The sequence below is a fragment of the Mycobacterium sp. G7A2 genome, from assembly GCF_041902445.1.
Classification (GTDB): domain Bacteria; phylum Actinomycetota; class Actinomycetes; order Mycobacteriales; family Mycobacteriaceae; genus Mycobacterium.
In genome coordinates this window covers 2,733,347-2,957,571 of record NZ_CP169251.1, presented here as the reverse complement: position 1 = coordinate 2,957,571, position 224,225 = coordinate 2,733,347, and the positions used below count along the sequence as shown (strand labels likewise).

The 224,225-nt window shown below is 67.6% G+C and carries 219 protein-coding genes and 4 pseudogenes (1 of these 223 cut by a window edge); 100 read left to right on the top strand and 123 right to left on the bottom strand.

What is annotated here, in order from left to right; translation table 11 throughout:
• Positions 1–102: 102 nt before the first annotated feature.
• Positions 103–678: a hypothetical protein gene (locus ACEWX3_RS14270; RefSeq protein WP_374156892.1), complete on the top strand. Its 576-nt coding sequence runs from the start codon at positions 103–105 to the stop codon at positions 676–678.
• A gap of 75 nt (positions 679–753) precedes the next feature.
• On the opposite strand, the gene ACEWX3_RS14265 is transcribed toward ACEWX3_RS14270, so the two are convergent.
• The 4 genes from ACEWX3_RS14265 to ACEWX3_RS14250 form a co-directional block, all read right to left on the bottom strand.
• Entirely contained in the window at positions 754–3,021 is a 2,268-nt protein-coding gene (locus ACEWX3_RS14265; RefSeq protein ID WP_374159756.1) for a molybdopterin-dependent oxidoreductase, read from the bottom strand.
• On the bottom strand, positions 3,018–3,617 hold the full coding sequence (locus tag ACEWX3_RS14260) for a TetR/AcrR family transcriptional regulator (protein WP_374159755.1): 600 nt from the start codon (positions 3,615–3,617) through the stop codon (positions 3,018–3,020). The genes ACEWX3_RS14265 and ACEWX3_RS14260 overlap by 4 nt, the downstream gene beginning before the upstream one ends.
• A gap of 119 nt (positions 3,618–3,736) precedes the next feature.
• Complete coding sequence (locus tag ACEWX3_RS14255; protein ID WP_207069229.1) at positions 3,737–4,867, bottom strand: nitronate monooxygenase; 1,131 nt, start codon at positions 4,865–4,867, stop codon at positions 3,737–3,739.
• Positions 4,868–4,909: 42 nt separating this feature from the next.
• Positions 4,910–5,674 carry an HAD family hydrolase gene (locus tag ACEWX3_RS14250; protein WP_374159754.1) on the bottom strand — a complete coding sequence of 255 codons (765 nt, stop codon included), beginning with the start codon at positions 5,672–5,674 and terminating at the stop codon, positions 4,910–4,912.
• A 217-nt stretch (positions 5,675–5,891) separates the two neighbouring features.
• On the opposite strand from ACEWX3_RS14250, the gene ACEWX3_RS14245 reads away from it, so the two are divergent.
• Positions 5,892–6,287 (top strand): STAS domain-containing protein, encoded by a 396-nt coding sequence (locus ACEWX3_RS14245; protein WP_163675830.1) that lies wholly within the window; start codon positions 5,892–5,894, stop codon positions 6,285–6,287.
• Positions 6,288–6,332: 45 nt separating this feature from the next.
• Positions 6,333–6,779: an ATP-binding protein gene (locus ACEWX3_RS14240; protein ID WP_221357480.1), complete on the top strand. Its 447-nt coding sequence runs from the start codon at positions 6,333–6,335 to the stop codon at positions 6,777–6,779.
• Positions 6,780–6,781: 2 nt separating this feature from the next.
• Here ACEWX3_RS14240 and ACEWX3_RS14235 read toward each other — a convergent pair whose 3' ends face one another.
• Positions 6,782–7,858 carry a diacylglycerol kinase gene (locus ACEWX3_RS14235; protein WP_374159753.1) on the bottom strand — a complete coding sequence of 359 codons (1,077 nt, stop codon included), beginning with the start codon at positions 7,856–7,858 and terminating at the stop codon, positions 6,782–6,784.
• A gap of 79 nt (positions 7,859–7,937) precedes the next feature.
• Here ACEWX3_RS14235 and ACEWX3_RS14230 point away from each other — a divergent pair, with 79 nt between their 5' ends.
• The 3 genes from ACEWX3_RS14230 to ACEWX3_RS14220 are packed head-to-tail and all read left to right on the top strand — an operon-like array spanning position 7,938 to position 10,286.
• A complete protein-coding gene (locus tag ACEWX3_RS14230; protein WP_207069233.1) occupies positions 7,938–8,684 on the top strand; it encodes a glucose 1-dehydrogenase in 747 nt (248 codons plus the stop codon).
• Between the two features lie 45 nt (positions 8,685–8,729).
• Entirely contained in the window at positions 8,730–10,022 is a 1,293-nt protein-coding gene (locus ACEWX3_RS14225; RefSeq protein ID WP_374159752.1) for a competence/damage-inducible protein A, read from the top strand.
• Positions 10,023–10,061: 39 nt separating this feature from the next.
• Positions 10,062–10,286, top strand: a complete 225-nt coding sequence (locus ACEWX3_RS14220; protein WP_152517403.1) for a hypothetical protein — start codon at positions 10,062–10,064, stop codon at positions 10,284–10,286.
• Between the two features lie 7 nt (positions 10,287–10,293).
• Here ACEWX3_RS14220 and ACEWX3_RS14215 read toward each other — a convergent pair whose 3' ends face one another.
• The 3 genes from ACEWX3_RS14215 to ACEWX3_RS14205 form a co-directional block, all read right to left on the bottom strand.
• Positions 10,294–11,223 carry an alpha/beta fold hydrolase gene (locus tag ACEWX3_RS14215; RefSeq protein WP_374159751.1) on the bottom strand — a complete coding sequence of 310 codons (930 nt, stop codon included), beginning with the start codon at positions 11,221–11,223 and terminating at the stop codon, positions 10,294–10,296.
• Between the two features lie 28 nt (positions 11,224–11,251).
• Positions 11,252–12,739, bottom strand: coding sequence for an amidase (locus ACEWX3_RS14210; RefSeq protein WP_374159750.1), 1,488 nt, complete (start codon positions 12,737–12,739; stop codon positions 11,252–11,254).
• A gap of 110 nt (positions 12,740–12,849) precedes the next feature.
• On the bottom strand, positions 12,850–13,644 hold the full coding sequence (locus ACEWX3_RS14205; protein WP_374159749.1) for a helix-turn-helix domain-containing protein: 795 nt from the start codon (positions 13,642–13,644) through the stop codon (positions 12,850–12,852).
• An 83-nt stretch (positions 13,645–13,727) separates the two neighbouring features.
• Between ACEWX3_RS14205 and ACEWX3_RS14200 the strand changes: the two genes are divergently transcribed.
• Entirely contained in the window at positions 13,728–14,420 is a 693-nt protein-coding gene (locus tag ACEWX3_RS14200) for an O-methyltransferase (RefSeq protein WP_374159748.1), read from the top strand.
• A gap of 85 nt (positions 14,421–14,505) precedes the next feature.
• On the opposite strand, the gene ACEWX3_RS14195 is transcribed toward ACEWX3_RS14200, so the two are convergent.
• On the bottom strand, positions 14,506–14,748 hold the full coding sequence (locus ACEWX3_RS14195; RefSeq protein WP_374159747.1) for a hypothetical protein: 243 nt from the start codon (positions 14,746–14,748) through the stop codon (positions 14,506–14,508).
• A gap of 145 nt (positions 14,749–14,893) precedes the next feature.
• On the opposite strand from ACEWX3_RS14195, the gene ACEWX3_RS14190 reads away from it, so the two are divergent.
• Positions 14,894–15,400, top strand: a complete 507-nt coding sequence (locus ACEWX3_RS14190; protein WP_374159746.1) for a hypothetical protein — start codon at positions 14,894–14,896, stop codon at positions 15,398–15,400.
• A 47-nt stretch (positions 15,401–15,447) separates the two neighbouring features.
• Here ACEWX3_RS14190 and yaaA read toward each other — a convergent pair whose 3' ends face one another.
• The 6 genes from yaaA to ACEWX3_RS14160 all read right to left on the bottom strand — a co-directional run bounded on the left by yaaA (position 15,448) and on the right by ACEWX3_RS14160 (position 21,490).
• Positions 15,448–16,194: a peroxide stress protein YaaA gene (gene yaaA / locus ACEWX3_RS14185; protein ID WP_221357463.1), complete on the bottom strand. Its 747-nt coding sequence runs from the start codon at positions 16,192–16,194 to the stop codon at positions 15,448–15,450.
• A gap of 22 nt (positions 16,195–16,216) precedes the next feature.
• Positions 16,217–16,831: an NlpC/P60 family protein gene (locus ACEWX3_RS14180; protein WP_374159745.1), complete on the bottom strand. Its 615-nt coding sequence runs from the start codon at positions 16,829–16,831 to the stop codon at positions 16,217–16,219.
• Positions 16,832–17,099: 268 nt separating this feature from the next.
• Positions 17,100–18,248 (bottom strand): alkaline phosphatase family protein, encoded by a 1,149-nt coding sequence (locus ACEWX3_RS14175; RefSeq protein ID WP_374159744.1) that lies wholly within the window; start codon positions 18,246–18,248, stop codon positions 17,100–17,102.
• Between the two features lie 4 nt (positions 18,249–18,252).
• Positions 18,253–18,693 (bottom strand): response regulator, encoded by a 441-nt coding sequence (locus ACEWX3_RS14170; RefSeq protein ID WP_152517412.1) that lies wholly within the window; start codon positions 18,691–18,693, stop codon positions 18,253–18,255.
• Positions 18,690–20,288 carry a CHASE3 domain-containing protein gene (locus ACEWX3_RS14165; RefSeq protein ID WP_374159743.1) on the bottom strand — a complete coding sequence of 533 codons (1,599 nt, stop codon included), beginning with the start codon at positions 20,286–20,288 and terminating at the stop codon, positions 18,690–18,692. The genes ACEWX3_RS14170 and ACEWX3_RS14165 overlap by 4 nt, the downstream gene beginning before the upstream one ends.
• The gene (locus tag ACEWX3_RS14160; RefSeq protein WP_207067374.1) at positions 20,285–21,490 is read right to left on the bottom strand and encodes a PP2C family protein-serine/threonine phosphatase; all 1,206 of its coding nucleotides are present in this window, start codon (positions 21,488–21,490) and stop codon (positions 20,285–20,287) included. Before ACEWX3_RS14160 ends, ACEWX3_RS14165 begins: the two co-directional genes overlap by 4 nt.
• A gap of 251 nt (positions 21,491–21,741) precedes the next feature.
• Here ACEWX3_RS14160 and ACEWX3_RS14155 point away from each other — a divergent pair, with 251 nt between their 5' ends.
• The gene (locus ACEWX3_RS14155) at positions 21,742–22,950 is read left to right on the top strand and encodes an acyltransferase (RefSeq protein ID WP_207067373.1); all 1,209 of its coding nucleotides are present in this window, start codon (positions 21,742–21,744) and stop codon (positions 22,948–22,950) included.
• A gap of 62 nt (positions 22,951–23,012) precedes the next feature.
• Positions 23,013–23,711, top strand: coding sequence for an Rv0518 family GDSL lipase (locus ACEWX3_RS14150; RefSeq protein ID WP_207067372.1), 699 nt, complete (start codon positions 23,013–23,015; stop codon positions 23,709–23,711).
• A gap of 77 nt (positions 23,712–23,788) precedes the next feature.
• On the opposite strand, the gene katG is transcribed toward ACEWX3_RS14150, so the two are convergent.
• Both katG and ACEWX3_RS14140 read right to left on the bottom strand, forming a co-directional pair.
• Positions 23,789–25,924, bottom strand: coding sequence for a catalase/peroxidase HPI (gene katG / locus ACEWX3_RS14145; RefSeq protein WP_221357829.1), 2,136 nt, complete (start codon positions 25,922–25,924; stop codon positions 23,789–23,791).
• Between the two features lie 117 nt (positions 25,925–26,041).
• On the bottom strand, positions 26,042–26,488 hold the full coding sequence (locus ACEWX3_RS14140) for a Fur family transcriptional regulator (protein WP_221357450.1): 447 nt from the start codon (positions 26,486–26,488) through the stop codon (positions 26,042–26,044).
• An 81-nt stretch (positions 26,489–26,569) separates the two neighbouring features.
• Between ACEWX3_RS14140 and ACEWX3_RS14135 the strand changes: the two genes are divergently transcribed.
• A complete protein-coding gene (locus ACEWX3_RS14135; RefSeq protein WP_207067370.1) occupies positions 26,570–26,863 on the top strand; it encodes a Dabb family protein in 294 nt (97 codons plus the stop codon).
• A 49-nt stretch (positions 26,864–26,912) separates the two neighbouring features.
• Here the strand turns inward: ACEWX3_RS14135 and ACEWX3_RS14130 are convergent, their stop codons facing one another.
• Positions 26,913–27,656 (bottom strand): glutamine amidotransferase, encoded by a 744-nt coding sequence (locus ACEWX3_RS14130; protein WP_207067369.1) that lies wholly within the window; start codon positions 27,654–27,656, stop codon positions 26,913–26,915.
• A gap of 35 nt (positions 27,657–27,691) precedes the next feature.
• Here ACEWX3_RS14130 and ACEWX3_RS14125 point away from each other — a divergent pair, with 35 nt between their 5' ends.
• Entirely contained in the window at positions 27,692–28,474 is a 783-nt protein-coding gene (locus ACEWX3_RS14125; RefSeq protein ID WP_374159742.1) for an O-succinylbenzoate-CoA synthase, read from the top strand.
• 92 nt (positions 28,475–28,566) lie between these two features.
• Here the strand turns inward: ACEWX3_RS14125 and aceA are convergent, their stop codons facing one another.
• The 5 genes from aceA to tenA all read right to left on the bottom strand — a co-directional run bounded on the left by aceA (position 28,567) and on the right by tenA (position 34,942).
• Entirely contained in the window at positions 28,567–30,876 is a 2,310-nt protein-coding gene (aceA, locus tag ACEWX3_RS14120) for an isocitrate lyase ICL2 (RefSeq protein WP_374159741.1), read from the bottom strand.
• Between the two features lie 45 nt (positions 30,877–30,921).
• The gene (gene upp / locus ACEWX3_RS14115; protein ID WP_374159740.1) at positions 30,922–31,569 is read right to left on the bottom strand and encodes a uracil phosphoribosyltransferase; all 648 of its coding nucleotides are present in this window, start codon (positions 31,567–31,569) and stop codon (positions 30,922–30,924) included.
• Between the two features lie 2 nt (positions 31,570–31,571).
• On the bottom strand, positions 31,572–32,849 hold the full coding sequence (locus ACEWX3_RS14110; protein WP_374159739.1) for a DUF1688 family protein: 1,278 nt from the start codon (positions 32,847–32,849) through the stop codon (positions 31,572–31,574).
• The gene (locus tag ACEWX3_RS14105; protein WP_374159738.1) at positions 32,846–34,129 is read right to left on the bottom strand and encodes a GTP cyclohydrolase II; all 1,284 of its coding nucleotides are present in this window, start codon (positions 34,127–34,129) and stop codon (positions 32,846–32,848) included. Before ACEWX3_RS14105 ends, ACEWX3_RS14110 begins: the two co-directional genes overlap by 4 nt.
• A 108-nt stretch (positions 34,130–34,237) precedes the next feature.
• On the bottom strand, positions 34,238–34,942 hold the full coding sequence (gene tenA, locus ACEWX3_RS14100) for a thiaminase II (protein WP_374159737.1): 705 nt from the start codon (positions 34,940–34,942) through the stop codon (positions 34,238–34,240).
• 104 nt (positions 34,943–35,046) lie between these two features.
• Between tenA and ACEWX3_RS14095 the strand changes: the two genes are divergently transcribed.
• The 5 genes from ACEWX3_RS14095 (at position 35,047) to ACEWX3_RS14075 (ending at position 40,717) form a co-directional block, all read left to right on the top strand.
• Positions 35,047–35,745, top strand: a complete 699-nt coding sequence (locus ACEWX3_RS14095) for a DUF899 domain-containing protein (protein ID WP_374159736.1) — start codon at positions 35,047–35,049, stop codon at positions 35,743–35,745.
• Between the two features lie 59 nt (positions 35,746–35,804).
• Positions 35,805–36,299 carry a thiol peroxidase gene (tpx, locus tag ACEWX3_RS14090; protein ID WP_207067361.1) on the top strand — a complete coding sequence of 165 codons (495 nt, stop codon included), beginning with the start codon at positions 35,805–35,807 and terminating at the stop codon, positions 36,297–36,299.
• Between the two features lie 196 nt (positions 36,300–36,495).
• Positions 36,496–37,086, top strand: coding sequence for an NlpC/P60 family peptidoglycan-binding protein RipD (ripD, locus tag ACEWX3_RS14085; RefSeq protein ID WP_207067360.1), 591 nt, complete (start codon positions 36,496–36,498; stop codon positions 37,084–37,086).
• Between the two features lie 427 nt (positions 37,087–37,513).
• Positions 37,514–38,689, top strand: a complete 1,176-nt coding sequence (locus ACEWX3_RS14080; RefSeq protein ID WP_374159735.1) for a PE-PPE domain-containing protein — start codon at positions 37,514–37,516, stop codon at positions 38,687–38,689.
• Positions 38,690–38,893: 204 nt separating this feature from the next.
• Positions 38,894–40,717, top strand: coding sequence for a fatty acyl-AMP ligase (locus ACEWX3_RS14075; protein WP_207067359.1), 1,824 nt, complete (start codon positions 38,894–38,896; stop codon positions 40,715–40,717).
• 10 nt (positions 40,718–40,727) lie between these two features.
• Here the strand turns inward: ACEWX3_RS14075 and ACEWX3_RS14070 are convergent, their stop codons facing one another.
• Together ACEWX3_RS14070 and ACEWX3_RS14065 are read right to left on the bottom strand one after the other, a co-directional pair.
• Entirely contained in the window at positions 40,728–41,432 is a 705-nt protein-coding gene (locus tag ACEWX3_RS14070) for a CPBP family intramembrane glutamic endopeptidase (protein ID WP_207067358.1), read from the bottom strand.
• Positions 41,433–41,452: 20 nt separating this feature from the next.
• Positions 41,453–42,040: a YdcF family protein gene (locus tag ACEWX3_RS14065; protein ID WP_286183194.1), complete on the bottom strand. Its 588-nt coding sequence runs from the start codon at positions 42,038–42,040 to the stop codon at positions 41,453–41,455.
• A gap of 122 nt (positions 42,041–42,162) precedes the next feature.
• Between ACEWX3_RS14065 and ACEWX3_RS14060 the strand changes: the two genes are divergently transcribed.
• Complete coding sequence (locus ACEWX3_RS14060; protein ID WP_221357817.1) at positions 42,163–42,690, top strand: hypothetical protein; 528 nt, start codon at positions 42,163–42,165, stop codon at positions 42,688–42,690.
• Between the two features lie 5 nt (positions 42,691–42,695).
• On the opposite strand, the gene ACEWX3_RS14055 is transcribed toward ACEWX3_RS14060, so the two are convergent.
• The gene (locus ACEWX3_RS14055; RefSeq protein WP_221357423.1) at positions 42,696–43,130 is read right to left on the bottom strand and encodes an MOSC domain-containing protein; all 435 of its coding nucleotides are present in this window, start codon (positions 43,128–43,130) and stop codon (positions 42,696–42,698) included.
• A gap of 191 nt (positions 43,131–43,321) precedes the next feature.
• Here ACEWX3_RS14055 and ACEWX3_RS14050 point away from each other — a divergent pair, with 191 nt between their 5' ends.
• Entirely contained in the window at positions 43,322–44,827 is a 1,506-nt protein-coding gene (locus ACEWX3_RS14050) for a hypothetical protein (RefSeq protein ID WP_374159734.1), read from the top strand.
• A 14-nt stretch (positions 44,828–44,841) separates the two neighbouring features.
• Here the strand turns inward: ACEWX3_RS14050 and ACEWX3_RS14045 are convergent, their stop codons facing one another.
• Entirely contained in the window at positions 44,842–45,594 is a 753-nt protein-coding gene (locus tag ACEWX3_RS14045) for a S9 family peptidase (RefSeq protein ID WP_152517434.1), read from the bottom strand.
• Positions 45,595–45,661: 67 nt separating this feature from the next.
• Between ACEWX3_RS14045 and ACEWX3_RS14040 the strand changes: the two genes are divergently transcribed.
• Positions 45,662–46,552 (top strand): TIGR03854 family LLM class F420-dependent oxidoreductase, encoded by an 891-nt coding sequence (locus ACEWX3_RS14040; RefSeq protein ID WP_374159733.1) that lies wholly within the window; start codon positions 45,662–45,664, stop codon positions 46,550–46,552.
• On the opposite strand, the gene ACEWX3_RS14035 is transcribed toward ACEWX3_RS14040, so the two are convergent.
• Positions 46,532–48,100 (bottom strand): class I adenylate-forming enzyme family protein, encoded by a 1,569-nt coding sequence (locus ACEWX3_RS14035; protein ID WP_374159732.1) that lies wholly within the window; start codon positions 48,098–48,100, stop codon positions 46,532–46,534. The two genes, ACEWX3_RS14040 and ACEWX3_RS14035, sit on opposite strands and share 21 nt — an antisense overlap.
• A 193-nt stretch (positions 48,101–48,293) precedes the next feature.
• On the opposite strand from ACEWX3_RS14035, the gene ACEWX3_RS14030 reads away from it, so the two are divergent.
• Together ACEWX3_RS14030 and ACEWX3_RS14025 are read left to right on the top strand one after the other, a co-directional pair.
• The gene (locus ACEWX3_RS14030; RefSeq protein ID WP_374159731.1) at positions 48,294–48,818 is read left to right on the top strand and encodes a DinB family protein; all 525 of its coding nucleotides are present in this window, start codon (positions 48,294–48,296) and stop codon (positions 48,816–48,818) included.
• Positions 48,819–49,060: 242 nt separating this feature from the next.
• Positions 49,061–49,456, top strand: coding sequence for a DUF4267 domain-containing protein (locus ACEWX3_RS14025; protein ID WP_374159730.1), 396 nt, complete (start codon positions 49,061–49,063; stop codon positions 49,454–49,456).
• On the opposite strand, the gene ACEWX3_RS14020 is transcribed toward ACEWX3_RS14025, so the two are convergent.
• Complete coding sequence (locus ACEWX3_RS14020; RefSeq protein WP_374159729.1) at positions 49,439–49,984, bottom strand: class I SAM-dependent methyltransferase; 546 nt, start codon at positions 49,982–49,984, stop codon at positions 49,439–49,441. The genes ACEWX3_RS14025 and ACEWX3_RS14020 overlap by 18 nt on opposite strands.
• A 10-nt stretch (positions 49,985–49,994) precedes the next feature.
• Entirely contained in the window at positions 49,995–50,333 is a 339-nt protein-coding gene (locus tag ACEWX3_RS14015) for a DUF3253 domain-containing protein (RefSeq protein WP_374159728.1), read from the bottom strand.
• A 141-nt stretch (positions 50,334–50,474) separates the two neighbouring features.
• Between ACEWX3_RS14015 and ACEWX3_RS14010 the strand changes: the two genes are divergently transcribed.
• A complete protein-coding gene (locus ACEWX3_RS14010; protein ID WP_152517439.1) occupies positions 50,475–50,762 on the top strand; it encodes a hypothetical protein in 288 nt (95 codons plus the stop codon).
• 60 nt (positions 50,763–50,822) lie between these two features.
• On the opposite strand, the gene ACEWX3_RS14005 is transcribed toward ACEWX3_RS14010, so the two are convergent.
• Positions 50,823–51,782 (bottom strand): alpha/beta hydrolase family protein, encoded by a 960-nt coding sequence (locus ACEWX3_RS14005; protein WP_221357408.1) that lies wholly within the window; start codon positions 51,780–51,782, stop codon positions 50,823–50,825.
• 182 nt (positions 51,783–51,964) lie between these two features.
• Here ACEWX3_RS14005 and ACEWX3_RS14000 point away from each other — a divergent pair, with 182 nt between their 5' ends.
• The 4 genes from ACEWX3_RS14000 (at position 51,965) to ACEWX3_RS13985 (ending at position 55,940) form a co-directional block, all read left to right on the top strand.
• On the top strand, positions 51,965–53,293 hold the full coding sequence (locus ACEWX3_RS14000; RefSeq protein WP_374159727.1) for an NAD(P)/FAD-dependent oxidoreductase: 1,329 nt from the start codon (positions 51,965–51,967) through the stop codon (positions 53,291–53,293).
• Positions 53,294–53,374: 81 nt separating this feature from the next.
• Positions 53,375–53,662 (top strand): putative quinol monooxygenase, encoded by a 288-nt coding sequence (locus ACEWX3_RS13995; RefSeq protein ID WP_207067347.1) that lies wholly within the window; start codon positions 53,375–53,377, stop codon positions 53,660–53,662.
• 103 nt (positions 53,663–53,765) lie between these two features.
• Positions 53,766–54,587: a nitroreductase gene (locus ACEWX3_RS13990; protein WP_374159726.1), complete on the top strand. Its 822-nt coding sequence runs from the start codon at positions 53,766–53,768 to the stop codon at positions 54,585–54,587.
• A 117-nt stretch (positions 54,588–54,704) separates the two neighbouring features.
• Entirely contained in the window at positions 54,705–55,940 is a 1,236-nt protein-coding gene (locus tag ACEWX3_RS13985) for an osmoprotectant NAGGN system M42 family peptidase (RefSeq protein ID WP_374159725.1), read from the top strand.
• A gap of 71 nt (positions 55,941–56,011) precedes the next feature.
• Here ACEWX3_RS13985 and ACEWX3_RS13980 read toward each other — a convergent pair whose 3' ends face one another.
• Positions 56,012–56,716 carry a FadR/GntR family transcriptional regulator gene (locus ACEWX3_RS13980; RefSeq protein ID WP_374159724.1) on the bottom strand — a complete coding sequence of 235 codons (705 nt, stop codon included), beginning with the start codon at positions 56,714–56,716 and terminating at the stop codon, positions 56,012–56,014.
• A 126-nt stretch (positions 56,717–56,842) separates the two neighbouring features.
• Here ACEWX3_RS13980 and ACEWX3_RS13975 point away from each other — a divergent pair, with 126 nt between their 5' ends.
• Together ACEWX3_RS13975 and ACEWX3_RS13970 are read left to right on the top strand one after the other, a co-directional pair.
• A complete protein-coding gene (locus ACEWX3_RS13975; RefSeq protein ID WP_207067343.1) occupies positions 56,843–57,343 on the top strand; it encodes a gluconokinase in 501 nt (166 codons plus the stop codon).
• Positions 57,344–57,426: 83 nt separating this feature from the next.
• Positions 57,427–58,914, top strand: coding sequence for a GntP family permease (locus tag ACEWX3_RS13970; protein WP_207067342.1), 1,488 nt, complete (start codon positions 57,427–57,429; stop codon positions 58,912–58,914).
• Positions 58,915–58,932: 18 nt separating this feature from the next.
• Here ACEWX3_RS13970 and ACEWX3_RS13965 read toward each other — a convergent pair whose 3' ends face one another.
• The 4 genes from ACEWX3_RS13965 to ACEWX3_RS13950 form a co-directional block, all read right to left on the bottom strand.
• Complete coding sequence (locus ACEWX3_RS13965) at positions 58,933–59,295, bottom strand: RNA-binding S4 domain-containing protein (RefSeq protein WP_163675919.1); 363 nt, start codon at positions 59,293–59,295, stop codon at positions 58,933–58,935.
• A gap of 93 nt (positions 59,296–59,388) precedes the next feature.
• On the bottom strand, positions 59,389–61,257 hold the full coding sequence (locus tag ACEWX3_RS13960) for a serine/threonine-protein kinase (protein ID WP_374159723.1): 1,869 nt from the start codon (positions 61,255–61,257) through the stop codon (positions 59,389–59,391).
• Positions 61,258–61,302: 45 nt separating this feature from the next.
• On the bottom strand, positions 61,303–62,286 hold the full coding sequence (locus ACEWX3_RS13955) for an alpha/beta hydrolase fold domain-containing protein (RefSeq protein WP_374159722.1): 984 nt from the start codon (positions 62,284–62,286) through the stop codon (positions 61,303–61,305).
• A gap of 3 nt (positions 62,287–62,289) precedes the next feature.
• Positions 62,290–62,907 carry an FKBP-type peptidyl-prolyl cis-trans isomerase gene (locus ACEWX3_RS13950; RefSeq protein ID WP_374159721.1) on the bottom strand — a complete coding sequence of 206 codons (618 nt, stop codon included), beginning with the start codon at positions 62,905–62,907 and terminating at the stop codon, positions 62,290–62,292.
• A gap of 306 nt (positions 62,908–63,213) precedes the next feature.
• On the opposite strand from ACEWX3_RS13950, the gene arr reads away from it, so the two are divergent.
• Complete coding sequence (gene arr / locus ACEWX3_RS13945; protein ID WP_374159720.1) at positions 63,214–63,639, top strand: NAD(+)--rifampin ADP-ribosyltransferase; 426 nt, start codon at positions 63,214–63,216, stop codon at positions 63,637–63,639.
• Positions 63,640–63,648: 9 nt separating this feature from the next.
• On the opposite strand, the gene ACEWX3_RS13940 is transcribed toward arr, so the two are convergent.
• Complete coding sequence (locus tag ACEWX3_RS13940) at positions 63,649–65,640, bottom strand: aconitate hydratase (protein WP_374159719.1); 1,992 nt, start codon at positions 65,638–65,640, stop codon at positions 63,649–63,651.
• Between the two features lie 221 nt (positions 65,641–65,861).
• On the opposite strand from ACEWX3_RS13940, the gene ACEWX3_RS13935 reads away from it, so the two are divergent.
• Positions 65,862–66,326, top strand: coding sequence for an SRPBCC family protein (locus ACEWX3_RS13935; protein WP_207067336.1), 465 nt, complete (start codon positions 65,862–65,864; stop codon positions 66,324–66,326).
• 19 nt (positions 66,327–66,345) lie between these two features.
• On the opposite strand, the gene ACEWX3_RS13930 is transcribed toward ACEWX3_RS13935, so the two are convergent.
• Together ACEWX3_RS13930 and ACEWX3_RS13925 are read right to left on the bottom strand one after the other, a co-directional pair.
• Complete coding sequence (locus ACEWX3_RS13930; protein ID WP_207067335.1) at positions 66,346–66,495, bottom strand: hypothetical protein; 150 nt, start codon at positions 66,493–66,495, stop codon at positions 66,346–66,348.
• Positions 66,496–66,606: 111 nt separating this feature from the next.
• Positions 66,607–67,554 carry a helix-turn-helix transcriptional regulator gene (locus ACEWX3_RS13925; RefSeq protein ID WP_374159718.1) on the bottom strand — a complete coding sequence of 316 codons (948 nt, stop codon included), beginning with the start codon at positions 67,552–67,554 and terminating at the stop codon, positions 66,607–66,609.
• Between the two features lie 62 nt (positions 67,555–67,616).
• Between ACEWX3_RS13925 and ACEWX3_RS13920 the strand changes: the two genes are divergently transcribed.
• Complete coding sequence (locus tag ACEWX3_RS13920) at positions 67,617–68,285, top strand: TIGR03086 family metal-binding protein (RefSeq protein WP_374159717.1); 669 nt, start codon at positions 67,617–67,619, stop codon at positions 68,283–68,285.
• 243 nt (positions 68,286–68,528) lie between these two features.
• Positions 68,529–69,032: an LGFP repeat-containing protein gene (locus tag ACEWX3_RS13915; protein WP_374159856.1), complete on the top strand. Its 504-nt coding sequence runs from the start codon at positions 68,529–68,531 to the stop codon at positions 69,030–69,032.
• A gap of 127 nt (positions 69,033–69,159) precedes the next feature.
• On the opposite strand, the gene ACEWX3_RS13910 is transcribed toward ACEWX3_RS13915, so the two are convergent.
• Positions 69,160–70,155, bottom strand: coding sequence for an alpha/beta fold hydrolase (locus ACEWX3_RS13910; protein WP_207067331.1), 996 nt, complete (start codon positions 70,153–70,155; stop codon positions 69,160–69,162).
• A 1-nt stretch (position 70,156) separates the two neighbouring features.
• Positions 70,157–71,518, bottom strand: coding sequence for a type III glutamate--ammonia ligase (gene glnT, locus ACEWX3_RS13905; RefSeq protein ID WP_207067330.1), 1,362 nt, complete (start codon positions 71,516–71,518; stop codon positions 70,157–70,159).
• Positions 71,519–71,633: 115 nt separating this feature from the next.
• Here glnT and ACEWX3_RS13900 point away from each other — a divergent pair, with 115 nt between their 5' ends.
• Positions 71,634–72,332, top strand: coding sequence for a TetR/AcrR family transcriptional regulator (locus tag ACEWX3_RS13900; RefSeq protein WP_374159716.1), 699 nt, complete (start codon positions 71,634–71,636; stop codon positions 72,330–72,332).
• A 328-nt stretch (positions 72,333–72,660) separates the two neighbouring features.
• A complete protein-coding gene (locus ACEWX3_RS13895) occupies positions 72,661–73,104 on the top strand; it encodes a hypothetical protein (RefSeq protein ID WP_374159715.1) in 444 nt (147 codons plus the stop codon).
• Positions 73,105–73,193: 89 nt separating this feature from the next.
• On the opposite strand, the gene ACEWX3_RS13890 is transcribed toward ACEWX3_RS13895, so the two are convergent.
• On the bottom strand, positions 73,194–74,888 hold the full coding sequence (locus ACEWX3_RS13890) for a GMC family oxidoreductase (protein ID WP_374159714.1): 1,695 nt from the start codon (positions 74,886–74,888) through the stop codon (positions 73,194–73,196).
• A 206-nt stretch (positions 74,889–75,094) separates the two neighbouring features.
• The gene (locus tag ACEWX3_RS13885; protein ID WP_374159713.1) at positions 75,095–75,859 is read right to left on the bottom strand and encodes an NAD(P)H-dependent oxidoreductase; all 765 of its coding nucleotides are present in this window, start codon (positions 75,857–75,859) and stop codon (positions 75,095–75,097) included.
• Between the two features lie 161 nt (positions 75,860–76,020).
• Between ACEWX3_RS13885 and ACEWX3_RS13880 the strand changes: the two genes are divergently transcribed.
• The 4 genes from ACEWX3_RS13880 to ACEWX3_RS13865 all read left to right on the top strand — a co-directional run bounded on the left by ACEWX3_RS13880 (position 76,021) and on the right by ACEWX3_RS13865 (position 80,778).
• On the top strand, positions 76,021–76,983 hold the full coding sequence (locus ACEWX3_RS13880) for an AraC family transcriptional regulator (protein WP_374159712.1): 963 nt from the start codon (positions 76,021–76,023) through the stop codon (positions 76,981–76,983).
• Positions 76,984–77,805: 822 nt separating this feature from the next.
• Entirely contained in the window at positions 77,806–78,201 is a 396-nt protein-coding gene (locus ACEWX3_RS13875) for a helix-turn-helix transcriptional regulator (protein WP_063840634.1), read from the top strand.
• Positions 78,198–80,165, top strand: a complete 1,968-nt coding sequence (locus tag ACEWX3_RS13870) for a cation-translocating P-type ATPase (RefSeq protein ID WP_011891568.1) — start codon at positions 78,198–78,200, stop codon at positions 80,163–80,165. The genes ACEWX3_RS13875 and ACEWX3_RS13870 overlap by 4 nt, the downstream gene beginning before the upstream one ends.
• 19 nt (positions 80,166–80,184) lie before the next feature.
• Positions 80,185–80,778: a cadmium resistance transporter gene (locus ACEWX3_RS13865; RefSeq protein WP_011894055.1), complete on the top strand. Its 594-nt coding sequence runs from the start codon at positions 80,185–80,187 to the stop codon at positions 80,776–80,778.
• Between the two features lie 89 nt (positions 80,779–80,867).
• On the opposite strand, the gene ACEWX3_RS13860 is transcribed toward ACEWX3_RS13865, so the two are convergent.
• The 4 genes from ACEWX3_RS13860 to ACEWX3_RS13845 all read right to left on the bottom strand — a co-directional run bounded on the left by ACEWX3_RS13860 (position 80,868) and on the right by ACEWX3_RS13845 (position 85,556).
• Complete coding sequence (locus ACEWX3_RS13860; protein WP_011891571.1) at positions 80,868–81,731, bottom strand: TniQ family protein; 864 nt, start codon at positions 81,729–81,731, stop codon at positions 80,868–80,870.
• A gap of 2 nt (positions 81,732–81,733) precedes the next feature.
• Complete coding sequence (locus ACEWX3_RS13855) at positions 81,734–82,747, bottom strand: TniB family NTP-binding protein (RefSeq protein ID WP_011891572.1); 1,014 nt, start codon at positions 82,745–82,747, stop codon at positions 81,734–81,736.
• Positions 82,735–84,687 carry a Mu transposase C-terminal domain-containing protein gene (locus tag ACEWX3_RS13850; RefSeq protein WP_036372924.1) on the bottom strand — a complete coding sequence of 651 codons (1,953 nt, stop codon included), beginning with the start codon at positions 84,685–84,687 and terminating at the stop codon, positions 82,735–82,737. The genes ACEWX3_RS13855 and ACEWX3_RS13850 overlap by 13 nt, the downstream gene beginning before the upstream one ends.
• Before the next feature lie 137 nt (positions 84,688–84,824).
• Positions 84,825–85,556 carry a TnsA-like heteromeric transposase endonuclease subunit gene (locus tag ACEWX3_RS13845; RefSeq protein WP_235718637.1) on the bottom strand — a complete coding sequence of 244 codons (732 nt, stop codon included), beginning with the start codon at positions 85,554–85,556 and terminating at the stop codon, positions 84,825–84,827.
• 333 nt (positions 85,557–85,889) lie between these two features.
• Here ACEWX3_RS13845 and ACEWX3_RS13840 point away from each other — a divergent pair, with 333 nt between their 5' ends.
• Positions 85,890–86,525 carry a TetR/AcrR family transcriptional regulator gene (locus ACEWX3_RS13840; RefSeq protein WP_374159711.1) on the top strand — a complete coding sequence of 212 codons (636 nt, stop codon included), beginning with the start codon at positions 85,890–85,892 and terminating at the stop codon, positions 86,523–86,525.
• Positions 86,522–87,550, top strand: a complete 1,029-nt coding sequence (locus ACEWX3_RS13835; protein ID WP_374159710.1) for a cytochrome P450 — start codon at positions 86,522–86,524, stop codon at positions 87,548–87,550. Before ACEWX3_RS13840 ends, ACEWX3_RS13835 begins: the two co-directional genes overlap by 4 nt.
• Here the strand turns inward: ACEWX3_RS13835 and ACEWX3_RS13830 are convergent.
• On the bottom strand, positions 87,525–89,171 hold the full coding sequence (locus tag ACEWX3_RS13830) for an IS1634 family transposase (RefSeq protein WP_374158303.1): 1,647 nt from the start codon (positions 89,169–89,171) through the stop codon (positions 87,525–87,527). The two genes, ACEWX3_RS13835 and ACEWX3_RS13830, sit on opposite strands and share 26 nt — an antisense overlap.
• A 46-nt stretch (positions 89,172–89,217) precedes the next feature.
• Between ACEWX3_RS13830 and ACEWX3_RS13825 the strand changes: the two genes are divergently transcribed.
• Positions 89,218–89,634: a cytochrome P450 gene (locus tag ACEWX3_RS13825; protein ID WP_374159855.1), complete on the top strand. Its 417-nt coding sequence runs from the start codon at positions 89,218–89,220 to the stop codon at positions 89,632–89,634.
• An 18-nt stretch (positions 89,635–89,652) separates the two neighbouring features.
• Here ACEWX3_RS13825 and ACEWX3_RS13820 read toward each other — a convergent pair whose 3' ends face one another.
• A complete protein-coding gene (locus tag ACEWX3_RS13820; protein WP_374159709.1) occupies positions 89,653–90,063 on the bottom strand; it encodes a PPOX class F420-dependent oxidoreductase in 411 nt (136 codons plus the stop codon).
• Between the two features lie 182 nt (positions 90,064–90,245).
• The gene (locus ACEWX3_RS13815) at positions 90,246–90,698 is read right to left on the bottom strand and encodes a winged helix-turn-helix transcriptional regulator (RefSeq protein WP_374159708.1); all 453 of its coding nucleotides are present in this window, start codon (positions 90,696–90,698) and stop codon (positions 90,246–90,248) included.
• A 56-nt stretch (positions 90,699–90,754) separates the two neighbouring features.
• Here ACEWX3_RS13815 and ACEWX3_RS13810 point away from each other — a divergent pair, with 56 nt between their 5' ends.
• From ACEWX3_RS13810 to ACEWX3_RS13800, 3 genes are all read left to right on the top strand, one after another.
• Entirely contained in the window at positions 90,755–91,429 is a 675-nt protein-coding gene (locus ACEWX3_RS13810) for an SDR family oxidoreductase (protein WP_374159707.1), read from the top strand.
• Between the two features lie 155 nt (positions 91,430–91,584).
• Positions 91,585–94,326 (top strand): helix-turn-helix transcriptional regulator, encoded by a 2,742-nt coding sequence (locus ACEWX3_RS13805; protein ID WP_207067857.1) that lies wholly within the window; start codon positions 91,585–91,587, stop codon positions 94,324–94,326.
• A gap of 35 nt (positions 94,327–94,361) precedes the next feature.
• Positions 94,362–95,387 carry an alcohol dehydrogenase catalytic domain-containing protein gene (locus ACEWX3_RS13800; protein WP_374159706.1) on the top strand — a complete coding sequence of 342 codons (1,026 nt, stop codon included), beginning with the start codon at positions 94,362–94,364 and terminating at the stop codon, positions 95,385–95,387.
• 1 nt (position 95,388) lies between these two features.
• Here ACEWX3_RS13800 and ACEWX3_RS13795 read toward each other — a convergent pair whose 3' ends face one another.
• From ACEWX3_RS13795 to ACEWX3_RS13780, 4 genes are all read right to left on the bottom strand, one after another.
• Positions 95,389–96,045 carry an isochorismatase family protein gene (locus ACEWX3_RS13795; protein ID WP_374159705.1) on the bottom strand — a complete coding sequence of 219 codons (657 nt, stop codon included), beginning with the start codon at positions 96,043–96,045 and terminating at the stop codon, positions 95,389–95,391.
• The gene (locus ACEWX3_RS13790; RefSeq protein WP_374159704.1) at positions 96,042–97,442 is read right to left on the bottom strand and encodes an FAD-dependent oxidoreductase; all 1,401 of its coding nucleotides are present in this window, start codon (positions 97,440–97,442) and stop codon (positions 96,042–96,044) included. Before ACEWX3_RS13790 ends, ACEWX3_RS13795 begins: the two co-directional genes overlap by 4 nt.
• On the bottom strand, positions 97,439–98,278 hold the full coding sequence (locus tag ACEWX3_RS13785; RefSeq protein ID WP_374159703.1) for an alpha/beta fold hydrolase: 840 nt from the start codon (positions 98,276–98,278) through the stop codon (positions 97,439–97,441). The genes ACEWX3_RS13790 and ACEWX3_RS13785 overlap by 4 nt, the downstream gene beginning before the upstream one ends.
• A gap of 121 nt (positions 98,279–98,399) precedes the next feature.
• Complete coding sequence (locus ACEWX3_RS13780) at positions 98,400–99,542, bottom strand: hypothetical protein (protein WP_374159702.1); 1,143 nt, start codon at positions 99,540–99,542, stop codon at positions 98,400–98,402.
• A gap of 387 nt (positions 99,543–99,929) precedes the next feature.
• On the opposite strand from ACEWX3_RS13780, the gene ACEWX3_RS13775 reads away from it, so the two are divergent.
• The 3 genes from ACEWX3_RS13775 to ACEWX3_RS13765 all read left to right on the top strand — a co-directional run bounded on the left by ACEWX3_RS13775 (position 99,930) and on the right by ACEWX3_RS13765 (position 102,202).
• On the top strand, positions 99,930–100,649 hold the full coding sequence (locus ACEWX3_RS13775) for a cutinase family protein (RefSeq protein WP_374159701.1): 720 nt from the start codon (positions 99,930–99,932) through the stop codon (positions 100,647–100,649).
• Positions 100,650–100,810: 161 nt separating this feature from the next.
• Positions 100,811–101,587, top strand: coding sequence for an SDR family NAD(P)-dependent oxidoreductase (locus ACEWX3_RS13770; protein WP_221357369.1), 777 nt, complete (start codon positions 100,811–100,813; stop codon positions 101,585–101,587).
• A gap of 63 nt (positions 101,588–101,650) precedes the next feature.
• Positions 101,651–102,202 (top strand): dihydrofolate reductase family protein, encoded by a 552-nt coding sequence (locus ACEWX3_RS13765; RefSeq protein WP_374159700.1) that lies wholly within the window; start codon positions 101,651–101,653, stop codon positions 102,200–102,202.
• A 21-nt stretch (positions 102,203–102,223) separates the two neighbouring features.
• Here the strand turns inward: ACEWX3_RS13765 and ACEWX3_RS13760 are convergent.
• The 3 genes and pseudogenes from ACEWX3_RS13760 to ACEWX3_RS13750 form a co-directional block, all read right to left on the bottom strand.
• Positions 102,224–102,520 (bottom strand): annotated as a pseudogene (locus ACEWX3_RS13760) (WhiB family transcriptional regulator); the annotation flags it as partial.
• A 163-nt stretch (positions 102,521–102,683) separates the two neighbouring features.
• Entirely contained in the window at positions 102,684–102,836 is a 153-nt protein-coding gene (locus ACEWX3_RS13755) for a hypothetical protein (RefSeq protein WP_374159699.1), read from the bottom strand.
• Between the two features lie 9 nt (positions 102,837–102,845).
• Positions 102,846–103,451: a TetR-like C-terminal domain-containing protein gene (locus tag ACEWX3_RS13750; RefSeq protein ID WP_374159698.1), complete on the bottom strand. Its 606-nt coding sequence runs from the start codon at positions 103,449–103,451 to the stop codon at positions 102,846–102,848.
• A gap of 50 nt (positions 103,452–103,501) precedes the next feature.
• Between ACEWX3_RS13750 and ACEWX3_RS13745 the strand changes: the two genes are divergently transcribed.
• Genes ACEWX3_RS13745 through ACEWX3_RS13735 form a run of 3 tightly spaced genes read left to right on the top strand, consistent with a single transcriptional unit; the run spans position 103,502 to position 108,029 of the window.
• On the top strand, positions 103,502–104,617 hold the full coding sequence (locus tag ACEWX3_RS13745; RefSeq protein ID WP_207067662.1) for a hypothetical protein: 1,116 nt from the start codon (positions 103,502–103,504) through the stop codon (positions 104,615–104,617).
• A 9-nt stretch (positions 104,618–104,626) separates the two neighbouring features.
• Entirely contained in the window at positions 104,627–105,613 is a 987-nt protein-coding gene (locus ACEWX3_RS13740; protein ID WP_374159697.1) for a TIGR03617 family F420-dependent LLM class oxidoreductase, read from the top strand.
• A 4-nt stretch (positions 105,614–105,617) separates the two neighbouring features.
• On the top strand, positions 105,618–108,029 hold the full coding sequence (locus ACEWX3_RS13735; protein ID WP_374159696.1) for a PEP/pyruvate-binding domain-containing protein: 2,412 nt from the start codon (positions 105,618–105,620) through the stop codon (positions 108,027–108,029).
• Between the two features lie 28 nt (positions 108,030–108,057).
• Here the strand turns inward: ACEWX3_RS13735 and ACEWX3_RS13730 are convergent, their stop codons facing one another.
• A complete protein-coding gene (locus ACEWX3_RS13730; RefSeq protein WP_374159695.1) occupies positions 108,058–108,636 on the bottom strand; it encodes a TetR/AcrR family transcriptional regulator in 579 nt (192 codons plus the stop codon).
• A gap of 86 nt (positions 108,637–108,722) precedes the next feature.
• Between ACEWX3_RS13730 and ACEWX3_RS13725 the strand changes: the two genes are divergently transcribed.
• From ACEWX3_RS13725 to ACEWX3_RS13710, 4 genes are all read left to right on the top strand, one after another.
• Positions 108,723–109,436, top strand: a complete 714-nt coding sequence (locus tag ACEWX3_RS13725) for a hypothetical protein (protein WP_374159694.1) — start codon at positions 108,723–108,725, stop codon at positions 109,434–109,436.
• Positions 109,433–110,227: a hypothetical protein gene (locus ACEWX3_RS13720; RefSeq protein ID WP_374159693.1), complete on the top strand. Its 795-nt coding sequence runs from the start codon at positions 109,433–109,435 to the stop codon at positions 110,225–110,227. The genes ACEWX3_RS13725 and ACEWX3_RS13720 overlap by 4 nt, the downstream gene beginning before the upstream one ends.
• On the top strand, positions 110,224–110,808 hold the full coding sequence (locus ACEWX3_RS13715; RefSeq protein ID WP_207067668.1) for a cytochrome c oxidase subunit 3: 585 nt from the start codon (positions 110,224–110,226) through the stop codon (positions 110,806–110,808). The genes ACEWX3_RS13720 and ACEWX3_RS13715 overlap by 4 nt, the downstream gene beginning before the upstream one ends.
• A 72-nt stretch (positions 110,809–110,880) precedes the next feature.
• Positions 110,881–111,174 carry a cytochrome C oxidase subunit IV family protein gene (locus tag ACEWX3_RS13710; RefSeq protein ID WP_374159692.1) on the top strand — a complete coding sequence of 98 codons (294 nt, stop codon included), beginning with the start codon at positions 110,881–110,883 and terminating at the stop codon, positions 111,172–111,174.
• Here ACEWX3_RS13710 and ACEWX3_RS13705 read toward each other — a convergent pair.
• Positions 111,136–112,755 (bottom strand): cation:proton antiporter, encoded by a 1,620-nt coding sequence (locus tag ACEWX3_RS13705; protein ID WP_374159691.1) that lies wholly within the window; start codon positions 112,753–112,755, stop codon positions 111,136–111,138. The two genes, ACEWX3_RS13710 and ACEWX3_RS13705, sit on opposite strands and share 39 nt — an antisense overlap.
• Positions 112,756–113,303: 548 nt before the next feature.
• Complete coding sequence (locus ACEWX3_RS13700) at positions 113,304–114,071, bottom strand: ribonuclease T(2) (RefSeq protein WP_374159690.1); 768 nt, start codon at positions 114,069–114,071, stop codon at positions 113,304–113,306.
• A gap of 142 nt (positions 114,072–114,213) precedes the next feature.
• Here ACEWX3_RS13700 and ACEWX3_RS13695 point away from each other — a divergent pair, with 142 nt between their 5' ends.
• Together ACEWX3_RS13695 and ACEWX3_RS13690 are read left to right on the top strand one after the other, a co-directional pair.
• Positions 114,214–116,292, top strand: coding sequence for a hypothetical protein (locus ACEWX3_RS13695; RefSeq protein ID WP_374159689.1), 2,079 nt, complete (start codon positions 114,214–114,216; stop codon positions 116,290–116,292).
• Positions 116,282–117,616, top strand: a complete 1,335-nt coding sequence (locus tag ACEWX3_RS13690) for a hypothetical protein (protein ID WP_374159688.1) — start codon at positions 116,282–116,284, stop codon at positions 117,614–117,616. Before ACEWX3_RS13695 ends, ACEWX3_RS13690 begins: the two co-directional genes overlap by 11 nt.
• Positions 117,617–117,746: 130 nt before the next feature.
• Here ACEWX3_RS13690 and ACEWX3_RS13685 read toward each other — a convergent pair whose 3' ends face one another.
• Both ACEWX3_RS13685 and ACEWX3_RS13680 read right to left on the bottom strand, forming a co-directional pair.
• Positions 117,747–119,738 carry a phosphotransferase gene (locus ACEWX3_RS13685; RefSeq protein WP_374159687.1) on the bottom strand — a complete coding sequence of 664 codons (1,992 nt, stop codon included), beginning with the start codon at positions 119,736–119,738 and terminating at the stop codon, positions 117,747–117,749.
• A 77-nt stretch (positions 119,739–119,815) separates the two neighbouring features.
• Entirely contained in the window at positions 119,816–120,280 is a 465-nt protein-coding gene (locus tag ACEWX3_RS13680) for a hypothetical protein (protein WP_207067674.1), read from the bottom strand.
• A gap of 90 nt (positions 120,281–120,370) precedes the next feature.
• Here ACEWX3_RS13680 and ACEWX3_RS13675 point away from each other — a divergent pair, with 90 nt between their 5' ends.
• On the top strand, positions 120,371–121,360 hold the full coding sequence (locus tag ACEWX3_RS13675; RefSeq protein ID WP_374159686.1) for an NAD-dependent epimerase/dehydratase family protein: 990 nt from the start codon (positions 120,371–120,373) through the stop codon (positions 121,358–121,360).
• Between the two features lie 8 nt (positions 121,361–121,368).
• Here the strand turns inward: ACEWX3_RS13675 and ACEWX3_RS13670 are convergent, their stop codons facing one another.
• On the bottom strand, positions 121,369–121,962 hold the full coding sequence (locus ACEWX3_RS13670) for a TetR/AcrR family transcriptional regulator (protein ID WP_374159685.1): 594 nt from the start codon (positions 121,960–121,962) through the stop codon (positions 121,369–121,371).
• A gap of 97 nt (positions 121,963–122,059) precedes the next feature.
• Between ACEWX3_RS13670 and ACEWX3_RS13665 the strand changes: the two genes are divergently transcribed.
• On the top strand, positions 122,060–124,309 hold the full coding sequence (locus tag ACEWX3_RS13665; RefSeq protein WP_374159684.1) for a molybdopterin-dependent oxidoreductase: 2,250 nt from the start codon (positions 122,060–122,062) through the stop codon (positions 124,307–124,309).
• On the opposite strand, the gene ACEWX3_RS13660 is transcribed toward ACEWX3_RS13665, so the two are convergent.
• Positions 124,310–125,167: an N-acetylmuramoyl-L-alanine amidase gene (locus ACEWX3_RS13660; protein WP_374159683.1), complete on the bottom strand. Its 858-nt coding sequence runs from the start codon at positions 125,165–125,167 to the stop codon at positions 124,310–124,312.
• A gap of 131 nt (positions 125,168–125,298) precedes the next feature.
• On the opposite strand from ACEWX3_RS13660, the gene ACEWX3_RS13655 reads away from it, so the two are divergent.
• Complete coding sequence (locus tag ACEWX3_RS13655; RefSeq protein ID WP_207067679.1) at positions 125,299–125,778, top strand: SRPBCC family protein; 480 nt, start codon at positions 125,299–125,301, stop codon at positions 125,776–125,778.
• An 11-nt stretch (positions 125,779–125,789) separates the two neighbouring features.
• Here ACEWX3_RS13655 and ACEWX3_RS13650 read toward each other — a convergent pair whose 3' ends face one another.
• Positions 125,790–126,227 (bottom strand): DoxX family protein, encoded by a 438-nt coding sequence (locus tag ACEWX3_RS13650; protein WP_374159682.1) that lies wholly within the window; start codon positions 126,225–126,227, stop codon positions 125,790–125,792.
• A 252-nt stretch (positions 126,228–126,479) separates the two neighbouring features.
• Between ACEWX3_RS13650 and ACEWX3_RS13645 the strand changes: the two genes are divergently transcribed.
• Together ACEWX3_RS13645 and ACEWX3_RS13640 are read left to right on the top strand one after the other, a co-directional pair.
• Positions 126,480–126,878 (top strand): nuclear transport factor 2 family protein, encoded by a 399-nt coding sequence (locus ACEWX3_RS13645; RefSeq protein ID WP_152517491.1) that lies wholly within the window; start codon positions 126,480–126,482, stop codon positions 126,876–126,878.
• A gap of 44 nt (positions 126,879–126,922) precedes the next feature.
• Positions 126,923–127,756 (top strand): PHP domain-containing protein, encoded by an 834-nt coding sequence (locus ACEWX3_RS13640; protein WP_374159681.1) that lies wholly within the window; start codon positions 126,923–126,925, stop codon positions 127,754–127,756.
• A 9-nt stretch (positions 127,757–127,765) separates the two neighbouring features.
• On the opposite strand, the gene ACEWX3_RS13635 is transcribed toward ACEWX3_RS13640, so the two are convergent.
• From ACEWX3_RS13635 to ACEWX3_RS13625, 3 genes and pseudogenes are all read right to left on the bottom strand, one after another.
• Complete coding sequence (locus ACEWX3_RS13635; protein ID WP_374159680.1) at positions 127,766–128,578, bottom strand: acyl-CoA thioesterase domain-containing protein; 813 nt, start codon at positions 128,576–128,578, stop codon at positions 127,766–127,768.
• A pseudogene (locus tag ACEWX3_RS13630) lies at positions 128,579–128,767 on the bottom strand (SDR family oxidoreductase); the annotation flags it as partial.
• A 222-nt stretch (positions 128,768–128,989) separates the two neighbouring features.
• A complete protein-coding gene (locus ACEWX3_RS13625; RefSeq protein ID WP_207067682.1) occupies positions 128,990–129,472 on the bottom strand; it encodes a TspO/MBR family protein in 483 nt (160 codons plus the stop codon).
• A gap of 180 nt (positions 129,473–129,652) precedes the next feature.
• Here ACEWX3_RS13625 and ACEWX3_RS13620 point away from each other — a divergent pair, with 180 nt between their 5' ends.
• Positions 129,653–131,128, top strand: coding sequence for an MFS transporter (locus ACEWX3_RS13620; RefSeq protein ID WP_374159679.1), 1,476 nt, complete (start codon positions 129,653–129,655; stop codon positions 131,126–131,128).
• A gap of 10 nt (positions 131,129–131,138) precedes the next feature.
• Here ACEWX3_RS13620 and ACEWX3_RS13615 read toward each other — a convergent pair whose 3' ends face one another.
• Entirely contained in the window at positions 131,139–131,579 is a 441-nt protein-coding gene (locus tag ACEWX3_RS13615; RefSeq protein WP_207067683.1) for an SRPBCC family protein, read from the bottom strand.
• A gap of 322 nt (positions 131,580–131,901) precedes the next feature.
• Here ACEWX3_RS13615 and ACEWX3_RS13610 point away from each other — a divergent pair, with 322 nt between their 5' ends.
• From ACEWX3_RS13610 to ACEWX3_RS13595, 4 genes are read left to right on the top strand one after another with little or no spacing between them, the layout of a single operon-like run.
• Complete coding sequence (locus ACEWX3_RS13610) at positions 131,902–133,071, top strand: ABC transporter ATP-binding protein (RefSeq protein ID WP_207067684.1); 1,170 nt, start codon at positions 131,902–131,904, stop codon at positions 133,069–133,071.
• Positions 133,072–133,126: 55 nt separating this feature from the next.
• Positions 133,127–134,308, top strand: a complete 1,182-nt coding sequence (locus ACEWX3_RS13605; protein ID WP_207067685.1) for a spermidine/putrescine ABC transporter substrate-binding protein — start codon at positions 133,127–133,129, stop codon at positions 134,306–134,308.
• A 4-nt stretch (positions 134,309–134,312) separates the two neighbouring features.
• Positions 134,313–135,188, top strand: a complete 876-nt coding sequence (locus ACEWX3_RS13600) for an ABC transporter permease (protein WP_207067686.1) — start codon at positions 134,313–134,315, stop codon at positions 135,186–135,188.
• Positions 135,185–136,042 carry an ABC transporter permease gene (locus ACEWX3_RS13595; protein ID WP_207067687.1) on the top strand — a complete coding sequence of 286 codons (858 nt, stop codon included), beginning with the start codon at positions 135,185–135,187 and terminating at the stop codon, positions 136,040–136,042. The genes ACEWX3_RS13600 and ACEWX3_RS13595 overlap by 4 nt, the downstream gene beginning before the upstream one ends.
• A gap of 45 nt (positions 136,043–136,087) precedes the next feature.
• Here the strand turns inward: ACEWX3_RS13595 and ACEWX3_RS13590 are convergent, their stop codons facing one another.
• The 4 genes from ACEWX3_RS13590 to ACEWX3_RS13575 form a co-directional block, all read right to left on the bottom strand.
• On the bottom strand, positions 136,088–136,444 hold the full coding sequence (locus ACEWX3_RS13590; protein WP_221358794.1) for a hypothetical protein: 357 nt from the start codon (positions 136,442–136,444) through the stop codon (positions 136,088–136,090).
• 28 nt (positions 136,445–136,472) lie between these two features.
• Positions 136,473–137,339, bottom strand: a complete 867-nt coding sequence (locus ACEWX3_RS13585) for a DMT family transporter (RefSeq protein WP_374159678.1) — start codon at positions 137,337–137,339, stop codon at positions 136,473–136,475.
• 165 nt (positions 137,340–137,504) lie between these two features.
• Positions 137,505–138,320: an enoyl-CoA hydratase/isomerase family protein gene (locus ACEWX3_RS13580; RefSeq protein ID WP_374159677.1), complete on the bottom strand. Its 816-nt coding sequence runs from the start codon at positions 138,318–138,320 to the stop codon at positions 137,505–137,507.
• A 40-nt stretch (positions 138,321–138,360) separates the two neighbouring features.
• Positions 138,361–139,053, bottom strand: coding sequence for an MBL fold metallo-hydrolase (locus tag ACEWX3_RS13575; RefSeq protein ID WP_374159854.1), 693 nt, complete (start codon positions 139,051–139,053; stop codon positions 138,361–138,363).
• A gap of 76 nt (positions 139,054–139,129) precedes the next feature.
• On the opposite strand from ACEWX3_RS13575, the gene ACEWX3_RS13570 reads away from it, so the two are divergent.
• Complete coding sequence (locus ACEWX3_RS13570) at positions 139,130–140,089, top strand: DoxX family protein (protein ID WP_207069125.1); 960 nt, start codon at positions 139,130–139,132, stop codon at positions 140,087–140,089.
• Between the two features lie 73 nt (positions 140,090–140,162).
• Positions 140,163–140,654, top strand: coding sequence for an RDD family protein (locus ACEWX3_RS13565; RefSeq protein ID WP_207069124.1), 492 nt, complete (start codon positions 140,163–140,165; stop codon positions 140,652–140,654).
• Between the two features lie 6 nt (positions 140,655–140,660).
• Here ACEWX3_RS13565 and ACEWX3_RS13560 read toward each other — a convergent pair whose 3' ends face one another.
• Entirely contained in the window at positions 140,661–141,413 is a 753-nt protein-coding gene (locus ACEWX3_RS13560; RefSeq protein ID WP_374159676.1) for a DUF4333 domain-containing protein, read from the bottom strand.
• A 64-nt stretch (positions 141,414–141,477) separates the two neighbouring features.
• Here ACEWX3_RS13560 and ACEWX3_RS13555 point away from each other — a divergent pair, with 64 nt between their 5' ends.
• Positions 141,478–142,362: a hypothetical protein gene (locus ACEWX3_RS13555; RefSeq protein WP_374159675.1), complete on the top strand. Its 885-nt coding sequence runs from the start codon at positions 141,478–141,480 to the stop codon at positions 142,360–142,362.
• 6 nt (positions 142,363–142,368) lie between these two features.
• Here the strand turns inward: ACEWX3_RS13555 and ACEWX3_RS13550 are convergent, their stop codons facing one another.
• Both ACEWX3_RS13550 and ACEWX3_RS13545 read right to left on the bottom strand, forming a co-directional pair.
• On the bottom strand, positions 142,369–142,695 hold the full coding sequence (locus ACEWX3_RS13550; RefSeq protein WP_207069122.1) for a YnfA family protein: 327 nt from the start codon (positions 142,693–142,695) through the stop codon (positions 142,369–142,371).
• A 127-nt stretch (positions 142,696–142,822) separates the two neighbouring features.
• On the bottom strand, positions 142,823–144,331 hold the full coding sequence (locus tag ACEWX3_RS13545) for a carboxylesterase/lipase family protein (protein WP_207069121.1): 1,509 nt from the start codon (positions 144,329–144,331) through the stop codon (positions 142,823–142,825).
• Positions 144,332–144,404: 73 nt separating this feature from the next.
• Between ACEWX3_RS13545 and ACEWX3_RS13540 the strand changes: the two genes are divergently transcribed.
• Positions 144,405–145,103, top strand: coding sequence for a hypothetical protein (locus tag ACEWX3_RS13540; RefSeq protein ID WP_207069120.1), 699 nt, complete (start codon positions 144,405–144,407; stop codon positions 145,101–145,103).
• A gap of 4 nt (positions 145,104–145,107) precedes the next feature.
• Here the strand turns inward: ACEWX3_RS13540 and ACEWX3_RS13535 are convergent, their stop codons facing one another.
• The 4 genes from ACEWX3_RS13535 to ACEWX3_RS13520 form a co-directional block, all read right to left on the bottom strand.
• Positions 145,108–145,686, bottom strand: a complete 579-nt coding sequence (locus ACEWX3_RS13535; protein ID WP_374159674.1) for a hypothetical protein — start codon at positions 145,684–145,686, stop codon at positions 145,108–145,110.
• Between the two features lie 53 nt (positions 145,687–145,739).
• A complete protein-coding gene (locus tag ACEWX3_RS13530; protein ID WP_207069119.1) occupies positions 145,740–146,447 on the bottom strand; it encodes a hypothetical protein in 708 nt (235 codons plus the stop codon).
• Between the two features lie 72 nt (positions 146,448–146,519).
• Positions 146,520–147,746, bottom strand: coding sequence for an alpha/beta fold hydrolase (locus ACEWX3_RS13525; protein WP_374159673.1), 1,227 nt, complete (start codon positions 147,744–147,746; stop codon positions 146,520–146,522).
• A gap of 55 nt (positions 147,747–147,801) precedes the next feature.
• Positions 147,802–148,152, bottom strand: a complete 351-nt coding sequence (locus tag ACEWX3_RS13520) for a hypothetical protein (RefSeq protein WP_373889119.1) — start codon at positions 148,150–148,152, stop codon at positions 147,802–147,804.
• A 153-nt stretch (positions 148,153–148,305) separates the two neighbouring features.
• On the opposite strand from ACEWX3_RS13520, the gene rbpA reads away from it, so the two are divergent.
• The gene (rbpA, locus tag ACEWX3_RS13515) at positions 148,306–148,644 is read left to right on the top strand and encodes an RNA polymerase-binding protein RbpA (protein WP_152517515.1); all 339 of its coding nucleotides are present in this window, start codon (positions 148,306–148,308) and stop codon (positions 148,642–148,644) included.
• 3 nt (positions 148,645–148,647) lie between these two features.
• On the opposite strand, the gene ACEWX3_RS13510 is transcribed toward rbpA, so the two are convergent.
• The 8 genes and pseudogenes from ACEWX3_RS13510 to cobN all read right to left on the bottom strand — a co-directional run bounded on the left by ACEWX3_RS13510 (position 148,648) and on the right by cobN (position 159,267).
• Positions 148,648–149,463 (bottom strand): polyprenol monophosphomannose synthase, encoded by an 816-nt coding sequence (locus ACEWX3_RS13510; RefSeq protein ID WP_207069116.1) that lies wholly within the window; start codon positions 149,461–149,463, stop codon positions 148,648–148,650.
• Positions 149,460–151,154, bottom strand: a complete 1,695-nt coding sequence (gene lnt, locus ACEWX3_RS13505; RefSeq protein ID WP_207069115.1) for an apolipoprotein N-acyltransferase — start codon at positions 151,152–151,154, stop codon at positions 149,460–149,462. The genes ACEWX3_RS13510 and lnt overlap by 4 nt, the downstream gene beginning before the upstream one ends.
• A complete protein-coding gene (locus ACEWX3_RS13500) occupies positions 151,147–152,715 on the bottom strand; it encodes an amidohydrolase (RefSeq protein ID WP_374159672.1) in 1,569 nt (522 codons plus the stop codon). Before ACEWX3_RS13500 ends, lnt begins: the two co-directional genes overlap by 8 nt.
• 34 nt (positions 152,716–152,749) lie before the next feature.
• On the bottom strand, positions 152,750–153,280 hold the full coding sequence (locus tag ACEWX3_RS13495) for an FxsA family protein (protein WP_374159671.1): 531 nt from the start codon (positions 153,278–153,280) through the stop codon (positions 152,750–152,752).
• Between the two features lie 42 nt (positions 153,281–153,322).
• On the bottom strand, positions 153,323–153,736 hold the full coding sequence (locus ACEWX3_RS13490) for a PPOX class F420-dependent oxidoreductase (protein ID WP_374159670.1): 414 nt from the start codon (positions 153,734–153,736) through the stop codon (positions 153,323–153,325).
• The gene (locus ACEWX3_RS13485) at positions 153,736–154,113 is read right to left on the bottom strand and encodes a PPOX class F420-dependent oxidoreductase (RefSeq protein ID WP_374159669.1); all 378 of its coding nucleotides are present in this window, start codon (positions 154,111–154,113) and stop codon (positions 153,736–153,738) included. The genes ACEWX3_RS13490 and ACEWX3_RS13485 overlap by 1 nt, the downstream gene beginning before the upstream one ends.
• 105 nt (positions 154,114–154,218) lie before the next feature.
• Positions 154,219–155,504 (bottom strand): annotated as a pseudogene (locus tag ACEWX3_RS13480) (DUF222 domain-containing protein).
• 109 nt (positions 155,505–155,613) lie between these two features.
• The gene (gene cobN, locus ACEWX3_RS13475; RefSeq protein ID WP_374159853.1) at positions 155,614–159,267 is read right to left on the bottom strand and encodes a cobaltochelatase subunit CobN; all 3,654 of its coding nucleotides are present in this window, start codon (positions 159,265–159,267) and stop codon (positions 155,614–155,616) included.
• A 321-nt stretch (positions 159,268–159,588) separates the two neighbouring features.
• On the opposite strand from cobN, the gene cobG reads away from it, so the two are divergent.
• The 4 genes from cobG to ACEWX3_RS13455 all read left to right on the top strand — a co-directional run bounded on the left by cobG (position 159,589) and on the right by ACEWX3_RS13455 (position 163,164).
• On the top strand, positions 159,589–160,713 hold the full coding sequence (gene cobG / locus ACEWX3_RS13470) for a precorrin-3B synthase (protein ID WP_374159668.1): 1,125 nt from the start codon (positions 159,589–159,591) through the stop codon (positions 160,711–160,713).
• Between the two features lie 9 nt (positions 160,714–160,722).
• On the top strand, positions 160,723–161,349 hold the full coding sequence (locus ACEWX3_RS13465) for a precorrin-8X methylmutase (RefSeq protein WP_207064689.1): 627 nt from the start codon (positions 160,723–160,725) through the stop codon (positions 161,347–161,349).
• A 103-nt stretch (positions 161,350–161,452) separates the two neighbouring features.
• Positions 161,453–162,103 (top strand): TetR/AcrR family transcriptional regulator, encoded by a 651-nt coding sequence (locus tag ACEWX3_RS13460; RefSeq protein ID WP_207064690.1) that lies wholly within the window; start codon positions 161,453–161,455, stop codon positions 162,101–162,103.
• Positions 162,100–163,164 carry a phosphotransferase family protein gene (locus tag ACEWX3_RS13455; protein WP_374159667.1) on the top strand — a complete coding sequence of 355 codons (1,065 nt, stop codon included), beginning with the start codon at positions 162,100–162,102 and terminating at the stop codon, positions 163,162–163,164. The genes ACEWX3_RS13460 and ACEWX3_RS13455 overlap by 4 nt, the downstream gene beginning before the upstream one ends.
• On the opposite strand, the gene cbiE is transcribed toward ACEWX3_RS13455, so the two are convergent.
• Together cbiE and ACEWX3_RS13445 are read right to left on the bottom strand one after the other, a co-directional pair.
• Entirely contained in the window at positions 163,145–164,332 is a 1,188-nt protein-coding gene (cbiE, locus tag ACEWX3_RS13450) for a precorrin-6y C5,15-methyltransferase (decarboxylating) subunit CbiE (RefSeq protein WP_207064737.1), read from the bottom strand. The two genes, ACEWX3_RS13455 and cbiE, sit on opposite strands and share 20 nt — an antisense overlap.
• Positions 164,329–165,096, bottom strand: coding sequence for an SDR family NAD(P)-dependent oxidoreductase (locus ACEWX3_RS13445; RefSeq protein WP_374159666.1), 768 nt, complete (start codon positions 165,094–165,096; stop codon positions 164,329–164,331). The genes cbiE and ACEWX3_RS13445 overlap by 4 nt, the downstream gene beginning before the upstream one ends.
• Before the next feature lie 34 nt (positions 165,097–165,130).
• Between ACEWX3_RS13445 and ACEWX3_RS13440 the strand changes: the two genes are divergently transcribed.
• Positions 165,131–165,544, top strand: coding sequence for a F420-dependent biliverdin reductase (locus ACEWX3_RS13440; RefSeq protein ID WP_163676118.1), 414 nt, complete (start codon positions 165,131–165,133; stop codon positions 165,542–165,544).
• Between the two features lie 7 nt (positions 165,545–165,551).
• On the opposite strand, the gene ACEWX3_RS13435 is transcribed toward ACEWX3_RS13440, so the two are convergent.
• Positions 165,552–166,748 carry a M24 family metallopeptidase gene (locus ACEWX3_RS13435; protein ID WP_374159665.1) on the bottom strand — a complete coding sequence of 399 codons (1,197 nt, stop codon included), beginning with the start codon at positions 166,746–166,748 and terminating at the stop codon, positions 165,552–165,554.
• Positions 166,749–166,788: 40 nt separating this feature from the next.
• Between ACEWX3_RS13435 and ACEWX3_RS13430 the strand changes: the two genes are divergently transcribed.
• Positions 166,789–167,754, top strand: coding sequence for a 5'-3' exonuclease H3TH domain-containing protein (locus ACEWX3_RS13430; protein WP_374159664.1), 966 nt, complete (start codon positions 166,789–166,791; stop codon positions 167,752–167,754).
• Between the two features lie 4 nt (positions 167,755–167,758).
• Here ACEWX3_RS13430 and ACEWX3_RS13425 read toward each other — a convergent pair whose 3' ends face one another.
• The 6 genes from ACEWX3_RS13425 to ACEWX3_RS13400 form a co-directional block, all read right to left on the bottom strand.
• Positions 167,759–168,547 (bottom strand): DUF4333 domain-containing protein, encoded by a 789-nt coding sequence (locus ACEWX3_RS13425; protein WP_374159663.1) that lies wholly within the window; start codon positions 168,545–168,547, stop codon positions 167,759–167,761.
• A 57-nt stretch (positions 168,548–168,604) separates the two neighbouring features.
• Positions 168,605–171,448 carry an RNA helicase gene (locus ACEWX3_RS13420; RefSeq protein WP_207064696.1) on the bottom strand — a complete coding sequence of 948 codons (2,844 nt, stop codon included), beginning with the start codon at positions 171,446–171,448 and terminating at the stop codon, positions 168,605–168,607.
• On the bottom strand, positions 171,432–172,391 hold the full coding sequence (gene tatC / locus ACEWX3_RS13415; protein WP_207064697.1) for a twin-arginine translocase subunit TatC: 960 nt from the start codon (positions 172,389–172,391) through the stop codon (positions 171,432–171,434). The genes ACEWX3_RS13420 and tatC overlap by 17 nt, the downstream gene beginning before the upstream one ends.
• An 85-nt stretch (positions 172,392–172,476) precedes the next feature.
• On the bottom strand, positions 172,477–172,749 hold the full coding sequence (gene tatA / locus ACEWX3_RS13410) for a Sec-independent protein translocase subunit TatA (RefSeq protein WP_374159662.1): 273 nt from the start codon (positions 172,747–172,749) through the stop codon (positions 172,477–172,479).
• Positions 172,750–172,779: 30 nt separating this feature from the next.
• A complete protein-coding gene (locus ACEWX3_RS13405) occupies positions 172,780–173,766 on the bottom strand; it encodes a helix-turn-helix transcriptional regulator (RefSeq protein ID WP_374159661.1) in 987 nt (328 codons plus the stop codon).
• Complete coding sequence (locus ACEWX3_RS13400; RefSeq protein ID WP_374159660.1) at positions 173,763–174,767, bottom strand: helix-turn-helix transcriptional regulator; 1,005 nt, start codon at positions 174,765–174,767, stop codon at positions 173,763–173,765. Before ACEWX3_RS13400 ends, ACEWX3_RS13405 begins: the two co-directional genes overlap by 4 nt.
• Before the next feature lie 167 nt (positions 174,768–174,934).
• Here ACEWX3_RS13400 and ACEWX3_RS13395 point away from each other — a divergent pair, with 167 nt between their 5' ends.
• Entirely contained in the window at positions 174,935–175,525 is a 591-nt protein-coding gene (locus ACEWX3_RS13395) for a class I SAM-dependent methyltransferase (RefSeq protein WP_207064701.1), read from the top strand.
• On the opposite strand, the gene pafA is transcribed toward ACEWX3_RS13395, so the two are convergent.
• Positions 175,526–176,884 carry a Pup--protein ligase gene (pafA, locus tag ACEWX3_RS13390; protein ID WP_152517540.1) on the bottom strand — a complete coding sequence of 453 codons (1,359 nt, stop codon included), beginning with the start codon at positions 176,882–176,884 and terminating at the stop codon, positions 175,526–175,528.
• A 104-nt stretch (positions 176,885–176,988) separates the two neighbouring features.
• Between pafA and ACEWX3_RS13385 the strand changes: the two genes are divergently transcribed.
• Complete coding sequence (locus ACEWX3_RS13385) at positions 176,989–177,264, top strand: hypothetical protein (protein ID WP_207064702.1); 276 nt, start codon at positions 176,989–176,991, stop codon at positions 177,262–177,264.
• Entirely contained in the window at positions 177,261–178,865 is a 1,605-nt protein-coding gene (locus ACEWX3_RS13380; RefSeq protein WP_374159659.1) for an alpha/beta hydrolase, read from the top strand. Before ACEWX3_RS13385 ends, ACEWX3_RS13380 begins: the two co-directional genes overlap by 4 nt.
• Before the next feature lie 9 nt (positions 178,866–178,874).
• Here the strand turns inward: ACEWX3_RS13380 and ACEWX3_RS13375 are convergent, their stop codons facing one another.
• The 8 genes from ACEWX3_RS13375 to dop all read right to left on the bottom strand — a co-directional run bounded on the left by ACEWX3_RS13375 (position 178,875) and on the right by dop (position 188,378).
• Entirely contained in the window at positions 178,875–179,672 is a 798-nt protein-coding gene (locus tag ACEWX3_RS13375; protein ID WP_374159658.1) for an IclR family transcriptional regulator, read from the bottom strand.
• 47 nt (positions 179,673–179,719) lie between these two features.
• Complete coding sequence (locus tag ACEWX3_RS13370) at positions 179,720–180,871, bottom strand: aromatic ring-hydroxylating dioxygenase subunit alpha (protein WP_374159657.1); 1,152 nt, start codon at positions 180,869–180,871, stop codon at positions 179,720–179,722.
• Positions 180,868–182,016 (bottom strand): N-methyl-L-tryptophan oxidase, encoded by a 1,149-nt coding sequence (gene solA, locus ACEWX3_RS13365; protein ID WP_374159656.1) that lies wholly within the window; start codon positions 182,014–182,016, stop codon positions 180,868–180,870. Before solA ends, ACEWX3_RS13370 begins: the two co-directional genes overlap by 4 nt.
• Positions 182,017–182,022: 6 nt before the next feature.
• Positions 182,023–184,476: an FAD-dependent oxidoreductase gene (locus ACEWX3_RS13360; RefSeq protein WP_374159655.1), complete on the bottom strand. Its 2,454-nt coding sequence runs from the start codon at positions 184,474–184,476 to the stop codon at positions 182,023–182,025.
• Between the two features lie 433 nt (positions 184,477–184,909).
• On the bottom strand, positions 184,910–185,641 hold the full coding sequence (prcA, locus tag ACEWX3_RS13355) for a proteasome subunit alpha (RefSeq protein WP_221358755.1): 732 nt from the start codon (positions 185,639–185,641) through the stop codon (positions 184,910–184,912).
• Positions 185,638–186,573: a proteasome subunit beta gene (prcB, locus tag ACEWX3_RS13350; protein ID WP_207064709.1), complete on the bottom strand. Its 936-nt coding sequence runs from the start codon at positions 186,571–186,573 to the stop codon at positions 185,638–185,640. Before prcB ends, prcA begins: the two co-directional genes overlap by 4 nt.
• Complete coding sequence (locus tag ACEWX3_RS13345) at positions 186,570–186,764, bottom strand: ubiquitin-like protein Pup (protein WP_152517549.1); 195 nt, start codon at positions 186,762–186,764, stop codon at positions 186,570–186,572. Before ACEWX3_RS13345 ends, prcB begins: the two co-directional genes overlap by 4 nt.
• 105 nt (positions 186,765–186,869) lie before the next feature.
• Positions 186,870–188,378, bottom strand: coding sequence for a depupylase/deamidase Dop (gene dop, locus ACEWX3_RS13340; RefSeq protein ID WP_207064710.1), 1,509 nt, complete (start codon positions 188,376–188,378; stop codon positions 186,870–186,872).
• 105 nt (positions 188,379–188,483) lie between these two features.
• On the opposite strand from dop, the gene ACEWX3_RS13335 reads away from it, so the two are divergent.
• Both ACEWX3_RS13335 and ACEWX3_RS13330 read left to right on the top strand, forming a co-directional pair.
• A complete protein-coding gene (locus tag ACEWX3_RS13335) occupies positions 188,484–189,629 on the top strand; it encodes a hypothetical protein (RefSeq protein ID WP_207064711.1) in 1,146 nt (381 codons plus the stop codon).
• The gene (locus ACEWX3_RS13330) at positions 189,626–190,786 is read left to right on the top strand and encodes a hypothetical protein (RefSeq protein WP_207064712.1); all 1,161 of its coding nucleotides are present in this window, start codon (positions 189,626–189,628) and stop codon (positions 190,784–190,786) included. The genes ACEWX3_RS13335 and ACEWX3_RS13330 overlap by 4 nt, the downstream gene beginning before the upstream one ends.
• On the opposite strand, the gene ACEWX3_RS13325 is transcribed toward ACEWX3_RS13330, so the two are convergent.
• Both ACEWX3_RS13325 and ACEWX3_RS13320 read right to left on the bottom strand, forming a co-directional pair.
• Positions 190,762–193,440 carry a LuxR C-terminal-related transcriptional regulator gene (locus tag ACEWX3_RS13325; RefSeq protein WP_374159654.1) on the bottom strand — a complete coding sequence of 893 codons (2,679 nt, stop codon included), beginning with the start codon at positions 193,438–193,440 and terminating at the stop codon, positions 190,762–190,764. The two genes, ACEWX3_RS13330 and ACEWX3_RS13325, sit on opposite strands and share 25 nt — an antisense overlap.
• Positions 193,441–193,488: 48 nt before the next feature.
• Complete coding sequence (locus ACEWX3_RS13320) at positions 193,489–194,013, bottom strand: DUF4333 domain-containing protein (protein ID WP_374159653.1); 525 nt, start codon at positions 194,011–194,013, stop codon at positions 193,489–193,491.
• Positions 194,014–194,120: 107 nt separating this feature from the next.
• Between ACEWX3_RS13320 and ACEWX3_RS13315 the strand changes: the two genes are divergently transcribed.
• Positions 194,121–194,723 (top strand): hypothetical protein, encoded by a 603-nt coding sequence (locus ACEWX3_RS13315; RefSeq protein WP_374159652.1) that lies wholly within the window; start codon positions 194,121–194,123, stop codon positions 194,721–194,723.
• 3 nt (positions 194,724–194,726) lie between these two features.
• On the opposite strand, the gene ACEWX3_RS13310 is transcribed toward ACEWX3_RS13315, so the two are convergent.
• Positions 194,727–195,044 (bottom strand): hypothetical protein, encoded by a 318-nt coding sequence (locus ACEWX3_RS13310; RefSeq protein WP_207064715.1) that lies wholly within the window; start codon positions 195,042–195,044, stop codon positions 194,727–194,729.
• A 153-nt stretch (positions 195,045–195,197) separates the two neighbouring features.
• Positions 195,198–197,045: a proteasome ATPase gene (arc, locus tag ACEWX3_RS13305; RefSeq protein ID WP_207064716.1), complete on the bottom strand. Its 1,848-nt coding sequence runs from the start codon at positions 197,043–197,045 to the stop codon at positions 195,198–195,200.
• Between the two features lie 146 nt (positions 197,046–197,191).
• On the opposite strand from arc, the gene ACEWX3_RS13300 reads away from it, so the two are divergent.
• Genes ACEWX3_RS13300 through ACEWX3_RS13290 form a run of 3 tightly spaced genes read left to right on the top strand, consistent with a single transcriptional unit; the run spans position 197,192 to position 198,686 of the window.
• Positions 197,192–197,692, top strand: a complete 501-nt coding sequence (locus tag ACEWX3_RS13300; protein WP_207064717.1) for a hypothetical protein — start codon at positions 197,192–197,194, stop codon at positions 197,690–197,692.
• Positions 197,693–197,729: 37 nt separating this feature from the next.
• Complete coding sequence (locus ACEWX3_RS13295; protein ID WP_374159651.1) at positions 197,730–198,386, top strand: hypothetical protein; 657 nt, start codon at positions 197,730–197,732, stop codon at positions 198,384–198,386.
• A gap of 3 nt (positions 198,387–198,389) precedes the next feature.
• Positions 198,390–198,686 (top strand): DUF503 domain-containing protein, encoded by a 297-nt coding sequence (locus ACEWX3_RS13290; protein ID WP_207064719.1) that lies wholly within the window; start codon positions 198,390–198,392, stop codon positions 198,684–198,686.
• A 16-nt stretch (positions 198,687–198,702) separates the two neighbouring features.
• Here the strand turns inward: ACEWX3_RS13290 and ACEWX3_RS13285 are convergent, their stop codons facing one another.
• Complete coding sequence (locus ACEWX3_RS13285; RefSeq protein WP_207064720.1) at positions 198,703–199,533, bottom strand: tRNA (adenine-N1)-methyltransferase; 831 nt, start codon at positions 199,531–199,533, stop codon at positions 198,703–198,705.
• An 84-nt stretch (positions 199,534–199,617) separates the two neighbouring features.
• Between ACEWX3_RS13285 and ACEWX3_RS13280 the strand changes: the two genes are divergently transcribed.
• On the top strand, positions 199,618–200,541 hold the full coding sequence (locus tag ACEWX3_RS13280) for a RecB family exonuclease (RefSeq protein WP_207064721.1): 924 nt from the start codon (positions 199,618–199,620) through the stop codon (positions 200,539–200,541).
• On the top strand, positions 200,538–201,335 hold the full coding sequence (locus tag ACEWX3_RS13275) for a thioesterase family protein (RefSeq protein WP_207064722.1): 798 nt from the start codon (positions 200,538–200,540) through the stop codon (positions 201,333–201,335). The genes ACEWX3_RS13280 and ACEWX3_RS13275 overlap by 4 nt, the downstream gene beginning before the upstream one ends.
• A gap of 9 nt (positions 201,336–201,344) precedes the next feature.
• Here ACEWX3_RS13275 and ACEWX3_RS13270 read toward each other — a convergent pair whose 3' ends face one another.
• A complete protein-coding gene (locus tag ACEWX3_RS13270; protein WP_374159650.1) occupies positions 201,345–202,943 on the bottom strand; it encodes an AMP-binding protein in 1,599 nt (532 codons plus the stop codon).
• Between the two features lie 73 nt (positions 202,944–203,016).
• On the opposite strand from ACEWX3_RS13270, the gene ACEWX3_RS13265 reads away from it, so the two are divergent.
• Positions 203,017–203,436: a hypothetical protein gene (locus ACEWX3_RS13265; protein ID WP_374159649.1), complete on the top strand. Its 420-nt coding sequence runs from the start codon at positions 203,017–203,019 to the stop codon at positions 203,434–203,436.
• 114 nt (positions 203,437–203,550) lie between these two features.
• Positions 203,551–204,738 carry an amidohydrolase family protein gene (locus ACEWX3_RS13260; RefSeq protein ID WP_374159648.1) on the top strand — a complete coding sequence of 396 codons (1,188 nt, stop codon included), beginning with the start codon at positions 203,551–203,553 and terminating at the stop codon, positions 204,736–204,738.
• 48 nt (positions 204,739–204,786) lie between these two features.
• Here the strand turns inward: ACEWX3_RS13260 and ACEWX3_RS13255 are convergent, their stop codons facing one another.
• The 3 genes from ACEWX3_RS13255 to ACEWX3_RS13245 are packed head-to-tail and all read right to left on the bottom strand — an operon-like array spanning position 204,787 to position 207,732.
• Positions 204,787–205,443, bottom strand: a complete 657-nt coding sequence (locus ACEWX3_RS13255; protein ID WP_374159647.1) for a nitroreductase family protein — start codon at positions 205,441–205,443, stop codon at positions 204,787–204,789.
• On the bottom strand, positions 205,440–206,525 hold the full coding sequence (locus tag ACEWX3_RS13250) for a dihydrodipicolinate reductase (protein WP_374159852.1): 1,086 nt from the start codon (positions 206,523–206,525) through the stop codon (positions 205,440–205,442). The genes ACEWX3_RS13255 and ACEWX3_RS13250 overlap by 4 nt, the downstream gene beginning before the upstream one ends.
• 13 nt (positions 206,526–206,538) lie before the next feature.
• Positions 206,539–207,732 carry an amidohydrolase family protein gene (locus ACEWX3_RS13245; RefSeq protein WP_374159646.1) on the bottom strand — a complete coding sequence of 398 codons (1,194 nt, stop codon included), beginning with the start codon at positions 207,730–207,732 and terminating at the stop codon, positions 206,539–206,541.
• An 89-nt stretch (positions 207,733–207,821) separates the two neighbouring features.
• Between ACEWX3_RS13245 and ACEWX3_RS13240 the strand changes: the two genes are divergently transcribed.
• The gene (locus tag ACEWX3_RS13240) at positions 207,822–208,730 is read left to right on the top strand and encodes an enoyl-CoA hydratase (protein WP_374159645.1); all 909 of its coding nucleotides are present in this window, start codon (positions 207,822–207,824) and stop codon (positions 208,728–208,730) included.
• Positions 208,731–208,774: 44 nt separating this feature from the next.
• A pseudogene (locus tag ACEWX3_RS13235) lies at positions 208,775–209,188 on the top strand (PaaI family thioesterase).
• Here ACEWX3_RS13235 and ACEWX3_RS13230 read toward each other — a convergent pair.
• Positions 209,167–210,189: an acyl-CoA dehydrogenase family protein gene (locus tag ACEWX3_RS13230; RefSeq protein WP_374159644.1), complete on the bottom strand. Its 1,023-nt coding sequence runs from the start codon at positions 210,187–210,189 to the stop codon at positions 209,167–209,169. The pseudogene ACEWX3_RS13235 and the gene ACEWX3_RS13230 sit on opposite strands and share 22 nt — an antisense overlap.
• A gap of 110 nt (positions 210,190–210,299) precedes the next feature.
• Between ACEWX3_RS13230 and ACEWX3_RS13225 the strand changes: the two genes are divergently transcribed.
• Complete coding sequence (locus ACEWX3_RS13225) at positions 210,300–211,460, top strand: acyl-CoA dehydrogenase family protein (protein ID WP_374159643.1); 1,161 nt, start codon at positions 210,300–210,302, stop codon at positions 211,458–211,460.
• Here the strand turns inward: ACEWX3_RS13225 and ACEWX3_RS13220 are convergent.
• From ACEWX3_RS13220 to ACEWX3_RS13200, 5 genes are all read right to left on the bottom strand, one after another.
• Positions 211,449–212,219 carry a TetR/AcrR family transcriptional regulator gene (locus ACEWX3_RS13220; protein WP_374159642.1) on the bottom strand — a complete coding sequence of 257 codons (771 nt, stop codon included), beginning with the start codon at positions 212,217–212,219 and terminating at the stop codon, positions 211,449–211,451. The two genes, ACEWX3_RS13225 and ACEWX3_RS13220, sit on opposite strands and share 12 nt — an antisense overlap.
• Before the next feature lie 102 nt (positions 212,220–212,321).
• Positions 212,322–213,155 carry an enoyl-CoA hydratase/isomerase family protein gene (locus ACEWX3_RS13215; protein ID WP_374159641.1) on the bottom strand — a complete coding sequence of 278 codons (834 nt, stop codon included), beginning with the start codon at positions 213,153–213,155 and terminating at the stop codon, positions 212,322–212,324.
• A 19-nt stretch (positions 213,156–213,174) separates the two neighbouring features.
• Positions 213,175–214,266 carry a hydroxyacid dehydrogenase gene (locus ACEWX3_RS13210; RefSeq protein WP_374159640.1) on the bottom strand — a complete coding sequence of 364 codons (1,092 nt, stop codon included), beginning with the start codon at positions 214,264–214,266 and terminating at the stop codon, positions 213,175–213,177.
• Complete coding sequence (locus tag ACEWX3_RS13205; RefSeq protein WP_374159639.1) at positions 214,266–215,381, bottom strand: TauD/TfdA family dioxygenase; 1,116 nt, start codon at positions 215,379–215,381, stop codon at positions 214,266–214,268. The genes ACEWX3_RS13210 and ACEWX3_RS13205 overlap by 1 nt, the downstream gene beginning before the upstream one ends.
• Before the next feature lie 68 nt (positions 215,382–215,449).
• The gene (locus ACEWX3_RS13200; protein WP_374159851.1) at positions 215,450–216,226 is read right to left on the bottom strand and encodes an HpcH/HpaI aldolase/citrate lyase family protein; all 777 of its coding nucleotides are present in this window, start codon (positions 216,224–216,226) and stop codon (positions 215,450–215,452) included.
• Positions 216,227–216,314: 88 nt separating this feature from the next.
• Between ACEWX3_RS13200 and ACEWX3_RS13195 the strand changes: the two genes are divergently transcribed.
• From ACEWX3_RS13195 to ACEWX3_RS13185, 3 genes are read left to right on the top strand one after another with little or no spacing between them, the layout of a single operon-like run.
• A complete protein-coding gene (locus ACEWX3_RS13195) occupies positions 216,315–217,463 on the top strand; it encodes an acetyl-CoA acetyltransferase (protein ID WP_374159638.1) in 1,149 nt (382 codons plus the stop codon).
• Entirely contained in the window at positions 217,460–217,879 is a 420-nt protein-coding gene (locus ACEWX3_RS13190; RefSeq protein ID WP_374159637.1) for a Zn-ribbon domain-containing OB-fold protein, read from the top strand. Before ACEWX3_RS13195 ends, ACEWX3_RS13190 begins: the two co-directional genes overlap by 4 nt.
• A 43-nt stretch (positions 217,880–217,922) precedes the next feature.
• Positions 217,923–219,221, top strand: a complete 1,299-nt coding sequence (locus tag ACEWX3_RS13185) for an amidohydrolase family protein (RefSeq protein ID WP_374159636.1) — start codon at positions 217,923–217,925, stop codon at positions 219,219–219,221.
• Positions 219,222–219,239: 18 nt separating this feature from the next.
• Here the strand turns inward: ACEWX3_RS13185 and ACEWX3_RS13180 are convergent, their stop codons facing one another.
• Positions 219,240–220,814: a class I adenylate-forming enzyme family protein gene (locus tag ACEWX3_RS13180; RefSeq protein WP_374159635.1), complete on the bottom strand. Its 1,575-nt coding sequence runs from the start codon at positions 220,812–220,814 to the stop codon at positions 219,240–219,242.
• A gap of 57 nt (positions 220,815–220,871) precedes the next feature.
• Here ACEWX3_RS13180 and ACEWX3_RS13175 point away from each other — a divergent pair, with 57 nt between their 5' ends.
• Positions 220,872–221,765: an SDR family NAD(P)-dependent oxidoreductase gene (locus ACEWX3_RS13175; RefSeq protein ID WP_374159634.1), complete on the top strand. Its 894-nt coding sequence runs from the start codon at positions 220,872–220,874 to the stop codon at positions 221,763–221,765.
• 44 nt (positions 221,766–221,809) lie between these two features.
• Here the strand turns inward: ACEWX3_RS13175 and ACEWX3_RS13170 are convergent, their stop codons facing one another.
• On the bottom strand, positions 221,810–222,628 hold the full coding sequence (locus ACEWX3_RS13170; protein ID WP_374159633.1) for an enoyl-CoA hydratase/isomerase family protein: 819 nt from the start codon (positions 222,626–222,628) through the stop codon (positions 221,810–221,812).
• A gap of 123 nt (positions 222,629–222,751) precedes the next feature.
• Here ACEWX3_RS13170 and ACEWX3_RS13165 point away from each other — a divergent pair, with 123 nt between their 5' ends.
• Positions 222,752–224,038: a hypothetical protein gene (locus ACEWX3_RS13165; RefSeq protein WP_374159632.1), complete on the top strand. Its 1,287-nt coding sequence runs from the start codon at positions 222,752–222,754 to the stop codon at positions 224,036–224,038.
• 5 nt (positions 224,039–224,043) lie between these two features.
• Positions 224,044–224,225: the 5' portion of an enoyl-CoA hydratase/isomerase family protein gene (locus ACEWX3_RS13160; RefSeq protein ID WP_374159631.1), read on the top strand. The gene runs 625 nt beyond the window's last position; only the first 182 of its 807 coding nucleotides appear in the window; it begins with the start codon at positions 224,044–224,046; its stop codon lies off the right edge, out of view.

Below are 224,225 nucleotides of genomic sequence, written 5' to 3'. Positions count from 1 at the left end.
AAGTGCGGCCAAAGTCTGCTCGGAGATGTAACGAATTCGGCGCCGCTGGGGAATCACCCGATGAGATCCTCTGAAGAACCCGCAGAGCCCTAGGGGGAACCGGTGAAGTTCGAGTTCGTCGCGAAGACGCTGTCCGTCCTCGGTGGCGCCGCCGTGGTGGGTCTGTTGGCGGCCGCCCCCGCACTTGCCGATCCTGCGCCGGCGCCGGCACCGCCTCCTGCGCCGCTCTACGCCGAGGCGGCCGGGCCCGTGCCCGGCCCGGCCCTGGATGCCGTGGTCCCGGCACCTGGCGCTGCGAGCCCCGCACCTGACGCCGTGAGCGCGGCAGCCGGCCCTGCGGGTGCACCGGCCGTCTCAGTCGCAGCGCCCGCCCAGGCGCCCGCTGAGAGTGTCCCGCACCTCGCCAGCCCCGAGAACCTGCCGCCCGGCACCAGCACCACGCCGCCGGCAAGCACCTCCCGGCTCGGCTACCTGCGCGATCTGTGGCATGCCATGCAGACCCAGGAAGTGAGCGGCAGCGACGCGCTGCTGCTGCTCACCCAGCGCCCCATGACCTCGACGCCGAAGCCTGGCATGTCTGCCGGACCGCAGTCGGCCCCGCCTGCCCCGGCTCCGGCCGTTGCCCCGGCACAGGCCGCCCCGCCGACCCCGGTCGTTCCCCAGCCAGTCGTTCCCTAGCCCGGTCGTACCCTAACCGGCCATTACCGACCCCGGCCATTACCGACCCCGGCTCTTACCGACCGTGGTCGTTTTCTAGCCCCGGCTTCCGCCCGGTGCCGCGAGGGCCCGTGCCGGCTCGATCCGCGCAGGCACGTGCTTGTGCCATGGAGTCCCCGCGTAGGCGTCGCGCCACCCCACCGACGTCAGCGCATTGGGCGCCACACCGGGGGCTCGAGCAGATCCGTCGTCGTCGACGAAGTCGACGCCGTAGCCGTTGGGCAGCGAGGCATGTCCGGGTTGCATCGCGGCGCTGATCTCCACGGTCGCCTCCGCCCGGCCGGTCGCCGTGGTGATCAGCGCGCGGCTGCCGTCCGCCAGCCCGAGTTCGCGTGCGTCCTCTTCACTGATGCGCAATGCGCCGTCCGTGTCGCGGGTGCGCCAGGCCGGGTCTCGGATGATGTCGTTGGCGGTGAAGGCCCGCCGCTCACCGGCCGACAAGACGATCGGGAACTCAGAACTCGTCAAGCCGATCGGTGCAGCGGCCAGCGCTCGCGTGTCGGCGAGCAACGCGGGGATCTCCAGCGCTATCTTCCGGTCTTCATGAGAGATGAGCGCGAAATCGTCCTCGTACTCGTGGACGGTGAACGTCACCCCTGAGCGGCCCGCCAGGATGGCGTCGAACAGCGCGTTACCGTCGGCATGCCCGGCGCGCCGGACCGCCTCGGGATAGGTCATGGCAGCCTTCTGCGCCAGCCCCCACAGCGCGGCCGCACCCGAAAGTCCTTCCGGCAGAGCCGGTCCCAGTGTTTCGTAGAGCACAAAGGGCAGCACCTTACCGAGGCCCGGGTTTTCGCCGACCGCGGTGAGAAATGCTGCGGTGAAGTCCGCACGGCTTCGCTGGGCTGCTGCACGCAGCGGCGCCAACTCCGCGTCACCGACGACACCCGAAGCACGCATCAGCCGGGCCCAGATCTCCGGTTCGGGCAAAGTCCCCGGCAAGGGCTCCATCAGACGGTGCCGAAGGTGGAAGGTGTTGTGCGGGAATTCCAGATTGAAGAACGTCGCCTCGGCCTTCTCGAACTGCGAGGCCGCAGGCAGCACGTAGTGGGCCAGTCGAGCAGTCTCGGTCATGGCCACATCGATGACAACGAGCAACTCCAGCTCGCCCAGAGCGCGACGCATCATGCCGGAGTCGGCCACGGAATGCGCCGGATTGCTGCTCTCGACGATCATGGCGCGAAACCGGTCGGGGTGATCGGTCAGGATCTCCTCGGCGATGACGTTGCTGGGCAACAACCCGCCGATGACAGGCGCTCCGGTCACCGGGGTTCGGCCCACCCCGCCGGCACGGAACAGAGGCGCGAACGACGAGTGCAGATGCTGCCCGCCGCGTTTGGCGAAGTTGCCGGTCAGGATCCACAGCATCTTGTTCAGGTAGGAGCACAGCGTGCTGTTGGGCGCTTGCTGCACGCCGAGGTCTTCGAAGACCGCGACGCTGGTGGCGGTCGCAATGCGCCGCGCAGCGGCGCGCACCAGGTCCGCCGACACGCCGCTACGCTGCGCGTAATCGTCGACCGGCACCTCGGCGAGCACTGCGCGTACCGCGTCGACGCCGGTGACATGTTCGGTGAGAAACGTTTCGTCGCAGAGGTTCTCCTGTACCAGAACCCCCGCCAACGCGGCCAGACACCATGCGTCGGTCCCGGGCCGCACCCGGAGATGGAAGTCGGCCATCTTCGCGGTCTCGGTGACGACCGGATCGATCACGACCATGGACCTGGTCGGATCCTTGGCGATGTCGTTGAGCACCACCCGGGCGCGCGGGAAGCTCTGGGACATCCACGGGTTCTTACCGACGAACACCGACACCTCGGCATGTTCGAATTCGCCACGTGTGTGGTTGCCGTACAGTTGCGCATCGACCCAGTGCTCGCCGGTCTTCTCCTGCGCCAACGCGTTCGAGCGGTAGTGCGACCCGAGCGCCTTGAGGAACGCGCCGCTGTAGGCACCGCCCAGATGGTTGCCCTGCCCACCGCCGCCGTAGTACAGAATCGTGTTGCCGCCGTGGGTGTCGGCGATTCCGCGGAATCCCGAGGCGATCTCGGCGATCGCGGTGTCCCAGTCGATCTCGGTGTAGGTGCCGTCCGCCTCCCGACGCATGGGGGAGGCCAGTCTGTTGCGGTTGTTCTGGTAGTGATCCAGTCGCAACGCCTTGTTACAGGTGTAGCCGCGCGAAGCCGGATGGCTTTTGTCTCCCCGGATCCGAGCCAGAGACCGGTCGTCGACGTCGACGACGATGCCGCAGTTACATTCACAGAGGATGCAGGCGGTGGGTTGCCAGGCGCGGTCGTGGTCGGTCATCGCGATTCTCGATTCGTTCGGGCGGAAGGCGTTTCGGCGACGATCAGCGAGCGCAGCTGGGCATGCACGGCCTCGACCGGCTCGAGGTCTCGGGCTGCCCGGGCGATCACCAGAGCTCCCTCGAAGGAGGAGAGCACCAGCACTGCCAGTTCGCGGGCCCGCACGGCGGAGACGCCGTCGGCGGTGAGCAGTTCGCCGATGACCTGGCGCCACCGTGCGAACACGGCGGCGGCACGTTCACGCACCGCGGCGGATTGTTCGTGCTTGTCCGGATCGCCGGCCTCCACGGCGACCGCGACCACCGGGCAGCCGGCACGGAAGTCGCTGCGCTGCAGCTGGTCTCGGTAATACTCGAACAAGTCGTCGAGGGCGTCCAGACCGGAAGAGGCGCGGCCCAGGTGTGCGGCCATGAATTCACCGGCGTAGTCGACAGCTTCGCAGAGCAGCTGGGTGCGTCCGCCCGGGAAGTAGTGGTAGGCCGACCCGCGCGGGGCGCCGCTGTGCGCGAGCACGTCGGCGATGGCGGTCGGGTGGGCGCCACGCTCGCGGATCAACAGCGCCGCCGAGACGACCATCCGCTCCCGAGCACTCGCCATGCGTCCGATCCTCTCGCCGATCCTATGTATGTAACCCTACATAATCGCGGGCCGAAAAAATACGATTCCGGTGTCGCCGACCGCGTCGAGCGATCAGCGACACCGGAATCGGATCGAAATCAGACGCTGGCGGCCTCGTTGAGCTGCTCCAGCCTGCCGGTGGCCTCCAGGTATTCCTGCACCCAACGCTCGATCACGGTGGCCGTCTTCTCCACCTTGGTGAACTGACCCACCACCTGCCCGACCGGGTTGAACGCCACATCGACCGACTCGTCGGGGTATTTGTGCGTCGCGGCGACGGCCATCCCGGACACCATGTACTGCAGCGGCATCCCCAGCGGCTTCGGGTTGTCCGGGCTCTCCCAAGCCTCGGTCCAGTCGTTACGCAGCATGCGAGCCGGCTTGCCGGTGAACGAGCGGCTGCGCACGGTGTCCTTGCTCGTGGCCTTGGCGTAGGCGGCGTGCTGGACAGGACTGTTCTCCGACTCCTCGACCATGACCCATTGCGAGCCGGTCCACGCGCCCTGCGTACCCAGTGCCAGCGCGGCTGCGATCTGCTGGCCGCTGCCGATCCCGCCGGCGGCCAGGACGGGCACCGGCGCCACTTCCTTGACGACCTGGGGCCACAGCACGATCGAACCGATCTCTCCGCAGTGTCCTCCGGCCTCGCCGCCCTGGGCGATGATGATGTCGACTCCGGCGTCGGCATGCTTGCGGGCCTGGGAGGGCGATCCGCACAGCGCCGCGACGACACGGCCCTCGTCGTGGATGTGCTTGATCATCTCCGCCGGGGGAGTGCCCAGCGCATTGGCGATCATGGTGCACTTCGGGTGCTGCAGCGCGACCTCGACCTGAGGGGTCGCAGTCGCCTCGGTCCAGCCGAGCAGCTGCAGTGCGTCCTCGCCGCTCTGCTCGACGGGCACACCGTGGTCGGACAGGATCTTCTTGGCGAAGTCGAGGTGCTCCTGGGGGACCATGTCCTGCAGGGTCTTGGTCAACTCGTCGGCGGACATGTCCGAACCCATGCCCTCGTACTTGTTGGGGATGACGATGTCCACGCCGTAGGGATGGTCACCGATGTGCTCGTCGATCCAGTTCAACTCGATCTCGAGCTGCTCGGGCGTGTAGCCCACCGCGCCCAGCACGCCGAAGCCGCCGGCCTTGCTCACTGCGACCACCACATCACGACAATGGGTGAACGCGAAGATGGGGAACTCGATACCGAGCTGGTCGCACAGGGGAGTGTGCATCGTCTGCTCCTAGTGGGGCGATCGCCGGAATTAGAACGTGTTCTACTTTAGTACACCACGCCTGCTGCCCAGAAGACCCCGACCCGGAGCGCTGACGCGAAGCACCGGCCACCCCTGCTCCGCCGCCATCACCGCCAGACCGCGTCGCGGGTTGACCGGCCGGGGGAAACCGACGACCGCCATCAGCGCCTTGTCCTCCTCGCCGTCGGCGTAGAAGTAGCTGTTCGACAGCTGCAGGTCGTTGGCGGCACAGAACTTCTGCACCGCAGCGGCTTTCTGTCTGCCCCAGATCACCGGCTTGGCGATCCGCCCGGTCAGCCGCCCGTCGTCATCGAGTTCGAAGTGGTTGCACAACACGTGGTCGATCTCCAGATACCGGGCGACCGGCTCGGCGTGGATGGTCAGCGCCGACGAACTGAGCACCACGGTGTGTCCGCGACGTTGATGAGCCAGCACGATGTCGTGCATGGCGGGGAACACCCTGGTGCGGACGCGCTCGGTGAACAGCCGCTGGCCGATCACGTCGAGCTCGGTGAGCGACTCGCCACGCAGATAGCCCGCGGCGCGTACCAGCAGGTTCTCGAAATGCACGCGCCCGAAGCGGTAACGCATCGCCGCCTCGACGACGCCGAGCACCTCGCCGATTCGGGCCTGGCGGCGGCGGATGCGATCCCCGGCGTGCGCGGTGGCGGTGAATCCGTCGACGAGCGTGCCGTCGAGGTCGAAGAACGCGCCGACGTGGGGGCCGGACGGGCTCGATGCGATCTGCGCGACCGGATCGAGGGGATCCGCGGCCTCGGTCGACATCGGTCCTCCTGTGTTCGCACCCGGTGTTGACTCGCCATGCTACGGGCGTGTGGGACAGACCTGGTTTAATCTGTGGCCGGTCGCAAAGGACCGTTGTGGTCAGTTAGGTAGTTTGGTCTTGCCGGGTTCAGGAAGCAGCCTGCGCGAGCGCACACGGAGTCCGCCTCGACGTGCTCTCGCCGTAAGCGAAGAGCGGCCTGAAATGGGAAGGTGAATTTTGGACGAGCAAGCAGCCGAGGACACCACTGGGGCTGAGGGAGCAGCAGCTTCCTCCAACTGTGTCGTCACCGAGCGTTGGGTCGATCGAGTGGCCGTCGTATCGGTGTCCGGTGTTGTCGACATGCTCACCTCACCCCAGCTGGAAACCGCCATCGACACCGCGCTGGATCAGCGGCCCGCGGGCGTGGTGGTGGACTTCACCGACGTCGAGTTCCTGGCGTCGGCCGGAATGGGCGTGTTGGTGGCCGCACATGACAAGGCCGGTTCCGATGTGACCCTGAGGGTCGTCGCCGACGGCCCTGCGACCAGTCGCCCGCTGAAGTTGGTGGGAATCGCCGACATCGTCAGCCTGCATCCGAATCTGGACGAGGCGCTCGCCGCGTACCACACGTAGGAAGGTCGCATAGGAACGTGCTCTGCGGGGTAGCCACCGACTGCCATGATCGATTCCATGCCGCCGGCTGAGGTCGCGAACTCCGATCGCTTCGAACGTCTGGGCCTCGACGCCGACGCGACGGCCGTCGCGCACGTGCGTGAAGAGTTCGCGCTTTGGCTCAAGCGCTTCTTCGTGGTGGACGCGGTGCGATTCAGCGATCTGGTGCTCGCCATCAACGAGGCACTGGCCAATGCCGCCGAATTCGCCTATGTGTTGGCCGAGCGTCCTGGGACGATCGACATGCGGGCCATCTACCACTCAGACGGCCAGAAGCTGGTCGTCGAGATCAGCGACCGCGGGACCTGGCGCCCGCGACAGGTCGATCCGGTGCCGCGCACCCGGGGCCGCGGCATTCCGTTGATGGAAACCCTGTCCGACGAGTCCGACATCGACACCTCCGATGACGGCACCCGGGTGCGCCTGGCGTGGAATGGCATCGGCCGCGCCTGACCTCAGTTCCGCCGGTAGGTGCCTCGTCCGGTGACCAGCGGCAGATCCAGCGTCGTGCGGATACCCGGAGGCGCCGCCACCACGTCGGGGATCGCGTTCACAATTCGTCCCGCCGCCGCCAGGATCGCCGCGTAGTTGTGGTCTCCGTTGCGGCTGCTCGGGCAGATGTCCATGACGTACGACGGTTCTCCGGTGATCTCGACACGGTACGACCCGCCCTCCTGAGCGGGCTGGGCCCAGTCGGGGCGCAGGTCGGGACGCAGACGCGTGACGTGTTCGACGACGATCACCGGATCACCGTCGACCAGCCCCTCGATCTGGAAGCGCACCGCGGCCACCGTGCCCGCCGCGATCGTCCCGACGGCGACTTCGATGTCCTCGGGGGCGGGCTCCTGCTCGACTGAGTCGCGAATCTCGGTGAGCTCCACGCCGAGACCGGCGGCCAGCTCGCGCATCGCGGTGCCCCACGCCAAACTCAGGACGCCCGGCTGGTAGAGCATCGGCAGATCACCGAGCTCGTTACCGAAGCCCATGACGTCGAACATGACGGTGGCGCCGTCGTAGGTGGCGTAGTCGGCGATCTCCATCGTGCGGATCTGTTTGACGCTCTGACATGTTCCCGCCAGCGCAAGTGGCAGCAGGTCGGTCACGAAACCGGGGTCCACTCCGGTGATGAAGACGCTGGCCGCACCTTGGCCGGCGGCGGCTTCGGTGCGCTCGATGGACCGCTCGGGCATCACGCCCCAGGGATACTGCAGCGCGCCGGGCGCGGATCCGACGACGTTGATCCCCGCTTCCAGCAGGCGGCGTACGTCGGCCATCGCCTCTTTCGGGCGCACGTCGCCCATCGCGCAGTACACCGCGCAGTCCGGCCCGGCCGCGACCACCGCGTCGAGATCGTCGGTCGCCCGCACCCCTGTCGTGACGTCGAGTCGGGCGAGTTCGCCGGCATCCTTGCCGACCTTGGCCGGGGTGGACACCCAGACGTCGGTCAGCTCGAAGCGGTCGTCCTCGATGAGCTGGCGCAGCGCCAAGCTGCCGCAGTTTCCGGTACCGATGAGCGCCACGCGGATAGCCATGGCCAGCAGTATGCGTGCTCGCCGCGCGAATTGGAACATGTTCTAGTCGACGTCGCGCGTTCGGGTAAGTTAGGCGCCCATGGGACGTGTGGACGGAAAAGTGGCACTGATCAGTGGCGGCGCGCAGGGGATGGGCGCCGCCGATGCCTGGGCGCTCGTTGCCGAAGGGGGCAAGGTCGTAATCGGCGACATCCTCGACGACAAGGGCAAGGCGCTGGCGGACGAGATCAACGCCGCGCATCCTGATTCCGCCCGGTATGTCCACCTCGACGTCACCCAGGCCGACGAGTGGGAGGCCGCGGTCGCGACCGCGGTGAACGACTTCGGTCGGCTCAACGTCCTGGTCAACAACGCGGGGACCGTCGCACTGGGCATGATCGGACAGTTCGACATGGTCAAGTGGCAGAAGGTGATCGACGTCAACCTCACCGGGACCTTCCTGGGCATGCAGGCGTCGGTGGAGGCGATGAAGACGGCCGGCGGCGGTTCGATCATCAACATCTCGTCCATCGAAGGGCTGCGCGGCGCGGTCATGGTGCATCCGTATGTGGCCTCCAAGTGGGCGGTGCGCGGACTGACCAAGTCGGCCGCACTCGAGCTCGGGCAGTTCAACATCCGCGTCAACTCGGTGCACCCCGGCTTCATCCGCACGCCGATGACCAAGCATTTCCCCGACAACATGCTGCGCATCCCGCTCGGCCGTCCCGGCCAACCCGACGAGGTGGCGACCTTCGTGGTGTTCCTGGCCAGCGACGAGTCGCGCTACTCCACCGGCGCCGAGTTCGTGATGGACGGCGGACTGACCAACGACGTGCCACACAAGTAGCACTGGGCGCCGAGCCTCGCTCGGCGGTGCGTAGGGTCCAGATCTGTGAGTGCACGGGCGGGCATCGTGGTGACGGGGACCGAGGTCCTCACCGGGCGGGTACAGGATCGCAACGGCCCCTGGCTCGCCGATCGGCTGCTGGAGCTGGGCGTGGATCTGGCCCACATCACGCTGTGCGGCGACCGACCGGGCGACGTCGACGCGCAGCTGCGCTTTCTGGCCGGCCAGGGCCTGGACCTGATCATCACCAGTGGCGGTCTGGGCCCGACGGCCGACGACATGACGGTCGAGCGTGTCGCCCGATTCTGTGGGCGGGAGCTGGTGTTGGACACCGCGCTGGAAGCGCGGATCAACGACATCGTGACAGGTCTGATGGCCCGCTTTCCCGGCGTGGACGCCGCGGCGGTCCGCGACGCCAACCGCAAGCAGGCTCTGGTACCGGCCGGGGCGACGGTGCTCGACCCCGTGGGCACCGCCCCCGGGGTCGTGGTTCCGGGCACCCCGCAGGTCAGTCCCACGATCGTCGTACTGCCCGGGCCGCCACGGGAACTGCAGCCCATGTGGTCGGCGGCCGTGGCGACCGACGCCGTGCAGGCCGCGATCGCAGGACGCACCGAGTTCCGTCAGGAGACGGTGCGGATGTTCGGCTTGCCCGAGTCCGGGTTGGCCGACACGCTGCGCGACGCCGAGCGTGACGTCAGCGGGTTCGACCGCTTGGAGATCACCACCTGCCTGCGGCGCGGGGAACTGGAGATCGTCACCCGATTCGAACCGCAGGACGCCGCCGCGTACTCCGATCTGCTGGAGGTGCTGCGCGACCGCCACGGCCGTGAGATCTACTCAGAGGACGGCTCCTTGGTCGACGAGCAGGTGGCCGGGCTCTTGACGGGGCGACGGCTGGCCGTCGCCGAGTCGTGCACCGCAGGGTTGCTGACGGCGCGGCTGACCGACCGACCGGGCTCGTCGGCGTACGTGGCCGGAGGCGTGGCGGCGTATTCGAACGGGGCCAAGAGCGAACTGCTGGGTGTCGAACCCGGTCTGATCGAGCGGTTCGGCGCGGTGTCCGAGCCGGTCGCCGAGGCGATGGCCAACGGCGCATTGCAGCGCTTCGGCGCAGACACGGCGGTGGCGATCACCGGGATCGCCGGACCCGGCGGCGGCACCGAGGACAAGCCCGTCGGCACGGTCTGCTTCACCGTGGCGCTCGCCGACGACGGTTCATCGGCGAGGATGCTGACCAGAACCAGCGTGCTGCCCGGCGGCCGCAGCGACGTCCGGGAACGCTCGACGACCGTGGCGATGCACATGCTGCGCCGAGCGCTGCTCGGCGAGGGATAAGGTGGCACGGACCCAGACCACAGACTTGGAGAATCACTGATGGTTGACACCGACGAGCGGCAGGCCGTCACGGCGCTCGCCGAGCAGACCGGCTGGCATCACCGGAGCACCGACCGCAGCGACTACTTCGACAAGGGCGTCGTGCGCATCCATGTTCTCTGGCGGGGCGATTCCGCGATCACCGGCGGCACGCTCTACCACGACGACATCATGCAGACCTACAGCAGCCACCTGCCGACCGTGCAGGGCTGGCTGAAGCGCTGAGCCGAGCTCAGCCCTTGTTCCGGTCCTTCTGATAGTCGTCCCACAGTTCGCTCATCGTCGCCATGATGGCCTCGGCCTCGCCGAGGCCGCCGAGATGGCTCTCGCCGGGCAGTGGGTAGAGCTCCGCGTCGGGCAGCATCGCGACGACGTGCTCGCCGTGCGCGTAAGGCACGATGTGGTCGCGGTCGCCGTGCCACCACCGCACCGGAACCTTGACCTCGTCGAGGCGGAAACCCCAGTCCCGGGCGAAGACCACCACGTCGGCGAACGGAGCCGCGAGTTGCTTGCGGCTTCCGTTGAGCAGATCGTCGAGGAACATCGCCTTGAACTCGGGGCGCTCCAGTAGCCTGCGGTCGCCTTCCGGCGAGATGGCCGCGTAAAGATACAGCACAGGCTCGGCCACCGGTTTTATCAGTCGGATCAGCCCGGTGGCGACTCGGCTCAGCGGTGTTCCGACCCTTTCGAGCATCGGTGCCACCGGGAGACCGACGTTGCCCATGACGCCGCCGCCGATCGCATCGTTGCCTCGGGTCGGGGCCACCCCGCCGAGCACTCCGACGGCGATGATCCGGTCGGGCATGGCCGCCGCGCAGCCCAGGGTGTAGGGGCCGCCACCGGAAAGCCCGATGACCGCCATCTTGTCGATGCCGAGGGTGTCGGCGATGGTGCGCAGGTCGTCGGCGAAGTCGATGACGCGGTGGTACTCGTGCGGCGTCGACGCGCCGATGCCGGGGCGGTCGACGCCGACCAGTCGGATCCGGTTGGCCTCGGCGTAGAGGCGTGCCTCCACCGGGATCTGGCGGCGCGCGCCGGGGGTGCCGTGTAGCCAGAACATCGCACGCCCCTGCGGATCGCCGAACTCAGCGAATCCGATCTGGCGGTCGGAGCCGACGGCGATCTTGCCTTCCAGCTTGGGTCGGGCGATCTCGATAGCCATGCGCGACAGTCTCGCACGCGACATTCAGCTACTTGTGCGGTCCGCCGAAACTCGGTCGGCCGATCCACCCGGGAGGTCGACGGCCGGCCCACGGGAGGGCCACCTCGAGCTGGGCGGCGAGCTCGAGCAGGATCTCTTCGTCGGGCGCCATCAGCTGGACACCGATCGGGAGACCGTCGGGCGTTTCTCCGACCGGTAGCGAGATCGCCGCCCATCCGGTGACGTTGGCCAGCGAGGTCCAGCCGGTCGTGGCGAATTCGACGTCGAAGAACGCCCGCGTGGTGGCACGCGGCTGGTCCAGTAGCCGGTAGGGCGGGGGCGGCGTGAGCAAGGTGGGCACCAGCAGCGCATCGAATCCGACCAACTGGGCAGCGAACCGGCGGGTCTGGGCGTGCACCGCGGCGATGGCACCGGCATAGCGTGCCCCGCTCATCGCCAGCCCCTCGCGAATCATCACCCAGGTGCTCGGCTCGAAGTCGTCTTCGCGGGGTTTCCGCCCCAGATGCTGGGCGGCCAGGTCGTAGAGCGCGACGTTGGAGACCGTGTGCAGCACGGCGATCGCGTCAGCGACAGCGTCGGCGTCGACGCGGGGCGTTCCGGCCTCGACGGTATGCCCGAGTTGCTCCAGCACCGACGCGGTCCGCTCGACGGAGGCCACGACCGCAGGGTCGGTGGCGGGCCCCGGAAAGGGGGATGCGGTGGCCATCAGGATGCGCCGGGGTCGAGGCGGAACCTCGACGGCCTGCAGGTACGGCTGAGCGGGCGGTGGTGCGGAGTAGGGGTCGCCGACGGCCGTTCCAGCGACCGCGTCGAGAAGTGCGGCGCAGTCACGCACCGTGCGGGTCAGCGCGTGTTCGTTGACCAGCCCCTCCAGCCCGTGCCCGGCGCCGGGGGCGAACGATGTCCGGCCGCGGCGTGGTTTGAGCCCGACCAGCCCGCAGCAGGATGCCGGCACTCGGATCGAGCCGGTTCCGTCACCACCCGAGGCGGCCGCCACGATGCCGGCGGCCACAGCCGCCGCCGACCCGCCGCTGGAGCCGCCGGGGGTGATGTCCGGCGACCACGGATTGACCGTCGGTCCGAACAGCGAGGGTTCGGTGGTGCAGTGGTTGCCCCATTCCGGGGTGTTCGTCTTACCGAAGATCACCAAGCCGGCGTCCAGATACCGTTCCACGATCCACGCCGTCTCGGCGGCCACGTGAGTGCGCAGGGCGCGCGACCCCATCGCTTCCGGAGCGCCCGTCAGCGATGCACCGAGGTCTTTGAGCAGGAAGGGCACCCCGGCCAGCGGCCCGGCCGCTCCGGTGCGCAGCACCCCGGAGGCATCGAGGTCCGCTGCCTGCTGCTGCCCGCGGGCGAACAGGTCGGTGATGACCGCGTTGAGGTGTCTGCCCGCGTCCAGGCGCAGAAGCGCGGCTTCCAGCAATTCGGCCGCGGTGACCTCGCCCGCGGCGGCCAGGGCCCCCTGCCCGACGGCGTCGACATCGCCGAGTTCCACCGCGTCGGCGAAGTCCATGGTTCGAATGATCCTGCGCGAAGCAAGGATCGGCAACTTCGCCCCCCGTCGGCAGCTACCGAGCTCCCCGACACGGTGTCTCGTTTCTCCAGGCGCGAGAAACCGCGGCTTCACTCGTGTGCGGTTTGTGATGCGCGGAGGCCGGCTTGGTAGCGACCCGGCGTCTGCCCGGTGAGCGAGGTGAACGCCTCGATGAAGCTGGTGGGGTTCGACCATCCGCAGGCGATCGAGGTATCGGTCACCGATCGGCCCTCGGCGAGGTGAACGAGTGCCCGGTGGATGCGGAGCATCGTGCGCCACTTGAGGAAGCTCATCCCGAGTTCGCGGTGGAAGAGTCGCGTGAGCGTGCGTTCACCGGCGCCCACGGCGCGCCCGAACTCCGCCAGAGTCGTCATCTGAGCCGGGTCCTCGTGCAGCAGCTCGGTCACTGCCCGCAGACGGTCGTCGCGTGGTTCAGGCAGGTGCAGAGACTGCACTGGCGTCTCGACGAGTTCATCGACGAGCACCGCCCGCAACCGGGCGTACACCTCGGGTCGTGTCTCGCGCCGCTCCGTCAAGGCCAAGAGGGCCTCACGCAACAGCGGCCCGACCGCGCACACGATGGGGTGACGGGGGAGCCGCGCGCACAGTTCGGCGGGGAGGACCACGATGCGCACGTCGGTATCGCCGTGGCAACGGTGGGCGTGTTGGAAGCCAGGCGGCGTCCACGTCACCCGATTGGCCGGCGCGATCCACGTTCCGTACGCGGTCGTGGTCGCCAGTGCGCCGCTGGCGCAATACACCAGCTGACCTTCGGCGTGACGGTGCGCGCCGATACGAGAACCGTGCCGGGCCCGACCGGAGATGTGCGGGGCTCCGGCGGGATAGGTCGGCACCGAAGCGACCGACTGGCGGGTTTGGGGCATGCGAAGTCACGTTACCGGTGGTTGACCAGCATTTGTTAGGTCACCCTTACCAGGTAAGCACCACTCGCTACGAAGGAGCGCTCATGGAGACCCTCAGTTCACCCCAGATTGCTGACGTGCTGGCCCGACTGTTCGCCGAGGCTCAGGTGGCCGACGGCCCGCTGTACGCCGAATGGTCCCGGGCGTTACAGGTCGACGGAGAGGAAATGGCACGGTTGATGGCCCGGGAGGCGCAGGATTACCGGGCTGTCTACCGGGATTTCGCCGGGAACTTCCTGAACGTGTCGGCCGAGTTCGGCCAGTTCCTCTACATCTGCGCCCGGGCACGCCGCGCGCGGCACATTGTCGAGTTCGGCACGTCCTTCGGCGTCTCGACCATCCACCTCGCGGCAGCATTGCGCGACGGCGGAGGGGGCCGGATGGTGAGTACAGAACTCGAGCCCGCCAAAGCCGAACGTGCACAGCAGAATCTGAGCGACGCGGGACTCGCTGACGTGGTCGACATTCGCGTCGGTGACGCGTTGGAGACGCTGCAGGACGGCATCGACGACGGTATCGACCTCGTGCTGCTCGACGGAGCCTGGAGCCTTTACCTCCCGGTGCTGCGGATCCTCGAATCACGGCTGGCGCCAGGAGCGTTGGTGATCGCCGAGAATGCCGTCGACGAGTCGGGCGACTATCTCACCTATGTGCGCAACCCCGCCAGCGGATACCGCTCGCTGCCGCTGCCGTTCGAGCCCGGTCGCGGCAACGAGATGTCCGTCTACGTCGCCTGACTCGGTCCGTCCGGACAGACCTACCCGGCCGGCGGGAGAACCGGTTGCACACCCGTCGATACCGTCCCCGTGCGGTACGGGGGACTCACGCCTGGTCCTCCGGGGATCGACGGGCGGCCGCGACCGCCCTGCCGCCGCGGAGCGTGGACTCGGTGAGCGCCAATGCCGCGAGAATGTCACCTGCGGTGATGAATAGACCCCACCAGTACATCCAGCGCAGGTCGGGCTCGGGTTGTGCGGCGAAATAGACGACGAGGAAGATCGGACCGACGAGCCCGAACACGAACGTCATCAGCTGGATCCGAAGGTAGACCCGCAACGTGGCCATCGGCGCACAGTTTCTCCCGGCGGCGGACCGGGCGTCAACGGCACAGCGGTGGGATACCGCCGCGGCACCCGGCACGAACGCTTAGCCTTGGAGGACGCGGCGGCGGCACCGGCCCGGCGCGGAGCAGAGGAGGAGTCGAGCACACATGCGTCGAATCATGCGCACCGCGCTCGCCGCGGCGATGCTGGCGGCGGCGGCCGGCCCGGTGGCAGCCACCGGCGGCGTCCTCACTTCCACTGCGGCCGCCTCCGAAGGCGCCACGTTCGTTCCGATGAGTCAGGCGTTGCGGCGCTGCGACCACAGTGAGATGCAGTACGTCGGCGCCACCGGTTACGGCCGTGCGTCGGCCACGATCGGACGGCAGGGCGGTGAGGTGGTCGCGGACCTGGCGTTCGCCACCGGCCGGCCGAACACCCCCTACGAGGTCAAGCTGATCCAGATGCCCCGGTCGTCGGCCGCCCCCTGCCCGGCCGGCGCGGTCGGGGTGTCCGGCACGACGCTGTTCACCGACGGCGCCGGCGCCGCCACCGCGGTCCTGCGGGGGCCGGCGATGGACGGCGCGACGGGTGCGTGGGTGTCGCTGACCCGCCCGAGCGCGTTCTCCCAGCTCCCTGAGGAGTTCTACACCTCGGACTTCGTCGCGCCGCTGTGACGGGGGCGGGCAGCATCAGCCCGCCACGATGACACCGCCGGGCAGCGTCAGGCCGCCACGATGACGGTGAGGTGCTCGCCGCGCCGTTCGACCCGCATGTCCGCACGCCGCGCCACCGCCGCCACGCCCGCGGCATCGACCGGTTCGGATCTGGTGCTCGCGAGTGCCCGGGCCAGCCGCCCCTTGTGCGCCTTGTTGAAGTGGCTGACGACGGTGCGTGTGCCGTCGGCGCGTTCGGCAAGGACGTCGACGGTGACAGCGCCCGCGACCTTACCCAGTGCGGCATAGGAGCCCGACCGAAGGTCTACCAGCAGGTCGCGGTCCGCGAGATCGGCGAGCACCGGGTCCAGCGCTGGCCGCCAACGCGCGGCGAGGGTGGACTGCCCGGGCAGCCTCGAACCAGCCGACAGCCGGTAGGCCGGGATGGGATCTCCGGCCCGCAGCAGCCCGAACAGCGCCGATCCGACGGCCAACCGGGAGTACGCCCGCTCGGCCGCCGCGCCGCGCAGCGACGCCACGTCGAGGGCGTCGTAGAGCACGCCGGTGTAGCGGTGGATGGCGGGCAGCGTCGGCGCGGTGCGCAGCGCGGCGTTGCGGTCGATCTCGGCGTCCTGCGCTGCGGACAGTCCGAGCGCCGCGCGACTGGCACCGCGGTCTCCGGCGAGCTCGACCAGGCGATCGATCAGATCGCTTCGTACCGGGTTCAGGGCGGGGCAGCTCAGCCCGTCCAGCTCCAGGGCCGGCCCTTCGCCGCCAGGGTGCTTGGTCTCCGACGGCGGCAGCAACACGATCACGCCGCAGACGCTAGCGCGCCGCTCAACCGGCGGGCGGCGGCGGGGGAACCGGTGCGCCCGGAGGAGGGGGGGGAACCGGTGCACCCGGAGGCGGCGGGGGAACGGGTGCGCCCGGGGGCGGTGCCTCCTGGGCCATCATCACCACCGGCGCGCCGGGCGGTGGAGGCAGCGCGCCCGGGGGAGGCGGCGGCGGAGGTAGCGCACCCGGGGGAGGCGGCGGGTCCATCGGCGGAGCCAGCGCAGGCTCCGGCGCGGGCGGCTCGTTGGCCGGCATCGGCAGGAACATGTGGTTGGTGAACTGGTCCTGATAGGCGCCACCACCACCGATCTTCACCCCGCCGCCTTCACCGGACGACACCGGCGTGCCGTCGGGCAGCGTCACCGCGGTGTGGCCGCTGTTCCAGCCGACCACGAGCGCCCCGGGCTCACTACCGTGCCGGAAGCCCCGCTCGAGCAGCTCGCGTTCGATGTTGCCGGTGTGAAACCGGTCACCGTAGACGGGCCTGCCGGTCGCAGCGTTGGTCACCCAGGAGACCAGGCCCGAGCAGTCGGTGCCCGACGGGGAGTCACCGCCGACGACGTACGGAGTACCCGACACCTGGTTGACAAGAGTCAAGAGCGTCGCGAGAGCAAACATGCGGCCGGACGTTAACAGAGGTCTCTAAAACGTCCAAAATCTGTGACGGCGAGCACAATACGGGCATCGATTTCACCAAGGTCACGAAAATCCGTCCAAAGGTGTTGCGTGCGCGGCATATTCGCGGGTCAACGCATTGCATGTCGATAATGTTCAAAATTGTTGCCGGTCAGCAGTTTTGGTTGAGACACGGCGGGGTCACAACGTGGTATCTCTCCGGATTCAGCGCCCAGCCGCCGATTCGCGGCCGCACCACCGCCAGCAGACCTCAGCGACTGCCCAGTAGCAGCGGGATCTTCTGTTCGGCGTCGGTGAGTGAGCCGTGCTGACCTATCAGCGAAGATTCAACGGGTTCGGCTGAGCGTCGCAGGAATCCCGCGGTGGCGCGTGCCGCCACCACCACGTCGCCGATCCTGGCGCGCACCGGATCGGTGACGCGTTCCCCGAACCAGCCCGCGGCCACCGCATCGTCACCGCTGGTGACCCACGCCCGCTCACCGACCACCTCCTGCCAGGTGGCCAGCACGTCCTCGAGCGCGCCGTCGCGGACATAGAGGTGGCGCGCGCGGACCTCACCGCCGATCTCTGCGACACCTTCGGTCAGGGACTCGGTGGCGTCGATGTCGATGACCGCGGATTCCTCCACCGCCACCATGCCGTGGTCGGCCACCACCGCGAGCAGCCCGCCGGGAGGCATACCGTCGAGGATCGATTCGACCAGGGTGTCGACCTGCCGCAACTGCATCCGCCACGCGTCAGAGCCGGGACCGTGCACGTGTCCGACGAGGTCGAGGTCAGCGTGATAGGCGTAGCAGAAGCCGCGGTCGATGAGCACCGACCGGACCGTCGCGGCGAGATCGCCCAGCGCGTGGACCCCGCGGTAGCGTCCGCCGCGCAACACCGCCCTGGTGAGCCCGGATCCGTCGAACTGCGCGCCGGAGATCACGCTGACCTGCACACCGCCGGCCTCGGCGCGCTCGAACACCGTCGGCCGCGGCTGCACGACTTCGGGCACGACGTCCTCGCGCAGGTCGGCACCCCACGGGTGGGGCCGCCAGCGCAGCGCATTGATGACCCCGACCTCGGGCAGCCGGAATGTCATACCGACCATCCCGTGCTCGCCTGAGCGACAGCCGGTACCCACCGCGGCCAGGCCCGCGGCGGTGGTCGACGGGAACCCCACCTGCAGGGTCTGGCGGGACAGCCCGGCGAGCACCGGTGCATCGACGGCGTAGCGATCCAGCAGATCCGCGCCCAGACCGTCGACGAGCAGCACACAGGCGCCCGCCGCCTGGTAGGGCAGGGCAATCCGGGGTTCGAACCCTGAGGCACCCATCGCCGCCAGCACCGACGGGGTCACGTCGGCCAGGTGCGGCACCCGCGGATCGGGGCGGGGCAGGTCCCGAGCCTGGTACACCGGGTCAGTGTTGCGGCAGCCGGACCACTTGGACGAAGAACTCGTCGATCTGGCGCACCGCGTTCATGAACTGGTCGAGGTCGACCGGCTTGGTCACGTAGGCGTTGGCGTGCAGCTTGTAGCTGCGCAGGATGTCCTCTTCCGCCGAGGACGTCGTCAGCACGACCACCGGGATGAGGCTCAGATCGGGGTCGGACTTGATGGTCTCCAGCAGTTGCCGCCCGTCGTACTTGGGCAGGTTCAGGTCCAGCAACACCAGATCCGGCCGCGGCGCCCCTTCGTACGGGCCGCGGCGGTACAGGAAGTCCAGCCCCTCCTCGCCGTCGCGGGCGACATGCAAGGTGTTCTTGATCTTGTTGTGCTCGAACGCCTCCCGGGTGATCAGTTCGTCTCCCGGGTCGTCCTCGATGAGCAGCACGTCGATGGCGCGTTCAGCCGATGTCATGTCGCCGATCCTTCCAGCAGGGGTGAAGCCGTGTCATCCGCCCGGACGGGCAGAGTGAACTCGAAGCGGGTGCCGTCGGTGTAGGAGTTGTCGATCCAGATGGACCCGCCGTGGTGTTCGATGATCTTCTTGCACAGCGCCAGGCCGATGCCGGTGCCGGTGTAGGCGTCGCGCCCGTGCAACCGCTGGAAGATGACGAAGACCTTGTCGCTGAACTCCGGGGCGATCCCGATACCGTTGTCGGACAACGAGAACATCCAGTACGACGACTCGTCGTCCCCGGCGCCCTCGAGGTGGCAGTCGATGCTGATCCGTGGGGCCGTGTCCGCGCGCCGGAACTTCACCGCGTTACCGATCAGGTTCTGCCACAGCATCGCCAGCAACGTGGGATCGCCCTTGACCGTCGGCAGCCCCGACACCGGGCGCTCGATCACGGCGCCGGATTCCTCGATCGAGGTCGACAGATTGCCCAGCGCACTGTCCAAGGTGGCGTCGAGGCTGATCTCGACCTCGGTGGCGTTGAGGCGACCCACCCGGGAGAAGGTCAACAGGTCGTTGATGAGCACCTGCATGCGCTTGGCGCCGTCGACGGCGAACGCGATGTACTCCACACCCCGCTCGTCGAGCTTGTCCCCGTACCGCTTCTCCAGCAGTTGGCAGAACGACGTCACCTTGCGCAAGGGCTCCTGCAGGTCGTGGGAGGCGACGTAGGCGAACTGCTCGAGTTCGGCGTTGGAGCGCCGCAACTCCTCCGCGTGCGAATCCAGCGCGTCGGTGGCTGCCCGGGACGCCTCGAGTTCGTCGACGATGCGTTGACGCATGTTGTCCACGTCCACCGCGATGGCGCGGATGTCCCGGGGTCCCCGGGGCACGATCCGCTCCCCGAAGTTACCTTCGGCGACCCGCCTGCACGCCTGTGCCAGGGCCGTGAGCGGGCGGACCAGCGCCCGGCGCAGCAACACCGCCAGCAACAGCACCGTCACCGCGAAGGCGACGAGCATCGCCGCCAGGACGGCGTTGCGCCAGGAGCGGATCTGGTCCAACTCGGCGATACCGTCGGTGCGGGCCTGCTCCAGCCGGTCGTTCTGCACGTCGAAAAGGCCGCGCAGGCGGTCGAATTCGACTTTGCCCCGTTCGGCGGCCGCCGGCGCGAAGGTCTGCGGCGCGCCCGGGTCGACCGCTGCGATGACCGGTTCGGCGTAGTTGGTGCGCCACGAACCGGCGGCCAATTCGATCGCGTCGAGGTCGTCGAGCAGGTCCGGGCGGTCCTGTTCGAGCTGGCGCAGTTCGGCCGACGCCTCTTGCTCGGTGCGCCGTCCCGCGAAATAGGGTTCGAGGAACCGGGGGTCGGCGGCGATGACGTAGCCACGCACCGCGGTCTCCTGGTCGCGCAGCGCAGCCTGCATCTGGTAGGCCGCGACGCGCGACGGTTGGATCTTGCCGATGAGTTCCCCGGACACCGCGTCGGTGCGGTTGAGAAGGACCGCAACGGTGACGCCGGCGAGCAGGACGACCACACCCATCACCGACAGCACCAGGAACTGCCAGCCCTGCACGGTGAGGTGGCGCGGTCCGCGCCGCTGCGGGTCGGTCATGTGCTCGCCGTCCGCTCCACCCGGACGACGGCGATGTCGTCGGAGATTCCGCCGTGGGCCTGCGCCCTGGACTCGACCGCGTCGATGAGCGCATCGACGAACTCGGGGCCGGGAAGCGCGGCCAGTGAACGCGCGATCTCGAGCAGTCCGGCTTCGCCGAGACGCTCGTTTCCGCGCCCGCTGTGACCCTCGAACAGACCGTCGGTCAGCAACACCAGTCCGCAGCCCTCACGCAGGTCGATCTGCTGTGGTGGCCAGTCGCCGGCGCGCAGACCGAGCGCGGGCCCGCCGGGCGGCTCGACCCATTCCACCGAACCCTCGCCGTGCATCAACATGCCGGGATGCCCGGCCCGCACCGCCGTGATCTCGGTGCCCTCGGGGGGGATCGCCAGGCTCAGCACTGTCGCGAAGATACCCTTCCCGGCCCGTTCGGCCCGCAGGATCCGCTCCAACTGCCGCATCCGGTCCGCACCGCGCAGGCCGGCGAAAGTCAGCGTCCGCCATGCGATTCGCAACGCGACGCCCAGCGCCGCCTCGTCCGGACCATGTCCGGCCACGTCGCCGATCATGACGTGCACCGTGCGGTCGGGGGTCTGCACGAAGTCGTAGAAGTCGCCCCCTAGCAGTGCATTCTCCCGGCTCGGCCGATATTGGGTGACGATGTTCACGCCGGGCTCGTCCAGCAACAACGGCGACGGCAACAGACCGCGCTCCAGCCGTGCGTTCTCCCGTGCCCGCATCTCACTGGCATGCAGGTCGACCGCCGTGAGCTCGGCGCGCTTGCGTTCGATCGCGTACAGCACCGCGCGCCGCAGCATCTCCGGGTCGACCCGCCCTTTGACCAGATAGTCCTGGGCGCCCGAGGCCACGGCCGAGACCCCGAAGTGCTCGTCGTTGAGACCGGTCAGCACCACCACGGGAATCGCGGGGTCCTGTCGGCCGATCCGGGCCAGCCCGTCGATCCCATCGGTGTCGTGCAGATGCAGGTCCAACAGGATGCAGTCGGGTCGGGTGGCCGAGATCTCACGCTCGGCGTCGGCCATGGACGGTGCCCAGGTCACGTTCATGTCGACGCCGGCATCGGCGATCAACTCCTCGACGATGATCGCGTCGGCGCGGTCGTCTTCGACCAGCAACAACGTCAGCGGATCGCCGCCGTGCGGGACTCGGCCGGGTCCCGGCGCTTCGGTGGGTCCGCTCATGTCACGGACCGGTGTGCGATTGGCAATTCACCGAGGATACCCGGGCGCCGGGGCCGTCAGGACGGTGTGTCGACCACGGCGTTGCGCACCGTACGGGCGCCGCCGCCGCTGGTAATCTGCGAGCGGTCGCCGGTGTGATCGGGGGAGCCGGCCGGAGCATCCGATCGGGCGGTGACACCGCCGGACATCGCCCAGCAAGCCTGAATTGCCGACCCCGCAGAATCGCCGACACCGCAAAGTCCCGAGCCGAAATGAGTCGTGTGCGCACCGGAGAGATCAGAGCATTGTCCGGCCTGCGCATCGTCGCAGCGCTGTGGGTGGTGCTCTTCCATTTCCGGCCCCTGCTCGAGCAGGCCTCGCCACCCTGGAGTGACGCGCTGGCACCGGTGCTCGACGCCGGCGCACAGGGCGTGGACCTGTTCTTCATCCTCAGCGGTTTCGTGTTGACGTGGAATTACCTGGACCGGATGGGGGAGTACTGGTCGACCCGCAGCACGCTGCGGTTCCTGTGGCTGCGCCTCGCGCGGGTGTGGCCGGTCTACCTCGTGACGATGCATCTGGCTGCCGCCTGGATCGTGTTCACGCTCTACGTGGGCGACTTCCCGTCCCCGGCCGCCGAGGACCTCACCGCCATCAGCTGGATCCGGCAGGTGCTGCTGGTGCAGCTGTGGTTCGAACCGTTCTTCGACGGGTCGAGCTGGGACGGCCCGGCCTGGTCGATCAGCGCGGAATGGCTGGCCTACCTGCTGTTCGGTGCGCTGGTGCTGGTGGTGTTCCGGATCGCGGCGGCCACCCGTGCGCGCGGGCTTCTGGTGCTGGCTGTGCTGGCCTCCCTGCCGCCGACGCTGTTCCTACTCGCCAGCGGCGTCTTCTACACCCCGTGGAGCTGGCTGCCGCGGATCGTCATGCAGTTCATCGCCGGCGCCCTGGCCTGTGCAGCCGTGCGCAAGCTGCACGTGTCCGACAAATCCCGGCAGACCGCTGGGGTGGCGGCGCTGCTGCTGGGCGGGGCGATCATCGGCGGGTTGTATCTGCTCGACGGTGTCCCGCCGGAGCTGATCTACGACGCAGGCGGCCTGGTCGACGTGCTGTTCGTACCGTTGGTCGTCGCACTGGCGCTCGGCGCAGGCACGCTGCCGGCAGCGTTGTCCACCCGCACCATGGTCTATCTGGGTCACATCTCGTTCAGCCTGTACATGGTGCACGAGATCGTGCACACCGCGTGGAACTGGGTTGCCGCTCAGTACGAGATCACCCTGTCGCCCAGCTGGACGGCCAAACTCGTCTTCGTCGGACTGATCGCGCTCTCGGGGGTCTTGGCGGCGGCGCTGTATCACCTGGTCGAGGAGCCGGCGCGGCACTGGATGAGACACATGTTGGACTCCGGGCCCAAGCAAGCCGACCGTCCCGCCGACCCACCGCAGAGCCGTCTGCACCCGGTCGAGGCGCGTGCGGGGTGACGTTTCGAACACACGGCGCGTCGACGAACCGGACCTGAGCGACTGCCGCCTAGCATGGTCCGGTGAGTCGGCTTCTGACCTTCGCGCTCTGCGTCGCCGTCGTCCTCGGCGCCTTCACCGCCCACACCGCAGACGCCGGACGCCTCCGGCACCACGACGTCAAGCCGCTGGACTACGCGGTGAATCGGATCGCGGTGATCGGAGATTCCTACACCACCGGAAGCGACCAGGGCGGCAACGGACCTCAGGGGTGGGCGCCGCAGGCGTGGCAGGCACTGACAGAGCACGGCATCGCCGTCACGCCGACGGTCGCTGCCGAAGGCGGTGCGGGCTTCTGCACCAGGGGAAACCGCGGGGGTGTTTTCGAAGACCTCACCGTGCGGGCGGTCAAACCGACCGACGTCCTGGTGGTGTTCTACGGCTCGCGCAACGACATGGACGTCGAGCCGACCCGGCTGTCGGTGGCGATGTACGGCACGTTGAGCCTGGCTCGCCAGATCGCGCGGTCGGCACAGCTGCTGGTGATCGGGCCGCCATGGCCGACAGCCGATCCGCCGGCGAAGATCTTGCGCGTGCGCGACGTGCTCAGCTATCAGGCTGAGCTTGCCGGTGCGACGTTCGTCGACCCGATCGCGGCGGGGTGGTTCGTCGGACGACCCGAGCTGATCGGCGCTGACGGGGTTCACCCCACCGACGCCGGCCACACCTACATGGCTGAGAAGATCGCGCCGCTGATCGCCGCCAAGTTGCACCCGTACTGAGCCGCATGGCGAACAGGGCACCCGGGCTGGCGTGGCCAGCACCGGATGCCCTGTCCGACTGAGCGGGATCGCCGTGACTAGCGCACGTCGAAGCGGTCGGCGTCCATCACCTTCGTCCACGCCGCGACGAAGTCCTTGACGAACTTCTCCTTCGAGTCGTCCTCGGCGTAGACCTCGGCCAGCGCCCGCAGTTGCGAGTTCGACCCGAACAGCAGATCGACGCGGCTGGCGGTGTACTTCTGTTCACCGCTGGCGCGGTCGGTGCCCACATAGGTGCCGTCGTCAGCCGGGGCCGGAGCCCACTTGGTGCTCATGTCGAGCAGGTTGACGAAGAAATCAGCGGACAGCACACCGGGCTGGTCGGTGAGCACACCCAGCTTCGTCCCGCCGTAGTTGGTGTCCAGCGACCGCATGCCGCCGATCAGCACCGTCATCTCGGGCGCCGACAGACCCAACAGGTTCGCCTTGTCGATGAGTTGGTACTCCGCCGGCAGCGGCAGCCCCTTGCCGGCGTAGTTGCGGAAGCCGTCGGCCTTGGGCTCCAGGTAAGAGAACGACTCGACGTCGGTCTGCTCCTGGGTGGCGTCGCCCCGCCCGGGGGTGAACGGCACCTCGACGTCGACACCGCCGGCCTTGGCGGCCTTCTCGACGCCGACGTTTCCGGCGAGCACCACCAGGTCGGCGAACGACACGGACGTGCCCGACGATCCCTGGATCTCCTCGAGCTTGCGGATGACCAGCGACAGCTCGTCAGGCTCGTTGGCCTCCCAGCCCAGCTGCGGCTGCAGCCGGATCCGGCCACCGTTGGCACCGCCGCGCATGTCGCTGCTGCGGTACGACGAGGCCGCCTTCCACGCGGTCGACACCAGCTGCTGCACAGTCAGATCGGAGTCGGCGATCGCCCTCTTGAGGGTGGCGATGTCGTCGGAGGACAGGTCGCTGCCGGCCGGAACGACGTCCTGCCACAACCAGGTCTGCTGCGGCACCAGCGGCCCGAGGTAACGGACCACCGGGCCCATGTCGCGGTGCAGCAGCTTGAACCATGCCTTGGCGAACTCCTCGGCGAGCTCCTCCGGGTGGTCCAGCCACCGGCGGGTGATCTTCTCGAACCCGGGGTCCATCCGCATCGACAGATCGGTGGTCAGCATCGACGGGTGGGTCTTCTTGTCGCCCTGTGCCATCGGGACGGTGTTGGCCCAGCCGCCGTCCTTGGGCTTCCACTGGTAGGCGCCGGCAGGGCTCTTGGTCAGCTCCCACTCGTTGCCGTAGAGGATCTCCAGGAAGCTGTTGTCCCACTTGGTGGGTGTGTGGGTCCAGATGACCTCGAGGCCCGAGCTGACGGTGTCGTTTCCGAGGCCCGAGTTCGCCCAGCCGAGGCCCTGCATCTCCAGCGGAGCGGCTTCGGGCTCCGGCCCGTTCTCCACCTCGGTGGCGCCGTGGGTCTTGCCGAAGGTGTGGCCACCGATGATGAGCGCGGCGGTCTCGACGTCGTTCATCGCCATCCGGCCGAACGTCTCACGGATGTCCACGGCCGCCGCCACCGGATCCGGTTTGCCCTCGGGGCCTTCGGGGTTGACGTAGATCAGGCCCATGTGGGTGGCGGCCAGCGGGTTCTCCAGCTTGGTGCGCTCGGAGTTGTCACCGGGGTAGCGGTGGAACGTTTCCAGCCACTCGTGCTCGGCACCCCAGTAGACGTCCTCTTCGGGCTCCCAGTAGTCCGGGCGGCCGAACGCGAATCCGGCGGTCTTGAAGCCCATGTGCTCGAGTGCGCGGTTGCCGGCGAAGATGATCAGGTCCGACCAGGAGAGGTCCTTGCCGTACTTCTTCTTGACCGGCCACAACAGGCGGCGCGCCTTGTCCAGGCTGACGTTGTCGGGCCAGCTGTTCAGCGGCGCGAAGCGCTGCATACCCCGGCCGCCACCACCGCGGCCGTCCTGGACGCGGTAGGTGCCCGCAGCGTGCCAGGTCATCCGGATGAAAAACGGTCCGTAATGGCCGAAGTCGGCGGGCCACCAGTCCTGGGAGTCGGTCATGACCGCGTCCACATCGCGAGTCAGCGCGTCGACGTCGAGGTTCTGAACCCGCTGGCGATAGTCGTAGCCGTCGTCCATCGGGTCGATGACGTCGGGATTCTTTTGCAGGATCTTCAGATTGACCGCGTTGGGCCACCAGTCCCGGTTGCTGCCGCCCTCCACGGGCGGCTTGATCACCATCGGGCAACCGCCCTCGACGGGATCACTCTGCGCTTCGCCGATCGGCGGAGTCTCTTCGATGGTGCGACCGTCGTCAGGCACGGCATTTCCTTTCGGGAGTGGTGAATCGGACTGTGATCACGGTTGTGATCCCACGTTGCGGGCGGCGCAGGCCGGACAGACGCCCCAGTAGACGACCTCGGCTTCGTCGACGACGAAACCCTCCAGTGCGCCGGCCGGGTCGGAGGGAATGAGACAGGGCGCCTCGCCGACGGCGCAATCCACGTCGGCGATGACACCGCAGGAGCGGCACACCATGTGGTGGTGGTTGTCGCCGACCCGGGATTCGTACCGCGCCGGCGAGCCGCTCGGTTGGATCTTGCGGAGCAGACCGACGCCGGTCAACGCCGCCAGGACGTCGTACACGGCTTGCCGGGACACTTCGGGCAGGGCCTGCCGGACCACCCCGACAATGGTGTCGGTGTCGGCGTGCGGATGCTCTGCGACGGCAGCCAGTACGGCCAGCCTTGGACGGGTCACCCGCAGCTCCGCATTACGAAGCAGGCCCACCGCGTCCGAGGTCACACGAAAGTTCTACGATCTTTTTTGGACTCAGTCAAGTCTTTATTCGAACTGCTTACCAATCCGCCCTGTTAGGGTGCGCCGATGATTCGCAACGTGGTGCTGGCCAAGCTGACAGCGGGGTACGACCGTGCGGAGGTCGAGCAGATCCAACAGTGCCTGGCCGAGTTGAACCTCCCGGGAACACGGGATTTCACGATCGGAACCGACGTCGGTCTGCGCGACGGAAACTGGGATTTCGTGATCGTCGCGGACTTCGACGACGTCGCGGCGTACCGGAGTTACGACGAGGACGCCGAACACAACCGACTGCGGGCGCGGCTGGCCCCGTGGATCGAGCAGATCGCGCGCGCCCAGTTCGAGATTCCCGACGCCTGAGCCGCGACGTCGTGGCGGCCGGGCCGCTGTGTTCGCACGTCGACGAGCTCTACGCCGGCCGGGCGTAACGTTGCGCGAAGCGCCTCATGATGACCGTCGGGTGCCGCACATCACGCTGCCGCGCATCGGCTTTGAGTGACTCTGCGGTCTCCGGAGCGAAGTAGCCGTGGTCCTTGTACACGTCGATGCGGGTACAGATGCCCTCGACGTCGAGTTCCGGGTGGAACTGGGTGGCGTAGACGTTGGCGCCGACCCGGAACGCCTGCACCGGGCACGCCGGGGAGGTCGCGAGGAGGAGGACATGGCGGGGCAGCTGTGACGCCGCCTCCTTGTGGCCGCCGAACGCCTCGAACGAGTCCGGCAGCCCGGCGAACAGCGGATCGTCGCGGCCGGCGTCGGTCAGCTCGACCGTGACCGCCCCGACGGGCTCGCTGTGCGCGCGGTCCACGACCGCGCCGACCGCTCTTCCCACGGTGCCGACGCCGTAACAGCATCCCAGGAACGGGAAGTCATCGGCGATCACGTCCGCCAGCAGGCGGGCCAGCTCGGCTTCGACCCGACGTTGGGTTTCCGACTTGGTATCGGGGTCGTCGCTGACGTTGTAGGGCCCGCCGCCGAGGATGATGCCCGACCAGTGCCTCAGATCGACCTCACCGAGCCGGCGGTGGGTCAGCCGAACGCGGCGCAGGCCCGCTTCGCCCAGACCCGTGAACCGCATCATCGCCTGGTACTCGTCGTCGGCGGCCTCATCTTCGCCGCGGATCGACAACAGGAGAAACGGGGCGTCGGCCACCGGCCAAGAGTAGCCACGGGCTAGCTTGTCGGTCAGTGAGAACACTCATCGATTTCGACGACGCCCCGGTGATCGCGGTGCCGACCGCGGCCGGCCCGCGCCACGCCGTGCTGGTCGAGGGACCCCAGGGCTGGGGTGAGTTCAGCCCGCCGCCCGGCGCCGACGACGCGCTCGCGGCGCGGTGGTTGACCGCGGCGATGGAGCCGAGCACTGTCGGCTGGCCCGACGCGGTGCGCGGCCGGGTCCCGGTCGACGACGGGACCCGACGACCCACCGTCGCGGCCGGCGACGTCGAGGCGGCGGTGGCGCGCATCGCTGATCTGCGCGCCGAGGACATCGAGTTCGTGCTGCTGGAGTGCCGAGATCCCGCCGCTGCCAGGTCCGTTCGGCGCAGGGCCGACGTCCCGATCGCAGTGGACGCAGCGCTGTTGCTTGCCGATCCGCAGTGCGCCGACCTCGCCGTCCTGCGCTGCGGCCCGTCCGGCGGGGTTCGCCGGGCGATGCGCCGCGCGGAAAAACTCGGCCTGCCCGTGGTGGTGCAGTTCACCGGCACCACCAGCATCGGGTTGGCCGCCGATGTGGCGTTGGCCGCGGCGCTGCCCCAGCTGCTGTTCGCGTGCGGGCCGGTGCCCGGCTGGCTCGCTGAGGCCGACGTGGTGTCCGAGGCGAGGTCGCTGATTCCCAGGGACGCATACCTGCCCGCCGCGCCGATGCCCGCAGCACCCGATCCGGTGCGGCTGCAACGGTTCGCCGTCACCGAGGCGGAGACTGTCGAGCACTGGCGCGGGCTTCTGCGGCGAGCCGCAGCGATCTTGTAGCGGCCGAGCCGCAGCGATCTTGTAGCGGCCGAGCCGCAGCGATCTTGTAGCGGCCGAGCCGCAGCGACGCAGCGGCGCGGCCGCCTCCCTGCTCAGTCCTCCTTGCGGATCAACCGGTTGAGCGCCTCGCGGTCCGGCGCGACCAGTTCGTCGATGCGCGGCTGGTTCACATCGGCGACGATGATCTCGCCGACTTCCTGGTAGACGTCGCTGAAGATGCCGTGCGACTTCATCTTGTCCGTTTGGTAGATGTTGTCCTCGGTGGGGGTGACGTAGTAGACGATCTCGGCCTTGAAGCGGTGGATGAGCCACACGTGGATCAGATCCATCAACCGCTTCTTGCGCAGTTGCTCAGCGAAGGTGTTCTGGTCGCGGACGGTCAGGATGCTGCGACCGTGCCGGTCCTTGATCGGATCGACGACCACATTGGCGAGCGGCTCCGCGCCGTCTTCGGAACCGTCGCTGACGATCTGCAGGTCGAGCACGTCGGAGCCGGCACGGCGGGGCCGCAGGTGCACGCGCAGTTTCTCGGGCAGCTGGTAGTGCTCGCTCCACAGGGCCAGCCACTCTTCGAGCAGCTTCTTCGGCACCTCGGTCTGCACCAGATGCTGGTGCTGGGTCGAGCCCTTGCCCATCGCCTTGGTCGTCGCGGTGCGACCCGAGGAGGCGGCCAGCGCGGCATCGCTGCGCGGTCCGCCCACCAGGGTCTGCGGAGTGCGGTAGGGCGACTCGACCAGGCGCATCTTTCGCTGCAGCCGGGCCAACGCCAACATGCCTTCCTGACGCAGCGACGTCGCGAACTCCTCGGACGCGACACCGTCGACCTGGTGCCCGCCGTAGGTGATGAAGTTGAAGACGAAGCCCATCTTGCCGAGTTCCTCCGGGAACGCCCGCATCTCCTCGTCGCTCATGCCGGTGGTGTCCCAGTTGAACGACGGCGACAGGTTGTAGGCCAGCATCTGGTCGGGGTAGACCGCGTGGATCGCGTCGGCGAACTGCTTGGCATCGGCCAGGTCGGCGGTCTTGGTCTCCATCCACAGGATGTCGGCGAACGGGGCGGCCGCCAATGACTTGGCGATCGCATAGGGAATGCCGCCGCGCACCTGGTAGTAACCCTCGGGCGTCTTGGCCCGCTCGCAGTCCCAGGCCGCGTCGGCGCCGAGTTCCTTCGCCTTCTCCCGCGCCGAGTACAGCGACGCCGACTCGGCGAAGGCGCGCCACTCGCTCGAGCTCATCGCCGGGGCCTCGCCCTCGCGTTGCCGGAAGTCGAGCAGATCGGCCACCGCGTCGGCGTAGGTGCCCACCCCGGCGTCGTCCTGCCACACCTCGACGAACCGGGACTCCACCGCGTCGTAGGCGGCGTCGACCGACGAGAGTGACGGGTCCGTGCTGTCCTGCCAGGCGGCGGCGGTGTCGTCGATCAGCTGGGTCAGCCCGTGGCGCTGCAGCCACGCGTCGGCCGCGGCGTACTCGGCGTCGGGGATCGCGTAGAGCAGGTGACCGTTGATCTCGGTCATGCCCTGCTCGTAGAACCGCCGCATCATCGCCAGGAAGCACGCCTTGTACGGGGGGATCTTGAGATTGGTGACGCCCAGCAGGAAGGGTTGATCACGTTCGTCGGCGCGGCTGTCGATCAGGTTGGCAGCCTCGGCATCGGTGCGCGCGACGATGATCCCCGGGACCCGCATGACGTCGAGCTGGAATCGCGCGGTGTTGAGCCGTTTGAGCTGTTCGTCGGAGGGCACCAGCACCTTGCCGCCCTGATGACCGCACTTCTTGGTGCCGGGCCGCTGATCTTCGATGTGATAGCCCGGCACTCCGGCTTCGACGAAGCGCCGGATCAGGTTGCGGACATGCGGATCGCCGCCGTGACCGGTGTCGGCATCGGCGATGATGAACGGACGGTAGTCGTAGGCCGGCGTCGCTGCCCGCTGCTCTTCGGTCATCTGCAACCGCAGATAGTTCTGGTTGCGATCGGCGGTGAGCAGCGCCCGCACCAGTCCCGCGGCTTCCTCGGGGACCTGGCTGAGCGGGTAGCTCGCCAGGTCCGGTCCGGGGTCCTCGGAGATCGAACCTTTCGCCGAGGTCGCCCAGCCGCCCAGGTAGATCCCCTCGATTCCCATCCGCTTCATCACGACGGCCTGGCCGGGGGAGTAGGGACCGAACGTCGTGATGCTGCGGCCCTGGGCGAACAACTCGCGCAGGTGCGGATAGAACGCGGCGGCAGCCTCTCGGGCGACCGGATAGTCGGCCGGGATGGTGCCGCGCTGCTCGGCGACCTGCCGGGCGGTGTAGAGGCGGACGATGCCCTCGAACCGGGGACTGTCGAAGTACGCCTGCGTGTCGGCGACGTCACGCTCGAACGGCGTCTGTGGCTGAAGGTCAGCTTCGATGATGGCCATAGTTCACAGTACGGCGGGAGGCAGTCCGCGGGGGCGGGGTGCGAACTATTTGGTGCCGAATATCCGGTCGCCTGCGTCGCCGAGCCCGGGGAGGATGTACCCGTGCTCGTCGAGTTGGCGGTCGATCGCGGCGGTGTAGACCGGTACGTCGGGGTGCGCGTGGGCCAGCGCGGCCAGCCCTTCGGGGCAGCTCACCAGGCAGACGAACTTCAGCGACTTCGGCCGGTACTCGGCCAGGCGGTCCAGCGCGGCCACCGCTGAGTGCCCGGTGGCCAGCATCGGGTCGACGACGATCACGTCGCGATCGGGTAGATCCGCCGGCATCTTGAAGTAATACTCCACCACGACAAGGGTTTTCGGGTCACGGTAGAGGCCGATGTGGCCGACCCGGGCGGACGGCACCACTTCGAGCATTCCGTCGAGGATGCCGGTTCCCGCGCGCAGGATCGACGCGAAGACGAGCTTCTTGCCGTCGATGACCCTGCCGGTGGTGCGTTCCAGCGGCGTGTCCACGTCGACCTCGTGCGTGGCGACGTCGCGCAGGACCTCATAGGCCATCAGCGCCGAGACCTCGTGCACCAGCCGACGGAAGGTGTTGGTGGAGGCATCTTTCCGGCGCATCAAGGTGATCTTGTGCTGGACCAGCGGATGTTCGACGAGGTGTACGGCGCCCGTCGACCTGTCGGAAGTCACCGTCAGAACACCGTGCCGTCACTGGCGATCGACAGCGGCGGCCGGCCTCCGCGCCACCGTTGCGCCGACGCCCGCCCGGCGGCCCATGTCCCGCCCTCGAGCACGCAGCCCAGCGGTGTCCGTGCCGGATCCAGTCCCAGGCGGGCGCACACCAGAGGAGCCAGCTCGTCGAGGAGCGCGACGGTCAGCGCCCGCCATTCCACCACCAGTTCGTCGGCGGGACGCCAGGTGCGCAGGGCGTCGTCGCGGTCCCGCATCGCCAGGACCCCCGTATCGATCAGCAGCCCGCCGTTGCGGTATTCGGCGAGCCCGGTCAGCCGGTCGAGGCCGGTCACGGTGACGCCACCGGCCGCGAAGGGCTCGACCAGCGAGTAGGTCAACCACTGCGACAGCTTGTGCAACGGCATCCACCCGTTGCTCAGCCCAGGCCCGGCCACGGCCTCGTGGGGCCAGCAGTCGCCTACCGCCCGGTCACCGATCTTGTTGTCGGACGGCCAGATCGGTGACAGTGCGGTCAGCAGGGCACTGAGCAGGACGTGGGCGTCGACGCCCCGATCCGTGCGGGGCAGCGCGTCGAACAACCCACCCGGGCGGGCCTGCTCACCGAATATCTCCGGGTGACCGCGCAGCGCAGCGCCGAGCCGGTGCAGCAACTCGACGCGACTGGCGAGACCCACCAGCGGGTTGGCGGGACCGACCTGGAAGACGGCCCGCAGATCGTCGTCGGTCAACGCGGCCAGTGCCGCCGCATCGACCCGCAGGGGCCGCGCCGGGTCGGCGGAGAACCGGCCGCGGACGAAGCCGTGCCAACTGGCCACGGCCAGACCCTCGGACCGCCGATAGGGGGACCGCGAGCCGTCACAGTCCTCGACAAAACTCCAGTCCGGACCGGCCCCGGCGTCGAGCAGCACGCTGATCAGGGTGAGATCGATCATCGCGCGGCTGCGCTCGGCGAGGTCACCGTCGCCGAGCAGCGCGTCGAGATCACCGCGCCGGTCGCGTCCACCGGCCTGGAAGTGGTTCCAGCGGCTGTGTACCGGGACGTCCAGGTCGGGGAAGCGGGTGCGGGTGATCTCGGCGACGTCGGCGGCCGTGGCGTCCAGGGCGTCGTCGTGGACGACGAACCATCGGGACTCTCCGGCGCGGGCGCGCTCGAGCAGGCGGTGCGCGCGGGTGCGCACCGCACCGGTGGTCTGCAGCTCGGCCACCGCCTGATCGACCGCCTCTTCGGTGTCCCGGACAGCAGGACCCGCGCCGAACGCACCGTGGTCGGAGCTCATTCGTTCAGCCCCCGGCCCCGAACCTTCTTGAGCTCCTCGGTTCCGGGAGCGGCGCCGGGCGTGAAGTAACCCGCGGCCATCTTCGCGTCGATCTCGACGCGGGCGTCGGCCGGGATGAGCTCGTCGGGGATCGAGATCCGCTCGCCGACTTCGATACCCGAACCGGTGATCGCGTCGTACTTCATGTTGCTCATCGAGACCAGGCGGTGGATCTTCGTGATTCCCAGCCAGTGCAACACGTCGGGCATCAGCTCCTGGAAGCGCATGTCCTGGACCCCGGCGACACATTCGGTCCGGGCGAAGTACTGGTCGGCGGTGTCGCCACCGGCCTGGCGCTTGCGGGCGTTGTACACCAGGAACTTCGTCACCTCGCCGAGCGCGCGCCCCTCTTTGCGTGAGTACGCCACCAGACCGACCCCGCCGCGCTGAGCGCCGCGGATGCACTCCTCGATCGCGTGCGTCAGATAGGGGCGGCAGGTACAGATGTCGGACCCGAACACGTCCGAACCGTTGCATTCGTCGTGGACCCGCGCGGTCAGCTCGATGCCCGGATCGGCCAGATCGCCTGGCGCACCGAAGATGTAGACGGTCTGCCCACCGATCGGCGGCAGGAACACTTCGAGATCCGGGCGGGTCACCAGTTCGGGGTACATGCCCCCGGTCTCTTCGAAAAGAGCCCGGCGCAGGTCGTTTTCGCTGCATCCGAAGCGTGCCGCGACCCCGGGCAGATGCCACACGGGTTCGACCGCGGCCTTGGTGACCTGCGCGGCGCCGGCGTCGAGCAGCACCCGGCCGTCCGGCACGAGACGGCCCGCGCGAAGGGCGTCGCCGATCTCGGGGAGGATCACCTGGGCCTTGGTCACCGCGATGGTGGGACGGATGTCGAGCCCTTCGGCCAGCTGATCGGCGAACACATCGGCGACCACGGCGCCCCAGGGGTCGAGGCTGACGATCACCCCTGGCTGCCCCCACTGCGGAAAGGGGCCGATCAGGTCGGTCGGTGAGGTGTCGGTCAGGTCGGCGCGGTGCTCACGGGACAGTGCCCCGGCAGCCACTGCGAGGGCGCGGTAGACACCGTAGGCGCCGCTGTGCGTGCCGATGACGTTGCGATGGGTGCGTCTGATGGTGCCCACCACCGGGCCCCGCTCGGCAGCCGTCGCGGCGCCCCAGGACAGCGTGGGCGCCTCCGCCCCGGCACTGTGGGAGGTCAGTCTGATGTGGCCGCCGGCGGACGTGGCCGCGGGCGGCACGTTCGCCGATGGACTGGCCTGCGCCGACATCTGTCCTTCGATTCTCGTGAGCCGTCTCCTCTTCTCGAGGAGAGCCGCAAGCATAGCCAGTCGACCACCGAGTTGCCCGGCTCGTCGCACGCCTGGGCGGGCCGTGACCTACAGCGGCCAGCATTCGCGCCGGTGCGCGGCGTCGAAGAACATCCACTCGTAGCGAGCAGTAGCAGCGAAATGCGCTCGGGCCACGCTTTCCTGCCCGGCCGTCAACGTCGGTCCGGTGCGGTCGGCCAGCGCGAGCACCTCGCCGACCGTCGCGGCGAACTCGTCACCGCCGTAGCTGTCGATCCAGCGCTGGTAGCGCGGCTCGGTGGAACCGCGGGACAGCAACTCGGCACCGACCTCGGCGTAGATCCAGTAGCAGGGCAGCACCGCTGCCAGGCCGTCGGCGAAGCTGCCGTCGTACGCAGTGGCCAGCAGATAACTGGTGTAGGCCTGGGTGGTCGGGGTCTCCGGGAGGGCGTCGACCGCCTGGGCGGACAACCCCAGTGCGGGCAGCAGCTCGTCATGCAGTTCCAGCTCGACGTCGAAGATGTCGGCGGCGTGGCGGGTGAACATGGCGGTGTCGGCCAGAGTGGGGGCCTTGGCCGCCACGACCGCCAGCGCGCGGGCGTAGGCGCGCAGGTAGTGCACGTCCTGGGCGACATACTGCGCGAACGCCGCGGGATCGAGGCTGCCGTCGGTCAGCCCGCTGAGGAAGGGATGGCCGATGATGGCCTCATAGGTCGGTGTGATCTCGGCCCACAGCCGCGTCGACCACGATCCGGGCCGGGCCGTTCTCAGGCGCGGGGCAGCGCTGGTGTTCATGCCGCCATCCTGTCAGCGATGAGTATCGCGGCCCGGTCCGGTCGATATGGACAGCACTGTCGCTGTGACAGAACTGAGCGCATCCGCCGGAGAGGGGAGCCCCGATGTCCGAATCCACCGCCCTGCCGCCTGTGGTCGACGCCGCAACATGGCGTTCGGCACTCGAGGCGCTGCGTGCGCGGGAGAAAGCCGCCACCCGCGAACTGGACGCGATCGCCGCGCAACGGCGCCGGCTGCCGATGGTGCGGATGCCCGACTACACCCTGATCGGACCCGACGGACCGGTGCCGCTGATGGACATCTTCGACGGACGCTCACAGCTGATCGTCTACAACCACATGTGGAACGACGGGGCGCACTGGCAGTGCGGCGGCTGCACCGGCTACACCTCGCAGTTCACCCGACTGGAGTTCCTGGACAGCTACGACGCGAAGTTCGTCATCGTCACCGCCGGACCCATCGACGAGGCACTGGCCTACCGGGACCGGGTCGGCAATTCGATGGAGTGGTACTCGTCGTCGGAGAGCGCGTTCGCCGCCGACGTCGACGCCGCTCCCGGTACCGGATTCGCGGTCAACGTGTTCCTGCGCGACGGCGACGCGGTCTATCGCACCTGGCACACCAACGGCCGGGGTACCGAACAGTTGAGCCACACCTTCGGACTCATCGATGTGCTGCCCTGGGGGAGACAGGAGAGCTGGCAGGATTCGCCCGACGGCTGGCCGCAGCGCCCCACCTACTCGGGCTGGCTGGACTCGCCCGACATCGCCCGCCTGTACGGGCCGCCGCCGGGCCGCGACTGAGTGCCACACGGTCCGGACCCGGGCGCGACGACCGGCGCTGCGCTTGGCAGACTGGGCGCATGGCACAGATAACCTTGCGTGGAAACCCGATCAACACCGTCGGAGAACTGCCCGCGGTCGGCTCGCCGGCGCCCAGCTTCACCCTGACCGGAACGGATCTGGGTGAGGTCAGTGCCGAGCAGTTCCGCGACAAGCCGGTGCTGCTGAACATCTTCCCCTCGGTCGACACCCCCGTGTGTGCGGCCAGCGTGCGGACGTTCAACGAGCGTGCCGCGGCCGGCGGGGTTTCGGTGCTGTGTGTGTCGAAGGACCTGCCGTTCGCCCAGAAGCGTTTCTGTGGGGCCGAGGACATCGAGAACGTCACCACGGCGTCGGCGTTCCGTGACAGCTTCGGCGAGGACTTCGGTATCACGATCGCCGACGGACCGATGGCCGGACTGCTCGCGCGCGCCGTCGTGGTGGTGGGCGCCGACGGGAAGGTCACCTACACCGAACTGGTGCCGGAGATCGGCCAGGAGCCGGATTACGACGCCGCGCTGGCCGCCTTGGGCTGAGTGACGGCGGTCACCCTAACGGGTGAGCCGCGCCCGTAGATCACCGTTCGGTTCCGGTACCGCATCGACTTCGTTCACCGTCCTGCGACGACGCTCAGCCACTGTTTTTGGTGGTGTAGAAGTGGTCATAGTGACAGTTGTTAATCGATGTTCCCGGCACCGCACGGTGCCGGCGTGCGGAAAGCGGTGAACTGCGATGGCACGCGTGTGCGCGCTCGTGATGGGGCTTGTGTTGCTGATGGCGACGCCGGGTCTGGCGTCGGCTGACACCCGGTCGGCGACGAACCAGAAGGCGGTCGAGACCGTCATCGCCCGCGCGATGTCCCAGCGGGGCGTGCCGTTCGCCTACGGCGGGGGCGGGGCGTCGGGACCGAGCGCGGGCACCGTCGCGGCATCCGAGCCCGATGAGGCCGAAACCGACGCCGCCGCTTTGGATCTGGTTCCCGGCCTGAACCTCCCGGCCGCCACCCCCAATGTCGCGAGCCCAACGCCGGCGCCCCGTGTGGAGGTGGTCGGTTTCGATGCGTCGGGGCTCATGGTCTACGCGTATGCGGGAGTCGGGGTCAAGTTGCCTCGCTCGTCGGGCGAGCAGTACAAGGTCGGCCAGAAGGTGGCCCCGGCGCAAGCGCTGCCGGGCGACCTCATCTTCTACGGTCCGGAAGGCACGCAGAGCGTCGCGTTGTTCATCGGCAACGGCCAGATGGTCGAAACGACCGACAAGGGTGTCGCCGTCTCGTCGGTGCGCACCAACGGCATGACGCCGTATTTGGTGCGCATTATCGCCTGAAACCGCCCGATCCGCGCAGCAAAGCACTCTATACTCCGGCTCGGCCCCGTCTGGTGAACAGCGCCTGAAGTGCAGCCGAATCGTGCGATTGCTGGCATGATTCCGATCACACGGTGGGCCTTTTCGTGGTGCGCCTGCCGCCTCGGCCCGCTCGCTTTTTCAACCATTCGGTCAAAAGCCCTCTGAACTGGAATGACGGCTATCTCTTGAGGAATTGACGCGTGTGGATTAATGTCCATTTCTGTCTTCGATAGGCCCCAGCTGAGCTGGCAGATACGGACAAGGACCCCCTGTGCGCGGACTCTTCGCGGTTGCTGCGGCCTCTTCAATCGCTGCTTCCAGCGCCTTTGTATCGCCGGACGTCAATTTGGCAGCAAATGTCCTGACGGTCACCGGGTACACCTCGCTCGGTTCATTGGACTGGGACATGGCCGATATGCTGCAGGGCGGGTTCTGTTCGCAGGCCTCCGGAAACACCTGTGACGAGGTCGAATACCTCTCGGGCGTACCCAACATCGGAGAGTCCAGCGGGCTGTGGGCCCTCCGCGCGGCGCTCGCCACCACCGCGCCGCCGACCATGGTGGTGGGCTTCTCCCAAGGGGCGATGATCGCCACCGAATGGATGCTGGAGTACGGCGAAACCGCGTGGGCGCCGACACCGGCCGACCTGTCGTTCGTCCTGATGGCGAACCCGCAACGCAAGTACGGCGGGGTCCGGCCGGTCTACGACATCGAGGACCCCACTCCTGCCGACAATGCCTACCGGGTGCTCGACATCGCCATGGAGTACGACGGTGCGGCCGACGTGCCGGACAACCTGTTCAACCTGCTGGCCGTCGCCAACGCGATCGCCGGCTTCCAGCACATCCACATCGACGGCTACGACGACGTCGACCTCGACACCTCCGAGAAGCTGGTGTGGATCGACGGCAACACGACCTACGTGTTGATCCGCTCGCAGAACATCCCGCTCCTCCAGCCGCTGCGCAACATCGGCCTCGACGCATTGGCCGACGCCCTCAACGATCCACTCAAGCGGATCATCGACTCCGCCTACGATCGCGACTACGTGGGACTGGTCGACGAGGACCTGCACGACGACGTTCTCGCGGAGTTTCCGCACGCCTCCAGCGCGACCCCGGCCGCGACCGCCGCCAGGACGGCCGGACCACAGACCCTCGACGTTGCCGACGCCGCGGCCGGCGACGGTACCGAGGCGACCGCCGAGAGCGCACCCGTCGAGGAGCCGGCCGACATCGATCTCGCCGCAGCCGAGAGTGAAAGCGATTCTGCCGTCGGTGATGTCGACGACAGCGAAGGCGAGCCCGCCGAGCAGGATGTCGAATCGGACGTGGACCTCGAGGACGAGGATGTCGACTCGTCGCCGACCGCCGACGGGGCGGTCGACGAATCGAAGGACGACGACGATGTCGCGCTGTCCGAGGCTGAACCGGACACCGAGGGTGACAACTACGGCGCCACCGGTGAGGCATCGTCGTCGAAGACCGGTGACAGGTCCGCCCCGGATACCGGGTCCGGATCCGCTGACACGTCCGCCTCGGATGACGATTCCGGCTCCGGTGACGACTCCGCGGGGGAGTGAAACGTCGCGGTCTTCTGCCGCGCGGGTGAAGACGTGAAACGCCGCGGGGGCGCGGCGATGTGTGCGATGGACCACAGCGTTCCCGCTTCCATGGCGGCGCCCGCGCAGCGGAAGCATTGCTGGACAGCGACATTGCCGACGCGGCCGGGTCTGCGGACCTGTCCAGCCGACAGCGAGCGCACGCGGCGCGCTTAAACTGCGGTCATGCGCGACGGTGCGGATCATGACATCGGAGTGGGCCTGCTTCAGGTCGAGGACTGCCTCGACGCAGACGGTGGCATCGCGCTGCCGCCGGATGTCACGCTGATCTCCCTGATCCAGCGCAACATCGCCAGTGTCGCCGATGCGGTGGCCTACCGGTACCTCGATTTCGCCAGTGGGGCCGGCCCGGTGGTGGACGAGATCACCTGGCGCGCTTTGGGCGTGCGGATGCGGGCGGTCGGCCATCACGTGCAGTGCGTCGCCGCCCGCGGCGACCGGGTCGCGATCATGGCGCCTCAGGGCTTGGACTACATCGCCGGCTTCTTCGCCGCACTCAACGCCGGGACGATCGCGGTGCCCCTGTTCGCGCCGGAGTTGCCCGGGCACGCGGAGCGTCTGGACACCGCGCTACGGGATGCGCGACCCACGGCGGTGCTGACCACCTCACGGGCTCGCGGCGCGATCGAATCGTTTCTGGACGCCACCGCGCTGCCCGAGCGCCCGGCGGTCATTGCCGTCGACGAGGTCCCCGACGCTGCGGCAGACGATTTCCGGCCCACGCTCATCGACGTCGACGACGTGTCACACCTGCAGTACACCGGTGGTGCCACCCGCGCGCCGGTCGGGGTGGAGATCACTCACCGCGCGGTGGGGACGAACCTTCTGCAGATGATCCTGTCGATCGACCTGCTCGACCGAAACACCCACGGTGTCAGCTGGCTTCCGCTCTACCACGACATGGGCTTGTCGATGATCGGTTTTCCCGCTGTGTATGGCGGCCACTCGACGCTGATGGCGCCGACCGCCTTCATCCGGCGGCCCCTGCGGTGGATCGAGGCGCTGTCGGCGGGCTCGCGCATCGGCCGGGTCGTGACGGCCGCGCCGAACTTCGCCTACGAATGGACTGCTCAGCGCGGGGTGCCCCGCGACGCCGGCGACGTCGACCTGAGCAATGTCGTGATGATCATCGGCTCCGAACCGGTGAGCATCTCGGCGATCGACACTTTCCGTACGGCGTTCACCCCCTTCGGATTGTCCCCGTCGGCGTTCAAGCCGTCCTACGGCCTCGCCGAGGCCACGTTGTTCGTCTCGACCATCGACCCCGGCACCGAGGTGAGTGTGGTCCACCTCGACCGGGATCGCCTTTCCGAGGGGCTCGCTGTCTCTGTGACGGCCGGCGACCCGGCGGCGCTTCCCGTGGTGTCGTGCGGGCACATCGCGCGCAGCCTGTCCTGCGTGATCGTCGACCCGTCGTCGCGAACCGAGTTGCCCGATGGCCTCGTCGGAGAGATCTGGTTGCAGGGAGACAACGTCGGACGGGGCTACTGGGGTCGCCCTGACGAAACCGAGCACACATTCGGCGGCCGCCTCGCCGCGACGAAGGAGGCCGGCCACGCGTCGGGGGCCACCCCGGATCGGGCATGGTTGCGTACCGGCGACCTGGGGTTCTATCTGGAGGGGGAACTGTACGTGGTGGGCCGGCTCGCCGACCTGGTGATCGTCTCGGGGCGCAGCCACTTTCCGCATGACATCGAGGCCACCGCCGCGTCTGCATCGCCGCTGGTGCGGCGCGGCTACATCGCGGCGTTCACCGTGCCGGGTGAGCCGCCCGAGCGTCTGGTGATCGTCGCCGAACGCGCCACCGGCACGGCCCGCGCCGACCCGGCAGCGGCCGTCACCGAAATCCGCGCAGCGGTCGAGGACCGGCACCGGCTCGCCGTGGCCGACGTCCGCGTGGTGCCCGCAGGATCGATCCCCCGCACCACGAGCGGAAAACTGGCTCGCCTCGCGTGCCGCGACGCCTACATGGCCGGCGCGTTCGGCTGAGTCGGACGACTCAGGCAGCAGGTACCGAGCCGGCCACACTGAACATGAGCGCAAGACCCGGCAGAAGATTCGTCACCTGGTGCGCGACGATGCTGGCGCTGAGATTCGCGGTGTACAGCCGCGCCAGCCCGATCGGGATCGCGACGACCAACAGCAGAGGCACACGGGTCAACTCGAGGTGCGCGACGGCGAACACCACGGTGGTGGCGGCGAATGCGGTCCAGCGTCCCCACCGTTGGTCCACCGCGCCCCAGAGCAGGCCACGGTAGACGATCTCTTCACAGACCGGCGCGACGAACACGACGGCCGCGAAGACGACGAGGGCCCACGCCCAGGTGCTCTGCACGTTGCCGAACACCTCGCCGGCGGCACTGTTGGCGCCCTCACCGACCACCCACACCCACAGAGACGCGGCGGGAATCGTGACCAGCAGCCCCAGCCCACCGAACAGCAATCCGAGACCCGCAGCGCGCCAGGACCACTGCAGCGCGAGGTCCGCTCGCGGTCCGTTTCCCCTCACCACGGTGACCGTTACGGCCACGGTCGCGGCCAACAGCGACGGCACCAGAGTCGCCGCCACGGCCGTGGGCACCGGATCCAGGCTCGTGCCGATCAGGAAGACGGCGAATCCGATCGCCGTCGCCAAATAGACCAGTTCGACGAGCACGAAGGCACCCAGCCCCCACCGGTGCCTGCGCTGCGGTTGTGTGTCCACACCGGCGACGCTAACGCGCGCTAGGTGATGGTGATGAACGGGCTGATGACGTCGCGCACGAGTTGGGCGATGTTGGTTGACGGGTCGCCGTCGGGAAAACTGACGGTGGCCAGCACGTTTGCGCCTGCGTCGGCGAAGTTGCCGTCCGCGCGGTTCTGGTGCGTCGAGGAAGTCACCAGGATGATCCCCGTGGTGCCCGCCTGTTCGGCGAGCGGAACCGAGAACGCCGCGTTCTGCACCGTGCTGTTGGCCCGGTCCTCGACGATGATGCGCTCTTCCGGGAAGCCCAGCACGCGCAGCATCTTTCGCATCTGCCCGGCCTCGGTGTTGCCGCCACGGGGGTTGCCGCCCGTGACGATCACGGGGGACTGGGGGAAGAACTGCGCGACAGTCAGACCGGTCAGCACGCGCCTGCGCAGGATCGCGCGCATGGTGCCGTTGTCGTTGAGCCCGTAGCCGAGGATGACCACGGCAGGCCGGGAGAAGTCCTTGGTGGGAGGGGGTGCCGCAGCCGCCACAGGCGGGGAGAACCCTTCGACGAGAAGGCCGGCGCAGAGCAGGAGCGCGGCGCACGCTGCTGCAGCCCGACCGAAACGCTGTCGCTTCATCGTTCGTTTCATCGTCGCCGCGCGCCGGGTCATTACAACCCGGTCTCGAAAGCCCAACGATGTGGCGATCGGTGCGCCCTGCGCTTCGCGCGCCCGGTGCGGGCCGTGTACTGCTGGTGGTGATGTCTGCTCACCGCGCAACCACCGCAACGGCGGCGCTGACCGCCGCCTGCTTGTCGCTGCTCTGCACGGTTGTACCGGCGGCACACGCGGCACCCGACGCCGACAGTCAGGGCTATGTCGACTCGACTGCGCGCTGCTCGGCCCCGGCGAGCGTGGTCGTGTTCGGCAGCACCGGCAGTTCCCGGGTCGCGATCTGTCGCGATTCCGACGGCGAGTATCAATACCGGGGCGTACGGGTGCGCGACGGGGCGCGGCTCATCCTGCCCGCGCAGAGCGCCGGGGATGGCGAATACACCGCCGACAACGACGGCATCGAGTATTCGGTGACGTCGAGCGCGCTTGTCATCAGCTCGGGCGGTGAGGTCATCCGCAGAGAGCCGATGCTGGACTTCCATTCGTCCGGGGTGGCCTCGTCTCCGAAGTCGCCTGGGGCGGGCCCCCAGCAAGCGACGCCCACGCCGACGACACCGCTTCCGCCTCCGCTGCCGGCGGAAGCGGGGGCCGACGACGGGTCCGCCGGCAGCTGACCCGATCAGCTCGGCGCGATGGCCACGTCATCGCCGAGCTGAATCCGTCCGGAGCTCAGAACCCGTAACACCGAGCCGGCCCGGCCCCGGAGTGCGGCTGCCGCACCCGCACCGATGCCGTCGTCGAGCAGCCGGCAGGGCGCCGACACGCGCACCACCTCGAGTTCGACCTCGCCGACGCGCAGGCGCGTGCCCGGTGCGGTCGGGATCATGCCGGCGTCGACCGTGAGGTTGCGCCTTGTCAGTCCGGCGTCGACGGGGGCGCCCAGCTCTTCGGCGGCCGCGTCGAGCAACTCCTGAGACTGGATGGTGACGTGGCGGTGCCGGGTGCCGTGGTAGCGATCTCCGATCAAGCCCTTGCCGGCTTCGGCGTCGACGGCGTCGACCGCGCGCATCGGAATTCGACGGCCCGGTGAGATGTGGATGGCGACGATTCGCACGACGGGGCAGTCTATTGCCGACCGCCGGAACCGGCCAATTCTTTGCTGCACGCAAGTACTGGATTAACTGACGCGCTCGTTAGCAAATGAACTGATAACGAAATTTTCATCCGATGGGCTGGACATCAGGTCACGATACGGATACGTTTCGAGCGGTCGGGGACTCGGACAGCAACACGGAAGGGTCCGTCATGCCCACAGCACGTTCCTATGTCACAGCCGGCGCCGCACTGGTCGGAGCAGGCGTCATCACCGCGACACCGATCACCACACCGAACCTCGGCGAGAGTACTGCCCGGTGGGATGTGGCACTGGCGGCCGCCACGCAGAGCTGCGCCGGGGAGAATGCCGGCGCGCTGTGCACACAGCCCGAAGCGCCCACCGCGCCGACTCCGTTCGCCGCAACACAAGACGCCACCAACGTCTTCAATATTCCGGCGAATCTGTTTATCGCTCTTGCTAATACGCCGTTCAACTTCTTCACCGCACTGGGCGAGGGCAACGTTCAACTCGGATCCGACCCCGAGGGCGACTTCGACTTCCAACCGACCTACGAAGGGGTGACACTCACCCAACCCGACGGCAGCGTGCCCGGTCTGGGACGCAACCTTCGCTACACCGGTAGCTGGTGGCTCTACAGCCAGACCAACATCCTCGGCACCGACCCCGCAGATCCCTCGCGCTACCAGGCGATCACCAACATCCTGATCCCGTTCCCCGAGCTCGCGGTGCCGCTGGGCAACATCGTGGCAACCGTCGCCGCCTCCCAACTTCCCATGGCCACCGGGTGCACCGGAACCGGCCCCGGCGCCTGCGATGACCCAGCCGACATTCTCAGCAAAATGTTCAATGTTAGTGCTATCCCCGCGCTGTTTTCGCCGGAGGGCTACACGTTCCCGGAGACGCGCGCTGGCATCACCTGCGACGAGAGCGGCCAGTGCTACGTCAAGGACGAGGACGGGCCGGAAGTGCCGTGGTCGGGTCAGACCGTCAGACTCGACGCCACCGAACCGTTCACCAACTTCTACGACAGCCTCACCGGCACACCGGACTACTCCGCGATCAAGCCGCTGACCGCTGAACTGGTGGTCAGCAGCCTGATCAGCCTCGGCACGGGGCTGAACACCGCGTTCAATCCCTTCGTCCTCGGGACGCAGTGCACCGTGTGCGCGCCGTTCGTACCCAATCCCGACAACGAGCCCGTGCCGGGTCCGGTGTTCGAGGATCCCGATGTCGACGAGCCGACCGTCGACAGCGTTGCCGCGGAGTCGGTCGCCGCCGCGCCGCAGGATGTCGTCGACGAGGTCGTGACGCCATCGGCTCCGGCACCGACCACCGAAACCGACGACGCCGGCACCGTTGAGGATGCTGACATCGTCGAGGAGCCGGAGGTGACCGAGGACGCCGACGAGCCCGCTTCGACCGGGCCCAAGCACCGCAAGCCCAGCTCAGCAGGCCAGACGCTGCGGCAGGTGCGGGACAGCATCAGCTCGTCGTTCTCGAAGGTCACCGACAGCTTCGGCAAGCGCGATGCAGAGGCGGGCGATTCGGACAGCTCGGCCGGAAAGTCGTCCGACGGCGACGCCGGTTCTGGCAAGGACTCCGGCTCTCGCCGCGACTCCGGTTCCGGCAGCGACTCCGGCTCTCGCAGCGACTCCGGTTCCGGCAGCGACTCGGGTTCCAGCAGCGACGACTGACGGCTGGCGGCCGCTCACAGGTAGGGGTCGGCCCAGGCGCTGATGATCCGCGCAGCGCGCGCCGCCTGGTTCTTGCCGGTCAGCAGATGGTCCGCGCCCTCCAGCGAGATGAAGCTGCGAGGGTGGCGGGCCGTCTGGAAGATGTGGCTGGCATTGTCGATGCCGACGGTGTTGTCGGTCGGGGAGTGCATGACCAGCAGGGGCCGGCGCAGGGTTTCGATGCGGTCGCGCAGATCGGCGGTGCGGACGTCCTCGACGAAGTGGCGGCGCAGGGTCAAAGCCTTGCCCCCGATCGTCAGCTCTGCTTCGCCCTCGGATTCGACGCGATGGACCAGCGTGTCGTAGATGTGCTCGATGTGCGACGGCTGGCACGGTGCACCGACGCTGACCACCGCGGCGACGGTGGGGCACTCGTGCGCGGCCGCCAGCACCGCCGACCCGCCGAACGAATGACCGACCAGCAGTCGTACCTCCCGTCCGGACTCGTTCATGAACTGCACGGCGCGCACCGTGTCGGCGACCTTGTGTGAGAACGAACCGTCACCCCAGTCGCCGGCGGACTGACCGAGGCCCAGGGCGTCGAAGCGCAGCATTCCGATGCCCTCGCTGGCCAGTTGCTTGCAGATTCGGCTGGCCGCGGGACTGTCCTTGCCCAGCGTGAACCCGTGTACGAAGACCCCCCACCCGCGGCACTCGCCCTCGGGTTGGTCGATCAGGCCCGCCAGGGCGGGTCCGCTGCTGCTGGGGAACGTGATGCGCTCTGCCACGCGCACCATCCTGTCACCGCTCACGCGGGCACAGCACGCATACGGCGCATCGCTACGGTGGATAGTCGTGAAGATCCGCTTCGGAGTGGGGCTGGGGCCCGAGACCGCCACGCAGGACCTACCCGGCATCGTCGACCGCCTGGAGGCAGCGGGAGTCGACTCACTGTGGTTCTCCGAGATCGTCTACTCGCAGGCGGTCGACCCCGTCATCGGGATGGCGTTCGCGCTGTCGCGCACAACGGAACTGAAGGTCGGCACCTCGGTGGCGGTGCTGCCGGGCCGCCACCCGGTCCTGGTGGCCAAGCAGCTGGCTTCACTGGCCGCGCTGGCGCCCAAACGGGTGCTCCCGGTGTTCGGTCTGCGCTCGGCACTGCCCGCCGAACGCGACTTGTTCCCCGTTCCGGCAGGCCGTCGCGGTGCGGTGTTCGACGAGGCATTGACCCTGCTCCGTGCCGCACTCGACCCGGACGCCACGGATCCGGTCGCCTTTCGCGGCACCTATCACGATGTACGTGACGTGCGGATTCTCCCCAAAACCGCCGCACCGCTGGACATCTGGCTCGGCGGCGCGTCAGCCGCAGGGTACCGCCGGGTCGGGACGCACGGCGACGGGTGGCTGGGCAGCTTCCTCACCCCCGAGGAGACCGCTGATGCGCACACTCAGATCGTCGCTGCGGCCGGCGAAGCCGGCCGCAGCATCCCTGCCGATCACTACGGCATCAACCTCGCTGTGGGCACCGGTACGCTGCCGGCGGCCGTTGCGGACTCGGTGCGCAGACGACGCCCGGACCTGCGGCCGACGGACCTGGTCGCCGAGGACTGGCCTGCCCTGCATGCACAACTCGACGGCTACCTCGCAGCCGGGCTGACGAAGTTCGTGATCAGACCGGCCGGCCCGGTCGACATGCCGCGCTTCCTCGACGAGTTCGTCCGTGAGCTACTGCCCCGACAGAACTGAGCCGACTACCCAGTCCCGCAGAGCTTTTCGGTTCAATTTACCGCTGGGCAGCGTGGGAATCTGCGCGCTGGACACCGGGATCCACCGAGTGGGCACCTTGTAGGGGGACAACACGTCACGGGCACGACGAGCCAGGGCTTCGAGGTCCAACTGGGCAGTGCCACCAACCACGACCGCGCACACTTCCTCACCTCGCTCGGGATGGTGCACCCCGACCACCACGCACTGCGCCACCTCGTCGAATTCCCCGATCACGGCCTCGACTTCGAGCGGGGAGACGTTGGCCCCCGAGGTCTTGATGAGCTCGGTGCTACGCCCGACATAGAACAGCCGCGGATCGCCGGCGCGGCGGTAGACCCGGTCTCCGGTGTGGTACCACCCGTCCGCGTCGAAGGTCTCCCACCGTTCTTTCTTGTTGTATCCGGCCATCACGCCGATGCCGCGAACCAGCAGTTCTCCGACCACACCGTCGGCGACCGGGGTACCCCCGTCGTCGACCACCGCGATGTCGGTGTAGGCGAAGCCGCCCGCTGTCTCGGACATGGTGCGGTGCACCGGATATCCGTCGGGCACATCGGTCATCGCGATGTCGAGTGGACCGTGACGCAGCATCGGCGCCGACGACAGATCACGGCCGGCGAAGCTGGGATGCTCGCGCATCCGCTGGGTGAACGCCGGCCAACCCACGATGCCGGTGGCCCGTTCGGCCTCGGCGAGGTCCAGGGCCACACCCGCATCGAGTCGTGGCATCAGCAGCAACGTCACCGCCTCGTGCATCGCACCCATGACGGCCAACACGCCACCGATCCAGAACAACGGCATGGCACAGACGATCACCGGTGGATCCTGCGACCCGGTGACGGCCCGGATGGCGGCCGGCCACGTCGAGGTCTGCCGCACCAGGGTTCCGTGGGTGTGCAGAACGCCCTTCGGATCCGCGGTCGATCCCGACGTGTGCACCATGATGGCCAGGTCGGCGGCGGATACCTCGGCCTCGGCCGAAGCCAGCACGTCAGCGCCGACCCGGTCGTCGCCGTCGTCGGTGTCGTCGGTGTCGTCATCGCACCGGGACGCCCAGGCGACACCGGCGCCGGAGGTGAGCGCGATGCGCCGCAGAAACGGTGCAGCCGGCAGCGACAGCCGGTCCGCCCGCTGATCGGCGAGGCCGGGGAATGCCGCCTCCAAACGCGCGGCGACGTCGATGTCCAGCACCCGGGCCGGCGCGACGAGCAGTCCGACGTCGGCCAGCCTGACCACCTTGGCCAGCTCGCCGGGCCGGTACATGGTGCTCAGCGGGACCGCGACCGCGCCGATGCGCGACGCCGCCAGCCACCAGATGATCCACTCGATGTCGTTGGCGAAGAACAACCCGACCCGGGTCCCCTTACCGACGCCGAGAGCCAACATCCACCGGGCCAGTTCCGCGGAGCGCTGTTCGGCCTGACAGTAGGTCAGTCGGCCGGTCGGGCTGACCGCATAGATCCGGTCACCGTGATCGGCGACGGCGCGCGCGAGCAGACCCGGAATGGTCAACGGTGTATCGGGCACGGCTCCGATCATCTCCGATGAGTCCCGTCATCTGAAGCAGCTCCGGAAACGGCTGTGCTCGCATCCGAAGGCCGCGCTCATCTGGTGAGGCTGCGCTCGTATCCGACGGCCGCCTCGTCTGGAACGGTTGCGCTCGTCCGGAATCGGGTCCCTCATCTCGAACGGCCCTGCGAACGGGTGAGAACAGGGTGCGATGATCGCGGCCATGGAAATCGGCGAGCGCGAGACACCACCGTTCAACGGCGACGAACGCACCACGCTGACAGCCTGGTTGGATTTCCAGCGCCGCACGCTGCTGCTCAAGTGCGACGGCCTGGACGACACCACGTTGCGCACCGCATCGGCACCACCGTCATCGTTGACGCTGCAGGGACTGGTGCAGCACCTGGCCGAGGTGGAACGGAATTGGTTTCAGCGGGTGCTGGGCCGGCGGGACGCGCCGCCGATCTACGGCCAGGCGCCGGCCCCCGGCGGGCATGACGGCGGCTTCGAGCTGTCCGAGCAGGTGTCGTTCGCGGATGCGGTGCAACGATGGCGGGCTGAGGTCGACACCGCGCACACCATCTGCGCGGATCACGAACTCGACGACGTGGTTGCGTTCATGGGCACCGAGGTCTCCGTGCGCTGGATCTACCTCCACATGATCGGTGAGTACGCCCGGCACAACGGTCACGCCGACATCCTTCGCGAGCGTCTTGACGGCGTGACGGGGATCTGACCCACGGGCCGGCGCCGCGGGACTGGCGCAGGATCTGGAATCGGCGCCTGTTCGAGCACCACAGCCGATTCCATCGGGTCGCGGTGATGCCGAACAAGGGCCGGGTCGATCACGCACTACTTGCCTTCGCCTGGACGGTGCCGGGGAGTTCAAGCTCGAGGAAGTCGAGCGGGCCGCCGCGCTGACATCCACCCGGACTGATTTCGCTACGGGGCACCGGCGCCCTCGGTAGGGTTCGCGGCATGGCGGTGGACGGTGCGGCGTTGACAGCGGGCGCAATTCGCTTCGCGTCGGGGGTGTCGTTCCTCGTCGATCCGCTGCGGGCCAATCGGTGGTGGGGTGACCCGGACGAACCGCCGCCCACGGCGCGGCTGTTGCTGCGATCGATGGGATACCGCGACGCGTTGATCGGTGCCATGTTGCTCGCGAGCGCGGTACGCGGACGCGACACCCGCGGGTGGTTTCTGGCTTCGGGCGGCGCGGATGCGTCAGATCTGCTGGGCGGGTGGAGCGTGCACGATCAGCTGAGACCATCGCAGAAACTCATCGGGCTCGGCGGCGCGGTCGTCGGGATCGGGGCGGGGTTGTGGGGCGCGACCCGGCCTCCTGCCGCGCGGTCCTCACCGACGGGCGAGTAACCAGGCCTGTCCGTTTGTTTCGGCGCACGCGATCACCTCGAGCGCACCGAACGCGTCGGTGAGTTCACCGGCGTGAGCGCGAAACGGTCCCGGTACGGCACCGACCTCGCTCAACGCGCTGACCGCGAGAAGGCCGCCGGGCGTAAGCCGCGCCACGAGAGCCGCGTCCAGCCGTCGATCGCGGAACATGCTGCACAACAGCACATCGACGAGCCCTCCGGCGGGCAGTCCGGCGTCGAGGTCCATCGCGTCGAAGCGACAGCGCGCGGTGACGCCGCAGCGGCGGGCGAGGTCGCGTGCGGCCCGCACCGCGACGGTCGAGACGTCGACGCCGTGGACCGTCATGCCGCGCCGCGCGAGCCATACCGCGCCGGCGCCGCGGCCGCATGCGACGTCGAGTGCGTTCCCGGCCCGCGGAAACACGTCGGCATACGGACGGAAGGCCGCGGGCAGGTCGACGTCCGCCTCGTCGACGGGGTCGCGGTCTGCATGACGCTGGTCCCAGCGGACTCGGTCTTGCTCGGACATGTCTGCGCGGTCAGCCGGTGATCCGGATCCGGATCGGCCCGCGCCAGTCGTCGTTCGGATCGACCACGCTGCCGCGCTGGGTGATCTCGACGACGCCGGCGGCCGCGAGCCGCCGGGCGGTCGCACGGGTGTCGTCCATCAGTTCGCGCCACCGGTCCCCGCCGACACTGCGGGCCACGTCCGACGGACAGGTGCTGCTCGTCGGACCGCGATGGGCTGCCAGCGCCCTCATGGCCGCCTCGAGCCGCTGACACATCGGGCCGTCGGACAGGGCGACCAGCGCATCCTCGGACACGGTCCCGCGGGAGTCGGCGGCCCGCCGCAGCTCGGCGCGCGATGTCTGGCTCACCGTTTCAGTAGACGCCATCAGATTGTTACGCGCATCACCGTTGGCCGGGGACGGGTTTACCCGATCGTGATTTGGGCTAGAACTCCGCACGTACGCACCCGACAGCGGGTCAGACCGAACCCAGGAATGGAGTTCACGACGATGAAGTTCACCAAGGTTCTCGCAAGCGCAGCTGTTCTGGGCGGCCTCACCGCAGGCGCGGTCGGCGGCATCGCCACCGCGACCGCCGAGCCCGCCCCGTGGCCCAACATGCCTGCCCAGCCTGCTCCTCCCATGCCGCCGCCGGGCCCCAACACCGGTGAGCCGCCCGCGTGGGCGCCGCCGATGCCGGTGCCGCCGGCCTGGGCCGCCGGTAATCCGCAGGTCTGGGATGAGGGGTGGCAGCACTGGGGCGTGTGGATGAACGGCGTGTTCATCCCGACCTACTGATTCTGCCGTTGACACGAGACCGGGGCGCGATCACCGATCGCGCCCCGGTTTTCGTTTGGGTCAGACGCCCAGCGTGCGCTGGATGTCCGGCTTCATCGCGACCAGCTGCGATCCCCAGTACCCCCAGCCGTGGGTGCCGTTGGCCGGGAAGTTGAACACCGCGTTGCTACCACCGGCGGCCTGGTATTGCGCCTGGAAGTTCTTGTTGCTGTCCAGGGTGATGGCCTCCAGCAGCTGTCCGGGCACGTCGCCGCCGCCGCCCAGCTCTCCGGGCCGGCCGGTTCCGCAGTACACCCAGACCCGGGTGCCGTTGGCCACCAGGCGACCGACGTTGACCGTCGGATCGTTGCGAACCCACGCCGGGCCTCCGCCGGGCCCCCACATCGCGGTCGAACTGAAACCGCCCGCGTCCCGCATGGCGATGCTCACCAGCAGCGGCCACACGCCGTCGGACAGGTTGAGGTAACCCGACAGCGACGCGGCGAAACGGAACTGGCCGGGGTGATAGGCGGCCAGGATCAGCGCCGCGCTCCCTGACATCGACAAGCCGACGACCGCGTTGCCGGTCGGGGACACCCCTTTGTTCGCCGCGAGATAGGCCGGCAGCTCCGAGGTCAGGAACGTCTCCCACTGATAGGAGTAGGTCTGCCCGTTGCCGACCGCGGGGCTCTGCCAGTTGGTGTAGAAGCTCGACATGCCACCGACGGGCATCACCACCGACAGACCGGACTCGAAGTAGTTCTCGAAGGCGGCGGTCTCGATGTCCCAGCCGCTGTTGTCGTCACGGGCGCGCAGCCCGTCGAGCAGGTAGACCGCGTGCGGGCCACCGCCCTGGAATTTGACCGGGATGTCTCGGCCCATCGCCGCCGACGGCACCATCAGTGTCTCGACCGGCAGCCCCGCGCGGGAGTACGCCCCCGCGGTGGCCGAGCCGCCCACGACGGTGATCAGACCGGGCAGCAGAAGCGCTGCCAGGGCGCCGGCGAGCAGCCGGCGCCACGAGTTGTACCAGAACGTCATTCGCAATTGTCATCCTCGTCAGGCGCGCCGTGCGCGCCGCATGGGAAAGGGAGCAGGTCCGGCCGCCTCAAGACCGCCGGGCGGGATGCCGGCTGCTTCGCATCCATCGCATCGGTTACTTCGTCATGTGACGATTCGCCGTTACCGGTGCGCCGGATCTGCGGCCCGATAGCCTCCTGATCGTGAGCGACGAGCGCACCAAGGTTCTGATCATCGGCGGCGGATTCGGCGGATTGTTCTGCGCGCGACGGCTCGGCCGCGCCGAGGTCGACGTGACACTGCTCGACAAGTCCGCAGGCCACCTGTTCCAGCCGCTGCTCTACCAGTGCGCCACCGGCATGCTCAGCATCGGCCACATCAGCCGTCCGCTGCGGGAGGAGATGGCCCGCCACCGCAATGTCACGGTTCTTCTCGGCGAGGCCGTCGACCTGGATCCCGATGCCCGCCGGGTGACCGCTCGCCGACCCGACGATTCGACGTTCCTGATCGACTACGACGTGGTGGTCGTCGCGGCAGGCATGCAACAGTCCTACTTCGGCAACGAACACTTCGCGCAGTGGGCGCCCGGCATGAAGACCCTCGACGACGCGCTGTGCATCCGCCAGCGGCTCTTCGCCGCCTTCGAGATCGCCGAGACGCTACCGCCGGGGCCGGACCGGGACGCCTGGCTGACCTTCGCCGTGTCGGGCGGCGGCCCGACGGGTGTCGAGCTCGCCGGACAGATCCGCGAGGTCGCGACCCGCACGTTGGCACACGAGTTCCACAGCATCGACCCCGAAGATGCCCGGGTGCTGCTGTTCGACGGTGGGGACCGGGTGCTCAAGAGCTTCGCTCCGTCATTGTCGGCCAAGGCCACAGAAACGCTGACCTCGCTGGGCGTCCAACTCCATCTCGGGGTGCATGTCACCGACGTCGACGGCGACGGGGTGACCGTCACCCCGAAGAGCGGCGCAGCGGTGCAGCGGTACCGGGCTCGCACCGTGCTGTGGACCGCCGGGGTCGAGGCGGTGCCGTTCGCGCACCGGGTCGCCGCCGCCCTCGGGGCGGGCGCCGACCGCTGTGGACGGATCGCGGTCGGACCCGACCTGTCGGTGCCCGGACACCCGGAGGTGTTCGTGATCGGCGATCTCGTCGGACGCGACAGCCTTCCCGGCGTGGCCGAGAACGCCATGCAGGGTGGTCTGCACGCCGCCGCCTGCATCCGCGATGACCTGATCGGTCGTCCCCGACGGCCTTACCGGTACCGCGACCTGGGGTCGGCGGCATACATCAGCCGGGGCAACGCTCTGCTTCAGGTGGGGCCGATCAGGTTGGCGGGCCTCTCCGGTTGGCTGGCGTGGGGACTCATCCACATCGCGGTGCTGACGGGAGTGAGCAACCGCGTCAGTACCGTCGCCACCTGGCTGGCCACGATCGCGCGCGCCAGCCGCTACCACCGGGCGTTCATGCTCGAAGGCGACAGAGGCCAAGGCGGCCGGTTCACGTGGTCGCGACCGGACGAGACCTCCTGAGCGCGGCACGCCCCCCGCGATGAACGACGACCGCACCGCGGGTCTACAGGGCGACAGATCGCCCACCGAAAGGAGCCTTCGATGCTCATCGTCGCAGGACACCTCACCGTCGCAGCGACCCAGCGGGAGGCCTACCTGGCCGGGTGCGAGGGTGTCGTCGAACAGGCGCGCCGGACGCCCGGCTGCCTGGATTTCGCGATCAGCGCCGACCGGGTCGACCCGCAGCGGATCAACGTCTTCGAACGGTGGTCGAGCCGGGCAGACCTCGATGCCTTTCGCGGCGACGGACCCGACGACGCTATGAGCGCGGCACTGGTGGCCGCCGAGATGGCCGAATACCACGGCGCAACGGAGCGGTCGCTGACCTGAGCTGATCTTGAGTGACGGTAGTACCGATTAATGTGGATGTCCGCACGGAAGTTCAGTCGTCGACGAGGGGACACATTTGGCGGGCGCTCATCCTGATCGCGCGGTGCTCGAAGCCGTCCTGGATCTGGCGGCCCGCGCCCCCTCCCCACGGAACAGTCAGCCGTGGCGGTGGCAGGTCGACGGTGCAGGTCTGCATCTGCACGCGGACTGGAGTCGCGCAGTCGCTGATTCCGGTGCCGGCCGGCGCGACGTCCTGATCAGCTGCGGCGCGGTACTGGACCACTGCGCCGTCGCGCTGGCCGCGGAAGGTTGGCGCCCTCACGTGCGCCGCTTTCCGGTGCCGGACGACCGGGGACACATCGCCCTGTTCGAGGTGATCGAACACCCGGCGCAGCCCGGTCATCACGAGTTGGCCGCCGCAATCGGCAGCCGGCGTTCCGATCGCCGCGAGTTTCCCGAAGCCCGGCTGCCCGCGGGCACGCTGGAGTTGCTGAGTGTGCACGCGGCGCGTCGTGGCGTCGACTTCGCCGTCGTTCCGCGCACCCGATGGGTGCGGGATGAGCACGGGGAGGTGGCGCTTCGGTTCACCGGTGGAGCCGTCGGCGGCCGGGGCACACCCGGTCGCGACGGTGCGGTGCTGCTCGCGTTGGGCACCGCGGGTGACGACGAGATCGACCGGGTGCGTGCGGGTGAGACCCTGAGCCACCTGCTGCTGGCCGCCACCGCGCTGGGGTTGGCGAGCTGCGCCCTGACCGACCCGCTGCACGACGGACGGAATCGACTGGCTCTCGGCTGTGAAGTGTTCGACGGCGAGTCCTACCCGCAGGTCCTGATCCGGGTCGGCACGGCCCCCGAGACCCCCCAGGCCCCGGGCGCGTCTGATCGTCGTTCGCTGCAGCAAACCACCACGTGGACCTTCAACTGAGCGCTAAGGTGCCCGTGCGGGGGTGGTATCGGACCCCGCACGAGTGACGCATCGGCTTCCGAGTCCGAACCACGCCCGCGTCGCTCCGCCCGGACGCCCACAATCGAAGGGGACGCCGTGAGCCAGCCGCCCGACATGCCTGACGCCGAACGCACCTGGATGATCGACACCTTGCTGGCGCTGCTCCAGACGCCGAGCCCCACAGGACGCACCGACGCGGTGATGCAGCTCATCGGCGAGATGTTCGACGACATAGGCATTCCGTTTTCGCTGACGAGGCGGGGTGCCCTGATTGCGGAGCTGCCAGGGGAGTCGCCCGAGGTCGACCGCGCGATCGTGGTTCATGCCGACACGGTCGGCGCCATGGTCAGTCGACTCAAGGACAACGGGCGGCTGGGTCTGATCTCGGTGGGTACGTTCTCCGCGCGGTTCGCTGCGGGCGCGCGGGTGCGAATCCTGTGCGACGAGTCGAGCGAGTTCATCACCGGAACGATCCTGCCGCTGAAGGCCAGCGGGCATGCTTTCGGCGACGCGGTCGACACCCAGCCGACCGATTGGGACCACATCGAGGTGCGCGTCGATCGCCGGGTGTCTTCACCCGACGATCTGCGTCAGCTGGGAATCCAGGTCGGCGACTTCGTGGCTCTGATGGCCGGCCCCGAGCTCACCCACGACGGTTTCGTCGTCTCCCGCCATCTCGACGACCAGGCCGGCGTCGCGGTGGCCCTCACCCTGGCCAAGCACGTCGCCGACCACGGTCTGAGTTTGCCGCACCGCACTGCACTGATGATCACCATCGCCGAAGAAGTCGGATCCGGAGCCAGCTCCGGCCTGCCCTCCGGCATCGCGGAAATGATCACCGTGGACAACGCCGTCTGTGCCCCCGGGCTGCAGTCACGTGAGGACGCCGTCACCGTCTTGATGGCCGACCTACACGGCCCCTACGACTACCACCTGTCCCGGCAGCTGTGCCGACTGGCCGATGAGCACGGTATCCGTAGTGTCCGAGACGTCTTCCGGTTCTACCGATCTGACGCCGCAGCGGCTATCGAGGCGGGAGCCAGCACCCGCGCCGCACTAGTCGGTCCCGGCGTCGACGGCAGCCACGGCTGGGAGCGCACCCACCTGGATTCGCTGGCGGCGACCTATGCGTTGTTGCGGGCGTGGTTGCTCACCCCGCTCACGTTCGGCGACTGGGACGCGCACCCGTCCGGCCAACTGCGCGACTTCCCCTCGTCCCGCCAGCCCGCACCGAGCGAGCGGTGGGTGCCGCTGTCACGAGGCGATGACACCGGACCCGGCCCGGTGTCGGCCGGCAGGTCCTGGCCGCAGGAGCCGGACGGTGCGCGCTGAGCGCTGGCCGTTACCGATCAGGAGAACCCATCGGCCACCGCCAATCAGCAGATGTCGTCGGCCACCGCCGGTCAGGAGAATTCGTCGGCCACCGCCGACGCCGCTTCATCGATGATCGCGCGCATCGCGAGTTCGGCTGCCGCCTCGTCGCCGGTCCTGATCGCGCGGGCGACCTCGTCGTGCAACGCGATCGCCGCAGGATTCGGTGACGAGGGCATCATCCCGTGATGGGTACGACCGCTGAGCACCTCGTCCACGACACCGGTCAGCGCCCGGAACATCTCGTTTCCGCTCGCCGCCAGAAGCGTCCGGTGGAACAGCCGGTCGGCGAGCAGGTACGCCTCGAGGTCGCCGGAGCGTCCGTGCATGACCATGTCGGACGCCGCGGCCGCCATCGTGCGGCACTGGTTCGGGGTGGCCCGGCGCGCAGCCAGCGCCGCCGCGGCGGGCTCGAAACCGCGCCGTAGCTCCGATAGGGACACCAGCTGGGCCGCCCGGTCTCCAGAGTCGACACGCCATCGAATGAGCCTGGGGTCGAACACATTCCAGTTCTCAACCGGCAGGATGGTGATTCCTACGCGGCGGCGCGATTCCACCATGCGCATCGACTCAAGCACCCGCACCGCCTCGCGCGCGACGCTTCGGGAGACCCGGTACCGCGCGCTCACAGCTTCGAGGGTGAAGACCTGACCGGGTGGGTACTCACCCGACACGATTGCCGATCCCAACGCAGCCAGCAAACTGCCATGGAGGGCACCGGCGGGCTGGTCGGCCATACACAGATCCTGTCATACGTTGCCCTCCGACAGTAAAAACCCGCTTAATTTGGCCAAGGGGGTTGCTTTGATATGACTATTGAGGCAAGCTGCGTGATGCTGGCCACAATCGGGTAGGTGGAGGACATGTCATCACCAATCGTCGTCATGGGCGTGTCGGGTTCGGGGAAGTCGACAGTCGGCGCCGCGCTGGCGCAACGGCTGCGCGTCCCCTTCGCCGACGCCGACGACTTCCACCCGCCGGCCAATGTCGCGAAGATGAGCTCCGGCGAACCGCTCGACGACGACGACCGCTTCCCTTGGCTGGAGGCGATCGGGGAGTGGTTGGCCGCGCATCCCGGCGGCGGCGTGATGAGCTGTTCGGCGCTCAAGCGCAAGTACCGCGACCAACTTCGCGAGCACTGCGGTGACATCGAATTCGTCCACCTGTACGGCTCCACCGAGGTGATCGGCAAGCGTCAGGCCAGCCGGCCCGGCCATTTCATGCCGCCGTCATTGTTGGCCTCGCAGTTCAAGACCCTCGAGCCGCTGGAACCCGACGAGCGCGGCGTGACGATCGACGTCGACCAGAACATCGACGGAATCGTCGACAGCTACGTCGACGGCACCGATCAGGCCGCGCCATGATCTCGCGGGGCCCGGGCGAGGGCGTGATCGCCGGAACACAGCAAGGTCCGGGACCCACCCGGCACTGACAGTACGGAGGAATTGTGGAAGCAATCGAGCCGGCCTACGGAGCAACCACCCTGCTCCTGATTGCCGCTGGGGCAGTGGCGCTTCTGCTGTTCCTCATCATCAGGGTGAAGCTGCACGCGTTCGTCGCACTCGTTCTGGTCAGCCTCCTCACGGCGCTGGCGGCCGGAATCCCCGTCGCCGACGTGCCCGAGGCACTGTCCTACGGGTTCTCCAACACCCTGGGGTCGGTGGCCCTCCTCGTGGGCTTCGGCGTCATGATCGGCCGGCTCCTCGAAATCACCGGCGGGGCACAGGTTCTGGCGGACACGCTGATCGGTCGCTTCGGCGAGAAACGCGCGCCACTGGCCATTGGCGTGGCCGCACTGTTGTTCGGTTTCCCGATCTTCTTCGACGCCGGGCTCGTGGTGTTCCTACCGATCATCATCACCGTCGCCCGCCGATTCGGCGGCTCCCTCATTCTCTATGCGTTCCCCACCGCCGGCGCCTTCGCCGCGATGCACGCGCTGGTGCCGCCACACCCCGGCCCCGTCGCCGCCGCCGAGGTGATGGGCGGCAACATCGGTCTGGCGTTGCTGGTCGGTGTGCCCGTCGCGGTGCTGTCCTGGTTCGTCGGCTCCTTCCTGGTCTCCCAGTTCATCGGCCGGCGAGTGTGGGTCGACGTTCCGACCGCGCTGTTCGGCGAGATGAACGGCGGCCGCGACGACGACAACGGCAAAGGCCGGGACGCGGACAACGGCGGCCGGGGCCGGGACGCGGACAACGGCGGCGCCGCCGGCGCCGCAGGCTCCGGCGGAGGCACGGCCACCGCCACCCGGACCGCCCCGGCGTTCGGCACCGTTCTCGGGATCCTGCTCCTGCCGTTCGTGCTGATCTCGTTCAACACCGTTCTCGACACCCTCATGGCGGCCGGCGTCCTCGAGGAGGACGCCACCTGGGCGCGGTACCTGATGCTGCTGGGCAACACCAGCGTTGCGTTGTTGATCACCGTCATCGTGGCGACTCTGGTGCTCGGGCTGCGTAACCATTCGATGGCCGACGTCAGCGGCATCTTCGACAAGGCGCTGGCACCCATCTGTGTGATCATCCTGATCACGGGAGCCGGCGGCATGTTCGGTGGCGTGCTGCGGTTGAGCGGGATCGGTGACGCGCTCAGCGATTCGCTGTCCGACCTCGGCATGTCACTGATCCTGCAGGCGTTCCTGATCTCCACGATCCTGCGCGTGGCGCAGGGCTCGGCGACAGTCGCGTTGACCACGACGTCGGGTCTGATCGCGGCGTCGGTGGCCGACGCCGGGTTGAGCGACTTCCAGATCTCGCTGCTGGTGATTGCCATCGCTGCGGGCGCCACCGTGCTCTCGCACGTCAACGACTCGGGGTTCTGGTTGGTGAGCCGGTTCTTCGAGATGGATGTCAAGACCACCCTGAAGACGTGGACGGTCATGGAGACGACCTTGGGCCTGTCGGCGTTCGTCCTTGCGCTGGCCATGTGGATGGTGGCTTGACCGGACGGCGGTCACCACTCAGCGGCGGCCGCGCCACTTGTCCAGTGCGCGGCGGTCGCGTTTGGTCGGGCGGCCCGCCCCACGCTCACGCACCCCGATCGGCGGCGCGCTGACGGGAGGCGGCGGGGGAGTCCGGTCGAGGTAGCACGTCACGGCGTCGGCGGCGCCCACCCGCTTCTGGATCACCCGCACCACTTCGACGATGCGGGTGCGCTCGCCGACCAGCGCACGCACCGTATCGCCGGGTGAGACGGCCGTCGAGGGCTTGGCCGGCTTGTCGTTGATGCGCACATGGCCGCCCCGGCACGCGGCCGCGGCGTCGGGGCGGGTCTTGGTCAGCCGGACCGCCCACAGCCAACGGTCCACCCGGGTCGACTCCATGGCCACCATTGTCCCCACCGACGAGCAGAATCCCGCCCGGAGGCGGACACCCCAATCCCACCTGGCGGCTACACGCCTGAGCGCGGGCCTCGGTCAGCCGGCCGCCTGCACCGTGATGTCGGAGATCTCGGTGCGGCTCTGTCCGTCGATCGTGCCCAGTTTCGAGATCCACACCAGAAGGTGTTCGGTGCGGGTGTCGCTGTCGACGGGGATGCGGTTCTCACCCGGCTGCAGCGGCACGTCGGAGGTCAACTCGGCGGTATCGGAGAGGCTGGCCGGATCGGTGCTGTCGGCGGCACGGATCTGCACCTCGGTACCGGTGCTGGCGACGTCGAGGGTCACCGCGCCGATTGCGGTGGGTTCAGGGAGCTGCAGCATCAATCCGATGCCCTGCTTGAACACGGGGAACGGTTCGGGGTCGACGTAGGTGTCGCTGTGCCACGCGGTGTCGGGATTGCCGTCGATCACCAGATCGGCCTCGTCGGGATGGTCCGGCGCGCCGCCGGGCGAGAAGACGGTGGCCTGGGTGGGCTGGATGACCGGTCCCGGGCCGCGCTGCGGCGACCACAGCCCGAACCCGTGGGTCAGCACAGCGGTCAGCACCAGTGCGGCCACGGCGACCACCGCGACCGCGGCGGCGACGGCGCGTCCGCGCCGCCGTGTCGGGGACGGCGTCGGTTCGGGTTTGTTCGATCGCACCGCGAAGGGCCCCGGGGCGCGTCGCCGGCCGGACGGCGCGGAGTGGTTGAGCACCGATTCCCCGAGCAGCGTGTTGCCGTCCCACATGCCCTGCACCTCGACCACGTCGCCGTCGGCGAGTCGCCCGACGATCGACGTGCCCCGCAGTTCCACCGGGACGCGGGCGCCGAGCTGGTTGGTCTGCCCGTGCTGGTGCACCGTGAAGGTCCAGACCTCCTCGTCGTGCGGGGGCCGGGCGGGCTGTTTGCGGACGTCGGCGACGGTTCCCTGCTCGGTCGTCGCGGTCAGCCGCATGGTGTGATTCGCCGGGTTGCGCTCCAGGTCGGCGGCGACGTCGAATGCCGAGGTGCTCATCAACGGGTCCTGAGGGCCTGGCGCGGGCCTGCTGGGAGACGCCGACGGAGCGGGAGCCGGCGAGTCGCTGGTTGCGTGACCGGCCAGCGCCTGGGCGAATGCTTCGCAGGTGGGGAAGCGGTTGCGGGGATCCTTGTCCAGCGCTTTCGCCATGACCGCGTCGAGGTGCGCGAGGTCGGGCCGGCGAGCCGACAGCGGCGGCGGGGGAGTCTTGAGGTGATTGCCCACCACGACCACCCGGTTGGAATGGTCGAACAGCGGCACGCCGGTGAGCAGATGATAGGCGGTCGCGGCGAGCGCATATTGGTCGGCGCGGCCGTCGATGACGTTGCTGACCAGCTGTTCGGGCGCGGCATAGGACACAGTGCCCAACGCGATGTCGACGTCGGTGAGGCCGTCGACGTCGTCGGCTTCGCGCCCGATGCCGAAATCGGTGAGCAGGATCCGGCGACGCGCGCCCTCCGAGGGGTCGGTCACCAGGATGTTGGCGGGTTTGACGTCGCGGTGCAGCAATCGACGTTCGTGCGCGAAGTCGAGGGCTTCAGCGACGGCCCCGACGATCTCGATGACGTCGTCGTAGGGCATGCCCGCCGGGTAATGGCCGGTGAGCAGCTCGCGGGCGTCAGTGCCGTCCACGTAGTCCATCGAGATCCACAACCGGCCGTCGTACTCACCGCGGTCGTGCACGCCGACGATGTGCGGATGCCACAGGGTCGCGGCCAGGTCGGCCTCACGCACGAAGCGGGCGCGGAAGCTCTCGTCGTCCGTGGCGTCCAGCGACAAGATCTTCAACGCATCGAGTCGCGGGAGCCGCGGATGCCGGGCCAGGTAGACCTCGCCCATGCCACCGGCCCCGAGCAGCCGCTGAATGGTGTAACCAGCGAAAACATCGCCGTCCTCATACGGCATGCCCACGAGCCTACAAAAGGGCACGTAGGCCGAGCCGTTGCAGCGTCACTCGGCGGTGGCGTCGTCGCGCAGCGCCTGCAGTCGCCGCACCCGGTTGTCGACCGCGTGCCGAGACACCGCTGCGGCGGGGGCCAGCATTTCGAATCCATGCGGGCACCCGGGATAGACGTGGAGTTCGGTGGCCACGCCGGCCGCCGCCAGCCGCGCGGCGTGTCCGACGATCTCGGCCCGGAAGATGTCCAGATCGCCGGTGTCGAGGTAGGTGGGCGGGAGTCCGCTCAGATCCGTCTCCCGCGCCGGCGCCGCGTAGGACGGCACGTCGGGGCCACCCGCACGATCACCGAGAAGGGCGCCCCACCCGGTGCGGTTGTCGTCGTAGGTCCACACCATGCCCTCGACGGGGATCTGCGGGTCGGGAACCGTGGTGCGGTCGTCGAGCATCGGATAGACCAACAGCTGCAGCGCCAGCGACGGGCCTCGGCGGTCACGGGCCATCAGGGCGACCGCGGCCGCCAGCGCCCCGCCGGCGCTGTCACCGACCACCGCCAGCCGAGCGGGGTCCACGCCGAGTTGCCCAGCCCGCTCGGCCAGCCACCCGAGCGCCGCGTAGCAGTCCTCGGCCGGCGTGGGGTGGGGGTGCTCGGGGGCGGCCCGGTAGTCCACCATCAGCATCGGCACCTTGCTGTGCGCCACGTAGGACCGCACGACCGCGTCGTATCCGCGGCCGGTGTGCTCGAGGTCGAGGATCATGCCGCCGCCGTGCAGATACAGCGCCGCGCCGCCGGCTGACTCCGTCACGTCGGGCTGATACCACAGCAGCGCGAGCTCGGCGCCGTCGGCGGTGACGAGGACATCGCGCTCGACGGTGACACCCGCGACGGCGGGGTAGGCGGCGCCGATCATGTCGAAGTTCGCGGTCGCGTTGCGCCGCCGCGTCGCGATGTCGCCGACCGGTGGCGGCGTCGGATCCGGCGGCGGCGGTGCGGCCAGCATCGCGGCCAGGACCTCGGGATCGTGGACGAGCGTCATCGGCTAAGCCGTGGCGTCGAGGATCTTGATCGCGAAGACGAGCGAGTCACCCGGGGCGATACCCGCCGCGGGCTGGCCCTGTGGGTAGCCGTCGGCGGAGGTCATGGCGACCGCGACGGTCGAGCCGACGGTCTGCCCGGCGATCGCCTTCTGGAATCCGGGCACGACACCGTCGAGCGGGAAGTCGACGGGGGCACCACGCTGATAGCTGCTGTCGAACACAGAACCGTCGCGGCCGTTGACCCCCATGTAGCAGACCAACACCGTCGCGGTGTCGGAGACGACGGGCCCGTCGCCGGCCTGCAGCGTGTGCACCTGGGTTTCGGACACGCTGAACGGAGGTTCGACGGTGACCTGCGGCGCGGCCTCATCGGTGGATCCGGTGACCGACACGCTGCCGGTCGCACCGGGCAGAGTCCATTCCGGGGCGACGTCCGTCGCCGGCGCGGCGGTCGGGCAGCCGGCCGCAGGAGCTGTCACCGACGAGGTCGCCACGTCGGTCACCGACGGCGCACCGGCCGACGTGGTCTCAGCGTCGGAGCCACAGGCCGCCAGGAGAGTCACCAGCGAGGTGGCACAGGCGGCGAAGGCGACAGATGACGGCACACGAGAGAGTTTCACGCCGGCCACGTTACCTGCGGGACCGTTCCACACCGGCTCGGCGGTTCGGGTTGCCGAGGCACGCTGCCGAGGGGGCTGCCGAGGCGCGAGCGGCGGTTCGGGTTGCCGGAAAACCGCGAGATTGTGCTGAGGGTGGTGATCGCTCACATCCAGCAGCCCTGACATCGATTTCGGCGCACAGTCCTGGACGACTTCCCACTCTCACTGTAAGCGATACCCCGGGTCTTGCGGCAAGGCCCCGGCCAGGGCGCACAATCATCCGGCTTCTCGGTGCGACAACCGAATTCGCAGAACAGGGGGAGACACGTGAACGCAGCGAAACCGTTCGAGACGCACCCGAGCGGTGCACTTCTACACGGGACGAAAGCCGATCTCACCGTGGGCGACCTGCTGGTGCCGGGGCGGCCGATGAACCACGACAACAGCCGCATCGCCAACCACGTGTACGTCACCTACACCGTCGACGCCGCGGTATGGGGGGCCGAGTTGGCGCTCGGAGAGGGGCCTGGCCGCATCTACCTCGTCAAGGCGCGGGGTGACCTCGAGGACGACCCGAACGTCACCGACAAGCGATTCCCCGGAAACCCGACCCGCTCGTACCGCACCCGCGAACCGGTGGAGGTCGTCGGTGAACTGACCGACTGGGTCGGCCATACCCCCGAGCAACTGCGGGCCATGCGCAAGTCGTTGGCCGAGCTGACGCGTCAGGGCCTCGACGTCGTCTACGACTGAGCGGGGCGCTCACTGCCGTGGTTCGGTCGCCGCCTGCGCGGCGCCCTCGGTGTTCTCCTGCGCGACTTGGGGAATGAGCCCGCCGGCAAGGACGTACTCGGCCTGCCGGGGGGAGAGCCTATGCCGCACTTCGAAGGTGGTCTTCTGGCTGACGTTCTCGACGGTGAGCGGGTCCGAGCCGTCCAACGCCTGGTGCAGATCGACCAGTTTGAGGGTGTCGCCCTGCTCCACACGGTCATAGTCGCCGGCGTCGACGAACTCCAGCGCCAGCACCCCGAAGTTGGCCAGATTCTGCCAGTGGATGCGGGCGAAGGACTTGGCGATCACGACGCGTAGTCCCAGGTAGCGCAGCGCGATCGCGGCGTGTTCACGGGAGGAGCCCTGCCCGTAGTTCCGTCCGCCGACGATGATGTGGCCGGTCGACCGCGCCTCGTCGGCCCGGCGCGGATAGGACTCGTCGACCTGGGTGAAGCTGAACTCGGCGAGTTTCGGGATGTTCGAGCGGTACGGCAGGGCCCGCGCGCCCGCGGGGGAGATCTCGTCGGTGGAGATGTTGTCCTCGACCTTGAGCAGCACCGGCGCCTCCAGTTGGTCGAGCAGCGGCTCGGAATCAGGCAGACGGGAGATGTTGGGGCCCTTGACGGGTTGTATCTGCTTAGCCTGTTCCGCCGGTAGCGGCGGTACCAGCATCGCGGTGTTGACGCTGCTGCGCTCGGGCAGTTGCAGGTTCGGATAACTCATGCCGGCGTCCTCTGCCCATTGACGGGGGTCGGTGATCGAGCCGGTCAGCGCCGATGCGGCCGCCGTCTCGGGGGAGCACAACCAGACGCGGTCCTCCTTGGTCCCGGAGCGGCCGGGAAAGTTGCGCGGCATGGTCCGCAGCGAATTGTGTCCAGTGGCCGGCGCCTGCCCCATCCCGATGCATCCCATGCAGCCGGCTTGGTGCAGCCGCGCACCGCTGCTGATCAACGACGTGGTGGCGCCCATCGAGGTCAGGTCCTCGAGGATTTCCCGCGAGGTGGGATTCACGTCGAAGCTGACCTCGGGGGAGGTTTGTCGTCCGTCGACCATCGCTGCGGCGATGGCGAAGTCGCGCAGCCCTGGGTTGGCGCTCGATCCGATGACCACTTGGGCGATCGGCTCACCGGCGACCTCCCGCACCGGTACGACGTTGCCGGGCGATGACGGTCGAGCGATCAGCGGCTCGATCTCGGCCAGGTCGATCGTCTCGTCGATGTCGTAGTCGGCGCCGTCGTCGGCCAGCAGTTCCACCCAGTCGTCTTCGCGGCCTTCGGCGCGCAGGAAGGTCCGTACCGCATCGTCGGCGGGAAACACGGTGGTGGTCGCACCGAGCTCGGCACCCATGTTGGCGATGACGTGCCGGTCCATGGCGGTGAGGCTCGACAGTCCGGGACCGTGGTATTCGATGATGCGGTTCACGCCGCCGTCGACGTCATGGCGGCGCAGCATCTCCAAGATGATGTCTTTGGCCGAACACCATTCCGGCAGTTCGCCTTCCAGCCGAACGCCCCACACTTCGGGCATCCGCAGGTGTAAGGGACGGCCTGCCATCGCCATGGCGACCTCGAGCCCTCCGACGCCGATCGCCAGCATGCCCAACGACCCGGCGGCGGGGGTGTGCGAGTCGGATCCGACCATGGTCTTGCCCGGAACACCGAAGCGCTGCATGTGAGTCGGGTGCGACACCCCGTTGCCCGGCTTGGAGAACCACACACCGAATCGCTGCGCGGCGGTTCGCAGGAACTCGTGGTCTTCGGCGTTCTTCTCATCGGTCTGCAACAGGTTGTGGTCGACGTACTGCACGCTGACTTCGGTCTGCACCTGATCGAGTTCCAGCGCCTCCAGCTCCTGCATCACCAACGTTCCGGTGGCGTCCTGAGTCAGGGTCTGGTCGATGCGCAGGGCAATCTCCTCACCGGGCGTCGGCTCACCCGATTCGAGATGGGACTCGATGAGCTTTCTCGTGACGCTGGCCGCCATACGTCCTGGCTTCCCTGATCGGCAGTCTTCAAACGGCCTGCGCGGAATGCACGACCGCGATTGCCGGGGAACCGACGAGGCCTTCTTGCTCCAGCGGACTCGTAGCCGACGTTCACACGAGCCAACAGGTGCCATGCTTTGCGGTTGCGGACTCGGGGACTCGGCCGCGGTTCTGTTGGAGCGCACGTTTCCGCGGCGACGAGTTCGGGCACGGTGATGACATGAGCGACAACACGAAGGTCACCGTGGAACGAACCATCTCCGCACCCGTCGACGCGATCTTTGAGATCCTGTCCAACCCCGAGCACCACCACAAACTCGATGGATCGGGTTTCGTCCGCTCCGTTGACCATGCTGATCGGATTCAGCATGTCGGCGAGGTGTTCACGATGAACATGCAGGGCGACCACATGGGCGGGGAGTACAAAACCGACAACCACGTCACGGGGTGCGTCAAGGACAAGTTGCTGGCGTGGAAGACCGCACCCGCGGGGACCGAACCGCCCGGGTGGGAGTGGCTGTGGGAGCTGGAATCCCAGGGCCCCGGCGAGACGCTGGTCCGCCACACCTACGACTGGTCGCAGGTCACTGACAAGAAGCTGCTGGAAAAGGTGCGATTTCCGCTGGTGACCGAGGAGCAACTCAACGACACGCTTTCACGCTTGGCCGCCGAGGCGTCGTCCTGATCGGAAATCTCCATGCTCGTCAATCAGCCTGCTTGGCGTCGCCGGGGTGGGGAACATTGTTCTCGTCGACGTAGGCAGCATGATCGGTGTCGACGCCGTCGTGATCGCGAGGACCTTCGTTGGAGCCCTGGGTTTCGATCGACTCCGCAGCGTCACTCGGCATCGTCATGTGGCGGTCCTTTCGTTCGCGAGCCAAACCATGCAACCGCGGTGTGCCCCGTCTCAACGATGATCAACCGTCAGGTGCTGCGTGCGCGGGGCGCCGAGCAGAAAGTCCCGCTCAGCTGTACCGCGCGACCAGCGCGACCCCGATGGCGGCGAGATGGTCGCGGACGCCCTGCGGGCCGGTGACTTCGAGCCAGTCGGTGAGCCAGGCGAGCTCCCCAGCGAGGGTGTGCTCGTCGCGGCCGCGGATCACGATCTCGATCCGGCCGTCCGGTGTTGAACCGCCCACGTCGAGTCGTCGTCCGAACACCCTCCGGAGCAGGACGAGTCCACCGGCGGCACTCAGGGCCTGAACCTCGAGGGGAGTGCGCCGGCGATCGACTTCATCGGCGATCTCGCGCCAGCTTTCGGCGAGGTCGAATCCCTCCGGTCGGTGAACGGCAGCGTCGGTCAACTCGACCGAGGAGACACGGTCGATGCGGAAAGTTCGTCGACCGGCCTCGGTATTGGCGATGAGGTACCACGCCGGCCTCTTGGCGACGATGCCCAGCGGGTGCACGGTCCGCTCCGTTCCCGAACCCTTGAGGTCGACGTAAGCGAGCCGCACTTGGACTCCGCGAATCACCGCCTCTTGAAGTTCATCGAGAAACCGGGGTGGCGGAGGCTCGGGCTGGCCGGATCCCCACTGTCGTGGGTCCACCACGAGCGCTGTCGCAGCCGCCTCCGCCTGTTCCCGGAACGGCTCGGGCAGCGCGCGTAGAAGCTTGCGCAGAGCGGCCTTCACGGTCGGGGTGGCCGTCGAGGCGGGCCCGGCCACCAGAAACAGCGCGCGGGCCTCGCCGGCCGTCAGTCCGGACAGGTCGGTGCGAGCGCCGCCCAGCAGACGCCATCCGCCACCGCGGCCCGGCATGGCGTACACCGGCACTCCGGCGCTGCTCAGCGCCTCGAGATCACGACGGGCGGTGCGCTCGGACACTTCCAACTCCCGGGCGACCTCTGACGCTGTGATCCGCTCGCGTTGCTGCAGAAGAAGGAGGATGGAGATCAGCCGGTCGGCCCGCATGATTCACACTTTCACATCAAACCGGACATGAGGTGACCACTTTTGGTCGGCACCATACCGACATGAGCACAGCCACTGATTCCGCCACGCATGACGTCGATGACCCCCGGCCCCTCCTCGACCGCGTCCTGGCCGTCGGCGGGGTCGTCGTTGCCGGCGTACGGCCGGAGCAACTCACCGATCCCACGCCGTGCACGGGCATGGACGTGCGAGCTCTGCTGGCTCACCTCATCGGCGCGCTCGACCGCATTGCCGCGCTCGGCAGCGGCAGAGATCCCTTTTCAGTCACCGAAGCGCCGGTCGAGGATGATCGCTGGTCGCATGCCTGGCGTCAGTCTGCGAGACGAGCCGCCGCGGTGTGGAGCCACGACGCAGTCCTCGAACAACCCATGGCGCTGCCGTGGATCGAAGGCAGCGGCGCCGAGGTGCTCGCGTCCTACTTCTCGGAGGTGACCGTCCACACCTGGGACCTTGCGACCGCGACCGGTCAGCAGCCCGAGTGGGATGACACGGTCGTCGCGGCGGCGCTGCAAGGGGCACGCCGAATCCTTCCGGCAGAGAATCGCCGAGCTCTCTACGAGCAGATCTCGGCGGCACGGGGATTCCACGAGGTCGCTGTCCCGTTCGCTGAAGCTGTCCCGATCGACGGCGACGCTCGTGCGATCGAGCGCCTCGTCGCCTGGTGTGGCAGGGATCCCGGTCGACGATCTGGCGCCGTCATCGATCACTGAGGGCCGTGCCCACACTCGATGAAGCAAGCTTCAGCAGCCGCTCGGCGTCGCCGACGTGCCGTATAGGTTGGTCGTTGAGTTGAGTTGAGTTGAGGTCGGGCCGTAGCCGGATTTGCCGCAGCGGCAGGCGTGAGAGGAATCCCATTGCGTACCAGGAAATGCTTTTCACCGGCGATCGCCGGCCTAGCCACGATCACACTGATAACCGCGGGGTGCGGCAACGACCGGAGCATCGATGCGTCGATGCCGCCGCAGGTCGGTTTGATTGCCACCTCCGAGATGCCGGCGCCACCCGCCGAGGTGAAGCTGATCGGGGAGCGGGACGTCGAGGTGACGCTCACCGGCCCGATCGCTGCGAAGTACTCGACAGCAACCGAAGCTCAGAAGCAGGCGCTCGGCAAGCCGTTGACCGGTAGCCACAACGCAGAAACCCGTGAGAGCGGCGTGGTGTTCCAGCAGTTCCAGGGCGGCGTGATCGTTGCCAAGAATGACCAGCCGGGAACGCCCGCCTACATCACCTGGGGCAAGATCCGGGAGGCCTGGAATGTCGAACGCGATCCAGATGGCGTTCCGGAAGTGATGGGCAAGAACGGCTCGCCAGGTCCGCTGGGCGTTCCGACCAGCGACGAGAACCTCGTCGGCGATCTGCTGGTGACGACGTTCGAACACGGCAAGATCACGTTCGATCCGAAGACTGGCGTGGTCGAGGTCACGGTCAACGGCACCGTCGTGCCATCAGGCCTCTAAGCGGCGGAGTCCCCGAGTCGCCATTGCCGTGACAGTGCGGAGCAAGTCGTCGGTGCGGCGCAGGTACTGCTGGTCCCTCGGTGTTCCCGTCGATCGGCCAGAGCAACCCGGTCAGGCAAACCTCTGCCTACACCCGCACCCGATCGAGAAGCTCACGTGCCGCCCCAGTGACCTGCGCCGTCTCCCGCGCCCGGATGCCCGGCCGTCCGGCGATGTGACCGAGGTCTGAATCGATGGGCCGCATTTCGCCGCCGGCAATGAGTGCGCACTCGGTGACGTTGTCGGCGAGGGTGAAGTAGGCGTCGGTGGTTCCCGGCATCACGATCGTCTCGGCGCGGATCGTGGCCAACGCAGAATTCCACCCACCGGGCACCGAGCGCCCCACGTCGGCCGCACGCCAGGTGGCCAGCATGGCCATGAGGTTCCCGGGGTGCATCGCGGCGTGGTCATCAGCCCAACTGTCCAGGACTGCGTCCACCGATTCATAACCGAGTTCGCGATAGGTGCCGTGGGCGAAGAAATCTCGAGAATACGCCCAACCCGCGTAAACAATCCCGAACGCGCGCAGCCCCGCCGTCGGCGCACAGTCGGACGTCAGGTACCCGGGATCGGCGCGCAGCGTCGCAGAGATTCCGTCGAGAAACACCCGGTTGAACTCCGAACACCGGGCGCTACCGCAGATCGGTAACAGGGACCGGACCATATCGGGGAAGCGGACCGCCCACTCGTAGCACTGCATCGCTCCCATCGACCATCCCGCGGCGATCGCAATGCTGCGCACCCCGAGCGAGTCGAGCAGCAGACGTTGAGCCCGCACGTTGTCGGCCACCGTGACGAGCGGAAAGCATGCGCTGTCAGTGGTGTTCGACGGTGAGCTCGACAGACCGTTGCCGAACATGTCGACGGCGACGACGAACCAATCGGCGGGGTCGAAGGCGACGCCGGAGCCAATCCACGGCTCGTAGCTGCGGTGCGTTCCGGTGTAATAGCTCGGCAGCAGCACACAGTTGGTGCCCGTCGAATTGAGCGCCCCGTAGGTTCGATACGACAACTCCGCGTCGGGGAGCTCCGCGCCGCACTCGGTGACGAAGGCGCCCAGCTCAAAACGAGATGCCGCAGACACCTCAGAAGAATTTCAGGTAGCGGTCGGTTTCCCACGACGACACATGCGCCTGGTAGGACTCCCATTCTTCGGTTTTGTAGTCGATGAAGGCCTGATACAACTCGTCGCCGAAGACCTCGCGCGACAGGCTGTCGGCCCGGAATTCGTCGATGGCCTCGCCGAGGCTGCGGGGCAACTGCGCGATGCCGAGTTCGGCGATCTGGGCGTCGGTGTAGCGGTACATGTTCTCGGTGCGCGGGTCACCGGGGTCGAGCCGCTCACGGATCCCCTCCAGGCCTGCGGCAAGCACGATTGCGGCCCCGAGGTAGGGATTGCAGCTGATGTCGGCCGCACGGCACTCGACCCGGCCGCCGGCCAGCGGGATTCGCAGCGAGTTCGTCCGGTTGTTGTTGCCGTAGCTGACGAAGACCGGAGCCCAGGTCGATCCGGACATGCTGCCCTGACGCACCAGGCGCTTGTAGCTGTTGACCGTGGGCGCGATGACCGCGGTGATGGCGGGCAGGTGCCGAAGCACGCCGGCGATGAAGTGGTATCCGAGCGCTGAGACACCGAGTCCGCGCGGGTCGTCGCCGGTGGCGAAGAGGTTCGCACCGGTGTCGAGGTCGGCCAGTGACATGTTGAAGTGCGCTCCCGAACCAGTTCGATCGGCGAAGGGCTTGGGCATGAACGAGGCGAAATGGCCGTGCTTGCGGGCAATTTCGTTGGCCATCATGCGGAAGAAGACGAAGCGGTCAGCCATCAGGAGCGCATCGGTGTAGGTGAAGTCGATCTCGAACTGGCCGCACGCGTCTTCGTGGTCGAACGAGTAGACATCCCAACCCAATTCATTCATCGCCGAGACGAGCTCGCCGAGCCAGCTCGCGTTGTCAAGAGTGGTCGACACGTTATAGGCCGCCTTGGCGAGGGTATCCCGGTCGCTGACCTCAGTGGGTCCGGCTGCGGAGTCCTGCAGGACGAAGAACTCGGTCTCGACACCCAGATTGAAGCTGTAACCGAGATCCGCGGCGAGCCCAAGCTGTCGCTTCAGGATGTCGCGGGAGGATGCCGTGAACGGCTGCCCGGCCGTATACAGGCTGCTGGGAAAGTACGCGAACTCCTTGTTCCACGGTAGTTGGAACCACCGGGACAGGTCTGGGCGCGCGGAGAGCTCCTCGTCGCTGACGTCCTGGGGCAGGCCGTCGAGTGCGGCGCCGGTGAACAGCTCGGAGCCGTCCAGCATGTTGTCCAGATGGTCGATCGGGACGAACTTGCCCTTCGAGACCCCGTGAATGTCGACGAAGCTCGCGATGGCGTACTTGACACCGGACTGACGCAGTTGCTCCTTGACGACGTCGATGTCGGCGGTCGGGTCGGTGGTCGTCATGAGGACTCCTTCGCACGTCGCACTTCGACTCAGTTTCGATGACCTATCGAAACCCTCGTGGCGGGCGATTTCCTGGCCGTGTCCTGACTGTTTCGGAGTGGTAAAGGGTGCTCCGATGATCCACTATCTCGGTATGGGCAAGGGTGACGCGGCGAGGGTGGGCCGACCGCGCAACAGCAACATGCACGCAGAGTCACCGCGCGAGGACATCGTCGCCGCAGCGGCGAACTTGTTCGCCGCTGACGGTTATGCACAGACCAGCGTGAGTGCCATTGCTCGCGCAGCTGGACTGGGCCAGTCCTCGTTGTACTACTGGTTTCCCAACAAGGAGGCCATCGTGCAGGAACTCATCGACAAGAATCGGGAGTCGCTCGAGATCGCACGTGAGATGGTCAACCGTCCGGAGCCGGCATCAGCGCGGCTCTATCGGATCATCTACGTCGATGTCGTGCAGATGTGCTCGGCGCCGCTGGATTTCTATGATCTCGAGAGCGTCGCACTCGCCCAGCCCGATGAGTTCGGCAAGTACTTCTTCGCCGATTACCGCGAGCTGGGCGAGCTCATGAGCACAGTGATCCGGCAGGGCCAGAAGACTGGTGAATTCCTCGGCGTCGAACCGGATTCGGCCACCTCAGCGGCGCTGGCCATGAATGAGGGACTTCAGTACCGCTACCGTCGCGACGGATCGGCTCCGGACCGGGTGAGCGAGCTGGCGCACCTGTCCGCGGAAACATCACTGGGCGCCCTGCTGCGTGACCGCCGCCGCCTCACCGTGGCGCGCTCCACTGCCGAGACGCTCATTTCGACCGCATAGCGGGGCAGCTGGGGGAGAGCGCCGGCCGGAGCGTCCGTGATCCGGCCGATGAATACGGCGCACTTTGCTGTGACCCGTTAACACCCGGGTACTTGCCGCGCAGGCCACAGCGGTCGATCCACGTTGCTTGGAAAGAGCGTCGGGTTCCTGAGCTTGGACGAGATGCGCCGTGTGGCCGCGGCCCTCCGGGTGGTGCTCGAGCTATGGGCGATGCGCAGTCGCCACCATTGCTGTGCGGTCCAGCCACGGATGAAACAACTAGTGCGCAGTGCACTAGCGTTCTGCAGCAAGTGCTCGCAGATGAGATGCTCCGGTCCGTGGTGCAGACATGACCGCCGCTGACATTGTTCGCGCGGCCATCCGGACCAGCGGCGGTCTGGGTGAGCCGTGGTGCTCCGGACCCGATGTCCGGCAGCCGGACGCGGTTCGTGTTGGTAACCGGATCGTGGTCGTCGAAACTGACGGGGACAATCTCGGCTGGCTGATGACGACCTACGCGGTGCCTGACGACGGCGACGAGGCCACGGCGGTCGCAGCCATCGCCGGGGATAGCGGCGCAGTCCGCACGCTCACGTCGTGGCTGCGCACGACAGCGAGGCCGATGGCGTGGAAGCGGGTACGAACCGGCCTGTACGCGTCCGGTGCGTACGTCGTGGGACACCTCGACACCGGGGAATGGTTCGCAGAGGGGCCGGGCGTTGACCAAGTCTTCGACGACAAAGCACAGGCCCAGCGCGCATGCAATGCCGCTAGGGCCGGAACTCACACTTGAGGCTCGGCACACCCGCCCAAAAGCAAGCCTCACAGAGTCGACGACACCCGTGAACCGTCGACGCCCTACTGATTTGGACAGGTGTCGGACTAGTGCAGGATCGCGCGCGCCGCACGCTCGGCGATCAGCATCACTGGGGCGTTGGTGTTTCCGGACGTGATCGTGGGCATCGCCGAAGCGTCGATGACCCGAAGGCCGGCAATGCGGTAGACGCGACAGTCGGTGTCCAGGACCGTGGCGGCCGACCGCGGCACACCGCGCGCATCGAACGCGCCCATCGCGCAGGTGCCGACCGGGTGAAAGATGGTGGTTCCCAATTCGCGGGCCGCGGCCTGTAGGTCGTCATCGCTGACCAATCGCGGACCGGGAAGTACCTCTTGCGGGCAATAGCGGGCGAGGACGGGCGACGCCATGATCTGCCGTGTCATCCGCAGTCCGCACACGGCGACGTCACGATCGGCGTCGGTGGACAGATAGTTGCAGGAGATCTTCGGGGGGATCAGCGGATCCGCATCGGCCAGCCGTACATGGCCACGGGAGGTGGGCCGCAAGTTGCAGACCGAGGGAGTGATGGCGCCGTACGGGTGCAAGGGTTCGCCGAACTTCGGCAGCGACAGAGGCTGCACGTGCCACTCGAGATCGGGGCTGGCCAGCTCGGGCCTGCTCTTGGCAAACGCGCCCAGCGTGGAGGGCGGCATCGTCAGGGGTCCTGACCGCATGAGTAGGTACTGAATTCCCATGCCCGCCCGGGTAATCCAATTTCGGTACAGCGTGTTGACGGTGCGGGCGTTCTGGACGCGGTAGACGGTGCGAAGTTGAAGATGGTCCTGCAGATTCTCGCCGACCCCCGGCAGGTCGACTACCACCGGCACGTCGTGCCGGGGGAGTAGCTCGGCCGGACCCATACCCGAGACCTGCATCAGATGAGGCGAGCCGATGGCCCCGGCACTGAGGATCACCTCTCGGCGGGCATGCACGTCGACGATCTGGCCGTCTCTGAGCAGCCGCACACCGGTGGCGCGGTGCTGTGCGGTGGTCCATGCACCGTGACGCTGATCGTCACTGACCTGGTCGTTCACCAGCACCCGGAGGGCTTGGGTCTGTGTGTAGACGGTCAGATTGGGTCGGTGGGTGACGGGGTGCAGGAACGCATCCGCCATAGACCATCGGCGACCGCGCCGTTGATTGACGTGGAAATACGCGCTGCCGGAGTTGTCGCCGCGGTTGAACTCCTCGATCGGCGCGATGCCCGATTGGGCCGCGGCGGCCTGCCAGGCGTCCAAGATCTTCCAACGCACACGTGGGCGCTCGACCCGGATCTCACCGGCCACCCCATGCCACTCATCGGCTCCGCCGAAGTAGTTCTCGAGATCCTTGTAGATCTGGAGTGTCTCGCCAGGACCGTCTGGGCCGTCCCACAACCAGCGCTCGTCACCGGTAGCCTGCGCCCACAGTTCGTAATCACTGGCCTGGCCACGCATGTGGATCATCGCGTTGATCGACGAGCAGCCGCCGATGACGCGACCGCGCGCGTAAATGATGCTGCGGCCGGCCAGACCTGGATCGGGCTCAGTGGTGAAGCACCAGTCGGTGCGGGGGTTGGCGATCGTGTACAGATATCCCACTGGAACCTTGATCCAGAACCAGTCGTCCTTGCCCCCGGCCTCGATCAGGAGCACCCGGTGATCGGCATCAGCGCTCAGCCGATTGGCGAGCAGGCAACCCGCGCTGCCTGCTCCCACGATGACATAGTCGAATTCGGCCACAGGTTTGGTTTCCGGCACCGTTTCTCCATTGCGCTCCATTGCACGTCCCAGTGTGCGCGATGTTCACCCGGGGCAGGCGCTTCCCGTGCACACGCGTCATCGAGCCTCGCAGCTCCGGTACAAATGGGCTCTGGAACGGGGCCAATCTGATGCCGACGTGAGGGGGGAGCGGTGACGAAGAAGGACGTGGCGTGGCAGCGGCTCTTCAATCCGGGCAGCGAAATCTAGCCCAGATGGGCCGCCAGACCGGAGACCCCAGGAGCGACATCCGCAGCCAGGGTGTGCTTGTCGGGGTAGTCGCCACCGTTTTGGCGGCGGAAGGGGATGGGCGTGTCGGTGAACAGCCCCATGAGCCGCTGCCCGAGCGCCTCCCGGGCGCGCTGGACCCCGTCATCGTCAAGAAACATCGCGCCATGCACAGCAAAGATCGGCAACACGTCCATCCCTGGGTAGAACAGTGCCCCACGGGTGAACGGAAATAGGAGTTCTTCCAACGGGCCATTGATTCCGCGGGGTGCGTAATCGGCGGCGGGCCCGCCTGCGGTCACTGAAACCAATGCTCGCTTTCCGGCGAGGATGCCCTCGCCGAAGCGATAGGCGTTGGTTCCGTCCTTATAGCCATATGCGAAGCGGTACGCGTACACCCTGTCGACCCAGCCCTTGAGGATCGCCGGGAGGCCGTACCACCAGATGGGGAATTGGAAGATGATGGCGTCTGCCCACAGCAGCTTGTCCTGTTCGGCTGCGACGTCACGCGTGAGGGAACCGGCGAGATAGGCTTCTCCGGACGCCGAAACGATGTTCAACGGCGCTGAGCCGTCTCGCGAAGGGAAGTCGTCGGCGTCGGCGACGGCTTTCCAATTCATCGCGTAGAGGTCTGATAACTGGACGTCGTGCCCTTCGCGCTGCAGCACACTGAGAGCGTGGTCCCGCAGCGTTGCGTTGAGCGACGCCGGACTCGGGTGGGCGTAGACGATAAGAACTCGCACTGAATACTCCTTGTGAAGCGCTCGGCATTCTGCTGCCGACCTGCGGCCCTGTCGACGCTATAGCGCAGAGCAGATCTCCGCGATGACTGAAATACTCATATATTTGTCTGACCGGATCGAGATATCTGCCGTAATGAAGTTTTCGGTAATACCCTTGCGCGATGGACACGTTGACCGACGTCCTCAAGCGGGCGTCCGTTCGCGGATCGGTGGCTGCCAGCGTGGTCGCCGGGGGGCGCTGGGGGATGCTGATGGATGCAGATGCCATGCCCGGCGCAGCATTCCACGCGGTCACGGCGGGTACCGCGTGTTTGTTGATGAACGGTCATAGCCCCCTATCTCTTGTGTCCGGCGATCTCGTGCTGCTGCCGAGCGGCCCCACCCATGTGCTGGCCAGCGACCCCAGCGCTCCGGTGCGACCTTTCGACCACGACGGCGCTGCGGCAGCCGTCAGGGCCGGCGAGAACCTACCGGTGGGCACTCAGCCGGCGGCTACCCGCATCTTGTGCGCGGCTTTCCAACACGATCCTGCGACGGCGTTCAATGCATTCGGCCTGTTGCCGGATGTTGTGCACGTTCCAGCGCTGACAGCGCCGCCGCCTCTGCGAAGTGCGCTGCAGCTGCTAGGTGACGAGCTGGGTCACCCGGGGCTAGGTGCCAGCGCGGTCCTCGACCACATCGTGCACATCATGCTCATTCAGCTGTTGCGGGTTTGGCTCGAATCAAGTCGCGTGGCCGAACACGCGCCGTCTTGGCTACGTGGACTAACTGATCCTGTCACCGGCGCAGCGCTCACGGCGATCCATCGTGATCCGGCGTATCCGTGGACGCTCGAAACCCTAGCCAGAAGCGCCGGAGTTTCCCGTGCGACGCTCGCGCGCCGCTTCAGTACAGAGGTGGGGTGCCCGCCGGCCGAGTACCTGACGAAATGGCGAATGGAACTGGCCGCGAACAAACTCCGGCTCACCACACTCCCGGTCGCACATATAGCCCGTGACGTCGGATACACCTCGGAATATGCGTTCAATCGGACCTTCGCTCGGTGGCAGGGCGCTCCGCCGGGCAGATATCGAACCGCTTTTCTTGCAGCGGAATCCGAAGTGTCGGCATCGGCTGAAATCTGACCCCGCGGACACCGTGATTCATCAGATGACATAGGCGTATGTGTTGAGTTGACATAATGTAGCTTATCGGCAGATGATCCAGTGCGGAACTCGCCGTTACACGCGGCGTGACCAGCCTTTCGTTCGATAAGCCCCCGCGCCGAGGAGTCGGCGATCGACTGCAATCAGATCGCGGCACTCAGAGATGCGGCCTCCGTCATGCCGGTTCGATCCCCAGCCCGCACAGCTTCCGTTGATGCCTACGGCCGCCGCGTCTCATGATGCCTCCACGCCCGGTGATGCGACTGGCTTCCGTTTCGGGCGCCGGCCGTGCACCATCCCCGCCACTGCGGAACAGGCCGACTACGTTTTGTCACTGTGACGTATTCAGTTGGCCTAGGTGTGGCCTCGCCTCGCCGAATCGGACATTGACGTTTCGTCCTCATTGCTGCGCCGAATCCGATACGCGCACCGATTCGGCGCGGCTGGCCTGACCATGTCGGCTGACGAACTCCATGGCGCACAGGCCGACACTCGCCACTACCCGGGAGCGCCGACCCGGGATGCCTGACGGTTCAGAACGATCTGGCACGCCTGACGGTTCAGAACGATCTGGCACGCCTGACGGTTCATGTCCGTTCTCATTTGATCTGACACAGGACCAGTGAGCTGAACTGCGGTGTATCAGATCGGATGAGAATTCCACTTGACCAGCTTTATCAGCCGATCTGATGCACGACCGAATTCGTCTGCGACGCTCGCCGCGACCGGGAGCAGCTCCGAGAATGGCTGTCACGAATGCGCCCCTTTCGCTAAATCGGCTTCGATGGTTATCATCGTTGTGTGACGATGAATAAGCGGGACACCTGCCTGGCCGGCAACACGTCCGACCTCGATGCCGCGGTGGCACTGTTCCACAGTCTCTCCGATGCGACGCGGTTGACGATCGTGCGCCGCCTGGCTGACGGGGAGGCGCGAGTTGTCGATCTGATCGGTGAGCTGGGGTTGGCGCAATCCACCGTCTCCGCGCACGTGGCGTGCCTGCGGGACTGTGGGCTGGTCACCGGCCGCCCAGAAGGCCGTCAGGTGTTCTATTCCTTGTCTCGCCCCGAGCTGCTGGACGTGCTCGCTGCGGCGGAAACGCTGCTGGCGGCCACCGGCAACGCGGTGGCGTTGTGTCCCACCTATGGAACCGGCGCCCGGGGTGCGGCGATCGACACCGAGGAGACGCGGCAATGAGCGATGCCTGTGGCTGCGGCAGCGACGAACCCCGCAGCGCCGAGGAGCAGGAGCGTGAACCCGAACGGCTCTGGCAGATCACAGAATTGCAGTTCGCCGCGCTCTCCGGGGTACTGCTGCTGGCGGCGTTGATCGCCAACCTGGTCGGCGCCGCCGACCCGGTGGTGCTCACGTTGGAGGCAGCGGCGCTGCTGGCCGGCGCCTATACCTTCGTGCCGTCCACCCTGGGGCGGCTGGCCAAGGGCAAGATCGGGGTCGGCACGCTGATGACCATCGCCGCCGTGGGCGCGGTGCTGCTCGGCGAGGTCGGTGAGGCCGCGATGCTGGCGTTCCTGTTCTCCATCAGCGAAGGCCTGGAGGAATACTCGCTGGCCCGCACCCGCCGCGGACTGCGCGCACTACTGTCGCTGGTGCCCGATGAGGCCACCGTTCGCCGCGACGGCACCGAAACAACCATCGCGCCAACAGAATTGCGCATCGGTGACCTCATGGTCGTCAAACCCGGAGAACGAGTCGCCACTGACGGCATCATCACCCGGGGCCGCACCGCCCTGGACCTCTCGGCCATCACCGGCGAATCAGTGCCCGTTGAAGCCGGCCCCGGTGATGAGGTGTTCGCCGGGTCGATCAACGGAGCCGGCGCCCTCGAAGTAGAAGTCAGCACCACCGCCGAGGACAATTCCCTGGCCCGCATCGTGCGCATCGTGGAAGCCGAGCAGTCCCGCAAGGGCGCCGCCCAACGTTTGGCTGACCGCATCGCCAAACCCCTGGTCCCCGCCGTGATGATCGCCGCCGCCCTGATCGCCGTCGCGGGGAGCCTGCTCGGTGACCCCGCCACCTGGATCGAACGCGCTCTGGTGGTGCTGGTCGCCGCCTCGCCCTGTGCTCTGGCGATTTCGGTACCGGTCACGGTCGTCGCCGCCATCGGCGCCGCCAGCAAGCTGGGCGCCCTGGTCAAAGGTGGCGCCGCGCTGGAAGCGCTGGGCAGGATCCGTGGGGTCGCCCTGGATAAGACCGGTACCCTCACCGCCAACCGGCCCACCGTCATCGAGGTGGCCACCACCCCCGACGTCACCCCCGAGCACGTCCTGGACCTCGCGGCCGCCGTAGAGGCCCGCAGTGAACACCCCCTGGCCGCGGCGATCCTGGCCGCCGCCGGCACCGTCACCCCCGCCGCCGACGTCGAGGCAGTCACCGGCGCCGGACTCACCGGCCACCGCGACGGGCACCGCATCCGGCTGGGCCGCCCCGGCTGGCTCGACCGAGGTCCGCTCACCGCCGAGGTCACCCGGATGCAGCAGGCCGGAGCCACCGCCGTCCTGGTCGAAGACAACGGACAGGTGATCGGTGCCATCGCCGTGCGTGACGAATTGCGGCCCGAGGCAACCGAAGTCATCACCCAGCTGCGCCGCGACGGCTACCAGGTGGCGATGCTCACCGGCGACAACCACGCCACCGCGGCCGCCCTGGCCCGCGAAGTCGGCATCGACACCGTGCACGCCGATCTGCGCCCCGAAGACAAAGCCCGACTGATCGAACAGCTCCGCACCCAGCGCCCCACCGCGATGGTCGGCGATGGCGTCAACGACGCCCCCGCACTGGCTACCGCCGACCTCGGCATCGCGATGGGCGCCATGGGCACCGACGTCGCCATCGAAACCGCCGACGTCGCACTCATGGGTGAAGACCTACGCCACCTGCCACAAACATTCACCCATGCCCGCCGCGCCCGACGGATCATGCTGCAAAACGTCGGCCTATCCCTCGGACTGATCATTGTGCTGATGCCGCTGGCTTTGTTCGGGGTGCTCGGGTTGGCCGCCGTCGTGCTCGTCCATGAACTCGCCGAAATCGTGGTCATCGCCAACGGTGTGCGCGCCGGCCGCACCACAGCACTGACCGCACTCACCGCACAGCGGTCAACCAACCTAGCCACCGCGACCGCAGTGGGTGCCCCGTCGTGACCACCGATGGCACACACCCATGATCCTGTCGTCGGTTCTGCCCGCGATCGGGCTGTTCATCGTCACCAACATCGACGACATCATCGTGCTTTCACTGTTCTTCGCCCGCGGCGCAGGACAACGCGGGACCACCTCCCGGATCACCGCCGGCCAATACCTGGGATTCGCTGGAATTCTCGGCGCCGCCGTCCTCGTGACCCTAGGTGCGGGCGCATTCCTGCCGCCCGACGTCATCCCGTTCTTCGGACTCATCCCCCTCGCCCTGGGACTGAAGGCGGCTTGGCAAGCCTGGCGCGGAAACGGTGACGATGATGGTGACGCGAAGGTTGCGGGCAAGACCGTCAGCGTCTGGGCGGTCGCTGGCGTGACCTTCGCCAACGGCGGCGACAACGTCGGCGTCTACGTCCCGGTCTTCCTCAGCGTCGGACACGCAGCCGTCGTGGCCTACTGCGTCGTCTTCCTTCTTCTCGTCGGGGTGCTGGTGGTCATCGCCAGATATGTTGCCACCCGCCGCCCGATCGCGGAGATCCTCGAACGATGGGAACACATCCTGTTCCCGATTGTTCTGATCGGACTGGGTATTGTCATCCTGATCGGCGGCCTAGCTTTCTAGCTCGTCTAGTATTTCCATCTACGTATGCCTCACGGTCGGCTGGCAATGGGTTTTCCTACGAATATGGTTGCAAGATAAAGACTTTTGCATCAGGTATGAACGATCATTGATTTATCGCGGGACTTCCGGATGATCTGCTGGTTGTTCAGCCAGCCGTCGAGGGCCGCGGTGGTCGCCGTCTCATCCTCGGCGCCGAACACTGCGTTCGCGGCTGCCAAGAGAGCTACGCGGGCGACACTGGGATCGCCGGTGCGGTTCAACAATGCTGGCCGCTGGTCAATGATGACTGCGGCCATCCGGACTGTTTCGACGTAGGTGGCGATGTGCAGGTTGACCGTTGAGATGCTGGCCCATCGCCCCCGTAATGCGATACCGGTGGCCGCGCTATCACCGAGACCGTCATCCCGTCGGAATCGGCGCTGCCGCAGCACTATACGTGATGCGTCGTTGATCGCTAGCTCAACGATGTCGGGGGCATTGCGCTTGGCCAGGGCATGATGTGCCCTGGCAGATCGGGCAACAGCTGGATGGTGTTTCAGTGACATCTGATCGTCCCATCGCTGGGCGGAGGGGCCAATCCAGCGGCCGTGGCGATGACAGACGGTGAGGTGGTCGGGCAACCAGCAATGGACCGGCTGGGGCACCCCTCGCCGTGCTGTGCAGTACCGGCAAATCGGGCGGGCACGTGCCCGCTGGCGGGTGAGATCACGTTCATCAGCGGTCAGGCCCCGCAGTCGGGCGCAGAGGACATGTCGTGGGTAGCCGCTGAGGCGGGCGAGGCGCTCAGGGTCGACGTAATGGCTCTCGCGTGCGGCGTAGTCGCGCAGGCTTTGGGGTGGGATTCTGTTGGCGTGGGCGAGTCGGGTGGTGAAGGAGTACACGGTCTCATCGCGAAATGCGGTGACTGACTGCGGAAGTGGTCGTGGTGGGAGTCGGGGCCAGTCGGTGATCACTGCTATCCGGCGCTGCGTTGGGCTGAGGCCTGAGCCGCGTAGTCGATGAGGACGCTGTCCAAGCCCTCGCGGTCGATGTGTTCGGTGTGGTCCAGCATTGCCCGGATGGCTGCCGAGCGGATGAGGTGGGCGAGGCTTCCGATCATTCCGCCGGTGCGCTGGTGCAGGTGTTTCGTCTGGCGCACGAGCGTGCCCGGCTCGTGTCGGTGCAGTCGCAGGGTTCCCTCCATCGCGGCGACCAGAGCCCGCCACTCCTGCCCATACGGGAAGGCCGCTGTGTTGATGACACCGCAGCGCCCGGCAAGCTGGCGGCCGCGAGTACCGGTAAACACTCCGGAGCGTTCGACGTCAATGCCGGCGTAGACGAAGGTCGCGGGCAGGTGTTCGGTGAAGTACTTGAGGTGATCGGAAAGTTCTTCTCCGGCACGGGTATCGAGATTGAGGTTATGGATCTCGTCGACGACCACTATGTCGGTACGCGCATCGATGAGCACTTGGCACACCGCGTCGGCGATATCGGTGACGTTCATCCGTCGTACCGGTGGAAGCCCGAGGAAGCGGGCGAATTCCATTGCGAGCTTGCGTGCTGAGCCCTTCGGTGGAGCGGTCACGTAGACGACAGGGATGCGGGTTTTGTCCGAGTAACGGGTGCGGATCCGAAGTTCGTGGAACCGGCCGAGTTGTTTGATGGCCGTGGTCTTTCCGGTGGCTGCGCCACCGGAGACGATCAGCCCTCGCCGGGCGCCGATCTCGCGTTGATTCAGCAAAGTGAGCAGCTGACCCTCGTTGGTGATCTTCTGGATCGCCGAGGTGGTCACCACGACGAGCTCGGAATGGTGGGCCACCCTGGCCTCGTTGTAGGCGATCCGATCAGCATCGTCGAGATCGGACCAGTCTTGGTCGGGCAGCAAGGTGAATTCAGGCCGGTCAGCGTCAATGAACCGTCGCCACCCTTCCAGGGTTGTCGTCGGCTGCCGGCGCTCCTCGAGTTGACTGATCGGACTCACCAATGCCACTGCTCGGCCTCCTTACGTGCGTCGAACACCGGCAACGGGATGACATCAGCAAGATCGTCATCGTCGGAGTTCGCTGGCCTGTCGGTGCTCACCTCAGACGGTTCCTGGTTCTGGTTGGTGCCCTCGACACTGGGGTGTGGCCAGGACGGCTCGGGGATGGATCGGGCCCTGGCGGCTGCGCGTCGAGCTGCTGGCGGGTCCTGCTGGGTGTCGGGGCCGCGTTCGGCACGGTCCAGCAGGGCGTCGGCCGCCGCCGCGATCTCGGCTTCGGTCACCGGATCTGCGCCCCTTTCGGCGACGATCGCTTGGGCCTGTTTCCACACGGTGTCCCCGAACGGCACTGCAGCGGTGCGCATGTGGGTCCAGGTCGCGGTGATCCAACCGTCGTCGTGGTGATTGCGAACCCAAATCTGAGAGACGTCATAGGGGTCGTAATGAACCTCCCACCGGCCGTTGCGGGAACGAACCCCAGAGTCGACTCGCCGGTACGGGTTCAATGCCCGGGCATCGTAGGTCCGGTGATTGACCCGGATACCCGCTGAGCCGATGGTGCGCCACGTCGCGGGCAACAACTCGATGTAAGCATCAGCGCTCAGAGGCACCGGGACGTAACCAGCGACTTCGACCAGGGCCGCGAACTTCTCGTTCGGCGTCAGCGCTTTGCCCGGGGTCACCGGGTCACGTAGTCCGTCGTGGGGACGGTTCTGCCACACCGCGACGAGCCACTCATCGAGCAACGCCTGCAGTTCCACCAGCGACCACACTGCGTCCTGGTCGGCGTTCTTGCCGCGACGTTCCACGCTGGAACCGACATACCCGGCGACATACTGGGCGAACAATGTACCCACCGACTGCAGGGTGCGTTCCACCTTCGGTTTGTCGGTGGGCTGATCCGGATGAGCGGGTTGCAGGTTGATGCCCAGTGAGCAGCACGCCTGCTCAAATGTCTTGGAGAGAAACGCTTTCCCGTGATCACAGACGATGGTCTCGGGAGCGATCACCGGGCGAGCCGCGGCATCGGCGAGCCGTTGATCGATATCGGTCAAACGCCGATGCGGCAACACCGAGCGTGACAACCGCAACGCATCGGACCAACCCGGGCGCATCGGCTCTGGGGTCAGCGCCTTGGCCAACAGCAGCGCGGCATCGACGGCCTTGGTGGTGGGCCGCAGAACTGCCGCCGGGATCGAGCGGGTGACGTTGTCGACCATGGCGGTCAGCTCCACCCGATCGACTACACCGTCGTCAAGGACCACCCGCACGTCCAGCGGGGTGGAGTCGATTTCCACCATTTCACCGGGACGGGCCGCGGTTACCGTGCCGAAGGGGCCGTCGGGTTGCTTGGCCAATGACCTGCGAGTACGGGCGGAACCGAAGGTGTGTTTGCCTTCCTCCAGGCGTTTGACGAGCCGGTAGAAGGTCGCCTGTGACGGGGCCTTCGGGGCGTCGTCGGGACCGTATTCGGCCAACAGCGCCTTCTCCAGCTTGCGCTGAAGTCTGCTCACCGTGCCGGTTGATAGCTCAGTTTCGTTGTCGATCAGACGCCGGACCACGGCAACGACACGCTCATCGACACGGCCCAACACTGGACGTTTGGCGAGATAGCGGCCGTCCACCAATCCCAGAAGACCTTTGGCCTCGTAGCGAGATCGCTGACGCTGCAGGGTGATCAACGCCAGATCGTGACCGGCTGCTCGAAGCTCCTCAAGCTTGGTCAGCTCCCTCTGGCGAAGGGATCGGACCGCCGGATCGAACTCTGGCCGGATTGGCTGCCCAGGCGGACTTTCGGGTCGGCGCCCGGTCAATACCTCAACGATGTGCTGCTCCCACCATCGTGCGCGATCAGCGACCTCCTCGGGGACACCTTCGAGCGCCTCAACAGACCACAGCACCGGTCGTGACCCCGCCAGAACCTCCAGAGTCGAATCGGCCAATACCATCGACAGGGGAACGGTTGTGCGTTCACCAACAGCGTCGACAAGCCGTACCGATCCTCCGGCCAGACTTGCGACCGTGAAAACCCGTGAACCTAGACGGATTTCATCGCCTTCACGGATCACACCGCCTCGAAGCGAACTCATAACGCTGCCGCGCTCACTGCCGTCCGATCGTCGAGGACCGTCCGGGACAGATCGACCACCAAGCGTCGATGCCAGAGCAGATGGAACAGCACAGGCAGCACCACCAGCGGGTCGCCCACCGCCGTCGCGCCCTCCAGAAGGGGCTGCTCGCGGGCGAAACAGCTCAACAGTTCTGCCGCCACGCCAGGTCGCAACGCTCTCGGATGCCGGTACCCAGACAGCCACCGCAGGTTCGCCGCCAGCACAGGGTCCAATACACCGACGCGCCGGTACTGCCAGCCGGCCGCAATGCACACGACCTCCGAGCGGGCGAACAACTCCGCATCAGACTCAGGAATCCGGTCATCGGGACGAACATCGACGATCACGACCGTGCCGTCGGATCTGCGAGCGTAGTAGTCGGGCACATGATGACGGCCATCGGGCCATCGCAGCCGAAAAGGTTGGGAGGCAACGCCAACGGTTTCAGGATTAGCATCCAATGCCATCAGCTGATCCCGCTCAACCCACGATTCATAACCGATGTGCCGGCGCGTCGTCGCGAACCACCACAGCCCAGGAAAATTCCGTTGCCCACGAAACGACGGAAACGACCGCACCGGCTCGCAATCGACATCGAACCGGATCCCATGAGCCAACTCCAATGGAAGACGGGAAGTCCCATCCACGTCGGCTACCTCAAACACCGCATCGCACCGGCCCGCGGCAACAGCATCACCGGCCAGCATCGACATGCCCAGAACGGTACCGGCTGTATCAGATCAAATGAGAAAGGCGCGCCGATGTGTCACATCAAATGAGAATGCTTCAGATCGGATGAGAACTGACAGTTCAGACCGATCTGGCACCGACGGATGCCGACCACGTTCGATGCCGCCGGACCAAGTGGCCCGATTCGTCACAGTGACGGTATCGCAGTTGCGCTGAGGGGTGGGCCCCCACCGTTGCCCGTCACCACGGGCGCCGATTCGCGACCGCGTCACGACTGCCTCGCCCCCCAGCCAACCACCCATAATTACGGAATGCTTGATTTCCGGAACTAACTAGTTCAGTATCGGTTCATGTCGGGAAGCGTGGAGACGCCGCTGGCAGTCGAGCGGCCAACTCCTCGGCGCGGCCGGCCCCGCGACAACCGACTGGATGCGGCGATTGTGGATGCGACGGTCGCCGAGGTGGGAGCCAAAGGGTGGGGCGGCGCGACCATCGAGGGGATTGCCGCCCGCGCGGGCGTCGGTCGCGGCACGATCTACCGGCGCTGGCCGAGTAAGACTGACCTGTTTCAGTACGCCGCTGCGGCGGTCACGCGTCCGGTCCAGGCGTCAGATTCTGGCTCGTTCGTCGAGGATCTGTTCGCGGCTGTCCTGCCCATCGCCGACCTGCTGACTCGACCCGAACTGGCGGCGTTGCTGCCGTCGCTTCTGGCCGAGGCCGCCAATGACCCTGCCATCCAACAGACTCTGCGCACCTTCGTTGCACAATCGCGGCAGCAAGCCATCGAAGCGGTCGAGCGCGCACGTCGACGCGGCGACATCGGGCAGACGACAGACGCCGAAACGCTTGTCGACATGCTTGCCGGGGCGCTGGTCTACCGACGGTTGCTGCTCGGCGAAGCGACCGACGCGGCAGCAGTGCATACCTTGGTTTGCCAAGCAGTCCAGTCCTGCGCCATGCCGACAGTCACCGAGGAGAATTCATGACACAGATTCTCGATGTCGACCTCACCGACCCGCAGCTCTACCGAAACGGGTTCCCGCACGAAGTCTTCACCGAACTGCGCGCACGGGGGCCTGTTCACCTTCATCCGCCCGTTGAGGGGCGCTTGGGTATCACCGCAATTCCGTTCTGGTCGATCGTGGCGCACGGCGAAATCCAACAGGCCAACCGCGACTGGAAGACCTTCGCGTCGTTCGACGGGCCGATGTTGGCGCCGAATCCGCTGATCTCGGCTGGGCGCTCGCTGATTACGCTGGATCCGCCCGATCACGTCGAGATGCGACGGATCATCTCCTCAGAATTCACCCCGCGCATGATCGGCGCCCTCGAGCAGCGCCTCATCGATCGAACTGCCCGCATCCTCCAAGCCGCAGTCGGACACACCTGCGATTTCGTGCGCGATATCGCCTACCAAGTGCCGATGCATCTGATCGCCGACATCATCGGCATCCCCGAGGACGACCGGTCATGGGTCTTTGAACGCACCGATCATCTCCTCGAATCCGGTGACCCGTACGGCAAATACACCGAAGACGACCGGCTCGGGCTGCAGACCGAAGTGTTCGAGTACGCCCAACGCATCACCGCCGACAAGCGGGCGAATCCAGCTGATGACGTATGGACAAAGCTCGCCGAGCAACTCGACGGTTTCGAGCTCGAGATGTTCTTCCTTCTGCTGTCCATCGCCGGCAGTGAAACCACACGAAACGCGTTAACGATGGGCCTCATTGCGCTGCTCGACCACCCAGACCAGTTCGCCGAACTGCGTGCCAACCCAGAGCTATCACCCTCGGCCGCAGACGAAATCCTGCGCTGGTCGAGCCCCGTGCTGATATTCGGGCGGACGGCCACCAGAGATGTCACCATCGGCGGCCAGGACCTCAAAGCCGGTGACCGCGTGGTGTTCTGGCATCCGTCAGGCAACCGAGATGAGACAGTTTTCCAGGATCCGTTCCATTTCGACCCGAGTTGGGTCATTTGGCTTAGTGCCTTGATTTCGTGGGCTTGAGGGCGTCGAGTATCGCCTCGACCTCGGGGTTCAGTGCGGGTGGGTAGGTGGCGATGACGCCGTTGATGTCGATGGTGGCGCTGCGCAGTGGCTTGAGGGTGTGCAGGAACCGTCGCAGTGACAGTCGGGTTCGTGTCTGGACTTCGCGGCTGAGCGCCAGGGCGGTGAACACTATGGTCAGGTGGGCTTCGATGGCGTCGCGGGTGCGGGCGAACATCGGCCGGGCGGCGAGATCGGATTTCGACATCCGGAACGACTGTTCGACTCGCCATAGGTCGTGGTAGCTGGCGATGATCTCGGTTGCGGGCATGAGTGCGACCTCGATGTTGGTGACGTAGCCCTTGAGGCCGACCAGATGGCGTGCCCGCTGCAGGGAGGCCTCGTCGAGTGTGCGGGAGCCGTTTCGAACTGTAACGAATCGCGGTGTGCGGGCGGTCTTGTCGCCGGCGACGACAGCGCGGGCCTTGTGCTCCTGCAGGTTCAGCGTCTTGGTGTCGCGCACTGCGCGTTTGGTCGAGTAGGCCCACACCGCCCGCCACGATTTCGGGTGTGTATTCGGGTTCCAGACCGGTTCGGCTTTGAGTTTCGGGTCGCTACTCTTGGTGTCGGTGCCGCGTTGGTCGCGTGGGGTGATGGTGTCGATGATCTGGCCGTCGGTGAACAAATCACCGTGCCAATGGAAGTGGGATGCCAGATCGCCCGGCGCCTTGGTCACGCGGGATCCGACGATGAACCGCAACCCGGCCTCATCGAGGTCACGCAGGTTCGTGGCCGACAGCATGCCGGCGTCGGCGACGACGACCATGTCGGCGACCTGGTGACGCGTTTGGAACGCTTTCACGATCGGCACGATGGTCAGCGTCTCCGCCTTGTTGCCTTCGAAGCACCCGATCTCCAGCGGGAACCCACGCCTGTCGACCAACAGCCCCACCACGATCTGCGGATCGACGCGGCGCTCCTTGGAATACCCGACTTTACGCAGGTCGTCTTCTTTGTCGGCCTCGAAATACAGGGTCGTGACGTCGTAGAGCACTAGGCTCAGATCACCTGTGGCGCAAGCGGTTTTGAAACATGCGGCGGCGATCTGAGCACGGTAGCCACCCGACGACGCACGACGCAACGTCCGTTTACGTGTCGACAGCGATGCCGATGCGCGGCCCATCTCGGCCAGCACTCGATCAACATCAAGCAGGCTGGTCGGCTCCACCACCCGAGCGATCACCAGATCCCGGTACACTCGATCGTCGACCGCGTCGTCGAAGCCCAGGTCGGCGTACACACCGGCGAGGGCGTCGTAGAGCAGTCCGCTGCAGGACTTCAAGACCTGAGCTCGGGTGACCAGCTGCCGCGGCGCGGGCCCACCACCAGCGTCGGTGAACAGCGTCGCGGCCGGCGGGCCTACCAACTCGGCTTTGACGGCCTTCGGGGTGATTCCCAGATCGAGCTCCCGCTGGGCATCATCGGCCAACAACCGCCGAGCCTCCTCGACGAGTAGTCCCAGTTCAGCGTCATCGCGGGCCGACCCCACATGCCGGACGATCCGCCGGCGGCCGTCGACCGATTCGGCGATCTGAACCGCAGTGGCCCCCGAGGCCGTGCGCACCCGCCGAATCCACACCACCAGCCCGAGCCTACCGAGACGAATTAGTGCCTAGCCGGTGCACTAACTGCAACCATCACCGCAGGTCAACGCATCACCACTTCGAGGGAAAGTCCAATGTGACCCAAGTCAGGGGCGGACGGCCACCAGAGATGTCACCATCGGCGGCCAGGACCTCAAAGCCGGTGACCGCGTGGTGTTCTGGCATCCGTCAGGCAACCGAGATGAGACAGTTTTCCAGGATCCGTTCCATTTCGACATCCACCGCTCCCCCAATCCGCACATCGCCTTCGGTGGCGGTGGCGTGCACTACTGCCTGGGCGCCAATCTCGCTCACAAAGAAATACGGGTGGTGATGGAGTCCATTGTGGCCGGCTACGACATCGAGCTCGCTGCACCGCCGGTGTGGACCGGATCCGGCCCTGTGCACAACGTCGGCATCAGCATCGACTCCCTTCCCGTGCGCGTCACCGCGCGCACCTGACCGCCACACCCCCCGGGATCAGATGATGCGCGCCTTCTCGATACGGATTCTCGTCAAAAGTCCTGGCGGTGAATCCGGCGGCGGAAAGTGTTCACTGGATCCGAGCATGACTTCGGCGAGATCGGTCAAAAGTTCCGGAGCGCCGCCGTCGACGATGCGCGCCTCGCCGGTCACGCTCAGATAAGGGGTCGGAATGTCGGGGTGTGCTTGCCTGGACAGGATCGTCACCGCCACGCGCGGGTCGCGTCGGATGTTGCGCGTCTTCTGGTATTCGGCCAGGTGGGCGCTGACCAGTTCGTCTCCGTCAGGCGTGGACTGCAGCGCTATCCACACGACTGACACCTGGGGGCTGCCGTCGGGGTTGAGCGTGACCAGTGTGGCATCGGCGCCGTCGCCGATGAGGGCGCGGGCGTCATCGTCGAGCTTCATGGGTTCCCTTCGTGTCGATTTTCGCCACAACCCGTTCACGACGAGCGCCGTCTCAACGGGGCGTGTTTTGCAGACTTCACCCCACTAAGCAGTTTTCTGACGGCTGTTGTTCCGAGACGCGGGTGCTCGCTGATCACAAACATCCCGAGCAGTCTCACCTGATCGCTTCAACAGGTAATCGGCTAGCGCCGCGCCGGCTTGGGGACCAAGAGGACCTCGGCATCGGCAACTACCGCACCATCGTGACGGTGGAAACCGGCCGTGACCGGTTCGCCATCGCCGTCAACGAACCGATAAGGGGTGCCACGACGTCGGTTTGCATGCTTGTATCCCCACTGTCCGATCGCTCCCAGGACCACCACCAAGTCGCGGCCGGCCTCGGTCAGCTGATAAGCGCTACGGGTCCGATCGCCCGGCTCGCGATAATCCACGGTCTCCAAAATGCCCGCTGCGACCAGTTCGGCCAGCCGGGCGCTGAGCACATCGGAAGCCACCCCAAGCTCCTCCCGGAACTCCGAGAACCGAGAGCGGCCCAACAGGGCCTCGCGAATGATCAGCACCGACCACCGCTGGCCGATCACCGCCATACCGCGGGCGATGGGGCAGGGATCGTCAGACCACGGATCGGTACGCATTCGCACATCCTATCCTGTGTTGGAATTTCCAATTCAGATCTGTTAGCTTCGGCAATGTGACGGAGAATCCCATCCTTGGCTCGTCAGCCGTCGTCACCGGTGGTCAACGCGGCCTCGGCAAGGCAATCGTCGACGAACTCCTCACTCGCGGTGCAACCCGGGTGTACGCGACGAGCCGCCAGCCCTCCCCCGTCAACGACTCCCGGGTCATCAGCATCGAACTCGACGTCTCTGACGAGTTATCCGTCGCCTCTCTCGCACGCACGGCGGCCGACGCCACGGTCGTCGTCAACAATGCCGGCCTGCTCGGAGGACAATCGCTGCTGGACAGTCCCATGGCCGAGATCGAGTCCGTCGTCGACACCAACCTCTATGGCGCACTGCGGATGACACGGCACTTCGTACCGGTACTCGAGACCAACGGTGGCGCGTCAACGATCGTCAACATCGCCTCGGTGTTGTCCTGGTTACCGTCCGGCGCGTACGGATGTTCCAAAGCAGCACTGTGGTCGGCCACCAACTCGCTACGACTCGAACTGGAACCTCGCCACATCAACGTCATCGGCGTCTACCTCGGGTACACCGATACCTCGATGGTGTCCGATCTCGACGTCCCCAAGAATGATCCGGCCGACGTCGCGCGTCAGATCGTCGACGGAATCGAGTCGGGAGCAGCCGAAGTCCTCGCCGATGACTTCACGCGCGAGGCGCGCGCATCGGTGTTCCGCTGACCGTCTCACCCACACGGACACCCGGCCGACGTGAGCTTGTTCATGCGGCGAGCGCATCAGCTCAGGCGGCCGGTGCGGCACCCACCGGATGTCCGTCCCGCGATCCCCACCCGGCTGGATTGGTATAACCAATCCAGCCGTGATACCGTCATCAGGTGATCGGCCGCAATCACGAGTTCGAAACGATCACCGCAGCTGCTGCCAAAGTGACGGCCCGAGGGTGTGCGCTCGTGGCCGAAGGCGAACCCGGGATCGGGAAGACCACGCTACTGACGGCTTGCGCGCAGTGGGCCGATGAGAACGGGTTCACCGTCTTGTCCTGCGCGGGTGTGCAATCGCAAGCCACCGTCGGCTATACCGGTGTGCACGAACTCGTTCACCCGATCCTGGGTCATGTGGACGCACTCCCGGTGTATCAGCGGCGCGCGTTGCATGCGGCGTTCGGTTTGGCCGAGGAACAGCCACCCAACCCGCTGCACATCGGCGTCGCGATGCTCGGCCTGATCGAAGAAGCCGCCGCCCACCGGCCGTTGATGCTCATCGTCGATGACGCGCAGTGGCTCGACGACTCCTCGCTTCACATCGTCACATTCGTCGGGCGGCGGCTGGCCAGCTCGCCGGTGATGATGCTCTGCGCCACGCGTCCCCACCTGGACGGAAAGCCGACGCGACTCGTGTCGTTGCCACGACTGCCCCTGGCCGCACTCGACGATGCGGAATCCCGAGTCCTCATGAGCAGTGTGATCTCCGCTGCGGACGGGCATGGCCTCAGCGAGTCTGCACAGCGCCGGGTGCTGGCCGAAGCCGCCGGAAACCCCCTGGCCATCGCCGAACTTACGAAAGCTTTGATGGCCGCTGCCGACCAGAGCACGGTCTCCGCGAGAACGCCGTTGCCCACCACGCGGAGGATCGAACAAGCCTTTCTCGATCAACTCAACGCCCTGCCCCAACCGAGTCGCCGCATGCTGGCACTCATCGCGGCGGGCGGCGACACGGCGCTGGCCGACGTGGTCACTGCCGCGTCCCAAGTGGGCCTGTCAGAGGCGGACCTGGATCCGCTGGAGCGCACCGGTCTCATCACCATCGCCGGCGGGGCGCTACTCGTGCGGCATCCGCTGATCCGGTCGGTCGCATACCGCGCGGCCACCATGACGCAACGGTCGGCGTTTCATGCCGCCCTTGCCGCGGTGACCGGCGATCCGGTGCGCGCCGCATGGCACCGCTCGGCGGCGGCCTACGGCGCCGACGAACTCATCGCGGCGGACCTGGAGGCGGTGGCCCAGAACGCCCACCGTCGCGGAGCCAATGCCGAGGCGGCAGCTGCATGGCGGCGCGCCGCGGCGCTGTCACCATCGACAGACCGTCGCATCCGCCGACTTGCCAATGCGATCGAACCTGCCTACCAGGCCGGGTTGACGGCGGAGGCGATCGAAATCCTCGACGAGGCCGAGCCGTTGGCCACCGACCTCGGCGACCTGTTCGACTTGGCGTTCGCCCGCTTCAGCCTGGCCGTCACCACGGGAGTGACTGCGCCGCTGATAAGCGACCTGGTGAAGTTGGCTGACCGCTTGGGCGCTGCCGATGTGCCGAGCCTCGCCACCGCACAGATCCGCCTCCTGGCGGCCGCGGCAGCCCAATGCCGGATGCATGGCCTGAACGACAACGATCGCTGTCTGGTGGCCGACCGACTGCATGCACTCGAACGCCTGGACGACCCTTTGGTCCTGATCGCCTTGGCGACCATCGAAGACACGAAGTATGCACGCGAGTTCCGCTGCCGCGCCCCGTCTCTGCACAAGCAGGTCAGCGACGACCTGACGGCGCTGATGTCGATGGGACTCGCCGGGGAATCGGCATCGGACCTGAGTACCGCACGGGGATGCTGGGAACGTGCCATCACGGTGGCCCGCAGAACCGGCGCGCCGGCGATCGAATGCGAAGCGCTGCGCGGCGCCGCCCGATCCCAGATCATCGCCGGCCAACTAGCCGAGGCGGCGGTGAATGCGCAAAGCGCGCTGCGCATCGCCACTGACGCAGATCTCGGGATCAGCGTCGGAGCCGCGGCAGCCCTGCTCGCGCGAATCCATGCATGGCGAGGCGAATCGAGGTCAGCGCAGCAGGCACTGACCACAGCTCGACAGAACCTGCCCAGCGACACTCCCCTGCTGTGGCTCGACGACCTGGCCTGGGCGGCCGGCATATTGGCGCTGACCACCCATGACCACGAACGCGCCTTCACCGAAATTTCGCAGATGGCCCGCGACCGAGGTTCGCGCAGATGGGCGATCGCCGATCTCACCGAAGCGGCGGTAGCCAGCGGCCACACTCAGGTGATCAGCCAGCTGATCGACGAGATCGATGCCGAAGCCAACGCACTGGAATCACCGCACGTCGTCATGCTGGTGCACCGAAGCCGCGCGTTGATCGCGGGCGCCGACCGCGACGCCGAGCACCATTTTCGTGCCGCTCTGCAGACCGATGAGGCGGCAGAACACGCCCCCCTGGAATACGCGCGCACCCAGGCGGCCTACGGCGAATGGCTGCGCCGACAGCGCCGTATCGTGGATGCGCGCGCTCAACTGTCTTCGGCGCTGCGTGTCTTCGAAGTCCGTGGAGCCCAGCCGTGGTCGCAGCGCACACGCGGCGAACTGCGGGCGGCGGGCGTACAGGTGCCCGGGTCGGTGACCGCACCGGGCCCACTGGCGATGACGCTGTCGCCGCAGGAGTTGCAGATCGCCCAGCTCGCCGCCTCTGGTCTGACGAATCGCCAGATCGCCGACCGGATCTACGTCTCACATAGGACTGTCGCGACCCACCTGTACAAGATCTTCCCGAAGCTCGGCATCACCAGCCGTAATCAACTGCGAGACAGTATCGACCTACAGTCATCGTGCTGATACCGGTTCCGTGACCGAGATGATGAGGTGGACCGATGATGTCTTATCGGGCTTATCAGGTCACCGGGCAGCGTCAGTTCGCCCTCGTCGAACGCGAATTGCGTGATCCCGACGCCGGACAGGTGCGCATCCGGACAGCTGCGTGCGGGGTGTGCCACAGCGACACGCTTGCCGTGGAAGGCCAGCGCGCACAGCCAGACCAACCGATGGTGCCGGGTCACGAGGTGGTCGGCATCATTGACGCCGTCGGCGCCGGCGTCGATCCCCGATGGCAGATCGGTGACCGTGTCGGGATCGGTTTCCTCGGCGGACACTGCGGGCAATGCGATTACTGTCGCCGTGGTGACTTCGTCAACTGCACCGACCAACCTCAACCCGGGACGACCGCTGACGGCGGATACGCCGAGATGGTCTACGCCAGACCAACAGGGCTGGTCCGGGTGCCCGAAGGTTACGATGCACTGAGTGCCGCTCCCCTGCTGTGCGCCGGCGTGACCGTGTTCAACGCCATCCGAGCCGCAGGCGCACCGCTGAACTCGCTGGTCGCCGTACAAGGCATCGGCGGCCTCGGACATCTGGGTGTGCAGTACGCCAAGCAAATGGGCTATCGGGTCGCCGCAATCGCCCGCGGCACCGAAAAAGCGAAGCTGGCGGCGACTCTGGGCGCAGACCACTACATCGACAGCGCCGCCGAAGACACCACATCGGCCCTGACGGCGCTCGGCGGGGCGACGGCGATCATCGCCACGGCAGCCAATGGTGCTTCGATGGCGGGTCTCGTGGCCGGGTTGCAGCCCCGGGGACGAATGGTCGTCGTCGGAGCCTCACCGGAGCCGATCCCAGTTCATACGCCCGATCTGATCTTCGGCGGACGGAGCATGATCGGCAGCCTGACCGGATCGGCCATCGACAACGAGGACAATCTGGCGTTCGGACTCGCTCATCAGATCGCACCGATGCTCGAACCGCTGCCGTTCGAGGAGGCCCCACAGGCATATGAGCGGATGATGTCGGGTCGCGCCCGCTTTCGTGTCGTCCTCGATTTCGCGCTCTCCCGGTGATTCACGACCGCGACGTCATAGCTCCGATGACCTCCGCTGTGACCAGGACAGCGTGAGCGAGAAAGCGGTAATTCACCAGTGCTGCTTGGTATCCGTCACCCCACACCGGGTGACGAGGTCCCGCCACCGCATCGACGGCGACGGCGACTTCGAATCCCTCCTCGAGCAGATGGCGTAGATGGGATTCGACGCACATGTTGGCCAGCATCCCCGCGAGGACGACGCGCTCACACCGGCGCTTGCGAAGCTGCAAAACCAGATCGTTGGTCTGTGGACCGAACACCTTGTGCGGGCTGACGACCGTGGTGCCGGCGCCCTCGATGTAGGGCGCCAGTTGCGGCAGCCAGTCGGCTCCCGAACCCGCGAACCCCGCGAGATCGAGCGCGCCGGCGCGGGCGAACGTACCGGTGGCCAACTCGTCGGATTCGAGGGGCCCGTTGAACTGCCATTGCGAATCCGACGGGTAGAAATAGTGCGGTGAGATGACGATCGGATAGCCCTCCCCCACTGCAGTTTCCATCAGCGCCGCCAGGTTGGCGACCGTGTTGTTCTCGGTGACACTGGCGCCCACGGCGCCCCAGTTGCGGCCTGCTGGGCTCAAGACGCCGATCTGTGGGTCGATGACGACCACGGCGGTGGTGCCGGCATTGAGTCTCACTCCAAAAGTCCTAACAGCTGGTTGAAGCATTCCGACATGGACGGGTGGGTGTACATCGCGTCGCGCAACGCTTGAGCGCTGATCCCGTGTCGCATCGCCAATGCCACGATGTTGATCACCTCGTGGGCATCGTGGCACAGCAGTGCTGCACCGAGAATGTTGTCGGTGGCGGCGTCGACCACCACCTTCATCATCCCGACCGTGTCCCCGACGATGCGGGCTCGCGCCACCGTCGCCAGATTGACGACGGGACTGGCAGCCACCCGAATGTCGTAACCGGCGGTGCGGGCTTGGCATTCGGTGAGACCGACCCGCGCCAGCGGTGGGCTGAGGAACAGGCAGTTCGGTACCGCCTGACGCTGTGAGGCCGCCCGGGGGGAGGCGGCGCCAGCGAGCTGATCGAGCACGATGCGGTAGTCATCGAGGGAGACGTAGGTGAACTGCGGACCTCCGTTGACATCCCCGACGGCGTAGATGTGGGGTTGGCTGGTCCGGCGGTGCTCGTCGACGACGACGGCTCCGGTGTCGGTGACCTCGACGCCCGCACGGTCGAGTCCGAGATGCGTGGTGTTGGGTGTGCGACCAAGAGCAACGAGCACAACGTCTGCATCAACTGTGGTGGTTTGTCCCTCGACGAGGTAGTCCACCCGGGCTATCGACGGAAGACCGGGACGCGGAACCGTCTGGATGCCGGTGGTCTCGGCGCCGGTCACGAGGGTGACGCCCCGATCGGCCAGCACTCCCCGGGCCGCGGCGACCACATCGGGGTCTTCGTGCGCGAGCACCGCAGGTCGTTGCTCGAGCACGGTGACCGACGTGCCGTAGGCGGCGTACATCGATGCGAACTCCAAGCCGATGTAGCCACCGCCGAGGATGGCGAGACGGTCCGGGCGTGACGCACGGTGCAACAACTCAGCGCTGGTCACCGCGACCGGACAGTCGGACAGGCCGGGGATGTCGGGAATCAGCGGGACCGAGCCGGTCCCGATGACGATGTCCCCAGCGGTCACCGTGATCAACTCGTCGTCGCCGATTCGCACCTCGACCGAGTCGGCGCTGACGAAGCGTGCGCGTCCGGTCAACACCGTCACCGCCGGGATCTGCACCAGGCCAGCAAGATTGGCTGCCCGCAGCCCGGCAGTGAGCTGCTCGGTGGCAGCGACCGCCCCGGCATAGGCCGAGGCTCCCGCCGCGCCTTGTGGCCGGTGTTCGCCGTGGTACACCATCGACTTCGTCGGCACGCACCCGGTGTTGATGCAGGTACCGCCGTACATGAGGACCGTCTCCTCGACCAGCACGACCGTTCGTCCTCGTCGACCCATGTCGGCAGCCAGAGTTTTGCCGCCCTTGCCGAATCCGATTACGAGCAGGTCGGCGGTGATCACTGTCCCATTCATGCGAGGAATGCCAGGACTTCGCCGGCGAAGTCGTCGATGTGCTGGAAGAGGAAGCCGTGGCCGGCGTCGCTGTACAGAATCGCCTTCGCGTTGGTCAGCCGGCCGGCCATCGCGAAGGTGCCGTAAGCATCGATCATCCGGTCGTGCGCGCCGTTGGCGACCAGCACCGGGATCGCGATGTCGGCGAGAGAGTCCCAGACACTCGAACCGGTGGATGCGATGACCGCCAGTTGAGCCTTCATCGTCTCCAGGGACACCGGAATGTGGTCTTCTGACAGGGCGCGATTCTCGAGCCGACGCAAAGACTCGAGCCCCAGCTCGTGGCCCGGATCGTCGTCGGGGAAGAAGAGATAAAGGAAGTCGTCGTCATCGTTGACCGGTTTGGTGGCGACCTGCCAGATCTTGGGGTCCGGTTGCGGCATTCCCGGGACGCCGCCGCCCGGTGAGCTGCCCGCGACAACCAACCGCCGCACCAGATCAGGACGATGCAACGTGGCCGCCTGCACCACGACGCCGCCCAACGACCAACCCAACAGGTCGACCTCGGTCAACCCCAGCGTGTCGACGAACTCGGCCAGGCCGCCCGCCAGCGCCTTGATGGTGGTCGGGGCGGCGCCGGTGGTCTTGGCGTGGCCGATGTTGTCGAAGATGATCACGTCACGCTCGACCGCCAACGCGTCGAGGAAGTCGGGATCCCAGTGGTCCATGGTGCCGCGGAAGCGCAACGCGAGCACCAGCGGAACACCGGCGTCGGGCCCGAATCGGCGGTAGGCGTACCGGGCGCTCGGCCCGTCGAGAAAGCGGGTTTCAGCCTGTGCGGACAGTGATTCAGTCACGGCTCGATCGTGCGCGGCGGGTGTTCGTCCGGTCCATACGCATTTTGACTGTCGTTTGCCGACGACGGCCCCGCGCCACTCCGCCCGGTCTGCTGACCACCGGGCTGACCGGCGCGGCGCGTCACCGTCGACGCAGGGTCAGCGCCAAATGTGTGCCCTCGGGCAGATGGCCGGGCGGGAGCAGTGCGATCCAGCCGCCGCGGCTGAGAACGATCTCGATCAGTTCGTCGACGACGTCGTCGATGACATCGGGATGGTCGACGTCATCGGCCGGTATCAGGTTGTCACCGTCGGGCGCCAGCCGCGCCGGGTAGAAGAAATCCTCCTCGACCGCGAGCATCTCGGGTCTCTCCCAGCGCGCCGCCATCCACGCGGTGTCGACGTCACGCAACACGCGGTCCTCGCCGGCGCGCCGCTCGATCAGATCCAGGGCCTCGGCAGCCCGTGAGCGCAGATACTCGTCGAGCACTGGCCGCACCAACTCACTGAGCGCATCGGTCGGCGTCTTGAGATGGTTGCCGGCGACCAGGCCCGCCAGCCGGGACATGTTGCGAGACATCCGTCGGAACTTCGACCCGGTGGGCTCGGCGGCGACGACGATCAGGGGCATGGGGTTGAGCCGAAGTGCAGCCCCGAGAGCGCGATCGACCCGACGCAGGAAGTCGTGGTAGCGCTCCGAGTCCCGCCCACCGTTTCTGCCGTAGGTGCGACGGTGGGCAGGAAAGGCGTTCCCCGGCGCGGGTGACAGCACCGTCCCGTGGCCGTGCAGAAGCCGCGCCTCGTCCAACGACAACAGCAACACGGTGTGTCGCGGCGAGTGCTGCAGGCTGCGGACCAGGTCACGTGTCGCGAAGGTCGGATCGATCACGCACCGATCGACAACAGGGACCGGGAGGCTGACCCGGCATTGGTGCGACCGGCTGACGAAGAAGGCCACCGCACGGTCGGACGGCTCGTAGACGGCGCGGGAGATCATGTCCGAGAGCATGTCCAGCAGCGGTCCGCGATCATCGATCGCCTCGTCGCGAAGCCGTGCATCCGCCTCGGCAGCCAGTGTGAGAAGCCTTGTCGCATCGGCCTTGTCGAGCAGTCGTCCGGGTGTCGTGTTCGCCAGCAGCGAGATACTGGGGTAGGCCCGCATCGATTGCAGGACGGTCACCGTGTCGGCGTTCAGCGGAGTGGTTACACCGCCTCGGTAGGCGCGAAATGCTGCCGTGGGATCAGCCAGGTTTGCGGCACTGACAGTGTCATCGGTCAGACTCACAACACGTCCTATCTGCTCGCCGCGACCGGTTCGGGGCGGCGTTTCACGTGATGCGGTCTTCCTCACCCGCAGTGCTGCGGGCTCCTCCACCGGACCGGGATCTGCCCGGATCGTGCTGACGATGGCGGACGTCGAAGAGGTACTCCCCTCAACAGCAGAATGCCGAAATGTTTTTCGCGTGTCAAGGTTCCCCTGTCATCGCACGCGGCCGACTGGAACAGAGCTCCTCAGATGACGCCTGGATGGCGTCACCGCGACGGCGCGTCGACACTTCGGTGGACGATCACGGCCACTTTGCCCCTGCACCCGGCAGACAGTGGATACGCTGTCGACCGAGCACGCGGTAGCTGTCCGGTCAGTGAGGGGGAGATCCTGACCAGAGGAATTTTGGTCGTCCAGACTTTCCTGGCGCCCACCGTCATGGCGCTCATGGCCGTGAACCTCGGGGGTCCGAGCGCATCCGCGCAGCCGTGCCCGGACATCGGCGTGGCTTTTGCGCGCGGAACCTCGGAGCCTGTGGGGGTCGGCGCCGTCGGTCAGGCATTCGTCGACTCGGTGCGGGCCCAGGCGTTTCCACGCACCGTTGGGGTGCATGGCGTCAACTATCCCGCCAGCAGCGACTTCTTCGGCCCAGGGTTCACCCAGAACGTGGCCACCGGCGCCCGCGATGTTCTCGACCACATCCGCGGCGTGGTGTCCGTGTGCCCGCAGACCCAGATGATCGTCGGCGGGTACTCACAGGGCGCCATGGTCAGCGCATTCGCCACCTCCGACGTGTTGCCGGCCGGTCTCCCGCCCGAGGCCGCGCCGACCCCGTTGCCACCGGAGATCGCCGATCACGTCGCCGCCGTCGTTCTGTTCGGCAGGCCCAACGGGCCCGCCCTGGTCAAGTACGGCGTGCCGGCACTCGGCGCCAGTCCTCCGTACGCCGCCAAGCTCCTCGAGCTGTGCGCCACCGGCGATTCGGTGTGCGCCGGCGACCCGGCCGCCCCGGTGGATCCGGCCGCACATGGCCAGTACGCGGCCAACGGAATGGTCGGCAGTGCCGCCGCATTCGCGGTCAGCCGTATTCCGCCCGCTCCGCCGCCCCCGCCCCCTCTCCCCTGACCGTCCCCGATCGCCCCACCGCGATTCGCCTCCGACGGAGTGCGCGAGGGGATGCCGGTGCCGATACTCGTGTGCAACGTCGGGGCCCACCCCGGCAAATCACGCGGGCCCCGAACGCCTACCGAGGACGTCGGCGCCGCCGCCTGATCTAGACTCGCGCTGTGGACGTCAACGGAACCAGCGCAATTGTCACCGGCGGAGCATCTGGCATCGGGGCCGCCACGGCCCGACTTCTGGCATCCCAGGGTGCCCGCGTCGTGATCGCCGATATGCAGGCCGAGCGCGGCCAGGAGCTCGCCCACGAGATCGGTGGCGCTTTCGTCAGCGTCGACGTCACCGACACCGCGCAGATCGAAGACGCCGTCAACACTGCGGTGGATCTCGGACCTCTTCGCTCGCTGGTCAATTCGGCGGGCATCGGTTGGGCCCAACGCACCATCGGCAAGGACGGCGAGTTCGCGTCCGCGCACAACCTCGACGCCTACAAGAAGGTGCTCGCCATCAACCTGGTCGGCACCTTCGACTGCATCCGGCTCGCCGCGACGGCGATGAGCCGGCTCGATCCCGCGGAGTCCGGTGAGCGGGGGGCGATCGTCAACATGACCAGTGTCGCCGCGTTCGACGGTCAGATCGGCCAGGCGGCGTACTCGTCCTCCAAAGGCGGCGTGGTCGGGTTGACGCTGCCGGTGGCCCGCGACCTGTCGGCCGTCGGGATCCGGGTCAACACGGTTGCGCCCGGGCTCATCGACACACCGATCTACGGCGAGGGGCCGGACTCGGAGGCGTTCAAGGCCAAGCTCGGCGAATCTGTGCTGTACCCCAAGCGGCTCGGCAAGCCCGAAGAGCTGGCGTCGATGGTGGTGGAACTGATCACCAACTCCTACATGAACGCCGAAGTGGTCCGCGTCGACGGCGGAATCAGGATGCCACCGAAGTAAGCGCCCTCGCGCCGCGGCCGCGTGCCGCGATGACTATCGAGACGACCTGAGGTCTACTCGATCATGCGGAGATTGATCTACTCGTTCGGCGTGTCCCTGGATGGCTTCATCAACGACCGTGGCGGGGGCATCGACTGGAGCGAACCCGACGACGAGCTTCACCAGTTCCACAACGACAGGTACCGCGAGTTCGAGATCTCGCTGCACGGCCGCCGACTCTACGAGCTGATGGCCGAACACTGGCCCTACGTCCCCGACACAGCGGGCCCCATCGAGCGCGAGTTCGCCGTCCTGTGGACCGAGAAGCCCAAGATCGTGTTCTCACGCACCCTCACCGAGGTGCACTGGAACAGCACGCTCGTGCAGGAGAACGCCGTCGAAGTAGTCCGCACGCTCAAGAACAACGGTGACGGCATGATGGAGATCGGCGGGGCGAACCTCGCCGCATCGGTGATGCCCTACGGCCTCATCGACGAGTACCAGCTGTTCGTCTCACCCGTCGTTCTGGGCGGCGGCACGCCGATGTTCCCGCCGCTGGACAACCGCCTGCAACTGCGGCTGGCCGAGGCGAAGAACTTCGAGTCCGTGCTGATGTTGCGGTACGTCACCGGTTGAGCGGCACGGCGAAGACACCGCCGCTCCGGCCGCTCTTCTGCGCTGCTCGAAGAACAGCGCCCACGAACTCACCTCCGGGTGGGTCGCCAGCAGCGCACGCCGCTGACGCTCCGTCATCCCGCCCCACACCCCGTATTCCACCCGGGTGTCGAGCGCCTCGGCGGCGCACTGCAGGACGACCGGACAGTGACGGCAGATCCTCGCGGCCTGCTTCTGCGCGGCGCCCTGCACGAACAGCTCATCCGGATCGGCGTTACGGCAGCGTGCCTGCGACATCCACTGGGCACGCGCCTCGAGCCGTCCGTAGTCGCGGTCCATGTCCTCTGCCCCTTCACGACGGGCCGGTGGCAAGCTGGTCTGCGATCCCCGACTCCTCGTTCAGCAAACGGTAGTGACAGACAACGGCCGGCGATCAGGAGCAAAGTGCCCCGGTCCCGTGGGACTTTGGTCGTTCGGCCCGGCCAGGTGGTCTGGGGATCGCTCAGCCGGTCTCGTCGCCCGCGGCGGTGACACCGCATCGCCAGCACGGCGACCCCGGATCATCGTTGAAGGCGCTGCACTCCGGGCAGACATGGTCGAGCCAGCACACCGGATCACCGACGTCGGGATCGCGGCCGGGACCACCGTCAGCCATCCACCGATGCTAGCCAGCCGCGGCCGGCCAGCGTTCGGTGATCAGCTCCGTCATCGCGTCCACCCAGGCGTCGTCGAGAACCGCATCGGGACGGATCAGGATCCGGAAGATCGCCGTCCCCGCCACCACCTCGGCGAGCAACGGCAGCTCATCATCGTCGCGGCGCCGATGCCCGAAGCGTGATTCGAAGTCGGCCAGGTTTCCCGCCAGTCGGGCGATCATCAGTCTGTGCAGCTCGGGGTCGGCAACCGTGTCGGCGATCAAGCCCGGCAACGCCACCCGCACCTCGGGCCGATCGAACATCGTGCGCATCGCCTGCACCAGCCCGCGAATGTCCTCGCGGATATCGCCTGAACCGTTGGGCGTGAAGTTCGCGTCCTCCGACAGCACGGCTTCGTGGACCAGGTGCACCTTCCCCGACCACCGCCGGTAGATCGCGGCGGTGGTCGTTCTGGCGTGTGCGGCGATCGCCGACAGCGACAGCGCCGAGTAGCCGGTCTGCACGATCAGCTCGCGGGTGGCCGCGATGATCGCAGCGTCGATCCTGCTGTCCCGCGGCCGGCCCGGCGTCGGCCGCGCGGCGGTCTTGCCATCGGTGGCTTGATCTGCTGTCATGGTCCCCACAATTCCGATACAGGTCGTATCGTATCTTAATGGAGGGTGTTGTGAGTCTGAGCCCGCTCGACGAGTATCCGATCCATCAGACGCCGTCACCGATCGCGACACCGGCAACCTCGGATCGGAACTTCTACGACCGGTCCTACTTCAACGTGCTCGATCGCCAGGGCCGCTTCATGGCGCTGACCGGCATCGGGTACTACCCCCGCCTGGGCGTCAAGGATGCCTACTTCCTCGTCCGCCGCGGCGACACCCAGACCGCCCTGCACTTCAGTGACTCCGTCGACGACGACCGCCTTCACCAGCACGTCAACGGATATCGCCTCGAGGTCGTCGAACCGCTTCAGGAGCTGCACCTGACGGTCGCCGAAACCGAGGGCATCTCGGCTGACCTGACATGGCGCGGGTTGTTCCCCGCCGCACTCGAGCGGCCGCACGAGATGCTCACTGAGCGGCGAGTCACGTTGCAGGCGTGCCGCTTTGCCCAGGTCGGAAGCTGGGAGGGTTGGATCGACGTCGACGGCGAGCGGATCGCGGTCGGGCACGACACCAGTGTGGCGAGCCGGGACCGGTCCTGGGGAATCCGACCGGTCGGCGAGCCGGAGCCCGCCGGGCGGCCCGACGCCGCGTTCCGCGGGATGTGGTGGCTGTATCTGCCGCTCGCGTTCGACGACTACCAGTTGTTCCTGATCCTGCAGGAGGATCCGGACGGTCACCGCAGCCTCTACGACTGCACCCGCCGCTGGCGCGACGGCACCGTCGAACAACTCGACGGTGTGCGCGCCACCATCCACTACACCCCCGGCACCCGGATCCCCCACGGGGCGCACGTCGAGTTCATGAACCGGGCCGGAGACCGCATGAACCTCGATGTCGAGTCGAAGTTGTTCGCGCCCATCGCCTTCGGTTCCGGATACGGCGGCGACACCTCCTGGGGGCACGGAACCTGGAAAGACGGGCCGTTCACCGAGCGGGTCAGCTTCGACCTGACCGATCCGGCGGTGATGGCCCGCGCGCCGTTCAGCCTGATCGACCACGTGGCCTCGGCAGTGTGCACGGAAGCCGACGGGCGTACCGCCCAGGGGGCCGGGCTGTTCGAACACGGGGTGATCGGTCCGCACCACCCGTCGGGCTTCTCCGACTGGACCGACGTCGCGGAATAGGTGACCACCATGAAGATCATGACAGCGCTGTTCGGTCCGACCGACGCCGTACAGAGGGCGACCCTGCTGAAGGAGGCGGGCGCATCAGGCGTGTTCACGTTCGAAGGTCCTCACGACGTGTTCACCCCACTTGTGCTGGCGTCGACGGTTCCTAGCCTGGACGTGATGTCCAATGTGGCTATTGCGCTCCCCCGCAACCCTGTTCAGCTCGCTCACCAGGCCAACGATCTGCAACTGCTCAGCGAGGGCAGGTTCATCCTCGGGCTGGGCACCCAGATCCGCACACAGATCGAGAAGCGTTACGGGGCCGAGTTCGACCGACCCGTCGCACGGATGAAGGAGCTGGTCGGGGCGTTGCGGGCGATCTTCGCCACCTGGGACACCGGCGAGCGGCTCGATTTCCGCGGTGAGTTCTACCGCCACACGTTGATGACGCCGACCTTCGTCCCCGGTCCCAATCCGTTCGGTCCGCCGCCGATCTACCTCGGCGCGCTCGGACCCCGGCTGACCCGCGCCACCGCGGAAGTGGCCGACGGCCTGCTGGTGATGCCGTTCGGCTCGAAGCGCTTCCTGCACGAGACGACGATGCCCGCCGTGCGCGAGGGCCTGGCCGCGGCAGGCCGCAGCGACGACGACTTCGCGGTGGTGCCCGAGATCATCGTGTCGGTGGGTTCCGACGACCGAGACCACACCTCGACGCGAATGTTGTTGGCGTTCTACGGATCCACCCCCGCCTACCGGCCCGTGCTCGATGCCCATGGGTGGGGCGATCTGCAACCGGAGCTGAACGCGATGTCCAAGCAGGGCCGGTGGCAGGAGATGGCCACGCTGATCGACGACGAGATGCTGCACACGATCGCCGCGTGCGGCACGCCGGCTGAGGTGGCCGCACACATCCGCGACCGCGTCGAGGGGGTGTCCGACCGGATCTGTCTGTACCAGCCGGGGCCCATCGCGGTCGACGCGCTGGCCGAGATCGTGGATGCGCTGGTCTGACGACATGACAGCCAGGACCGTCGAATTCGACGACATCACCGACGCCCGCTTCGGCGGGAAGGCGGCCGGCCTCGCCGAGCTGCGCCGCCTCGGCCTCGCAGTGCCGCCGGGGTTCGTCCTCGCCGAGGCCTCCGCGCCGAACGCCGCCGAGGTCGCCAGGGGACGCTTCGACAGGATGGCCGCCAACGGGACGACCCCGGTCGCCGTCCGGTCTTCCGCAGTCGGCGAGGACGGCGTCGACCAGTCCTTCGCCGGCCAGTATGACACCGTGCTGGGCGTCGACTCTGTCGACGTGTTCGCCGCGGCCATCCGCAGGTGCGCCGAATCGGTGGATTCGCAGCGTGCCTCGGCCTACAGCGAGCATTCCACCGCCACCATGCACGTCGTCGTGCAGCAGATGGTCGACGCGCGCGCGGCAGGCGTGGTGTTCACCGCCGACCCGGCGTCCGGCCGGCGCGACCTGATGGTCATCGATGCCATCGCCGGCCTCGGTGAGGCACTCGTCGATGGGTCGGCCTCCCCCGAGCATGTGGTGTTGCACGCCGATGGCAGCACCGCCGTCCACGAAGTGGCCGGGTCGGCCGTCCTCACCGCTCGGGATATCGACGACATCCGGGCGGGAGCCCTGAAGGCGGCGCGCCACTGGGGCCGACCGTTGGATCTGGAGTGGGCGATCGACCGATCCGGTCACCTGTGGTGGCTGCAGGCACGCCCGATCACGACGCTGCCCGGCGACCTCAACGAGATGGACTCCCCGGTGGCCGGGCACACCCACGTGTACACCCGCTGCAACATCGGCGAGATGATGCCGGGAGCGTTCTGTCCGTTGACGGCGTCGGTGTCGGGCTTCGCCATCGATTACGCAATGCAGATGACCCAGGTGGTGGCCAGGGCGCAGCCGCGCTACGAGTCGCCGTGGCTGCAGGTCGGCTACTTCTACGGGCACATGTTCTTGAACATGACCGAGGGCACCGCGCTGAGTTCCGGAATTCTGGGTAACTCCTTGGAGCAGTTCTCCATGTCCATCTGCGGTCGGGTCATCGACGAGTTGGAACCCAAACCGCCGCAGCCCTTCCGGCGCAAGCTCGGTAACACGATCAGGCTCACCTCCCATGCGCTGTCGGCAGGGCCGGCGATCCGTCGGCTCGACCGCCAGATCGCGGGATTCCGGATACCGACCAGCCGTGATGCCCGCGTCGTGCTGCGCCAGCTGGAGACCGGGGTCGAGCTGTACTGCGACGTCACACTGACCCACGTGCGGTCCTCGTCACGCGCCGCGGTCGCGGCCAACATCCTCGAAAGCCGCCTCATCGCACAGGCGGTCAAGGACGGACGCAGCGAGGAGGACGGACGGGCCGATGCGATGCGCGTGATGGCCGGCGCCGCCGACGTCGAAAGTGCAGTCATGCTCGAGGAACTCGACGCGGTGGTGCGCACGCTGGCCGCCCACAACGCGGCAGCCGAGGCCTTTCTCGTCGCGGCGCCGGAGGCCGCCGTCACAACCCTTCGCGCCGCAGACAGTCCCAGCGGCGCCGCGCTTCGCCGGTTCTTGAACCGCCACGGTCACCGCGGCTACCGCGAACTGTGCATGCGCGACCCCTCCTGGGCCGAGGACCCGAATGGCCTGGGAACGATGATGCAGGTCATGCTCCAGGCTGCGCTCGACCCCGCCGACCGTGGTCCGGTATCCCGCGAGTCCCCCGCCCCGGCATCGGCATCCGTCCGATTCCTGGCGCGGCTCGCGCAGGGCGGTGCGCGTGGTCGCGAAGAGACGAAATCCAAGATGGCATTGATGGCGCACGCACTCAAGCGCGGCTACCGCCACCTCGGCGAGGTGCTCGCCGGTGCGGGGCGGTTACCCGACGCGGATCTTGTCTTCTTCTTCGACCGCACCGAGCTTGCCCGCGTCGTCGGCTCCGACGACATCACCGACCTGGTCGGGCGCGCCCGCAGCCGGCGAGAGGCGCTGGCGTATCAGGACGCCCTGGAGTTCGAGGACGTGTCGGTGGGCCGGCCCACTCCCCGCGTCTCTCGGCGTCCTTGTGCTGCCGCCGACGACGCGATCATCGGCCGGCCGGCCAGCCGGGGCGTCGTCGAGGGGGTTGTGCGCGTGGCGAAGTCGATTCGCGAGGCACGTGACGTCCAGCGCGGGGAGATCCTGGTGGCACCGGTCACGGACGTGGGCTGGACACCGTACTTCACGGTCATCGCCGCTCTGGTGACCGACATCGGCAGTTCGGTCTCCCATGGCGCGGTGGTGGCCCGCGAATACGGCCTGCCGTGTGTGGTCAACACCCTGGTCGGTACGCAGGTGCTCCAGACCGGCGATCGGGTGCGCGTGGACGGCGACCACGGCGTGGTGACACGCCTCGACCAACCCGGCGTGGTGACACGCCTCGATCACACGGCGTCGTGACACCCCTCGATCGCCACTGAAGGCCCCGTCAGTCCGACAGGCCCAACATCCGGCGCGTCAGACTTTTCAGGTGGACACGCAACGTGTCGCCGTCGACGTCGGCCACCAGCGGATGCATCACGCACACGCTGATCGCGCTCGACAGGATCGCCGCGTGCAGCCGTGCCTCGACACCCCCATCGGTTCCGAGTAGCGCGGCGTACAGACGCTCGACGAACCGCTGGAACGGCTCGTACTCCCCCTGCAGCCTGATGATCACCGGATCGAAGCTCAGCGCGCTGACCAGGCCGCGCCGGTCGATGGCCTGATCGACCATCCGGTCGATCAGCACCTCCCGAGCCTTCGGACCGCCCGCTTCGGCATCCTCGAGCGCGTCCTCGAGCGCAGCCATCTCCCGTTCGGTGATCGCGATGACGATTTCCTCTTTGGTCCGGAACTGCCGGTAGACCGCAGCCTTCGTGACACCCATCGCGTCCGCGATCATCTGCAGCGAGGTGCCGCTGACACCGTGCTCGGCGATGAGAACCAAAGCCGCGTCCAGCACCCGTGTTTGCGCTGCCGTGCGCCTGATCGCGCGGAAGCTGCGGACTTCGTGCGGGGCCGTCACAGCGTCAGGATAACGAACGATTGACCGTTCGGTTGCCGATCGGCTACCGTGCCGAGTAGCCGATCGGCAACCAGGAGCGAGGTTCGATGACACGACGCACTGACGGTGAGCTCATTCTCTTCTGGACCCTGCCGGCAGTGGCCCTCATCTGGATCAGTGCGTTCTTCCTGTTCCCCGGCTTTCTGCATCCGATGTCCCCCACCATGTCCGCCGACGAGGTCGCGGGCTTCTACCGGGACCACGCTGCCCGGATCCGGTACAGCATGATCCTGTTCAACTGGTTCGGTGTCGGCCTGGTGCCGGTGGTGGTGCTGCTCGCCCTGCAGGTGCGCCGCATGGCCCATCGCACGCCGATCCTGTCCTACAGCCTGATCGCCTGCGCGGGTGGGCCTCCCGCGCTGTTCCTGATCGCCGACATGTTCTGGCTTCTCGGCGCGTTCCGTCCCGACCGGGCGCCGGAACTCACCCTGCTGTTCAACGATCTGGCCTGGATCACCTTCTCGGTCACGGTGTCCTACCTCATCGCACAGTGTCTGCTCCTGGCGCTGGCGATCTACTGGGATCGCAACGACACACCGGTCTTCCGCCCGTGGGTGGCCCATTTCAACGTGGCGACCGGGGTCGCCCTGATGCCCGCCGCGTTCACGGGACTGACACTCGACGGGCCCTTCGCCTGGGACGGGCTGCTGAGCTTCTGGCTCAAGAACATCGCCATCGCGACATGGGTCATCGTGATGGGAGTCGTTCTCGGACAGACGATCCTGCGTCAGAGGCGCAGTGCCGAGCAGGTGGCGGTGTGAGTACTCGGCTGGCTCGCATTCGGTGGAAACTGACTCGCAGCCCCAAACGGGAGCTGTGGTTCTCCTGGTACGTGATGGTCGTCTTCTACAACCTGTACGGGTTGTTGTTCGTCGTCGTCACCCGCGTGCAACCACCGCCGAGCCCCGGCTGGGACACTCCGACGGTCGTCGCCTGGTTCACCGACCACCATCTGGGACTGCTCGCCGGATTCGGTGCCGTGTTCCTCGTGGCGGGCATGTGCGGACCGATGAATGCGCTGCTCGCCTACTCGATGCGGCGCATGTCGGTCAGCCCGGTCTTCGCCTACTCGTACATGATCATGTACGCGTTGGCCGCGGTGCCGGGGATGCTGGTGATGGCCATCGCGATGACGGTCGGCGCGCTGCGGCCCGACCGCGATCCGGCCGTCGTCATGTGGCTTTACGACTTCGCCTTTCTGTCCTTCAGCGGAACCATGGGCGTGTTCCTGATCGGTTCGCTGGTGTGGATGGTGGCGATCCTGCTGGACCGCAACGGGATCTTCCCCAAGTGGTTCGGATACCTCAACCTGTGCAACGCCCTCACCGAGGTCGTGGTGGCGCCCGCATGGATGTTCCAGCGCGGCGCGTTCGCCTGGCACGGCGCGATCGCCTGGTGGATCAACGTTTTCGTGTTCGCGTTCTACACCTGCATGTTCATCGTGCTGTTACGCAGGATGATCGAGCGTGAGGACTTCGACACGGGACCGCTGCCGGACCCCGGCCCCGAGGACACCGTCGACCACCGCGACCCGGTCGAGGCCGCCCGATGAGTACAAGCCTCGAGGCGCGGGAGCGCAGCAGACGCGAATTCGTGCCCGGTCAGCCCGACATGTGGATGTTCGTGCTGTTCGAGACGCTGCTGTTCACCGGCTACTTCTCGGTCTATCTGGTGACGCGCACCCAGAACGAGGAGCTTTTCCTGCGGGCGCAGGGCGATCTCGACCTGCGCTTCGGCGTGTTCAACACGATCGCGCTGCTGCTGGGTTCCTGGGCGATCGCGCGGTGTGTGCAGGCCTCGCGCGCGGGTGCCTATCGGTCAGCCCTGAGGAATGCGTTCCTGGCCATCGGCTTCGGAGTGGTGTTCGCGGCGGCCAAGGTGACCGAGTGGGTCACCGAGATCCGCATGGGCAACACCTTCACCACCAACGAGTTCTTCCAGCACTACTACTTTCTGACCGCGATCCACTTCATCCATCTGCTGATCGGCTTCGTCGTACTCGGCGTCGTCGTCTACCAGCTGTGGGGTCCGGGGCGACGCTCCCAGCAGTTGGTCGAAACGGGAGCGACCTATTGGCACACGGTTGATTTCCTCTGGGTGCTGATCTTCGCGCTGCTCTACGTCGTGAGATGAACCCAGTCGTGAGATGAACCCAGTCGTCAGTCGTACTGGACCGTCGGACCGATCGAGTCGTGAGGTGAAGCCATGACCCCTAGGAACTCCACAAGGCTGTTGCTCGTCTGGGCCATCTTGACCGCCATGACGCTGGTGTATGTCTGGATGGACCACACAGTCGATGAGTCGGGCACGCTGCGCGCCAGCACGGTCGTCACCGTCACCGCCATCCTGATCGCTCTGGTGAAGGTGCGCATCATCTTCCGGGAGTTCATGGAGGTCCGTCACGCCCCGGCGTTGCTTCGTCGCCTCACCGACGTCTGGGTCCTGCTGCTCGGCGCCGCCCTACTCGGGTCGTACTTGATCGGGATGGCCGTCGCCTGACTGGCGTTCACGCTCACCGCCGGCAACCTGATCGGCCAACTCCAGCCCGGCACCGGCGTAGACGTTGAACGCGATGTCGACGCCATGCTCCTTGGCCCATGCCACTTCGTCGTCATAGCGCGCGACCGCTGCTACAGTGCCGCTGAACCCCGACTCACGCAGGCATTCCAACGCGGTGACATTGGCGCCGTGCCTCGGCATCGCAAGCACGGCCATCCGCACCGAGTCAGATCGTTGCAGCTGGTTCCAGAAATGCAGATCGGTGGCGTCGCCCTCGATGACCCGCAGGCCCTGCTCGTCGAGGCGACCAATCCGCGGCCCGTCGTAGTCCACGCCGACGACCCGTAGCCCATAGTGGTCCGTCAGGCGCTGATAGGCGGCATAGCCCACCCGGCCCATGCCGATGACCACGACCTCGGCGTCACTGGCGTCGCCGGAGCGTTCCTCGGGGTGCAGCGTGTCCTCGTTCTGCGCCGGCAGCCGCGTGGCGATCTTCTCGACCATCAGGTGCCCGCGGCCATTGACCAGTGCCGAAACCACGAAGCTCAGCGCCACCGCGATCGACATCTCCACCAGCCAGGCTTCGGCCAGCAGTCCGACCGATACCCCCACCGACACGACGATCAGCCCGAATTCCGAGTAGTTCATCAGGCTCAACCCAGCCAGGATCGCGGTTCGGTGCCGCAGTTTCATCATGGTCAGCAGAGCGATGTACCCGCCCGCCTTCAACGGCAGCAACAGCACCATCAGCACCGCGACGGCGATGGTGGGCAGGTCCGGCAGTCCGGTCAGGCCGATCGAGACGAAGAAACCGACCAGCAGCAGCTCCTTGATGTGAAACAGCGAACGGGCCAGCTCGGACGACGCCGGATGGGAGGCGAGCAGCACCCCCATGATCAGCGCGCCCAGGTCACCCTTGAGCCCGACCGCGGTGAACAACGCATAACCGGGCACCAGCGCCATGACGATGCCGAACAGTGACTGCATTTCACCGTGACCCAGGCGGCTCCACACCTTGCGCAGAATGCGGGTCAGGGGCCACAGGCCCACCAGCGCCAACGCCCACGGGCTGGGCAGATGCCCGCTGGTGGCGGTCAGGAACACCACGGCGATGATGTCCTGCATGACGAGGATGCCGATGGCGACGCGGCCGTAGAGCGCATGCGACTCACCGCGCTCCTCGAGCACCTTGACCACGAACACGGTGCTGGAGAAGGACAACGCGAACGCCAACAACGCGATGGTCTGCATGCTCTGTCCGACGAGCATCGCCACGCCGGCAACGGCAGCCAGCCACAGCGCGGCGACACCGAGCGCGACGCTGATCAGCATGTGCACCGAGGTGGTCAACCACACCTCGCGGCGCAACAGTATCCGGACGTCGAGCTTGAGGCCGATGGCGAACAGCAGAAGCGTGACACCCAGGTCGGCCAGCACGTCCAGTTGCGGCACCTCCGCGACGTCGAGGGCGTTGATGACGAAGCCTGCCGCCAGGAACCCCACCAAGGGCGGCAGCCGGACCGCCAGGGCGAGCCCGCCGAGTCCGAAGGTGATGACGAGATAGATGGCGACTACTGTCACGCGCGTTCCCCCTGCCCCGCGGGGCGGACGTGGTCGTCGAGTGCGCCGACGACACCGGTGTGCTGGTGGAGTCCTACCAGTATCGTGACAAACTCGCCTTCCGGTTGCCCACCACTGCCACGACGAGCGGCGCTGCCGCAGCCACGATATACTTCCGCGATCGGCACAGGCGCCTGTCCCTGTCAGCGACGAGACGCTGAGAAGTGCTCAATTGCCAAGCCTCGTTATCGAATTCGATATCCAGTGCAGTAGCTGTCAGCAGCTCGTCACCCTGTCTTCCACACAGGTGGGACACACGCCGCGGGATGCGTTGATCGCACGGCGTTTGCTCAACGAAGTGCTCGTCGACCTGGGCTGGTTGCCGACGACCGCGGGTGCCTACTGCCGAGCACACGCTCCGTCGGCGCGGCAGCGATTCCACCGACCATGGGGCCCTCGTGACCGCCGATGACCGCTCGCGTCCCGCGGCGGCCACACCGCCAGGAGACCTCAGAAGGTCGCTGCTGCGGTCGTGTCCGCTCACCCCGTGCGTACCCAGGTAACCCTGGTCACGCCACGCGTCCCTGCTGGCAGGGTGAGTGGATCGGGGGCGCCGCCCGCAGCAGGGCGGGCAGACTCAGACGTCCGTCGGCGGCGCGCATGGCGGCCACCGGGGGCAACGACAGCCGGACATCGACCACCAAGGTGCCTGTCCTGATCTGTCTGCGGCAGCTCAGCCCGACCCGTTGCCCTGTGCCCGCGCCGAGTTGATCGTCGACGCGGCGGCGGACCGTCGCCAGAGTCAGCTGGCCTCCCGACGCCTGCCGGAACACCGGGTCGAGTACCTGTCTCACCGCGTGCGTGAGTGTCACCGCATCGCCGAAATAGACGTCGGCCCGCACGCCCGAGCACGTGCCGTGCGCGTACCACTCGTGGGTCACCAACGTCGCAGAGTCGGCCATCGTGGCCGAGAGCTCCGAGCGCACGCCGGCGGTCAGCGGCACCGTCGGCAACCCCTCATCCCCCCGGCGCACCCGCTCCGCGAGCATCAGAGAGACCCCGCAGTACTGGTTCTCAGATGGTTGAGGCCACAGTCCGTGCAGAATCAGGGTTCGACCGAGTCGCTGTATCTCGCCGGAGCGGCAGGCCTGGTTCGAGGGCTCGGCAGCGCAGAAGCCCGCTCCCCAGGTCACCACCAGCCAGCTCGATGTCGTGTTGCGCGACACCAGCGTCGTGGATTCCCGGTCGAGGACCAGAACGCTGAACGAAACCGCGCAGATCACGACACCGGCCAGAACGGCCGATATCGACAATACGGCGGCGTCACCGCGCTGCATCGGGCACCCTTCTCCTATCGGGACGGACCAGGGCGCGCCCATCCCGCCCAGGCACATCAGCCTCCCACAGGACCGTCTCGATGTTGGAGCGATCGCCAGTGAAAGGTCACTACGAGTTGTCGTCGCCGCAACAGGGCTTCTGATGAACGACATCGACCGCTGGCTGGATCGGACCGGGCGGAGCACCACCCGAGCGGTGTCACTGTATTCGTGTCTGCTCACCGGAAAGATGTTCGCGTACTTCCGTTATCGCCTTCGTTATGCGCTCCTGCTGGATGCCACCACGTTCGTGCTGCACGTCGCGGAGTTCTTGATCATTCTCAGCAGCCTGGGCGGGTTGGCGGCGTTCACGGTGATGATCCTGCGGGTCGGCGGTCTGCTCGTTGGCGGCGCCTGGTGGGGTCTGCTCGAAGTGATGCGCGAGCGACTCCGCGCGTTCGCCCGGATCGGGGACAGGCAGTCAGCGCAGCGGGAGATCGGCGCCTGGCTCGTCCTGTCGGTGCTGGTGGCGGGAGCCGCCACCCTCATGGCGACAGCGCTGCTGGTGATGTTGCTTCCCCGCGACGGTAACCCGGTGGCAACGCTCTACGCGTTCCTCGTCATCATTGAGGTCGCGCTGAGATTGCCGGTTCGGGTACTCCATTCGGGGATGTATGCCACCCGGCGCATCTACAGACCGCTGTGGTCACTGTTCGCCCCAAACCTGCTGCAGCTGACGGTCCTCGGTCTCGGTGTTCTCTACTACCCGACCGCCGCGGTGGTCCTCGCGATCGTCGTATCCAACGCCGCGTCGATTTGGATCACGGTGCACTACACCCTGCGGCTCTACCGGCTGACCGGGCTGTCACCGAATCTTGCTGCGGTGCGACCTATTCGGGTGTCGCTCCCCTCTATTCCGTTGCGCGAGGGCGGTGAGGCGACACTGGCCGGTCTGGGTCTGCGACTCGACGCAGTGGCAGTACTCGTCATCGCCGGGATCTACGGCACGAACACCCGGGCCATCGATCTGACCGCCGGACTGCAGACCTGGCGGGAGATCGACGCGTTCCAGTTCTTCTACCTGGTGCTGCCGTTGTTCCGCGGCGCCTACGAGGCCACCGCGGTGTTCTATTTCGATTTCGTCCGGTTGCGCCGCCTGCCGGCACTGCGCGAATACCGGGTGTGGTTCTTTCACAGATTGCTCACCATCACACCGGTGATCACCGCAGTGTTCTGGGCTTTGGCGGTGGCGCTGGGACTGTTCGTGCTGCCCGGCATACCCTTCAGTTTCCTGCTCGCGCTGCTGCCGCTGTTCGTGGTGCGCGGCCTGATCGGTACCTACCAGATCCGCCTGTTCGCAGAGGGCCGGTTCCGCGCCCTCAATGCCACCGTCGCCGTGTCGGCGGTACTGTTCCTGCTGGTCTGGCTCGACCCCAATCCCGCCTCCGACCTCGTCGAGATCACCGCGGCGATGATCGCGCTGCTGATCGTGCACATCAACCTGCAGCACTTCGGAGATCGTATCCCGCCCCGACCGCCTCAATTGCCGCTCGGTGACTGGATCCGAGCACTTGCCGCCAAGACAGGACCGGTACGAGTCGGAACAATCTCGATACCCGAGTGGATTCCGGCCCGCGAGCGGCGTGCAGCGGTCGAGATGATGCGCCTCACCGTGGCCGATGGCGGATGCTTGGCCTTCTGTTCGGCGACGACGTTGATCTTCTATGTCGACCAGCCCTCGCACGATGAGCAGGCACCGCACCTTCTCGTCCAGGCGCTGACCGGGGGCGCGGCCAATCGCGGCCGCTACTGGCACGAGGCGGCGCCTCACGGACCCGCCGCGCTCGATCGCATCGTGGCCGACGGCTGGCTGCAACCCGTCGACGGAACGCCCAGGGCACCCGCAAGTCCCGAGGTCCTCCGCGCCGAGTTCCTGCAGATTTTTCCCGGGGGCTTGGTAGCCAACGTTCAGACCCGCGCGGGCGCGCGGACCATGCGCTCACTGGACCCCGATCTGCTGGTCGGACTTCTTCCCGCAGCGATACGCAGCTTGGACGACGACGCCCTGATTGTGCCGGTCGCGGGGCGGTGGCTGTCGCCGATATTTCACCACAACAAGGTGGAGGTGGTCTTTCTCCTGCCGCCCGACCCCGGTCCCGAGCAGTTCCGCAGGTGGCTGCACACGTTGAAGACGTGGCGACTGGGTGGGTGGCCGGCACACGGCGTACACCATGTCCGCTGAGCCGGTTGACATCCGGGCGAGATTGTCCGACCCCGCGACGTACGACGAGGCCATCCTTCGGATCTTCATCAAACGCAACGCGCGCGGGCTGGGTTTCGCCCAGGCCGCTGCAGGGGTCACGTACTTCGCCGCCGCGACCGACCGCCGGGCGCTGTCGCGCGCAATAGCTGCCAGCATCGACAACGGCAGCTATCGCCCCCAGCCGGTCGACCTCTGGTATCTCGAGACCGACGGCAAACGCCGGGCCGCTCATCAAGCGACCTTCATCGATCACGTCGTCGGCTCGGCGCTGTTCACGCTGCTGTCGCACAACGCGCGCTGTCACGGTCTACCGGGCGTGTACTCCTACCTACCCGGGTTGACGAACCTCGGGGCCATGCAGGCGTTCGGCGCGTACGTCCGCGCCCACCGCAAGCGGGTCGGACCCCACGGCGGACCGATCTACGTACTGCAGTCCGATTTCGAGAAGTACGGCGATCACCTACCGGTCGGCCCCGATGCAGCGCTGTGGCAGACGCTGCGGCTCGTCGCGTCGCTAGGCAGTGCGAACGGAGAAATCGACTCTCGGACATGGGATCTCATAACCGCCCTGGTCCGCCCGGTGGTACGCGAGTCCGACGGAGCACAGTTCACCCGGGTCAACGGCATCGCCATGGGAACTCCGCTCGTACCGGTGCTGGGCAACCTTGCTGCCCTACCGATGGATCAGTCGATCCTCAGCATCGAGGGTGTCTTCTACGCGCGCTACAACGACGACTTCCTCATCGCCCACCACGATCTCGCAGCCATCCAGGACGCAGACGCACGAATCGACACATCGACCGAAAACCTGGGTGTGCGACGCGCGCTTCCCAAAGAACAGCGCACCGCACTGTGCGCCCACGGCCGGACCTGCACCATGGATCCGTCGTATCGGGGACGTGACCGCGTCGACTGCCTGGGCCTGACAGTCACGGCTGCGGGCACCGTTTCACTGAGCCCGGCACGTCTTCGGCGCTTCATCGCTCGAATCGCCACTCGCATCGACGGTGTCTCCCCTGCGGTGTCGTCGTTGCCTGTCGACCAGCGGGCAGCGCATCTGGTAGCGGCGACCAACGTCATGCTGGATCCGGCGAGTCCCTTCGCCGTCGCCGGGCTGGCGGCGTTGCTGGACGCAACGACCGATCGGGGCGTCTTGAAGGACCTGGACTATCGCATCGCCCGCAAGATCGCGCAGGCGGCCACCAGGTCAGCGGGGGTTCGTGGTTTCCGCACGCTCTCGCCCTCGACGCTGTATCAGCAGTTCGGGCTCACCTCACTGGTCCGCTCGCGGAACTTGCGGTGAGCACCTCTCCCCGCCTAACGTTTTCGGTAGGCGCGGACCCCGCATTCGTGCGGTTCACCCGAGAGGCCACAGAGGTTGCGGCTTTCGGTCTCTCATTTTTGCCGTTTTTGCCCGCGCCTTTTCTTCGACCTCATGACTGGTTCTGGTTCCACTCGATCCAGCCCACGCCGGTGCGGCCGTCGGCGGTTTCGACGGTGCCCCACGCCCGCGGAAAACGGCTCAGGCGGCCGTCGGGTGAGCTCAGCAGCACCGGGGCGTGGCCTCGCAGCGTGATGTCCACGGTGAGGTCGGCGAAGCCGAGTTGCGCGGTCAGCGGCAGCCCGTCGGGTGCGAACGTCTCGCTGGTCGAGATCTGTTCGAGTTCGACCAGTGGCTGTCCGGGTTGCTGCAGGTAACCCACCGCCAACGGCGGCATACCGGGGATGCGGATGTCGACGCCGTGCAGATGGGTGCCGTCGTCGAGGTGCAGCGCGCTCCACACCCAGTCCATCGCCCACCAGTCCCGCGGGGCCCACGAATGGTCGCGTTGGCCCTGTACCCGCGCCAGCGCGGTTGTGCGTCCGTCGGCGGTGACCGAACCGGTGACCAGACAGGGAATCTCGTACCGGGGCGACACCCGGTATTGGTAGGGGACGCCGTCGGTGCTCCAGGTGAGGTCGAGGTCGACGGCGACCGGCCGGCCCGCCTCCCCCCGCAGCAGCGCAGCCGGGTCGTCGTGCGCCTGCCCCTGGGCTCGGACGGTGACCCGGAACGTGCGCAGCGGCTCGACGGCCTGCATGCGGATCTCGGTGTCGTGGGTGCGCACCTGGGTGTGGTCGTCGGGCAGGGCGACCTCGAAGTCGAGCACCGCGATGGTCGGCATGCCGGGACCGCACAGCAGCGCATTGATCCACGCGTGTCGCTGGTTCGGGATCAGTCCGAGGCGGATCCAGCCGCCCAGGTCCTGGCGGGGATCGGCGAAGTCGAAGTACCAGCTCTCGCTCCACAGCGGTTCGTCGCCCGGCGGGTGGCTGTCCTCGTCGTCGGCGCCGGGCCGCAGCGGCTCCGGCCGCGCCGGGTGCGGCAGGATCGCCAGCGCGTCGGTGTCGAGGACATGCTGGCAGTGACGCGCGATCATCGCCATGAACATCTGGTCACCGCGCTCGGTGCGCGCGACGAGCATGGGCGACACGATCGACATTAGAACACCGAAGAAGCTCTGGCGGCGTACACCTTCCCGCACGTCGTCGACAGTCACGCCGGCCGCGGGTCCCAGTGCCTCGGTGTACGCGGCCAGCAACGTGTCGTAGTGTTCCCGGCGCCGCTCGATCGGCAGTGCACAGCCCAGGAAATAGGCGACGTCGGTGAACGCCGGCCCCCAGGTGACGGTCTGCCAGTCCACGACGGTCAGCGGCCGGTCGGCGCCGGCCTGGCCGAACAGCATGTTGTCGAGCCGGTAGTCGCCGTGGACCAGGCCGCGCGGGCCGTCGCGCTCGGCTTCGGCGGCCAGGTAGGCGTCGAAGCTCTGGACCAGGCGTTCGCAGACCTCCCGGTGCTGCTCGGCGATCTGGTCGCGATAACGCTCGATGAATCCGGCGTACAGCGCGGTGATCAGCGCCTGGTTCACCGGCGACTCCCGATTGAACCGGTCGTTGGCTGCCAGCGTCTGGTCGTCGAGCAGCGGGCCGTGTACGAGAGCGAGCTGGCTCAGCGCCAGTCGCGCTTGTTCTGCGGTGGCGCCGCTGATTTCGTCGCCGACGATCGCCGGCGCGGCGTCACCGAGCACGAGGTCGAAGGCACCGGTCGCGGGGTCGTAGGCCGCGTGGTAGCACGGCGCGATCGGTCCGCCCAGCCCCGGGGCGATGGTGGTGTAGAAGTCGACCTCCCGCTCGTAGAGGCCCATCGCCAGCCCCGTCTGACGGCTGCTGGGGTCGGCTGCGGCGACCTTGAGCACCACCGAAGCCGGCCCGGTCTGGCCGTCGGCGTAGGTCAGGGCGACGCGGTAACACTCGCTCATCTGTCCGGTGCCGATCCGCTCGACGGTGAAATCGCGCACCGCGGCCCCGCCGAGGATGTCGGTCAGCCGGTCGGCGGTGAGATCGGTGGGACGTTCGATCAGAGGGGGGCGCAGCGACGACGACACCGCGCCAACGTATAGCAGCCGCGACGCCGCGACGGGCGGATCGCACGAAAAAGTTGACGGCCGTCAAGCAGGGCCGGTCAGTGGTCGGGGGACGACCCCTTCGGTCGCGGTCGGTCCAGCCATCGCGCGATGCGGGGCTCCAGCGTGGCCAGCACGCCGGCACACAGGAACCACAGCACCGACAGCGCCAGCGTGGTGTGCCAGGCGTCCTCGGAGAACCCTTCGTCGCTCTCGGCGTGGAAGAACGGTGTGACGATCAGGTACTGGATGGCCGGCGCCACCGCGATACAGAACGCCAGCCCGGTGGTGGCGCCGAAGGCCGCGCGCAACAAGTATGCGCGCGGCGTCCGCTCCGCCGGCGCGGCGAGATGGTGCGCCAACAGAATGAACAGCAGCATCAACCCGACCACCACAGCGAGCAGATCCCACTCGCCGGGCCCGAGGATGAAGGCGACGGCGCCCGCGACGGTCGCCAGAGCCAGTGCTCCCGGATCAACCCGCGGTCGGTCATATCCGGTCGGCACACCGGCTCGCTCCCCCATGGCGACACTGTAGGCCGTTGAGCACTGACGGTGCGGGATTCGGATCGCCGGCGATCGGGTAGTTTCCGACCGGCGAGACGTGGAGGGCAGATGAAGGTACTGATCACCGGCGGCACCGGCTTCGTCGGCGCATGGACCGCGAAAGCCGCACAGGACGCGGGACATGAGGTGCGTTTCCTGGTGCGCAACGTGGGCCGTCTGAGCACCAGCGCGGAGAAGATCGGGGCCGACATCGCCGACCACGTGATCGGTGACATCGCCGACGGCTCGACCACCGCACAGGCGCTGGACGGATGTGACGCTGTGATCCACTGCGCGGCAATGGTTTCCACCGACCCCGACCGCGCCGACGAAATGTTGCACACCAACCTCGAGGGCGCCCGCAACATCCTCGGCGGCGCCGCAGCGGCCGGCATCGACCCGATCGTGCACGTGTCCAGCTTCACGGCACTGTTCCGACCCGGGTTGGACGTGCTGCATGCCGATCTGCCCGTCGTCGGCGGCAGCGACGGCTACGGCCGGTCCAAGGCGGCAGTGGAGGCGTATGCGCGCGGCCTGCAGGACGGCGGAGCGCCGGTGGCCATCACCTACCCCGGCATGGTGCTCGGTCCGCCGGCCGGCGACCAGTTCGGCGAGGCGGCCGAGGGAGTGGAGGCGGCGGTGAAGATGCACGGGGTCCCCGGCCGCGGCGCCGCGTGGATCGTCATCGACGTGCGGGACCTGGCGGCGCTACACGTCGCGCTGCTCGAACCCGGCCACGGCGCCCGCCGCTACATGGCCGGCGGCCAGCGGGTCAGCGTGGACCGGCTGGCATCAATGATCGGCGCCGCGGCGGGCAAGTCTCTGGCGGTCTTCCCGGTGCCCGACGTGGCGTTACGCAGCGCCGGCCGACTCCTCGACATCGTGGGCCCGTATCTACCGGTCGAAACCCCCATCAACTCCGCGGCGATGCAGTACTACACCCAGATGCCCACCTCCGACGACCGGCCCAGCGAGGAAGAACTCGGCATCGTCCAGCGCGATCCCGCCGAAACCATCGCCGACACGGTGGCCGGACTCGAGCGGGTCGGCCGACTCTGACTGTGCCGTCAGCGGGACAGCACTCCACATGAGACCAGGTCCGCCAACGCGGTAGCGGCGGCGTCGAGGTCGGTCACATTGCGCACACACACCGCGTACCAGGCGGCGCCCGCGATGGCGTCCATCACCGTGTCGGCGTCGACGGTCGGGCGGACGGCGCCGTCGCTGACGCCGTCGGCCAATTGCGCCGCCAGTTGCCGTCTCGCTGCGGCTTCCAGCCGGTCGTGGATCAGGCGCCGCATCGCCGGTTCGGCGCTCAGATCGTGCAGCAGACCCGGAACCGCTTCGCGCACCACGGGATCGGCGTACATCGCCAACGCCCCGCGGCACAGCCGGGCGATCTCACCGGCGACGTCGTCATGTGCCGGGTCGGGGCCCAGATCGGGGAAAGCCGCCTCGTGCACGAGATGGGCTTTGGTGCGCCAGCGCCGGTAGATCGCCGGCCTGCTCACCTTCGCGGTGATGGCGATCAGGTCGATCGACGTGGCAGCGTATCCGCGCGTCACCAGGAGGCGTCGGGTCGCGTCGAGGACGGCGGCGTCGATGTCGGGGTCGCGGCGTGAGCCTCGATGGGGCCGCCGCGCGGCGGGGACGTTGCGCACGGAATTCACCCCCTCGGCAGCCGCGGAATCGTTACAGTGTGTCACAACTGTTTGTCGTTACAGCTCGTCACAGCAGTACGAATCGAGGCACCCGGCGATGGCTCATGACGTTCACGATCTCGCGGGAGTCGGCGAGGACGGCCTCCACCTCTACACCTGCCCCCTGTGTGAGGCGATGTGCGGGCTGGAAGTCCACGTCGAGGACGGTCAGGTCGCCTCCATCCGACCCAACCGCGACGACGTCTGGAGCCGGGGTCACATCTGCCCCAAGGGCGCCTCGCTGGGCGCGGTGCACGAGGATCCGGACCGGATCCGTCGCCCGATGATCAAGGTCGACGGGCAGTGGCACGAGGTCGACTGGGACACCGCGTTCCGGCGCTGCACCGAACTGCTCGCCCCCGTGATCGACCGGTACGGCATCAGCGCCGTCACCGCGTACACCGGCAATCCGCTGGCGCATTCGTTCTCGCTGGCGCGCTACAGCGCGGTCCTTCTCGGCATGTCGGGCATGCCCCTGACCTACTCTCCCGGCACCGTCGACCAGTGGCCGAAGAACCTGTCTTCGCATCTGATGTACGGCGGCTGGTGGAGCTTCCCGGTACCGGACCTGGAACGCACCGATCTGCTGGTCGTGATGGGTGCCAATCCGGCCGCATCACAGGGCTCGCTGCTCGCCGCCCCCGATGTGATGGGCCTGATCCGTTCGATCAGCGAGCGTGGCAGGGTGATCGTCGTGGACCCGGTGAGAACCCGGACCGCCGAGCGCGCCGACGAATGGCTGCCGATCAACCCGGGCACCGACGCCGCGCTGCTGCTGGCCGTGTGCCACACCCTGTTCGCCGAAGACCTGGTCGACCTCGGCGCGCTGGAACCCCACCTCGATGGACTCGAGACGCTCCGTACCGTTGTGGCCGACTGGCCGCCGGAGCGCGTCAGCGACGTCACGGGTGTCGCCGTCGACCGGATTCGGCAGCTGGCGCGCCAACTCGCCGGTACGCCCCGCGCTGTCGTGTACGGGCGCATCGGAACGTGTAACCAGGAGTTCGGCAGCCTGGCCAGTTGGCTCGTCGACGTCGTCAACATCCTGACCGGGCATTTCGACGTCGCCGGCGGGGCCATGTTCCCGACCCCGCCGGCATGGTCGGTGACCGTCCAGCCGATTCCCGGATTGGAAGACGGCGCAGCCGATTTCGGGCGATTCCGGACCCGGGTGCGCGGCGCCAAGGAGGTACTGGGACAGGTTCCGGTGTCCTGCCTGGCCGAGGAGATCGCCACCCCCGGCGACGGTCAGATCCGGGCGTTGATCACCGTGGCGGGCAACCCGGTGTTGTCCACTCCGGCCGGACACAAGCTCGACAAGGTGCTTCCCGGGCTGGACGCGATGATCGCGATCGACCTGTGGCTCAACGAGACCACACGGCACGCCGACGTCATTCTGCCCGGCGCGTCTCCGCTGGAACAGCCACACCACGACGACCTCATCCTGAACTTCGCCATCAACAGCGTGGCGAACTACTCAGCACCGGTGTTCACCAAACCAGACCCGGATGCCCCCGACGAGTGGGAGATCCTGATCCGGCTCACCGGATTGTGCACCGGCACCCCCGCCGAACACGTCGACGTCTCCGCCATCGACGACGGGTTCTTCGACTATTTGTGCTTCACCCAGGGACTCGACGGAGCCGAGGTGCGGACCCACTACGACCACGGCGGCCCCGAGCGCATCCTCGACCTGACGCTGCGCACCGGCCCCTTCGGCGACCACTACGGGCGCGACACCGACGGTCTGACACTGGCCAAGCTCAAAGCGGCGCCGGATGGCATCAACTTCGGCCCGATGGTGCCCCGAATACCGGAGGTGCTCGGCACCTCGGACGCCAAGATCCGGCTGGCCCCAGCCTATCTGCTCGACGACCTGCCCAGGCTGGCCCGCCGGCTCCGCCGCCAGCCCGATGACCTCGTGCTGGTCAGCCGACGACATCTGCGGTCGAACAACTCGTGGCTGCACAACGTCGGGGCGTTGATGAAGGGCAGGGACCGCTGCACGCTGCTGATGCACCGCGACGACGCCGCGCGGCACGGCCTGCACGACGGTGACCTGGTGGCGGTGACCTCGGCGGGTGGACGCATCGACGTTCCCCTCGAGGTGACCGAGGCGATCAAGCCGGGGGTGGTGTCGATGCCCCACGGGTGGGGACACGGCAAGCCGGGCACCCGACTGACCGTTGCCAACGGTTCCCCAGGGGTGAACACCAACATCCTCTCGCCGCCGGATTTCCTCGACGAACCGTCGGGCAACGGCGCCCTCAACGGCATCCCCGTCACGGTGACCCGAGCCGGAGACTGATCACAGGTCGATGCCGATCAGACGCAGCTCGAGTGCGGCCGCCGTGGCCGGCCCGACAATGCCGTCGACGTGTAGCCCCGGTGTCCGACGCTGGAATTCACGTACGGCCTCCTCGGTTGCGGCGTCGAACTCACCGTTGATCTCCAAACCACCGGCGTAGGACGCGTAGGCGAACTTCAACCGGCGCTGCAGTTCGGCCACCTGCGGCCCTCGGGTGCCGCGGTAGAGCAGCACGTCGGCGTATCTGCCGACCGGCACCGCCGGCCGAGGAGACGTCGCGCGGGGGACGGCACCGATCTGGCGCGCGACGTCGAGTCGAAGCCGATCCATGTCGATGGCCCCGGGATCCCACTTGCCCTGGGCCCGACCGCCGTACTCCTTGTGGCCGATGGTCCGGGCTGCCGGCACCCCAAGGCGCCGGCAGATCGCCGCACAGCTGTTCACCAGCGCAAAGTACTGAGCGTCGGGCCAGTTCTGGCGGTGCGGCGCCCACGGAGCGGTCCCCGAGTTCGCACATTCGATACCGATGGTGTGCCAGTTGCCCATGTTGACGGGCAGCCACGGGTACATGCCGATCCCCGCGTGCCAGGCCACGCCCGCCGCCACGACCGTCACCTTGCCGGTGCGGCCGATGTGAACCTGCGACAGCGGGCCCGGCAGATCCGGGCGCCCGTAGGCGATCGAGGCAGCGGTCGCGAAATCCGATCCGGTGTGATGCACCATGATCCCGCGGATGTCGTGGAAGTCGCCGTGGCCCCGCCCGCGCCAGCCCACGAACTCTGCCACGTCGAGACCTTCGGCCCGCAGCACATCGGCCAGCCACAGGGGATCACCACGCCACCCGGCGGCCTGGGGCATGCAGAACTCTCCTCGAAACGCGGGCTGTCGGTGCCTTCCACCATGCAACCACCATGTTCGTGTCGACCTGACCCCGGGGTGCTCGTCCGGCCGCGGTGTTTGGCCCCCTGCGGCAGGGGTATTGCACTGCGGTGAGCGAGGATCCGGACGAGAGCCGACATCCCCTGATCGTGCGGCGCGACACCTCGGCGTCCCGCCGACAGGTCTGGGACGTCATCGCTGACGGGTGGACGTACTCGCAGTGGGTGGTGGGCAACTCCCGGATGCGGGCGGTGGACCCCAACTGGCCGCAACCGGGCAGCGTCATCCATCATTCCGTGGGCGTGTGGCCGCTGGTCATCAACGACAGCACCAGGGTCGACGTCTGCGTCCCGATGAACAAGCTCGTGCTGATCGCCAAGGGCAGGCCGTTGGGCGCCGCGCGGATCACGTTGCGGTTGAGCGACCTCGACGACGGCGGCTGCCGGGTGGAAATGGCCGAGGTACCGCTGTCGCCACCCTTGAGCTGGTTGCCGCGGGCTGCCGCGTTGGCCGCCGTGATCCCCCGCAACCGCGAAACCACGTGGCGGTTGACGGCGATCGCCGAGCGGCGCAGTTCGGACCGGGACTGACGAGGACCGACTCAGGTCGTCGCCTCCCGCGGCGTGGGATGAGTCATCCCGCGCCGGCGCAGATCATCGGCCGCCCAGGCCCCGCCGCCGGTGAACACCAGCAACAGGAATGCGAAGCAGTACAGCGCGGCCGACTCGCCGCCGTTCTGAATCGGCAACAGCGCATCGGGCTGGTGTCGCCAGAAATAGGCCACCGCCATGGTCCCCGACGCGAGGAAAGCGCCTGCGCGGGTGAACAATCCGGCCATCACCAGAAGGCCGGCGACCAATTCGATGAGTCCGGCCCACCACGACGGCCACGCACCCGTCGCCGCCACCGTGCCCCCATCCGGAGGCCACCCGAACAGTTTCACCGTTCCGTGCGAAGCGAACAGGAATCCGAGCACGACACGGAAGACGAACACTCCCAGCGTCGCGTTGACCTTGCTCAACGCCTTCATCTTCGCCATGGGCGGCACGTTAGGCGACCGATGCCGCACATGGTTGGTCACGACGAGGACATCGCGCAGCCTCGCCGGGCCGTTGGCAACTCGGCGCCTTGTTCCGGCGCTACGGTGACGACGGCACACGACGTCGGCAAGCTGTCACCGCAAACGGTGCCCGCGGTTCGCGAAAATCTGTGGCGTAATCTGCGTCACGTCAGTCCGGATCAACGCGGACCACGCCCTCGTGGCGAGGCCCGAACGAACGAGAGGTGCATGGTGCAGTCGTTTCGTGAAGCCGTGGAAGCTCGGGACACCGACGCGATGGCGGCCCTGCTGGCCGACGACGTGGTGTTCACCAGTCCCGTCGCCTTCAAGCCCTATCCCGGAAAGCCCATCACCGCGGCGATCCTGCGGGGGGTGATGCGGGTCTTCGAGGACTTCCGCTATGTCCGGGAGATCACCGACAGCGGCGGACGCGACCATGCTCTCGTCTTCGAGGCGACCGTGGCAGGCAAGAAAGTCACCGGCTGTGACTTCATCCATGTCAACGACGCCGGATTGATCGACGACTTCATGGTCATGGTGCGCCCGTTGTCCGGCGCCACCGCATTGTCCGAGGCCATGGCCGCCCAGTTCGACCGCATCCAGGCGGAAGCCGCCGAGCACAGCAGCTGAGGCCGGCCGGGCAGGGCGGGTACGCGCGTGCGACGATCGACGCGATGCTGCCCGCCGACAACCACGTGCATTCCCGATGGTCGTGGGACACCGCCGAGACGGCGACGATGGAGCGAGAGTGCGAGTCCGCGATCCGGCGGGGCATCCCGGCGGTGGCGTTCACCGAGCACGTCGACTTCACGGAGTGGGGCGATGGCGACCGTGGCTACGGCGGGTCGGCGGACGTCAAGGTCGGCGACCGGCCGGGGGTGGCACCGTTCGATCCCGCCGGTTATGCCGAGAACATCGAGCGCTGCCGTGAGATGTTTCCGACACTGCGCATCTGGTCGGGCATCGAAGCCGGTGAGCCGCACTACTTCTCGGCCAGTGTGGCTCGCGTGCTGAGCGCCGGAGTCTTCGACCGGGTGTTGGGTAGCTTGCACGGCATCGCCGTCGACGGCCGACTCGAAGCGATCAACTCTGCGCTGTTCGAGCGCCACGACCCTCGCGAGCTGATGGAACGTTATCTGAGCGACCTGGTCGACCTGGTCGAGCAGTCCCAGGTGTTCGGCGTGCTGGCCCATTGCGACTATCCGCGCCGGTACTGGCCCACCGAACGGGTCGGAACCTACCGCGAGGCCGACTTCGAGGAGCATTACCGGGCCGTGTTCGCGGCGTTGGCTCCCACCGGGCGGGCTCTGGAGGTCAACACCAAGTCACCGCTGTCGTCCGTCGAACTGATTCGCTGGTGGCGGCAGGAAGGCGGGCAGGCCGTCTCGTTCGGCAGTGACGCACACCGACCCGACCGCGTCGGAGACCAGTTCGAGGTGGCCGTGCACATCGTCGAGGCGGCCGGTTTCCGTCCTGGCCGAGACCGTTTCGACTTCTGGCGTCGCTGAGCGCCGCCGTTACTCGTAGTTGATGCCTTCCAGTCGGAAGTCGCGTGCGGAGAAGTCGATCTGCGCGGCCGGATTGGCGACCGCGGTCGTCAGTCCTGACCCGAACGCACCCAGGCGATCGAACAACGTCGCCGTCCCGACCGCGATCCCCGCAGCGGAGTGGTGGGAGACGGCCTGTACCCCGAGCCAGTCGTCGACCGGCAGTCGCGAGAGTGCCACGGTGAGGTCACCGTTGATGTATCCGATCCCGGCGGTGCCCAGATTGGTCACGAGGCTCGTCGACTCGGCCACCGTGGCCGCACGCACGAACGGCGAGTTCTGTTGTCCGGCAACGATGCTGATCGAGTCGTTGAAGAACCGCTTGCGCGAGTCGTTCTGCTGCCCGGCCGGCGACCGGGTCCAGCCGCCCTGGTCGCTACCGATGTAGGGCGGCGGTGTTCCGTCCGGAGTGGGATGCTCGGGGAAGGCGTCGTCGGACATCCACAAGTCCCCCGGCGGTGGCGCGGAGGTCCGGAACCGCACGAGCGTGGCGCGAGCCACCACCCGGCCGTTCTGCATCACCTCACACTGCGCACTGTGCACCCGCCGGCCATCGCGGACCACCTCGACGCCGACGGTGGTGTGGGCGGTGCGGGCGGCGCGTAGCAGGTCGACGGTCAACCGGGCGGGCTGAAAGCCGTCGGTCGCGCACTCGTTCTCCAACGCCAGCGCGGCCAGTCCGACCATGGCCGGACCGTTGAGATGATCGTCACCCCAATGACTTTGCGCGTACGGCGTGGGGTCGTAACCCCCGCCGGACGCGGTGAAGTAGGCAGTGACCACTCAGGTGTTCCTGCCGCCGTCGACGCCGAGGATCTGGCCGGTGGTGGAACCGGCCTGCTCGGAGACCAGGAACGCGTACGCCGCGGCGATGTCTGCCGGACGGCCCGCTCGTCGCACCGGCGTCGGGTCGATGGTTGCCTGCACGCCGCCCAGCATGCCGCGTGCCCGCGAGCCGCGCAGCATCGGGGTACCGCCGTCACCGACTGTGAGCCCTGTGCGAAAAACCGGCCGGGAAATCGCACGGGGTTCACTCTCGGCGGCAGAGACACGGCGGCAGGGCCCCGTCGACGCGGCGGCAGGGCCCCGTCGACAGGGGCCCATCGACAGAGACACGGCCACAGGGGCCCGTCGACGGAGGGCCGGCGACAGAGACGCGACAGAGAACCGACGGGGCGGTGTAGCCGGTCGGCGTCAGCGGTTCAGTTGCCAGATCCGCGTCGACAGCGCAGTGGCGAACGCACACCACAGGGGGTACGGCGCGAGAGCCGCGCCGGCCGGCGTGTTCACCTGGCCAGCCCGCCGGGCCAGGTCGGCGCTGCTGAGCGTCAGCACCCCGGCCAGGGCCGCCGCCGGACCCAGCATCCGACGGTTGAAGAACACCCAGCTCCAACCGGCGTTGAGCACCAGGTTCACCGCCAGCGCGCGCTTGTAGGCGCGGGCCTGCTCGGTGTCGCCGCGGTCATTGAGCGTGTCGATCGTCGACGCCGAAACCACCGCGATGTCGGAGTACAGGATGTTCCATGCGACCGGGAACGCCCACCTCGGCGGCTGGAAGCCGGGCTTCTTCAGACGGCGATACCAGCGCGACTCGACGACGGGGGTGGTGGCCAGACCGCCCGCGGCGGCGGCGGTGAACGCAGCCCCGGCAGTCTTCGCGAGGGTCAACGGACGCATCGGTGATCCTTTCGTCAAGGCGGCACGGGACCGTGCCCTTGGGCAGTACCCCGATCAAGGTGCCATGACTCACCGGCTTTGCGACAGCCCCCGCCCGGGGTGACGGCCGCCGCTCGTGGGCTGAGGCACCCCGCGCATAATCGCCTGGGAAGCACAGACGGGCTAACGATCGGAGTGGGCGTGCACGAGATTGGCGTGGACCGATCCGCTGCCGCGCTCGACGACCCGGCCCGACGACCGCGCCTGCTGGTCATCGGGCTCGGCATCGTCGTGCTCACCGTCGCGGTTCTGCAGACAGCAGTCGTCCCGGTACTGGGCGTGATCGCTGAGCAACTCGACGCCTCGACCGTGGCCGTCAGCTGGGCAGTGACAGCCAATCTGCTTGCGGCTGCCGCGATGACACCGCTGATCGGACGCCTGGCCGATCTGCACCGCAAGAAGCGGGTGCTGCTCGGCGTGCTCATCGTGGTCCTGGCCGGTTCGGTGCTGGCGGCGGCGACCACCTCGCTGGCGCTGCTGATCACAGCGCGGGTCCTGCAGGCCGCTTCCTTTGCGCTGTACCCGATCAGCATCGCGATCCTGCGGGAGGAACTTCCACCCGAACGGATGGGGTCGGCGCTGGCGATCCTGTCGGGCACGTTGGGGTTCGGCGGCGGCGCCGGCCTGGTCGTGGTGGGCCTGCTGATGAGCGGGAACGCCGACTACCACCGGGTGTTCTGGCTGACGACGGGGTTCACCCTGCTGGTGATCGGGCTTGTCGTCTCGCTGGTGCCGAACCGGCCGCGCAGCGCTACCGGCCCGATCGACTGGCTGGGCGCGCTCGGACTGGCCGCCGGGCTCACCGCTGTGCTGCTGACGATCACCCAGGGCAATGAGTGGGGCTGGGTGTCCCCGCGCACCCTCGCCACCGCCGCCGGTGGGGTCGCGATACTCGCCTGCTGGTGGATCTGGGAGCGGCGGGTGGCCCGGCCGCTGGTGTCGACCCGCATGCTGACCCGGCGCTCGATGCTGTTCACCAACCTGGCGACGGTCAGCGTCGGCATGGGTCTGTACTTCGCGTTCCTCGGCCTCACCCAGTTCGTGCAGATGGATCCCGACATCGCGGGTTACGGCTTCGGGGCCACCGTGCTGCAGGCCAGCGTGGTGTATCTGCTTCCCGGGGCGCTGGCGGGATTCGTCGTCGCGCTGGTGTCCGGCCGGTTCATCGACCGGTTCGGCGCGCGGCCGGTGCTGATGATCGCCGCCGTCGTCGGGATCGCGGGTTTTGCTCTCATTGCCTTCGCGCACACCTCGCCCTGGCAGGTGATCGTGGCCAGCGTGCTGGCCAACGTCTACATCAGCCTCGGCTACGGCGCGTTACCGGCGTTGGTGGTCAGCGAGGTCGAGACCGGCGAGACCGGTGTCGCCACGGGCATGAACGCGATCGCGCGGACGGTGGGTAGCTCCATCGCGGCGGCACTCGTCGCGCTGCTGCTGAACCGCACGACCGCCGCCGGTACTCCGATGGAGAGCAGCTTCGTGGCCACGTTCCTGGGGGGTGCAGTCACCGCCGTGCTGGCGATCGCGCTCATCGCCGCATCGCGGCCCAAACCCGCACACAGCGAATCCGCCGAGGCGCGCTACGAATCCCGCGCGATGAACCACGAGTGGGGCTGAAAACCCGCTGCTAGCGCAGTCGGGCCAAATTCTGCACGGACTTGCGCACGTCGCCCTTGATGACCCTGGCGACCAGCCCGCCGACCGGCGTGCTGAGCAGACCCCCGGACAGGTCCGCGAGCACCCGGAAATCGGAGCCTTCCACCCCGTCCTGCGTCCTCGGCTGCACCTCCATGGTCAGACCGATCCGCACGCCACCGAAACCGGTGCCGACCAGCTCGATCTCCTTGGGCTCGTCGTAGCGGGTGACCCGCCAGTGGATCGTGTTGCGGAAACCCTTGACCTTGATACAGGACGACACCTCGGTGCCCACGTCGATCTCGTCGGGCACCTCGCCGCGCCACCCGCCGAAGATGGTCAGCCACTCCTCGAACCTCCGCAGGTTCGAAGCCAGGTCCCACGCCCGCTCCGGGCTGAGGTCGGAGGACACCGATACATCGACAGAAGCCATGCTGTTCTCCCTACCCCACCTGATCATCGCGGTAAACGGGCTTCACCCGGCGAAGTCAGCTGCGAAGATCATGATCGGCGACAACCGCGACGACCGCATGCCGGCCCACCCCAGGTCCGGCGGCAGTGCTGCACGCGCCTCGATGCGCGGATTCCCGCGAAGTGAGCCAGAATCAGCAAGGGATTCGATTGTGGAAATGTAAATTCGTTGCGGAATCGCTTGCGAAGGTCGGCGCGATCCGCGAAGGTTTACCCACAGCTTCACGGCTGGCACCTGAGGAGGATTGGCCCTGACCGGCTCACACGCAACCGCTGTAGACCAGATGGCGGAAACCGAGGCCACCCAGCACAAGGGCGGCCCGGTCATCGAGATCGACCATGTCACCAAGCGCTTCGGCGATTACGTCGCCGTCGCCGACGCGGACTTCACCATTGCCCAGGGCGAGTTCTTCTCGATGCTCGGCCCGTCCGGGTGCGGCAAGACCACCACGCTGCGGATGATCGCCGGGTTCGAGACGCCCACCGAGGGGGCCATCCGGCTCGAAGGCACCGACGTGTCCAAGACGCCGCCCAACAAGCGCAACGTCAACACGGTTTTCCAGCATTACGCGCTGTTCCCCCACATGACGGTGCGCGACAACGTGGCCTACGGTCCGCGGTCGGCCAAGAAGGACAAGAACACGGTCCGCAAGCGGGTTGACGAACTCCTCGAGACCGTGCGCCTGGCCGACTTCGCCCAGCGCAAGCCCGCGCAGCTGTCCGGTGGCCAGCAGCAGCGGGTCGCCCTGGCCCGGGCTCTGGTCAACTACCCCAGTGCGCTGCTGCTCGACGAGCCACTCGGCGCGCTGGACCTCAAACTGCGCCACGTCATGCAGTTCGAGCTCAAACGGATCCAGCGCGAGGTCGGCATCACGTTCATCTACGTGACCCACGACCAGGAGGAAGCGCTGACGATGAGTGACCGGATCGCGGTCATGAACGCCGGCAACGTCGAACAGATCGGCACACCGACCGAGATCTACGACCGCCCCGCTACGGTGTTCGTGGCCAGCTTCATCGGACAGGCCAACCTGTGGTCGGGGCGCCAGACCGGACGTCACAACCGTGACTTCGTCGAAGTCGACGTGCTCGGCTCCACGTTGAAGGCCCGGCCCGGCGAGACCACGATCGAGCCGGGCGGCAACGCCACGCTGATGGTGCGTCCAGAGCGCATCCGCGTCACCCCGGCCGAGCAGGAGCCGCCCACCGGCGATGTGGTCGGCGTGCGTGCCACCGTGACCGATCTGACCTTCCAGGGTCCGGTGGTGCGGCTGTCGATGGCCGCGCCCGACTCGTCGCCGATCGTCGCTCATGTCGGTCCGGAGCAGGACCTGCCGCTGCTACGCCCCGGCGACGAAGTCCACGTCTCGTGGGCTCCCGGCGCCTCGCTGGTGTTACCCGGCGCCGACATCCCGACCACGGAGGATCTCGAGGACATGCTCGACGACTCCTGATCCCGTCATCAGGCCGCCCCATCCCTTCCCTGAGCCGACGAAAGGCACCCTTCGCATGTCCCGTGAAATTGATCCCCGCCTGCTGGCCCGCTTGACCGCCGGCCGCACGACACGCCGCCGGTTCCTGGGCGGCAGCGCCGCGGCCGCGGCGGGACTGACGTTGGGCTCGTCGCTGCTGGCGGCGTGCGGTTCGGACAGTGACACGTCCAGCACGGCCACCGACGCCGGCGGACCCGCCAGCGGCACCCTGCGGATCTCGAACTGGCCGCTGTACATGGCCGACGGTTTCGTGGCCGGCTTCCAGACGGCCTCCGGTATCACCGTCGACTACAAAGAGGACTTCAACGACAACGAGCAGTGGTTCGCCAAGGTCAAGGAGCCGCTGTCGCGCAAGCAGGACATCGGCGCCGACCTGGCGGTGCCGACGACGTTCATGGCGGTGCGGCTGCATCAGCTCGGCTGGCTGAACAACATCAATCACGACGCCGTCCCGAATATCAAGAACCTGCGCACCGACCTGCTGGAGGCCAGCGTGGACCCGGGCCGCGAGTTCAGCGCGCCCTACATGTCCGGTCTGGTCGGCATCGCTTACAACCGGGCGGCCACCGGACGTGACCTGACCACCATCGACGACATGTGGGACCCTGCCTTCAAGGGCCGGGTGAGCATGTTCTCCGACGCGCAGGACGGCCTGGGCATGATCATGCTGTCCCAGGGCAACTCCCCCGAGAATCCGACCACCGAGAGCGTGCAGCAGGCCATCGACCTGGTGCGTGAACAGAAGGATCGCGGTCAGATCCGCCGGTTCACCGGCAACGACTACGCCGACGATCTGGCGGCCGGCAATGTCGCTGTCGCGCAGGCCTATTCCGGCGACATCGTGCAGTTGCAGGCCGACAACCCCGACCTGCAGTTCGTGGTTCCGGAAACCGGCGCCACCACGTTCGTCGACACCATGGTGATCCCGTACACCACGCAGAACCAGAAGGCCGCCGAGGCGTGGATCGACTACGTCTACGACAGGGCGAACTACGCCAAGCTGGTGTCATTCGTCCAGTACATCCCGGTGTTGTCGGACATGACCGAGGAGTTGGAGAAGATCGATCCGGAGTCGGCCAACAACCCGCTGATCAACCCGCCGCAGTCGGTGCTCGACAAGGCGAAGGGCTGGGCCGCGCTCACCGACGAGCAGACCCAGGAGTTCAACACCGCTTATGCCGCCGTGACCGGCGGCTGAGTTCATGGCAGGCGTAGCAGCCAGCAGCCGGCAACGGAGCAAGATCGCTCCCTACCTGATGGTCCTGCCGGCCCTGGTGTATCTCGGCGTGTTCTTCGTGGTGCCGTTCTTCACGCTCGCACGCACGTCGTTGTCGGAGACCAGCGGCTCGGTGTTCCTTCCCACGCTCACCTTCGCGTGGGACTTCGGCAACTACACCCAGGCGTTCAGCGAGTACCGGGAGCCGATCCTGCGGTCGTTCGGGTACGCGTTCGTGGCCACGGTGTTGTGCCTGCTGATGGCCTTCCCGCTCGCCTACGTGATCGCATTCAAGGCAGGCAGATACAAGAACCTCATCCTCGGCCTGGTCATCCTGCCGTTCTTCGTCACGTTCCTGATCCGCACGCTGGCATGGAAGACCATCCTCGCCGACGAAGGATGGGTCGTCAGTGCGCTCGGCACCGTCGGACTGCTGCCTGAGGAGGGCCGGTTGCTCTCGACGAGCTGGGCGGTGATCGGCGGGCTCACCTACAACTGGATCATCTTCATGATCCTGCCGCTCTACGTCAGCCTGGAGAAGATCGACCCGCGCCTGCTCGAGGCGTCGAAAGACCTGTACTCGTCGGCCACCCGCAGCTTCCGCAAGGTGATCCTGCCGTTGGCCATGCCGGGCGTGCTGGCAGGCAGCATGCTCGTCTTCATCCCTTCGGTCGGCGATTTCATCAACGCCGACTACCTGGGCAGTACCCAGACGACGATGATCGGCAACGTCATCCAGAAACAGTTCCTGGTGGTCAAGGACTACCCCGCCGCGGCCGCCCTGTCACTGGTGCTGATGCTGATCATCCTCGGCGGAGTGCTGCTCTACACCCGGGCCCTCGGCACGGAGGACCTCGTATGACGACTCAGGCCGGCGCGGCTGTCGCCACCGCCGCCACCCAGCCGCCGCAACCCAAAAAGGTGCGGGCACGCCGCAATTGGGGCGACGGGGTGCTGCGCCTCGTGGCGGGGCTGGTGCTGCTCTTCCTGTTCCTGCCGATCTTCGTCATCATCCTGTTCTCGTTCAACAAGCCCCTGGGCAAGTTCAACTACGCCTGGCAGGGGTTCACCTTCGAGAACTGGGCTGACCCGTTCAAGTACCCCGCACTGACCGATGCACTGCTGCTCAGCCTCAACGTGGCCGCGGTGTCGACGGCCATCGCGCTGGTGCTGGGCACCCTGGTGGCCATCGCGCTGGTGCGCCAGCGCTGGCGGGGCCATCGGGCCGTGGACACCTTCCTGGTGTTGCCGCTCACCGCGCCCGAGGTGGTCATCGGTGCGGCTCTGCTGACACTGTTCCTCGATTTCGGCTGGGCGGCCGGCTACACCACGATTCTGATCGCGCACATTGCGTTCGAGGTGAGCTTCATCGCGATGACGGTGCGTGCCAGGGTGCGCGGGTTCGACTGGACGCTCGAGGACGCCTCACTCGACCTCGGAGCCGGTCCGGCCCGTACGTTCTTCCGGGTGACGCTGCCGCTGATCGTGCCGGGCATCGTGGCGGCGGCGATGCTGTCGTTCGCGCTGTCGCTCGACGACTTCATCATCACCTACTTCGTCAGCGGGTCGACCGTGACCTATCCGCTGTACGTCAACGCCGCGGTCAAGGCAGCCGTGCCGCCGCAGATCAACGTGCTGGCCACCGCGATCCTGGGCGTCAGCTTGCTCTTGCTGGCAGTCGGGACACTCTGGCGCCGTAAACGATTCGAGGGTTGACCAGCGTCGGCCTGAACCGGGCGCTGTCCTCGATCAGCGTCGGCCTCAGCCGGCGCCGAGGCGCACCCGCACCGTCACGCGACCCCGGTCGTCGCGGTGCGCCACCGCGTGACCCGTGCGGTCGGCACCGTCGAGTCCGACGAGCGTGATCGGTCCGCCTCCGTCGGTGAAATTGCGCCACCACGTCTTGGAGTCGGGAGTCATGACCCGGATGACGAGGTCGTCGCCGTCGCGGCGATAGTTGACCGGGGTCTGGAATGTCCGGCCCGAACGACGGCCGGAGTACCGGACGGCGACCATGTTGCGGCGCAGCAGTGCACCGAGGCCCGGCACGTCGAGCAGCCGCATCGCGCCGGTGTTCACTGCCCCCACCAGGGGTGAACGAAATATGCCACTGGCCATGTGCATCACCGTATCTCGGTGGGAGCTCTCAGGCGATCTCCAACCCGACCGGGGCCGAGCGCGCCCCGGCGCGGGCAGCACCGATGCCGGCTGCCACGACCACGCAGATCCCGATCAGACCGAAGGGACCGGGAACCTGGTGCAGCACCAGGAAGCCGACGACCATCGCGAATCCGGGCTCAAGACTCATCAGCGTGCCGAAGGCGGCGGCGGTGAGGCGGCGCAGCGCCAGGAGTTCGAGCGTGAACGGCACCACCGGCAACAGCACCGCGATCCCGGCGCCGAGCAGCAGGATCTGGGGTGTCATCCGGTCGAGCACCACGGGTCCGACTGCCAGGGTCGCGACCAGACCGGCGACGGGCATGGAGATGGCCAGCGCATGGATCCCGGTGACCTGGTCACCCACGCGCTGGGTGAGCAGGATGTATCCCGCCCAGCAGGCGGCCGCGGCCAACGCGTACCCGACGCCCACCGGGTCGACGGTGCCCGACCACGGCTGGGTGAGCAGCACGACGCCGAGCGCGGCCAACCCCGGCCACAGCAGGCGCGTGCGGCCGCGACCTCTGGCCACCGCAACCCCGAGCGGTCCGAGGAACTCGAGCGCGCTGGCAGTTCCGAGCGGGATGCGGTCCACCGCGGCCATGAACAGCAGGGTGACCCCGGCTGTCACGACGCCGAGCAGCACACACGTCAGGAAGCTGCTGCGCGTGTAGGCGGCCGGCCGCGGACGGACGATGACCAGCAGCAGGACCCCGGCCCACGCCAGTCGCAGCCACGCGACCCCCTCGACGCCGATCCGGTCGATCAGGGTGACCGAGATCGCCAGGCCCATCTGCAGGGAGATCCCGGCGGCCACGGCCATCGCGGCGCCCGTCCGCGCCTGATTTGCTGCCACCCCTGCATTGAACGGGACGGTCGCGGTCGCGGTCCACGCGATTTCGGGCCACGGGGTCCCGCCGGACAGGTCCGGCCCCAACACTCAGCCGGACAGGTCCGGCCCCGCCACTCAGCCAGACAGGTCCGACCCCAACAATCAACCGGACGGGTCCGGCCCCGCCACTCAGCCGGACGGGTCCGGCAGGGGTTCCCAGTCGCGCGACACCGAACCGGTCCACCGCGGCGGGCGACGCTGCAGGAAGGCCGCCACGCCCTCGCGGGCATCGGCGCTGCCCATCACCCGGTGGTGCAGGGCCGTCTCCATCGCCGCAACCTCGCCGGGCCCGTAACCCTTCGCCATCGTGTCCCAGAGCAGTCGCTTGCTCAGCGCCACCGACATCGGGGCGGTGTTGGCCGCGATGTCGGCGGCCATCGTCATCGCGACGTCGAGCACATCCCCCGCGGCCGCGACACGGGAGGCGATTCCCAGCGCGGCGGCCTCGGCACCGTCGAACGTCCGGCCGGTGAGCAGCAGTTCGGCGGCGACGGCGCCGCCGGCCAGCGCCGGCAGCGTCCAGTGCGAGGCACAGTCCGGGATCACACCTCGCCGCACCTGTGCCACCGCGTATTTCGCGTCGCGTGCCATGATGCGCACATCCGCCTGCAGCGCCATCGAGAGACCGATCCCGATGGCGTGGCCGTTGACGGCGGCGATCACCGGTGTGCGCAATTCGAACGCCGCCGGCGAAATCGGCGACGAACTGAACTGTTCGTCGGGCGAATCGAAAGGACCGGTCGGTTCCGCGAAGTCCGCACCGGCGCAAAACGCCTCTCCCGCCCCGGTGAGCACGATTGCCCGGACCTGGTCGTCGTCGTCACAGCGCCGGTACGCAGCGCCGAGGAGTGCCCCCATCTGGGGGGTGTAGGTGTTGCGGCGTTCGGGCCGGTTCAGCGTCAGCACCGCCACTCCGGCCCGGATCGCGACGGCGAGATCGGTCATGCGGCGAACTTACCGGGCGGCGCCTGTGCTCATCGCACGATCACCGCCGTGCCAGCCAGTCTGCTTGGCGCCGCACGAATTCGGCGTCGACGACCGCCCCGTGGCCGGGCACGTACGCCGCCGACGGGCCACCCGCGGCGAGCACACGGTCCAGCGTCGCCGGCCACGCCTGCAGGTCGGAATCGTGGTCGACGCAGGGTTCCCCGGACTCCTCGACCAGGTCGCCGCAGAACACCACCGGCCGGTCGATGTCGGAGACCAGCACGATCAGGTCGTGGTCGGTGTGGCCACGCCCCGGATGGCTGATCCTCACGGTCACGTCGCCGAGGTCGAGCACCGCATGGGCGACGGCCGGACCGATCGGCACGGACGCTGCCAGAGCGCGATCCACCTCAGCAGCGTCGGCACCGTGGCTCAGCGCCTCCGCGCGCACCTGCGCGCTGCCGGTGTCCAGCGCCGCAATGACCGCCGGTGCGCAATACGTCTGGGCAGCGGCGAACACCGAATGACCGAGGATGTGGTCGAAGTGATGATGGGTCAGTACCAGGTGGCCGACGTCTCGCCCGGTGAGCAGGCGGACGTCGTCCGCGACCGCCCGCGCCTCACGCAGCGTGGTGCCGGTGTCGATCAGCACCACTGCCGCCGGAGTGGCCACCAGCCCCACCGTGACATCGCAGAACGGCAGCCGGCAACGGCGCACATGGGCGCTGACCTGCTCCCATGTCCAGTTCAGCGCTGCCTCGCCCATACTGCAGAAGTTACTCGGAACACCGGGTTTGTCCGCCGGTGCGCCGGGGAACACAGCCGCCATGTTGATCCGACGTGTCGCGCGCCCCATGCTCTCCGCCGTGTTCATCTCCCGCGGGGTGGAATCCCTGCGGAGCCCCAAACCCGCAGCGGACGCCACCCGGCAGACCCTCGACGGGTTGTCCAAGCTGCCGGACCCGGTAGGCACCAACGTGCCCTCCGATGCCGAGACGGTGGCCAAGGTGAATGCCGCAGTGCAGATCGGCGGCGGCCTGCTGTTGGCGACCGGAAAGTTTCCCCGCATCGCGTCGATCGCTCTCGCTGCCAGTGTGGTGCCGGGTTCCCTTGGTGGAAACGCCTTTTGGAACCAGTCCGATCCTCAGCGCAAGAGCGAGGAGCGCAAAGCGTTCATCACTGACATCAGCTTGCTGGGCGGGCTGATCATCGCCGCGGTCGACACCGAAGGCAAACCGTCACTGGGGTGGCGCGGCCGCCGTGCGGCGCACAAGGTTTCGGAAGCGGTCTCGGCGGCGTTGCCGGTCGGGGCGGCCGCCGGTTCGTCGCTGTCGGACAGTGAGTTCGCCGACAAGCTCGGTCATGGACTGCACGTCGGCGCCGAGCGGGGACGTGAACTGGCCCATCTCGCCCGCGAACGCGGTGAGGAGTGGGCAGAGGTCGCCCAGAAGCGCGGTGAGGAGTGGGCAGAGGTCGCCCAGAAGCGCGGCGGCGAGTGGGCCGAGATCGCGCAGAAGCGCGGCGGCGAATTCGCCGACGTCGCCCGCGAACGCGGCGAAGGGTGGGCCGAACTGGCCCGCCACCGCGGGACCGAGCTGGCCGGAACGGCGCTCGACCGGGCTCCGGACCTCGCCGACACCGCACGGGGACGCGGACACGAGCTGGCCGGACAGGCCCGCGGGCGTGCCGCCAAACTCACCAAGGCCGCCGAGAAGCAGGCCAAGGTCGCCGAGAAGCACGCGAAGGCCGCTCGCAAGGAAGCCAGGAAACAGCGCCGCAAGCTCTGAAAACGTTTCCCTACGTCACATTCGCTCGGTACCGTGAGGTCGCATCGCTGACCTCTGGAGAAAGAGCGGATCCATGACGAGCGACTACCCGCCTCAGCCCGGCCAGTACGGATACCCCGGGTCTTATCCCCCGCCGGGCGGCAACACCAAGCCCGGCGGGTTGGGAGTGCGCTTCGCCGCGCGCTTCATCGACGGCATCATCGTGGGGATCATCGGATTCGTCCTCGCGTTCGCCGTCGACGCCACCTCCAACGTCTGGATCACCGGCCTGTTCACCGGCCTGTTGACGTTCATCTACTACGTGGCTCTGGAAGTGACGCAGGGGTGGACCTTGGGCAAGAAATTGCTCGGTCTGAGCGTGCACGGACCGTCTGGCGCGCCGAAGCCGACCGTAGCTCAGTCGGCCATCCGGAACTCATGGACGCTGCTGCCGATCATTCCCTTCGTCGGCGGCCTGCTCGGAATCGTCGCGATCATCGTCATCGCGGTGACGATCAACGGCAGCCCGACCAAGCAGGGCAAGCACGACGAACTGGCCGGCGGCACGCAGGTCGTCAAGAGCTGAGAAGTCTCACCCCATCGGCGCGTAGCTGTAGTCGATCGCCTCGCCGTCGACGGCGGTGACCGTCAGCCGCAACGTCGCCGTGGTCGAGGCGTCCGCGACGGTGCAGTCGACGGTGTTGCCGGGCCGGCCTTCGAGGTGGCCGGCGCAGGTGGCCGAGTTCGGCCGCGCCCCGACGTGCGCGGCCAGGTCGTCCAGCAGTGAGTTCTCCAGTTCGGTGCGCGTCAGGATCGGGACCAGATCGAAGTTCATCATCAACCCGTCGACGCTGGTGACCTCTGCCGTGCGCGGCAGGGTCAGCCCTGCGGTGGTGATGTCGCACCGGGAGATGGCACCGATCTGGCCGTGCAGATCCGCCAGGCACACCACCGACGTCGGCGCTGCTGCTCCGGCGTCGTCGAGCAGACGGACCACCGCGCGTTCCAACTGCTCGCGGGACAACGCGGGCGTCATCTCGTAATCGATGGTGGCGCCATCGACGGCGGTGACGGTCACGATCGGCTGGAAACTGTTCGTCGGACTCATCACGACGTCGCAGCGTGAGGTCTGGCCCACCTCGCCGACCAGATCCGCGCGGCAGGTCACCTCCTGCGGCTGCTCGCCTGCGCTCGCCAGCTGCGCGGCGATGTCGTTCTGCAGGTCTGCGCTGGTCACGGTCGGGGCGCGGGAGGCGTCCTGCACACTGCACCCCGCGGCGGCCACCGCGCTTGCTGTCAGCGCCGTCAACGTGGCGATCAGCGTCCTCATCAGCTGCCCCGTCACGACTAGGAAGTTTGCACCGGGGACCCTAGCAGACCTGTCTGCCGGGCAGTGGTTGACTGCTCTGGTGACGAGAGAACCCTCGCTGGCCCGCCGCCTGTTCGACCGAGTCGAACCTGTCCACGCCGTCACCTACTTCGCCCCCGAAGCGCGCACCACCTTCGACCGGTTGGGGATGCGAGGCTTCTGGATGGGCTACTTCGCGGCCCGTTCGGCACCACTGGGTAGGGTGCCGACCGAGATCGTGACCGCCGCCTTCTACAACTTCACCCCGGAGCGGGTCGCCAAGTCGCTGTCGGGAGCGTGGTCGGTGATCTCACCCTCCGATGCGCTGCGGGCCCGGGAACAGTCGGCGGCCGCGGCGTTGCGCCGGTGCGGCGTGGACGACGACGAGGCCGGTGCCGCGGCCGAACTGGCGATGAAAGCGGCGACCGGGGCCGAGGTCGGCGGACGCACGTTGTACGCCGCCAACCGGGCACTCGAGTGGCCGCAGGATCCGGTCGCGCGGCTGTGGCAGGCCACGACGCTGCTGCGCGAGCACCGCGGTGACGGCCACGTCGCCGTGCTGACCTCGCTGGGTGTGTCGGGCCGCGAATGCAACGTGCTGCACGCGGCGGCGGAACGCGTGCCGGAGGAGATGATCAAGCGCAGCCGCGACTACGACGACGCGCAGTGGGAGCTGCATCGTGAGGCGCTGCGGAAGCGAGGACTGCTCGACACCGCCGGCGTGCTCACCGAGGCCGGCCGTGAACTCAAGCAGCACCTCGAAGACACCACCGACGCGCTGGCGCTGCCGGCCTTGGCAGCTTTGGACGACAGCGAGGTCGAGGAGCTGTTCCGCACCCTGACACCGATCACGAGGAAGGTGGTGGCCGCCGGGGACATCCCCGCTGCGACGCCGATGGGGCTGAGCCGCGCCGACCTCGACGACGACAGCGCCCACCTGGGCTGAGCCACGTCAGCGGGGCGCGTACATGATCAGGCCCACCCCGACGAGTGCCACCACGGCGCCGATGAGGTCCCATCGGTCGGGCCGGAATCCGTCGGCGACGACGCCCCACAGCAGGGAGCCGGCGACGAACACCCCGCCGTAGGCGGCCAGCACGCGGCCGAAATGCGGATCAGGCTGGAACGCGGCCACGAAGCCGTAGGCACCGAGTGCAAGCACACCGGCACCGACCCACAGCAGCCCGCGCTGTTCGCGCACGCCCTGCCACACCAACCACGCTCCGCCGATCTCGAGGATGGCGGCAAGGACGAACAACAGGACCGATCTGATCACCACCGCTCCACCCTGTCGCGAGCGCGCCACAAATGCCCGATCCGTTGCGCGTGTCGTGCGGGGACATGCGCGGTTGCGGGGAGTCAGCGGGGTACGTCCGGCGCCGATTCACCCCGCTCGCCAGCTGGACTCACCGGTTGGCCAGCGAAAACCCCTGCCAGGCCCGTCGCCGTTCGGCATGCGGATCGAACTCGATGCGGCGCTTGTGATCGAGTACCAGTACGGCGCGCTCGTGACGGTCGTAGAGCGGCCAGTCGTCGCCCGGAACTCCGTGCCGGGCGAACGCCAGCCAACGCCGCTGGATGTCGTCGCTGACCCGACGGGCGGCGCGCGAGTCGACCCCGGCGGCCAGCCACCTGCCGAACCGGGAGCGGTACACGTCGAACACCGCCAGCAGCTCGGTGGCGTGGGTGGCACCGAAACCGGACCAGCGCAGCGCCCGCGTGGCGTAGTCGTAGCGGTACACGAAGGTCGGGGCGTGCCGGCTGTGGGCATGGGCTATCTGCCACACCGCCGCTCCGAAGATCAGGTCGCCGCCGAGCTGCACGCAGACCGACGGGTCCGGGTAACCGGGGTAGGCGGCGAGGATGCGTTCGCGCTCAACCGGATCGGCCTGCGCCAGCAGCCGCTCGATGGCGACTTCGTTGGTGGGCAGCAGCTTCAGGAATTTGGTGAACAGCCGGCCCTCGTCGGCGTTGGTCCCGACGATCAACGGCACCCGGTGGGCGTCTCCGTCGGCCATCGCCATGACCGGCTCCTTCGGCAAGAAGTCGGTGCCGTAGGCCGGTCCGATCGCGAAGGCGCCCAGCATGTCCCGCTGCCCTTCGAGGATCAGCCGCTGTAGCGCGTCGACGAGTTCGGCCGGACGGGCGGCGCGCAGCGCCGCAGCGGCGTCGCGCTCGCCGACTCCGAGCTGCGCTGCGAAGCGGCCGGCGAATTCCGCGGCCACGTCGGCGTCGCGGGTCATGCCCGTGGTGGGACTCTGCGAGATCGCCTGGGTGAACAGACCCTCGGCGGCGGGGGTGGCCAGCAAGGTCGCCACCGCGTGCGCGCCGGCGCTCTCGCCGAAGATCGTGACGTTGTCGGGGTCGCCACCGAACGCCTCGATGTTGTCCTGCACCCAGCGCAGCGCAGCCACCAGATCACGCAGGAACAAGTTGTCGTCGATCGTGATGTCGTCGGTTGACAGCGACGACAGCTCCAGGCACCCCAGGGCGCCGAGTCGGTAATTCACCGACACGTACACGCAGCCCTTGCGCGCCAGCGAGGCACCGTCATAGATGGGTGTCGCCGAACTGCCGAGCATGTAGCCGCCCCCGTGGACGAAGACTTTGACGGGCAGCGGGCCGCCGGCCTGGTCCGCGGGGGTGGTGACGTTGAGGGTCAGGCAGTCCTCGCTCATCGGCTGGTATTTGCCGGGCGCCAGAATGGTGTACATCCGCTGCTGCGGCGAGCAATGCCCGAAACCGTGGCAGTGCCGCACCCCCGACCACGGCTGCACCGGTTGGGGCGCCCGGTAGCGCAGATCGCCCACCGGCGGGCGCGCGTACGGGATCGATCTCCAGCGGTGGACGCCGTCTCGGGTGAAGCCTTCCACGGCGCCCGAGGCGGTTCTCACCGTGACGATGTGCTCATGCATTCATTCGACGGTAGCGAACTGCGGCCCGCCCCGCCTCGCCTTCAGCGCCGTGTCGGACCGCTAGCCTGGCGCAATGCGCATAGCAGGACTGATCGCGATCGGCGTGTTGGTGGCCGGTTGCTCGCAGTCGGTGGGTGGCGAGGCCGAGCCGTCGGGCGCCCCGCCCGCAGCGTCGTCGTCGCAGGCCTCGCCTACCGGGGCAGCACCGTCGACGACGCGCCCGCCGGCCGCTGCGCCCCCGCCGGGCGCCCCGGTCGGCGACGTCATCGAATGGATCGAAGAGGCCGACCCCGTCGACCCGGCCGGACACCACGTCGCCTTCCGCGACGGCGTGACCACGCAACTCGGTGACGACATCGCGTTCACCGCGCCGTCCGGGTCGCCGCACGACTCGACGCAGTGCATCACCGATGTCCAGTACGACGCCGACGCGTTGATCTGTTTGGCCGACCTCGACTCCCCCACCCCTCGACCGGACGGCGCCGAGGGCATGTGGAAACCGGGCTGGATCGAGTACACCGGCACCGCGATGCAGGTCGGGGCGCTGCACGGCGATCCCGGCCCGTTCATCAACGGCATCGGCCCCGAATTGCCGGCCGGTCGCACACTCGCGTTCGGCGACTTCCGCTGCCGCAGCGATGGCACCGGATTGGCCTGTGTGAACTACGCGCACCGTTCGGCCGCGTGGATCAGCGCGGCGGGCGTGGTGCCCTACGGCTGCCTGCAGCCGGCCGCCGCGCCCCCCGGCGTCGGGAAGATGTTCAGCTGCTGAGGGCCTATCCGCGGGTGTCGCGGGCCTTCGCCCGGACCCGACCCGGGTAGATCTGCGTCATACCGATCGCGCCGACGATCACCACCACCGGGATCACCGCCTTGGTCCAGTGCACCGTCGACGGCGACGTGGCCGCCACATAACCCAACACCGCGATCAACGCGAAGACCAGCGCCCACATCAGGGTGAGCACCTGGTTGGTTCGACGGAACGCGATCTCTTCCCACTCCTGGCGCCCGGCCTCGGGTGGGGCGTACTGCGCGGTGAACGGTTCGAAGGCCAGCGACACAAGTGCCATCGCGGCCAGCACACCGCTGGACAGGGTGGTGGCGTAGGTGTCCATCCAGTCCCGGTCGGCCGACCCGAGGATCAGGCCGACGATGGTGACGCCGGAGAAGAACACAACGGTCACGACGTCGAGCAACCGCACACCGGCGAATCCGGCCGACACCCCGAGCAGCACGGTGGCGAGCACCGCGCAGACAGCGCCGAACATCCAGGTGCTGGGGCCGTCGGCGACGAGCCAGTAGATGATCCACGGGACGAACCCGACGAAGGGGCTGCGCTCGAACCATTCGTCCACGCCCCACCAATACCTGTCCCGGAGCGCTCAGGCCAGGCGAATGCGTCGTTTGATCAGCCCAGCCGGAATGTTCCGGTGACCAGTTCCGGGGTCACCGACACCCCGTTGATGGTGGCCTTCGGCGCGCCGTCCTCGAACTCGATCGGGTCCGCCGGCCGCAGAGTGCGGCTGGGCCTGATGTCGTTACGCACGTCGAAATCGCTGAACTCGTCGAGGTTGAACGGATCGAAGTTGCGCCGGTCCTCGGCGAACCCACTGAACCGCACACCGGTGGCCGAGCCGTCCGGACGCACCACCCAGGAGTCCCGGACACCGTCGACCTCGGCGGTGTACATGCCAGCCAGCCCCGACACCTGGTCGGCGGTGAAGTCGTAGGCGACCCCGTTCATCGTGAGCTCACCGGTGGCCACCGCGCCGTCGAAGCTCGCAGCGAGGGTGTCCCGGAACTTCGACGTGATCTCGGTGTCACCCGCGGTCTGGGTGCCGAAGAACCAGGCCTCGTCGTCGACGCCGTTACAGGCGTACGCCGCAACCGAATCGCCGTCGATACTGAGCCCGATCGTCATCGTCTTGCCGTCGGCCGCCGCCACGTCGGCCATGTAGCGGGCGGACTCGGGTACCTCCGAGACGGCCGAGGTCTGCGAGCCCGGCTGCGCCTCGGTCGACGATGGCGCCGAGGAGTTGCCGGAGCACGCGGTCAGCATGCCGAACGCCGCGAGCGCGCTGACTCCTGCCACCAGGGTATGGGCGTGTTTTCTCATGTGAGCAGCATGAACGCCCTTCTCTGGCGCCGCATGAAGATTAGGTGGAGATTGCGTGGAGAAGTCCTGCTCTCACCGCTCAGTCGCGAGGAAAGCGCCCACCTCGTCGCAGAACACCCGCCAGCCCGGCTCGGTGGCGGTCAACAGGTGATTGTTGCTCGCCAGGGCCACCAGTCGGGAATCCGGGATCAGCGCGGCCAGTTCCTCGCCGTAACGCATCGGAACGCGGTGATCGTTGCGGGAATGCAGAATCAGCGTCGGACACCGTATGTGCGCGGCCTGCTCGCGCACATCGATGTGGGCGAACTCCTGCAGGAACCGAACCGCGTTCTCCGGCGAGGTGGTGCGCCGTTGCAGTTGATCGAAAGCATCCCAGTCCGACCGGGTGCCGTCGGGCAGGAACTGCGCGGCGAACACCTGGCGAAACGCTGGGTCGTCGCGACCCCAGCCAACCCGGGCCAGATCCAAATCTAGTGCGGCGGCACGCTTTTCGTCGTCGCTCTGGGCTCGCACCGCACGGCCCCTGGCGTAGGCTCCGCACAACACCAGCCTGGTGACCTGCTCCGGGTGCCGGGCTGCGTAGGCCACGGCAACCGCGCCGCCCTGAGACACCCCGAGCAGCGGAAAACGCTCCAGGCCCACCGCATCGACCACGGACTCCAGGTCCGCGACCCAGTCGTCGAAAGTGAAATCCTCTGCGTCCCAATCGGACAGGCCGCAACCTCGCTCGTCGTAGCGGATGAACGTGTGGTGCGCCGACATGTCCCGCACCCAGTGCCGCCAGACCGGGCTCTCGACGTCGTAGCCGAGATGCGTCATCCAGTTCGCTGCCCGCACCAACGGTGGCCCGTCCCCGGTCATCGCGTACGCCAGCCGGATTCCGTCACCGGCCCGGCAGAACGCGATGTGCTGGCGGGGAACTTCCGGTTCGGGTTCCTGCTCGGGCTCGCCGTCCGTGTCGCGGTGTGCGCGAAGCGCCCCGACGAACTGGTAGCCGCGTCCCCGGACGGTGCGGATGTAGCGCTGGGATTCGCCGTCGTCGCCCAAGGCGCGGCGCACCGCCTTGATGCGGCTGGTCAGCGCGGCCTCACCGACGAATCGGCCACCCCACACCGCGTCGAACAGTTCCTCTTTGGTCATGCAGCGGTCGTGGTTGCTCAGCAACTGGGCCAGGACGTCGAACACCTGTGGTTCCACGCGGACCACGTCCTCGCCACACTTGAGTTCGTAGCGAGCCGTGTCGAGGGTGTAGTCGTCGAAGCGCCACACCCGTGGCGCCGGCGACTCAGCGCTGGACACGCGGTTACAGTACCGCTGGTGGCGCCTGATTGTCGGGCGCGTCGAACCCGCGGGGTCAGCGCCAGCCGTCAGCGGCTTGGGCCGCCCGCATCACTGCATCGCACAATTGACGTAACTCGGCCGGGCCCGCACCCTCCTCGATCGCCACCGCCATGTCCTCGGCGGCGCACCGGACCTGATACACCCGGTCGGACAGCAGCGACGCCTCGTCGGCCGAGAGCACCACCGCGTCTGCGGGCACCGACGTCCCTTTGACCATCGCGCGTTGTTCGTAGGCACGCTGCCGGCACGACTGTCGGCAGTACTGCCGCCGCCGACCCATCCCGGTGTCGGCCACCTCCCTGCCGCACCAGCGGCAACTCTGCGGACGGGCGCGCGTCGCGTCACGGGCGGCAGCCGGGGTCACCGAGGTCACCGCACGACTCTAAACCGGGTCATTCGCCGCGGCGCGTATCATCGACGGCCGAGTCGGGAACTCCAGGGGACGTCTACGCGTTGACACTGGGTTCTCGCTTCGCCTGCGAAGCTTGGACCACTAGCGTTCATTGAGGAGTTGACGATGGCTGATCGCGTTTTGAGAGGCAGTCGTCTCGGAGCCGTGAGCTACGAGACCGACCGCAACCACGACCTGGCGCCGCGTCAGGTGGCCCGTTACCGCACCGACAACGGAGAAGAGTTCGACGTCCCGTTCGCCGACGACGCCGAAATCCCCGGCACGTGGCTGTGCCGCAACGGTATGGAAGGCACCCTGATCGAGGGTGACGTCCCCGAGCCGAAGAAGGTCAAGCCGCCCAGGACCCACTGGGACATGCTGCTGGAGCGCCGCTCGATCGAGGAGCTCGAAGAGCTGCTCAAGGAGCGGATGGACCTGATCAAGACCCGCCGCCGCGGCAGCTGAACCTCATCGTGCGGTGCCGCGCGCCCGGTCGATCCGGGCGCGCAGGCCCCACTCGGCGACCTTGACGATCGCCTCGCGGATCGTCGACCCGTCCATCTTGGACACGCCGTGCTCGCGTTCGGTGAACGTGATCGGAACCTCGGTGACGGTGAACCCGGCGTTGATGCTGCGCCACGTCAGATCGACCTGGAAGCCGTAACCCTTGGTGTCGATGGCAGCGAGGTCGATCTTCTCCAGCACTTCGCGGCGGTAGGCGCGGTATCCGGCGGTGATGTCGTGGATGTCCACCCCGAGCAGGATGCGTGAGTATCCGTTGGCGGTCCGGGACAGCACCAGCCGCCGGCGGGGCCAGTTCACCACTTCGCCGCCGGGAACATAGCGCGACCCGATCACCACGTCGGCGCCGTCATCGACGGCGTCCAGCAGGCGGTGCAGCTGCTCGGGCGGGTGACTGCCGTCGGCATCCATCTCCACCAGCACGGTGTACTGCCGAGCCAGCCCCCACGCGAAACCCGCCAGATAGGCCGCGCCGAGGCCCTCCTTGGCGGTTCGGTGCATGACGTGGACGCGGTCCGGGTCGGCCATCGCGAGTTCGTCGGCCAGCGCGCCGGTCCCGTCCGGGCTGCCGTCATCGACGATCAACAGGTGCACATCGGGCTGCGCGGCATGCAGCCGCTCGACGATCAGCGGAAGATTCAGCCGCTCGTTGTAGGTCGGAACGATCACCAGAGTCCGCGCACTGGGCTTCTCGACCGGCCCTCCTGTGCTGCCCCCCGGCTGCGTGGCTCTGTCACCGGGCATGCCACCGGGGACACTCATGAGGCTCCTTTGTCGTTGTCGGTCGTCACTCGCCGCCGCCGCAAACGTGCCGGCGAGGATGAACCATTGTGCAGTATCGCCCCCAGAACTCCCGAAACGCCGAGGGCGACCAGCACCGCCTCGACGTAGGGGCCGTACCGGGTGGCCGGCGTCAGCGCGGTGTTGAGACGGATCTGCTGGACCAGGGTGGCGGGCTCGAAGAACTCGGTGCGGGCGAGCTCACGGCCGTCCGGAGCGATGACCGCGCTGATGCCGGTGGTTCCGGCCACGACGACGTAGCGGTCGTGCTCGACGGCGCGCAGCCGGCCGAAGGCCAGCTGCTGTTCGCTCATCGCCTGGTCGAACGTCGCGTTGTTGGTCGGGACCGCCAGCACCTGGGCACCGCTGCGCACCGCCTCGCGGGGCGCGCGGTCGAAGATGACCTCCCAGCAGGTGGTCACTCCGACAGGCACCCCGGCGGCCTGCACGACTCCGTCGCCATGCCCGGGCACGAAATAGCCGGCCCGGTCGGCATACGGCGAGAGCTTGCTGAAGAAGCTGCGCCAGGGCAGGTATTCGCCGAACGGTTGCACGATCTGCTTGTCGTGCCGGTCCGCCGGTCCGGTCTCGGGGTTCCAGACGAGGACCGTGTTGTTCGACACCGGGTTGGTCGGGCTGTAGCCGTCGGCGGCGACCACGCCGCCGACCAGGATCGGCGCGTCGATGGCGTCGGCCGCCCGGGAGATCAGCTGCGCAGCGTCGGCGTTGGCCAGCGGATCGATGTCGGAGGAGTTCTCCGGCCAGATGACGAACATCGGCTGCGGGACCTGCCCGGCCCGCACCTGTTCGGCCAGTCGCAACGTCTCGGCGACGTGGTTGTCGAGCACCGCGCGGCGTTGGGCGTTGAAGTCGAGCCCCAGCCGCGGCACATTGCCCTGCACCGCCGCGACCGTGACCGGCGCGTTGTCGCCGGCCCCCGCGCCGGCCTTTCTTACGGTCGGCCACGCCAGTGCCGCCGACAGGAAAACCAGCGCAATGCAGATTCCCGGGATCAGGACCGCCGGCGCGGCGGCGGCTCGGGACACGGCGTCGCGCCGCCACCAGTCGATGATCTCCAGCGTCAGGGCAGCCACGCCGAAGCCCAGCAGCGCGACCGCGAAGGAGACCAACGGCGCACCGCCCACGTAGGCCAAGGACAGCAGCGGACTCTCGGTCTGCGAGTAGCCGACGACACCCCACGGAAACCCACCGAACGGCACGGTCGACTTCAGCCACTCCTGCGCCGACCACAGCCCGGCGAACCACACGGGCCATCCGGGCAGCCGGCGCACAGCCACCGCCACCGCCCCGAACGCCGCAGGGAACAGCGCTTCGGCGAAGCTGAGGGCCAGCCACGGCACGGCCCCCACCAGCCCGCTGATCCAGGGCAGCAACGGCAGGTAGAAGGTCAATCCGAAGAGCAGCCCATAGCCGAAACCGCCGGCCACGGTGGTGCCAGGTCTGGTCAGCACCCATGACAGCAGGGCAAACGCCGCGATCGCGGCGTACCACCAGCCCAGCGGCGGGAAGGCTGTGTACAGGGCGATCCCGGCCGCCATCGTGACGGTCAGGGCGGGCATCCGGTCCACGACGGCCGCACCGAAACGCGCGAACCGGGAGCGCCGGCCGTCGGCGTCGGCTTCTGCTGCCTCCGCAGCCACCGGCTCAGCCATGGATGACCACCCCGCGGTGGACCGTCTGCCGACAGCGCGGCAGACGGTCGTCCAGTCTGGGCAGGACGGGCACCCGCGAGCGCGGATCGGTGGACCAGCGCTGGACCGCGTCGGCGGGCGCGGCCACGTCGAACTCGTCGGCCTCCCAGATCGCGTAGGACGCCGGGGCGCCGGGGACCAGCGTCCCGGTGGTGCCGTCGCGCACCCCTCCGGCACGCCACGCGCCGCGTGTGGCGGCCGAGAACGCCGCCCGCGCGGAGATCGCGCTGCCGGCGGTGTGATGCCGGGTCGCTGCGCGGACCGCGGCCCACGGGTTCATCTCGGTCACCGGGCTGTCGGAGCCGAACGCGAGTGGCACGCCTTGGGATGCTAACAGCGCGAAATGATTCATCGGTCGAGCTCGCTCGACGCCGAGACGCTGGGCATACATGCCGGACTCACCGCCCCACAGCGCATCGAAGCCCGGTTGCATGCTCGCGATCACTCCCCAGCTTCCGAGCTTGGCAGCCTGCTCCTCGGTGACCATCTCGACGTGCTCGAGCCGGTGACCACACCGAGCCACCGCCACCGCCCCGCGCTTCGCGACCACGGCGTCGAACGCGTCCACCACCGCGGTGACCGCTGCATCGCCGATGACATGGAATCCTGCGGTCACGCCCACATCGGTGCAGGCCCCCAGGTGAGCCGTGATGGCCTCGGTGTCGAGGTACCGGTTGCCGGTCGTGCAGTCCGAGTCGGCGTAGGGCTCGTGCAACCAGGCGGTGCGCGACCCGATGGCGCCGTCGACGAACAGGTCACCGGCCAGCCCGCGCGCGCCGGTCCTGTCGATCAGCGACCTGGCCGCCTCGGCGGTGTCCACGGCCTCGCCCCAGTAGCCGACGACCTCGACGCCGTGTTCGAACGCGCGGAGCTCGTGCCAGTCGTCGAGACCAGCGATGTCCGGACCGGCGCATTCGTGGACCGCGACGATTCCCGCCGCGGCCGCCGCGTCCAGCGCGGCACGCCGCGCCGCGGCGCGCTGGGCGGGGGTCAGCCCCGCTCGGGCCGCGGCGCGGACCCGGTGGTGAGCGTCGGCGGTCAGCGGCTCCCCGTCGGCGACCCCGGCGGTACGCCGGAGCGCGCTCGAGGCGACCGCGGAGTGGACGTCGATGCGGGACAGGTAGGCGAGCCGGTCGCCCACCACGGCGTCCACGTCAGCGGTGGTCGGTGCGGCACGGTCGGGCCAGCGGGTCTCGTCCCAGCCGTGCGCCCAGATCGCGCCGTCGGTTTGGGTGCGGGCGAAGTCGGTGAGCAGGTCGAGGCAGTGCCGCAGCGAGGTGGCGTGCCGCAGGTCCAGACCGGTGCGGGTGAGACCGGTGGCGGTGACGTGGACGTGGCTGTCGACGAAGGCCGGGGCGACGAACGACCCATCGAGGTCGACGACGGTCGCGTCCGGAAATTGCGCCTTTCCGACGTCGTCGCTGCCGAGCCAGGCGACCAGACCGTCACGGACCGCCATCGCCGTGGCGTCGGGCATGGCGGGGCTGTGCACGCGCCCGTTGAGCAGCAGTGTTGTTGTCATGGGGTGAAGGCAGTGTGGCGCGGTGGCGCGACAGTCAGTCGGTGAGCCGGCGCTGTTCGGTGCCGGGGCGGTACTCGTCGACTGTGGCATCGACGTCACCGGCGCCGTAGGTGACGTCGTCGCTGACGTCGAGGACCTCACCGTCGATGTAGTCCGTGCGCCGCGGTGCGCGACCGGCGGCAACGCCGCCGACGGTGCTGATTCCGACGATCAGCGGCGCCCGCTTGGCGGCCAGCGCGGTCACCACGGGACGTGCGGCAGCGCGAGTCGGGGGCAGCAGCAGCAGGGCTCCGAGCGCGGAGCTGGCCAGACCGGGAATCACGACGAGCACGGTACCCAGCGCGACGAGCGCGCTGTCGGTCACCGTCCCGGCAGCGTTGGCGGCGGTCAAACCCGACCGCAGTCTGCGCAGGTGGCGGCGCAGCTGAGACCCGGCCAGCGCCAATCCCAGGACGAACGCCCCGGCGAGGGCGAGCACCGTCCAGCCGAAACCGATCGTCGAGACGAGCGCGACCAGCACGGCCAACTCAACGACCGCGTAGAGCAGGAACAGCCTCATCGCCATAGTGTGTCAACGCGCGGCCGCGCGCCCGGGTTCCAGCGGCGGCTAAGAATCGGCTGTGACCGCCTGCACCTCGATGGCGGCGTGCACCTTGTCGATTCCACCGCGCAACAGCGCCTGCGGAATGAAATACCAGGCGTGGTTCCAGTACCGCCTGATGACCATGTTGAACACCCGTCGCGTCTCGGACTTCGGCAGCATCCGCGCGACGGCCTCCACCGGTTCACCCTTGACCTTGCCGAGGACACCGCATTTCTGGATCAGCACGCGGGGGGTGTTGTTGATCCTCTTGGTCTTCCACGAGCCGTCGTCGGTGATGATCAACAGCTTCTCCCCGTCGGGTACCCCCCACACGGGCGTCGGCTTGGGCCGGCCGTCCTTGGTGAACGTCGTCAGCAGCAGGTACTTCTCGCGGTAGACGTCGGCGAACGTCGGGGACGCCACGGGCTGTCCGGCCATCACGCCGCCTTGATCTCGATGGCGACGTTGTTCTTCATGCCGCCGCGCAGCTTGGAGAAGAAGTTGAACGTCTTGCCGAGCACGCCGTAGCGCTCGCCGATCGCGTCGTAGGCGTCGCCGGCACGGGCCGGGTCGACCTGCGCGACCGCCTCGACGGCTTCGCCGAGTGGCTTCCCGCGGCGGTCACATTCGGCGATGGTGACGCGAGGGGTGTTGCGGATCCGCTTGACCTTCCAGGACTTGCCCTGGGTGATGGCGATGAGGCCGTCCCCGTCGGGCGCCGCCCAGATCGGTGTCGGCTTCGGACGGCCGTCTTTGGTGAAGGTCGTCAGCAGGATGTACTCGGATCCGGCGATGTCGGAGAAGGTCGGGGCCATGCCGACAATCTAGCTGCGCCGGTCTCACCGCGAACCCATGCGGCGTCGAAGTTGGCGGGGTCGAGCGTCAGGGGGTCGACGATCCGGCGCTGCTCGACTGGCACCTCACGCGGCGTTGAAGGTGATGAGGTCGATGCTCAGGCCGTCTTCGATGATGCTGCGGCGGGTGATGGGTGTTCCGGGGGCGGGTGGGGCCAGGGAGTAGTAGGTCGCGCCGGTGGGGGTGGTGTAGGTGGCGGTGTGGGTGCCGTCGTCATCGGTGGTGGTGACGGTCCAGCCGGGGGCGTTTTTGGCGTAGTTGCAGGTTTCACAGGTGCCCAGACCGTTGAGGGCGCTGGTCGGCCCTCCCGCGCGGTCGGGGGTGGCGTGATCGTGGTGGCGGATCGGGGCGTCGCAGTACGGGGTGCGGCAGGTGCGGTCGCGCAGGTCGATGAACCGGGCCAGCCCGGGTGGGAAGAACCGGGCCCGTGATTCCATCGCGACCAGCTGTCCGGAGGTGGGGTGGCGATACAGGCGGCGCAGGGTGGCTTGCGCGTCGGTTTGGGCGGCGGTCGCGGCGTCGGCGAGCAGATGACGGGCCACCGCCGCGGGTATCGGCCCGTAGCCCTGCACCCAGGCGGGGCTGGTGTCGGCGCCGAACAGGGTGGTATCGGCCATGACCAGGTTCAGCGCCACCGACACCGGCGCGGCCGCGGAGTCGCCGGTGATGCGTTCGTAGAGGGTGTCGGCCATCACCTGCCCGCGCGAACGCCCATCACAACTCACGTCGGCCTGGCGTTTCAACGCGGCATACACCCCGACGCCCTGGGCCACCGGCAGCAGCGCGGTGACATAGACCATCGCATCAGGGGCCGGGCGGGTCCACACCGCCCGATCCGCCGGAGCCTTGCGGGCCCGCCCCACGACCGCGGCGGCATCCAACCGGGCGGCGATCGTCGCGGCTTCGGCGGCCACACGCTGATTTCCCCACCGGTCAGCCGGGTCAGGTCGGCGCACAACTCGGCGTCCAACTCAGCGCGGTGCTCGACACTCAAACAGGCCGACTCGCGCACGATCAGGGTGGCCCGCCACTCCGAGAGCGCCCCGGCCTGCAGCGCGGCCAGGGTGTGGGGCATCTCGTGGGCCAGGGCCCGCGCGAACCCGAGGTGACGGGCCCCGCATACCGGGGCATCGCGGCGCGCCAGGGCGACCTCGCTGGCCAGGCCCTGCCCCCGCCGCGCGGCCGGGATCCCGGCCGCCTTCTCGGCCGCCTCGCGTTTGGCCGCCCACAACGCGGTCGCGCGGGCCTGCGCGGCGGCCGCCGCGGATTTCAGGTGCTCGCAGCGCTCCACGATCGCGCGCAGCTCAGCCTCCGACGCGACCGCATCGACATCGAACACACTTTCGAACACGAGACCGACGCTACACCCCGCCGCCGACAAGAATCGTTGAGCGGGTTCCGGGCGAGGATGGGCTCGTCCGTTCGACGCCGGCGATGACCCCGCCGACAAAACCGGTGGCTCAGCCCTCCAGATCGCCCTCGGTCTCGAGCATGACCTGGCGCAGGCCGTCCAGCGTGGCTTGTTCCGGCGCCGCCCACATCCCGCGACCGGCGGCTTCGAGCAACCTCTCGGCCATGCCATGCAGCGCCCACGGGTTGGACTCGGAGAGGAACTTGCGGTTCTCCTCGTCGAGGACGTAGCTCGCCGACAGCTGTTCGTACATCCAGTCGGCCATCACGCCGGCAGTGGCGTCGTAGCCGAACAGATAGTCGACGGTGGCCGCCATCTCGAAGGCGCCCTTGTAACCGTGCCGGCGCATCGCGGTCATCCAGCGCGGATTGACCACCCGCGCCCGGAACACCCGGGTGGTCTCCTCCGAAAGGGTGCGGGTGCGTACCGACTCAGGCCGGGTGTTGTCGCCGATGTACGCCGCCGGGGCCTTACCGGTCAACGCCCGCACGGTGGCGACCATGCCGCCGTGGTACTGGAAGTAGTCGTCGGAATCGGCGATGTCGTGCTCGCGGGTGTCGGTGTTCTTCGCCGCCACCGCGATGCGCCGGTAGGCGCGGTTCATGTCGTCGGTGGCGGCGCACCCGTCGAGTCCGCGGCCATAGGCGAATCCGCCCCAGGCCGTGTACACCTCGGCCAGGTCGGCATCGTCACGCCAGTTCCTGCTGTCGATCAGTTGCAGCAGTCCCGCCCCGTACGTCCCCGGCTTGGAACCGAAAATCCTTGTCGTGGCTCGCCGTTGGTCGCCGTGCTCGGACAGATCCGCCTGCGCGTGAGCGCGCACGAAGTTGTCTTCGGCCGGCTCGTCGAGGTCGGCGACGAGACGCACCGCGTCATCGAGCATCGCGACGACGTGCGGGAAGGCATCCCGGAAAAAGCCCGAGATCCGGACGGTGACGTCGATGCGTGGCCGGCCGAGCTCGGCCGGCGTCATCGGTTCGAGGTCGACCACACGGCGCGACGCATCGTCCCAGATCGGCCGGACACCCAGCAGCGCAAAGACTTCGGCGATGTCGTCACCGGCAGTGCGCATCGCCGAGGTGCCCCAGACCGACAACCCGACCGACTGCGGCCAGCGGCCGTGGTCGTCGCGGTAACGCTGCAACAGCGAATCCGCCATCGCCTGCCCGGTTTCCCAGGCCAGTCGGGACGGCACCGCTTTGGGATCCACCGAGTAGAAGTTGCGCCCGGTCGGCAGCACGTTGACCAGGCCGCGCAGCGGGGAACCGGACGGCCCGGCGGGGATGAACCGACCGTCCAGAGCCCGCAGGACCTGGTCGATCTCATCGGCAGTGCCCGCCAGCCGGGGCACGACCTCGCCGGCTGCGAATTGCAGGATCGCGGCCACGTCGGCGTTGTCGGTCAGTGCATCGACGATGCCGGCGTCCCAACCGTTGTTCTGGAGTGCCGCAACGAGTTCGCGCGCCTGGTGTTCGGCGGTATCGACAGCGGCGCGGTCGTCGTGGCCGTCCTCACGCAGACCCAGCGCCTGCCGCAAACCCGGTACCGTCTGTTCACCGCCGAAGAGCTGGCGGGCGCGCAGAATCGCCAGCACCAGGTCCAGCTCGCTCTCCCCAGCGGGCGCCGACCCGAGAATGTGCAAGCCGTCGCGGATCTGGACATCCTTGATCTCGCACAGCCACCCGTCGACGTGCAGGAGCATGTCGTCGAAGGAATCCTCGTCGGGGCGGTCCTCGAGACCCAGATCGTGGTCCATCTTGGCGGCCCGCATCAACGTCCAGATCTGCTGTCGGATCGCGGGCAGCTTGCCCGGATCGAGCGCCGAGATGTTGGCGTGCTCGTCGAGCAACTGCTCCAGCCGGGCGATGTCGCCGTAGGTCTCGGCACGCGCCATCGGCGGGATGAGGTGATCGATCAGCGTGGCGTGGGCACGCCGCTTGGCCTGGGTGCCCTCGCCGGGGTCGTTGACCAGGAACGGGTAGATCAGCGGCAGGTCACCGAGCGCTGCGTCGGTTCCGCAGGCCGCTGACATTCCCAGCGTCTTTCCCGGCAGCCATTCCAGGTTGCCGTGTTTACCCAGATGCACCAGCGCGTCCGCACCGAACGAGCCGTCGAACTCGCCGGCGAGCCAGCGGTAGGCGGCCAGGTAGTGGTGGCTGGGCGGCAGATCGGGGTCGTGGTAGATGGCGACCGGGTTCTCGCCGAATCCGCGCGGCGGCTGCACCATCAGCACGACGTTGCCCGACCGCATCGCGGCGATGACGATCTCACCGTCCGGGTCGGCGCTACGGTCCACGTACAGGTCACCGGGCGGCGGCCCCCAGTGTTCGACGACGGCGTCGGCGATGGCGCTGGGCAGCGTGGCGAACCAGGCCCGGTAATCCCGCGCCGACACGCGGATCGGATTTCCGGCCAGCTGACCTTCGGTGAGCCATTCAGGGTCCTGCCCGCCGCGCTCGATCAGGGCGTGCATCAGCGCGTCACCATCGCCGGAGGCGAGAATCGTGCTCAGGTCGCCGGAGGTGACAGTCGTACCGGAGTCGCCTGCTTCGAGGCCGGACTCGTCCCCGACGTCATAGCCGTGCTCGCGCATGGCCCGCAGCAGCGCGATCGCGCTGGCCGGGGTGTCCAGCCCGACCGCGTTTCCGATGCGGGAGTGCTTGGTGGGGTACGCCGAGAACACGACGCCGACGCGTTTCTCGGACGTGGGCACCGAGCGGAGCCGGGCGTGCCGCACCGCCAGGCCGGCGACCCGGGCGCAGCGTTCGGGGTCGGCGACGTAGGAAATGAGTCCCTCGTCGTCGATCTCCTTGAACGAGAACGGAACCGTGATGAGGCGCCCGTCGAACTCGGGGACCGCGACCTGGGTGGCGACGTCGAGGGGCGAGAGCCCGTCGTCATTGTCGTCCCACTGGGCGCGCGAGCTGGTCAGGCACAACCCCTGCAGGATCGGCATGTCCAGCGCGGCGAGGTGTGCCACGTTCCACGCGTCGTCGGTGCCACCGGCGCCCACCGCCGCCGGGGTGGCGCCGCCGGCGGCCAGCACGGTGGTGATCATCGCGTCGGCAGAACCCAACAGTTCGATCAGGTCCTCGTCGGCGGTGCGCAGGGACGCGCAGAACACCGGCAACGGATTACCGCCGGCGTTCTCGATCGCCTCGCACAACGCTTCGATGTAGCCGGTGTTTCCGGCCAGGTGCTGGGCCCGGTAGTACAACACTGCGACGGTGGGGCCGTCGCGCCGGGCGCCGGTGCGCTCCAGCAAACCCCAGCGCGGGGTGCTCTGCGGTTCGGCGAAGCCGAATCCGGTCATCAGCAGGGTGTCGGAGAGGAAGGCGTACAGGTTCTTCAGGTTCGCCACACCGCCTTGGGCGAGGTAGACGTGGGCTTGCAGCGCCACTCCGGCCGGCACCGTCGAGTGCTTCATCAGCTCAGCGTCGGGCGCCTGCTCCCCGCTGACCACGACGGCGGGCACGCCGCTGGCCGCCACCGCGTCGATGCCGTCTTCCCATGCCCGGTAGCCCCCGAGGATCCGGACCACGACGACGTCGGCGGACTCCAGCAACTCCGCCAGCTCGCCCTCGACGAGACGGGACGGGTTGGCCCAGCGGTATCCGGCGGCGCTCGCGCGGGCGGTGATGAGATCCGTGTCGGACGTCGACAGCAGCAAGACGGTAGGGGTCGGCGCGGCGGCAGAAGGCACGGTCACCCCCCATTCGTACCGCACACGCGCCGGCGGCGGCCGCGCAGACGTCCGCGCGGCAGGCTCAGCGGCGCGGATTCCAGCGGCTGTACCAGGTCTGCTGATACGGGTTTCCGATCAGCGCCGCGAGCAGAAGGATGACCGCCGCGAACATGAGGAGTGCGAACATCGCCGTTCCCTTCGTCGTTCCCGTTGTTCAACACGGGTTCAGTAAGCGGACCGTACCGCTGGGATCGGCGCGATTGACGCCTTTGTGCTGGACGGAGCAGCGCAGCCCCGATGTGACCGAGATCACTGATCCGCGCTGGGTACCGTGGTCAGATGGTGCGGCAACGCGAGAACGACGCCTGTCCCGGCGCTCTCCAGACCCACTCGGCCGCCGACGGGCAGCTCGTCCGGATTCGGCTGCCCGGAGGGTTGATCGACGCCGCCCAGCTGGAGGCCGTCGCGCTCGCGGCGAAGGAGTTCGGAGCACCTGGCCTGGAACTGACCTCGCGGGGCAACATCCAGATCCGCGCCGTCAGCGACGCCGCAGCCGTCGCCGACAGGCTGCGCGCGGCAGGGCTGTTGCCGTCAGCGCGGCACGAGCGGGTGCGCAACATCGTCGCGTCGCCACTGTCGGGCCGCCTCGGCGGTGTCGCCGACGTCCGCGCGGTGACGGCGGCGTTGGACGCCGCGGTGCTGCGTGACGACCGGATCGTCGACCTGCCCGGCCGTTTCCTGTTCAGCATCGACGACGGCCGCGGTGACGTCTCCGGGCTGAGCGCCGATGCGGGCGTGCACCTCGTCGACGAGCGGCGCGCGGCGCTTCTTCTCGCCGGTCGCGACACCGGTGTGCGCATCGACACCGACGACGCGGTCGACACCCTGCTCGCCGTCGCCCACCGCTTCCTCGATGTGCGCGGAAAATGTTGGCGGGTCGCCGAACTCGCCGATCCGGAGGTCCTGCTCGACGGGTGTGCGCCGTCGAGCGCCGCCGGTGCCACGTGGCCGGTGACCACCCGGCCGCCGGTGGGCTGGCTCCCCCAGGCCGATGGCCGGACAACCCTGGGCGCGGCGGTTCCGCTCGGCGTGCTCGACGCCGAGGTGGCCCGCTACCTCGCTGCGGTCACCGCGCCGATGGTCGTCACACCCTGGCGTTCGGTGTTGTTGTTCGACCTCGACGAGGACACCGCCGACGTCGCCCTTCGCGTGCTCGCCCCGCTCGGCCTGGTGTTCGACGAGAACTCGCCGTGGCTGGCGGTCTCGGCATGCACAGGCAGCCCCGGGTGCGCGCACTCGGCCGCCGACGTGCGCGCCGACGCCGCCGCCGCACTGGCGGCATCCCCCGCGGCCGAGACGCACCGGCACTTCGTCGGATGTGACCGTGCCTGCGGTAGCCCCGCTGAAGGTCAGGTGCTCGTCGCGACCGGAGACGGCTACCGGGTGCGGGATGCCCACCCGTAGGGTGAGCGGGTGCTCGACTACATCCGTGACGCGGCCGAGATCTACCGGCAGTCGTTCGCGACAATCAGGGCCGAAGCCGATCTGGCCCGCTTCCCGGACGATGTCTCGCGGGTGGTCGTGCGGCTGATCCACACCTGCGGACAGGTCGACGTCGCCGACCATGTCGTGTTCACCCCGGACGTGGTGACCCGCACCCATGCGGCCCTTGCCGCCGGCGCGCCGATCCTGTGCGATTCGTCGATGGTGGCGGCCGGGATCACCCGCTCGCGGCTGCCCGCCGACAACGAGGTGGTGTCGCTGGTGGCCGATTCGCGCGCACCCGAGATGGCCGCCCAGTTGGGCACCACCCGGTCGGCGGCCGCCGTCGACCTGTGGGCCGACCGGATGGGTGACGCCGTGGTGGCCATCGGCAATGCGCCGACCGCACTGTTCCGCCTGCTCGAACTCCTCGACGACGGCGCGCCGGTCCCGGCGGCCGTGTTGGGTGGCCCGGTCGGGTTCGTCGGCTCTGCGCAGTCCAAGCAGGAACTGATCGACAACCCCCGCGGACTGTCGTACCTGATGGTCACGGGCCGGCGCGGCGGCAGCGCGATGGCGGCCGCGGCGGTCAACGCGATCGCCACCGACGTCGAATGACCCCGCGCCGCCAACCGCACTGACAGACGTCGTCCATCGTTGACACTCGTCAGAAATCCGCGTTACTGTCGCGCGTCACGGGCTCTCGAACGGAAGGCGCTGCGTGCAGCGAGGACTACCGGTCCGGTCGGCGACCGACCGCCGCCAGCCGCAGAAGAGCGACCTGCGCCGCAACGCCATCCTGGAGTCACTCGACCATCACCTGCGTGAAGAGGGATTCGACGGCATCAACATCGCCGACGTCACGCGGCGCGCAGGGGTGACCCGCTCGGCGTTCTACTTCTACTTCGAGAACAAGGCGGCCGCTGTCGCCGCGCTGCTGGAACCCATGTACGACGACGGGTTCCTGGCCAGCAGCATCCTGACCGCCACCACCCGCCCGCCCAGAGAGCGGATCCGAGCCATGCTCGACGCGCTGCTCGACACCGTCGACCAACATCGTTACCTGCTCGAGGCGATGCTCGAGGCCCGCGCGACCAACCCGGCGATCCGCCGCGTCTGGGACGACGCCCGTGACTCGTTCATCCCCGAACTGTCCGCGATGATCGCCGCCGAGCGGGCCGAGGGGCGCGCTGCGGACGGTCCGCCGACCGATGTGCTGGCCGTGCTGCTGCTGGAATTCAACGACCGCCTGCTCGAGCGCTACACCATCGGCGGGCGGCTGACCCGGGACCAGCTCGTCGACGGTGCGGAAGCGCTCTGGCTGGGCACCCTCTACGGCCACGTCATCGGACAGCGAAAGGCGCCATCATGACGATCCCCCGCAAACCCGAAGACCTCACGGCCGACTGGCTGGGCGGGGTGCTGGGCACCTCCGTGACGAGCGTGGAGGTGACCGCCATCGGCACCGGACAGACGGGCGCGACCTACCGCGTCGCGGCGACCTATGCCGGCGACCCCGGCGACGCGCCGGCCACGTTCGCGGTCAAGCTGCCCGCCCAGGACGACGCCGTACGTGAACGCGTGGCACTGGGCTATCTCTCCGAGGTCGAGTTCTACTCGACCGTCACCACCCAGGTGGCCGTTCCGGTGCCCGGCTGCTTCCACAGCGAGATCTCCTCCGACGGAGCAGATTTCGTGCTGCTGATGGCCGACATGGCCCCGGCGGTGCAAGGAGACCAGATCGCCGGGTGTACGACCGATGAGGCCGCGCTCGCCGTGGAGGCGCTGGCCGGACTGCACGGACCGAGTTGGGGTGATCGGCGCTGGTTCGATCTGCCGTCGATCGTGATGCCCAAACCGGGCGATGCCGAGGCGGCCAAGGGCCTCGGTGATGTGGCGGTGATGGCCGCCGACATCACCCTGGACAAACTGGGCGGCAGGGTCAGCGACGACGACCGCCTCACGTTGACCACCGCGATGGGACTGGTGACCCCGTGGCTGATGGCAGAACCGGAGCGCTTCTCGCTGATGCACGGCGACTACCGCTTGGACAACCTGCTGTTCGACCCACAACGCACCCGCGTCACCGTCGTGGACTGGCAGACCATCGGATTGGGCCTGCCCGCCCGCGATCTGGCCTACTTCGCCGCCACCAGCCTGCCACCAGACGACCGCGCCGGACTGGAACGAGACCTCGTCGAGCGTTATCACCGCGCACTGGTCGGCTACGGGGTGCCCGACTACGATCTGCAGACCTGTTGGCAGGACTATCGTCTCGGCGTGCTGCAGGCGCCGCTGTTGACCACGCTGGGCTATGCGTTCGCGGCGTCGACCGAACGCGGCGACGAGATGATCCTGACGATGCTGCACCGGGGCTGCCGGGCGATCCGCGAACTCGACGCGATCGAACTCGTCAGGTCGTATCGGGCTTGACCGCCGCCCACTGCGTCACCGGCATGGCCGGCCGCCACCCGGTGAACGACCCCACCGGTTCCCCGCGGTAGTGCTGGTAGCGGCGCAGTTCGCCGCCCAGCCGCGAATACTGTTGCACCAGAACCGCTTCTGATTCAGCGGTGACGGCATTGGCGACTAGTCGGCCCCCCGGCCCCAACCGATCCCAGCAGGCGTCGATGAGACCGGGCAGGCTCACGCCGCCGCCGACGAAGACCGCGTCCGGCGACCGATGGGACTCGAAGGCCTCGGGGGCGGCGGAAGTCGCCTCGACAGCAACCCCGAATGCCGTGGCGTTGCGGGCGATCCGGGTGCGACGCGCCTCGTCACGTTCGAATGCCAGAGCCCGGCAACCCGGTCCGGCCAGACACCACTCGACCGACACGCTGCCCGACCCCGCCCCGACGTCCCACAACAGCTCACCGGGCCGGGGTGCCAGCGCAGCGAGGGTCGTGGCCCGCATCATCTGCTTGGTGATCTGGCCGTCGTGGGCGAACGCGTCGTCGGGCAGAGCCGCGAACCGGCGCGCGTCGGGCAGGTAGCGCACCGCCATCACGTTGAGGTCGTCGACGCCACCGGGCGGCCGGGCCGCCCACTCGCGCGCGGTGGACGAGCGACGCAGTTCCTTTGGTCCGCCGAGCTGTTCGAGAACGGTCAACTCGGAATCGCCCCGCCCGGTGTCGGCGAGCAGCCGTGCCAACTCGGCCGGTGTCGACGCGTCGCGCGACAACACGACGGCCCGCCCGCCGCGGCGCACCGCGGTATGGGTTGGCGCGGTCACCAGACTGATGATCTCGGTGTCCTGCACCGGCCAGCCGACCCGCGAACAGGCGAGCGTGACCGACGAAACATGCGGCAGCACCATGACCCGGTCCGGACCGTACAGGCGGATCAGCGATCCTCCGACCCCGTGCATCAGCGGATCGCCGCTGGCAACCACGTGGACGTCACCGTCGGCGTCGTCGAGCAGAGTGCGCAGCGCGGGCAGCATCGGCGACGGCCACGGACGTCGCGGCGCCGAGACGGTGTCGTCGAGCAACTCGAGTTGGCGGGGCGACCCGTGCACAACGGTGGCGCGGGCCAACTCGGCGCGCGCGGCCGGCGCCAGCCCGGCCATGCCGTCGGCGCCGATCCCGACGACGACGATCATCGTCTCAACCTGCGCCACATCGACCTCGGCATCATCCGGAAACCCAGCGCCAACACCGCCAGCGAGTGGGGCACCCACACCGTCGAGCGTCGTTTCTGCAGTGCCGACACCGTGGCCTCGGCCACCTGCGCCGGGGTGCTCGACAACGGCGCCGGCGCCATCCCCTGCGTCATCCGGCCCACGACGAAGCCGGGCCGCACGAGCAGAAGCCGGACCCCGCTGCCGTGCAGCGCGTCCGACAGGCCGCTGCAGAAACCGTCCAGGCCCGCTTTGGCCGAACCGTAGACGTAGTTGGCTCGGCGTACCCGCACTCCCGCGATCGACGAGAACGCCACGATCTGCCCGGCGCGTGCAGCACGCATGGCATCGGCCAGCACGGTCAGCAGGCTGACCTGCGCCACGTAGTCGGTGTGGGCGATCGCTGCGGCATGGGCCGCGTCCTTCTCGGCGAGGGCTTGATCACCGAGGATGCCGAATGCGACAACCGCGGTGGTGATCGGCCCGTGCTCGGCGACGATGCTGTCGACCACACCGGGATGGGCGCTGAGGTCGTCGGCGTCGAAGGCCACCAGATGCACCGCCGCGGCGCCGGCCTGCTCGACGATGCCACGCTCGGCCGCGAGATCCTCGGGGCGGCGCGCGGCCAGCACCACGGTCGCACCGGACGCGAGCCGCCGGGCGACCTCGATGCCGATCTCGCTGCGTCCACCGAAAATCACGACCACCTCGCGTCGGGCGCTCGACTCGTCCGCCGTGTCTGTCATGGCAGCGATTATCACCTGCGCTAGCGTGGACCCGATGGCGAAGGCAACGACACGGCTCACCAACGACGCGCTCGCATTCCTCACCGAGCGGCATCTGGCGATGCTGACCACCTTGCGGTCGGACCAGTCGCCGCACGTGGTCGCAGTCGGCTTCACCTTCGATCCCAAAACCCACATCGCGCGTGTCATCACCACCGGCGGCTCGCAGAAGGCTGTCAACGCAGACCAGCGCGGGGTGGCCGTCCTCAGCCAGGTCGACGGCGCGCGCTGGCTTTCCCTGGAGGGCAAGGCGACGGTGAACCCCGACATCGACGCCGTCCGCGATGCCGAGTTGCGCTACGCGCAGCGCTACCGCACGCCGCGACCCAACCCCAAGCGGGTGGTGATCGAGGTGCGGGTCGAGCGGGTGCTGGGTTCGTCGAGCCTGCTCGACCGCGGCGAGGACTGAGCCGCGCTCAGGAAGCCGGCACGACCACCAGTTCGTGCGGCCGGTTGTTCACCGACTCTGCTCCGTCGGCGGTGACGATGACGATGTCCTCGATGCGTGCGCCCCACTCGCCCGGAAAGTAGATTCCCGGCTCCACCGAGAACGCCATGCCCTCCTGTAGTTCCAGTCGGTTGCCGGCCACGATGTAGGGCTCCTCGTGGACCGACAGGCCGATGCCGTGCCCGGTGCGGTGGACGAACGCCTCCGCGAGCCCCTCGGCGGCCAGGACATCGCGCGCGGCGGCGTCGATCTGCTCGGCGGTCACACCGGGCCGCACCGCCTCGACCGCGGCGCGCTGCGCCCGCTGCAGCACCGCGTAGCGGCGGGCGATGTCGGGGCCCGGTTCGCCGATGCTGTAGGTGCGGGTCGAGTCGGAGTTGTAGCCCGGCTCGTAGGGACCGCCGATGTCGACGACCACGATGTCACCGGAGCGCAATTCGCGGTCCGAGCACTCGTGGTGCGGGTCGGCGCCGTGTGGCCCGGATCCGACGATGATGAAGGCGACCTCTGAATGCCCTTCGGCGACAATGGCTTCAGCAATGTCCGCGGCGACGTCGGCTTCGGTGCGCCCAGGCACCAGGAACTGCGGCACCCGGGCATGGACACGGTCGATCGCCTCACCGGCCTTGCGCAGCGCCTCGACCTCGGCGGCGTCCTTGATCATCCGCAGCGTGCGCAGCACATCGGTGGCCAGCACGGGGACCACGCCGAGCGTGTCGGCCATCGGCAGCAGATGCAGCGCGGGCATCGAGTCGGTGACCGCGACCGCGAGCGGCGCAGACTCCCCAGCGACCGCGAGCGGCGCAGACTTCCCAGCGACCGCGAGCGGCGCAGACTTCCCAGTGTTTCCACCCAGCGCCGCCGCCACCAACGCATAGGGGTCGTCGCCGTCGACCCAGTCGCGCAGCGCGATTCCCAGCTCACCGACCGCCGACTCCTTCATCGCGGCAAGCTCCAACCGGGGAACGATCATCGTCGGATCGCCGGCCGCCGGCACGACGAGGGCAGTGAGCCGCTCGAACGTCTGGGCCCGTGAGCCGACCAGATAGCGCAGGTCGTAACCGGGGGTGATGACCAGGCCGGCCAAGCCTGCCTCGGCGGTCGCGCGGGCCGCGGCGGCCAGCCGTTGTGCGTACACGTCGCTGCTGAAGCGGCTCGTCGTCATGCCTTCCAGGTTACGTTTCCCCCTGCGGCAGGATGACACCATGACTTCGACCACCGGTCCTCTGCTGCTGCTCGACGGTGCCAGCATGTGGTTCCGCTCGTACTTCGGTGTGCCGTCCTCGATCACCGCTCCCGACGGCAGGCCCGTCAACGCGCTGCGCGGCTTCCTCGACGCCGTCGCGACGCTGATCACCCGCGAACGCCCGCACCGGTTGGTCGTGTGCCGTGACGACGACTGGCGGCCGCAGTGGCGAGTGGAGAAGATCCCGTCCTACAAGGCGCACCGCGTGGCACAGGAGAGCACCGGCGAGGAACCCGATGCCGAGGAAGTGCCCGACGAGCTGACCCCGCAGGTCGACATGATCTTCGAGATTCTGGACGCATTCGGCATCGCCACCGCCGGCGCCGCGCACTGCGAGGCCGACGACGTGCTGGGCACCCTGGCCGAACGGGAGCGGCGCGACCCCGTGGTGGTCGTCAGCGGCGACCGCGACCTGTTGCAGCTGGTGCGCGACGAGCCGGTGCCGGTACGGGTGCTCTACCTGGGACGCGGCCTGGCCAAGGCGATCACCTACGGTCCCCGGGAGGTCGCCGAAACCTACGGGGTGCCGGTCGACCGCGCCGGGCCCGCCTACGCCGAGCTGGCACTGCTGCGCGGCGATCCGTCCGACGGGCTGCCGGGCGTGGCGGGCATCGGCGAGAAGACCGCCGCGACCCTGCTGGCGCAGCATGGTTCACTCGACGCGATCATGGCCGCGGCGGCCGATCCGAAATCGTCGCTGTCGAAGGCGCACCGCTCCAAGCTGCTGAGCTCGGTCGACTACATCGAGAACGCCACTCCCGTGGTGCGGGTCGCGACCGACGCGAAAGTGACGTTCTCCACCGACTCCGACGCATTGCCCCTGGCCGCTCGCCGACCCACCGACGTCGCCGAACTCGCCGAACGCTTCGGCGTGTCGTCGTCGATCGGACGGCTGCAGAGCGCGCTGGACGCGCTACCGGGGTGACCCGCTACCGGGGCCGACCGACTTCGTAGGTGCCGTCGTTGTCGGTGAACGTGACCGTGACCTGACGTTTGGTGCCGTCGATGCTGACTTCGCAGGTGAACGTGTCGCCCTGGCGGACGGTCGGGTTCACGCCGTTGTTGCAGCTGACGTTACTGACGTTCTGGGCACCGTAGCCGTTGGTCTCGTCGGTCAGGATCTGCTGCACGCCGGTCTCCGCGGAGTCGATGTCCAGCTTGGTGGTGACGAAGAAGCCCGGGGTCCAGAAGCCGAGCACCAGCACCACCGCCACCACGATCGCGACGAAAACGCCGACCACACCGCCGATCACCGCCAGCGACCGCTTGGAGCCGTCCTCCGATCCGGGTGCGGGATAGCCGCCGCCGGGATACTGCCCGTATTGGCCGGGCTGCTGACCGAACTGACCGGGTTGCTGGCCGTACTGGCCCGGCTGCTGCCCGTATCCCGGTGGCTGTCCGTACTGCTGGCCGTACGCACCGGGCTGCCCGTACTGGCCCGGCGGCGGGTAACCGCCCGAGTAGTCGGGCTGCTGCTGCCCGTACTGCTCGGCGCCGGGGTACTGCTGCGGCGGATAGGCCGGGGGCTGCTGGTACTGCGGGTACTGCTGCGGCGTATAGGCCGGCGGCTGCCACTGGTCGGAACCGGGGGCCTGCTCCGAACCGCTCGGCGGCTGCCAGCCCTGGTTCGCGGCCTCGCCGGTCGGCTGGTCAGCGCCCTGCTCGGGCTGCTGGCCCTGCCACGGCTGAGTGGGGTCAGATCCCTGCGGTCCGCTCATGTCTCTCCTCGGTCCTCCCGGCGATGTGCTGTCGGTACGGCTTGCCGGCACCCCACCCTACCCGGCGTCAACAGCTACGACGCCGCGCCGAACGTCGTTGATCGCGCGTTTCGCGGTGGCCCGCAGCGCGGGCGAGGGCGCCGCGTTGCGGACCTGATCGGCCAAGTCCAGTACCTGTCGGCACCATCTCACGAAATCGCCCGCCGGCATGGATGTCCCGTTCCCCGCCGTGTCGCTGGCGGCGAGCGTGGCGGCCAGGTCGCCGGTGCTGGCCCAGCGGTAGACGGCCGTGACGAATCCGTCGTCGGGTTCGCGGCTCTGGGGCAGGCGGTGACGTTGTTCGTCGGTGCGCAGTTCGGACCACAGCCGTCTGGTCTGGTTCAGCGCGCGGCGCAGCGCGCCGGTCGGGATGTCCGCACCGTCGGGCGCGCTGTAGGCGTCGCGACGGGATTCGTAGAGCACCGACGACAGCGCGGCGGCCAGTTCGGCGGCGTCGAGCCCCTCCCACACCCCGGCGCGCAAGCACTCGGCGACGAGCAGATCGCTCTCGCTGTAGATCCGGGCGAGCAGCCGCCCGTCGTCGGTGACCGCAGGAGAAGCAGCGGCGGTGTCAGGCACTTCGGCGGCCCCGTGGTCCCCCGGTTGTCCCGGGGCTTCATGGCCGCGGGGAGCTTCGGTGTTGTCGGTGATGTAGCCGCGCTCGGTGAGCAGCACCACGATGCGGTCGAAGGTGTTGGCAAGTGAGTTGGTGGCCGCCGCGATCTTGGTGCGCAGCTGCTCGTTGTCCCGCTCGATGCGCAGATACCGTTCGGCGAGGCGCGCTTTGTCCTCACGGTCGGGCATGCTGTGTGCCCGGTGTGCCCGCATGCGGTCGCGCAGTGCGGCCAGCTCGGGGTCGATGTCGGGCTCGGCCGGGGACCCACCCCGGTGCCGCGAAGACGGACGTTGCAAACCGGCCGCAGCCGATCGCAGCGCCGCGGCCAGATCCCGGCGCGCCTTGGGATTGCGGTGCTCGACGCGTTTGGGAAGTGTCATGGTGCCCAGCGGTTTTCCGCCTCCGGGGTAGTCCGCCGACGAGATACGACCGGCCCAGCGGTGCTCGGTCAGCACCAGCGGGCGGGGGTCGTCGCCTTCTCGGGCACGCTCGAGCACCACCGCCACCCCGATCCGCCGTCCGTGCGTGATCGCGATGATGTCGCCGCGGCGCAGCGCGGTCAGCGCGTCGTTGGCGGCCTGCCGACGCTGCAGACGCGACGCGCGCGACTGCGCCCGCTCGCGCGCCGTGATCTGTGCGCGTAGCCGAACGTAATCCAGGATCGCCGAGTCGGTGCCGCCGAGCTGGGCGCCCAGGTCGGCCAGCATGCGCTCGCCACGCTGCAGCCCGCGAACCACCGACACCACCGACCGATCGGCCTGGTACTGCGCAAACGACCGCTCCAACAGCTCGTGGGCCTGCTCGGGGCCCATCTGGTTCACCAGGTTGATCGTCATGTTGTAGGTGGGGGCGAAGGAGCTGCGCAGCGGGAATGTGCGTGTCGATGCCAGCCCGGCGACCTCGGCGGGATCGGCGGCGCTGTCGTTGGGATTCCACAGCACGACCGCGTGTCCCTCGACGTCGATGCCGCGTCGGCCGGCCCGACCGGTCAGCTGGGTGTACTCCCCCGGTGTCAGCGGCAGGTGCTGTTCGCCGTTGTACTTCACCAGCCTCTCGAGCACGACCGTGCGGGCAGGCATGTTGATGCCCAGCGCCAGCGTCTCGGTGGCGAACACCGCCTTCACCAGGCCGGCGGTGAACAGTTCCTCGACCGTGTGGCGGAACGTCGGCAACATCCCGGCGTGGTGCGCGGCCAGGCCGCGCAGCAGGCCTTCGCGCCACTGGTGGAAATCGAGCACCACCAGGTCGGCGTCGTTGAGGTCTGCGGTGCGGCGATCGACGATCTCGGCGATCCGTTTGCGCTCGTCGTCGGTGGTCAGCCGCAGCGGTGACCGCAGGCACTGCTTGACCGCGGCGTCGCAGCCCACCCGCGAGAAGATGAACGTGATGGCCGGCAGCAGACCGGCCTCGTCGAGTACCCCGATCACCTCGGGACGGCTCGGCACCCGGTACAGGCCGGGTCGCCCCGGTCGCCCACGTCCGCGGGGTTGCCAGTCGGCCAGCCGTTCGGCTTCGCGCCGGTGGGCGATGTGGCGCAACAGCTCGGGATCGACCAGCAGGTCACGCCCACCCTTCGCCGCGGTGGCGGCGCGGTAGTCGAACAGATCGAGCAAGCGTCGCCCGACCATCACGTGCTGCCACAGCGGCACCGGGCGGTGTTCGTCGACGACGACGGTGGTGTCGCCGCGCACCGTCTGGATCCAGCCGCCGAACTCCTCGGCGTTGCTGACCGTCGCCGACAGGCTGACCAGGCGCACGTCGTCGGGCAGGTGCAGGATGACCTCCTCCCACACCGCGCCGCGCATACGGTCGGCCAGGAAGTGCACCTCGTCCATCACCACGTGGGAAAGCCCTTGCAGCGCCGGGGAATCGGCGTAGAGCATATTGCGCAGCACTTCGGTGGTCATCACCACGACGTCGGCGTCTCCGTTGATGGCCTGATCTCCGGTGAGCAGGCCGATGCGCTGAGCGCCGTAGCGGCGCACCAGATCGCTGTGCTTCTGGTTGCTCAGCGCCTTGATCGGCGTGGTGTAGAAGCATTTGCGTCCGGCGGCCAGCGCCAGATGCACCGCGAACTCTCCGACCACGGTCTTGCCTGCACCGGTCGGCGCGCACACCAGCACCCCGTGCCCCTGGGCCAGCGCCTCGCAGGCGCGCCGTTGAAACGGGTCCAGCGCGAACGGCAGTTGCGCGGTGAAGTCGGCGAGATCGACAGGTCCCTCGCCGCCGTCAGGTTGCTTGATCATCGAAGTCATCGACCGCGAGTCGCGACGGTGTGGGCACGGCCGACGGCGCCTCGATCGTCTCCGCCGCGCCGATCGGGGCCGCTTCGTCGTCGGGCACCGTGGCCAGCGCGGCTCGCTTCGCCTTGCGTTTGTCGCTGAACCGCGCGACCTGGATCGCCACCTCCAGCAGCAGCGTCAGCGCCAGCGCGAGCGCCAGCATGGAGAACGGGTCGGAGCCGGGGGTGAAGAACGCGGCGAAGACGAACAGGCCCATGATCAGGCCCCGCCGCCACGCCTTGAGTCGCTCGTAGGGCAGCACCCCCACGAGGTTGAGCATGATGATCAGCAACGGGAACTCGAAGCTGAAGCCGAACACCAACAGCAGGTTGATCAAGAAGCCGAAATACTGGTCACCGGACAGCGCGGTGACCTGCACGTCACTGCCGACGGTCAGCAAGAAGCCCAGCGCCGTAGCCAGCACCGTGTACGCCAGCACTGCGCCCGCCATGAACAAGGCGGCGCCGACAGCGACGAAGACGACCGCGAACCGCCGCTCCTTGGCGTACAACCCCGGGGTGATGAACGCCCACAGCTGGTAGAGCCACACCGGACAGGCCAGCACGATGCCCGCGGTCAGACCGACCTTCAGCCGCAGCATGAACTGGTCGAACGGGGACGTGGCGAGCAGTCGGCAGGCGCCGTCGGAGGTGATGTCGGCGCGCGCGGACTCTGGCAGTTCGCAGTACGGGCCACGTAGCCAGTCGCCGAGGCTCGGCATCCCGAAGACCCCGTGGCTGTACCACAGGAAGCCCAGAATGGTCGTCACGACGACAGCGAACGCCGAGATCAGAAGTCGGCCGCGCAGTTCGGTGAGGTGCTCGACCAGCGACATGGTGCCGTCGGGGTTGACCCGGGACCGGCGCCGCCGCGGGTCGATCTTCTTGAAAACTCCAGGTATCTGCACGGCTGCCTAGATGGTGCTCAGGCGCTCCGCACGAGACGTGAACTCACCCCGCGGGCACACTGGCCGCGGGGTGAGAGTCGACCCGTCAGGCTGAGCGCTTGTCCGACGACGACTCGGTGGACGCCTGCGCGGCGCCGCCGGACATGTCGCCGGCGTCCGAGACCCGCTCCGACGTGATCTGCGTCGGCTGATCCGACTTGCCCGACTGGGAATCTGCCTGCATCTCCTTGATCTCGGACTTGAAGATGCGCATCGACTTACCCAGCGACCGCGCCGCGTCCGGGAGCTTCTTGGCACCGAACAGCAACACGAACACGGCGATCACGATGACCCAGTGCCAGGGTTGCAAACCACCCAATTTGGTTACCTCCAGACGTCTGCGCCGAGTCTACTCGCCAGAGGCCGGCACGCCGACCCGATAGGCGTCCAGAGCTGCCGAAGCCGCCTCCCGGACCCGTTCGGCCAGCTGCGGCGGGTCGAGCACCTGCACCGCTGAACCGAAGCCGAGAACGAATCGCGCCATCCACTGATCGGCGGCGTAGGTCATCGCGGCCTCGCAGGATCCGTCGTCGAATTCGCGCAGCACCCGCAGCGGGTAGTAGTCGAACATCCACGACGCCGACCGCTCCACCCGCAGCGTGGCCACTGGCAACGTCGGATCGGCGGTGTCCGGGTCGAACAGCGACGTGTCGGGGCCCTCCTGCACCGCGGGGGGCGGCGGAACGGACGGCTCCTCGAGCACCCGAGCGTCGACGATCCGGTCGAAGCGGAACAACCGGACCCCCTCGGCCGAACGGCACCAGGCCTCCAGGTAGCTGTGATCACCGACCAGCACCACCCGGATCGGGTCGACGACTCGGCTGGACAGCATGTCGTGAGAGGCGGAGTAGTACTCGAGCGCCAGCGCGCGGTCGGTGCGCACCGCGGTACGCACCGCGGCGGCGGCGTCGCTCTCCGCCGTTGCGGGCTCGTCGACGGCGGCCCCGTCCTGGCCGTGGCCGGCGCGACCGGCCGCGGACTCGATCTTGGCGATCGCGCTGCGCGCGGCCTCAGGATCGACCATGCCGGGCACGTCGACCAGCGCACGCAGGGCCACCAGCACCCCGGTCGCCTCAGGCGAGGTCAGCCGCAGCGGATGGTCGATGCCTGCGGTGAAGGTGACCTCGATGGTGTCGCCGGAGAACTCGAAGTCGATCAGGTCACCCGGTCCGTAACCGGGCAACCCGCACATCCACAGCTGGTTGAGATCTTCGCGGAGCTGTTTGACGCTGACCCCGAGGTCGGTGGCCGCCTCGGTGTAGGTGATCCGCGGGTTGGCCTGGAAGTAGGGCACCATGTTCAGCAGCCGCACCAGCCGCGCCGAGGTTGCCGTCATGCGCTGACCTCGCGATCGGTGTCGGCGTGCGCCCGCAGCCGGGCCAGCACGTCCTCACGGAGCGTCGCAGGCTCCAGTGCCACCGCGTCGGCACCGTAGCTGGCCACCTCGCGGGCCAGCCGGTCGAACATCCCGATGTCGAGGGTGATCTCGTCACCGGCCCGTCCCCCCAGGGTTTTGGGCCCGATCACCGTGCCCTGTCTGCGTAGTGCTGTCGCGCGGCCCTCGGCCACCCATACCCGTGCCTCCCCGGTGCTCGGCCAGTCCCCGACGACCCGTGCCACGAGTTCGCGCAGGTTCACGTCCTCGGGCGGGTGCACCGAGCCGGATGCCCCGACCGCGGTGATTTCCGCGCCGATGCGCGAGAGCCGGAAGGTGCGCACCGCCTCGCGGTCCCGGTCGTGTCCGACGAGGTACCACCGGCCCCGATCGGTGACCACACCCCAGGGTTCCACCGTGCGGGTCACATAGGGCTCGCTGCGTGCCGCGCGGTGCGGAAACTGCACCGCCTGACCGGAGTCGACGGCGGCCAGCAGAATGCCCAGCACCTCCTCGGAGCCGCGCAGCCCGGGCAGCGCGGCCGTGGAGGTGATCGCGATGTCGTCCTCGACGGAATCGATATCGGCACCGGCGGCCCGGAGCTTCAACAACGCACCTTGGGTCGCGGTGATCAGCTCCGGGGATTCCCACAGCCGGGTCGCCACCGCGACGGCGGCGGCCTCGTCGGCGGTCAGATCCACCGCGGGCAGGGCGTACGCGTCGCGGTTGATCCGATAGCCCTCCGTCGGGTCGGTCGAGGACACCCGCCCGGTCTCCAGCGGGATGCCCAGGTCACGCAGTTCGTTCTTGTCGCGTTCGAACATCCGAGAGAAGGCCTCGTCGCTTCCGTCACCGGAGTATCCGAGCACGGTCTCGCGGATCCGGTCGGCGGTGATGAAGGTGCGCGCCGACAACAGCGCGATGACGAGATTCATCAACCGTTCGACTTTGGAGATCCCCACGCCCTAGAGCTTAAGGCGCGGCGGGGGTGCCGCCCGACGGCACGGCGGCGAGCCGCCAAGAACTCACGGCGGCGAGCCGCCCAAAACTCACGGCGGCGAGCCGCCCAAAGAACAACGGCGGCGAGCCGCCCGTGATCCGGCGCGGCGAGCCTGACAGGATCGGCGCCATGGGAACCCGGTGGCAGAGCTCCGACGCCCCGCGCGGGCAGGATTACGACGCCCGCTGGGAACGGCTGGCCGCCAGCGGTGTCGGCGTGCACGGTGAAGCCGATCTGATCGAGTCGCTGCTGCGCGAGACGGGCGGCTCGACCGTGCTCGACGCGGGGTGCGGCACCGGGCGGGTCGCCATCGAACTGGCCGCCCGCGGATTCGCGGTGGTGGGACTCGACGCCGACCCGGCGATGCTGGCGGCCGCCCGGTCCAAGGCACCCGATCTGCGCTGGGTAGAGGCCGACCTCGTCGACACCGGCGATCACCTCAGCGAGGCCTTCGACCTGGTCGCGCTACCCGGCAACGTGATGATCTTCCTCGACCGCGGCACCGAGCCTGACGTCGTCGGCCAACTGGCGGCGCGCCTGCGGCCCGGGGGTCTACTGGTCGCCGGATTCCAGCTGCAGACCGGTCGGCTGACACTCGATCGCTACGACGAGATCACCGTTGCGGCGGGCCTGCAACTGGTCGACCGATGGGCAACGTGGGACCGGGAGCCGTTTCACGGCGGTGACTATGCCGTTTCGGTGCACCGCCGCCCGGCATGATCACATGCTGGCGATGAGGCGCTTGACGCGCTCGTCGACCGACCGGAACGGGTCCTTGCACAAGACCGTTCGCTGCGCCTGATCGTTGAGCTTGAGGTGCACCCAGTCGACGGTGAAGTCGCGACCGGCTTCCTGGGCGGCGCTGATGAACTCACCACGCAGCTTGGCGCGGGTGGTCTGCGGCGGGGTGTCCACCGCGGCCTCGATCTCCTCGTCGGTGGTGATGCGCGCCGCCAATCCTTTGCGCTGCAACAGGTCGAACACCCCACGCCCACGCTTGATGTCGTGGTAGGCCAAATCGAGCTGGCTGATCTTGGGGTCGGACAGCTCCATGTTGTAGCGGTCCTGGTAGCGCTGGAACAGCTTGCGCTTGATGACCCAGTCGATCTCGGTGTCGACCTTGGCGAAGTCCTGACTCTCGACGGCGTCGAGCTGGCGTCCCCACAGGTCGACGACCTGGTTGATCTGCGCGTTGGGTTCGCGGGTCTGCAGATACTCGACGGCGCGGGCGTAGTACTCGCGCTGGATGTCCAGCGCGCTGGCCTGTCGGCCGCCGGCCAGCCGCACCGGGCGTCGACCGGTCAGATCGTGGCTGACCTCGCGGATCGCCCGGATCGGGTTGTCCAGTGAGAAGTCTCGGAACGCCACGCCGGCTTCGATCATCTCCAGCACCAACGATGCCGAACCCACCTTGAGCATGGTGGTCGACTCGCTCATGTTGGAGTCGCCGACGATGACGTGCAGCCTGCGGTATTTCTCGGCGTCGGCGTGCGGCTCGTCGCGGGTGTTGATGATGGGGCGCGAGCGGGTGGTGGCGCTCGACACACCCTCCCAGATGTGCTCGGCCCGTTGGGACAGGCAGAAGGTCGCCGCCTTGGGGGTTTGCAGCACCTTGCCTGCGCCGCAGATCAACTGGCGGGTCACCAGGAACGGCAGCAAGACGTCGGAGATCCGGGAGAACTCGCCCGCCCGGACGATCAGGTAGTTCTCGTGGCAGCCGTAGGAGTTACCCGCCGAGTCGGTGTTGTTCTTGAACAGGTAGATGTCGCCGCCGATGCCCTCGTCGGCCAAGCGCTGTTCGGCGTCGATCAACAGGTCTTCGAGCACCCGTTCCCCGGCGCGGTCATGGGTGACCAGCTGGCTGAGGTTGTCGCACTCGGCGGTGGCGTATTCGGGGTGGCTGCCCACATCGAGGTACAGGCGCGCACCGTTGCGGAGGAAGACGTTGCTGCTGCGTCCCCACGACACCACCCGCCGGAACAGGTAGCGGGCGACCTCGTCGGGACTCAGCCGGCGATGGCCGTGGAACGTGCAGGTGACACCGAACTCTGTCTCGATGCCCATGATTCGTCGCTGCACCTCATCGAGACTACTTGCTGCCCGACCGGCGTGGTGGCCGGACCACGCCCAAGACCCTGTGGATAACCGGATCGGGGGCGCGCCGGGATCTGTCAGCATGAGCCATGGGGGAAATCGCCAGGGTCGATCTGGAGCAACTGCGCAGCCTTGCCGACCGCGTCACTGCGGCGGCCGGTGACGTCACCGAACTGCGACCAACCGCGCTGGGCGACGGATTGATCGGCTCGGCAGCGGCCGCCGCCGTGGCTGGACAACCGCTCAGCGACCGGATCGCCGAAGCGGCGGCGGGACTGCGCGGCTGGGCCCAGGCGGCCCGGCAGTCAGCCGATGCACTCGAGCAAGCCGACCGCGCCCACACCGGTCGATTCCCTGTGCGGTGACTCCCCTGTCGGTCTCGCAAGCGCGGGCGTGGCGGCCGGCGGCCTTGTGCGAGCTCGCTGAGGGATGGGACGCGCTGGCCACCGCGCTGGCCCGGCATGCGGAGCGGTTCAGCGCCGATGTCGAGCGCAGCCGGGACTGGTGGCGCGGCGCAGCGGCCGATGCGGCCCGGGCGGACGCGCCACGCGCCGTCTCGACGATCACCGCGCTGGCCCGCGCGCTGGTGTCGGCGGCGGTGGCCGCCCGCGACGGTGCCGAACAGCTGGGCCTGGCACGCTCGGATGTTCTGGCCGGCGTCGAGGAAGCCCGGGCCGAGGGATTCGCCGTGGCCGATGACGCCGCGGTGACCATCGCCGCAGGCCCGGCTCCGCTGATGGTCCTGCTCGCCGGCGGCGACGATGCCGTGGCGGAGACGCTGCTGGCGGCCCGCGCCAGGGAATGGGAACGCCGAATCGGCGAGTGCCTCGAGCGACTCGGCGCCGCCGATGCCGACGCTGCCGCCGACATCGCCGACGCGTTCGCCGACAACAACCCCGCTCCGGCTGCCACGGTGCCCGCTGCAGTCGGGCCCGGACCGGTGGCGGGCTGGCCCACCATGAGCCAGGACCGCATCGCCGAACAGATCGCCGCGATGAGCCCGCAACAGCGTGACCGTCTGATCGCCGAATTTCCCCTGCAGGTGGGCAACACCGACGGGGTGCCGTGGCCGATGAGAGTGGCGGCCAACCGGATCAACATCGCCTCGGCAATCCTGACCGAGACCGGCGCCGACGCCGACTCCCGGCGTCGGGTGGCGCTGTATCGCGGTCTGCTCGGCGAGATCGATGACCCGTCGGGACGGCACGGCCGCATCGAGCGGCAGATCCTGGCCTTCGACCCGGTCCGCGCGTCGCTGGTCGAACTCAACGGCGACCTCGCAGCCGCCCGGAGCGTCGCGGTGCTGGTGCCCGGGGTGAACACCCGCATCGAGGATTCGGCGGCCAACACCGTCACCGCACGCCGTTTCGTGACCGCCACCAGCGGGGACGCGGCCGTCATCACGTATCTGGGCGGCCCGTTCCCGCAGGTGCGCGACCCGCTCGACGTCGTCACCGAGGCCGCTGATGCGCGCTACGCGCTGGACATGGCGCCACGGCTGGTGGCGTTCAGCGAGGACGTGGACCGGGTGGTCGGCGACGGGGTGCCGGTGACCGTGATCGGCCATTCCTACGGCGGTTCCATCGTCGGTACCGCCGAGACGCAGGGTCTGACGTCGGATCGCACCCTATTTCTGGCCGCCGCCGGAGCCGGGGTGGGCGTCGACGATCCCGGGGACTGGCACAACCGCAATCCCGCTGTGCTGCGGTTCTCCATGACCGCGCCGGGTGATTTCATCGAGGCGGTTCAGGGCATCCCCGGCGGTCCGCACGGCGCTGATCCCGACGAGATGCCGTCCGTGGTGCGGTTGACCACCGGCAGCTACGACGACGGAGGACGCGTGGCAGGCTGGCCGGCGCACAGCGGAATGCTGAATCGGCCTTCGGATGCGTGGCGCACGATCCTGGCCGTCATCACCGGTGACTCGTCGGCGCTGCACCGGGCACACGTCGGAACCGCGTCGTGAATTCGCCACTCACCCGCGTGCGATCCAGCCGAGCCGACGGCTGATCTCGTCGGCCGCGGCGATCGTCAGCTTCGCGACCTCTTCGAAGCGGTCCACGCCCAGCCGATAGGTGGGGCCGGAAACGCTCAGCGCCGCCACCACCTGCGAGTGGACGTCGTGGACCGGAGCGGCGACGGCGTTGAGACCGACCTCGAGTTCCTCGCTCACGCTTGCCCAGCCACGTTCCCGCACCGAGGCGAGTTCGCTCTGCAGCTGAGAGATGCTGGTGACGGTGGTGTCGGTGAACGACTCGAAACCGCCGTCGAGCCTGGCCTGCACCTCGCTGGCATCCAGGCCGGACAGCAGCGCCTTGCCGCTGGAGGTTGCGTAGGCCGGGCAGCTCTGGCCGACCCAGGTGCGCAACGTGATCTCGGCGGGGCCGATCGCCTCCACGATGTTGACGATGCGGTTCTCGTCCAGGACGGCCAGGTTGGCGGTCTCGCCGACGTCGACGCTCAGGCTGTCGCAGATGTCCTGGCTCACCTTGACCAGGTTCAGGTGCGCACCGCTGGCGCGGGCCAGTCGGGTGATCGCGAAGCCGATGCGGTACTTGCCCCGTTCGGACACCTGCTCGACGAAACCGCGCGCTTCGAGCACTGCGACCAGCCGTGACACCGTCGATTTGTGTACTCCGAGCTCGGCGGCAATCTCCGTCACCCCGGCGTTCCCCAACTCGGCGAGGATGTCGAGCACCTGCAGCGCGCGGTCGACGGACTGCACTGCGGCGGGAGCATCGCCCTGGCGCTGGTTGTCCTGACGCTTCGGCATTGCCCACGCAGCCTATACGCCCGCCGGGTCCGACGTGCGGACCTGCGCTACGCCGGGCCCGCGAGCCGCGCGAGCACCCAGTGGTGGAACTCGGCGATGTGATGCTCGGCGGGAACCAGCACTCCGCCCTGCCGGTAGGCTTTCGACGACATCGCCGGCTGGGTGCGCTCGCACGCGTCGAAGTCCTGGACGTTGACCCGGTGGAACAGTTCCACCGACCGCGAGATGTCATGACCCGCCTGGAGTACCTCGGGAGCGTAGAGCCAGTCGCATTCCACGACGGTGCGGTCCGCAGCCAGGGGGTACATCCGGTGAAAGATGATGTGGTCGGGCACCAGGTTGACGAACACCGTCGGGCGGATCGTGACTGCGTAGTAGCGGCGGTCCTGTTCTGGCGTCAGTCCGGGCAGTGTCGCGAACCCCGACGAACCGTCGACAGTGAAACCGTCGATGCCCGAGCCGAACTCGGCGCCGCGACCCACGTAGGACTGGGCGGCCATTCCCCGGGCGAACTCGGGGAGGACCTCGACGAGCTCTGGGTGGATCGCTGAGCAGTGGTAGCACTCCATGAAGTTCTCGACAATGAGCTTCCAGTTGGCCGCAACGTCATAGGTGATACGCCGGCCCAGGGTCAGCTCCGCGATGCCGTAGCGGTCGATGGCGCGGCGGTCGCCGAGCCGGTGGGTGACGTCACCGATGACATCGTCGGCGAACGGTGGCGGCTCCTCGGCCAGGCACACCCAGGCATAGCCGAGCCACTCGGTCAGCGCCACGGGAACCAGTCCGTAGCGATAGCGATCGATCGGGGCTCCTGCGTCGTCGGTCAGGGTGCCGAGGTTCGGTGCGGCGACGAGCTTGCCGTCCAGCCCGTAGGTCCACGCGTGGTAGGGGCAGCGCAGCGTGCGCTTGACCTGTCCCTGCTCCTCGGTGCACAGCTGCGCACCGCGGTGTCGGCACACGTTCAGAAAAGCCCTGAGCACGCCGTCACGGCCTCGGACCAGGAGCACACTCTCCCGTCCGACCTGGACCCTGCGGAACTGGCCGGGGGCGTCGAGTTCGGCCGCGCGCGCGGCACACACCCACATCTGCTCGAAGATGCGGGTCTGCTCGTCCGCGAACACCGCCTCGCTGGTGTAGTAGGTGCCGCCCAGTGTGGTCAGCAGCGCCGACTGTGGCGGTGTTTCTTCGGCGATGGTCATGTCGTCACCAGCCTGCTCGGGTCGAACAACGAGATCGGGTGGTCGGTGGCGCCGTCGATGGCCAGATCCGCGAGGATCTCCCCCACCACGGGGACGAACTTGAAACCGTGGCCGGAGAAGCCGCATGCCACGATCAAATGCGTGCACTCGGGGTGGCGGGCGATCACGAAATGCTGGTCGGGCGTGTTGGAGTACATGCATGTCGCCGAATGCAGGCAGGGCCCGTCCAGGTCGGGCAGCAGTTGTCCGACCCGCTCGCGCATCTCGTCGATCTCGTGGGGGTAGACGGTGCGGTCGATGGTCTCGGGCGTGCACTCGACACCCTTGCGGAAGAAGGCGACCTTGACTCCTCCTCGTGGGCCGTCGATCGCCGGGAAGCCGTAGATCTGCATCCCCGAGTCGTTTTCGTCGATGAAGATCGGGTGATCGGTGAACGAGGACGTTCCGCGCACCGGGTCGAGCCAGTAGAGCACCTGACGCTCGATGGTGATCGGCACCCCGAAGTCGGCCAGCAGTTGCGGCGCCCACGCACCCGGGCAGATCATCAGCTGCCCGGCGGTATAGGCGCCCTGGCCGGTGCGCACCGTCACGCCACCGGCGGTTTCGGCCCACTCGAGCACCTGCTCACCGAATTGCAGTGTGGCCCCCGCATTCTCAGCGAGCGCGAGGTGAGCGGCGACAGTCAGTTCCGGACGGGCGAAGCCGGCCTTGGCTTCGTAGAGCGCGACGTCGCCGTCGTTGGGGGTGAAATTCGGGAACCGGGAGCGGATCTCGCGGGCGTCGAGCACCTGGTGGGCCAGGCCCCACTGTCGACTGGCGCGCAGACTGCCTGCCACGGTGACACAGTCTGGCGGACCGAGGAAGAGTCCACCGGTCAGCCGGTAGACGTCGCGGCCGCTGTCTCGGGCCAACGCCTCCCACAGCTCATAGGCACGCAGAAGCAGCGGCACATATGCCGGATCCTCGAAGTACGACTGCCGGATGATGCGGGAACCACCGTGGCTGGACCCCTTGTCGTGAGCGGGAGTGAACCGCTCCAGACCGAGCACACGTTGACCGCGTGCGGCCAGATGGTACGCGGCGGCGCTTCCCATACCGCCCAGCCCGATGACGATGACGTCGTAGGCCGAATTCTGTTGATTCATCGCCGTCTACCTCTTGATTCGGGCCATTTCCGGGTCGACCACCGGTTCGCTGGACACCACAGCGGAGTGCGTGTCGCCGCGATAGTCGACGGTGACGGCGTCGCCGATACCCACGTCGGCGGGCAGCCAGGCGTAGGCGACGGTTCGCCCCAGCATCGGCGAGTGTCCGGCGCTGGTCACGTACCCGATGCAGGCGCCGTCAGCGAACACCGGCTCTTTGCCCAGCACGGTGGCGTCGGGATCGTCGAAAACGATGCTGCGCAGCATCGATGAGGGAGGCGGTGCGTGGTTCAGTGCGGCCCTTCCGACGAAGTCGACCGCCTTCTCCATCCGCACCGCGAACCCGAGACCCGCCGCGGCAGGAGTGTGCTCGACGGTCATGTCGGTGCCCCAGCTGCGGTAGCCCTTTTCGATCCGCAGGCTGTCGAAGGCGATCCGGCCGGCGGGGATGATTCCGTGGTCCCGGCCCGCCTCGGCGAGCAGGTCCCACAACGCCGCGCCGTACTCAGCCCCGGCGTAGATCTCCCAACCCAGTTCCCCCACGTAGGAGACCCGCATCAGTGTGACCGGGATGGCACCGAGGTGGGTGCGCACAGCGCGAAAGTAGCGCAACGCCGTGTTCGAGAGGTCGTCGGGACACAGCGGCGCCACCACGTCGCGCGCCGCCGGCCCCCACACACCCACACAGCAGGTACCGCCGGTGACGTCGCGAAGCACCACGTCGGCCGGCTTGTGCCGGCAGAGCCAGTCGAAGTCCAGCGGCGAGTTCGCCCCGACCTGGAAGACATCGCGGGCCAGCCGCGCGACGGTGAGATCGCTTCGGATGCCGCCTCGTTCGTCCAGGAGCAGGGTGTAGGTCACCGAGCCTGTGCTCTTGTCCACGTTGTTGGTGGTCAACTGCTGCAGGAAGGTCAGTGCACCCGGTCCGGCGACCTCGTAGCGGGTCAGCGGCGTCATGTCGTACATCGCGACATGGGTACGGGTCCAGTGCGCCTCGGCGACCGAGATCGGTGACCAGAATCGCGCGGCCCATTCGTCACGGTCGGGAAGATGGAGCCCTTCGTCGGCAAGCCGTTGCATCAGTGCGGCATTCACGTCATACCAGGCCGGGCGCTCCCAACCACCGCCCTCGTAGAAGAACGCTCCCGACTGGACCTGGCGGGCGTGGAACGGGCTGGTGCGCAGTCCGCGCAATGCACTGCGATGCTGGTGCGGATGGATGATGTCGTAGACCTCGACGAAGGCCTGCGAACTGGTCTGCGCAATGAACTTCGGGCTGCGGGCGACGTCCTCGAACCGGTAGAGGTCACACTCGTGGACGTCGATCGACGGCGTGCCGTTGACGATCCATTCCGCGGCCGCCTTCGCCACCCCGGCGGAGTGGGTGACCCATACCGCCTCGACGACCCAGAACCCGCTCAGTTCGCGGTGCTCACCCATGATCGAATGGCCGTCGGGAGTAAAGGAGAAGACGCCGTTGAAGGCCTCCTCGATCTTCGAATCACTCAGTGTTGGAAGGAGTTCGACCGCGGACTTCCAGGCCGGCGCGAAGTCCTCTTCGGTGAAGGGCAGCATCGACGGCATGGCCTCGTCGGCGGTGTCTGCCAACAAGGTGGACATGTCGACCGGCATCGGCTTGTGACTGTAGGAGCCGATACCGAGACGGTCGACATGCTCGCGGAAGTAGAGATCCCGATCCTGGTGCCGCAGAATCGGCAGCCCCGCCTCGGTGTACTCGGAGTTCCGGCCCACCAAGTCGGCGACCTGGCCGGTGCGGGCGTACTGATGGGCCATCGGCACCAGCGGCAGCACGAGCCCCACCTGGCGGGCGATCTGCGCTCCCCAGAATCCGGCCGCGCACACCACGATGTCGGCGTCGAGCACCCCGTCGGCGGTGCGGACACCGGTGACCCGCCCGCCGGACTCGAGGACACCCAGGACTTCGGTATGCGGTCGCAGGGTCGCACCGCGGGCCTCGGCCCGCCGCGCTTGCGCCTCGGCGGCGCGCAGTGCCTTGGCCAACCCGTCATGCGGGGTGTGGAAACCGCCGAGGATGCGATCACGGTCGATCAACGGGTGCAGTGCGACGCATTCTGCGGGGTCGAGCAGTCGTCCTTCGATGCCCCAGGACTGCGCCCAGCCGGCCTTGCGGTGCAGGTCAGCCCAGCGCTCCGGCGTCGTGGCGACCTCGAGCCCACCGACCTGGTTGAACGCCCAGCCGCCCGGGTGCTCGAGGCTGTTGAACTTCTCGACGGTGTAGCGCGCGAATGCGGTCATGGTCTTCGACGCATTGGTCTGGAACACGAGGCCGGGCGCATGCGAGGTGGATCCCCCTGTCGCGAACATCGGTCCACGGTCCACGACCGTGACGTCGGTGTAGCCACGCGCGGTGAGCTCATCGGCCAGTGAGGTGCCGACGATGCCGGCACCGATCACGACGATTTTGGGGATTTTGGGCATGGGCCACCCGCTCCGGTTCACCAGTGAATGTTCAGAATGTTGCGTATAACGCAACCTGATGCGTTATGCGCAACATCATCCACCCTGCGTTCGGTGCACGCAAGACGGACACGCCTGGAGAAATGCTGTGAGCGTCACCGCGCGACCTGACACCGTCGATCGACGATCACCGACAGCGCGAGCCCTGCGGGGCAGTGGTCACATCGCGTGGAGTGTTCAACTCGCGCGACGTGTGGAGTGTTCACGTCGCGCGACGTAAGGCCATTGCCAGGGTGCCGCCGGTGAAGCGGTGCCCTCGACCACACCGCCAGTTCGCTACGACTACGTCTTGGCCATCCGCGGAACTCGAGGGCTGCCCTGGGGACAGATCGGCCGCGTCGTCGAGATCACCGACCAGCACCTGCACCCCGGCGGCAGCAAGGGTGCAGTGCACTTAGTTCTCGGCGCCGTCAGTCTCCGGAACGGCTTCGGGCAGAAGCGCTTCCAGAGCCGAGCCGGTGATGCGACGAAATGCGCGCCGCGGCCGGTTCACATCGAGGATCGCGACCTCGAGGGTGGACGGGCCCAGAGTGCGCGGCTCGCTGCCGTTTCCGCCGGCGGTCAACGCGTTGACCGCGATGCCCATCGCGTCACCCAGCGACGCGTTCTCCGTATAGGTCTCGTTGAGCGCGGTCGAGATCGGCTCGGTGGTACCGCCCATGACGACGAAATGCGGCTCGTCGGCGATCGATCCGTCGTAGGTGATGCGGTACAGCTCCGGTGGTTTCGATTCTCCGAAGTGAGCGACCTCGGCCACACACAACTCCACCTCGTACGGCTTGGCCTGCTCGGTGAAGATCGTGCCCAGCGTCTGGGCGTACACGTTGGCCAACTGGCGGCCGGTGACGTCGCGCCGCGAATACGCGTAGCCCTGCGTGTCGGCGAACCGGATTCCGCCGCTGCGTAGATTGTTGAACTCGTTGAAACGACCCACGGCGGCGAATCCGACGCGGTCGTACAGTTCGCTGACCTTCTGCAGCGAGCGGGACGGGTTCTCCGCGACGAACAACACGCCGTCGGCGTAGGCCAGGGCGATCACGCTGCGGCCGCGGGCGATGCCTTTGCGTGCGAGCTCGGAACGCTCGCGCATCGCCTGCTCGGGCGAGATGAAATAGGGGAAGCTCACGAATCTCCTCGCGCGTCTGCGGCACGGTGAGCGTCAGGGCCGAACGTGTCGGCCCGCGAACGACTGTCGATGATGGTCTGGCACACGGCGGCGATCTGCTGCTCGTCGACGACGGAAGCCCCGTCGGCGCCGACCAGTACCGCGGTCGGGAAGATGCCGCGCACCAGGTCGGGCCCGCCGGTTGCGGAGTCGTCGTCGGCGGCGTCGTAGAGCGCCTCGATCGCTACCCGCAGGGCCGAGTCGGCGTCGCTGACCTGCGAGTACAGCTTCTTCATCGAGGACTTCGCGAAGATCGACCCCGATCCGACGGATTGGTAGCCCTCCTCCTCGAAGTTCCACCCGCCGGCGGCATCGAAGGACACGATGCGTCCCGCACCTTCCGGGTTGGGGTCGTCGTTGTCGTAACCGGCCAGCAGCGGCAGCGCGATGAAGCCCTGCAGCGCGGCGCCGAGGTTGCCGCGGACCATGGTGGCCAGCCGGTTCACCTTGCCCGGGAACGTCAGCGCGACCCCTTCGAGCTTCTCGTAGTGCTCGAGTTCCACGGCGTACAGGCGCGCGAACTCCACCGCGATGGCTGCCGTGCCGGCGATGCCGGTCACCGTGTAGTCGTCGGTGATGTACACCTTCTGCACGTCCCGGCTGGCGATCATGTGGCCCTGGGTGGCTCGGCGGTCACCGGCCATCACCACACCACCCGGGTATTTCAGCGCGACGATCGTGGTGCCGTGCGGCGCGACGTCGGTGGGCACACCCGCGGACGCCGGGTTACCCGACGGCAGCAGGTGGGGAGCTTGGGCGCGCAGGAAATCTGAGAACGACGACAGGTTCACGCCGCCGTGTGAAAAACCCTGCGGTAGGGCATTCCCGATTCCCGATCCAGCTCCGGATAGCGGGGACAGAGGGGCCGATTGTTCACGATTCGGCCAGGTCACTGTCCACCCTTCTGGACGTATGCACGCACAAAGTCCTCAGCATTCTCCTCCAGGACGTCATCGATCTCGTCCAGCAGGTCGTCGGTGTCCTCGGCCAGCTTCTCACGGCGCTCCTGCCCGGCGCCCGTGCTGCCGGAGAGGTCGTCGTCGTCGCCGCCTCCACCGCCACGCTTGGTCTGCTCCTGAGCCATCGCTGCCTCCTGCTATGTCTCCCTGCCCAGTGCGGGCGTCCGGCCGTCGTCCTGCCGGTCACCCCACACTACCGGTCGCCACCGTCATTGCCGGGGATAGCTCGATCAGGTCGTCAACTGCTCGACGAGCTCGACAGCGCTGTCGACGGACTCCAGCAGAGCCCCGACGTGGGCCTTGCTGCCCCGCAGCGGCTCCAGCGTCGGGATGCGGACCAGCGAGTCCCCGCCCAGGTCGAAGATCACCGAGTCCCAGCTGGCCGCGGCGATGTCGGCGCCGAAGCGGCGCAGGCACTCTCCGCGGAAGTAGGCGCGGGTGTCGGTCGGCGGGTTGTCCACCGCGTCGAGGACCTGCTGTTCGGTGACCAGTCGCTGCATCGAACCCCGCGCGACGAGCCTGTTGTACAGGCCCTTGTCCAGCCGCACGTCCGAGTACTGCAGGTCGACCAGATGGAGCCGGGGCGCGGACCACCCGAGGTTCTCCCGCTGCCGGAAACCCTCGAGAAGTCGCAGCTTGGCCGGCCAGTCGAGTAGATCGGCGCACTCCATCGGGTCCCGCTCGAGCAGGTCCAGCACGTGTGCCCACGTCTCCAGCACGTGGTTGGCCCGGGGATCGGGGTCGCGGCTGTCGACAAGTTTGGCGACCCGGTCCAGGTAGATCCGTTGCAGCGCGAGACCGGTCAATTCCCGGCCGTCGGCCAGCGCCACCGTGGCGCGCAGCGACGGGTCGCGCGAGAGCACGTGCACTGCATGCACCGGCCGAGCCAGCGCCAGATCGGACAGGTCCGCCCCGATCGACGGCCCCTCCTCGATCAGGTCGAGAACCAGCGAGGTGGTGCCGAGCTTCAGGTAGGTCGACGTCTCCGACAGGTTCGCGTCACCGATGATGACGTGCAACCGCCGGTACTTGTCGGCATCGGCGTGCGGTTCGTCGCGGGTGTTGATGATGCCGCGTTTGAGCGTGGTCTCCAGGCCGACCTCGACCTCGATGTAGTCGGCACGCTGGGAGAGCTGGAAGCCCGGTTCGTCACCTGACGGCCCGATCCCCACCCGACCCGAGCCGGTCACCACCTGCCGGGACACCAGGAACGGCGTCAGCCCGGCGATCACCGCCGAGAACGGGGTCTGACGGCTCATCAGGTAGTTCTCGTGCGACCCGTAGGAGGCGCCCTTGTTGTCGATGTTGTTCTTGTAGAGCTGCAGCTTCGCAGCCCCGGGGACGCTGGCGACATGACGTGCGGCCGCCTCCATCACCCGCTCCCCCGCTTTGTCCCAGATCACCGCATCCATCGGGTCGGTGCACTCGGGCGCTGAGTACTCGGGATGCGCATGGTCGACGTAGAGCCGGGCACCGTTGGTGAGGATCATGTTGGCGGCGCCGACCTCGTCGGCGTCGACCACCGGTGGCGGTCCAGAGGAGCGGCTGAGGTCGAACCCGCGAGCGTCACGCAGCGGCGATTCGACCTCGTAGTCCCACCGGGTCCGCTTGGCCCGCTGGAGCCCGGCCGCCGCCGCATAGGCAAGGACAGCCTGGGTGGACGTCAGGATCGGATTCGCGGTCGGGTCGGACGGCGAGGAAATGCCGTACTCGACCTCCGTTCCGATGATCCGTTGCATACCAACCAGGGTAGACATGGGCCATAACGCAGTGGCAGGTGGCCACTGTGCTCACGCCGGTCAATACCGCCATTGCACCGGATGCCGTGATGAGATTGACCCACCATGATCACCACCGATCAGCGCGAGTCGGCCGAACGCTGGTTCCTCGAGCGCGGTCTCCCGTACGTGCTGCGTCCGGGCGTGCTGGTCCGGAGGGTCTGGCTGCGCTCCGCGCCGGCTCTGGCCGCGTTCGGCGTGATGATGTTGTTCTCGATCATCGTGGTCGCAGTGACCGGCAAGCACACCATCGACATCGACGGCAGCCCCACCCGCGCCGAGTGGTTCGTGCTCGCCGTCGTGGTCGTCGTCGTGCCGGTGGCCTCGGTCGCCGGGTGGTTGGTGTCCCGCATCTCCGACTCCGGGTTGAGGGCCGCGACAGTGGTGGTGTCGCTCGCACTGGCGGCGCTGGGGGCGATCTTCGGCGGACCCAGTCCCCACGTCCTGGTGGACGCGATCACCGAGGCGATCGTCATCGCGGCGATCCTGCTGTGCACCGCGTCGGGCGTCGGCGCCGTGTTGGGGTGGGCGGTGCGCATCATGCTGACCAACCTCGCCTCGATCGGCGACCTGTTCGTGCGGGCGCTGCCGGTCCTGTTGCTGACCATGCTCGTCTTCTTCAATGGGCCGGCCTGGAAGATGGCGGCCACGGTGACGCGGGGCCGGCTGTGGCTGGCCCTGCTGTTCCTCGTCCTGATCGCCGCATCGTTCCTGCTGTCGGGAACAATGGGTCAGGTCAGGCCCATCCTCGCCCCGGAGGCCAAGCGACCCGAGCATGCGCAGATGTTGGTGGGCACGCCGTTCGAGCAGTTGCCCGACCGGCCGCGACGTAAACCACTGTCGAAGGCCGAACGGATCAACGTCGTGTTCGTGCTGGCACTGTCGCAATTCGTGCGAGTGCTCACCGTCGCGCTGTCGACCGGGCTGATCTTCCTGGTGTTCGGGCTGATACTGATCAGCCCGAACCTGCTGATCGAACTGACCGGGCAGGGCCGCTTCGACGGCGAGATCCTGACCATGACGCTGCCGATTCCGCAGGCCCTGATCCAGATGGTGATGTTCCTGACCGCCCTGACGTTCATGTACCTGGCGGCGCGGGCGGTCGGCGACAAGGAGTACCGCGCGCAGTATCTCGATCCGCTCGTCGAGGAGTTGCTGCTGACCCTGGTGGCGCGGGACCGCTACCGGACCGCGACCGCGACCGCGACATGATCGAGTCGGCGCCGAACGCCGCAGCGGTGCACGAGTGGTTCCTGCACCGCGGGCTGCCGTTGGTACTCACCCGGCGGGTCCGGTCGCGGCAGTTGATCGCCCGTTCGGCGCCGGTCGTGGCCGGAGTCGGAGCACTGGTGGTGCTGACCATGCTGCTCGCCGACTGGACCAGCGCCGAACCGGATGTCGGCTATCTGGTGCGCTTGGCGGCCATCGCGGCGGTGCTGGCCGCCGCCCCCTCAGGGCTGCACGCGCTGCACCAGCGCGGGACCGCCGCTTCCGAAGCCGGCAGACGCACCGGCGCACTGCTGGTGATGGGCATGTTCGTGCTGGTGGTGCCCATCGTGTCGGAGGGTTGGTCGGCGGACGCGCTGGCCGAAGTACCGGTTTTCCTGGCCGTGTCGCTGGTGGCGATCTGGCTGACCTACGTCGGCTTCGGTTCGATCGCGTTGTGGGCGTTTCGGTTCGCCTGGGTTCAGCTCGGCGCACTGGGTACTCTGATGAGCCGGGCGCTACCGCTGCTGATGCTGACCGTCGTCGTGTACTTCACCGGCGAGCTCTGGCAGCTGTCAGCCCGAATGAGCCGCGAAAGACTCTGGCAGACAATCGGTTTCCTGAGCATCGTGGCCCTGCTGTTCATGATCGCCACAATTCGCGACGAAGTCGCCGAGCTGCGCAGGGACAGGTCCGAACACACCGACCCGGCCGCGCTGCTGGTCGGCACACCGCTGCAGAGCGCCTGTGCGACACCACCGGCGCGGACCGCGCTGTCGTTGGGCGAGCAGTTCAACGTCGTCGCGGTCATGGTCGTCGCCCAGGCCATCCAGGTCGTGTTGTTCACCGCGGGCCTGTTCGCGTTCTTCCTTGCGCTCGGCATGATCGCGATCCCCGACGAGGTCACCGTGCTGTGGTCGGCGGAACCGTCCTGCGCTGTCGGCGAACCGCCCTGTGCCGGCACGTGGTTCGGGATCAACATCCCGATCCCCCAGACGGTCGTGCACACCTCGCTGTTCGTCGCGGTGCTGTCGGGTCTGTACTTCACGGTCAGTACCAGCGTCGACCCGCTGTACCGGCAGCGCTTCTTCGACCCGCTGATTGCCGACGTCGCGGTGAGCTTGGCGGGCAGGGATGCCTATCTTGCGCTGGAGCGCAACTGATCCGCGCGTCCGTCGTGCAACAGCATGTGCCGCGCCGCCTCGGTACGCGACGACACACCGAGCTTGCGATAGGCGCGATAGAGGTGATTGGCCACGGTCTTCGCGCTCAGGTGCAACCGCTTCGCGATCTGCTGGTTGGTCAAGCCCTCGGCGACCTCGTCGAGGATGCGGCGTTCGGCGTCGGTGAGTTCGTCGAGCGGCGCACGGTCGTCGGCCTTCACCTGGGCGGCCCACGGCGACGCACCGATCCGCCGGAAGCCGTACAGCGCCTCGGTACGGCTACGGTCGCGAGCCGCCGGGTCGGTGCAGACGCGCGCCTTGTCCATCAGCGCGCGCGAACGGTCGAAGGCGTCGATCTCCGGATCGAAGATCGACACCGCCTCGTCGAGCAGGCACCCGGCGCGTTCCGGTTCGCTGTCCGCACACAGCAGCGCGCGGGCACGTCGGGCAGTCGCCCGGGTCCAGCGGCTGACACCGGAGGCGGCGGCGACAGTCTCCAGGTGCTCGACGAGGGGAACGGCGTCGTCGTGGCGCCCCCTCCGGGAGTAGACCTCGACCAGGTCCACGTGCCACCTGGCCACCTGCGGTGCCAGTAATCCACCGGCCTGCTCGAACGCCCAGCACTCCCCCAGCTTGGCGATCACGTCGTCGTCGCGGCGTTCGGTCAACGCGGTCAAGCCCGCGTTGGCCAGCAGGAAGTAGCGTGCGCCGAACGTCGACTGCCGATCCGAGATCGTGAATCCGAGATCGAGATCGGCCTGCGCGGCCTGGTCGTCACCGCGGACCGCCGCGACGCGAGCTCGCAACCCGAGCCAGAACGGCGCGAACGCGCGCTGCCCGGTTCCCATGCACAACGCCACAGCTTCGTCCAGGCACACCAACGCGTCGTCGAACCGGGATGCCCGAATGTGGTTCTCCCCCAGTGCCCCATAGGCCATCGCAAGCGAGGCACGCGCCCCCTCGGCCCGCAGGGAGCCGATCAACCGGGTCAGAGCCGTGGTCGCTTCGGCATAGCGTTCGGCGATGGCCATCGCGCGTCCGACATGCAAACCGACCAGTGGGTCGTGGCGGATGGCGGCGACCAGATCGAGCGGCTCGAGCGAGTCGACGAACTCTCCGGCGCGGCCCTCATCCCTGGCGCTGGCGGCGTGCGCGAGGACGACGCGCGCAACATCGGCCTCGACCGAGCCGGGCCGGGTGTGCGCGACCGCCGCCTCGGCGGATTCGATGATCTGCTGCACCAATCCGAGCATTCCGAGCGGGATGGCCATGCGGGCCTCCACCACGCCGACCTGATCCGGTGCCGCCACCGCGACGCACTCCATGAGTCGCTGCTGGGCGGCCGCGGGTGCACCGTCGACGGCTTCCAGCGTGGCCAGGGTGAGCGTGGCGGCAACGTGGAGATCGGCCCAGCGCTCCTCGGCCAGAACAGCTTCGAGACGGTACCGGGCGGCCTGGGCGTCCCCGGCGGCACCGAGCAACTCGGCGGCCTCGAGCAACAGGTGACCTCGGCGGGCGTCACTTCCAGTCATCTGCGCCGCATGGTCGAGCATGCGGGCGGCCGATTCGATTCCGCGACCAGCGCGCATCCGGGCCGCGGCTTGCACCAGCGATTCGGCCAGATCCTCGTCCGGCCCAACCGTCCCTCGAGCCCGATGCGCCAGTTTCACCTCGGCCGAAAGGGCCGCAGAGTCGGCGAATTCGAGGTGTAGTTGCCGTCGTCGATGCTCGGTCATGCTTCCGATCACGGCGCTGCGCAACAGCGGGTGGTGCAGCGTGAGCCGACCGTGGGACAGCTCAGCCAGGCCGAGGTTCTCGAGCTCTTCGAGCGCTGTCTCCGGGTCGACCAGTGCGGACGACTCGATGCACGACCAGGAGTCGTCGGACGACAGGGCGATACGGTCCAGCAGCTCGCGTGCGCCGCTGCCCGGTGGGGGGAGATAGCGGGTGAATGCTGCGGCGAGGTCGCCGAGGAGCGGGATTTCGTCGGGAAGCGGCTGCTTACCGGCGAGTTGTTCGCGCGACAGCGCGTGGGGCAGTTGCGCCAACGCCAGCGGGTTCCCGGCGGCAAGGTCGATCAGCCGCGAGGCCACCCCCGGCGCGATCGGTTCGACACCGGTCGATTCGAGCACCGCCGCCGCATCGGCGGGATCGAGACCGCCGAGTTCCTCGACCACGAAGCCCTCGGCGAAAGCGTGCACCGACGGCACCCGGCGTCCGGTGACCACCACCAGCACCCCGCTCATGACCGCACGGCGGAGGGCCAGGTTCAGTGCGGTGCGACTGGCGGGGTCCGCCGCGTGGACGTCGTCGACCAGGAGTGCAGCGCCGTGCGCCGTCTCGAATCCCTCGCACAACACTTCGGCGGCGTGCATCGGGTCGAGGTCACCGGCCCTCATCCGCGCCCGGATCGGCTGCGGCCAGCCGGTCGCGATGTCGACGGCGGTGGACAGCGCGGCCGCGGCGTCACCACCCCGACAGGTCACCGTGCGGGCCGCAGTACCGATGTGCTCGGCGAGCCAGGAAAGCATGGTCGTCTTTCCCATGCCGGGATCACCGACCACGACGACGACCTGGCCGCCGCCGTGCTCAGCCCGGCGCCATGCGCGCGCGAGCCGCTCGCCGAGCTCACGCCGCCATGTCAAACCCGCCATTGGCAGGCAGGCTATCCCAGATCGGCAGCGACAGCGGCCCGTCGCGGCTTACTCGATGACCTCCCACTGGTCGTTCTCGTCGGGTCCGCCGGCGGTCACCACGACCGGGCGGGTGTCGCCGCTACGGTCAGCAGCCTCGCATTCGAAGGTACTGCCCACCTCGACGATCTTGATGCCGTCACCGCACTCGACGCTGACGTCGAACCCGTACTCGGCCGAGATGTCGTCGGCGAGGCCGTCTGCGGTGTCACCCAGGTCGTACACGGTGTCGATGGTGGCGAAGTTCACGTCATAGTCGTCGCTGGTGAACGTGGCTTCCACACGCACGTCATTGCCGGCCAGATCGGCCACGCACGTGATGCTGTCACCGGTCTTGGGAGTCTCGTCGGGGCGTGGGCAGCGCACTGCGGAGACTCGTTGAGAGATGGACTCGTATTGGGTGTTCAGCTCGTCGGCCATCGTCGTTTCGAGCTTCTCGTAGTCCGGCCCGCCGGTCGAGAAGGAGAACTGGCAGCCGGCGACGACGGGAATCGTCAGGGTGAGCGCCGCCCATACGGGTCGCGAAATCGTCACGCTCTCGACGCTAGCGAGCCCTGATCAACCTGGATATGGGAACAATTTCCCATTCTGGACACGCCTTTCGAGGCGAGAGGCACCCGTCGGCGGCTACATTTCCGACCGTGCAGGATTTCTGGCGAAAGCGCTATGGCGAGGTGCTGCTCGTCCGGGTCGGGGACAACGGCCCGGAAGCCACCGTGTACAACACCTTCCCCCTCAACGACTGTCCCGCCGGGTTGTGGTCCCGGCTGGATGCCGACGCCCTCGCACGAGAGCACGGTGCGGACGCCGCCCTGCTCAACGGTCCCCGGTACTGGCTGATGGACACCGTGGAGAAGGACATGACGGGCCGGCGCGAGGTGGTCACGTTCGGCGGCATCGACATGCTGCGCCAGGCGACCGTGGCGTTGACGTCGATGAACCCGGGACCGTATCTGCCCAACACCGTCAACCGCCATGCGGTATTCATCTACCGCCCCGGCCGCACGGTCTTCGAACTGCTCGACGCCGAGGGTGGGCGCTGGGTCATGCAGACCTACAGCCAGGTCGTCGATCCGACGCTGGGTTTCGACGACCTGGCCGGTCTCGGTGATCGGCTGCGACTGCCCGAGGGTTGGTCGTACCGGACCCGCGTCCTCGACGAGGAACTGCGCATCGACACCAGCACAGAGGCCGCCCAGGTGTTGCAGGACGACCTCACGAACAGCTACTCGTTGGTGCGCTGACGCTCAGCAGGCGCCCGGACGCATGACCTCGAACTCGGGCGGCGACTCCGCCGAGATCTCGTCACCCTCGTCGGGCGACTGCGAGCACACTTCCCAGTTGGTGAGGTTGAACTGCTCGAAGGGCGGGCCCTCGGCAGTCGCGGTTTCGGGCACCACCGCACCGTCGGTTGTCGAGACGACCGTGTCCCACGCATCCTGCAGGACCTCGCCCTCGACGTCGGGCATCTCCCAGCTCGGCTGTGCCGCCGCGGGGGCGGCGACGGCGAGGGCTGCGGCGACAAGCACCGTCGCCGCGCTGACAACAACACTTGTGACCTGCATTGTTCACTCCCTGACTCGGACCGATAGGCGCAATGAATGTGCGCCTGATCGACGACCGGCGGGGGTCAGGGAGATGAACTCGATGCGTCGTGCACCCGACAACATGACGACGTGCCGGCCGGATGTCACCACCCAACCGGCACGCGCACGTCCCTACAGGTACTGCCCCAGGTTGCTCTCGGTGTCGATGGCCCGGTTGGCGCTGCTGCTCTTGCCGGTCACCAGGGTGCGGATGTAGACGATCCGCTCGCCCTTCTTGCCCGAGATGCGTGCCCAGTCATCCGGATTGGTGGTGTTGGGCAGGTCCTCGTTCTCGGCGAATTCGTCGACGATCGAGTCGAGCAGGTGCTGGATGCGCAGACCGGGCTGACCGGTTTCCAGCACCGACTTGATCGCGTACTTCTTGGCCCGGTCCACGACGTTCTGGATCATCGCGCCGGAGTTGAAGTCCTTGAAGTACATGACCTCTTTGTCGCCGTTGGCGTAGGTCACCTCGAGGAACCGGTTGTCGTCGATCTCCGCGTACATGCGGTCGACGACCTTCTCGATCATCGCCTTGATCGTGGACCCGCGATCTCCGGAGAACTCGGAGAGGTCGTCGGCGTGCACCGGCAGATCCTCGGTGAGGTACTTGCTGAAGATGTCCTGGGCCGCCTCGGCGTCCGGCCGTTCGATCTTGATCTTGACGTCCAGGCGGCCGGGCCGCAGGATCGCCGGGTCGATCATGTCCTCACGGTTGGAGGCGCCGATGACGATGACATTCTCCAGCCCTTCCACGCCGTCGATCTCACTGAGGAGCTGCGGCACGACGGTCGTTTCGACGTCCGAGCTGACCCCGGTGCCGCGGGTGCGGAAGATCGAGTCCATCTCGTCGAAGAACACGATGACAGGGGTGCCTTCGGAGGCCTTCTCGCGTGCCCGCTGGAAGATCAGCCGGATGTGGCGCTCCGTCTCGCCGACGAACTTGTTCAGCAGTTCGGGGCCCTTGATGTTGAGGAAGTAGGACTTCGCCTCGCGGGCGTCGTCTCCGCGGACCTCGGCCATCTTCTTCGCCAGCGAGTTGGCGACCGCCTTGGCGATGAGCGTCTTGCCGCACCCGGGTGGGCCGTAGAGCAGCACGCCTTTGGGTGGGCGCAGCGAGTACTCCCGGTAGAGCTCCTTGTGCAGGAACGGCAGCTCGACGGCATCGCGGATCTGCTCGATCTGCCGCGTGAGGCCACCGATGTCGTGGTAGCTGACGTCAGGGACCTCCTCGAGCACGAGGTCCTCGACCTCGGCCTTCGGGATTCGCTCGAAGGCGTAGCCGGCCTTGGTGTCCACGAGCAGGGAGTCGCCGGGACGCAGCCTGCGCGGCCGGTCGTCGGTCAGATCGTCACCGTCGACGGCGGCGTCCTCGGGCAGGTCCTCGGCGGCCACCAGCGGCTCTGCCAGCCACACGATCCGTTCTTCGTCGGCGTGGCCGACGACCAGCGCGCGGTGCCCGTCCGACAGGATCTCGCGCAGTGTGCTGATCTCGCCCACCGATTCGAAGTGGCCGGCCTCGACCACAGTCAACGCCTCGTTGAGGCGAACCGTCTGGCCCTTCTTGAGCTCCTTGGCATCGATGTTCGGCGAGCAGGTCAGCCGCATCTTGCGCCCGGAGGTGAACACGTCGACGGTGTCGTCCTCCTGCACGGACAACAGCACGCCGTAGCCGCTGGGCGGCTGGCCGAGCCGGTCGACCTCCTCGCGCAGGGCCAGCAATTGCTGGCGGGCTTCCTTGAGCGTGTCCATCAGCTTGGCGTTGCGGGCGGCGAGCGAGTCGATCCGGGCCTCGAGCTGATGCACGTCGCGCGCGCTGCGCAACCCGCTCGCAGGACCTACCGCACTTTCCAGCTGTTCGCGCAGAATCGCCGCTTCCCGGCGCAGTTCTTCCAGTTCTGCAGCGTCTTCGCTGGACAGACGGCTATCGGAGGGTGTCCCAAAGACTTCAGAGGCTTCAGAACGCTCGGACTCACTCATATTGCGCTCCTCCCCCGCACCGTAAGTTGGTGCGGTAACAACTTCAACGCTACCGGCGATTCAGACTTTGTGTGTGGTCTAGGAATTCGACACACCAGCAACACTGTTAACCTCTGATGATCGAACGTCCGAACGGAAGGACAACCGTGACCCTGAAAAGCCTCGTGAACAGCCTGACCGCAGGGGCTGCAGCTACCGTGCTGGCGGGTGCCGCGGCGGTGGGTGTGACCTCAATTGCAGTGGGGTCGGGAATCGCGTCGGCCAGCCCGGCTGCCATCGATGCCCCGATGCCCGCGGCGCCGGCTCCCGAGTTGCAGGGTCCGTTGATGTCGACGCTGAGCGCGCTGGCCGGCCCCGGATCGTTCTCGGGCGCCAAGTCCAGCTACGTCCAGGGTGGCCTGGGGCGGATCGAGGCCAGGGTGGCCGACAGCGGTTACAACAACGCCGCGGCCAAGGGCTACTTCCCGTTGACCTTCACGATCGCCGACATCGATCAGAACGGCCCGGTCGCCACGGCCTTCGTGACCGCGGCCTCCCCGGCCGGTCAGGTCGCCAGCCAGCCGCTGACGTTCATCGCCGGACCCAGCCCGACCGGCTGGCAACTGTCCAAGTCGTCGGCGATGGCACTCATCTCCGCCGTGGGCTGATCTCTACTTCTGTCACTTCTTAACGAAGCATGACGCTGTGCGTCATACCGTCGCGATCCTGAGCGCCGCCGCAGCTGCGGCGGCGCTCGGTCTCGGTGGGTGCGCGCCGTCCGGTGATCCCGAATCCGCTGGAACGACGGCGACGGTCGAAACGTCGCCCGCCCCGTCGGTCGGGCTCGCCCCACCCGCCCCTCCGGCTCGGGGCGGGCCGCCACTGCCGGCTCCGGCGGCGCTGACCGAGGTGATGGGCCGGCTGGCCGATCCGGCCCTGCCCGGCGACCAGAAGATCGTCCTGATCGAGAACGGCACCGCCGACGAAGCCGCCGGACTCGACCGCTTCGCCACTGCGCTACGCGACAACGGTGCGTTACCCCTGACCTTCGAGGTCCGCGACATGGCCTGGTCGCAAGCCGACCCCGGCAACGTCGTGGCCACGGTTGTGGTTCGAACCAGCAATCCCCAGACTGGCGAGTTCACCTTCCCGATGGAGTTCGCGCCGGCTGACGAGTCATGGCAGCTGACCCGGCGGACCGCCGACCTGCTGCTGGAACTGGACGGTGACCCGGGGGCACCGCCGCCAACCCCACAGCCGCCGCCGGAACCCGGTCCGCCGGCTCCGAACCCGGCACCCGGTCCGCCCGCGGCACCGCCACCACCGGCGCCTGCGCCGCCGTCCCCGACCCCGACGCCCTGACCGATGTGGATCGGCTGGCTGGAATTCGACCTGCTGCTCGGAGATGTGCGCTCGCTCAAGGAGAAGCGCTCGGTGGTGCGACCACTCGTCGCCGAACTCACCCGCCGCTTCACGGTGTCCGCCGCCGAGACGGGTGCTCAGGACCTGTACCGGCGTGCCGGGGTCGGCATGGCCGTTGTCTCCGGCGAGCGTGCCCACGTGGTCGAGGTGCTCGATGCCGCCGAGCGCCTGGTCGCGGCGCGTCCCGAGGTCGAGCTGCTGTCGGTGCGCCGCGGCCTGCGCCGTCCGGATGACGACTGAGCCACGCGGCAGACCGTCAGATCGAAGGGCGTTTCTTGCGGGTGGGAACCGGCGCCACTGCGCCGGGCGCCAGCCTGCGGGCACTGATCAGAAATGCCGTGTGCCCCCGCATGGAATGCTCCGGGCGCACCGCGAGGCCGACCACGTGCCAGCCGCGCTGCATGCTCTCCCAGGCCCGCGGCTCGGTCCAGCACTGTTGTTCGCGCAGCGCTTCCACGGTCTTCGACAACTGGGTCACGGTGGCCACGTACACCATCAACACGCCGCCGGCGACGAGCGCGTCGGCGACGGTCCCGAGCACCTCCCACGGTGCCAGCATGTCCAGCACCACGCGATCCACCTCACCGCCGGAGTAGTCGGCGAGGTCGGCGGTGACCAGTTCCCAGTTCGGCGGCTGCTCGCCGAAGAAGGTCGTGACGTTGCGGACCGCGTGCTCGGCGTGGTCGTCGCGGACCTCGTAGGACGTCACCTGGCCGCCGGGTCCGACGGCGCGCAGCAACGAGCACGTCAAGGCGCCGGATCCAGCACCGGCCTCGAGCACCCTGGCGCCGGGAAAGATGTCACCCTCGTGGACGATCTGCGCGGCGTCTTTCGGATAGACGACCTGCGCGCCCCGCGGCATCGACATCACGTAATCGACCAGCAGCGGGCGCAGCACCAGGAACGGGTCGCCGTTCGTGGCCCGGATGACGCTGCCCTCGGGCAGCCCGATCACGTCGTCGAGGGCGATGATGCCGCGGTGCGTGTGGAACTCGCCGCCCGGCTTGAGCAGCATCGTGTAGCGCCGGCCCTTGGTGTCGGTGAGTTGCACGCGGTCACCGACGGCGAAAGGACCGGTTCTGCGCACAGCTGACCAGCCTGCCAGCCGCCGCCCCGACGGGTGCGGCCGGGTTACCCGGATCTGTCCGACCCCGGCTCTAGGGTGAATGCCATGAGTGAGCCGACCGAACAGGAGGGCGCGTCGGGACCGGCACCGCCGGTCCGCCGGCCGGCAGAGCCACCGGTACGCAGGCCCGCGTTGTCTCCGTCGCGGGCAGCCGATTTCAAGCAGTGTCCGCTGCTGTACCGCTTCCGGGCGATCGACCGCCTGCCGGAACCGTCATCGACGGCGCAGGTGCGAGGCTCCATCGTGCACGCCGCGCTGGAGCAGTTGTACGCCCTTCCCGCAGCGCAGCGGGTCCCCGAGACGGCAGTGTCGCTGGTGGCGCCGGCCTGGGAGCGGGTGGTCACCGAGCAGCCGTCGCTGACCGAGGACATCGACGCGGAGCTACGCGCTGAGATGCTCGACCAGGCGCGCGCCCTGGTTTCGGGTTACTACCGGCTGGAGGATCCGACCCGCTTCGAACCGCAGAGCTGTGAACAACGGGTGGAGGTCGAACTCGCCGACGGGACGCTGTTGCGCGGCTTCATCGACCGCATCGACGTCGCCCCGACGGGCGAGCTGAGGGTCGTCGACTACAAGACGGGCAAGGCGCCGCCCGAGGCTCGGGCGCTGGCCGAGTTCAAGGCCATGTTCCAGATGAAGTTCTACGCGGTCGCGCTGCTGCGTGCGCACGGCGTGCTGGCCACCCGGCTGCGACTGCTGTATCTCGCCGACGGTCAGGTGCTCGACTACGCCCCCGACCTCGACGAACTGCAGCGGTTCGAGAAGACGCTGATGGCGATATGGCGAGCCATTCAGACCGCGGGTGCGAGCGGTGACTTCCGGCCGAGCCAGTCACGACTGTGCAACTGGTGCGCGCACCAGTCACTCTGCCCGGCTTTCGGCGGCACTCCCCCGCCGTACCCGGGCTGGCCCGAAGCGCTCGACGACGGCGACCCCGACTCCGTGCTGCGCGCCGAGCCGGCTGCATGACCGACTGCCTGTTCCATCGTCAGGGCACCGAGGGCGAGTGGTCGATCTTCACCTCGACCGACGGGACACGCAGCAACTGGGATCCGCAGATCCAGCACGGTTCCCCGCCGCTGGCGCTGCTGACCAAGGCCATCGAGGAACTCTCCGCCGGCACCGGTCTGCGCGTCGGGCGCCTGACGCTCGACATCCTCGGCGCGATCCCGGTATCCACCGTCCGGGTCCGCGCCTGGGTGGAGCGCCCCGGCTCGCGGATCTCGTTGATGTGTGCGGAGATGGCGGCAGAACGACCTGACGGCAGCCGTCGGGCCGTAGCCCGCGTGACGGCGTGGCTGCTTGCCACGGCTGACACCGCCGACATCACCACCGACCGCTATCCGCCGCTGGTCGAGGGTGAGGCGACCGAGGTCGCTCACGCGTGGGAGGGTGCCCCCGGCTATCTCGAGACCGTCAGCTGGCGCCGACAGGCGACCACCGGAACTGCCACTCCGGAAGTCTGGCTGACCCCGCTCGTCCCGTTAGTCGACGACGAACCCACCACGGCGCTGCAACGGCTGGCCATGGTGGTCGATTCCGCCAACGGGATCGGCGCGGCGCTGGACCCCGAGGCATTCATGTTCATGAACACCGACACCGTCGTGCATCTACACCGCCTGCCCGAAGGCAGTGACTTCGCACTGCGCGCAAAGGGTTCCATCGGACCCGACGGTATCGGCCTCACCTCGGCCGAGATCTTCGACCGTGAGGGCTTCATCGGCACCTGCGCGCAGACGCTATTGGTGCAGCGCCGCGCGTGATCGTGGGCGTCAGCCGCCGTAGCGCTCGATGAGGGACTGCTTGTACAGCTTGCCTGCGTCGGTACGCGGCAGACATTTCTCGAAAGCTACGGCGCATGGGCACTTCTGGCGCGACAGTCGCGCACCCACCCATGCCAACAGCTCCTGTGCCAACTCATCTGAGGCAGCAGAGGGGTCCGCCAGTTCGACAACGGCCATCACCGACTGCCCGAGATCGTGGTCCGGTATGCCGAACACCGCTGCGTCGACGACCGCAGGGTGACCGACAAGGACGTGCTCGGCCTCTTGCGGGTAGATGTTGACACCACCGGAGAGGATCATGTTGTGCCGGCGGTCGGTGAGGAACAGATATCCCTCGTCGTCCAGGTAGCCGACGTCGCCGACGGTGACCCAACCTTGGGGTGACCGGGCGGCAGCGGTCTTCTCTGCGTCTTTGAGGTAGTCGAAGTCGTACCCGCCCTCGAAGAACACGTCGCCGATGTCGCCGGCCTCGAGCTCACGACCGTCGTCACCCAGGATGTGGGGCACACCGAGGATGGGCCTGCCCACAGACCCGGGATGCCGAAGCCAGTCGTCGGCCCGAATGAACGAGATGCCTGCGCCTTCCGATGAGCCGTAGTACTCGTCGATGATCGGGCCCCACCAATCGATCATCTGTCGCTTGATCTCCACTGGACACGGCGCGGCGGCGTGGATGACCCGCTTCAGCGAGGAGAGATCGTAGCGGCGCTTCACGGTGTCGGGAAGCCGCAACATCCGGATGAACATCGTGGGCACGAACTGGGCATGGGTCACCCCGAACTGTTCGATGCATTTCAGCGCACCTTCGGCGTCGAACTGTTCCATGATCACCGTGGTGGCCCCTGCGTCCTGGGCCGCCATCGTCCACATCGCAGGTGCGGTGTGATAGGTCGGGGCCGGACTGAGATACACCGAGTCAGGACCGACACCCAACGCGCGGAACACCGGCGTGGACAGCGGAAACGGCGTGGACGGCGTGGACGGCGTGGACGGCGTGGACGGCGCGGTCTGCGCGGTCGGCGCGAGCGGACGCCGAATGCCCTTCGGCTGCCCCGTGCTGCCGGCCGAGTACTGCAACAGCTGCCCTTCCCAGATCTCGTCCAACGGCGCGCCCTCTTCGTGCGCGACGCAATCGGGATAGCGTTGCCAGCCGTCGAGCTCGTCGTCGGCCAGGAGTGCGAGCCCCGGTAGACCACGCGACAATTCGCGATCCAACTCTTCGCAGACACCACGCTGTCCACGAGACGCCAGCACTACCGTTGCCTCGCAGTCATCGATGATGTAGGCAACCTCGGCCACGGTCAGGTGGGTGTTGACCAGGGTGTAGTACACGCCGATCCGGCGGGCCGCCCATACCGCGGCGTGGATGTGCCGGTTGTTCTCCATCAGGATCGCCACGGTGTCGCCGGGCCGGACTCCGTGGCCGCGCAGGAAGCGGGCCAGTTTGTTGGCAGCTGAGTCGAGTTCGGCGAAGCTCAGCAGTTCGCCCGAAGGGTAAAGCGCCACCGCGGTTTTCGCCGACGCTCGCGAGACGGATTCAGCAAGCCCCGCCTGCACCCGGGCGCGCCCCGCTGACGGATCGTCCATGGTGAGAACATTACCTTCCACAAGCGCGAACACTTATTCTCCATCTCCTCTTCCTTCCAAACCCCGTCTCGTGGTGGCGGTGCTCGGTCAGTGGCTGGAGGACTTCGAGACGGCTCACGCCGCTGAGCCGATCATCCTCGGGGACCCCCGCGAGCGGTTGCAGCAGCTCATGTCCAACCTGTTCGCCGAACTGTATCGTCAACCCCTTTTCGCCGACGCGGTCGCGCTGGCGTATGCGCTGGCCGACGAGTCGGCAGCCGGCGAGGTCGAAAGCGTTCGACTCCACGTGAGTGAAATGTTCGCCGAAGCGCTCGGCCTTGAAGATTTCACACCCGACGATGTGGCGGTCGGCGCGCTACTGTGCGACGTCTGGCTGGCCGGCATGGTGGGGATGTCACAGCGCAGGATCACCGCGGCTGACTTCCAACGCCGCCTGAGCACCGCATTTCGCCGCGTGGCAGCAGGGGCTGGCAGTCAGACGCTGGGACGTTGACTATCGACTGCGCTGGGCAACCGCCATGCGTTAACATGAAAATGATCATTCTCGTCCACGAGAACCCGCGCCATCACGAATGACGCCAGCAGTCCTGAAAAGGAGCGCACAGCCTTGAGCACCGACATCTTGATCGTCTCCCCGGACGACCACCTGGTTGAACCCGCCGATCTGTGGACCAGCAGGCTGCCGGAGCGGTATCGGGACATCGGACCACGCATCATCCGGCACCGGGGCCGGATGGACCCCACAGTCACTTCGGACGTCGCCTTCATCGACGACGAAGAGGGGCGCGACGCCGACATCTGGCATTACGAGGATTCCGTCATCCCGATCCCCCTGATCAGTGCCGCGGCCGGATATGAGATCGATGAGCTCACCACGGACCCGATCACCTACGACGAGATGCGGCCGGGCTGCTATCGCCCGAAGGACCGTCTTGCCGACATGGACATCGCCGGGATCGAAGCCTCGGCATGCTTCCCGAACACCTTGGTCCGATTCTGCGGTCAGCGCTTTCTGCACGCCAAGGACAAAGACCTTGCCCTGCTCTGCGTCCAGGCCTACAACGATTTTCAGATCGACGAATGGGGTGGTGACTCCAACGGTCGACTGATCCCGCTGGGCATCATTCCCCTTTGGGATGTGGAACTCGCCGCGAAAGAAGTCGAACGCGTGGCCGCCAAGGGCATGCCTGCCGTGTGCTTCTCCGAACTACCTGCCCGGCTGGATCTGCCCTCCATCCACAGCGGCTACTGGGACCCGTTCTTTGCAGCTTGCGAGCGAAACAACGTGGGCATCATGTTGCACATCGGGTCGAGTTCGTCACTGACCAAGTCCTCTCCCGACTCGCCACACGTCGTGACGAGCGCGCTGATGGCGGTCAACTGCACCATCGCCCTGGTGGACTGGCTGTTCTCTGCCAAACTCAAGCAGTTCCCCAAGTTGAAGCTCGCGTTCGCCGAGGCGCAGGCCGGATGGATTCCCTACTACCTCCAGCGGGTCGACGAGGTGTGGGAAGACCGCCGCGCCTGGGGAGGCATCCACCCGTTGTTGACCGAGCCGCCCAGCACCCAGGTGCCCGGACGGGTTTGGTTCTCCACGTTCGGCGATCCTGTCGCATTCCGGATTCTCGACCTCGTCGGCCCGGATCAACTGATGTTCGAGACGGACTACCCGCACAACGACACCAACTGGCCGCACAGCACCGAGGTCGCCAACAAAGCAACCGAAGGCCTCGATGACGAGACCAAACGGAAGGTGTTGTCCACCAACGCGAAGACCTTCTTCGGAATGGTGTAGCGGCCGCGGCTACCTCACCGCCTGGGTCTCCCGGTCGTCACCGCGTCGTCACGGGGCGCTCCCCCACGGGCGGTCCCAACGATCCACGACAGCGGCATCCGGCAGAGGCTTGCGGCGCACCCGGTGATGACGGCCCTTCGGCCAGCCCACGGTCAGCAGCGTGGCAATCTTCCAGTCGTCGGGAATGCCGACCATCTCCCGTAACTCCGGCGCACACGCGTCCTGCCACAGCGTGATGGCGGCACCGAGGCCCTGAGCGCGTGCAGCGAGCAGAAAGTTCTGCACGGCCGGGAAGATCGAACCGGCCTGCTGCAGTTCGGTGGTGCCCCGTTGCGGTTGGACGCAGAAGAGCACCAGCCGCGGGGCGCCGCCGCCGACCTCCATGTGAACGGCCATCGTCCGCAACGTGCGAGATTTCGGATCGTCGGCATCGTCGGTGACCTCGGGGAGCCGATAGAAGCCCTTCATCACTTGCCACGTCTGGTGCGCGGCAGACGTGATCAGCGAGCGAAGCTCGGACGACTCGAGTACGACGAAACGCCACGGCTGGCCGTTGCCACCCGACGGCGCCCACGAAGCCGCCAACAGGCATCGTTGCACCACATCATCGGGAACGTGTTCGTCTCGGTACCGGCGTACGGCCGTGGCGCTGCTCATCACGGTCCAGAGGTCATCCGAGACCTTCGGCACTGCGTTCTCGGTCATGCTCGTATCCCTCGCGGAAGCAGTCCCTGCCACTGCCCGCCACGCATCGGTCCGGTGATCACAGGGAGGTCCAAGGTCGACAACAGACCGGGAGGTGCGGCGATCACGGCGGGGATCGCGTTGATCTCCCGCATCACGGTCGCGTACGTCAGACCGCGAAGATTGTGTCCCCGACCGTGCATCTCGATGTCGACCGTGTAGGTCGGCATCCCCTCGACGATCACCCGGTAGCCGCCGTGCGGCGAGGGGTGCCGCGGCCAATCCGGCGCCGATGTCTCTCCCATGCGCGTGAAGTGTTCGAGGATCACCCGCTCCTCGTCGTCGACGACACCCGCGAGCCGGAAGCGCATCGCGCCCATCGTGCCTTTCTCGACCCAGCCCGAGGCGACCTCATACCGCTCGGTGGCGATCCAGGGTTCGATCTCGGTGTCGACCCGATCCAGCGGGAGCCCGAGCCCGTCGGCGACGATGTGGACGATCGGCGCCCACAGGTGAGCAAGTCGCGACTGGTCCAGAAGAGGCGCCGGGAAGTCCGGAGGATGACCGAAACCCATGAAGTCGAACATGATCTCGGGCTGGTTGATCCCGCCGTAGTCGAGGATCTCCTGAGTCGTCACCGTGTCCACCCAGCTGGTGAACCCGGACATCACCAGGGGGATGACGTCATTGGCCCAGCCCGGGTCGACCCCGCTGTTGAACATGCTGGTGCCCCCGTCCCGGCAGGCCTGCTCGAGCAGTTCCACCGTCTCCCGATCCGCGGCCGGCGGATAACACAGTGGCACCAGAGACGTGCAGACGACGTTCTTGCCGGCCCGCAGACATCGGGCGACATCCTCGGCGGCTTCGCGATAGCGATAGTCCCCCGAAGCGAAGAAGGCGACGACATCTGCGTCGAGGGAGAGTGCTGCGGCAGAGTCGCGGGTAGCGATCACGCCGGTCTCCGGCATCCCACACAGATCCCCTGCGTCTCTGCCCTCCTTGGCCTCCGAATGAACGACGACGCCGACCAGGTCGAGACCTGGGTGGGCGATGATCGCCCGAAGCGCCCCGACACCGACCTGCCCAGGGCCCCAGAGGATCACCCGGGGATTGCGCTCACCGCCCACCGGGAACCGCCGAGAGCAGCTCACGCAGGTTCGCCCCCATGATGCGATCGATGACCGCATCGTCGAGCGCTGCGATCTCCGGTGTCAGTTCGGCCGGCTCGGCCAGACCTTCGGGATGCGGATAGTCCGACCCGAACAACACGCGGTCGGCTCCGATGAGGTCGATCAGCCCGGTCATGTCCTCTTCGTGGAAGGGGTTGACCCACACGTGCCGCGTGAACTGCGCCACCGGGTGATCGTCGAACTCGGCCGGCATCTTGCGATACACCCGGTCGAAGAGTTCCAGCAGCCGGGGAACCCAGTTGCCCCCATTCTCGACCACGCCGACCCGCACGCCCGGATGCCTGGTGAAGACCCCGTGGGCCACCAGGGCCGCGCAGGTGTCGAGGATCGACCGCGCGTCCTCGTAGACGATCGTCCGGAAAGCGTCGGGCTTGAACGGCAGGTACTCGCCACCGGCACCCTCCCAGTCTCTGCTGTAACGGTCGTAGCCGGAGTCACAGGCATGCATCAGTACCGGGATGCCGTGATGTGCCACCCTGGCCCAGAAGGGGTCGAAGTAGCGCTGGCCCATCGACGTGGTGTGTCCGGAGACCGTCGCCACCGGCCGCGGGTTGACGAGCACGGCCCGCGCGCCGCGCTCGACACACCAGTCGACCTCGGCGACAGCCTTGTCCACATCGGGAAGTGTGATCACCGGCGTTGCGAAGATCCGCCCCCGATAGTCGAAACTCCACTCCTCGTACAGCCATTCGTTGTAGGCGTGCACGACAGCGTGTGCGAGCTCGATGTCGTCTGTCATCCGCTCCTCGAGCATGCCACCCGTGGTGGGAAACATCACGCAGGCGTGAATGCGCTGCTCATCGAGCAGATCCAGGCGTTCCCGCGCCCTGCGGAAGGAATCCGGGCACGCGATCGGGTTGGCCAATTCCCGCAATGACTTGCCGTCGGGATTGATACCGCGGAAGTAGTCCGCCCACGCGCCGGGGGATGCGACCACCTCGTAGGTCGGATTGGGGATGGTGTCGGTCAACCTGCCCTTGATCATCAGCTTGGTCTGACCGTCGACCTGGATCCACTTGACGGCATTCTGGTACTTCTTCGGCAAGTATCGGGTGTAGGCATCCGCGGGTTCGTAGAGGTGGTTGTCGGCATCCCAGATCTCACGGGCTGGAACGTTCACGGCAGAGGCCCCTTCGCTGAAAGCAATGAGAATATGTATTCTCCCAAACGAGAACACTATTACGCCAGTACGTCAAGGGAGCGGCACCGATGAGCGACTACAGATTCCTCAAGTGGCAGACATTCGACGACGGGCGGATCGTTCGGATCTCCTTGAACCGGCCGGACCAGCGCAACGCGCAGAACCGGGGCATGCTCGTGGAACTCGACGAGGCGTTCGGCGCTGCCGAGGCCGACGACAACGTGCGAGTGGTGATCCTCGCCGGAGAAGGAAAGATGTTTTCCTCGGGACACGACATCGGCTCCAAGCAGGCGATCAGCGAGTATCTGCCCGGGCCCGACCAGCATCCGAGCGCGTCGATCAACGGCGGAAGCCGCGAGGGTGCAGAGAAGGTGATGCTGCAGGAGTGGCACTACTTCTTCCAGAACACGCTGCGGTGGCGCAATCTGCGCAAGATCACCATCGCCCAGGTGCACGGCGACGTGTTCTCTGCGGGCCTGATGCTGATGTGGGCCTGCGACCTCATCGTCGGTAGCGACGACGTGCGCTTTGCCGACGTGGTCGGCACGCGGTTGGGAATGTGCGGCATGGAGTACTTCGGTCACCCATGGGAGTTCGGGCCGCGGAAGGCCAAAGAGCTGATGCTCACCGGCGATGCCATCGACATCCACGAGGCGCACCGGCTCGGCATGGTCAGCAAGGTCTTCACTCGCGAGGAGCTCGCCGACCGGACCCTCGACATGGCGCGGCGTATCGCCGAGGTCCCCACCATGGCCGCACTTCTGATCAAGGAATCGGTCAACCAGACCGTGGACAACATGGGCTTCTACAACTCCCTGCAGTCGTGCTTCACGCTGCACCAACTCAACCATTCGCACTGGTCTCAGGTGCGAGACGACAAGCGGGCCACCGCTGGACCGGAGAACGGCGTACCCGACTGGCGTGATGCGCCACCCGTCGTCCTCGCCGTCAAGGATCAAGTTCGGGCGGCGCAATGACGGACCCCGGCGCGGCGCCGGCTGGTCTGCCCCAGCCGCGCCCCATGCCGGTGACCATCCCCGGTCACCTCTTCGGCCAACTACCCTTCTACGACGTTCTCGAGACGGCGGACACGGTGATCGTGGACCTGCACAACCGTCCGGACATCATGAATGTGCGCGGAGCGCTGTAAGGTGGACTGCTCGCTACCCTCATCGATGTGGCAGCCGGCAGACTCGCCTTCGCGGTGGCCGATACGGCCGACGGAGTCAGCACCGCGGACATGACGATCCACTTCCTGGCTCCGGTGATGACCGGCCCCGCGCGGGCGGTGGCCAACCTGGTCCGCAGGGGCAGGCGAACCATCGTCGTCGGAGTGGACGTCTTCGACGTCGGTGGCGACCGGATCGCCGCGCGCGCGACGTTGAGCTTCGCGGTGCTGTCCCCGCGTGGCGATCAGCTCGCGGCGACGCCGTAGCGGGCGTCGGACACCCTGTCCAGCGCGGCCTCGGAATCCCCGAAGACCAGAGCCCAGGCACGGGCACGCCGGTAGTACAGCTGGATGTCGCCCTCCATACCGAATCCGTATCCGCCGTGCACGTGCAGACTGCGTCGGGTGGCGTCACGCGCCGTCTCATAGGCGAACGCGAACGCCATGGCGGCGAGTTCGGTGGTTCGGGTGGGTTCGTCGGCGAAGGAACACGCGGCCTCCAGCGCCAGCAGGCGGGCGCCGTCCGACGCGGTGGCACTGTCGGCCAGCGGATGCGAGACCGCCTGAAATGCGCCGATAGGGGTACCGAATGCCGTGCGTTGCTTGGCATGTTGAGCACCGATGTCGACGGCCCTGGCCGCCGCTCCGGCGAGCGCCGCGGCAGTGAGAGTCAACCACACGTCCACTGCGCCCGAGTGCAGCCGCTCGGCGCCGGCTCCGTCGGCCAGGACCACAGCGTCTTCTCCGACCGGAAGGTCGGCCAACGGCAGCGTGCCGAGGTTCTCCACCTGCCGTCGGCCGGAGCCGGCGACCGGTACCGCGAGCAACTTCCCCGCGGCATGAGCCACCACGACGTCGGCCACCGCTCCTCCCGGGACCAGCTGCAGCGCCCGGTCAGGGTAGGTCCGCGGAGCGAAGACGACGAGCTTGTCTCCGCTCAGCGCCGAGGCCAGCAGGTCCGCCGCCGCGGCGCCCACCGAGGAGAGCAGCCGCACGGCGACCTGGGCTTCGATCACCGGGGCCGAGGCGACGGCACGACCGAACTGATCGGCGATGAGCGCGAGTTCGAGTACCGACGACCCCCAGCCCCCGTACTGCTCGTCGACCGCCATCTCGAGCACACCGGTGTCACACAGCGCCTGCCAGAGCTTCGGGTCGAAACCGAGAGGCTCGGCAGCACGCACCCGATCAACCGACGACTCACGCGCATAGAGCGCTGCAAACGACTCGACGAGCTGTTTCTGCTCGCCGGAGAGGGTCAGCTCCACGACATCCGTCCCGTCACGTGCGGATATGATAATTCTCAGTACTGAGATTAACATTATTCACGCACCCGCTCGACGAGCGGTGCGCACGCCGAAGAAGATTGGGTGGCCGCATGCACTTTCAGCTCGATCCGAGGACAGCGACTTTTCGCGACGAGGTGCGCGCACACCTCGAGCACGTCCTGAGCCCGGGATTCGAGGAGCGGGTATACCGCAGCGGGGTTTCCCACGACCACGACTTCGTAGTCGGATTGGTCGACAAGGGCTACTTCGCACCCAGCTGGCCCGCGGAATTCGGCGGCCAGAGCCGCGACGCGTGGGACGAACAGGTACTCAAAGAGTTGATGATGCGCTTCGACGCGCCGGTCTACCTCTCGGAGACCACCCGCATGGTCGCTTCCATCATCCAGCAGGTCGGTACCCCCGAAATGAAGGAGCGCATCCTTGCCGGCGCCATGAACGGCGACATTACGATCGCACTGGGGTTCACCGAACCCGAATGCGGATCCGACGTCGCCGCCGCAGCGACCAGGGCCGTCCACCGCGACGATGGCTGGGTCATCAACGGCTCGAAGATGTTCACCACCAACGGTCACATCGCCGACTACATCTTCCTGCTGGCCCGAACGGATCCCGACAAGCCGAAACACAAGGGACTGACCATGTTCCTCGTGCCCACGACCGTGGAGGGGTTCGAGGCACAGGCCGTCTGGACCCTGTCCGGCGAACGCACGAACATCACGTTCTTCAGCGATGTTTGGATCAGTGACGAGTGGCGCATCGGCGACGTGGACGGCGGCTGGCAGGTGCTTGCTCTGTCACTGCAGGACGAACACGCCTCGGGGTGGGGACCGCACCTGGCACGACTTCTCGAACACGCCGAACACTGGGCGGCGACCGCCGTGCGACCAGACGGACGGCCACCGATCGACGAACCAGATGTGCGCAGGCGGCTGGCCCGAGCCGCAGTGGAAACCGAGGTGTCGATGCTGCTGCAACGCCGGTGCGTCTGGATGGTCGAGCAGGGCGAGATACCCATCGCCGAGGGACCGATGTCGAAGGTCTTCAGCACCGAGGCGCTCGAGCGTGCGAGCCAGGACATCGTCGAGATGGTGGGTCCCGACGCGCTTCGCAGCTACCTCGAACCGACTGCGCCGGAGCGCGGCAGATTCGACCACACGCTGCGGTTCTCGTTGGGTACCACCATCTACGCCGGCACGAGCGAGGTGCAGCGCACCATCATCGCGCAGCGCGGTCTGGGCCTACCCCGTTAACTTCTTGGACCGCCGCGGTGTTGTCCGGCCCGCTGACTCCGACTTGCCCGACGCGGGCGCCGGGACCGGCGGGCTCACCGCCTGCTTGCACCACGCCCACAACTGGTCCTCGCTGAGCTTGGTGGTCTTGCCACCCAGATGGAACACGCCGATCTGGGCCAGCGCAGTCAACGTGGTGTTGAGCAGGGTGGTCAATTGAGCCGGCGTCAGATCCTCGCGTACCAGACCGGCACGGGCGCACGCCGTGAGGATTTTGGTCATCAGCCGAAGGTGCGGCTCCCACACCTTGGCGAAATCGTCGGGCCTCTCGATCTCGAGGCTCAAGTTGTAGATCGTCATCACGCGGCCGCCGACCGCCTCAGAGGATTCCGCCCTGGACAGCACGCCACGACAGAACGCCTCGAGCTGCTCCATCGGTCCATCCGCCGCGGCGACTTCCTGCCGGATGTTCTCGGTGAACTGGCTCGTGACGTTCTCGTAGAGTGCCAGCATCAGCTCTTCCTTGCCGGCGAAATGCTGGTAGAAGGCACGCAAGCTGAGATTCGATCGATCGATGAGAGTCTGAATCGTGAAGTCGGCACGGCCCGATTCCTCGATGAGTTCCAGCGCGGTGGCCAGGAACCGCGAGCTGCGCGCCAACGCCCGCGCCCGCGCCGCGCTCAACCGGCGCTCGATCGTCCGTTCTTGCCAGGACGTCGGCATTTCGAGTTCCGCCTCGACGATCTCGAGGTCGTCAGCGGGCTTCTTCTTCGCGGTCATAGTGCGACAAGAATACTCTCCGCAACCGAGAATGGTCGATCTACCTACACGTGCATGTCGATTATCGTCTCGACGATCCCGACTCGTCGCGTAGCCGCGCGGTCAGTGCGCTTTCCACTGCGGTTCACGCTTGTCCAAGAATGCTCGCGGACCTTCGATCGCATCCTTGGTGAGCGCCACCTTCATGCGGTAGTTCTCGGCGAGTAGTTCGGCTTCGTAGATCGGAAGGGTGAGGCCCTTGCGCACGGCCATCCGCGAACCACGCACCGCGAGCGGCGCATTCGAGTTGATGACCTCGGCGATCTCCCACGCGCGGTCCATCAGAGAGTCGTGCGGGACGACTTCGGTGAAGACGCCGAGATCGAAGGCGCGCTGCGCGTCGAGCCGCTCGTGCTTGCCCATGAGCACCAGGCGCATCGCTACCGGCAGCGGCAGAATCCTGGCGAGCCTGACCGCCTCACGACCCGAGGTGACGCCGATGCTGACATGAGGATCCATCAACGACGCGTGCTCCGAAGCCACCGTGATATCGGCGGTGGTGACGAGATCCATGCCGGCGCCGCACGCGATCCCGTTGACCGCGCAGACGATGGGTTTGGTCATCTGCAGCCAGGGTGGGGTGGCCTCCTGCGGAGCGTCCCACTGCCGCAGAGAACTCAGGATCGGCTCGCCCTGGTTGTCGATTCCCGCAGCGTTGTCCATGTCGTGGTCAGCGGCTTTGTTGACGTCGGCACCCACGCACAGTGCTCGACCCGCTCCGGTGATGATGGCAGTCCAGATCGCCTGGGAGCGTTCGATTTCGGCATAGACGTCGGCGAGCTCGGCGATCATCTCGTCGTTGATCGCGTTGAGCACCTCCGGCCTGTTGAGAGTCACGCACGCCGTGTGCCCGCGAACCTCGAAATCGATGGTGTCGTAGTTCCCTACACTGTCCACTACACTCCGTCCCTGCCGCTCATGTGTGCGCCTCCGTCAAGCCCTCGTGGCTGATCGATGTCGGACGGACCCCGAGAATGTCCTGAAACCTGTCGCAGTAGTGCGGCCACACCTCCGGGTTCAACAACCGCTCGGGGCGAAGGCCCGCGAACAGGGTCTGCCATTGTTGCGCGGTCGCGACAGCGATGTCCCGCGCCGCTTCCACCGTGATACCGGCGGTGTGTGGCGTCGCGACCACATTCTCGAGCTGCAGCAGGGGATTGTCCTGCCGAGGCGGCTCCTCGTGGAAGACGTCGAGGCCGGCACCTGCGATCGCGCCGGTCTCCAGCGCCTGCCGCAGCGCGTCTTCGTCGTGCACCGGCCCGCGAGCCGTCGTGATGAAGAATGCGGTCGGCTTCATCGCGGCGAACTGCTCCGCCCCGATCAGTCCTCGCGTCTCGGCGGTCAACGGGCAGGTCACCTGCACGAAGTCGGAAAGCTCGACAAGCTCGGCGAGAGTCACGCGGCGCACCCCACGGGCGTCCGCGGACACCTCGTCGAGGTACGGATCGAAGACCAGTACCTCCATGCCGAACGGGGCACACAGCTCCACCAAGCGACCGCCGATGGCTCCGAGTCCGACGACGCCGAGGGTCTTGCCGAGGAGCTGGCTGCCCTGCAACAGCAGGCGGTTGCCGAGCGGACCACCGCGCAGCGCCCGGTCTGCCGCGGTGATCTTCTTCGCCAGGTCGAGCATGAAACCCAGTGCATGTTCGGCGACAGCTTCGGCACCGGGGCCGGAGTTGTTGCACACCGCAATCCCGGCACGGGTGCACGCCTCGACATCGATCACGTCGTAACCCGCTCCCGCAGAGCACACCGCCAGGAGCTGCTGACACCGTTCGATCAGCGCCGGTCCCGCCAGCCACTGCGCGCCACCGGTGACATCCGCGACGTCGGTGCGGGTGGCCACCTGGTAGCCGTGGGCAGATTCGAGTGCCGCCCAGGACTGCTCCTCCGGCGCAGTCAGGTCGAGCTTGACGACGTCGATGTCGGAGAGTTCCAGAATTTCTCCGGCGACCGGGTCGGTCCAGCGCTCGTACACCAACCGCGGACGCGGGGGTGTGGTCATCAGTTCTTCGGCTTGGGCTTTGCCTGGGCTGCCCTGAACATCTGGGCCAGCTCCGCGTCGACGTTCTTGTAGTCGTTGCGCGCTATCGCACCGTCCCGGCCGGGGACGACGTCATAACCGAGCCGTAGATCCTTGTTCTCCATGTGGAAGTACTCCCGGCCCAGCGGTAACCGACGATCCGAGCGAGGCACCTCCATCCACGCCCGCAGGAAGCAACGCGCCTTCTTCGGATCGTTGCTGCTGACGAAGTCGGACCGGGAATGACACATCGCGAAGTTGTTGGCCACGGCCGCCTCGCCGGACTCCAGCCGGAACTCGACCTGCTGCTCCACCAGAACGGTGCGCAACAGCTCGATCGCCTCTTCCTGGATCGGGGTGAAGTCGCGACCGAGGGTCTTCATGGCCGGCAGGATGCTGCTGTAGGTGAAGTTGATGCAGATGCGTCCGTCGATCTGCGAGAACACCGGCACGTCATACGGAGTGACATCCGGCTGGTCGTCGGGTTGTTCACTGCGGCGGTGATGCGGGAAGCCCTGATAGAGGACTTCGAGCAAGTCCGGGCGCTCGGCCAGAATCCGGTTGTGGGCGGCGGGTCCGCTGGCGAACTGGCTCTCCCCGCCCTCGAACGCCGGGTAGACGCACAGCAGCGACAGGATGTCGGCGGCATCGTTGTGCATCGCGAGCTCAGCGCGGGACTTGGTGCCGCGGGCGGGTTGCACGCCGTCGGGCAGGATCTCCTCCTGAACCCGCACCAGACGGTGCCCGAACGAGTTGTTGGACACCGGGTAGCCGAGATGCCAGCAGAACGCCCAGTAGATGCGCTCGAGATCCTCGATCGAGTGCTGCTCGACCGGGAAACCGCGCACACACGCCAACCCCTTGCCGAACATCAGATCCTGGTAGAGCCGCGCCAGATCGTCGTCCAGATCGGGATGGTGCACGTCATCGAGCGTGATGTCGTCGCGATCCTTCTTCGCCGTCGTGGCCAGGATCGACTCCAACGCTGCGACGTTGCGCGCAGACAGATCGAAGGCGAAATCCTCCTTGCTGGTGAAATCAGCCCCGGTCCATGACATCGCGTCGGTCACGGGTTCGGTGTAGATCGCGGTGGGCATCCGTCCTCCTGTTGTCGGCGGAACTTCGGTTCTGTCGGTGATCTCGGTCGAAAGGGTCGAAAGCGTGGTCAGGCCGTCGCGGAACCGTCGAGCCCCCGGAGCGCCTGCGCCCTGGCCGTGGCCGCCTCCGTCATCATTCCGACGTCGGTGCCTGCCGAGATGAATCGCAAGCCGAGGCCCGCGAGCCATTTCAGCAGCTCGAGGGACTTGATCCCCGCCACTCCCAGCGCTACACCGTGGGTGCGACATGCCGCTGCCACGGAGTCTACTGCATGGCGGAAACGATCATTCTCATACTGGCCATGGATTCCCATCTCGGCGGTCAGATCGCTGACGCCGATGAGCACCATGTCGATGCCCTCGACGGCTGCGATCACGTCGATGTCGCGCACCGCTTGCGGGGTCTCGACCATGACGGCGACGACCGTGCGCTGCTCGAGGACTTCGGTCAGTTGGACGGCCGAGCGGGCGGTGAATCCGCTGAGCGCGTTGGGGCCGGAAATGGAGCGATGACCGACCGGTGGAAATCGGGCAGCCTCGACGACACCTCGCGCCTCATCAGCTGAGTTGACATGGGGCACAATGATTCCTGACGCTCCACAGTCCAGCGCGCGAGCGATCACGCTGTGGTCGTGCGACGGTACCCGGATCAACGCCGAGATGCCCGCCCCGATCGCACTCGCGCACAACATCGCCGCCGTCTCCAGGGAGGTCGCAGTGTGTTCGAGGTCGACGTAGATTGCGTCGTATCCGGCGGCCGCAGCGATGGCCGGTACGTCGGGTGTGCGTGAGTTCATCAATGCCAGGCACAACACCAGCGCGTCGCCGCGGAGCGCGTCCCGCATCGAACCATACACCCGCTCACGGTAGCCGAACGAGAACGCTCATTCCACCTTATGGAAAGAGTCGTTACCGATGTGATTAACATGAGGTATGCCACCGAACCTCGTAGCGATCGTGGGGGCCGGTTTGTCGGAGTGCGGCCGTGTGCCCGACAAGACGGCGATGGGCCTCATGGCGCAGGCCGCCCAGCGTGCGGTCGCCGACGCCGGGCTGTCCAAAGACGATATCGACGGCTTCGGCGGTCACGGCTCCCTACTCCCACCGATCGAGGTCAGCGAGTATCTGGGGCTGCGACCCACCTGGGTCGACGCCACCAATGTCGGCGGCTCGTCGTGGGAGGTGATGGCGCGGCACGCGGCCGATGCGATCGCCGCGGGACATGCCGACGTGGTCCTGCTGACCTACGGGTCCACCGCCCGCTCGGATGTCAAGCGCCGCACCCGGGCCTCAGCGGCGGCACTGAGCACCGGTGCAGCGATGCAGTTCGAAGCGCCCTACGGAGCGACGCTGATCGCCAAGTACGCGATGGCGGCGCGGCGGCACATGATCGAATACGGCACCACGGTCGAGCAGCTCGCCGAGGTGGCAGTCGCCGCCCACGAATGGTCCGCGATGAACGACACCGCGTTCGAGCGTGACCGCATCACGGTGGCCGACGTCGCTGCCGCGCCGATGCTTGCCGATCCCTTCACTGCCAAGCACGTTTGTCTTAGGACCGACGGTGGTGGTGCCATCGTGCTCGCCAACGAGGATGTGGCGCGGAACTGCGCGAAGGACCCCGTGTGGATTCTCGGGGCCGCCGACGCTACGTCCCACGTCAGCATGAGCGAATGGGGCGACTTCACCACCTCTGCCGCAGCCATCTCCGGACCGCGCGCATTCGCCCAGGCCGGCGTGAGCCCGGCCGACATCGACGTCTGTCAGCTCTACGACTCGTTCACCGCCACCGTGCTGCTGACGCTGGAAGACCTCGGCTTCTGCGCCAAGGGCGAAGGCGGAAAGTTCATCCAGTCGGGGGCGTTGCGGCCTGGCGGCACTCTGCCCACCAACACCGACGGCGGCGGGCTGGCCTCGTGTCACCCGGGGATGCGAGGCATGTTCCTGCTGGTCGAAGCCGTCCGGCAGTTGCGGGGGGAATCGGGTGCCAGACAGGTCGACGGCGCCGAGTTGGCCTGCGTGCACGCGATGGGTGGCTTCTTCAGTCACAGCGCCACGATGATCCTGGGCAGGGACCGGTGACCGCCGGCGCCTGGACGGGTCCCCACCGTCCAACCACCGACCCCGAGACCGAGCAGTGGTGGGCAGCCACCCAGAGCCGGCAGTTGTTCGTCAACGCTTGCGGATCCTGCGGTCGCACTTCGTTGTACGTCCGGCCCTTCTGTCCGCACTGCTGGAGCGACGACGTCGCCCTGCAGCGGGCCAGCGGGCGCGCACGCCTGTACACCTGGACGGTCGTGCATCAGAACGCTCCCCCGTTCGACGCGCAGGTTCCCTACATCGTCGCGATGGTCGATCTGGACGAGGGGCCGCGACTGATGACCGTGATCGAACAGTGCCCGGTCGATCAGCTGCGTGCCGACCTGCCCTTGCTCGTCGACTTCCGGACCGATGACGACGGCTTCGTCGTTCCCGTCTTTCGACCCGAGTCAACCTAGTTTCCGCCGAGATGCACGAGTCCCCGAGGTGAGAGGAACACCGATGAACAAAGACGACATGATCCTGGTGAGCGTCGACGACCACATCGTCGAGCCACCGGATATGTTCAAGAACCATCTACCCAAGAAGTACCTGGACGAGGCCCCGCGGCTGGTCCACAACGAAGACGGCAGCGACACCTGGCAGTTCCGTGACGTCGTCATTCCGAACGTGGCGTTGAACGCCGTCGCCGGCCGCCCCAAGGAGGAGTACGGCCTGGAGCCCCAGGGGCTCGACGAGATCCGCCCAGGCTGTTACAAGGTCGACGAGCGGGTGATGGACATGAACGCCGGCGGCATCCTCGGATCGATGTGTTTCCCGTCGTTCCCCGGTTTCGCCGGCCGGCTGTTCGCCACCGAAGACCGCGAATTCTCCCTCGCGCTGGTGAAGGCCTACAACGACTGGCACGTCGAGGAGTGGTGCGGGGCATATCCGGCGCGGTTCATCCCGATGACGCTGCCGGTGATCTGGGACGCCGAGGAATGCGCCAAGGAGATCCGGCGCAACGCCGCCCGCGGGGTGCACAGCTTGACATTCACCGAGAATCCCTCGGCGATGGGCTATCCCAGCTTCCACGATCTCGAGTACTGGAAACCGATGTGGGACGCGCTGGTCGACACCGACACCGTGCTCAACGTGCACATCGGCTCATCCGGTCGCCTGGCGATCACCGCCCCCGACGCACCGATGGACGTCATGATCACGCTGCAGCCGATGAACATCGTCCAGGCCGCCGCCGACCTGTTGTGGTCCAAGCCCATCAAGGCCTACCCGGACCTCAAGATCGCGCTGTCCGAGGGCGGCACCGGCTGGATTCCCTACTTCCTCGACCGCGTCGACCGCACCTACGAGATGCACTCGACGTGGACCGGCCAGGACTTCGGCGGTAAGAAGCCCTCGGAGGTGTTCCGCGACCACTTCCTGACCTGCTTCATCTCCGATCCGGTCGGAGTCGAGCTGCGAAACCAGATCGGTATCGACAACATCTGCTGGGAGGCCGATTACCCCCACAGCGACTCGATGTGGCCGGGGGCGCCCGAGCAGCTTTCCGAGGTTCTCGAAGCCAACAACGTGCCCGACGACGAGATCAACAAGATGACCTTCGAGAACGCGATGCGTTGGTATCACTGGGATCCGTTCAGCCACATCACGCGTGAGCAGGCTACCGTCGGTGCGTTGCGCAAAGCCGCCGAGGGCCACGATGTTTCGGTGCAGGCGCTGTCGAAGCGCGAGCACAGCGCCGGATCCTCGGACTGGCAGTCCCAGATGAGCAAGGCGACGGTGAACGTCAGCGGCAAGTAGATCGGATCCGCCGCGGCGTCAGGTCGCGGCGACCAGCCGATCCGCAAGCACCCTGGGCCGCCCGTGGGAGCGGGCGTCCAGGGTGTTGCGTTCCACCTTGCCGTTCGCGTTCAGCGGCAACGGCCCATCCCAGAACACCAACTCTTCGGGCAGCTTGTACTTCGGCAGACCGGCCGACAGCAGCACATCGGCGACGTCGGTCAGCGAGAGTTCGGCGCCTGCGTCGAGCAGGACGGCCACTGCCAACCGCTCGCCGGTGACGGCATCGGCGACCGAATACGCCGCGCACTCCTTGACTCCGTCGATCCGCACCACGGCCTCTTCGACCTCGGCGGTCGGGATCTTCAAGCCGTTGCGGATCACGATGTCCTTGATGCGGCCGACGATACGAACGCGGCCGTCGGTCAGCTCGGCGACGTCTCCGGTGCGAAACCAGTCCCCGTCGAACGCCGGCCCGTCACCCTCACCGCCGGTGTATCCCAGGAATGTGTGCGGGCCCCGCAGACAGCACTCGGTCGGCTCTTCGAACGAGCCGACCTTCACCTCGACATCCGCCAGGGCGACCCCGTCATCGGCATGCCGGACCTCACGTGGCTCCCCCCGTTGCCCTGAGGTGCTGACCGGCACCTCCGACGAGCCGTAGGCCCGCATCACGACGATCCCGAAGTCGTCCTCGATACGCTCGACGATGCGCCGGTCCAACATCGTCCCGCCCAGATACACCGCACGCAACGGCACCGCGGCGCCGCGTGCGACGGCCTCGTCGAGCAGCCTGTCCAGCAGCCTGTCGGGTCCGCCGTACCACGTGGCGCCGGATTCCAGCAGCAGGTCGCACGTCGAGGCCGGGTCCCATCGGTCCTCCAGCACGACGGGGGCCGCGATCATCGGGCCGATGAAGACCGCTTGGAGCACGCCGGTGACCGAGGCCAGCGGGCTGATGAGGAAGATCCGGTCATCACCCGTCAGGCCGGCCGCAGCGATGTAGTTCGACGATGCCTTCGTCAACGTACTCAGCGAGTGCACGACCCCCTTGGGCGCCGACGTCGTCCCCGAGGTGAACAGGACGAACGAGGGCTCGTCTGCCGCACGCACCGGGTGTGCCGTCACAGTCGGCGGTGTGTCCGCGGCCTGTCCCGGGTCGACCCAGCAGAGCGCCTCGGACAGCTCGCCGGTGTTGGCGTCAGCCCAGTTCGGTGCGACGCCGAAACGAGCCTGTGTGCGGTCCGCGATGTCGGCCACCTGCGCGGCGCCGGCACTGCGGGGAATCAGCAGCACGACTACGTCGATACGCAGGGCCGCGTGAATCGCCACCAGCGAATCGACATCATTGCCCACCACGAGCACGACGGGAGCCGATGCCGTCACTCCTGCCTCGCTCATCGCCGCCGCGGCCACATCGACTCTGCCGTCGAGCTCGGCGAAGGAGAGTTCTGTGTGCCGGTCCTTCACCGCCAAGAGGTCGGGATGGGTACCCGCAGCTGCCCGGACCACATCGAGGGGCTGCGCCGACCAGAACCCGGCAGCCCGGTATCGATCGCGCAGCGATTCGGCACGGCGGCATGCGGTTCCCAGCAGCTCCGTCGGGCTGGTCATGGTCAACCTCCGTTGCAAATGAGTGTTCTCGTTCCAAGTAAATGTAACCTCTCAACCATGCCTTCACTGCAGAGCTCGTCCTCGGAACCGGTGCTGACCTTCGACAACCAGGTGGCTATCGTCACCGGAGCCGGACGTGGGCTCGGCCGCTGTCATGCACTCGAACTCGCCAGACGCGGCGCCCGGGTCGTGGTCAACGACCTCGGTAGCGCCGTCGACGGCAGCGGGGGCTCGATGTCAGCGGCACAGGCCGTGGTCGACGAGATCACCGCTGCCGGAGGCACTGCGATGGCCAACGGTGACTCCGTGTCAACGGAAGCCGGCGGCGCCGCGATCGTGGCCGCCGCCAAAGAGGCCTACGGTCAGGTGGACATCCTGGTGAACAACGCCGGAATCCTGCGGGACGCCGCCTTCAAGAACATGACAGCCGACCAAGTGGACGCCGTGATCGCAGTCCACTTGACCGGCGCCTTCAACGTGACCCGGGCGGTGTGGCCGATCATGCGCGAGCAGAACTACGGCCGGATCATCCAGACCACCTCGGGTACGGGCCTGTTCGGTAACTTCGGGCAGGCCAACTACGGTGCGGCGAAAATGGGACTGGTCGGGATGATGCACGTCCTCGCCATCGAAGGTGCCCGCAACGGCATCACCGTCAACGCCATCGCGCCCATCGCGCGGACCCGGATGACCGAGGACATCATGGGCGAAGCCGGTAAGGCGATGGATCCCGAGCTCGTCACGCCCGTCGTGGTGTACCTCGCACATCGCGACTGTGACCGCACCGCACACATCTACTCGGTCGGGGCGGGCAAGGTCTCGAGAGTCTTCATCGGCGTGACCGACGGCGTCCAGAATGTCGATCTGACAGCGGAATCGGTGGCTGCGTCGATCGACGAGATCGACGACCCGACCAGCTTCACCATCCGCGGCGGGCCGACGACCGTCTGATCTGACGGGCCGTCTCAGCGACCCTCGAAAATTCGGTGACCGCCTCAGCGGCCCTCGAAAATCGGTGACCGCCGCTCGGCGAAAGCGCGCAACCCTTCCTGCAGATCGCGAGTATGCGAGATCAGCTCGGCGGCCCACGCCTCCTGCTCGAACGCGCGGTCCCGGCTGGATTCCGAGGACACTGCCAGCAACCGCTTGGTGAGCGACAGCATCACCGTCGGACCCGCCGCCAGTCGGCGGCCCAGCTCCTCGGCGGTGCTGAGGACCGCCTCAGGTGCGACGACCTTGTTCACCAGCCCGAGGCGTTGACACGATGCGGCGTCGACCGGTTCGCCCAGCATGAGCAACTCGGCGGCCGTACGCAGTCCGACGATGCGGGTGAGGAGATGGATGGCGCCGGAGTCGGGCAGGATTCCTCGGTGGACGAACGCCTCGATGAGCGTGGCCTCCGACGACATCACCACCAGATCGCACGCCAAAACCAGGCTCGCGCCTGCGCCGACCGCGACACCGTTGACGGCGGCCACCACCGGTTTGTCGCAGTCCAGCACCGACGCCACCAGTCGCTGCCACCCCTCGGACAGCATCCGGGCAATGTCGCCCGGCCGCTTCTCGGCGAGCGCTTGGGGCACCGGGTTGTCGGCTTTGGCGGGTAACCCTGCCCCGGCGCAGAAATGACGCGAACCGGCCGCCGTGAGCAGCACTGCCCGAACTTCGTGATCCGAGTGAGCGTCGAGAAACGCCGCGGTCAGAGCATCACGCGCATTGGGCGACAACGAATTTCCTACACCAGCACGATTGATCGTGATTCGCAGCAAGCCTGCGTCAACGCGCTCCACCTCGATCCCGGTTGGGTCTGTCATCAGCTGCTCCGCTCTGCCTCAACGGGTGTCGCCGCCCCGCGTTAACGGCATTTCCGTTTTTCGGGTATCTTAATTTCCGCAACCATGCCGACGATAACGCGGGCCACGACGAGGAGGCGCTGAATGACTCAACCCTCTTCCCCACCCCCTCCTGCATCGCCTCCTGAGACCGGCCGGATCACCGAGGAAGGACTGGCCCGTCTTCGTGCCACCATCGGCATCGCAGTACCGCACACCCGGCCGCCGCATTACTTCCGGCCCAACGAGGACAGCTTCCGGCATGTGGCCGAGAGCTACGGCGATGCCAATCCGCTCTGGTGCGATCCCGAGTACGCCGCCAAGTCCGTCTGGGGTGAATCGGTGGCCCCGCCCGCCCTCGTCGGTGGTGACACCCTCATCGGCGAAGACGAGGTCACCGCGCTCTCCGACGAGGACCGGGCCCTCACCAAAGGTGATCCGCTGCGCGGGGTCCACGCCTTCTATGCATCGTCGTCGCGCGAGTGGTGGGCGCCGTTGCGCGCCAATCACCGGGTGTTCCGCCGCAACGCGTTGGTCGCGGCGCTGGACAAGAGCAGCGAGTTCGCCGGCCGCGCCGTCCACGAATGGTCGGCGCAGGTCTTCCGCGACGACGAAGGCGTGATACTCGGCGGTCAGTACCGCAACATGATCCGCACCGAGCGGAGCAAGGCCCGCGGGGCGAAGAAGTACGACGACGTCGAACTGAAGACGTGGAGCGAAGACGAGATCGCTGAGATCGACGAGCGGTATGCACGCGAGGCACCTCGTGGCGCCGAGCCACGATGGTGGGAGGACGTCGGCGAAGGTGACGCGGTGGGTCCGCTGACCAAGGGCCCGTTGACGGTCACCGACATGGTCTGCTGGCACGTCGGGATGGGCACCGGGATGTACGGGGTCCGCCCGCTGGCGCTGGCCTGGCGCAACCGGCAGCGGATCCCGCGTTTCTACACCCCCAACGAGCACGGCGTACCCGACGTTCAACAACGGGTGCACTGGGAGCCCGGCGCGGCGCGTAACGCCGGCAACCCCACCACGTTCGACTACGGCCGGATGCGGGAGACGTGGCTGATCCACCTGTGCACGGACTGGATGGGCGACGACGCCTGGCTGTGGAAGCTCGACTGCGAGTTCCGGCTCTTCAACTATGTCGGAGATCTGCACACCATCACCGGAACCGTGGTGCGCAAGTACCTGGCCGACGGCGACCGCCCGGCAGTCGATCTCGAGCTGGCCGCAACAAGTCACCGCGGACAGGTGACGGCGCCCGGCCGTGCGTCGATACTGCTGCCCAGTCGCGAGCGCGGGCCGGTCCGGCTGCCCGACCCGCCCGGCGGCGCCTCCGACCTGTCCGAGCTGCTGACCGCGGTGTCGGCACAGTTCGCCGGACGCTGACGCCGATGGCCTACCCCAGCGTGCCCGGTCTGTCGGCGGAGCAGCACGGCCCCGTGCTGGCCCTGACCCTCGATCGGGCCGACCGGCGCAATGCGGTCAACGACGAGATGCTCGACGCGATGATCGGTCACCTCGCCGCCGCCGGGACCGATGAGTCCGTCCGAGTCATCCGCATCGATGCCCGCGG

What these genes read in the sequence shown, in the direction of transcription:
- ACEWX3_RS14265 (WP_374159756.1), bottom strand. Translation starts at nt 3,021, where the DNA reads ATGACCGACCACGACCGCGCCTGGCAACCCACCGCCTGCATCCTCTGT.
- ACEWX3_RS14260 (WP_374159755.1), bottom strand. Translation starts at nt 3,617, where the DNA reads ATGGCGAGTGCTCGGGAGCGGATGGTCGTCTCGGCGGCGCTGTTGATC.
- ACEWX3_RS14255 (WP_207069229.1), bottom strand. Translation starts at nt 4,867, where the DNA reads ATGCACACTCCCCTGTGCGACCAGCTCGGTATCGAGTTCCCCATCTTC.
- ACEWX3_RS14250 (WP_374159754.1), bottom strand. Translation starts at nt 5,674, where the DNA reads ATGTCGACCGAGGCCGCGGATCCCCTCGATCCGGTCGCGCAGATCGCA.
- ACEWX3_RS14240 (WP_221357480.1), top strand. Translation starts at nt 6,333, where the DNA reads ATGATCGATTCCATGCCGCCGGCTGAGGTCGCGAACTCCGATCGCTTC.
- ACEWX3_RS14235 (WP_374159753.1), bottom strand. Translation starts at nt 7,858, where the DNA reads ATGGCTATCCGCGTGGCGCTCATCGGTACCGGAAACTGCGGCAGCTTG.
- ACEWX3_RS14230 (WP_207069233.1), top strand. Translation starts at nt 7,938, where the DNA reads ATGGGACGTGTGGACGGAAAAGTGGCACTGATCAGTGGCGGCGCGCAG.
- ACEWX3_RS14220 (WP_152517403.1), top strand. Translation starts at nt 10,062, where the DNA reads ATGGTTGACACCGACGAGCGGCAGGCCGTCACGGCGCTCGCCGAGCAG.
- ACEWX3_RS14215 (WP_374159751.1), bottom strand. Translation starts at nt 11,223, where the DNA reads ATGGCTATCGAGATCGCCCGACCCAAGCTGGAAGGCAAGATCGCCGTC.
- ACEWX3_RS14210 (WP_374159750.1), bottom strand. Translation starts at nt 12,739, where the DNA reads ATGGACTTCGCCGACGCGGTGGAACTCGGCGATGTCGACGCCGTCGGG.
- ACEWX3_RS14205 (WP_374159749.1), bottom strand. Translation starts at nt 13,644, where the DNA reads ATGCCCCAAACCCGCCAGTCGGTCGCTTCGGTGCCGACCTATCCCGCC.
- ACEWX3_RS14200 (WP_374159748.1), top strand. Translation starts at nt 13,728, where the DNA reads ATGGAGACCCTCAGTTCACCCCAGATTGCTGACGTGCTGGCCCGACTG.
- ACEWX3_RS14195 (WP_374159747.1), bottom strand. Translation starts at nt 14,748, where the DNA reads ATGGCCACGTTGCGGGTCTACCTTCGGATCCAGCTGATGACGTTCGTG.
- ACEWX3_RS14190 (WP_374159746.1), top strand. Translation starts at nt 14,894, where the DNA reads ATGCGTCGAATCATGCGCACCGCGCTCGCCGCGGCGATGCTGGCGGCG.
- ACEWX3_RS14180 (WP_374159745.1), bottom strand. Translation starts at nt 16,831, where the DNA reads ATGTTTGCTCTCGCGACGCTCTTGACTCTTGTCAACCAGGTGTCGGGT.
- ACEWX3_RS14170 (WP_152517412.1), bottom strand. Translation starts at nt 18,693, where the DNA reads ATGACATCGGCTGAACGCGCCATCGACGTGCTGCTCATCGAGGACGAC.
- ACEWX3_RS14165 (WP_374159743.1), bottom strand. Translation starts at nt 20,288, where the DNA reads ATGACCGACCCGCAGCGGCGCGGACCGCGCCACCTCACCGTGCAGGGC.
- ACEWX3_RS14160 (WP_207067374.1), bottom strand. Translation starts at nt 21,490, where the DNA reads ATGAGCGGACCCACCGAAGCGCCGGGACCCGGCCGAGTCCCGCACGGC.
- ACEWX3_RS14155 (WP_207067373.1), top strand. Translation starts at nt 21,742, where the DNA reads ATGAGTCGTGTGCGCACCGGAGAGATCAGAGCATTGTCCGGCCTGCGC.
- katG (WP_221357829.1), bottom strand. Translation starts at nt 25,924, where the DNA reads ATGGTGATCAAGCCGCCCGTGGAGGGCGGCAGCAACCGGGACTGGTGG.
- ACEWX3_RS14135 (WP_207067370.1), top strand. Translation starts at nt 26,570, where the DNA reads ATGATTCGCAACGTGGTGCTGGCCAAGCTGACAGCGGGGTACGACCGT.
- aceA (WP_374159741.1), bottom strand. Translation starts at nt 30,876, where the DNA reads ATGGCCATCATCGAAGCTGACCTTCAGCCACAGACGCCGTTCGAGCGT.
- ACEWX3_RS14110 (WP_374159739.1), bottom strand. Translation starts at nt 32,849, where the DNA reads ATGAGCTCCGACCACGGTGCGTTCGGCGCGGGTCCTGCTGTCCGGGAC.
- ACEWX3_RS14105 (WP_374159738.1), bottom strand. Translation starts at nt 34,129, where the DNA reads ATGTCGGCGCAGGCCAGTCCATCGGCGAACGTGCCGCCCGCGGCCACG.
- tenA (WP_374159737.1), bottom strand. Translation starts at nt 34,942, where the DNA reads ATGAACACCAGCGCTGCCCCGCGCCTGAGAACGGCCCGGCCCGGATCG.
- ACEWX3_RS14095 (WP_374159736.1), top strand. Translation starts at nt 35,047, where the DNA reads ATGTCCGAATCCACCGCCCTGCCGCCTGTGGTCGACGCCGCAACATGG.
- tpx (WP_207067361.1), top strand. Translation starts at nt 35,805, where the DNA reads ATGGCACAGATAACCTTGCGTGGAAACCCGATCAACACCGTCGGAGAA.
- ripD (WP_207067360.1), top strand. Translation starts at nt 36,496, where the DNA reads ATGGCACGCGTGTGCGCGCTCGTGATGGGGCTTGTGTTGCTGATGGCG.
- ACEWX3_RS14080 (WP_374159735.1), top strand. Translation starts at nt 37,514, where the DNA reads ATGGCCGATATGCTGCAGGGCGGGTTCTGTTCGCAGGCCTCCGGAAAC.
- ACEWX3_RS14075 (WP_207067359.1), top strand. Translation starts at nt 38,894, where the DNA reads ATGCGCGACGGTGCGGATCATGACATCGGAGTGGGCCTGCTTCAGGTC.
- ACEWX3_RS14065 (WP_286183194.1), bottom strand. Translation starts at nt 42,040, where the DNA reads ATGAAGCGACAGCGTTTCGGTCGGGCTGCAGCAGCGTGCGCCGCGCTC.
- ACEWX3_RS14060 (WP_221357817.1), top strand. Translation starts at nt 42,163, where the DNA reads ATGTCTGCTCACCGCGCAACCACCGCAACGGCGGCGCTGACCGCCGCC.
- ACEWX3_RS14050 (WP_374159734.1), top strand. Translation starts at nt 43,322, where the DNA reads ATGCCCACAGCACGTTCCTATGTCACAGCCGGCGCCGCACTGGTCGGA.
- ACEWX3_RS14030 (WP_374159731.1), top strand. Translation starts at nt 48,294, where the DNA reads ATGATCGCGGCCATGGAAATCGGCGAGCGCGAGACACCACCGTTCAAC.
- ACEWX3_RS14025 (WP_374159730.1), top strand. Translation starts at nt 49,061, where the DNA reads ATGGCGGTGGACGGTGCGGCGTTGACAGCGGGCGCAATTCGCTTCGCG.
- ACEWX3_RS14020 (WP_374159729.1), bottom strand. Translation starts at nt 49,984, where the DNA reads ATGTCCGAGCAAGACCGAGTCCGCTGGGACCAGCGTCATGCAGACCGC.
- ACEWX3_RS14010 (WP_152517439.1), top strand. Translation starts at nt 50,475, where the DNA reads ATGAAGTTCACCAAGGTTCTCGCAAGCGCAGCTGTTCTGGGCGGCCTC.
- ACEWX3_RS14005 (WP_221357408.1), bottom strand. Translation starts at nt 51,782, where the DNA reads ATGACGTTCTGGTACAACTCGTGGCGCCGGCTGCTCGCCGGCGCCCTG.
- ACEWX3_RS13995 (WP_207067347.1), top strand. Translation starts at nt 53,375, where the DNA reads ATGCTCATCGTCGCAGGACACCTCACCGTCGCAGCGACCCAGCGGGAG.
- ACEWX3_RS13980 (WP_374159724.1), bottom strand. Translation starts at nt 56,716, where the DNA reads ATGGCCGACCAGCCCGCCGGTGCCCTCCATGGCAGTTTGCTGGCTGCG.
- ACEWX3_RS13975 (WP_207067343.1), top strand. Translation starts at nt 56,843, where the DNA reads ATGTCATCACCAATCGTCGTCATGGGCGTGTCGGGTTCGGGGAAGTCG.
- ACEWX3_RS13965 (WP_163675919.1), bottom strand. Translation starts at nt 59,295, where the DNA reads ATGGAGTCGACCCGGGTGGACCGTTGGCTGTGGGCGGTCCGGCTGACC.
- ACEWX3_RS13960 (WP_374159723.1), bottom strand. Translation starts at nt 61,257, where the DNA reads ATGCCGTATGAGGACGGCGATGTTTTCGCTGGTTACACCATTCAGCGG.
- ACEWX3_RS13955 (WP_374159722.1), bottom strand. Translation starts at nt 62,286, where the DNA reads ATGACGCTCGTCCACGATCCCGAGGTCCTGGCCGCGATGCTGGCCGCA.
- ACEWX3_RS13940 (WP_374159719.1), bottom strand. Translation starts at nt 65,640, where the DNA reads ATGGCGGCCAGCGTCACGAGAAAGCTCATCGAGTCCCATCTCGAATCG.
- ACEWX3_RS13935 (WP_207067336.1), top strand. Translation starts at nt 65,862, where the DNA reads ATGAGCGACAACACGAAGGTCACCGTGGAACGAACCATCTCCGCACCC.
- ACEWX3_RS13930 (WP_207067335.1), bottom strand. Translation starts at nt 66,495, where the DNA reads ATGACGATGCCGAGTGACGCTGCGGAGTCGATCGAAACCCAGGGCTCC.
- ACEWX3_RS13925 (WP_374159718.1), bottom strand. Translation starts at nt 67,554, where the DNA reads ATGCGGGCCGACCGGCTGATCTCCATCCTCCTTCTTCTGCAGCAACGC.
- ACEWX3_RS13920 (WP_374159717.1), top strand. Translation starts at nt 67,617, where the DNA reads ATGAGCACAGCCACTGATTCCGCCACGCATGACGTCGATGACCCCCGG.
- ACEWX3_RS13915 (WP_374159856.1), top strand. Translation starts at nt 68,529, where the DNA reads ATGCCGCCGCAGGTCGGTTTGATTGCCACCTCCGAGATGCCGGCGCCA.
- glnT (WP_207067330.1), bottom strand. Translation starts at nt 71,518, where the DNA reads ATGACGACCACCGACCCGACCGCCGACATCGACGTCGTCAAGGAGCAA.
- ACEWX3_RS13900 (WP_374159716.1), top strand. Translation starts at nt 71,634, where the DNA reads ATGATCCACTATCTCGGTATGGGCAAGGGTGACGCGGCGAGGGTGGGC.
- ACEWX3_RS13895 (WP_374159715.1), top strand. Translation starts at nt 72,661, where the DNA reads ATGACCGCCGCTGACATTGTTCGCGCGGCCATCCGGACCAGCGGCGGT.
- ACEWX3_RS13880 (WP_374159712.1), top strand. Translation starts at nt 76,021, where the DNA reads ATGGACACGTTGACCGACGTCCTCAAGCGGGCGTCCGTTCGCGGATCG.
- ACEWX3_RS13870 (WP_011891568.1), top strand. Translation starts at nt 78,198, where the DNA reads ATGAGCGATGCCTGTGGCTGCGGCAGCGACGAACCCCGCAGCGCCGAG.
- ACEWX3_RS13865 (WP_011894055.1), top strand. Translation starts at nt 80,185, where the DNA reads ATGATCCTGTCGTCGGTTCTGCCCGCGATCGGGCTGTTCATCGTCACC.
- ACEWX3_RS13850 (WP_036372924.1), bottom strand. Translation starts at nt 84,687, where the DNA reads ATGGTATTGGCCGATTCGACTCTGGAGGTTCTGGCGGGGTCACGACCG.
- ACEWX3_RS13845 (WP_235718637.1), bottom strand. Translation starts at nt 85,556, where the DNA reads ATGCTGGCCGGTGATGCTGTTGCCGCGGGCCGGTGCGATGCGGTGTTT.
- ACEWX3_RS13840 (WP_374159711.1), top strand. Translation starts at nt 85,890, where the DNA reads ATGTCGGGAAGCGTGGAGACGCCGCTGGCAGTCGAGCGGCCAACTCCT.
- ACEWX3_RS13835 (WP_374159710.1), top strand. Translation starts at nt 86,522, where the DNA reads ATGACACAGATTCTCGATGTCGACCTCACCGACCCGCAGCTCTACCGA.
- ACEWX3_RS13820 (WP_374159709.1), bottom strand. Translation starts at nt 90,063, where the DNA reads ATGAAGCTCGACGATGACGCCCGCGCCCTCATCGGCGACGGCGCCGAT.
- ACEWX3_RS13815 (WP_374159708.1), bottom strand. Translation starts at nt 90,698, where the DNA reads ATGCGTACCGATCCGTGGTCTGACGATCCCTGCCCCATCGCCCGCGGT.
- ACEWX3_RS13800 (WP_374159706.1), top strand. Translation starts at nt 94,362, where the DNA reads ATGATGTCTTATCGGGCTTATCAGGTCACCGGGCAGCGTCAGTTCGCC.
- ACEWX3_RS13790 (WP_374159704.1), bottom strand. Translation starts at nt 97,442, where the DNA reads ATGAATGGGACAGTGATCACCGCCGACCTGCTCGTAATCGGATTCGGC.
- ACEWX3_RS13765 (WP_374159700.1), top strand. Translation starts at nt 101,651, where the DNA reads ATGCGGAGATTGATCTACTCGTTCGGCGTGTCCCTGGATGGCTTCATC.
- ACEWX3_RS13755 (WP_374159699.1), bottom strand. Translation starts at nt 102,836, where the DNA reads ATGGCTGACGGTGGTCCCGGCCGCGATCCCGACGTCGGTGATCCGGTG.
- ACEWX3_RS13750 (WP_374159698.1), bottom strand. Translation starts at nt 103,451, where the DNA reads ATGACAGCAGATCAAGCCACCGATGGCAAGACCGCCGCGCGGCCGACG.
- ACEWX3_RS13740 (WP_374159697.1), top strand. Translation starts at nt 104,627, where the DNA reads ATGAAGATCATGACAGCGCTGTTCGGTCCGACCGACGCCGTACAGAGG.
- ACEWX3_RS13735 (WP_374159696.1), top strand. Translation starts at nt 105,618, where the DNA reads ATGACAGCCAGGACCGTCGAATTCGACGACATCACCGACGCCCGCTTC.
- ACEWX3_RS13725 (WP_374159694.1), top strand. Translation starts at nt 108,723, where the DNA reads ATGACACGACGCACTGACGGTGAGCTCATTCTCTTCTGGACCCTGCCG.
- ACEWX3_RS13715 (WP_207067668.1), top strand. Translation starts at nt 110,224, where the DNA reads ATGAGTACAAGCCTCGAGGCGCGGGAGCGCAGCAGACGCGAATTCGTG.
- ACEWX3_RS13710 (WP_374159692.1), top strand. Translation starts at nt 110,881, where the DNA reads ATGACCCCTAGGAACTCCACAAGGCTGTTGCTCGTCTGGGCCATCTTG.
- ACEWX3_RS13700 (WP_374159690.1), bottom strand. Translation starts at nt 114,071, where the DNA reads ATGCAGCGCGGTGACGCCGCCGTATTGTCGATATCGGCCGTTCTGGCC.
- ACEWX3_RS13695 (WP_374159689.1), top strand. Translation starts at nt 114,214, where the DNA reads ATGAACGACATCGACCGCTGGCTGGATCGGACCGGGCGGAGCACCACC.
- ACEWX3_RS13690 (WP_374159688.1), top strand. Translation starts at nt 116,282, where the DNA reads ATGTCCGCTGAGCCGGTTGACATCCGGGCGAGATTGTCCGACCCCGCG.
- ACEWX3_RS13680 (WP_207067674.1), bottom strand. Translation starts at nt 120,280, where the DNA reads ATGGGGGAGCGAGCCGGTGTGCCGACCGGATATGACCGACCGCGGGTT.
- ACEWX3_RS13675 (WP_374159686.1), top strand. Translation starts at nt 120,371, where the DNA reads ATGAAGGTACTGATCACCGGCGGCACCGGCTTCGTCGGCGCATGGACC.
- ACEWX3_RS13665 (WP_374159684.1), top strand. Translation starts at nt 122,060, where the DNA reads ATGGCTCATGACGTTCACGATCTCGCGGGAGTCGGCGAGGACGGCCTC.
- ACEWX3_RS13660 (WP_374159683.1), bottom strand. Translation starts at nt 125,167, where the DNA reads ATGCCCCAGGCCGCCGGGTGGCGTGGTGATCCCCTGTGGCTGGCCGAT.
- ACEWX3_RS13650 (WP_374159682.1), bottom strand. Translation starts at nt 126,227, where the DNA reads ATGGCGAAGATGAAGGCGTTGAGCAAGGTCAACGCGACGCTGGGAGTG.
- ACEWX3_RS13640 (WP_374159681.1), top strand. Translation starts at nt 126,923, where the DNA reads ATGCTGCCCGCCGACAACCACGTGCATTCCCGATGGTCGTGGGACACC.
- ACEWX3_RS13625 (WP_207067682.1), bottom strand. Translation starts at nt 129,472, where the DNA reads ATGCGTCCGTTGACCCTCGCGAAGACTGCCGGGGCTGCGTTCACCGCC.
- ACEWX3_RS13615 (WP_207067683.1), bottom strand. Translation starts at nt 131,579, where the DNA reads ATGGCTTCTGTCGATGTATCGGTGTCCTCCGACCTCAGCCCGGAGCGG.
- ACEWX3_RS13610 (WP_207067684.1), top strand. Translation starts at nt 131,902, where the DNA reads ATGGCGGAAACCGAGGCCACCCAGCACAAGGGCGGCCCGGTCATCGAG.
- ACEWX3_RS13605 (WP_207067685.1), top strand. Translation starts at nt 133,127, where the DNA reads ATGTCCCGTGAAATTGATCCCCGCCTGCTGGCCCGCTTGACCGCCGGC.
- ACEWX3_RS13600 (WP_207067686.1), top strand. Translation starts at nt 134,313, where the DNA reads ATGGCAGGCGTAGCAGCCAGCAGCCGGCAACGGAGCAAGATCGCTCCC.
- ACEWX3_RS13595 (WP_207067687.1), top strand. Translation starts at nt 135,185, where the DNA reads ATGACGACTCAGGCCGGCGCGGCTGTCGCCACCGCCGCCACCCAGCCG.
- ACEWX3_RS13590 (WP_221358794.1), bottom strand. Translation starts at nt 136,444, where the DNA reads ATGGCCAGTGGCATATTTCGTTCACCCCTGGTGGGGGCAGTGAACACC.
- ACEWX3_RS13580 (WP_374159677.1), bottom strand. Translation starts at nt 138,320, where the DNA reads ATGACCGATCTCGCCGTCGCGATCCGGGCCGGAGTGGCGGTGCTGACG.
- ACEWX3_RS13570 (WP_207069125.1), top strand. Translation starts at nt 139,130, where the DNA reads ATGTTGATCCGACGTGTCGCGCGCCCCATGCTCTCCGCCGTGTTCATC.
- ACEWX3_RS13565 (WP_207069124.1), top strand. Translation starts at nt 140,163, where the DNA reads ATGACGAGCGACTACCCGCCTCAGCCCGGCCAGTACGGATACCCCGGG.
- ACEWX3_RS13545 (WP_207069121.1), bottom strand. Translation starts at nt 144,331, where the DNA reads ATGCATGAGCACATCGTCACGGTGAGAACCGCCTCGGGCGCCGTGGAA.
- ACEWX3_RS13540 (WP_207069120.1), top strand. Translation starts at nt 144,405, where the DNA reads ATGCGCATAGCAGGACTGATCGCGATCGGCGTGTTGGTGGCCGGTTGC.
- ACEWX3_RS13530 (WP_207069119.1), bottom strand. Translation starts at nt 146,447, where the DNA reads ATGAGAAAACACGCCCATACCCTGGTGGCAGGAGTCAGCGCGCTCGCG.
- rbpA (WP_152517515.1), top strand. Translation starts at nt 148,306, where the DNA reads ATGGCTGATCGCGTTTTGAGAGGCAGTCGTCTCGGAGCCGTGAGCTAC.
- ACEWX3_RS13510 (WP_207069116.1), bottom strand. Translation starts at nt 149,463, where the DNA reads ATGAGTGTCCCCGGTGGCATGCCCGGTGACAGAGCCACGCAGCCGGGG.
- lnt (WP_207069115.1), bottom strand. Translation starts at nt 151,154, where the DNA reads ATGGCTGAGCCGGTGGCTGCGGAGGCAGCAGAAGCCGACGCCGACGGC.
- ACEWX3_RS13500 (WP_374159672.1), bottom strand. Translation starts at nt 152,715, where the DNA reads ATGACAACAACACTGCTGCTCAACGGGCGCGTGCACAGCCCCGCCATG.
- ACEWX3_RS13495 (WP_374159671.1), bottom strand. Translation starts at nt 153,280, where the DNA reads ATGGCGATGAGGCTGTTCCTGCTCTACGCGGTCGTTGAGTTGGCCGTG.
- ACEWX3_RS13490 (WP_374159670.1), bottom strand. Translation starts at nt 153,736, where the DNA reads ATGGCCGGACAGCCCGTGGCGTCCCCGACGTTCGCCGACGTCTACCGC.
- ACEWX3_RS13485 (WP_374159669.1), bottom strand. Translation starts at nt 154,113, where the DNA reads ATGGCCCCGACCTTCTCCGACATCGCCGGATCCGAGTACATCCTGCTG.
- cobG (WP_374159668.1), top strand. Translation starts at nt 159,589, where the DNA reads ATGGTGCGGCAACGCGAGAACGACGCCTGTCCCGGCGCTCTCCAGACC.
- ACEWX3_RS13455 (WP_374159667.1), top strand. Translation starts at nt 162,100, where the DNA reads ATGACGATCCCCCGCAAACCCGAAGACCTCACGGCCGACTGGCTGGGC.
- cbiE (WP_207064737.1), bottom strand. Translation starts at nt 164,332, where the DNA reads ATGATCGTCGTCGTCGGGATCGGCGCCGACGGCATGGCCGGGCTGGCG.
- ACEWX3_RS13445 (WP_374159666.1), bottom strand. Translation starts at nt 165,096, where the DNA reads ATGACAGACACGGCGGACGAGTCGAGCGCCCGACGCGAGGTGGTCGTG.
- ACEWX3_RS13440 (WP_163676118.1), top strand. Translation starts at nt 165,131, where the DNA reads ATGGCGAAGGCAACGACACGGCTCACCAACGACGCGCTCGCATTCCTC.
- ACEWX3_RS13435 (WP_374159665.1), bottom strand. Translation starts at nt 166,748, where the DNA reads ATGACGACGAGCCGCTTCAGCAGCGACGTGTACGCACAACGGCTGGCC.
- ACEWX3_RS13430 (WP_374159664.1), top strand. Translation starts at nt 166,789, where the DNA reads ATGACTTCGACCACCGGTCCTCTGCTGCTGCTCGACGGTGCCAGCATG.
- ACEWX3_RS13425 (WP_374159663.1), bottom strand. Translation starts at nt 168,547, where the DNA reads ATGAGCGGACCGCAGGGATCTGACCCCACTCAGCCGTGGCAGGGCCAG.
- ACEWX3_RS13420 (WP_207064696.1), bottom strand. Translation starts at nt 171,448, where the DNA reads ATGATCAAGCAACCTGACGGCGGCGAGGGACCTGTCGATCTCGCCGAC.
- ACEWX3_RS13405 (WP_374159661.1), bottom strand. Translation starts at nt 173,766, where the DNA reads ATGACGGCAACCTCGGCGCGGCTGGTGCGGCTGCTGAACATGGTGCCC.
- ACEWX3_RS13395 (WP_207064701.1), top strand. Translation starts at nt 174,935, where the DNA reads ATGGGAACCCGGTGGCAGAGCTCCGACGCCCCGCGCGGGCAGGATTAC.
- ACEWX3_RS13385 (WP_207064702.1), top strand. Translation starts at nt 176,989, where the DNA reads ATGGGGGAAATCGCCAGGGTCGATCTGGAGCAACTGCGCAGCCTTGCC.
- ACEWX3_RS13375 (WP_374159658.1), bottom strand. Translation starts at nt 179,672, where the DNA reads ATGCCGAAGCGTCAGGACAACCAGCGCCAGGGCGATGCTCCCGCCGCA.
- ACEWX3_RS13370 (WP_374159657.1), bottom strand. Translation starts at nt 180,871, where the DNA reads ATGACCATCGCCGAAGAAACACCGCCACAGTCGGCGCTGCTGACCACA.
- solA (WP_374159656.1), bottom strand. Translation starts at nt 182,016, where the DNA reads ATGAATCAACAGAATTCGGCCTACGACGTCATCGTCATCGGGCTGGGC.
- ACEWX3_RS13360 (WP_374159655.1), bottom strand. Translation starts at nt 184,476, where the DNA reads ATGCCCAAAATCCCCAAAATCGTCGTGATCGGTGCCGGCATCGTCGGC.
- ACEWX3_RS13345 (WP_152517549.1), bottom strand. Translation starts at nt 186,764, where the DNA reads ATGGCTCAGGAGCAGACCAAGCGTGGCGGTGGAGGCGGCGACGACGAC.
- dop (WP_207064710.1), bottom strand. Translation starts at nt 188,378, where the DNA reads ATGCAACGGATCATCGGAACGGAGGTCGAGTACGGCATTTCCTCGCCG.
- ACEWX3_RS13335 (WP_207064711.1), top strand. Translation starts at nt 188,484, where the DNA reads ATGATCACCACCGATCAGCGCGAGTCGGCCGAACGCTGGTTCCTCGAG.
- ACEWX3_RS13330 (WP_207064712.1), top strand. Translation starts at nt 189,626, where the DNA reads ATGATCGAGTCGGCGCCGAACGCCGCAGCGGTGCACGAGTGGTTCCTG.
- ACEWX3_RS13325 (WP_374159654.1), bottom strand. Translation starts at nt 193,440, where the DNA reads ATGGCGGGTTTGACATGGCGGCGTGAGCTCGGCGAGCGGCTCGCGCGC.
- ACEWX3_RS13310 (WP_207064715.1), bottom strand. Translation starts at nt 195,044, where the DNA reads ATGCAGGTCACAAGTGTTGTTGTCAGCGCGGCGACGGTGCTTGTCGCC.
- arc (WP_207064716.1), bottom strand. Translation starts at nt 197,045, where the DNA reads ATGAGTGAGTCCGAGCGTTCTGAAGCCTCTGAAGTCTTTGGGACACCC.
- ACEWX3_RS13290 (WP_207064719.1), top strand. Translation starts at nt 198,390, where the DNA reads ATGTGGATCGGCTGGCTGGAATTCGACCTGCTGCTCGGAGATGTGCGC.
- ACEWX3_RS13280 (WP_207064721.1), top strand. Translation starts at nt 199,618, where the DNA reads ATGAGTGAGCCGACCGAACAGGAGGGCGCGTCGGGACCGGCACCGCCG.
- ACEWX3_RS13275 (WP_207064722.1), top strand. Translation starts at nt 200,538, where the DNA reads ATGACCGACTGCCTGTTCCATCGTCAGGGCACCGAGGGCGAGTGGTCG.
- ACEWX3_RS13270 (WP_374159650.1), bottom strand. Translation starts at nt 202,943, where the DNA reads ATGGACGATCCGTCAGCGGGGCGCGCCCGGGTGCAGGCGGGGCTTGCT.
- ACEWX3_RS13255 (WP_374159647.1), bottom strand. Translation starts at nt 205,443, where the DNA reads ATGACCGAGAACGCAGTGCCGAAGGTCTCGGATGACCTCTGGACCGTG.
- ACEWX3_RS13240 (WP_374159645.1), top strand. Translation starts at nt 207,822, where the DNA reads ATGAGCGACTACAGATTCCTCAAGTGGCAGACATTCGACGACGGGCGG.
- ACEWX3_RS13225 (WP_374159643.1), top strand. Translation starts at nt 210,300, where the DNA reads ATGCACTTTCAGCTCGATCCGAGGACAGCGACTTTTCGCGACGAGGTG.
- ACEWX3_RS13220 (WP_374159642.1), bottom strand. Translation starts at nt 212,219, where the DNA reads ATGACCGCGAAGAAGAAGCCCGCTGACGACCTCGAGATCGTCGAGGCG.
- ACEWX3_RS13210 (WP_374159640.1), bottom strand. Translation starts at nt 214,266, where the DNA reads ATGACCACACCCCCGCGTCCGCGGTTGGTGTACGAGCGCTGGACCGAC.
- ACEWX3_RS13205 (WP_374159639.1), bottom strand. Translation starts at nt 215,381, where the DNA reads ATGCCCACCGCGATCTACACCGAACCCGTGACCGACGCGATGTCATGG.
- ACEWX3_RS13200 (WP_374159851.1), bottom strand. Translation starts at nt 216,226, where the DNA reads ATGCGGGACGCGCTCCGCGGCGACGCGCTGGTGTTGTGCCTGGCATTG.
- ACEWX3_RS13195 (WP_374159638.1), top strand. Translation starts at nt 216,315, where the DNA reads ATGCCACCGAACCTCGTAGCGATCGTGGGGGCCGGTTTGTCGGAGTGC.
- ACEWX3_RS13185 (WP_374159636.1), top strand. Translation starts at nt 217,923, where the DNA reads ATGAACAAAGACGACATGATCCTGGTGAGCGTCGACGACCACATCGTC.
- ACEWX3_RS13180 (WP_374159635.1), bottom strand. Translation starts at nt 220,814, where the DNA reads ATGACCAGCCCGACGGAGCTGCTGGGAACCGCATGCCGCCGTGCCGAA.
- ACEWX3_RS13175 (WP_374159634.1), top strand. Translation starts at nt 220,872, where the DNA reads ATGCCTTCACTGCAGAGCTCGTCCTCGGAACCGGTGCTGACCTTCGAC.
- ACEWX3_RS13170 (WP_374159633.1), bottom strand. Translation starts at nt 222,628, where the DNA reads ATGACAGACCCAACCGGGATCGAGGTGGAGCGCGTTGACGCAGGCTTG.
- ACEWX3_RS13165 (WP_374159632.1), top strand. Translation starts at nt 222,752, where the DNA reads ATGACTCAACCCTCTTCCCCACCCCCTCCTGCATCGCCTCCTGAGACC.